Source organism: Amycolatopsis sp. NPDC039088 (assembly GCF_055598845.1).
In genome coordinates this window covers 57,176-287,861 of sequence record NZ_JBVKAE010000001.1, presented here as the reverse complement: position 1 = coordinate 287,861, position 230,686 = coordinate 57,176, and the positions used below count along the sequence as shown (strand labels likewise).

The window sequence follows — 230,686 nt, the reverse complement described above, 5'->3', positions numbered from 1 at the left end:
ATGGCCGCGGCTGGTGGACGCCCTCTGGCAAAGACTGACGGTGCGGTGACATGGGTAGGCCGGGCGGTGTATCCGACTCGAGCTCCGTCCCGGTGGCGGGGCGGCGGCCCTCCTTGCCCAAGGGGGGCAAGCGGTTCGAGTTCGAGGACCTGAGCTGGACCGATGTCGCGGACATCGTGTGGCTGGCCGCGGCCATCGAGCCGAGGCGCACCGGCGGCGAGCCCGATACCACCGAGCAGCCGGAGCCGGCGTCCGGCGACAAGCGAATTCGCAACGCGCCCTCGGAACGCGGGGAAGTCGCCCCGCTCCCCGAACCGGGACAGTCCGTGGTTCCGGAATCTTCATCGTCGGGCGGGGGCGACGGCCGCGTCGTCGAGCTGGAGGCGGTCCCCGCCGAGCTGCCCGAACCCGCGCTGGACGGCACGGGACCCGGCGGAGTGGTACTCCTCGAATCGCTGGAGTACTTCCGCGCGCTGAGAACGTTGAAACGGGAGATGCCTTCGCGGCGACATAACAACGTGGTCCTGGACGAAGTGGCGACCGCAGTCCAGGCCGCGGAGACTGGTCGGTGGTGGCCAGTCACCCGATCGAAGAAAGAGCGCTGGCTGGACCTGACGCTCGTCCTCGACAACGGTCCATCGATGGCCTTGTGGCGGCCACGGGTGTCCGCCTTTGTCGAATTGCTCCGGCAAGTGGGTGCTTTCCGCAGTATTCAGGTCCGTCTGTTGGAAACCGCGAAAGACGACGGCCAGGGGGAGCTCGTTCTCCGTGGCGGCACGCCTGGCGCCCCTGCCCGCGACCCGAACGAGATCCTGGATTCGTCGGGACGGCGCGCGGTATTGCTGCTGACCGACGGTGTCGGGGACGCGTGGCAGAAGAAGGACGCGCTGTACCCGATGCTGGCGCGCTGGGGCCGTACGATGCCGGTGAGTATCGTGCATCTGCTGCCGCAATGGCTGTGGGGGCGCTGCGGCATGAGCCCGCACAAGGCACGGTTGAGGGTCCGGGACACGTTGGCACCCAACGGACGCTGGGTTTGCGACCTGGCGGACGCCTGGCTTGAGCCTGGATCGAAAGTACCCCAAGACGCCGTACCGGTGCCGGTGCTCGAAATGCGGCCGCGGTCGCTGGAGTGGTGGGCCGGATTGATGACCGGCGAAAACACTGCCGCCGTCGAAGGCACGGTCGTACTCACCGCGGAACAGTTTTCCCGGGTTGATTCCGTTGACCGGTCGGTAACCTTGTCACCCGCCGAAAGAGTGCATAGATTTCGCAGTGTTGCGTCGCCGCCGGCGCTACGCTTGGCACAGTTGCTCGCGGCGGTACCGGTCCGTCTCGACGTGGCGAAGCTGGTGGGACAACGGTTCGTGCCGGAAGCAGGACTCGAGCACCTCCTGGAACTTCTCCTTTCAGGCATCCTGTACGCTCCCGGCCTTAGGGAAGGCAAGACCACTTGGGACACTGGTGGGCTATTCGCATTTCCCGAGGCGGTCCGGGAAATGTTGCTCAGTGGCGCGCGAAGGTCGGAAACGGCCAGTGTCGTTCGGGTGGCGGCCACTCACCTAGGTCGAAGGATTCCGCTGCTCGGTCACCTCCGAGACGCTATTGCCGACCCGAACAACACGCCGGATCCAGTGCTCACCCATGAGTCCTCGTCTGACGTCGAACTGGAGAGCGTTCTCATGCGCGCGCTGTCCGGGCCGTACCTGTCTCGCGCGGACCGGTTGCGGAACGTCGTTCAAGGGCGGAGCCCTGTTCTGGACACCTTCGAACCGAGACTGAATAAGACATCCAAGACTGTGAGCCCCAAGATGCCTGAGACGGCCGAACGTCCACCTGCCTCGACTGCCGCGATGCAGGGGCGCTCGTCCTATCTCGGTGACCCCGAAGTGAATGAGCCGACGACCAGGATCACCCACCCCGCCGCGTCCGAGTCGTCCCGGAACTTCCCCACCCGCCAACCCGACGACCCGCCACTGGTATTCGGGAACGTCCCGCCGCGTAACCCGAACTTCACCGGTCGCGACGAACTCCTCGACCAGCTCACCAAACGGTTGAGCAGCGGCACCACCGCCGTGCTCCCTTCGGCGCTGCACGGTCTCGGTGGTATCGGCAAGACCCAGATGGCCACCGAGTACATCTACCGGCACCTCCAGGATTACGACCTGGTCTGGTGGATCGATGCCGCGCACACCACCCAGATCCGAGCGGGCCTTACCGAACTCGCCGGGATTCTCGGCCTCCAGGGCGCGGCCGAGACCAATGTCGCGGTACCGGCGGTGATCGAGGCACTGCGGACCGGACGGCCGTTCCGCCGCTGGCTTCTCGTCTTCGATGCGGCGGAGAGCCCGGAGACCGTGCTGCCGTTCTTCCCCCGCAACGGACCCGGCGAAATTCTGATCACCTCACGGAACTCCGACTGGGCAGGCATCGCGCGCCCGTTGGAGCTGGCGGTGTTCAAGCGTGAGGAAAGTGTCGAACTGCTCGGTCGCCGCGGTCCGGAGATCGACCCGGACGACGCCGACGAACTCGCGGAGAAGCTGGGCGATCTGCCACTGGCTGTCGAGCAGGCGGCGGCCTGGCGTGCGGTGACCGGAATGCCGGTGCAGGAGTACCTGCGCTTGTTCGACGAGTCGGTCGAGGAGATCCTCGATACCGCGTCGGCGCCTGACAACGAGGTTTCCGTCGCCGCGGCGTGGAATGTTTCGTTCGAGGAGCTCAAGACCCGAAACCCGGCGGCTCATCAAATCCTGCACATCTGCGCCTTCTTCTCCCCGGAGCCGATTTCGCGTGATCTGCTCACCGGAGTCAGCCGGGTGTCGATTTCCCCGGAACTCGACGCCGCGCTGCGCGACCCGATCAAGCTGGCTCGCGCCATCCGTGACATCAACCGATACGGCCTCGCGAAGATCGACCACGGCAACAACACCCTTCAGCTGCACCGGTTGGTACAGCTTGTCCTGCGCAACCGGGTCATGGCCCGGCAGGTGCACGCGCGGATGCAGCACGGTGCCCACCAGCTGCTCGCCGCGCTGGACCCGAACGACCCCGATTCCAGCAGGCATTGGTCGCGCTACCGTGAACTGCTGCCGCACGCCTACGCGGCGAATGTACTGAACTGTGACGACGACTGGCCGCGTCAGCTCCACATCAACCTGATGCGCTATCTGTTCGAGTACGGCGACCACGAAGAAGCGGCCCGGCTCGGCCTCGAAGCGCGGAAGAAGCTCACCGACACCCTCGGTCCCACACATCCGCAGACCCTCGAAGTCTCATCGAGGCTGGGGCTCTACCTGTGGGCGATCGGCCGGTACGCCGAAGCCGCGGAGCTCAATCAGCGTACGCTCGCGTTGCGCCTTCAGGTGTCCGGTGAAGAGGACGAGGCGACCTTCGCTCTTCAGCTGAACATCACGATCGATCTCCGGGCACAGGGCGACTTCGCCGCGGCGACCAAACTGAGCGAAGAGATCTATCACAAGGCCAAGCGTATGTTCGGTGAAGACGACCCGGAGACGCTGAAAGCCGCGTACCAGCACGCGATCAGCCTCCGGCTGACCGGCGCCTACCGGGCGGCGGCGGAATTGGACCAGGACACCCTCAATCGGCGGATCGAGGTCCTCGGCCGTGACCACGTCCGCACTTTCGGCGTCAACAGTTCGCTGATCGTGGACCTGCGCGAGGCGGGGGAGTACGGCAAGGCCCGGGTCCAGCAGGAGCGGCTCACGGAGAACTTCTACGCCCGCTTCGGTGCGGACCAGCTGGACGCGACGGCCAACTCGTTCCTGCTTTCGGTGGCGAGGCGTAAGGACGGCGACCATCCAGGCGCGCTCAGTCTGTCCACCGAAGCACTCAAGCGATTCCGGTTCGCCTACGGTGACGACCATTCCGTCACGATGGCTTGCGCTCTCGCTCACTCGATCGATCTCCGTCACTCGGGCGATCTGGCGGCTGCCAGGAAACTAGGTGAGGAAACGTTCGAGCGGTACCGGAGTGGTCTCGGTGAACACCATCCGCACACCCTCGCCGCCAATGCCGACCTCGCGGTGACGTTGCGGCTCATGGGTGACCCCGCGGCCGCCCGCGTGCTCGACGAGCGTGCTCTCGAGCACTTCCGCGCCACCATCGGCCCGGATCATCCCTATGCCATCATCGTCACGACCAACCTGGCGAGCGATCTGTCTGCGTTGGGTGAGCTCGAGAGGGCGGTCGAATTGGGGCGGGACGCGGTCGAACGTGGCAAGCAGGTACTGGGGGAGGAACACCCCACGGTACTGGCGGCATCCTTCAACCTCGGCCTGGACCTGACCGCTCTCGGCTTGCACGACGAGGCCGCGCCGTTACGCGATCCGATCCTGGTGAAGTATCGCCGGGTTCTCGGCGAGGCCCATCCAGGAACACAGGCGGCGGGCCACGGTACGCGCGGCGACTGTGACATCGACCCGATGTTGATGTAGCTCAGTCCGGGACGAGTTGCCCGATCCACGAGGCGAGCTGTTCCACGGTCGGCGGCCGGGGAACAGCTCGCAAGGACCGGTGCACCGCGCGGACGAGTTCAGGGCAGTTCAGCAGGGCACGGGCGGCCGGATGGGGGCCTCGCGCGGACAGGGCGAGGCCCAGCCCGACCAGAGAGGGCGGCCGGTCCGGGTCAGTGGCGAGTTCCTTTCGGTAGCCCTTGATGGCGTCGAGGAACTCGCCTGCGGCGTAAGCGAAATCCGCGGTGGTAGCTCCGGGCACCGCGGGCGGAGATGCGTCCGGGGACAGGGGTGTATCGCTGACGGAGAGCCGGATCAGGTCTGTCCGGGCGTGGGACCAGCTTCCGTCCGGTACCGGCGTCGGGGGGAGGTCGATCGCCTCGATGGTGACCGGCGGTCTTGGCCGCCCGCTCGACCAAGCCGCAGCCAGGCCGGCGACCACGTACGGATCCGGACGCAGGTGACGAGCGCGCCAGCCCGCGAGATGATCCCGGCCTGCCGCCGCGGCCAGTTCGCTCGCCTCCATCGGAACGGGCTCGTCCTGCCAGGGGCCGAGGCGTTCGGCGACGCTGTCGAGGAACCGGCGCCCGGCGTCGGTCAGCGTCGCGTCCGCGCGCAGGGCCCGCAGTGTGCGCCACGTCTGCTCGCGCCAGTACGCGAACTCGAAGCCGGAGCGCCGGGGGCTCTGACCGGCCTTGGCCAGCGCACGCCAGAAGGCCGTGACGCCGAAGAAGGCATAGACCCCTTGCAGGGCACCGCTCAGAGGTCTCGGGTCGTCGCGCCAAGCCACGTAGATCCGTTCCCGGGGATCGGGTTCGTACAGCTCGACGAGGTGCAGCAGGCCGCCGAGCACGATGTGCTGGAACTCGTGGATCAGACTCTCGGCGAGGGACGCACCGTCGGCGGGAAGACCGACCACCGCACTGCCGAACGCTTCCCCGGTCGACGCGCTCGGGTTCCGGAAGAGCACCCGGGGTTTCGGCACCAATGAGGCCAAACCCACCGGCATGATGCGGGCAAGGCCGGGAAGATGGACGGCGATCAGACGACACGCTTCGTCGATCAGCCGTTGCCAGTCCGCCAAATCCTTGCCCGGCAGCCGTTCCGGCGGGACCGGCTCGTAGAGTCCGCGATAGGGATCGAGGTCGTCGAGACGTAGCGAGAATCGATGGGCGCCGACCTGGCTCCGCACCCGCCGGATTCCCCACCAGCCAGGGCCGTCGGAGTCGGGCGTGCTCGGCAGGCGGACCGTCGTCTCGGCGTTCGACACGAAGTACCGGCCGTTCGCGCCTCGCACGACGGCGGAAGAAAAAGGTACGGCACCGGGAAATCTGGCCATCCCCAGTGAAGGGAGCATGGCGTTGCCGTGCCACGCCGGGATGGCGGTCTCGAAGTCCAGTTCCGCCCGGATCGCCGCGGCCGCCGCGATCGCATGAGCGTGCCCCAGGTGCATCCACAGTGGACCGACTCCGTCGATTCCGTTGCGCAATAATCGGGTCGTATAGCCCGCCCAGCTCCCGGTGTAGGGATTGGTGAGTATCCGGTTGACCGCCCGGGGTGCTCTTGCTTCGGCACGTGCGAGGAGTTCCCAGGCGAAATCCAGTGACGGCAGGGGGCCCGAATGCTCCGGGAGCTTGGTGGCCTCGGTCAGCAACGCGTGGATCAACAGTTTGCGTCGGCTCCGCTCGGCACGTCGTAGACGGCGAGCCATGTCCTCTTCGCCGTCAAGGCGTGCGAGTGCGTCGAAGTCCCGCCACGACAAGCGGTGGAACGTGGGCCGGCCCTCGGCAGGCGGCGACATCAGTCGATGCGCTCACCGGCCCCGTTGGTCCCGCTTCTGTAGCGTGCGCGGACGTTGGTGGTGCGTTCGACGACGTGGTGCGCCGAATGCCTGAAGGCTTCACTGTCGAGCTCTCGTAACGCGGTGAAAGAGACCGCGTCGAGATCGATCAACGCGGATTCGATGTCCGGTTCCGTGTATGCCGAGAAAGAACTCATCGTGCCGATTCCCTCCACCCCGTGAAACGGTTGCGAGAGTTGAACCTTGACCAGGATAGCCGAGATTTCCCCACCGATCAGTCCTCTTCCGGCGGTGGAGGCCGTCCGGCCGCCAATTCACGCAGCGCGCGGGGCCGGGTGATGGTGACGCGCTGGCGGGCGGTGCGCACCACGCCCAGCCGCCGGAGTTCGTCGAGGCCCCGGATCAGGGTGCTGCGGGAGACGCGGGCGAAGCCTGCCAATTCCCCTTGGTTGAAATGGAGATCGACCTGTTTCTCGTCCGCCGGGTCGAGGTCGTGCTGAAGTGCCAGTTCCAGCAGTACCGCGGCGAGCCGCTGCGGGAAATCCGGTCCGCCGGATTCGAGCCGCAGGCGATCGGATTGCTGCAGCCGGATCGCCGCGGTACGGAAGATCTCCTCGGCGATACGTGGCTGGGCGCGCAGCACACCGAGGAATTTCTCCCTCGGCACGATGAGGGTGTGCACCTCGTCGATCGCCGACATCGTGGCGGAACGGGGGAGTCCGCTGATGGGGGCGATTTCGCCGACGATTTCCGCGGGGCCGCGCGCGGCGAGCGGGGCGTCTTCGCCGCGATAGTTGGTGGCGCTGATCTTCACCCAGCCGCGCAGGACGACGAACATACTGGTGGGCGGGCTGCCCTGGAGGGCGAGGATCTGGCCCGGCTGCCACACCTTCAGGTGACCGGCGTTCCGGAGCGCGGTTTGCTCGGCGGGCGTCAGTCGACGCCAGGTTCCGAGTTCTCCATGCTCACCGGCGGAGGAACCGGTCATCCTTGTCCTCCGGTTCCACGGGAACCGGATCGGCGCTGTGTTCCATTTGACGCATCAGCAACTCCCCCGACTCGTCAGCATGGTCAGTGGGCGGAACGGCCCGGAAGTTTCGCACCGGAATCGGTAATTGTGCCAGGCAAGAGGTGAGTTCACCAGGCCTCGGCCCGGCGGCGGGGGAGGATGTCATGCGTAGTGCCGAAAGTGTGTTGGGACGGCCGAAGGATCATCGCCACGTGGCCGCCGGTCAGAATCCGCGGACACCCAGGGCGGTGGGGCGGAGACCGGCTTTCTTCGCGCCGCATCCGCCGCTGATGTCGGGCGGGTGGTACCAGTGCGACGATCACGAGGTCGTCGGGCCGGGGCGGTATCCGGTTCCGCGCCCGCAGGCCAAGTCCGTCAAGGCGGCTTTGCTGTGGACACTTTTCCTGGGGCCCTTGGGGCTCTGTTACGTGTCACCCATCGGAGGGCTGATCGCGACGGCGGTCTCGGTCACGGCGATCACCTTCGGGGGAGCTTCGCTGATCGCCGTGATCTGGCCGGTCGTCATGGTGCTCTCGCTGGCGGCCTTGCCCCGGCGCACCGAGGACGGGAGATGAGGGACACCGATGCCATCCGGCCGGTTCCGGCCGGATGAGCCGGGTGGGGGCCACTCAAGGGGGGTGGCCCCCACCGCGGGCTCACCCCTCCCGTGGCGGCACCATCCGAAAGTCGCGTCCTTGTGCTCCGATCATGCAGCCCAGTGCCGAAACTCTTGAACCCGAACAGCGGTCTATGTTTCTATCTGCTCGATAGCCGCGCCAAAGGTGCAGTTTCGAACACCTTCGAACGGGTTCAACGCAGTTTCTGGAGGGCTCTGTGCGCCGTCGTACCCTGCTGAAGGCCGCTGGTGCGGCTTCCGCCTTCACCCTGCTCCCGGCGAGCGTCCGGCAGGCGCTCGCCGCCGACGCGCCGACGGGTGGCCTCGACGTCATCGAGCACGTCGTGGTCTTCATGCAGGAGAACCGGTCTTTCGACCATTACCTGGGGACACTGCGCGGTGTCCGTGGCTTCAACGATCCGGCCGCGATCAAACTGCCTTCGGGGGCGTCGGTCTTCCAGCAGCCCGACGGCGCGGGCACCCTGCTGCCGTACGCGATCGACGACCAGTTCATGGCCGACGTCGACCACAGCTGGTCCGGCGGGCACCGGGCGTGGAACAAGGGCCGTCACGACGCGTGGCGCGCGGCCAAGGGCGTGCGCTCGCTGACCTATCACACGCGGTCGGCGCTGCGGTTCTACCACGAGCTGGCCGACGCCTTCACCGTCTGCGACGCCTACCACTGCTCGGAAATGGGCCCTACCAATCCGAACCGGATGTACCTGTTCACCGGAAAACTCGGGTACGAGCCGGACGGTACGACCCGCGCCATCGGCAACGCCGCCTGGCAGAACCCCGGGCACACCGGCTACACCTGGAAGACCTACGCCGAGCGGCTGAAGGCCGCGGGACGCAGCTGGCGGGTCTATCAGGAATGGGACAACTACGGCGACAATTCGCTGGACTACTTCAGCAGTTTCCTGGCCGTCGGCACCAAGGCGCTGTCGAAGGTGAAGGACTCCGCGGGCAAGGCGTTTCCGAAGCTGGAGTACTTCTACTACGCGCTGGACTCGGCTTCGGCCGCGGAGCGGACCCGGTTGCTCGACGGACTGGCGGCCGGCGTGGCGACCCTGACCGCCGCCGAACGTGCCCTCTACGACCGCGGTCTCGCCAGGGTCGCGCCGAAGCAGTTGCCGATCGCCTTCAAAAGCGATGTCGACGCGGGCAAGCTGCCGTCGGTGTCCTGGATCGTCGCGCCGGAAGCGCAGACCGAACATCCCGCGTGGGGTCCCAACACCGGCGCGGACCTGGTCAAGTCGATCCTCGACACGATCGCCTCCAAACCCGAGGTGTGGAACAAGACGCTGTTCCTGCTGACCTACGACGAGGACGGCGGCTTCTTCGACCACATGCCACCGCCCGCGCCGCCCGCGTCCGATTCGGAGGGCAAGAGTTCCGTCGCCACGACCGACGAATTCGTCTCCGGTGAGCCCATCGGGCTGGGCGTGCGCGTGCCGATGTTCGTCATCTCGCCGTGGAGCCGGGGCGGGAAGGTGTGCTCGGAGGTCTTCGACCACACCTCCGTGCTGCGGTTCCTGGAACGGTGGAGTGGCGTCGGCGAACCGAACATCTCGCCGTGGCGGCGCGCCGTCTGCGGTGATCTGACTTCGGCGCTGGACACCACGGCCCCGAGTGCAACCTATCCGGCGCTGACCAAACCGGTGCCGACGAGCGGGCCGTGGAACACCCAGCCACAGCCGCCCTCCGTGCAGAAGCCGCCCGTGCCGGAGAGTGGCGTGCGGACCGCCCGGCCGTTGCCCTATCAGGTGACGGCGTCGGGACGTGTGACCCCAGAGCGGTTCTGGATCGACTTCGCCAACACCGGATCCGCGGGCGCGCATTTCTACGTCTACGCCACCGCGTACCGGACGGACGGGCCCTGGCGGTACACCGTCGGCGCGGGCGCGACGCTCTCGGACTACTGGCAGGTGGGCACCCCGGACGGCGCGTACGACCTCACCACGCACGGCCCCAACGGTTTCCTGCGCCGGTTCGCGGGCAACCGGATCACCGCGACCACCGCGGGCAAACCGAATCCGGAAGTCATGCTGCGGCAGGGTTCCGGCGTCGTGTACCTGAAGATGACCAACAGCGGTGGCGCCGCTTGCGAGCTGACCGTGCGCACCGGAAACCGGGGCGGCGGGCCGTGGAAGTACGCGGTCGCTCCCGGCGCGACGGTCGAGGATTGGTTCAGCACCGAAAGCGGCATGGGCGGCTGGTACGACCTCACCGCCCAGGGGCCCGACGGTTTCGTGCGCCGGTTCGCGGGCCACGTCGAGACGGGCGCCGAGACCATCAGCGACCCGGTCATGGGCTCCGGGCCGCTCCCGGCCGCCGTCCGCTCGGCCGACAGCCAGGAGACCGTGGGGGAGTCAGGTGCCGCAACGAACGCCGTCGACGGCAATTCCGCGACCCATTGGCACACCAAGTGGTCGGATCCCTTGCCCCACGAGCTGCAGCTCGATCTGGGCGCCGCCCGTACCGTCACCGGCCTGACCTATCTTCCGCGCCAGGACGGCTCCGACCACGGCCGCATCGGCGGCTACGAGGTCTACCTGAGCGCCGACGGTTCGGCCTGGGGGAGCCCGGTCGCCACCGGAACCTTCCCCGACGACGCGGCCCTGAAAACCCTGCGGTTCTGGCCGACCCGGGCCCGCTACGTCCGCCTGCGCGCGCTCACCGAGGCAGGCGGACGGGGGCCGTGGACGTCCGCGGCGGAGGTCGTCGCGCTGGGCTGGAGTTGACCTGAATTCCTTGGCCCAAGGGAAAGCGTCCATGAAGGAATTGGGACATTGAGTGATGCTGTTGGTTTATTCGGGTTCGGGCGGTTTCGCGTGATCAGACGGAGGACACGCGTGTCTGGACGGACGGCACGCGTGCAGCCGGGTTCCGCCGCGTGTCGTCTGTCTGGACACAGGTGCCCTCCGTCTGATCACGCGTGTCGTCCCTTCAAGCACACGAGATCGCCATCCGATCACGCAGGTCCTCCCTCAGAGCGCGCGACGACCAGGGGATCCTGCGCTCAACACGAATAAACCAACAGCATCATTGAGTGTCCCGATTCCTTCATGGACAAACCCGGATCGATCTGCCCTCATTCGGTCGACTGCCCACTCTCGCCGGGCATGTCACCAATGTGGCTTTCAGGACACCACGTCATCACCACTCACGTACCAACCTACGCCCAGGTGACGGGCAATTCGTGGACGCCGTAGATGTTCATGTCCGTCTTGAGCTTCACCTCGTCGGCGCCCACGGCGAGCTTGAGGTTCGGGAAGCGGCGTAGCAGTCCCTCGAAACCCGCGCGCATCTCGATCCGCGACAGCTGCTGGCCGAGGCACTGGTGGATGCCGTGGCCGAAGGACAGGAGGCCGCGGGCGTTGCGGCGGATGTCCAAGGTGTCGGGGTTCTCGAAGCGTCGCGGGTCGTGGTTGGCGGCCAGCAGCGAGATGATGACGGTCGAACCCTCGCGGATCGTTTCGTCGCCGAGTTCGATGTCTTCCGTGGCGTAGCGGAAGAAGATGTCGGCGACGGACAGGTAGCGGAGCAGTTCTTCGACGGCGCCGGGCAGCAGTTCCGCGTCGGCACGCAGTTCGGCCAGCTGCTCGGGGTGTTCGAGGAGCGCGAAGGTGCCCAGCGCGAGCATGTTCGCGGTGGTCTCGTGGCCCGCGAGCAGCAGAAGGAAGGCGGCGCCCGCCAGCTCCTCGATGGTGAGGTCTTCGTGGCGGCCGAGGTCGGACAGGATGTCGTCCTCCGGCGTCTCGCGTTTGCGCGTGACCAATTCGGTGAGGAAGGTGTTCATCCCGATGAACGCGGCCATTTTCTCTTCCAGCGTCTGGTCACGCACCATGAGCTGGGCGGAGTTGGCCTGGAAGTTCTCCCGGTCCTCGTAGGGGACGCCGAGCAGTTCGCAGATCACCAGCGACGGCACCGGCAGCGCGAACTCCTTGACCAGGTCGACCGGCGGGACGAGGTTCGCCATGGCGTCCAGCTGCCGCTCGGTGATCTCGACGATGTGCTCTTCGAGCTGCTTCATCCGCTTCACGGTGAAGGCGCCGGTGAGCCGCTTCCGCAACCGTCCGTGGTCCGGCGGGTCCATGGCGACGAACATGCCGGGCATCGGCGGGGACGGTTCGGTCGGGGCGGGCATGCCCGGCGTCTCGTACGGCATGTGGAGGACGCCGATGTCCTGGCGGGAGCTGAACCGGGTGTCGGCCATCATCTGCCGCACCTCTTCGTAACCGGTGACGAGCCAACCTTCGTGACCGTCGGGGAAGACCATGGGACTCACCGGGCGGGCGTCGCGCAGCCGCGTGATCTCGCGGGGCGGGTCGAAGGGACCCGCGTCGCGCTGCATGGGGAGGCCTTGCGGGACGGGAACCGGCTGAGTCATCGGGACGCCTTTCGTGGTGGTTGTGCGGGCAACGATCACCGATCGGGCTGACACCGGCCTGACACCGCGCTGACACAGCCCGTGTCAGCGGCGTGGCGGAGGCGTGTCAGCACGGCCGCCCAAAGTGGCTCCCATGACAGAAACAGCGATCGCGGTCTCCGGACTGCGCAAGACCTTCGGAGACAAGGTCGTGCTCGACGGTATCGACCTCGATGTCCGGGCCGGCACCATTTTCTCCCTGCTCGGCCCGAACGGCGCCGGCAAGACGACGACGGTGAACCTGCTGACCACCTTGATGAAGGCCGACGGCGGGACCGCGAGGGTCGCCGGGCACGACATCGTGGCCGAGGCCAAGGCGGTGCGGGCGGCGATCGGCGTCACCGGCCAGTTCGCGGCGGTGGACGAGCTGCTCACCGGGCGGGAGAACCTGCAGCTGATGGTGGACCTGAGCCGGGGCTCCACCGGTGGCAAGCGGGTCGTCGACGAGCTGCTGGAACGCTTCGACCTGGTGGAATCGGCCCGCAAGCCGGCCTCGACCTATTCCGGCGGCATGCGGCGGAAACTGGATCTGGCGATGACGCTCGTCGGCGATCCGCGGATCATCTTCCTCGACGAGCCGACCACGGGACTGGACCCGCGCAGCCGTCGCACGATGTGGTCGATCATCCGCGAACTGGTCGCCGACGGCGTGACCATCTTCCTCACCACCCAGTACCTCGAGGAAGCCGATCAGCTCGCCGACCGGATCGCGGTCCTCGACCAGGGCCGCCTGGTCGCCAAGGGCACTCCCGACGAGCTCAAGCGCCAGATGCCGGGGACGCACGTCCGGCTCCGGTTCGCCACCGTCGCCGAACTCGACGCGGCGGCGCGGATCTTCCCCGACGCCACGCGGGACGACGAGACGCTGGCCCTGCGGGTGCCCAGCGACGGCGGGACGAAGTCCCTGCGGTCCCTGCTCGACCGGCTCGACGAGTACTCGATCGGCGCCGAAGAGTTCTCCGTCCACACCCCTGATCTCGATGACGTTTTCCTCGCCCTGACGGGCCACAACACGGAGGCCGTAAAGTGACCACCCCCTCGATCGTGATGCTGCGCCGCAACTTCAAGCACATCACCCGCAATCCGACCTCGGTGTTCAACGCCGTCCTGATGCCGGTCGTCATGATGCTGATGTTCGTCTACGTCTTCGGCGACGCGTTCAGCGTCGGCGTCGACTACATCGACTACGCGACGCCGGGATTGATGCTGCTGGCCGTCTGCTACGGCCTCGGTGCCACCGCGACCGCGGTGAACTCCGACATGACGAAGGGCATCATCAACCGGTTCAAGGTCATGGACGTCTCCCGCGGCGCGGTGCTGACCGGGCACGTCGTGGCGAGTGTGCTGACCAACCTGGTCGCCATCGTGGCGCTTGTCGGTGTGGCCTTCCTGCTGGGTTTCGCCCCGTCCGCGAGCTTCCTCGACTGGCTCGGCGTGCTCGGTGTCGTCGTGCTCCTCGGTGTCGCGGCCGGCTGGCTCACGGTCGCGCTGGGTCTCGCGGCGAAGTCGCCGGAAACCGCGGGCATGGCGTCCGTGCCGCTGGTCATGCTGCCGTTCTTCAGCAGCGCGATCGTGCCGGCGGAGAAGATGGGGCCCGGACTCCGTGAGTTCGCGGAGTACCAGCCCTTCACCCCGATCATCGAGACCCTGCGCGGGCTCCTCAACGGCGCACCGGCCGCCGGTGACGTGATCCCCGCACTCGCGTGGAGCGTCGGGATCGCGCTCGTCGGGTACCTGTGGGCGTCTTCCACCTTCAAGAAGCGAGCGTGACCTCGGCCAACGTGGTCCAGCTCGTCCGCGCCCCCTCCTGCGCCGCCTCCGCGAACTTCGCTTCGCCGAGGCGGCGCAGCGTCGTCTGCTCGATCCTGGCCACGTCCGGGTGGGCACGATCCGGCAGCCCGCGCAGTTCGTCGGCCGCCCCCAGCAGCCGCGCGGCCTGCTCGGGCTCGTCGCGGCGCAGCGCCAGGTCGGCGACCCCGACGAGGATCTGCGCGATCAGGGGCAGGAACTGCGTCTCGGTCGCCGCCTGGCAGGCCGCCTCGCGATGCTTGCGGGCCTCGTCTAGATCGTCGGCCAGGTAGCCCAGCAGGTCGTGCGTGATGGCGCGGACATGCCCCAGATCCGCTTCGGCCCCCATCACGGTCGTCGCGATGCCGAGTTGCCGCGATGCTTCTTCGGCTTCACCGCGCCAGTGGGCGAGTTCCGCCCGCGCGAGGGCCAGCATGCCGAGCGTGCCCGGCCAGGTGACCTGTTCCGCGTACCGCATCGCCTCGGCACCGGCGGCCGCGCTGGCGTCCTCGTCACCCCGCAGCCAATACAGCTGGGCGAGCCGCGAGCGCAGCCGGATGAGGTCCTCGACGGATCCGACCTCGGTCACGACCGTGACCGCCTGTTCGTAGTACTCGCACGCGCTGGCGAACTCGCCGCGCATCGCCATCCGGTCGGCCAGCTCGGTCAGCGCGAACGAGATGCCGAACCGCTCGCCGAGCGCCCGGAACTCGGTGAGCGCCTGTTCGAGATAGGTCTCCGCCTCCCGGCCGGGATGACCGAGCGCGATCCGCATCTTGCCGAGGTGCAACCTGGCCAGCGCGCGGACCCAGGGGTCTTCGTCGGCCAGTACCGGTTCCCACGCGACCAACGCGTCCGACCCGGTCAGCATGCGTTCCAGCGGGACGACGAGCCCCGTCAGCGGGTGTTTCGTCTCGGCGCTCTGGCTGAGCCGGTACGACTCGTGGATCCACTTCGCGGCGGTGTTCTCGTCGGCGTAGCCGGAGCTCACGAACAGCGAGACGAGCCCGTACACCACGGCTCCGACCCCGTCGGCCACCTCACCGGGGAGGTCGACGGCCGCGGAGACCAGCTCCATGCCTTCGGTCCGGTGCCCGCCGAGCCACCAGTACCAGCCGCAGGCGGCCGCGAGCCGCATCGCCTCGGGCGCCTCGCCCGCCGCGAGCGCGCCGCGCATCGCGGAACTGATGTTGTCTTGTTCGGCATTGAGTTTGGCGAGCCACTCCAGCTGCTCGGCACGGCGAAGCATCGGCTCCGCGGCCTCGGCGAGTTCGGTGAAATAGGCGAGATGCGCGTGGCGCGCCAGTACCGTTTCGCCTGCCTCGGCGAGCCGCTGCTCGGCGTATTCCTTGATGGTGCCGAGCATCCGGTAGCGCGGTGCCTCGTCGCCCGCGGCGACCAGCAGCGATTTTTCGGTCAGCGCGGTGAGCAGCTCGAGTACCTCGTACTGCTCGACGGCCTCGCCGACGCAGACCCGCTCGGCCGCCTCCAGGCTCGCGCCGCCCGAGAACACCGAGAGACGGCACAGGACCGTCCGTTCGGCGTCGGTCAGCAGTTCCCAGCTCCAGTCGACCATCGCGCGTAGCGTCCGGTGCCGGGGCAGCGCGGTCCGGCTGCCGCCGGTCAGCAGGCGGAACCGGTCGTCGAGCCGGTTGGCGAGCTGATCGATGGACATGGTGCGCAACCTGGCCGCGGCCAGCTCGATCGCCAGCGGCATCCCGTCCAGTACCCGGCAGACGCGCGCCATCGTCGCCAACGTGTTCTCGTCGGCCACGAAATCCTTGCGCACCACGCTCGCCCGGTCCTTCAGCAGCCGGACGGCGGGGGAGGACTCGATCTCACCGGGATCGGCGTGCCGATCCGGCAGGGCCAGCGGGACGACGTGCCACAGTGCCTCACCGGTGATGCCGAGCGGTTCCCGGCTCGTCGCGAGGATCCGCAGCCGTCGGCATTCCCCGAGCACACGATGGGCGAAGGCCGCGGCCGATTCGATCACGTGCTCGCAGTTGTCCAGGATCAGCAGTACTTCGCGGTCGCGGATCGCGGCGACGACGCGGCCGGTCGGCTCGGGGTTCGGGTTGTCGGCGAGCAGCGGGTCCCGCAGGCTGAGCGCGGCGAGCGTCGCCTGCGCGATGTTGTTCCCGTCAGGCCGTCCTGTGCCGCTTTCGGCGCCGATGGCCGCGAGCTCCACCAGCCAGGCCCCGTCCGGGACACCACCGAGCAGGGTGCGCACGGTTTCGGTGGCGAGCCTGGTCTTTCCCGAACCGCCCGGCCCGATCAGGGTGGTGAGCCGGTGCTCGGCGACGAGATCGCGTACGGCGGCGACATCGGCGTCCTTGCCGACGAAGCTGGTCAGTTCGGCGCGCACGTTGGTCTTGCGGTTCTCCTCCCGCCGTCCCAGTTCGCCGCGCAGCAGCGCGACGTGCACCGCGGACAGCTCCGGCGAGGGATCGACACCCAGCGCGTCGGCCAAGGCTTCCCGCGTGCGCTGGTAGACGAGCAGCGCCTCGGTGTCGCGTCCGGTCGCGGCGAGTGCCCGCATCAGCGCGGCGACGAGCCGCTCGCGCAGCGGATGCGCGGCCACCAGGTCGGTCAGTTCCGTGACCACCTCCGCGCTGTGGCCGAGGTCGATCTCCGCGTCGAACCGATCCTCCAAGGCCGTCAGGCGCAGCCCTTCGAGCCGGGTGACCGCCGCGTCGAACGCGCCGCTGTCCGGCAGGCCGACGTCCTGCATGGCCGCGCCGCGCCACAGGGCGAGAGCCTCACGCAGCCGCCGCGGCTCCGCGTCACCGCGGACATGGCCGATGAGGCGTTCGAACCGCACCGCGTCGACGTCGTCGGGCGCCACCTTCAGCCGGTAGCCGTCGGTCTGCCCCTCGACGACGCCGTCCGGCAGTACCTTCCGGAGGCGGGAAACCAAGCGCTGCAAGGCGTTCGTCGCGTCGGCGGGGGGCTGTTCGCCCCAGATCCAGTCGACGAGGGTGGCCTTCGGGACCACCCGCCCCGGTTCGAGCGCCAGCGCGATCAACAGCCCGCGCAGCCGGGCGCCCGGGACGTCGGCGAGGCCGCCGTCGTCCGTGCGAACCTCGAAGGGGCCCAGCATCCCGATCTGCATTGCGCCGATTTTGCCACGATGATCGGCCGGTCTTACGACTTACCGCTGATCCTGGCCGAACCGACCGAGGCGGCGGCGATCGCCCTGGCCGCGGTCTGGGTCGACGAACCGGAGTTCAGGCTGGTCAGCGACGTCCGGTCGAGGGCGTGCACGACGAACTCGTAGGTGTTCACCGTCGACGGCGAGCACGGTCCCTGGTAGCCGTAGAGGCTCGCGCTCCCGCGGTAGTAGACCTGCCTGGCGCCCGCGGGGACCGGAGGACGGTAGACGTGCTGGACGTTCTGGGGGAGGGAGGCCGTGCTCACCGGGATGTCGTAGATGACCCAGTGGATGAGGTTGGCGTTGCTGAGGTCGCGCATGACGAGCGCGTAGCTCTTCGCGGCGGTGGGGGCACCCGACCAGGCCAGCGGCGGGGACTCGTTCTTCTTGGCGGGGTCGTTGCCGCCGCCGCTGGTGCACTCGTGGACCTTGGGGATGACGCCGCCGTCGGCGAACGCGGCGCTGGACAAGGTGAACGCGCTTTGGTCCGCTGCCGCCGTGGCAGGCGAAACGGCGAACAGGCCGGTGAAGAGCAAGGCGCGGAACACGATTCTCGTGCTTCTCATCGGAGACTCCCGAGGCAGTGGTGATTCCCGTGCGCCCGATTCAGCGTAGGCAGCCGGGAATCCGGCGGCTAGCGCACTTTCCCCGCCGATCGAGGTGTTTTCGCCGGTTCCCGGCCGCGGCTCAGGCGCGGACGAGGACGGAGAAGTAGATCGGTTTGTTGGCGGGGAACAGTTCCCGGTCCTGTTCGTCGACCATCTTCCAGAAGATCTTGCAGTCGACGGGCGCGGTCGGCGGAGTGCTCACGGTGACCGTCACCTGCACGTTCCCCTGCGGGGCGGTGTCGTTGACCGGGATCCGGTCCGGGGTGCGGCAGGTGCCGGGCGCGACCGGGAGGTCGGTGCGGCGCAGATACCGCTTCCGCCATTCGACCGTGCCGGTGTTCTTGATCTCCCACACCTTCACGAACTGGGTGCCCGGTTTGACGACGGTCTCGTCGGGGATGGTCACGTCGGCGATGAACTTGCTCGAGTCGCCGGGATGCGGCGGTCCGGCCGCTTCCCGCCCGGCGGGCAGCAGGATGACCACGACGGCGACGACCGCGGCGACGAGGACGAGGGCGAGCGGGATCAGGACACGGTTGGACCGCCATCGCGGAGCGGGGTCCGGTTCACGGTCGGCGGCGAGCACGAGCTGGACGCCTTGCCATCTCGCGTGCCACTCCTCCTCGTCACCGTCGCAGGCGCGGACGAATTCCCGGACCGTCTCCCACGGCTGGAGCCGTTTGCCGGTGACGGTGAGATGCAGGGTCGCGTGGGACACCGCGCCGGACTTCGCGGCCATCTTCCGGAACGACGGTTCCCCGGCCCGCGTGCGCAGCTTCCGAAGCTCGTCCATGAAGGCTTCCAGCTCCGGTGCCCGTTCCTCTGTTCGCGGTTCCGACACGCTTCCCCTCGCGATCGTGTCCGATGTGACAACGATTTTCGTCACTCTGCGCGGCCAGGTGACTATATCGCGAACGGTGTCCGGATCGCCGTGCCCACCAGCGGCATCGCCCTGGCCGGAGCCCTGTCAAACGCTGTCAACCTGCGCTTTTTGACGTCAGACGTTCTGTACAGGCGGTTCCGGCTGACACCGCTTTCGGGCCAGTGTCGAACACGAGCTGTTCACAGGGAGCAGCACCGAGTGAAGGAGCAGACATGCGCAAGGTGGCAACCGCCGCGATGTTCACCGCTCTGTCCGGAGCCGCGCTCATGGGGATCACGGCGGGACAGCCCGCGGTGGCCGCGCCGACGGTCAACATGGAGGCCGTGGTCAAGGCGGCCATGTGGGATCCGTACAAGTCCGACCAGTCGATCACGCCCGGCTCCGGTCCGAGCGTCAAGGCCGTCGAAGAGGCGCTGGCGGCGAAGAACCTGCTCGACAAGAAGCAGGTCGACGGCCACTTCGGCACGTCGACGGTGACCGCGTACGCGAAGTACCAGAAGTCGCTGGGGCACAGCGGGCTCGCCGCCAGCGGGCTGCCCGGCAAAGGCACGCTGACCGACCTGGGCAAGGGCCGCTACACCGTGACCGCGCCGATCAGCGTCGGCTCGAAGACCACCGAGGACGGCAAGACGGTCAACAAGCGCACCGCCGACATGCTCGCGGCCGCGGAGAAGAAGGCCGGGGTCAAGTTCACCGTCACCCAGGGTTCGTACAACGCCGGCGGGGTCGGTGCCTCGGGCGGGACGCACGACGGTGGCGGCGCCGTCGACATCTCGGTCAACAACATCTCGAACAAGACCGCCGCGGTGAAGACGCTGCGTGAGGTCGGCTTCGCCGCGTGGCACCGCACGCCGAGCCAGGGCAACTGGGCGGAGCACATCCACGGCATCGCGATCAGCGACACCGACATGTCGCCGCAGGCCCAGGCGCAGGCCGGTGACTACTTCAAGGGGCTGAACGGGCTGGCGAGCCACGCCAAGGACGACGGTCCCCAGGTCAAGAAGGTGACCTGGGAGGAATTCAAGCGCGGATGACCGCTTGAGAGGCGCGTGCCGTGAAGGCCTCCTTCACTACTTTCAGGGTAGGGAAGGAGGCCTTCACGGACTTTCAGGGGAGAGACCGCCGCCAGTGTTCGGCAGCCGCGCTCATGTCCTGGTGCAGAGACCGGAAGAACCGGCTGGTGTCGGCCAACCGGGCACCCGCCGGGCCGTCGACCAGCCCCGCACCCCGCCGGGTGAGCTCCGCCCACCTGGTCATCGAGTCGAGACTGGCCTGCCAGGCCCGATAGCCGAACTGGTCGTCGATGACGTACCGCTGCCGCCTGCCGTCGCGTTCGCGGGCGATCAGGCCGCGCTGTTCGAGCCAGCCGACGGCCTTGGAGACCGACGCCGGGCTGACTTCCAGGCGCGCGACGAGTTCGACGGCGGTACCGCTGCCGGTGTCGCTGGTGAACAGGCAGGCCAGGACCCTGGCCATCATCGGCGGCACCCCGGTCCCGGCCATCATCTCGGCGAACTCGCGTTCGAAGTCGCGCAATGCCTCCGGGGTGCGCACATCCGGGTCGGCGTGGACGGGCGGGCCGGGGGCGCGGCGGCGTGCCCGCCACCGGGTCGCCTGCTGTGCCTGGTTGGCCCGGTAGCGGTGGGCACCGCCGTTGCGCGCGACCTCGCGGATGATCGTCGACTTGGGGCGGGCCATCCGGCGGGCGATCTCGGCGTAGGTGAGCCCGGCCGTCAGTCCTGAAGCGATCTGCCCGCGCTCGTCGTAGGTCAGGCGGTTTCCCGGCACCCGTCCTCCAGCGTCGGTGCATTCAGCTCCATGGTCATTGCATCGATTGTAGGTCCGCCACCTCGATGAATGGGCCTTTCGTGTTGTAGCACCCCGAAAATCGGCTCTACTGTTTCGTCGACAGTGAAGAGATCGGGAGGTACACGCGGGATGACGGCCAAGGTTTGCCTGGTCACCGGTGCTTCGTCAGGGATCGGCCACGCCACCGTGCTGGAACTGCTCCGCGCCGGCCACACCGTCTACGGTGCGGCGAGGCGCCTGGAGAAGATGGACGACCTTCGGGCCGCGGGTGGTCACCCGCTGAAGATGGACGCCCGCGACGAGGACGACCTCCGCCGCGCGGTCGGAACCGTCCTCGACGAGCAGCAGCGGATCGACGTCCTGGTCAACAACGCCGGCACGGTACTGCACGGCGCCATCGAAGACGTACCGCTGGACAGCGCGCGAGACCAGCTCGAAGTCAACCTCCTCGCGCCGGCCAGGCTGGTGCAGCTCGTCCTGCCTGCCATGCGCGCGCGGCGATCCGGCACGATCGTCAACGTGTCGTCGATCGGCGGCGAAATCGCCTTGCCGCTCGGCGCCTGGTACTACGCGTCGAAACACGCGCTCGAAGCCTTTTCCGACACGCTCCGCATGGAGGTCGAGCCGTTCGGCATCGACGTCGTGATCATCCAGCCGGGCATCATCAAGACCGAGTTCGAAGACCGGACTTCCGCGCAGCTTCGGGAGATCTCCGGCGCCGGGGCGTACCGGGAGATGGCGGAAGCCATGGCACGGCACGGCGAAACCGGGCTCAGCGACGGCTCCGATCCCGGCGTCGTGGTCGAAGCCATCCGTCGCGCCATCGAGGCCGAGCGTCCGGAGACGCGCTACGCCGTCGGCCACCTCGCGGAGAAGCTCCTCGAACTCAACCGGACCCTGCCGGACCGGGAGTTCGACGCACTGGCCACCCGCGCCACGAAATGACTCAGCCGCCCGATCGCTTGCCGATGGGCTCCGGCCCGGCTCCCCGGCGGCGAGTACGGACCGCCCCGATCCACAGCAGCACGGACACCACGGCACTCGGCGCCGCCGTCAGGTAGACCGGCCACGCGCGGAAACCGGACACCCACAGCATGACGACCAGGCCGAAGGTGATCAGGGTCCAGGCCAGGGCGAGGCTGTTGCCTCGGCGCCTCCAGCGCGCGAAGCGGCTTCGCACGCCTGCTGCTCTCCTCGCACCCTCCGCCGGTTTCATGACCGGTGGATACCCGCTCTTCGCCTGGTCAACCCCCGAAAATGAGGCCCGCTCCGCCGCGTTTAGTCCGCTGAATGCGGATGGCGGCACCGATGGGTGAGGCCCGGCCGTTCGAATTGCCGCGGGCAGGGAGCGGTGTGACCCTGAAAGGACCGAACGACACCACCACCACCACGAAGTACAGGAGTCGTCATGACCACCACCGAGATGCCCGCCGTCCACGAATGCACGGTCAGTGGCTGTTCCTACAACCACGACGGCTGCCACGCTTTCGCCATCACCGTCGGTGGCGGGAACGGGTCGGCCGACTGCGGAACCTTCGTCCCGCTCAACACCAAGGGCGGTCTCGATCGGGTGACCGCGCAGGTGGGTGCCTGCTCCCGCTCCGATTGCCGCCACAACTCCGCGCTGGAATGCACGGCGTCGAGCGTCCGGGTCGGACCTGGCGAAGGCGACCACGCCGCGAACTGCCTGACGTACGCCCCGTAAGGTTCTTGACTGTCCACAAGGGACACTTTTCGAAACAAATTCCCCGATTTGGACAAATTGCACGGTCCAAAGGGGTCGCGAGTGGCGATTCGGGTTGGAGCGGATCCTCTTTTAGGTGTCTGCTCGTGGCCTGTGGCTGGCTCGCGTGAACTACATGATGGCCCCCTTCCTTGCGCCTAGCGCAAGGAAGGGGGCCATCATGTAGTGGCGAAGGTGTGACTGGTGGCGCTGCTGAGGCTCGTGATGGTCGTCCGGGCCGGGTGAGGGGAACTTTGAGGGACTCTGAGTCCCTCAAGGAGTCCTTCACGGCACGGCCGCAACCGGACCCCCGGATCGCCCCTCGTGACCAGCCGAGCCCGCGTCTCATCTGAAGCCTCAAGCCAGGAAGTCCGTGAAGGCCTCCTTCCCTACCCTGAAGGTCAGGGTCCCGGCAAAGTCGGGGTCGCACCCGGTTGCGAAGCTTGATCAACAGAGCTTCAGGGGCATGCCCCTGAAGCCGGCGTACCTCGAGTGTGGAGGATTTGGGACGTTCACCGTCCCAAATCCTCCACACTCGGGCCCCGCGGGCATCAGCGGTGCCACATCCAGACCACCGAGAACAGTGCCGACCAGCAACTCTGCGACTTTGCCGGGACCCTGACCCTCAAGGTAGGGAAGGAGGCCTTCACGGACTTACGCCGACGACGTGGTCAGCCGATCGTCCACAATTGCAGCGCGGACCCGGTGTCCGCGCGTTGCGTGACGGCCGCACCGTCCGAAGTGGACGCTGTCGTGAGGAGCAGTCCCGACCGGACACTGGCGAGCTTGTACCTGCCATCTGGCTGTTTCGCCGCGGTCCAGCGCTGATTGGGTCCGCCGGTACACGTCCATTGGATGACCCGCGCGCCCGCGGTGGTCACGCCGCCTTCGACGTCGGCGCACAGCTTCGAATGCGCGTTGGTCAGGGTGTAGGAACCGTCGGACTGCCGGGTGAACAGCCACTTCTGGTTGTCACCCTGGTTCGGCGCCCAGGTGATCAGGGGAGTGCCGGTCGCCGTGGAGGAGTTCGGGTCGTCGAGGTTCTTGCCGGACGCGGCGAGGGTGTGGATCCCGCCGAGAGTGCCCGCGCCGGCGTCGGTGAACGTCAGTGTCTGCTCGGCCGCGGTGCGGCCCTCGCCGACGGTGCTTCCGCTGGTGTCGGTCCACGACCGTAGCGGGGTGGTCTCCGCCTGCCGCGACGTCTTGCCGGAGAGGGCGAGAACGAGGCCGCTGTAGCGGTTCACCAGCCGGAACTTTCCGGAGTCCACAGTGGACCGGATGACGAACCACTGCTGACCGACGGTCGAGGACGAGGTCACGGTGGGTTTCGCGCCCCACGCCCGGCCTGCCTGGACGGCGTCGACGCCGAGGAACTGGCCCGTGGCGGCGTTGACGACGCGGTACGAGCCGTCGCCGTCGGGGGAGAACTGCCAAGCCTCGCGGTCGGAACCGGTCGTGCTCGCGACCGAGGTCGTCGCGGTTCCGGTGCTCTGCGCGAGCACCCGGCCGTCACCGAGGCCGATCCGGTACTTGCGTGAAGTGTCCACAGGGGACGGTGCGGGTGCGGACGAGGTGATGGTCTGCGTGGTGTACTCGCCGCCCGCGCCGCCGGAGCACGCCACCGCGCAGTACGACCGGAACTGTTTGCCGATGATGGTGGAGTTCGTCTTGTTCGCGGCGTCGACGAACCAGCGGTACCAGGACTGGTTGGTGTAGGAGCCGGTGTCGCCGATCAGCCGCCACTTCTGCGTCGACAGGTCGTCGGTCGCGTAATAGCGCTGCGGGACGACGCTGTCCACGGCTTCCGGTGCGCCGATGTAGAGCCCCAGATACGCGTTGTAGGCGATGTTCATGATGAACAGATCGGATTTGCGCGGCAGCTGCCCCGCGGCGATCTGCTGGCTGACGTTGCCGGTGTTGGCCGGGTCGTAGTCGTCCGCCACGGGCGTGTAACCGGTGCCGCCCGATGAAGACACCGGGACCATGTTGCTCTCACGGCCGCCGACGCCGGGCTGGGTCCAGCCGCCGTCGAACCACTTCTGCCACGAGCCGGTCGCCATCTTGCCCGAGATCGGCGCCCTGGCGACGTGGGCCAGGCCGGTCATCGGACCGCCGGCGCCGGCCTTCGGCACGATGCGCGAGCCGTAGTAGACGTAGAAGTAGCCGGACGCGGTGTCGACGAACAGGCGCGGGTCGCCGTCGCCGTAGTCGAACGTCTGATGCGGGAAGGCCGCCGTGTCACCGCGTTTCGTGCTGTAGGGCGAGGTGATCGCGTGGTCCTTGATGGCCCAGGTCCGGCCCTGGTCCTTCGAGACGGCCCAATCGATCGCGTCGTAGTGGGAGAACGAATACGCGCCGAACGGCTCGGGGGTGAACTCGTTGTGGATCAGGCCGTACCAGTCGCCGGTGTCCGGATCCACCCAGACGCCGACGGGATCGCAGAAGTTGCGTTGTGAATAGCCGGATCCGGACGGCGGATAAGTGGCTTCCTTGCCGGTGGGGCTGTTGTTGCAGCGCCAGGTCGTATCGTCGTTGCGGTCGGCGGGGTTCGCCGGGTTCACCGCGCCACTGATGGGGTTCTTGCCGAAACTGTCGAAATCGCGTCCGCTGTAGAAATCCCATTCCCGCGGCTCGTTCGCCCCGTAGAGCGCGGCCGCCTGCTGGAAGTAGAAGGTGCCGTCCTTGTCGACGTAGGCGCTCGCCGGTGTGTCGGTGGTCGGGCTGAACGACTTCTTGGCGTCGACGGTGATGGTGTACGTCGCGTCCAGCGGCGCGGCACCGGACGGCACCGGTACCACCGTGGTCGCCGCCACGGCCAATGCCGCGGCGCCGAGAAGAGGCAGGGTCCGCATGACTCTCTCCCAAGGGTGACCCGCACCACAGTTGGCGGGGCGGTCGCCGATGTTATGAACGTTATTGCACGCAAGTCAACGTGTTCGCTCAATTTCAAGCGTCTTTCATGCACTTATTGCGCGGAAAGTCCAAGCGTCGCCGTGCGGAAGTCCAAGGTCAGTCGAGCCCGTCCTCCGGCACCAGAGGCGGGTCGTCGGGGGCGGGGATCCGCGAACTCCAGCCGCCGGGTACGGCCTGGGCCCGCGATTCGCGGAACCGGCCGGGGGAGACGCCCACCCGGCGGGTGAAGAGGCGGGTGAAGTAGGCGGCGTCCTCGTAACCGATCGCCTGCGCCACGCCCTGGACCGGCATCCGCGTCGTGGTCAAGAGTTCCTTCGCGCGGTTGAGGCGAAGCGTCAGCAGATGGTCCTTCAGCCCGGACTCGGTACTCCGGCGCACGGCCGCGCGTAGTTCGGCCAACGTCATACCTTGGCGAGCCGCGATCTCCGCGACGCTGATCGGCAGTAAGGCGTCGCGAGCCAAGGCCTCCAGCAGGGAACCGCCGCTGGGGGTGCGGTCGGCGCGCGCCCGGCGCAGTGCCACCAGCAGATGGTGCACGGCCGCCGACGCGTCGACCTGCGCCAACGGGCTGCCGCCGCGCGCGCAGCGCACGATCCGGTGCACGATGTCGCGGACGACCATGACGTCGCCCAAGGGCACCACCGGCTCCTCAGGCGTGACGTAGCCGAGTTCCACGTAGGCGTCCACGGCGCCGCCGTCGAAATCGACGAAGTACTCTTCCCAGCCCTGCGCGGGATCGGGCGCGTAGTGATGCCCGACGCCGGGGACGAGCCACAGCAGTGCGGGCGCGACGACCTCCTGCCGTTCCCCGCCCGGCACGGCGAACCATCCGCGTCCCTTGGACACGACGACGGCCACGTAGTGATCGAGGACCCGAGGGCCCACGACGGGCAGGACGCCGTGCTGCAACCCGACGCCAAGGCACACCAAACCCAGCCGTCGGTGCACGGCGGACGGTGTGAAGTACCGCATCCAGGTCCGGTAACCCATGTCCGCATCTTCGCTCAAGCCCTGGCTCACCGTCGTGGGTCGGAGTCACCAGCCGGTTTCAGGCCGAGCGCGAGGTGGAGCTGGTGGGCCCACCAGCGAACCTGAGCGGCCGGATCGTCCGAGGCGGCACCCGTGACTCCGGCACTGCGCCGGAAGGCGCTTCCGTACAGGGCCTCCGTCGCCATCGCCTGGTGCAGGGCCGCGACCGCGAGCCGCGTGTCGTCGAGCGAACCGCCGTCGTGCCGCAGTCCATGGAGAGCGTCGACGACCGGGGAGAGCATGCCGCTGCCCGGGTCACGCCAGCCCGCCGTGTGCAGCGCCACCGCGAGCTCGCCGAAACCGCGCTGGTAGAGGGTATGGAGCGCCTCGACGAGTTCGAGCAGGTCGGCGTCGTGGTCCAGCCAGCCGGTGAGGAGATCCTGAAGCGCGTCCCGCAGGCGGCGGCCTCCGTGCCGGAGCAGCTCGGCCAGCAGCTTCTCGCGGTTGCCGAAGTGGTGTGCGACGCCGGCGTCGGTCATGCCGACCCGCGCGGCCACCGCGCGCATCTGAACGGCGGCCACGCCGGACTCGGCGAGCAGCGAAGCCGCCGCGTCGAGGATCAGCAGGCGGGCCTCCTCGGGAGTCCTTCGGGCTCGGGATGTCATCACGGTCGGCATCCTACCTTGATGCGCCAAGGTAGTTGGGCTACCTTGACAGCTCAAGGTAATTGGCCCCGGGAGCGTCCCCATGACTCGATCAGCGACCACCGAAATCAGCCTCGACCTGGGCGAAGTCGTCCTGCGAGGCACGGTGACGGGTACCGGCCCGACGGTCCTGTTGCTCCACGCGGGCGGAGAGCGCCGCGGTGTCTGGGCACCGGTCGCCGAGGTACTGGCCGGGCACGGGCTCCGCACGGTGGCCTTCGACCTGCGTGGTCACGGCGAGAGCTCCGGCCGCGCGACCACGCTCCGGGCACTCGCCCGGGATGTGGTCGAGATGATCGGCCGTGAACCGGCGCCGATCGTCCTCGTCGGCGCTTCGGTCGGCGGGCTGGCCGCCATCGCCGCCCTCGCGGACCCCGCCGTCGCGGCCAGGGTGAGCGGTCTCGTGCTGGTCGACGTCGTACCGGACCTGCCCCCGGCGCGAGCGCGCTCGTGGCTGGACTTCCAGGGGCTCGGCGGCCGCTACACCCAGATCGTGGAGGACATTCTCGGGTCAGGCTCCGCCCTGTTCGCGACGGCCGGCGCCTTGGCCATGCCCATCCTCGTGGTGCACGCCGGCCGGGATTCACCGCTCAGCGAGGCCGATCTGCACCGGTTGCGGGCGGCCAACAGCCGGGTCACCGTCGTCCGCGTCCCGGCCGCGGGTCATCTCGTGGCGAGGGATGCTCCGGAAGAACTGGCGCGCCTCGTGTGGGCGCACATCGTCGCGGTCAAGGCCGACGCCGGGTAATGGGCCGATGGCGGTGACCACCAGTGACACACGTTCGCTCGCGTGTAATCGGCGATGGCGGTGACCAGGGGTATAGAACCACATACCGGTCGGCATCAGCGCGCTGCTTACACTGCTGGGCATGACCTACAGCGAACCAGCACCGGTGGCGGGCAGCCGCACGCGATCGCTGGCGTCCGCGTCCCCCTCCGCCGAGGAGGTAATGGGGATCACGATCTATGGATGCGGGCAGGATGAAGCCGTCTTGTTCCGGGAGATGGCTCCTCGCTTTGGTGTGCGGCCGACCATCGTGGCGGAACCGGTATCCGAGACCAATATCGAACTGATCGCCGGGAACCGATGCATCAGTGTGGGTCATAAAACCCGAATCGAGAACTCCACTCTTCTCGCGCTCAGCCAGGCCGGTGTGGTCTATGTCTCGACGAGGAGCATCGGGTTCAACCATATCGACGTGGAATACGCCGAGAGCGTCGGCATCACCGTCGGAAACGTCTCCTATTCGCCGGACAGCGTCGCCGACTTCACGTTGATGCTGATGCTGATGTCGCTGCGGAACGCGAAGTCCATCATCCGCCGGGCGGACGTGCACGACTACAGACTGCATGACGTGCGCGGGAAAGAGCTGCGTGACCTGACCGTCGGCGTGGTCGGGACGGGGCGCATCGGCGTCGCGGTCATGGACCGGCTGCGCGGTTTCGGCTGCGAAGTGCTGGCGTACGACAAGGTCCCGGCCACCGACGCCACTTACGTTTCTCTCGACGAATTACTGCGGCGGAGCGACATCGTGACGCTCCATGCGCCGCTCAACGCGGATACATACCATCTCCTCGGTCGTGACAATATCGAGCAGATGAAGCACGGCGCGTTCATCATCAACACCGGACGCGGTGCGTTGATCGACACCGAGGCCCTCATCTCGGCTTTGGACAGTGGAAAACTGGGCGGAGCGGCGCTTGATGTCGTCGAAGGAGAGGAGGGAGTCTTCTACGCCGACTGCAGTGACAAGAACATCGAAAGCAAGCCATTGCTGCGGTTGCAGGAACTGCCGAATGTCCTCATCAGCCCGCATACCGCCTATTACACGGATCACGCTTTGAGTGACACCGTTGAAAACTCTATCGTCAATTGCCTGAAATTTGAAAGCGGGAACCAGCATGGGTAAGTTGAAACTCGGCATCATCTTCGGGGGATCTGGCGAAGAGCATCCAGTCTCGGTCAAGTCCGCGGTCGAGGTCGCGAAGAACCTGAACCTCGAGAAGTACGACCCGTACTACATCGGGATCACGCTGGCCGGCGAGTGGAAGCTTTGCGACGGCCCCAGCGCGGAGTGGGAGTCCGGCGACACCCGCCCGGTCGTCGTTTCCCCGGACCGGAGCGTGCACGGCCTGCTGGTCCTCGACGAGGGCAAGTACGAGACGATCGCCCTCGACGTGGTGCTGCCCGTCCTGCACGGCAAGTTCGGTGAAGACGGTGCGATGCAGGGCCTGCTGGAGATCTCCGGCATTCCTTACGTCGGCTGCGACGTCCAGAGCTCGGCCCTGTGCATGGACAAGTCCCTCACCTACGCCGTCATCCGCGGCGCCGGAATCGCGACGCCGAACTTCTGGATCGTCACGTCGGACAACGACGTCGATCCCGACACGCTCACCTACCCCGTTTTCGTGAAGCCCGCCCGTTCGGGTTCGTCCTTCGGTGTCAGCAAGGTCTCCAACAAGGAAGAGCTGGCGAGCGCGCTGGCGACCGCGCGGGAGTTCGACTCGAAGGTCCTGATCGAAGAGGCCGTCGTCGGCAGCGAGATCGGGTGCTCCATTCTCGGCAACGGCGACGACCTGTTCGCCGGCGAGGTGGACCGGGTCGCGCTGACCCACGGCTTCTTCAAGATTCACCAGGAAGAAAGCCCCGAAACCGGTTCCGAGAACTCGTCCTTCATCGTTCCCGCCGACATCCCGGCGGAGTCGCGCACGCTCGTCCAGGAGACGGCGAAGGCCATCTACCGCACCTTGGGCTGCCGGGGTCTCGCGCGCGTGGACCTGTTCCTCAAGGAAGACGGAAGCGTCGTGCTCAACGAGGTCAACACCCTGCCCGGCCTCACCTCCTACAGCCGTTACCCGCGCATGATGGCGGCCGCCGGCCTGCCGCTCGGCGAGGTCGTCGACCGGCTGGTGGCGTTGACCTTGGCGGGTCGTAACGGATGAAGGATGATTTCGTCTTCGTAGACGAGGTTGTTCCCGGAATACGGTGGGACGCCAAGTACGCCACCTGGGACAACTTCACCGGCAAGCCGGTGGACGGGTATCTGGTGAACCGCATCGTCGGCACCAAGGCCTTGTGCGCGGCACTGGAAAAAGCGAAGGACGAAGCCGCGTCTCTCGGTTTCGGCTTGCTACTCTGGGACGGATACCGCCCCCAGCGCGCGGTGAACCGCTTCATGCGCTGGGCGGAAGAGCCAGAGGACGGCCGGAAGAAGGCGCGGCACTACCCGAACATCGACCGGCCCCAGATGTTCGAAAAGGGTTACGTGGCAACGAAGTCGGGGCACAGCCGGGGTAGCACGGTCGACCTGACGATCTACCGCCTCGACACCGGTGAACTCGCTCCCATGGGCGGCGACCACGACGTGATGGACGTCGTCTCGCATCATGGCGCGGAGGGGATCACCGAAGAAGAAGTGAAGAACCGGCTCCACCTCCGTTCCATCATGGAGGCGAGCGGGTTCAGCGCTTATGAGTGCGAGTGGTGGCATTACAGCCTGAAGGACGAACCCTATCCGGACACCTATTTCGATTTCCCGATCGAATAGCCCGGTCGCCGGTTTTGGCAGGTCCGTGAAGGCCTCCTTCCCTGCTCTCAAGGTAGGGAAGGAGGCCTTCACGGACTTCCGGGGCTTGAGCGAACCAGTACGGACAACGGCCCGCCGGGTGCTCAGAGCCTTCGCCGCCGGCCTGCGAGTCGTCGTCGCGGTGATCGCGAGGTTGGTCCGCATCGAGCCGCGTGACGCGCTGGGCGAGGATCACGGTGTCATCCCCAAGGGGACGACGGTGTTCGACGACCGGGTGCCCGGCGTGGTCAATCTCGATCCGGATCTCCTCGCCGCCCTGCGCGAGGCCGTGACGGTCGCCGCGGACGACGGGGTCGAGCTCTTCGTCACCAGTGGCTGGCGCTCCCCTGAGTATCAGGACCGGCTCCGGCGCAAGGCTGTCGCGGAGTACGGATCCGAAGAGGAGGCCGCCCGGTGGGTGGCCACCCCGGAGAAGTCCATTCACGTGGCGGGTGGCGCGGCCGATATCGGGCCGCCCGCTTCCGCGGCGTGGCTGTCCGAGCACGGCGCCGACTACGGGTTGTGCCAGATCTACCGCAACGAACCCTGGCACTACGAGCTGCGCCCCGAAGCGATAGAGAACGGGTGCCCGCCCATGTTGCCCGATCCCAGCCACGATCCGAGGTTGCGGCAGTGACCTCACCTGCGCCGCGAATGTGCCTGACAAATCGTGTTAGAACGTCACATACTATGCGTACCCACCCCGCTTGACCCGGTCGTTTGTCACGCCGGACTTGATTCGTCACATCCGTGAACGCGACATCTTTGCCTTATCCCCCAGACGGCAAGAAGGACCACTCGGTACTTAGGGAACAAAACTCGACTCTCTTGCCGAGAGGGACGGCGGGCCTTGGCGCCATCGCCTTTGCTCGCCCGTGCGCGATCGGCGTAACCTGCGGGTCCGTTCGGCATGATCGGGCGAATCGTGCCAGCGGGACAAGTCCACTGGTTTCGGCGGGCAGGGGAGCAGGCGTGCCAAAGCAAAAGGTTCTCGATATCCGCGTTTTCAAGCCGTGAACGGACAATGACGGAATCGCCGTATGTGGCTCGCTCGGGCGCGGCGTCGACAGGGCGAACGGCCGTCCAACTCCCTCGCCGTCGTCTCGGGCATCCTCGACGGGATCGGAGGAGCCGTCCTTGCCCCACCGGAACGAAGTCTGCTGTTTTAGCAGGTCAAGCCCTTGATGGGCGTGAGACCAGGTGCCTCCCGTTGTGCGTTCCGTCGACCGACGCCTGCCGAAGGGGCATCCAGCCGACCCGCGTCGGCGCGGATGACTCATGACTGCGTCCACCATTACACCTCCTCGCTTTGCTTCTGGGGTTCGACCTCCCCATCGGCATCATGATCACCCATTCGACGCAGTGGTTCCACGAAGGAATACCGATACGGCCATTCGTGTGAAGAACTGTCGATGAACGAAATATGACCCACTCGCCGATACTCATCGCGGGCGAAAAATCAAGACCCGCGAACGGTCTAACAGATGGTTGCGAACAGGCTAACCAGGTGGACGTACAGGGGTGGTGTCGCGCGGGGGCGTTTTACGCACTGGACGGCATGCGCGTCAACAGAAATGGGAAAAGTTTCGAAAAATGATCTTGGGTGGCGACCTCACTGCGGAAATCACACTGTTCGTCAATTGCCGACAACGATCGGTCATGCCATGCTGACAGCGTGTGCACTCACTGGGGATGTGCCACCTGCTGGGGACTTAGGGGGTGCGACGGTGACTCGCGACCGCGAGGAAATCGTAGAAACCAACCGGTGATACCACTGGTCTGAGCTCGGCCTTGGCCGAGTACGCGAGGCCCTGTTCCGAAACCTCGCATCGCAGCGCGCTCCGGCGTCGTCGAGCCGAACCGACAACGGCTTGTCGAGCCGATGTCGTTGTGCGCTCGTCTCACCGAAGCATCGCACAGGGGCGAGCAGAGGACGCCGGCCCGACCCGATGGTTCCACCGGAGCGCAACGTCGCCTCCGGTCACCGGGAGGGCAGTGGAAACGGCCTGTACACACGGGTCTGTCAATGGTGTTCGCGGGATCCTCACTGTCGAGGCTCCCTCTCGCGGCCGGCCCCGTGCCTGCCGAAATCTCGGTGTCCAACCACGGGTCTTGAGCAGTTGGACCGTGGGTTCCATGTCGTACCGCAAGTTGCCGAATAACAGATTCATTGGGGGCTAGGTGGATCCGACGAGAGTTGACATTCTCGCTCTCCCGGTCGTCGAAATCGAGCTGTCCCGGCTGTCTTCCGTTTGCTCGCCACGAACCTCGGGCGAGGATCCGGAGCACGTCGAGACGCTGTTGTCGGCAGAGTGGGAGCTTCCGCCCATTCTCGTGCACCGACCGACGATGCAGGTGATCGATGGCCTGCACCGGTTGAAGGTGGCGCGGGTCCGGGGCGATACGAAGATCTTGGCGAGGTTCGTCGAAGGCACCGAATCGGATGCCTTCGTCCTGGCGGTCGAGGCGAACATCCGGCATGGGCTGCCGCTTTCGCTCGCCGACCGCAAACGTGCGGCCGTCCAGATCATCGGGACGCATCCGCAGTGGTCCGATCGGCGGGTGGCCTCGGCGACGGGGATCTCCGCCGGCACGGTGGCCGACCTGCGAAGACGCGGAGGAGAGAACGGGAACCAGGCGAGAATCGGGCGGGACGGCCGGATCCGTCCCGTGGACAGTTCGGAGCGGCGGAAACTCGCCGCCGAGCTCATCCGCAACGATCCGGGCCTTTCGCTCCGTCAGGTGGCCAAGCAGGTCGGCATCTCCCCGGAGACGGTCCGCGACGTGCGGGGCAGGCTGGAACGTGGCGAGAGCCCGACGCCGGACGGGACAAGGAGGCTGCGGCCGAAGCCGCATCCGTTGAGTTTGACGGAGCCGGACCTCAGCCAGACCGTGGACCGTGAACGGCTCGCCACGCTGGAGCGCCTCAAGGCCGATCCCGCGCTGCGGTTGAGCGAAGTCGGCCGGATCCTGTTGCGCATGCTCACCATGCACTCCATCGACGGGCAGGAGTGGGAGCGGATCGTGCGCGGTGTCCCGCCGCATCTGTACGGCGTGGTCGCCGGATTCGCCAGGGATCACGCCAGGGTCTGGGCGGGTTTCGCGGATCACCTGGAGAACCGGGCGACCGATCTGGCCGCGGGATGAGCGTTTGACGTACCCGGTGGCCGACGGCTCGCCGTTCGGCCACCGGTAGCTCCAGAGTCCACAGTGGACACATCGGCCGGTGCCCAGTCCTCGCGGCTGGACATCGGCAAGGGGGCGGCCTAAGAAAGAACGGTGACCCTCCAGAAGGCGCTTGTCGTCGGCACCGGACTGATCGGAACGTCGGCCGCGCTGGCCCTTCGCGAGAAGGGCGTGGCCGTCTACCTGTCCGACGTCGACCCGGATGCCGTACGGCTGGCGCGGGAGCTCGGCGCCGGTCTGGGGTGGACCGGCGAGGAAGTGGATCTGGCGGTGATCGCCGTACCGCCGCACCTGGTCGGGGAGCGGCTGGCCGCGCTGCAGAAGCAGCGTGCCGCGCGGACCTACACCGATGTCGCCAGTGTCAAGGTCGATCCGATCGCCGACGCGGAGCGGCTCGGCTGCGACCTGACCTCTTACGTACCAGGACATCCGCTCGCCGGCCGGGAGCGATCCGGCCCGGGGGCCGCCCGCGCCGATCTGTTCTCCGGCCGCCCTTGGGCACTCTGCCCCGGCTCCGTGACCAGTGCGGACGCCGTGCGGCGGGTACGGGAACTGGTGTCGTTGTGCGGGGCGAACGCGGTCGTCGTCGGCGCGGGCGAGCACGACTCGGCGGTGGCGCTGGTGTCGCACGCCCCGCACGTGGTGGCGTCGGCGGTGGCGGCGAGTCTGACCTCCGCCGACGACGTCGCGCTGGCGCTGGCGGGTCAGGGGCTGCGCGACGTGACCCGCATCGCCGCCGGAAATCCCTTGCTGTGGCGGATGATCCTGGCCGGAAACGCCGATCCGGTCGCGGCGGTGCTCGACCGGATCGCGGCCGATCTCACCACGGCCGCCTCGGCGCTGCGGTCGGGTGAGCCGGCTGAACTGACGGATCTGCTGCGGCGTGGCGCGGACGGCCAAAGCCGGATCCCCGGCAGGTAGGACGAGCGGGTTCCGCGGCGAAAACCGTTGCCACCGCGTCCAAGTGCCGAAAGTGCTCGCTTGGACCCACTCGTGGACATCGACTCGATTAAGCACGATTGAGATCGCCGACTTGGCGTATGAGAGAGGTGACCGGATGGATGTGGTGTTGCGCTTCGGGGGGGTGGACAAGAGTGATGACGATCCCGATCCCTGGGTGACCAAGGTCAACAAGGGGACTGTGCGCCGCGTCCTCACCTACTTTCGCCCGCATATCGGCAAGGTGGCGCTTTTCGTTCTCGTCGCCGTGCTGGAGGCGCTTATCGTCGTCGCGACTCCGTTGCTGTTGAAGGAGCTCATCGACGGCGGCATCGTCAAGAACGATTCCGGGGTCGTGGTCCTGATGGCCTGCCTCACCGCCGGACTCGCCTTGGTGGCCGCGGTGCTGGCGCTGGTGTCCGGCTACATCTCCGGCAAGATCGGGGAGGGGATCACCTACGACCTCCGCGTTCAGGCACTCGACCACGTCCGGCAGCTGCCGATCGCGTTCTTCACCCGCACCCAGACCGGGGTGCTGGTCGGTCGGCTGCACACGGAACTGATCATGGCGCAGCAGCATTTCACCGGTCTGCTCATGGCGGCCACGGGTGTGGTCATGGTCGTGGTGGTGCTGGCCGAGCTGATCTACCTTTCGTGGCTCGTCGCCATCATCACGCTGGTGCTGATCCCGCTCTTCCTCGTGCCCTGGATCCGGGTGGGACGGGTGATCCAGCGGCGCAGCGTGGGGCTGATGGACGCGAACACCGGCCTCGGCGGACTTCTCCAGGAGCGGTTCAACGTCCAGGGCGCGATGCTCTCCAAGCTCTTCGGTCGCCCGGCCGAGGAGATGGCCGAGTACGAGGAGCGGTCCGGACGGATCCGCGACATCGGCGTGAGCCTTTCCGTCTGGGGCCGCACGGCCTTCGTCATGATGGCGCTGATGGCCTCGCTCGCCACCGCGCTCGTCTACGGGATCGGTGGCGAGCTCGTGCTCGCCGGGGCGTTCCAGCTCGGCACGCTGGTCGCCATCGCCACCCTGCTCTCGCGGCTGTTCGGGCCGATCACCCAGCTGTCCGGGATGCAGGAGCTCGCGCAGACCGTCGTGGTGAGCTTTTCCCGGGTCTTCGAGCTGCTTGATCTGAAGCCGCTGATCCGGGAACGCCCGGACGCGGTCGAGCTCGAGAAGGACGTGGCGCCGGACGTCGAATTCGAGAATGTGAAGTTCCGCTATCCCACCGCGGACGAGGTTTCGCTGGCGTCGCTGGAGCACCTGAAGGGCGAGCGGGAGCGCGGGGAGGTGGCGCCGGAGGTCCTTCGCGGCGTGAGTTTCCATGTGCGGGCCGGAACCCTCACCGCGCTCGTCGGCCCGTCCGGTGCGGGGAAGAGCACCATCACCCACCTGGTCTCCCGGCTGTACGACCCGAATTCCGGGACCGTGCGCGTCGGCGGACACGATCTGCGGGACGTCAGCTTCTCCTCGCTCCGCGAAACGGTCGGTGTGGTCAGTCAGGACGCCTACCTCTTCCACAACACGATCCGGGAGAACCTCCTCTACGCCCGGCCGACGGCCACCGAGGACGAGCTGATCGAGGCGTGCAAGGGGGCCCAGATCTGGGATCTGATCGAATCCCTCCCGCTGGGGTTGGACACCGTCACGGGTGACCGCGGCTACCGCATGTCGGGTGGGGAGAAGCAGCGACTGGCCATCGCCAGGCTGCTGCTGAAGGCGCCCACGATCGTCGTGCTCGACGAAGCCACCGCCCACCTGGACTCCGAGTCGGAGGCCGCCGTCCAGCGGGCGCTCAAGACCGCGCTGCGCAGCCGGACCTCGCTGGTGATCGCCCACCGGTTGTCCACGATCCGCGAGGCCGACCAGATCCTCGTGATCGACGGCGGCGGGGTCCGGGAGCGCGGCACGCACGACGAGCTGCTGGCCCAGGGCGGTCTCTACGCCGAGCTGTACCACACGCAGTTCGCCAACCCGGCAAATGACGCGCCCAAACCGGAAGTCGAAGAACCCGAGCTGGACGAGCCCGAGCCGGCGATCCAATACATGGGTTTCGGAGGATGACGATGAATTCCGCAGCGCGGACCACGCCGACGGTGCTGGATCTGTTCGCCTCGCACGTCGACCGGACACCCGACGCGGTGGCCGTGGCCGACAGCGATCGGGTCCTGACGTATCGGCAGCTCGACGAGCGCGCGGCCCGGCTCGCCGGGCGGTTGATCAACCGGGGCATCCGTCCCGGCGACCGCGTCGCGGTCATGATGGACCGTTCGGCCGACCTGGTGGCGGCGTTGCTCGCCGTGTGGAAGGCGGGGGCGGCGTATGTGCCGGTGGATGCCGCCTACCCCGCTCCGCGGGTGGAATTCATGGTGGCGGATTCGGCCGCCGCGCTGATGGTGTGCTCGGTCGCGGCGCGTGACGCCGTGCCGTCGGGGATCGAGTCGCTCGAGGCGGACGCCGCCGCGGACGACGAGATCCCCGACGTGGCCGCGGCCGCGGTGGGCCCGGGAGAGCTGGCGTTCGTGATGTACACGTCCGGCTCGACGGGCACGCCGAAGGGGGTGGCGATCTCCCAGGGCAGCGTCGCGGAATTGGTGCGAGACCCCGGTTGGGCGATGGAGTCCGGCGAAGCGGTGCTCATGCATTCACCGCACGCCTTCGACGCGTCCCTGCTCGAAATCTGGACGCCGCTGGCGTCGGGTGCCCGGGTGGTGATCGCCGAACCGGGTGCGGTGGACGCCCGGCGGCTGCGGGCCGCGGCGGCGGCCGGCGTGACGAGGGTGTACCTGACCGCGGGGAGTTTCCGCGCGGTGGCGGAGGAATCGCCGGAATCGTTCGCGGCGTTCCGTGAGGTGCTGACCGGTGGCGACGTGGTGCCCGTGCACGCGGTGGAGCGGATCCGGGAAGCCTGCCCCTTGGCACGGATCCGGCATATGTACGGCCCGACGGAAGCCACGATGTGCGCGACGTGGCTGTTGGTGGAGCCGGGTGACGAGCTGGGGCCGGTGCTGCCGATCGGACATCCGCTGGCGGGCCGCCGGGTCCAGGTGCTCGACGAGTCGCTGCGGCCTGTCGAGCCCGGTGTCGTCGGTGACCTGTACCTCTCCGGGAGTCTGGCGGAGGGCTACTTCGGCCGGGCGGGACTGACGGCGGAGCGGTTCGTGGCGGATCCCGCCGCGCCAGGACAGCGGATGTACTGGACCGGGGACCTCGCCCAGTGGACCGCGGACGGTGAGCTGCTGTTCGCGGGCCGGGCCGACAACCAAGTGAAGATCCGCGGGTTCCGGATCGAGCCCGGCGAGATCGAGGCCGCGCTGATCGCGCAGCCGGACGTGCAAGACGCCTTCGTGGCGGCGATCGACGGACGGCTCGTCGGCTACGTGGTGGCCGACGGGGCGGTGGACACCCTTCTCGTTCGCGAGCGGCTCGGGGCGGTACTGCCGGCGTATCTGGTTCCGGTCGCCGTCCTCGCGCTGGACGCGCTTCCGTTGACCCGTAACGGAAAGGTGGACAGGGCGGCGCTGCCCGTGCCCGGGTTCGAGGCGAGCACCACGAGCCGCGAACCGGTGACCGAGGAAGAGCGCGTCCTTTGTGGACTGTTCGCCGAGGTGCTGCGGCTCGACCGTGCCGGTGTCGACGACGGCTTCTTCGAGCTGGGCGGCGATTCGATCTTCGCGATGCGCCTGGCGGCACGGGCGGCCAAGGCGGGCTTGCTGGTGACACCCGTCCAGATCTTCGAGGAGAAGACCCCCGCCCGGCTGGCGGCCGTGGCGCGCCCGGTACCGGCCGAGCGGCCTGTCGACGGCCCCCTCATCGAGCTGACCCAGGCGGAGGAGGCGGAGCTGGCGATCGCCGCTCCGGCCGCCGACGAGATCTGGCCGCTGGCGCCGTTGCAGGAGGGCCTGCTCTTCGAATCGATCCTCGACGACCAAGGGCCGGACATCTACCAGGTTCAGGTGATCCTGGAGCTGAACGGACCGCTGAACGAGGCCCGGCTGCGGGCCGCGTGGGAAGCGGTCGTCCGTCGGCACGCCGAACTTCGGCTGACCTTCCACCGGCTCGAATCGGGCAAGACCGTGCAGGCCGTCCACGGCGACTTCACCCTGCCGTGGCGGTCGGTGGACCTGAGCGGGGCCGACGACGTCGACGCCGCCGTCGAGGCCTTGGCCGGTCAGGAACAGGAGAAGCGGTTCGACCTCGCCGCCGCGCCGCTGGTCCGGCTGGTGCTGGTCCGGACCGGCCAGGACCGGCACCGGCTGCTGTTCGTCATTCACCACATCCTGGTCGACGGCTGGTCGGTGGCGGTCATTCTCAACGAGGTGTCCGAGGCGTACGCCGCGGGCGGACAGCTGCCGGCATCGCGCGGCGGCGCCTCGTTCAAGGACTACCTGGCTTGGCTGGACCGGCAGGACAAGGACGCGGCACGCGCGGCCTGGCGCACGGAACTGTCCGGCCTCGACGAGCCCGCGCTGATCGCGACGGCGGCCGCCGCGACGGACTACGACTACCGCGCCACCCACCTGTCCCCGGCTCTGCACACCAGGTTGCTGGAGTTCTCCCGTGCGCACGGGCTGACGCCGAGCACGGTGGTGCACGCCGCGTGGGCGATGGTGCTGGCGCGGCTGACGCGGCGAACCGACGTGGTGTTCGGCACCATGGTCGCGACCCGGCCCGCGGAACTCGAAGGTATCGAGTCGATGCCGGGCCTGCTGATGAGCGCGGTGCCGGTCCGGGTGTCCTTGGACGGCGGGCAATCGGCCGTGGACCTGCTCACCGATCTGCACAGCCGTCAGACGGCGCTCAAACCGCATCAGCATCTGGGCCTGCCGGAGATCCAGAAGGCGGCCGGACCCGGCGCGACCTTCGACACGCTGCTGGTGGTCGAGAACTACCCGCGGGAGTACGCCGCCCAATGGACGCATCGGCGCACGATCGAGGGCACCCACTATCCGTTGACCCTCGGCATCACCCCGGGGGACCGGTTCAGGATTCAGCTCGGCTACTGGCAGGGGCAGGCCCCGGAGGTCGTCGCCGAGTCGCTGCTGGACTGGTTCGTCGGCGCGATCGACGCGCTGGTCGCCGACCCGGCGGGCCTGGTGGGGCGGATCGGGATCGGCACCGCCGAGAAGCGCCGCTGGGAACCGCCGTTGGTGGCGGGCGAGCCGCTGCCGACTTTGGTGGGCCGGATCGCGGCGCGGCTGCCGGACAACGTGGCGCTGGTGGACAGCGAAGGCGAGCTGTCCTACGCGGAGCTGTGGGAGCGGTCGCTGAAGTTCGCGGCCGTGTTGCGGGACCACGGTGTCGGGTCCGAATGCCGGGTCGGCCTGGTGGTCGGCCGATCGTCCTGGTGGACGGTGGGCATGCTGGGTGTGTTGCTGGCAGGCGGCACGTTCGTGCCGGTGGACCCGGCCTATCCGGACGAGCGCAAGGAATGGATCTTCCGCAGCGCGGATCCGATGCTGGTGGTGTGCGCCGAGGCGACGCGCGGAACGGTGCCCGCGGAGTTCGCGGACCGGCTGCTGGTGATCGACGAGGTGGATCTCTCGGCGGGCTCGGACGCGGAGCTGCCGCAGGTGGATCCGCGTAGTGCCGCGTACGTGATCTACACGTCGGGGTCGACGGGAACTCCGAAGGGGGTCGTCGTCACCCATACCGGACTGGGGAATCTGGCGCTGGCGCATATCGACCGGTTCGGGGTGACGCCGTCGTCGCGTGTTCTGCAGTTCGCGGCGCTCGGCTTCGACACCATCGTTTCCGAGGTCATGATGGCGCTGTTGTCCGGGGCGACGCTGGTCGTGCCGCCGGAGGAGGACCTGCCGCCGCGGGCGACGTTCACCGACGTACTGGAGAAATGGCGCATCACGCAGGTGAAGGCGCCGCCGTCGGTGCTGGGCACGGCCGAGACCTTGCCGGAAACGGTGCAGACGGTGGTGGCGGCGGGAGAACTCTGCCCGCCGGGTCTGGTGGACCGGTTGTCCGCGGACCGGCGGATGATCAATGCCTACGGGCCGACCGAAACCACGATCTGCGCGACGATGAGCATGCCGTTGTCGCCCGGTCAGCACCCGATCCCGTTCGGCGGCCCGGTCCCCGGCGTACGCGGATATCTGCTGGACTCGTTCCTGCGTCCGTTGCCGCCGGGTGTCACCGGTGAGCTGTATCTGTCCGGGATCGGGGTGGCCCGCGGCTATCTGGGCCGTCCGGCGCTGACGGCCGAGCGGTTCGTCGCCGATCCGTTCGTTCCCGGTGAGCGGATGTACCGGACCGGGGATCTGGCGTACTGGACCGACCAGGGTGAGCTGGTGTCCGCGGGACGCGCCGACGACCAGGTCAAGATCCGCGGGTTCCGGGTGGAACCGCGCGAGATCGAGTTCGCCTTGTCCGGCTACCCGCGCGTCACCCAGGCCGCGGTGACCGTCCGCGACGATCGCCTGGTCGCCTATGTGACCCCGGGCGACATCGACACGCAGGCGGTGCGGTCGCAGCTCGCGTCCCGGATGCCGCAGTACATGGTGCCCGCGGCGGTGGTGGCGCTGGACGCCCTGCCGCTGACGGCGCACGGGAAGATCGATCGGCGCGCACTGCCCGACCCCGATTTCACCACCGGGCCGGCCGCCAGGGAGCCCGCCACCGAGACCGAGCGGGTGTTGTGCGAGTTGTTCGCCGGCGTGCTCGGCCTGGACCGGGTCGGGGTGGACGACAGTTTCTTCGAGCTGGGCGGGGATTCCATCCTCTCGATGCAGTTGGCGGCACGGGCGCGGCGGTCCGGGCTGACGTTCACCGCGGCGGATGTCTTCGACGGGAAGACCCCTGAGCGGATCGCGCGGCTGGCGGAGGAGTCGGCGCCGCCGGAGCACGGTCGTTCGACGACGCCCGACGGCGCCGGTGAGGTCGAGTGGACGCCGGTGATGCGGATGCTGGGTGACGGCGTCACGGGTCGGGGATTCGCGCAGTGGACGACGGTCGGCGCGCCCGCGGATCTGACGGAACAGGCGCTGGCGGCGGGATTCGCGGCCGTGGTGGACACGCACGACATGATGCGGGCGCGGGTCGTCGATGACGAGAGCGGCCGCCGCTTGGTGGTGGGTGAGCGCGGGTCGCTGGACGCGGCGCGCTCGGTCACCCGCGTGAGCGTCGACGGTCGCTCGCCGGACGAGGTCGCGGAGGAAGCGGCCCGAGCGGCCGTGAGCCGCTTGGATCCGTCGGCCGGGGTGATGGCGCAGGCGGTGTGGGTGGACGCCGGACCGGATCGGGTCGGCCGCCTGGTGGTCGTGGCGCATCACTTGTCGGTCGACGGCGTGTCCTGGCGGGTTCTGCTGTCGGATCTGCAGCTGGCCTGCGAGGCGGCGGCCGCGGGACGGAAGCCCGCACTGGAGCCGGTCGGCCTCTCGTTCAAACAATGGGCGAACCGGCTGAAGGAGTGGGCGCTCTCCACGGAACGGGTCGCCGAACTGGCCGCGTGGAAGGCGATTCTCGGTTCGGAGGAGCGGACCGCGAGCCAGGCCGCGGAAGGTGCGGTGCGCTCCCGGTCGTGGGTGGTGCCGAACGCGCAGACCTCGACGTTGGTGGGGCGGGCTCCCGTGGTGTTCCACTGCGGGGTGCACGAGGTGCTGCTCGCCGGGCTGGCCGGAGCGGTGGCGCGCTGGCGCGGCGAGGACGCCGTGCTGGTGGAGGTGGAAAGCCACGGCCGTCATCCGGTCGACGGAGCGGATCTGTCCCGGACGGTTGGCTGGTTCACCAGCGCGCATCCGGTCCGGCTCGAGGTGACGGGGGCCGATCTGGCGGACGCGCTCGCCGGGGGTCCGGCGGCCGGGCGGCTGCTGAAGGTGGTCAAGGAGCAGTCGCGGGCTGTGCCCGGCGACGGGCTCGGTTACGGCTTGCTGCGCTATCTCAACGACGCGACGGGGCGGGTGCTGGCGGAATCGCCGTCGCCGCGAATCGGGTTCAACTACATGGGCAGGGTCGCCACCGGGGAGAAGAGCGGTGTGCGGGCGTGGCAGCCGGTCGGCGATATCGGCAGTTCGCTGGAACCCGGAATGGGCCTGCCGCACGCGATCGAGGTCAACGCGTTCGTCCAGGATCTGCCTGGCGGTCCCGAACTGACGTTCCTGCTGGAATGGCAGGACGGCCTGCTCGACGAGGCCGAGGTCGAACGGCTGGGCAAGGGCTTGCTGGACATGCTGTCCGGGTTGGCCCGGCAGGTGGACGATCCCGCCGCGGGCGGGCACACCGCGTCCGACTTCGCCCTCGTCGACCTGGATCAGGGCGAGATCGAGGCCCTCGAAGCGGAATACGCGGACGCCGGTGGGGTCGCCGACCTGCTCCCGCTTTCGCCGTTGCAGCACGGGCTGGCCTTCCACGCGGGTTACGCCGGCGGGGTCGACGTCTACACCGCGCAGGCGGTGTTGGAGCTGACCGGTCCGCTGGATCTGGGGCTGCTGCGGAAGTCGGTGCGCGGGCTGCTGGATCGGCATCCGAATCTGCGCGCCGGTTTCCGGCACGCCGCCGACGGGGCCGCCTATCAGGTGATCCCCGGTGCCGTGGAGGTGCCGGTGACCCTGGTCGACGTGACCGGGTCGGCGGATCCGGTCGCCGAGGCGGCGGCGGTGGCCGCGGCCGAAAGGGCGAAGCCGTTCGAGCTGGCCGAGCCCCCGCTGCTGCGGATCACGGTGATCGCGCTGGGCGAGGACGACCACCGGCTGGTGCTGACCAACCATCACATCCTGCTCGACGGCTGGTCGACGCCACTGCTGTTGGACGAGCTGTTCACGCTCTACCGCCACGAGGCGGTTCCGGCCGCGCTGGCGCCGGTCACCCCGTACCGGGATTACCTGGCCTGGGTGCGGGAAAGTGACCAGAAGGCGTCGACCGCCGCATGGCGTGACGCCTTGGCGGGCTTGCCCGAACCGACCCTGGTCGCGGAGGACCGGCCGGTACCGGTCCAGCTGCCAGGACAGCTGTGGGCGGCGCTGGACGAGACGTTCGCCGAGGCGCTGGCGGCGCGGGCCCGCGAGTGCGGGGCCACCGTCAGCACGATGCTGCAGGCGGTGTGGGGCATGGTGCTTGCGGCGCTCACCGGCCGCGACGACGTGGTGTTCGGTTCGGTGGTGTCCGGGCGACCGGCCGAGCTGCCCGGCATCGAGACCATGGTCGGCTTGTTCATCAACACCGTCCCGGTCCGGGTCCGGATGCGGCCGCAGTACACCTTCGCCGAACTGGTGCGGCGGATGCAGGACGAACAGGTCGCGTTGCTGGCGCATCACCACGTCGGGCTCGCCGACATCCAGCAGGCAGCCGGGCTGGGCCGGTTGTTCGACACCCTCGTCGTCTACGAGAACTACCCGAGGCCCGCCGAAACCGCCGACACGGAACCGGATCGGTTGCGGGTGGGGGATTTGTCCGCCGCCGATGCCACCCACTACCCGCTGGCGCTCGCGGTCGTGCCCGGCACCGAGCTCCGGCTGCGGCTGGAGCACCAGCCCGCGCTGTTCAGCACCGAGCAGGCCACTGCCGTGCTGGAGCGGTTCACCCACGTGCTCGAAGCCGTCGTCGCCGATCCGCGACAGCCGCTGTCGGCGGTGCCGATCCTCACCGAGTCCGAACGGCGGCAGCTGCGAGCGCGCAACGAGACCGCGGTGGAGGTGCCGGACCGGACGCTGCCGGAGTTGTTCGCCGCGCAGGTCGCCGCCACCCCGGACGCGACCGCGGTGACCTTCGAGGACCGGTCGCTGTCCTACGCCGAACTCGACGCCCGCTCCGATCGGCTCGCGCGCCGGCTCATCGATCGAGGTGTGGGGGCCGAGGACCTGGTCGCGGTCATGCTGCCCCGGTCGCTGGAACTGGTCATCGCGCTGCTGGCGGTCACCAAGACCGGCGGTGCCTGGTTGCCGATCGATCCGGTCTATCCGGCCGACCGCGTCACCTACATGCTCGACGACGCCGAACCGGCACTGGTGATCACCACCGGGGCGCTTTCGGCGACCCCGGCCGGTGCGGTACTGGCCACCCGGTCGACGACGATGGTGATCGACGATCCCGAAGTCGTGGGCGAACCGGCCGGTCCGGACCGGGCGCCGGTCACCGACGCCGACCGCCTTCGACCGCTGGATCCGCGCGACCCGGCCTATCTCATCTACACCTCGGGTTCCACCGGTCAGCCCAAGGCCGTCGTCGTCACCCATCGGAACCTGGCGAACTACCTGTTCCATTGTGGACGGAAGTATCCCGGGCTGCGGGGACGATCGCTGATGCATTCGTCGATCGCCTTCGATTTGACGGTGACCGCGGTGCTCACTCCGCTCACCGTGGGCGGCACGGTTCAGGTCGGCGCACTGGAAGACCTGATCGGCACGGTGGAAAGCGCCCCGTCGCTGTTCCTCAAGGCCACGCCGAGCCATCTGAAGACGTTGGACACCGGTACCCGCGAAATCGCCGTGCCTGGCGACCTTCTGCTCGGCGGCGAACAGTTGCCCGTCGACACGATCGCCCAGTGGCGCAGGGCCTACCCGAATACCGTGGTGGTCAACGAATACGGGCCGACCGAGACGACGGTCGGCTGTGTCGAATACCGGCTCGAACCCGGCCAGCCGGCGCCGTCCGGTGACGTGGTGCCGATCGGCACTCCCATGACGAACGCGCGGGCGTTCGTGCTGGACTCGTGGCTGCGGCCGGTGCCGCCGGGCGCGATCGGCGAACTGTACGTGGCAGGCGCCGGAGTCGCCCGGGGATACCTCGGGCGGGCGGGATTGACCGCGACACGGTTCGTCGCCGATCCGTTCGGTTCCGGTGAGCGGATGTACCGGACCGGGGACCTGGTGCGGTGGAATCCGGACGGGGAACTGGTGTTCGCCGGCCGGGTCGACGACCAGGTGAAGATCCGGGGATACCGGATCGAGCCGGGAGAGATCGAAGCGGCACTGGTGGCGCAGGATTCCGTCGGCCAGGCGGTGGTCGTGGCCCGTGACGGTGCTTCCGGCAAACGGCTGATCGGATACGTGACGGCCGCCGGGGAGACCGGAGTGGACGAAGCCGCGGTGCTCGACGGCGTCGCGGCCCGGTTGCCGCAGTACATGGTGCCGGTGGCGGTGGTGGTGCTCGAAGCACTGCCGTTGACGGCGAACGGGAAGGTGGACCGGGACGCGCTGCCGGATCCCGACTTCAACGGCCGCGCTTCGGGCCGGGAGCCGGTCACGGAGGCGGAGCGGTTGCTGTGCGCGCTCTTCGCCGAGGTGCTCGGCCTGGAGCGGGCCGGTGCGGACGACAGTTTCTTCGAGCTGGGCGGGGATTCGATCCTTTCGATGCAACTGGCGGCGCGGGCCCACCGCGCGGGAATGGCCTTCGGCGCGCGCGAGGTGTTCGAGCAGCGGACACCCGCGGCGATCGCGGCGATCGTGGAGCGAGCGGCGAGTGTTCCCGTCGCGGCGGAATTCGCCGCTTCCGATGTCGCCCTTCTGGAACTGAATCAAGACGAGATCGACGAATTCGAAGCCGAATTCGAAAGCGGCCGTTGACCGAGCCGGTGTCGACGGCTGCTCATGCCGCGGACGGGTAAGGCAAGGAGGCCTTCACGGACTTCCTGAAGCTTTGCCCTGCCCCGGGAATGACGCGGCTGGACATGTTGTCCGGTAAGGCCGGGCAGGTGGATGATCCTGCTGCGGGGGATATTTCGCATACGACGTCGCCCTCCTCGGTCCGGTTCGATATCGGATCGAGGAATTCAAGCTGAGTTCGACGAACTTCAGGCCCTTTGCTGATCGAGGGAGACATTGATGAACCAGTCGCGGATTGAGGAAATCTGGCCGCTGTCGCCTTTGCAGGCCGGGTTGCTCTTCCACGCGGTTTACGACGGCGAAGGGCCCGACGTCTACATAGGTCATTGGATCCTGGACCTGGACGGCCCGGTGGACGCGCCGAGGCTGCGCGCGGCGTGGGAGACGCTGCTGGCCCGGCATGCCCCGCTTCGGGCTTGCTTTCGGCAGCGCAAATCGGGCGAGACGGTGCAGATCATCGCCAGGCAGGTGGACCTGCCGTGGCGGGAGGTCGACCTTTCCCACCTCGATGACCCCGAAGAGGTCGTGCGGGCATTGGCCGAGCAGGACCGGACGACGAGGTTCGACCTCGCGCAGGCGCCGTTGCTGCGGTTGACCTTCATCCGGCTCGGCGACCGCACCTATCGCCTGGTGGTGACCTGCCACCACACGATCATGGACGGCTGGTCGCTGCCCATTCTGCTGGACGAGATGTCGAGGCTGTACGCGGCGGACGGCGGACCGCTGGAGCTGCCGGAAGTGACGTCGTACCGCGACTATCTCGCGTGGCTGGGCCGTCAGGACAAAGCGAAGTCGCTCTCCGCGTGGACGGAACGGCTGCGCGGTGTCGACGAGCCGACTTTGGTGGTGCCCGCCGATCCGGGGCGAGCGCCGGTGGAGCCGGAGAGCGTCGAGATCGAGCTGCCGGCGCACCTCACGCGATCGCTGGGCGAGCTGGCCCGCGGCCACGGGTTGACGCTGAACACGGTGGTGCAGGGCGCGTGGGCGCTGGTGCTGGCGCAGCTGGCCTCCCGCACGGACGTGGTGTTCGGGGCGGCGGTATCGGCACGCCCGCCGGATCTGCCGGGCGTCGAGGGGATGGTGGGGCTGTTCCTCAACACCGTTCCCGTGCGCGTGCGGTTGAGCGGCTCGACTCCGGTCGTCGAGTTGCTGACGGAGTTGCAGAGGCGGCAGTCGGCGCTCATTCCCGACCAGTACGTCGGGTTGGCGGACATCCAGCAGGCGGCAGGCCCCGGCGCCGTCTTCGACACGTTGATCGTCTTCGAGAAATTCCACCATGATTCCGGCGAATTGGGCTCCGCGGAGACTTTCGGCGTCCAGGTCCATCAGGGCCGGGTCGCCGCCCATTATCCGCTGACGCTGGTCGCCGTCCCCGGCGAGACGATGTACTTCAAGCTCGACTATCTGACCGATCTCTTCGACACCGACACCGCCCGCGCCATCGTCGAGCGATTCACCGGGGTGCTGCGTCAGCTGGCGGACGCGGGCGACCTCACGGTGGCCGGCATCGAGGTGGCGAGCGCGGCCGAGCGTGCCTTGGTGGTCGATGCCTGGGGTGTGTCTTCGCAAGCGCCGCCGAGCCGGTCGGCGCTGGAGCTGTTCGGTGCTCAGGTCGAGAACCGCCGCGACGAGGTGGCGGTCGTCGACGGCGATCGGACGCTGTCGTACGGAGAACTCGCCGAGCGCGCGGAGCGGCTCGCCGGTTACCTGACCGACAAGGGAGTCCGGCGCGGGGACCGGGTGGCCGTGGTGCTCGACCGGTCACCCGACCTGATCGCGACCTTGCTCGCGGTGTGGAAGGCGGGCGCGGCGTACGTGCCGGTGGATCCCGCCTACCCGGTGGAACGCGTGCAGTTCATGCTGGCGGATTCCGGGCCGTCGGCGGTGGTGTGCACGCAGACCTACCGGGACGTCGTGCTGGACGTCGGCCTCGATCCGATCGTCCTGGACGATCCCCGGACGCGGAAGGCGGTGGCGGAGTCGCCGCGCCGGTCGGCGGGCACGAGCCCGGACGACCTCGCCTACGTGATGTACACGTCGGGTTCGACGGGGACGCCGAAGGGTGTCGCCGTGTCGCACGGCAACGTCGCGGCGCTGACGGGGGAGCCCGGATGGCGAGTGGGCCCCGACGACGCCGTGCTGCTGCACGCCTCGCACGCGTTCGACATTTCGCTGTTCGAGCTGTGGGTCCCGCTGCTGTCGGGCGCACGGCTGGTGCTGGCCGGACCGGGTGCGGTGGACGGCGCGGCGCTGGCGGCCTACGTGGCGGGTGGCGTCACGGCCGCGCACTTGACCGCGGGCGCCTTCCGTGTGCTGGCCGAGGAGTCGCCGGAGTCGGTCGCCGGTCTGCGCGAGGTGCTGACCGGTGGCGACGCGGTGCCGCTGGCGGCGGTGGAGCGCGTGCGGCGGACGTGTCCGGCCGTGCGGGTGCGGCATCTCTACGGCCCCACGGAGGCCACGCTCTGCGCGACATGGTGGCTGCTCGAACCCGGCGATCGGACGGGCTCGGTGCTGCCGATCGGGCGACCGCTCGCGGGGCGGCGCGTCTACGTCCTCGACGCCTTCCTGCGGCCCGTGCCGCCTGGGGTGCCCGGTGAGCTGTACGCCGCCGGAGCCGGTGTGGCGCGAGGATATCTGGATCGTCCGGCGCTGACGGCCGAGCGGTTCGTCGCCGACCCGTTCGTGCCGTCCGGGAGGATGTACCGGACCGGGGACCGGGCGTACTGGACGGATCAGGGGACGCTGGCCTTCGCCGGACGGGCCGACGACCAGGTGAAGATCCGCGGCTACCGGGTCGAGCCCGGCGAGATCGAGGTGGCCCTCGCGGGCCTGCCGGGGGTCGGTCAGGCCGTGGTACTCGCCAGGGAAGAACACCTGATCGGCTATGTGGTCGCCGAAGCGGGCCGGGAGGTCGACTCGGCGTCGCTGCGCGAACAGCTCGCCGAGACGCTGCCCGAATTCATGGTTCCGGCCGTGGTGCTGGTGCTGGCCGAGTTGCCGTTGACGGTCAACGGAAAGGTGGACCGGCGGGCACTGCCCGAACCGGACTTCGCCGCGAAGGCGGCGGGCCGGGAGCCGACCACCGAGGCCGAGCGAATCCTTTGTGGAGTGTTCGCCGAGGTGCTCGGCCTCGACCGGGTCGGGATCGAGGACGGTTTCTTCGAGCTGGGCGGCGACTCGATTTCGTCGATGCAGGTCGCCGCTCGTGCGCGTCGCGAAGGGATTTCCCTTACCCCGCGGCAGGTTTTCGAGCACCGGACCCCTGAACGCCTCGCCGCTTTGGCGCAAGAGGCCGCTACGGCGCCCCGCGCCGAGGTCGTCTCCGGCGTGGGAGAGATCCCGTGGACGCCGGTGATGCGCGCCCTCGGGGACGACGCGATGCGCCCCGGTTTCGCGCAGGTGAGAGTCGTCGTCACCCCGGCGGGGTTGAACCTGGACGCGTTGGTGACCGCGCTGCGAGCGGTGCTGGACACGCATGACCTGCTGCGGGCCCGGGTCGAGCGCGACGGTCGGCTGATCGTGCCCGAGCGCGGTGCGGTGGACGCGGCCGGACTGGTGACGCGGGTGGCCGCCGGGACAGGCGCGCTCGACGAGCTCGCCGAGCGCGAGGTCAGGACGGCGACGGGCACGCTGAATCCGTCGGCGGGAGTCATGGCGCGGGTCGTGTGGATCGACGCCGGGGACGCCGAGCCGGGCAGGTTGGCCTTCGTGGCGCATCACCTGGCGGTCGACGCGGTCTCGTGGGGGATCCTGCTGCCGGATCTGCGGGCGGCGTACGACGAGGTGGTCTCCGGCGGGACCCCTGCCCTCGAACCCCCGGCGACGTCGTACCGGCAGTGGGCGCGCCGGCTGACCGAGCGGGCGCTCAGCGAGCGCACGGTGGCCGAACTCGACGACTGGATCGCTGTCCTGGACGGCGCGGACCCGGCGCTGGAGCCGGACACCGGACGGCACACCGGGCAGTCGCACTCGTGGTCCACGAGGCTCTCCGGCACCGAGGTGCGCAACCTGGTGACCCATCTGCCGGGAGCGTTCCACTGCGGGATCCAGGACGTCCTGCTGGCTGGTCTCGCGGGGGCGGTGGCGCGCGTGCGCGGTAACGGCGCCGGGCTGCTCGTGGACGTGGAAGGCCATGGCCGGGAAGCCGCCGACGGCGAGGATCTGTTGCGCACCGTCGGCTGGTTCACCAGCGTTCACCCGGTCCGGCTCGACCTGTCCGATGTGGACCTCGCAGTCGCCGGGCGGTTGCTGAAGACGGTGAAGGAACAGATCCGCGCCGTCCCCGGCGACGGATCCGGCTACGGGTTGTTGCGCCATCTCAACCCCGAGACCGCGGCGCGGCTGGCCGGGTTGCCGTCTTCGCGGATCGGGTTCAACTATCTCGGCCGGACCGTGCTCGCCCCCAAGGACACCGCGTGGCAGCCCGTCGGCGAAGGGCCGCTCGGTGGCGGTCCGGACATGGTCCTCGCGCACGCCGTCGAGGTCAGCGCGGAACTTCAGGACACCCCGGCCGGACCCCGGCTGGGGCTGGCCATCGACACGCGGGATTCCGATCTCGCCACGGTGAAGCGGCTCGGCGAGGCCTGGCTGGAGATGCTGACCGGTCTCGCGACCCTTGCCGAGGATCCTGACGCGGGCGGCCACACGCCGTCGGACTTCGACCTCGTCGAGCTGACGCGGCCGGACGTGGCGGAGCTGGAAGCCGCGGCACCGGGGCTGACGGACATCTGGCCGCTGTCGCCGCTGCAGGAAGGCATGCTCTTCGAACGGGCCTTCGACGCCGAAGGGGTCGATGTCTATCAGAGCCAGCGAATCCTGGACCTCGACGGGCCGCTCGACGCGCCACGGCTGCGCGCGGCCTGGAACCAGGTGGTCGCTCGTCACGCCACGCTCCGGACCGGCTTTCATCAGCTGGCATCCGGGGAAACGGTGCAGGTCGTCGTCGGCGAGGTGGACATCCCTTGGCGGATGGCGGATCTGTCGCATCTCGACGAGACGGCCGCGGCCGCCGAGGTCGAACGGCTGCTCGCGGAGGACCAGGCTCAGCGGTTCGACGTGACCAAGGCGCCGCTGCTGCGGCTGCTGCTGATCAGGCTCGCCGCGGACCGGCACCGGTTCGTGCTCACGTCGCACCACGTCGTACTGGACGGCTGGTCGACGCCGCTCGTGCTGGGTGAGGTGTCGATCGCCTACGCGGGTGGGCAGCTCCCGTCGACGGCACCGTCCTATAAGGACTATCTGGCGTGGCTGGGCGGTCAGGACGGGGAGGCGACCCGGTCGGCGTGGCTGGCCGAACTCGACGGCGCGACCGAACCGTCCCTTGTGGACGCTGACGCCGGCAAGACGATGGTGATGCCCGGCGAGCACGCCGAATGGCTCTCCGAGGAGACGACGCGGGCGCTCACCGAGCTCGCCCGTGGGCACGGTTTGACGTCGAGCACGATCCTGCAGGCCGCGTGGGCGTTGGTGCTGGCGCGGCTGACCGGCCGGACGGACGTGGTGTTCGGGTCGGTGGTGTCCGGACGGCCGGCGGAGGTGCCGGACGTCGAGCGGATGGTGGGGATGTTCATCAACACCGTCCCGGTCCGCGTGCGGCTCGACGGCGGCCGTCCGGTGCTGGAGCTGTTCCAGGACCTGCAGGGCCGCCAGTCGGCGCTGACCGAGCACCAGTACGTGGGGCTGCCGGAGATCCAGAAGGTGGCGGGATCCGGCGCGGTCTTCGACACCATGGTGATGATCGAGAACTACCCGCATACGGCCGACGGTCTCGGCGACGACGGTGGTGTCGTGATCAGCTCGGTCGTCACCCGGACCGGTACCAGCTATCCGCTGACCATGAACGTCAGCCTCGGGAACCGCTTGCGGATCAACGTTTCCTACCGGCCCGACCGGATCGGTGGCGAAACGGCCGCCGAGGTCGCCAGGCAGGTCGTCCGTGTCCTGGAACAGGTCGTGGCACGGCCTTCGCTGCCGGTCGGCCGCCTCGGCGTGACGAGCGAACCGGCGCGCGCGTCGGTGGTGGAACGCTGGAACTCGACGGGTGAAGCGGCCGACACGACGTCGGTGCTGGAGCTGTTCCGGCGGCAGGTCGGCGCCTCGCCGGACGCGATCGCGGTCGTGGACGGCGAACGCACCCTGTCCTACACCGGTCTCGACCGCGCTTCCGACCGGCTGGCCGGGTATCTGGCCGCCGTCGGTGTGCGGCGCGGTGACCGCGTCGGCGTGGTGATGGACCGCGGCGCGGACCTTCTCGTCGCCCTGCTCGCGGTCTGGAAGGCGGGCGCCGCGCAGGTCCCGGTGAACGTGGGCTACCCCGCGGACCGGATCGAGCGGATGCTGGCCGACGCCGGGGTGTCGGTCGCGGTCTGCCTCGAAGCGAACCGCAAGGCGGTGCCGGACGGGGTCGAGCCGGTGGTCGCGGACCTGTTGGCGACGGACGGCGTGCGGCACGAGGTACCGCCGGTGACGGTCGGCGCGCAGGACGTCGCCTACGTGATGTACACGTCGGGATCGACCGGGGTGCCGAAGGGTGTCGCGGTGCCGCACGGAAGTGTGGCGGCACTGGCGAGCGACCCTGGCTGGTCGCAGGGTCCCGGTGATCACGTACTGCTGCACGCGTCGCACGCTTTCGACGCGTCGCTGGTCGAGATCTGGGTGCCGCTGGTCAGCGGGGCCCGCGTGGTGGTCGCCGAACCGGGCACGGTCGACGCGGAGCGGCTCCGCGACGCGATCTCCCGCGGTGTGACGACCGTGCACCTCACGGCGGGCGCTTTCCGTGCGGTGGCCGAAGAAGCGCCGGAATCCTTCCGCGGGCTGCGGGAGATCCTGACCGGTGGGGACGCGGTACCGCTCGCCTCCGTCGAACGGATGCGCCGGGCTTGCCCGGACGTGCGGTTCCGTCAGCTCTACGGCCCGACCGAAGGCACCCTCTGCGTCACTTGGCTCGTCCTCGAACCAGGGGCCGAAACGGGCGAGACGTTGCCGATCGGCAGGCCGTTGGCGGGCAGGCAGGTCTACGTGCTCGACGCGTTCCTGCAGCCGCTGGCCCCGAACGTGACCGGCGAGCTCTACATCGCCGGCGCCGGACTGGCGCACGGCTACCTCGGCAACACCGCGTCGACCTCGGAGCGCTTCGTCGCCAATCCGTTCGGTCCGGGAAGGCTGTACCGGACCGGTGACCTGGCGCGCTGGACGGAGGAAGGTGAACTGCTCTTCGGCGGGCGTGCCGACTCCCAGGTGAAGATCCGTGGCTACCGCGTCGAACCCGGTGAGATCGAGGCGGCGCTGACCGAGGTCCCCGACGTCGCGCAGGCGATCGTGGTGGCGCGGGAGGAACGTCCCGGCGAAAAGCGCCTGATCGCGTACGTGACCGCGGAACCGGGGCGGGAACTGGAATCCGACGCGGTCCGCGCGCATCTCGCGGCCCGGCTGCCGGAGTTCATGGTGCCGTCGGTGGTGCTGGTACTGGACGGTTTCCCGTTGACGCTCAACGGGAAGATCGACCGCGCGGCCCTGCCCGCCCCGGAGTTCACCGCGAAGGCGGCCGGTCGCGAACCGCGCACGGAGACCGAACGACTGCTGTGCGCTCTGTTCGCCGAGATCCTCGGGCTGGACCGGGTCGGCGCGGACGACGGTTTCTTCGAGCTGGGCGGGGACTCGATCCTCTCGATGCGGCTGGCCGCCCGCGCACGTCGCGAAAACCTCGTCTTCGGGGCGAAGCAGGTCTTCGACCAGAAGACCCCCGCGGGGATCGCGGCGGTCGCCGAACACGGCGGACGGACCCGGACCGAGGACGGCGAGGGCGTCGGTGAGGTCCCGTTGACGCCGGTCGTGCGGGCACTGCTCGAACGCGACCCGCTCGGGCTGACCCGCGGTGGCATGGCGCAATGGGTGATCGTGGACGTGCCCGGCGACCTTTCCGTGTCCGCGCTGGCGGCCGGATTGGGCGCGGTGATCGACACGCACGACCTGCTGCGGAGCCGGATCGTCGAGACCGAAGGCGACCTGCCCCGGCTGGTCGTGGCCGAGCGGGGAACGGTCGACGCGGCGACGCTGGTCGAACGGGCCGACGCCGCCGACCTCGACGTCGCCGGCATCGACGAGATCGCGAGTGACGCGGCGGCACGCCTGGATCCCGTCGGGGGCGTGCTGGTCCGGGCGGTCCTGGTGGACGCCGGACCGGGTCGCCCCGGACGGCTCGTGGTGGCCGCGCACCACCTCGTGGTCGACGTCGTGTCGTGGCGGACCCTGCTGCCGGACCTGCAGGCGGCCTGTGAGGCCGCGAGCGCGGGCACACAAGCGCGGCTCGACCCACCGGACGTCTCGTTCCGGCGCTGGTCGCGCACCCTGACCGCCGAGGCGGCGAACCGGACCGCGGAACTGACGACGTGGACGGAGATCCTTGCCGGGGCGCAATCACGGCTGGGCGAGCTCGATCCCCGGCGCGACACCGTGTCGACCGCGGGACGCAGGTCCTGGACCTTGCCGCGGGAACACGCGGGCGCACTCGTGGAGAAGGTCACCTCGGCCTTCCACTGTGGTGTCCACGAGGTACTGCTGGCCACGTTGGCAGGCGCGGTGGCCGGGTGGCGTGGTGGCACCTCCATCGTGGTCGACGTCGAAGGTCACGGCCGCCGTCCGATCGGTGACATGGACCTGTCACGGACGCTCGGGTGGTTCACCGATGTCCATCCGCTCCGGTTGGACGTTTCCGGGATCGACCCGGCCGAAGCGATCGCGGGCGGCGCCGCGGCCGGTCGTCTGCTGAAGCAGGTCAAGGAGAACGTGCGAGCCGTGCCCGACGGTGGGCTCGGTTACGGCATGCTGCGCTACCTCAACGCCGAGACGGCGCCGGTCCTCGCGGCGCTGCCGAAGGCGGAGATCGGGTTCAACTACCTCGGCCGCTTCTCGTCGCGGTCCGACGGTGCCCCGCGGCCTTGGCGGATAACGGGAATCGTCGGCGACGCGGCGGAGCAGGACACCCCGTTGCGGCACGCCGTGGAGATCGACGCGGTCGTTGCGGACACGGCGGACGGACCCGAGTTCACCCTGACCCTCACCTGGGCGGGGCGGATTCTCGGCGACGCCGAGGCGGAGTCGCTCGCGCGGACCTGGCTGGACATGCTGGCCGGTCTCGCCGTGCACGGCGACGACGTCGGCGCCGGGGGACACACGCCCTCCGACTTCCCGCTCACCACGCTGACGCAGCGAGAGGTGGCGCAGGTCGAAGCGGCCGCGCCGGACCTGCTCGACATCTGGCCGCTCTCACCGCTGCAGGAAGGCTTGCTGTTCCACGCCACCGACGACGGTGGACCGGACGTCTACGCGAGCATGCGGACCCTCGCCCTCGACGGTCCGCTGGACGTCGCCCGCTTCCGCGCGTCGTGGCAGGCCCTGCTCGACCGGCACGCCGCCCTGCGGGCGAGTTTCCATCAGCTCCCCTCCGGTACGGCCGTGCAGGCGATCGCCCGCGAGGTGACGCTGCCCTGGTCGGAGACCGACCTGTCGCATCTGCCGGAGGACGAGGCGCTGGCGGAATTCGACCGGCTCGCGGCCGCGCAGCACGCCGAACGGCTGGACCTGGCCAAGGCGCCGCTGCTGCGGCTGCATCTGGTGCGCCTCGGCGAACGACGGCATCGCCTGGTCTTCACGTCGCATCACATCGTGGTCGACGGCTGGTCCCTGCCGCTCGTCGCCACCGACGTGCTGGCGGCGTACGAAGCGGGTGGTGACGCCGACGCGCTGCCTGCCGCGGCGTCCTATCGCGACTATCTGGCCTGGATCGCGCGCCAGGACAAGACGGCCGCACTGGAGGCTTGGCGGACCGAACTCGCGGGTCTCGACGAGGCGACGCACGTCGTGCCGCCGGAGTCGATCCTCACGCCCCTGCAGCCCGAACGGGTCAGGTTCGAGCTCGGCGAGGAGCCGAGCAGGCGACTGGCGGAGTTCAGCCGCCGTCACGGTGTCACGCCGAACACGCTCTTCCAGGGGATCTGGGCATTGCACCTGGCTCGGTTGACCGGACGCTTGGACGTCGTCTTCGGCGCCGCGGTCGCCGGGCGTCCGCCCGAGATCCTCGGCGTCGAGTCCTCGGTCGGCCTGTTCATGAACATGCTGCCGGTCCGTGCCCGCCTCGACGGCGGCGAGCCGTTCGTCGACATGGTGAAGGGCCTGCAGGAACGGCAGGTCGCGTTGCTGCCGCATCAGCACGTCGGGCAGAGCGAGATCACCAAGTTCGCCGGCCGTGGCGCGGCGTTCGACACGATCGTGGTGTTCGAGAACTACCCGCCACCGCCGCCCCGGTTCGACGGCCCCGACGCGCTCGTCATGAGCCCCGCGGGCAATTCGGACGACGACGGGCACTATCCGCTGTCCCTGCGCGCGTCCGTGGCGGGTGGACCCGTCCGCGGTGAACTCATCTACCGGCCGGACGTGGTCGACCGGACCGGAGCCGAGGAAATGGCCGCGGCGCTCGTCCGCGCGCTCGAACAGGTGCTGGCGCGACCGTCGACGCCGGTGGGGCAGATCGGCCTGATCGGGCCGGAGCAGCGCCGTCTCGTGGTGGACGAGTGGAACCGGACCGACGCGCCGCTCACGGAGAAGACGCTGCCGGCGTTGCTCCGCGAGCAGGCGGAGCGGACACCGGACGCGGTCGCCGTCGAGGACGCGGCACGAAGCCTGACGTACCGAGAATTGCTCGGCGAAGCGGAGGCGCTCGCGTTGCTGCTCGCCGGAGCGGGCGTACGGCGGGAAGCCCGGGTGGGAGTGCTGGTCGAGCGTTCGGTCGACCTCGCGGTGACCCTGCTGGGGGTCACGTTCGCCGGCGGCGCGTTCGTCCCGGTCGATCCGGACTATCCGCGTGACCGCGTCGAGTTCATGCTGGCGAACTCGGCACCCGGGGTTTTGGTGTGCACGAAGGCGACCCGATCGATCATACCCGCGGAGTTCGCGGGCACGGTGCTGGTGCTGGAGGAGCTGCCCGCCACCGCTCCGGTCGCCGAATTGCCTTTGGTGGCACCGGAAGAAGCGGCGTACGTGATCTACACGTCCGGGTCGACGGGGGTGCCGAAGGGCGTCCTGGTCACCCACTCCGGACTCGTCAACCTCGGGTACGCGCACATCGAGCGGATGGCCGTGACGTCGTCCTCGCGGATCCTGCAGTTGTCCGCGATCGGTTTCGACGCCATGGTCTCCGAGCTCTACATGTCCCTGCTGGCCGGCGCGACCCTGGTCCTGCCGGACGCGGCGAGCATGCCGCCCCGGCTGACGCTGGGCGACGCGATCCGGCAGGCGGGCATCACGCATCTGACGGTGTCGCCGAGTGTGCTGGCGAGCGAGGACGACCTGCCGGACACCCTGCGGACCGTGCTCACGGGCGGCGAGGCGCTCCCGGCCGCGCTGGTGGACCGCTGGTCGCCGGGCCGCCGGGTGATCCAGGCCTACGGCCCGACCGAGACGACCATCTGCTCGACGATGAGCGCGCCGTTGTCCCCGGGACACGACGTGGTCCCGCTCGGCGGGCCGATCCACAACGTGCGGCACTACGTGCTCGACGCCTTCCTGCGGCCGGTGCCGCCCGGCGTGGTCGGCGAGCTCTACATCACGGGTGTCGGACTGGCCCGCGGCTACCTCGGCCGCCCCGGCCTGACCGCGGAACGGTTCGTCGCCAGCCCGTTCGCCCCCGGTGAGCGGATGTACCGCTCCGGCGACCTGTTCCGCTGGACCAGGGAAGGCCAGCTGATCTTCGCGGGCCGCGTCGACGCGCAGGTCAAGGTGCGCGGCTACCGCGTCGAGCCCGCCGAGATCGAGGCCGTGCTCGCGGAACATCCGTGGGTCGGCCAGGTGGCGGTCTCCGTCCGCCGGGACGGGCCGGGCGACAAGCGGCTGGTGGCCTACGTCGTGCCGTCGGCGGACGCCGTCGCCGAGAACGGCACGCTGGCCGCCGCGCTGCGGGAACTGGCCGCCGAACGGCTGCCGGACTACATGATGCCCGCGGCGTTCGTGTCGCTGGAGAAGATGCCGCTCACCCCGAACGGCAAGCTCGACCATCGGGCGCTGCAGGCCCCCGACTTCGCCGCGATGTCCTCGAATCGTGCCCCGCGCACGCCCGTGGAAGCGAAGTTGTGCGACCTGTTCGCTGAGGTGCTCGGCCTCGCCAAGGTGGGGCCGGACGACAGCTTCTTCGAACTCGGCGGTGACTCGATCACCTCGATGCAGGTGTCGGTCCGGGCTCGCGCACTCGGGCTGCGGCTGACCCCACGGCAGGTCTTCGACGAGAAGACGCCGGAACGACTGGCGGCGATCGCCGAGGAACTTCCGGCCGAGGAAGAGACCGCCGCGCCGCCGGAACCCGCCGGGGACCCGCTCGTCGCCCTTTCCCCTGACCAGATGGACCTACTCGAGGCCGGGTTGGCCGAATGACCACCACAGGCATAAGGAGCAAGTTGTGACCGTTGACGACACTCGCGCGAAGCGTCGCTCCAGCGTGGAGGACGTCTGGCCTCTTTCCCCGCTGCAAGAGGGAATGCTCTATCACACCGCCCTCGACAACGAGGGCCGTGACACCTACACCGTGCAGACCGTCTACGCCATCGACGGACCGCTGGACGCCGCTCTGCTGCGGGCGTCGTGGCAGGCCCTCGTGGACCGGCATGCCGCGCTGCGGGCCTGTTTCCGCTACGTCAGCGGCGCGCAGATGGTGCAGGTGATCGCGCGGGAAGCCGAAATCCCTTGGCGTGAAACGGATCTGACCGGATTGCCCGAGGACGTCGCCGAGGGCGAGGTGGACCGGCTGGCGGCCGACGAGGCGGCCGAGCGGCTGCGCGTCGAGGCGGCGCCGCTGATGAAACTGCACCTGCTCCGGCTCGGCCCCGACCGCCACCGGCTCGTGCACACGCTGCACCACGTGCTGGTGGACGGCTGGTCGATGCCGATCCTGCACCGCGAGCTCGCCGCGATCTACGCGGCGGGCGGGGACGCGTCCGGCCTTCCGCCCACTGTGTCCTATCGGGACTATCTCGCCTGGCTGGGACGGCAGGACAAGGAGGCGGCACGGGCGGCCTGGCGGGACGGGTTCGCCGGGCTGGACACCCCGACCACGGTCGCCGCGCCCGACCCGGCCCGCGTGCCGGACATCCACACGACGGTGGTCGAGCTGTCCACGGAACTGACGGACGGTCTGGCGCGGTTCGCGCGGGGCAACGACCTCACGCTGAACACCGTCGTGCAGGGCGCGTGGGCCGTCGTGGTGGCGCAGCTCTCCGGCCGCGACGACGTCGTGTTCGGCGCGACCGCCTCCGGGCGGCCCGCCGACCTCGACGGGGTGGAGGCGATGGTCGGCCAGCTGCTCAACACCCTGCCGGTGCGGGTCCGGCTCGACGGCGGGAAACGCGCGGTCGACCTGTTCGCCCGGGTGCAGCGCGAGCAGTCGGCGCTCATGGGGCATCAGCACCTCGGCCTGCAGGACGTCCAGGCGGTCGTCGGACCAGGGGCGGTCTTCGACACCCTCGTGATCTACGAGAACTTCCCCCGCAAGGGACTCGGCCGGACGTCGGACGGCGGTCTGGCCCTGATCCCGGTGAAGCGGGGACGCAACTCGTCGCATTATCCGTTCACGCTGGTCACCGGACCCGGCGAGCGGATGCCGCTGATCCTCGACTACGACCGGAGCCTGTTCGAGCCCGCGGCCGCCGAATCGGTCGTCGGCGCGCTGTCCCGGGTGCTGGAGCGCCTGGTCGCCGAGCCCGACGTCCTCGTCGGCCGTCTGACGCTGGTGAGCGAAGCCGAGCGCGCCCTGGTGCTGGACGAGTTCAACGCGACCGACGGCCCGGTGCCGGGGGACTCCGTCGTCGAACTGTTCGCCCGGCGGGTGGCCGCGGCGCCGGACGCGGTGGCGATCACCGACGCCGGCGGCGCGAACCTGACCTACGCCGAGGTCGGCCAGGCGTCGGACCGGCTGGCCGGTTATCTCGCCGGTCACGGGGTCGGCCGCGGCGACCGGGTCGGCGTGGCCATGGAACGGTCACCGGATCTGGTCATCGCGTTCCTCGCGATCTGGAAGGCGGGCGCCGCCTACGTCCCGGTGGACGTCGAGTACCCGGCCGAGCGGATCTCGTTCATCTTCGACGATTCCGGCGTCTCCACCGTCCTGTGCACCGAAGCCACGAGCGCGGTCGCGCCGGAGAACGCGATCGTGCTCGACGCGCCCGGAACGCGTGCGGCCGTGAACGACTGCGCCGCACCGGAAATCCGGCCGCACGCCGACGATCTCGCGTACGTCATGTACACCTCGGGATCCACCGGCCTGCCGAAGGGCGTGGGCATCCCGCACGGGGCCGTGGCCGGTCTGGCCGGTGACGCGGGCTGGCAGATCGGTCCGGACGACGGCGTGCTGATGCACGCGACGCACGTCTTCGACCCGTCGCTGTACGCGATGTGGGTGCCGCTCGTCTCGGGTGCCCGGGTGCTGCTCACCGAGCCGGGAGCGCTGGACGCGGCCGGGGTGCGGCAGGCCGTGCGCCGGGGCGCGACCTTCGTCCACCTCACCGCCGGTACCTTCCGCGCGCTGGCGGAAACGGCGCCGGAATGCTTCGAAGGACTGGTCGAGATCGGAACCGGCGGGGACGTGGTTCCCCTGCAGTCGGTGGAAAACCTGCGCCGCGCCCAGCCCGGTCTGCGGGTGCGCAACACCTACGGGCCGACCGAGACCACCCTGTGCGCGACGTGGCTGCCGATCGAACCCGGCGAGGTGATCGACGGGGAGCTGCCGATCGGGCACCCGATGACCAACCGCCGGATCTACGTCCTCGACGCTTTCCTGCGCCCGGTCGCGCCGGGTGTCGAAGGCGAGCTGTACATCGCGGGCACGGGCCTGGCCCGCGGGTACCTGAACGCCCCGGGATTGACGGCGGACCGGTTCGTGGCGTGCCCGTTCCTCGACGGCGAACGTATGTACCGCACCGGGGACCGGGCGCGCTGGACCTCCGGCGGCGAGATCGTCTTCCTCGGCCGCGCCGACGACCAGGTGAAGATCCGCGGCTACCGGGTCGAGCTCGGCGAAGTGGAGTCCGTGCTGGCGGCCCAGCCGGGAGTGGTCGAGGCCGTTCTCCTGGCGCGGGAAGACCAGCCGGGCGAAAAGCGCCTGGTCGGCTACTTCGTGTCCGACGGCACCGACGCGGGGCCGGAGGAGATCCGGCGGCAGATGGCATTGGTGCTGCCCGACTACATGGTCCCGATCGCCGTCGTCGCCCTGCCCGGTCTGCCCGTCACGCCCAACGGCAAGGTGGACCGCCGGGCGCTGCCCGCCCCGGATCTCGCGGGACGCTCCTCGGAGAAGGCGCCCGAGAACGAGACCGAGAAGGTGTTGTGCGCGCTGTTCGCCGAAATCCTCAGCGTGGACCAGGTCGGGGTCGACGACGCCTTCCAGGATCTCGGCGGCAGTTCGGCACTGGCCATGCGGCTCGTCGCGCGGATCCGTGAGGAGCTCGGCGCGGACCTGCCCATCCGGCAGCTGTTCTCGTCGCCGACGCCCGCGGGTCTGGCCAGGGCACTCGCCGCGAAGTCACGCCCCGCGCTGGAAGCCGTCCAGCGGCCGGACCGGCTGCCCCTCACCGCCCGGCAGCTGCGGGCCTGGCTGCTGGCCGATCCGAGCGGGGAGACGGCGGGCCTGCACACCTCGGTAACGCTGCGCCTGCGCGGAAAACTGGACGTGCCCGCGTTGACGTCGGCGCTCGGCGACGTCGCGGCCCGGCACGAACTGCTCCGCACGACCTTCCCCGGTGACGGGCAGAGCGTCCGCCAGGAAGTGCACGAGACCTGGCCGGTCGAGCCGACGCCGGTTCCGGTCACCGAGGAGGACCTTGCCGGGCTGCTCGCCGAACGGCGTGGGTCGGACTTCGACCTGACCAGGGAAGTGCCGTGGCGGTGCGAACTGTTCGCGCTCTCGGACAAAGAGCACGTGCTGCATCTGCAGATCCACCGGATCCTCGCCGACGACGACTCGCTGGACGTGTTCTTCCGCGATCTGGCGGCCGCGTACGGCGCGCGGCGCGAGGGCCGGGTGCCACAGCGGGCGCCACTGGCCTTGCAGTTCGCCGACTACGCGCTCTGGGAGCAGCGGCTGCTCGAAGGCGAGAACGAGCCGGGCGGCCTGATCAACGAGCAGATCACCTTCTGGCGGGACAACCTGGCGGGCATCGACGAAGAGACGGTGCTCCCGTTCGACCGTCCTCGGCCCGCCGTCCCGTCCCGGCGGGCGGGCGCGATCCCGCTGCGGTTGGCCGCGGGCCCGCACGCCCGGTTGACCGAGGCGGCGGAACCGCTGGGCGCGGAAACGCACCAGCTGGTGCACGCCGCGCTCGCCATGCTGCTGATCAAGTACGGGGCGGGCCACGACGTCGTGATCGGCACGACGCTGCCGCGGGACGAGGAACTCTTCGACCTCGAGCCGATGATCGGGCCGTTCACCCGGCCGCTCGCCCTGCGCACGGATCTCTCGGGGGATCCGACCTTCCTGGAGGTCGTCACCCGGGTCCAGGAAGCCTTCCAGGCCACGGAACAGCACTTGGACGTGCCCTTCGAGCGAATCGTCGAGCTGCTGGATCTGCCGGCGTCGCTCTCCCGCCACCCCGTGTTCCAGGTGGGACTGCGGGTGGACGAGGAGGACATCGACGGGTGGTCGGCGGCGGAACTGCCCGCGCTGCGCACCAGCGTCGAAGCCGGCGGGACCGAGGCCATGGAGCTGGATCTCACGGTCGAGCTCACCGAGCGCTTCGACGACGATGACGAAGCGGGCGGCCTCGAAGGCGCGCTGCACTACGCCGTCGACCTGTTCGACGAGGCCACGGCCGAGTCGGTGGCGCGGCGGCTGGTCCGCGTCCTCGAACAGGTGGCGGAAGACCCCCGGCGGCGGATCAGCGAGCTGGACCTCTTCCTGGACGATTTCGAACGCGGCCGTCCGCCCATCGCCCCGGCGCGCTGGGCCGGGGAAGTCCCCCAGGTGGTCGCCGACCTTGCCGGGGACAGCCCGCTCGGCGCGCTCCTGCTGGACGACCGGCTTCGTCCTGTCGCTCCTGGCGCCGTCGGCGATCTCTACGTCACCGGTCCCGCGGTGGACGAGGGACCGGCCGAACTGCCGACCGTGCCCTGCCCGTTCGGGGACGAAGGGCACCGGATGCTGCACACCGGTCTGCTCGCCCGCAAGACTCCCGCCAAGACTTTGGTCGTCGTGGGCGAGAGGCGGCGAGCGAGCGCTTCGGTGAAGACGGGTGACTTCGAGATCCTGTTGCCACTGCGGGTCACCGGTGACCGCCCGCCCCTGTTCTGTGTCCACGCGAGCGGCGGGCTGAGCTGGAACTACGAGCCGCTGCTGCGGTACCTCCCGCAGGATCAGCCGGTCTACGGCGTGCAGGCGCGCGGCTTGGCGCGTACGGAGCCGCTGCCGGGCAGCGTCGAGGAGATGGCCGCCGATTACCTGGCGCAGATCCGTGCCGTGCAGCCCGAAGGGCCGTACCACCTCCTCGGATGGTCGCTCGGTGGCCGCATCGCGCAGGCGATGGCCAGGTTGCTCGAAGCGGACGGGGAGCAGGTCGGCCTGCTCGCGCTGCTCGACGCCTATCCCGTCTACATGGGACGCAAGACGACCGGCGCGGCGAGCGAGGAAGCGGCTCTCTCCCAGCGAAATCAGGCGGATCTGGATCTGGCTGGGCAATTGGTCAAGGGGGAGGCCGCCCGGTCCCGCCTCGAAGCGGTCATGCGCAACCTCTGGGAGATCGGGCCGCGCCACACCTCTTCGCCCTTCGCCGGGGACATCCTCCTTTTCATCGCCACGGTGGACCGTCCCGAGCATTTGCCCGTCGCGGTGGCGAAAGCCAGCTGGAAGGAGTTCACCACCGGGGCCGTCGAGGCCCACGAGATCCCGTCCAACCACTACGACATGGTGCAAACCGCGGCGCTGGGCCAAATTGGAGCCATCGTCGCCGAGAAACTCCGGCACCGCCCGGAGGGTGAAAGGACACAACGATGACCAACCCCTTCGACAACGAAGACGGTTCCTTTTTCGTGCTGGTCAACGACGAAGGGCAGCACTCCCTGTGGCCGTCCTTCGCGGAGGTGCCCGCCGGCTGGACCCGGGTGCACGGCGAGGCCCCTCGCCAGGAGTGCCTCGCCTATGTCGAGGAGAACTGGACCGACCTCCGGCCGAAGAGCCTCATCCGGGAAACGAGCGCCTGAGCGAAGGTGTCCAGCCGCTCAACGCGGACGGTTGGACGCGCGCGGTGGCCATGTCGCGAACAGGCAGCCCGCTCGATTCATCGAGCGGTGAGGCGAAAGTGTCCGGTGGTACGAGGGCTGGTCACTCAAAATCGTCCAGCGGCCATGTCCCGAAAGCCACTTTCGGGACATCTGATGTCCCGAAAGTGGCTTTCGCGACACGCCCCGGCGCCAGTTCCGGCAAGAACCACGGCAGCGGCGTAGTGAAGGCCTCCTTACCTACCTTCAGGGTGGGTAAGGAGACCTTCACGGACACCTGCGGCCGAAAGGGCGCGTGCGGATGTGGCGACACACCCCCGGCGTCGCCCGCCCCTGATTCATCGGCTGGACGAGGCGAAAGGACCTTGTGCGGTGTTCGAGGAGAACAACGCCCTCCGGGGCACGGAAATACACCGGAGAGACCGATTCGATCCGGGGCCGGAGTTGCGTTCCCTGATGAGCGAAGGCTCCTGGGCCATCTTGGAGGACAAGCATTCCCCCGATGGACGGACCGGCTGGCTCGCCACCGGGTACGACGAGATCCGGCAAGTTCTCGGCTCGGACAAGTTCAGCGCCAAACTGCTCTTCGGCGGGACCGCGGCCGGGCGGATCTGGCCCGGCTTCCTCGGGCAGTACGACCCACCGGAGCACACGCGCCTGCGCCGGATGGTGGCGTCCGCGTTCACCTTCCGCCGGATGCAGGCCTTCCAGCCGCAGATCGAGACGATCGTCAAGGCCACCCTGGACGACATCGAGGCCACCGGTGGCCCGGTGGATTTCGTCCCCCGGTTCGCTTGGCCCGTCGCGACGACGGTGATCTGCGACTTCCTCGGCATTCCCCGTGACGATCAGGCGGACCTGTCCCGTGCCTTGCACGCCAGCCGGTCCGAGCGGTCGGGTAAACGGCGCGTGGCGGCGGGAAACAAGTTCTGGACCTACATGGGCCAGGTCGCGGCCAAGACCCGCCGCGATCCCGGTGACGACATGTTCGGTGCGGTGGTGCGCGAACACGGCGACGACATCACCGACGCGGAACTGCTGGGAGTCGCCGCGTTCGTCATGGGCGCGAGCGGGGACCAGGTGGCTCGTTTCCTCGCGGCGGGCGCGTGGCTGATGGCCGAGAACCCGGAACAGTTCGCTCTGCTCCGGGAGAAACCGGAGACCATCCCGGATTGGCTGAACGAGGTTGCCCGGTACCTCACCAGCGACGAGAAGACCACTCCGCGCATCGCGCTCGAGGACGTGCGCGTCGGCGATCAGCTCATCAAGAAGGGCGACGCCGTCACCTGCTCCCTGCTGGCCGCGAACCGCCGGAAGTTCCCCGACGAGGAAGACCGGTTCGACATCACCCGGGAAAAGCCCGCCCACGTCACGTTCGGGCACGGCATCCATCACTGCCTCGGCCGTCCGTTGGCCGAGATGGTGTTCCGGACGGCGATTCCGGCGCTGGCGCACCGTTTTCCGACGCTCAAGCTGGCGGAGCCGGACCGCGAGATCAAACTGGGTCCGCCGCCGTTCGACGTGGAAGCCCTGCTGCTCGACTGGTAGCGCGGCGTCGGTACCGGTGGTCGTGAGTGGCGATCCGGGTTATCGGTGGGTAAGCCGAATATGGCGTGCCCTCCCGTGGGTCCGGACTGGCTACCGGAAGCCCGGCCGAGGACAGAGTGTCCACAAAGGACAACCGTCGTGAGTGCCAAGTGGTGTTCTATTGAGGGGTAAGGCAAAGGTGGCGTGGTGGGCGGTAAGTCCGTGAAGGCCTCCTTGAGGGACTCTGGGTCCCTCAAGGAGGCCTTCACGGACTTCAAGACGGGACGTTGATGTCACAGCCGTCCCACTGTCACCAGGGATCACGCCTGACGGTAGTGAAGGGCTCCTTCACTACCGTCAGCGTAGGCAAGGAAGCCTTCACCACCAGGGAAACGCGTAGGCAGCAGCGACCACAGCCCGCGACACGACACGTTTGACTTACCCCTCAATAACCCTACTTAGCACTCACGACCCCACCCAAAACCGCACATGCAGGCCTAAACCGGACACAGAGTTGGCTGGCAGTGTCCCTTGTGGACAGTCGTCAGGTAGTGAAGGCCTCCTTCGCTACCTTGAGGGTAAGTAAGGGGACCTTCACGGCAACGAGCCGAACACCCCGGCCCACCCGCTACCTGTGCCCCTTTTTCTCCGCCGTAGCAAAGGAGTTCCATTGACTGACGACGACCCGCGTCCGCTGCACATTCGCAGGGACGGCTTGGATCCGGCGGACGAGCTGCTCGCCGCCGGAGCACTGACGAGGGTCACCGTCGGTTCCGGAGCGGACGCCGAGACCCATTGGATGGCGGCCACGCACGCCGTCGTCCGGCAGGTGATGGGCGATCACAAGCAGTTCAGCACCCGGCGCCGCTGGGACCCGCGGGACGAGATCGGCGGAAAGGGCATCTTCCGGCCGCGTGAACTGGTCGGGAACCTGATGGACTACGACCAGCCCGAGCACACGCGGCTGCGGCAGAAGCTCACTCCCGGCTTCACCCTGCGCAAGATGCAGCGGATGCAGCCGTACGTCGAGCAGATCGTGAACGGCTGTCTCGACGAGATGGAGGAGGCGGGATCCCCCGCGGATCTGGTCCCGCTCCTCGCCGAGAAGGTGCCCGGCGCCGTGCTGTGCGAACTGATCGGCGTGCCGAGGGACGACCGGGACATGTTCCTGAAGCTCTGTCACGGACACCTCGACGCCTCACTGAGCCAGAAGAGGCGGGCGGCGCTCGGCGACAAGTTCTCCCGCTATCTGCTGGCGATGATCGCCAGGGAACGCGAGGAACCGGGCGAGGGGATGATCGGGGCGGTCGTCGCCGAATACGGGGACGACGCCACGGACGAGGAGCTGCGCGGCTTCTGCGTTCAGGTGATGCTGGCCGGTGACGACAACATCTCCGGCATGATCGGGCTCGGTGTGCTGGCGATGCTGCGGCACCCCGAGCAGATCGCCGCGTTCCGCGATGACGACCAGTCGGCGCAACGAGCCGTCGACGAACTGATCCGGTACCTGACCGTGCCCTACAGCCCGACACCCCGCATCGCCACGCAGGACGTCACCATCGGGGACCAGGTGATCAAGCGGGGCGAGAGTGTCATCTGTTCACTGCCGGCGGCGAACCGTGACCCGGCGCTGGTGCCGGATCCGGAGCGGCTCGACGTCACCCGCGATCCCGTCCCGCACGTCGCGTTCGGGCACGGCATCCACCACTGCCTCGGCGCCGCGCTGGCCCGCCTCGAACTGCGCACGGTCTTCACCGCGCTGTGGCGGCGTTTTCCCACGCTGAGGCTCGCGGATCCCGCACAGGACACCAAGTTCCGCCTGACCACTCCCGCGTACGGCTTGACCGAGCTGATGGTCGCCTGGTGAACGACGGCCCCGTCCACCGGGGCCGCTGGACCTCCCGCCTGATTACGGGTGAAATTGGGTGTCGGCGTGTTCGGGCCGATAACGGCCAACGGTCATTTTCCGGTCAACCAAGGAGCTTCCATTCGGATGGGGCACGGTATCGATCAGGTCGCGCCACTCCTGCGGGAGCCCGCGAACTTCCAGCTGAGGACGAACTGCGATCCGCATGAGGACAATTTCGACCTCAGGGCGCACGGCCCGCTGGTCCGGATAGCCGGGGATTCGTCGACGCAGTTGGGCAGAGAATTCGTCTGGCAGGCACAGGGTTACGACGTCGTCCGCCGGATATTGGGTGATCACGAGAATTTCACCACCCGGCCGCAATTCACCAACGCGAAATCCGGTGCGCACGTCGAAGCCCAGTTCGTCGGGCAGATATCGACTTACGATCCGCCGGAGCACACCCGGCTGCGGAAGATGCTCACCCCGGAATTCACGGTCCGGCGGATCCGCCGGATGGAACCCGCCATCCAAAGCCTCGTCGACGATCGCCTCGACCTGCTGGAGGCCGAGGGATCGCCCGCGGACCTCCAGGCGCTGTTCGCCGACCCGGTCGGCGCCTTTTCCCTCTGCGAACTGCTCGGCATCCCGCGGGACGACCAGCGCGAGTTCGTCCGGCGGCTCAGGCGGAACACCGATCTGAGCCGCGGCCTCAAGGCGCGGGCGGCGGACAGCGCGGCGTTCAACCGGTACCTGGACAACCTCATCGCCCGGCAGCGCGCGGATCCGGACGACGGGTTCCTCGGCATGATCGTGCGCGAGCACGGCGGCAACGTCACGGACGAGGAACTGAAGGGTCTGTGCACGGCGCTGATCCTCGGCGGTGTCGAGACCGTCGCGGGGATGATCGGTTTCGGGGTACTCGCCCTGCTGCAGAACCCCGACCAGATCAAGGTGCTTTTCGAAGGCCCGGAGCGCGCCGATCGCGTCGTCAACGAACTGGTGCGTTATCTGTCTCCCGTGCAGGCGCCGAATCCCCGGCTCGCCATCAAGGACGTGGTCATCGACGGCCAGTTGATCAAGGCGGGGGATTACGTCCTGTGCTCGGTCCTGATGGCGAACAGGGATGCGGCGTTGACGCCGAATCCCAACGTCCTGGACGCGAATCGTGCCGCGGTTTCGGACGTCGGATTCGGGCACGGCATCCATTACTGCGTCGGCGCGGCGCTGGCCCGCTCGATGCTGCGGACGGCGTATCAGACCCTGTGGCGGCGATTCCCCGGACTGCGGCTGGCAGTGCCCATCGCGGAAGTGAAATACCGAAGCGCGTTCGTCGACTGTCCTGATCAGGTCCCAGTCGCCTGGTAGCACGATCCGGGGTGGAAAACCAGCCTCCGCAATTTGACACTCGATAGAGGAATGGTGGGAGATGTCGGTCGAAGACTTCGATGTGGTGGTGGCTGGTGGCGGACCGGGTGGTTCGACCGTCGCCACGCTGGTGGCCATGCAGGGCCATCGCGTGTTGTTGCTGGAAAAAGAGGTTTTCCCTCGATACCAGATCGGCGAGTCGCTGCTGCCCGCCACGGTGCACGGCGTGTGCCGGATGCTCGGCGTCTCCGACGAGCTGGCCAATGCCGGTTTCCCGATCAAACGGGGCGGCACGTTCCGCTGGGGCGCCCGGCCGGAGCCGTGGACGTTCCACTTCGGCATCTCCGCCAAAATGGCCGGTTCGACGTCGCACGCCTATCAGGTCGAGCGGGCGCGCTTCGACGACATCCTGCTGAAGAACGCCAAGAGCAAGGGCGTGGTCGTGCGGGAAGGCTGCTCGGTCCACGACATCGTGGAAGACGGTGAGCGGGTCACCGGTGCGCGCTACACCGATCCCGACGGCAACGAGCGTGAAGTGTCGGCGCGGTTCGTGATCGACGCGTCGGGCAACAAGAGCAGGCTCTACTCGAAGGTCGGCGGTTCGCGGAACTACTCGGAGTTCTTCCGCAGCCTCGCGTTGTTCGGCTATTTCGAGGGTGGCAAACGCCTGCCCGAGCCGGTTTCGGGGAACATCCTGAGCGTCGCCTTCGACAACGGCTGGTTCTGGTACATCCCGTTGAGCGACACGCTGACCAGTGTCGGCGCGGTGGTGCGCCGGGAGGACGCCGACAAGATCCAGGGCGACCGCGAGAAGGCCCTCAACGCCTTGATCGCCGAATGCCCGCTGATCTCGGACTACCTCTCGAACGCGACCAGGGTGACCACCGGCAAGTACGGCGAACTGCGGGTCCGCAAGGACTATTCGTACCAGCAGGAGAGTTACTGGCGGCCGGGGATGATCCTGGTCGGCGACGCCGCGTGCTTCGTGGACCCGGTGTTCTCCTCCGGCGTGCACCTGGCGACCTACAGCGCGCTGCTCGCGGCCCGGTCGATCAACAGTGTCCTCGCGGGTGACTTGGACGAGAAGACCGCGCTGAACGAGTTCGAGTCGCGCTACCGCCGCGAGTACGGCGTCTTCTACGAATTCCTCGTGTCCTTCTACCAGATGAACGTCAACGAGGAATCGTATTTCTGGCAGGCCAAGAAGGTCACCCAGAACCAGAGCACCGACATCGAATCGTTCGTCGAGCTGATCGGCGGGGTGTCGTCCGGGGAGACCGCGCTGACCGCGGCCGACCGGATCGCCGCGCGCAGCGCCGAGTTCGCCGCGGCCGTGGACAAGATGGCGGCGGGCGACGGCGACGACATGGTGCCGATGTTCAAGTCGGCGGTGGTCCAGCAGGCGATGCAGGAAGCGGGCCAGGTCCAGATGAAGGCGCTGCTCGGCGAGGACGCCGAACCCGAGCTGCCGCTCTTCCCCGGTGGCCTGGTGACTTCGCCCGACGGAATGAAGTGGCTGCCGCACCACCCGGTGTGAGCCGCTGCCCGTCAAGAGCCGACCGGTGGCCGAGGACCTACGAAACAGGGGATGCGAAATGCGCGTGCTGATCTCGGGGTGTGGATCACGCGGAGACATCGAACCGTTGGTGGCCTTGGCCGTCCGGTTGCGAGAACTGGGTGTCCAGGCGCGGATGTGCCTGCCGCCCGACTACGCGGAACGATGCGCCGAGGCCGGGGTGCCGATGGTGCCGGTCGGGCCGGCGGTACGGGCGGGGGCCCGCGGGCCGGGGGAACCGGCGCCGGGGGATCCCGAAATCGTGACCGACGTGGTCGCCGAATGGTTCGGCAAGCTTCCGGCGGCCGCCGAAGGCTGTGCGGCGGTGGTGACGACCGGGCTGCTGCCCGCCGCCGTCGCCGCGCGGTCGGTGGCCGAGAAACTGGGCGTCCCGTACCGCTACGTCGTGCTGTCCCCGGACCATCTGCCGTCGGTGCACAGCCGGGCGGAGCTGGACATGTACAACGAAGGCGCATACGGGCTCTTCGGTGACGCGGTCAACGAAAAGCGGGCCTCGCTCGGCCTGGCGCCGGTGAAGGACCTCTTCGACTACGGCTACACCGAGCGGCCCTGGCTGGCGTCGGACCAGGTACTGGCGCCGCTGCCGTCGTCGGACTCCGGCACCGTGCAGACCGGTGCGTGGATCCTGCCCGACGAACGGCCCCTGCCGTCGGAGCTGGAGGCGTTCCTGGCCGCCGGGCCACCGCCGGTCTACGTCGGTTTCGGCAGTTCGTCCGGTGCCAGGACCGCCGCTGCCGCGAAGATGTCCGTCGAGGTGGTCCGCGCACAGGGCCATCGGGTGGTGCTTTCCCGTGGCTGGGCCGATCTCGCCCTGCCGGACGAGGACGACGGCTGCTTCGCCGTCGGCGAGGTGAACCTCCAGGAGCTGTTCGGCCGGGTCTCCGCCGCCATCCACCACGACAGCGCGGGCACGACGTACGTGGCCATGCGGGCGGGCATCCCCCATGTCGTCGTGCGTCGCGTGGTGGACAACGTGGTGGAGCAGGCGTACCACGCCGACCGGGTGGCCGAGCTGGGCGTCGGGGTGGCGATCGACGGGCCGGTCCCGGCCGCCGATTCCCTGTCGGCGGCGCTCGTCGAGGCCCTGTCCCCGGAAATCCGGGCGCGGGCGAAGGCGGTGGCGGCCACGATGCGCGTCGACGGGACGACGGTGGCCGCGGAACTGCTGTTCGACGCGGCCGGCGTCGAGAAGCCGGTCGTGCCCGCATGAACGGAGGAAATGTGACGCGGGTGTTGTTGGCGACGTGCGGAAGCCGCGGCGACGTCGAACCGTTGGTGGCGCTGGCCGTCCGGTTGCGGGAGCTCGGTGCGGAGGCGGTGCTGGCCGCACCGCCGGACTGCGCGGACCGGCTGGCCGAGGTCGGCGTGCCGCATGTGCCCGTCGGCGCCTCCGCGCGCGAGCCGGTCAAGAACGCGGCGCCGCCGACGCGCGAGGACATGCAGCGGTTCATGGCCGAGACGATCACCACGCAGTTCGACCGGATCCCGGCTGCCGCCGAGGGATGTTCCGCCGTGGTGACGTCCGGGCTGCTCGCCGCCGCGATCGGGGTGCGGTCGGTCGCCGAAAAGCTGGGCATCCCGTACTTCTACGCCTTCCACTGCCCGAGTTTCGTGCCGTCGCCGCACTACGCGCCACCTCCGCCCCTTGGCGAGCCGCCGGCACCAGAGGGGACCGACATCAGGGCGCTGTGGGAGCGGAACAACCAGAGCGCCTTCCGGCGGTACGGTGGTCCGCTCAACAGCAGCCGGGCAGCGATCGGCCTGCCGCCGGTCGAGGACATCTTCGGCTTCGGCTACACCGATCACCCTTGGCTGGCCGCCGATCCGGTGCTGGCCCCGCTGCAGCCGACCGACCTCGACGCCGTGCAGACCGGTGCCTGGATCGTGCCGGACGAACGACCGCTTTCCGCTGAGCTGGAAGCCTTCCTGGACGCCGGCACACCGCCGGTGTACCTCGGGTTCGGCAGCCTGCGCGCCCCCGCCGACGCCGTCCGGGTGGCCGTCGACGCGATCCGTGCCCAGGGCCGCCGGGTGCTCCTTTCCCGTGGCTGGGCCGATCTGGTGCTGCCCGACGACCGGGAAGACTGTTTCGAGACCGGCGAAGTGAACCACCAGGCGCTGTTCCCGCGGGTTGCCGCCGTCGTCCATCACGGTGGCGCGGGCACGACACACGTGGCGACGCGGGCGGGCGCGCCCCAGATCCTGCTGCCCCAGATGGCGGACCAGCCGTACTACGCGAGCCGCGTGGCCGAGCTGGGGATCGGCGTGGCGCACGACGGCCCGGTCCCGACCTTCGATTCCCTGTCGGCCGCGCTCACCACGGCGCTCGCCCCGGAAACCCGTGCCCGTGCGACGGCCGTGGCGGCCACGGCCGGGACGGACGGGACGACGGTGGCGGCGGAACTGCTGCTCGACGCGGCCAGCCGGGCCAAGTCTTCGGTTTCCGCGTGAAACCCACAACCGATCAAGATAGGGGACGCGAAATGCGTGTGCTGTTGTCGACGTGCGGAAGCCGCGGAGACGTCGAACCGCTGGTGGCCTTGGCGGTCCGGTTGCGGGAACTCGGCGCGGAAGTACGCATGTGCGCGTCGCCTTCCTCCGCGGACCGGCTCGCCGAAGCCGGTGTGCCGCATGTGCCGGTCGGACTGGCGCACGAGGGAATGCTGCTGCAGGAGGGAATGCCGCCGCCGTCGGCCGAGGAGGAGCGCAAGTTCGCGGCCATGGCGATCGACATGCAGTTCGACCAGGTCCCCCCGGGGGCCGAGGGCTGTGACGTGGTGGTGGCGACCGGCGAGCTGGCCCACGCGACCGGTGTGCGGTCGGTGGCCGAGAAGCTCGGTATCCCTTACTTCTACGCCGCATACAGCCCGAACTACCTGCCGTCGTCGAACTATCACCCGCCCGAGGACGAGCGGACCACGCCGGGCGTGACCGACTTCGGGGTGCTCTGGGCCGAGCGTGCCGAGCGTTTCTCCGAGCGGTACGGGGAAGCGCTCAACAACAGGCGCGCCGCGATCGGCCTGGCCCCGGTCGACGACGTCTTCCGCTACGGCTACGGCGAGCGGCCCTGGCTGGCGGCGGACGCCGTCCTCGCCCCGGTGGATCCGGCTCTCGACGCCGTGCAGACCGGCGCCTGGATCCTGCCGGACGAACGGCCGCTACCGGCGGATCTGGAGGCGTTCCTGGCCGCCGGGCCACCGCCGGTGTACGTCGGTTTCGGCAGCGCGTCCGGTCCCGGACTCGCCGACGCCACGAAGACGGCCATCGAAGCGATCCGCGCCCAGGGTCACCGCGTGATCCTTTCCCGCGGCTGGGCCGATCTGGACCTGCCCGACGACGGGGCCGACTGCTTCGCCGTCGGCGAGGTGAACATCCAGGCACTGTTCGGCCGGGTGGCCGCCGCCCTCCACAAGGGCAGCGCGGGCACGTTGCACCTGGCCGCACGGGCGGGCATCCCCCAGCTCGTGCTGCCCCGGCACACGGACCAGCCGTACTTCGCGAGCCGCGTGACCGCGCTGGGAATCGGGGTGGCGCTGGAGGAACGTCCGGTCCCGACCTTCGACACCTTCTCGGCCGCGCTCACGAAGGCCCTTTCCCCGGAAACCCGCGCGCGAGTGGCGGCCGTGGCGGACCAGGCCCGCACCGACGGCCGGACGATGGCCGCGGAACTGCTGTTCGAGGCCGCGGGACAGGGCAAGCTCACCGTTCCCGCGTGACCGCGCGCCACGACTTCTTCGACGACAAAGCACAGAGGAGACCGCATGCCCACCACGTCCCAGTGCCGTATCTGTGACGGCACTGTCACCGAGTTCATCGATTTCGGGCGACAGCCGCTTTCGGACGCGTTCGTGGTTCCCGGCGAGGAGAAGAAGGAGTTCTTCTTCCGGCTCGCCACGGGGATCTGCGATTCCTGCACGATGGTGCAGCTGATGGAAGAGGTCCCGAGGGACCTGATGTTCCACGAGGCCTACCCCTACCACTCGTCCGGTTCGGCCGTCATGCGCGAGCATTTCACCGGACTGGCCAAGCGGTTGCTGACCACGGAGCTGACCGGCGAAGACCCGTTCATCGTCGAGCTCGGCTGCAACGACGGCATCATGCTCAAGGCCGTGGCCGAAGCGGGCGTGCGCCAGCTCGGCGTCGAACCCTCCGGCGGCGTCGCCGATCTGGCCGCTGCCAAGGGGATCCGCGTCCGCAAGGACTTCTTCGAAGAGGCGACGGCGGCCGACATCCGGAAGAACGACGGGCCTGCCGACGTGATCTACGCGGCCAACACCCTGTGCCACATCCCCTACATGGACTCGATCCTGAAGGGCGTCACCACCCTGCTCGGCCCGAACGGCGTGTTCGTGTTCGAGGACCCGTACCTCGGGGACATCGTGGAGCGCACCTCGTTCGACCAGATCTACGACGAGCATTTCTTCTTCTTCACCGCACGTTCGGTCCAGGAGATGGCCGCGCGCAACGGTCTCGAACTCGTGGACGTCGAGCGCATCCCGGTGCACGGCGGCGAGGTCCGCTACACCCTCGCCCTCGCCGGGGCACGGAAGCCGACCGAGGCCGTGGCGGAGCTCCTGGCGTGGGAGACCGAGCGCAAGCTGGCGGAGTACGCCACGCTCGAAGGTTTCGCCGCCAACGTCAAGAAGATCAAGGAAGACCTGATCGCGTTGCTGACCAAGCTTCGCGCCGAGGGCAAACGCGTCGTCGGCTACGGCGCGACGGCGAAGAGCGCCACGGTGACCAACTTCTGTGGCATCACCCCGGATCTGGTGGAGTTCATCTCGGACACCACCCCGGCCAAACAGGGCAGGCTCAGCCCTGGCCAGCACATCCCGGTCCGCGAGTACCGGGAATTCGCCGACGATCACCCGGACTACGCGCTGCTGTTCGCCTGGAACCACGCCGACGAGATCATGAGCGCGGAGCAGGCTTTCCGTGACTCCGGCGGGCAGTGGATCCGGTACGTGCCGAATGTGCACGTGAGCTGACGTGGCCGCGATGACCCACGACCTCGGCGCGGACCGGATACTGGCGATCTCCCCCCATCTGGACGACGCGGTCCTGTCCTTCGGGGCAGGCCTCGCCCAGGCGGAACGCGACGGCGCGAAGGTGACCGTCCACACGGTGTTCGCCGGTAGCGCGACGCCGCCGTTCTCACCGGCGGCGGAGCGGCTGCACTCGATCTGGGGGCTCTCGCCGGATCAGGACGCTTCGCTGCGTCGCCGCGAGGAAGACATCGCCGCGCTCGGCCACCTGGGGGCCGAGTACCGGCACGGCCGTTTCCTCGACGCCATCTATCGCAAGTCGCCGGACGGCCGATGGCTGGCCGACAACGTGCCGGGACGGCAGAAGCTGGCCATCGGACCGCAGTCGCCCCAGGGTGATCCGGAGCTGTTCGCCGCGGTACAGGAAGAAATCGCGTCGATCGTCGACGAGTGCGACCCGACGCTGATCGTGACCTGCGCGGCCGCCAGCGGACATGTCGACAACGAGATCACGCGGGACGCCACACTGCTCGTCGCGCGGGAGAAGGACATCCCGGTGCGGCTGTGGGAAGACCTTCCGCACGCGATGTTCGCGCCGGGCGCCGCCGAACTCCCGGCGGGTTTCCGGCTTGGTGTTCCCGATTTCGTGTCCGTCGAACCGGCGGCGCGGACACGGAAGTTCGAGGCGATGCGGCTTTATCCGACGCAGATGTCGATGCTCCACGGCCCGGAAAAGGACCTTTTCGCGCAGTTGGAAAGGCACGCCCGGAAAAGCTCGCCGCAGGGCGCGTACGGCGAAACGACCTGGCCGGTCATCGCCCGCGAAGACAACGGCTGACTCGTGCCGGAGACGAATGTCGACCAGGAGGGTTTCCCGATGACCGATCAACTGGAGCGCGGCCCGGCGCGGACCGCGCACGCCGGCGTCCTGCTTTCCTCGGTGGGGGAGCGAGGTGTGCTGTGCGACTTCTACGACGAGGACGGCTCGGACACCTATCGGGATTTGATCCAGGACTCCGACGGCACTCTGGAAACGCGGGAATTCGCGGCCCGCGTTCCCGGGGATCCCGGTCCGGTGCTGGAGCTCGCGGCCGGAATGGGCAGGCTGACGTTCCCTTTCCTGGAGCTGGGCTGGGACATGACCGCCCTGGAGCTGTCGGCCACGGTGGTCGCCGCGTTCCGGAAACGGCTGGCGGAAGCCCCGTCGGACCTGCAGGAGCGCTGCACGGTGGTCCAGGGGGACATGAGCGCTTTCGCGTTGGACAAGCGCTTCGGCACGGTCGTCATCAGCTCGGGTTCGATCAACGAACTCGGCGAGGCCGACCGGAAAGGCCTGTACGCGTCGGTTCTCGAGCATCTCGCGCCCGGGGGGAAATTCCTGCTCAGCCTGGAATTGACGAAACCCGTCGAAGCGGAGCCGGTGGAGCGCAGCCAGGAGTTGCCCGGGCGCAGTGGCAGGCAGCACGTACTGCACGTGAAGATCCTGCCGTCCGAGGAGATCGAGGAAATCACCATCTACCCCGCCGACGAGACCGCGGATCCCTTCGTCGTCTGCACACATCGCCGGCGGCTCCTCACGGTGGACCGGATCGTGCGGGAACTCGGGCAGGCGGGCTTCGACGTCGTCGCGCGGAAACCGTTCTCCTCCACCGGCGCCGGCCGTGACGACATGGTGCTGGTCGAAGCGCGACGGTCGTGAGTGGCGATTCGGGTTATTGAGGGGTAAGGCAAACGTGGCGTGTCGAATGTGGTTGCGAGTGGCGATGCGGGCTAGAGCGAACCCTCTCTTTGGTACCTACTCGTGACCTGCGGGCCCGGCTCGCGGCGAAATACATGATGGCCCCCTTCCTTGCACCTAGGTACAGGACGGGGTCCTTCATGTACTTGGGGAGCGCGTGAAGGCCCCCTTCTCTCGGCCCAGCCGCAATGCCAGGAAGTTAAGCGACGGTGCCTGAGGTTTCCCTGATCGTCCATAAAGGACGCTTACCGTGGTAAATTGTCCGTTTGAGTAGCATTTGCCCGTATTTCCAAGTCTGTGAAGGCCTCCTTGAGGGACTCTGGGTCCCTCAAGGAGTCCTTCACGGCCCGGCCGTTACCGGACCCATACGCCATATTTGCCTTACTCCTCAATAGAACCCTCATTGCCACTCACGATCAGCCCAGCCCACTCATCACCGGAAGCCTCAAACCAGGAAGTCCGTGAAGGCCTCCTTCCCTACCTTGAAAGTAGGGAAGGAGGCCTTCACGGACTTACGCCTGACATGCGGGTTGGCGTGGGGTGGTGCGACCCATTTCGGCTATGAAGGAATTGGGACGTTGAGTTTCCCAATTCCTTCATAGCCGAGCCATCACCACACAGCGTGCGGCTCTCGGGGCGTGAGCCGGAGCGGTGGGTGAGCAAAAGCGGGTCCCTGATCCCCCAAGAGGTCACGGCAGTCGCGAAGTGATCAATGCGGCGAGCCTGTTCACGCCTTCCTCGATCAGCTCCGGCGTGAGCAGGCTGATGGACAGCCGGAGCTGATTGAACCCGCCCTTCCCGCCGTAGAAGTGATGCATCGGGGTGAACAGCACGCCGTGGTCGCGGGCGGAGTCGGCCAGCAGTTCGTCGTCGACGACGAAGGGCACGGTGACGGTGACGAAGAATCCGCCCGTCGGGGTGTTCCAGTGGACCCCGGCGCGGTCGCCGAGCCTGCGGTCGAGTTCGGTCAGCGTCAGGTGGAGATTGCGCTGGTAGATGGCGGTCTCGCGGACGTTGGCCTTGGTCAGGCTGTAGTCGTTGAGCAGCAGCTTCCCGGCGATCACCGCCTGCGCGATGGGCGAGGTGTTCACGGTGAGCATGCCCTTGAGCTTGGAGAGCTGGTCGGCGTACAGGCCGCCGCCCGCCACGCGTTGATCCGCCACCGCGTACCCGACCCGGGCGCCGGGCATGCCGGTCTTGGAGAAGGAACCGATGTAGACCACGGTCCCCGATCGGTCGAGCGCTTTCAGCGTGGGGAGGCGCTCGGCGCCGAAGAGCCCGTACGCGTTGTCTTCCAGCAGCAGGATTCCGTGCGTTTCGGCGACGTCGAGCAGCCGGTGGCGGGACGCCAGATCCATGCTGGTGCCGGTGGGGTTGGCGAAGTTGGGGGTCACGTAGCAGGCCCGCACCCGCTTGCCCTGCTCGTCGGCTCGCTTCAGCTGGAGGACGAGATCCTCGGGGTCGATGCCGTTCTCACCCGAGCGGACCGGCCACACGGGCGTGTCGGTGAGCAGCGCCGCCCCGGTCAGGCCGACGTAGGTGGGAGCGGGGGCGAGCAGCACGTCCCGCTCGTTCGCCCGCAGCGTGCGGAGCACCAGGAACATGGCCTCCTGGGCGCCGACGGTGACCACCACGGATTCCGGGCCGACGTCGATGTTCTCGTCCTCGGCGAGGTTGCGGGCGATGATGTCGGCGATGATGCCCTTCGTGGTGCCGTACTGGAAGAGCGCACGGGTCACCCCGGCCTCGTCCACTTTCCGGTCGCGCCGGAGATGATCGCAGTAGGCGTCGAGATAGTCGTGGATGAGCTGGATGTCGAAGAACTCTTCATACGGGCGGCCTGCCGCCATGGAAATGGCCACCGGATATTTGTCGATCAGCTCGTTGAGCAGATTCATCGACGAGATGGCAGGATCGGTGAGCGATCCGTGCAGCGATTTAATATCCAAATGATTGGACAAACCGTTCGAATGCATAAATGCTAGGATTTCCATCCGGCGGCGAAGTGTCAAGCAGTGGCGTGGACGCGATTACCGCCGGTTTTCCGTCCATGTCCAGTACCTAATCCTTCCAGATAATCGATCTCCGAAGGTACGGTCACGGGAGTGCGCTGCGGACCTGGGGATCGCACGTTCCACATCAGACGGAAACCGGCACCGGCGGAATTCGACGGCTGCCATGTCGCTGCGCGCCGTGGATGTGCGGCGAGCGGGGAAGGAACATCATGCTGATGACAACCGAGAACGGGATCCGGTTGTCTTACCACGACCAAGGTGACGGTCCGGCTGTGCTGTTGCTGACCGGCACCGGGGCGCCGAGCTCGGTGTGGGACCTGAATCAGGTGCCGGCACTGCGCGCCGCCGGATTCCGCGTGATCACCATGGACAACCGCGGGATCCCGCCGAGCGACGACGGTGCGGACGGGTTCACCATCGACGACCTCGTCGCGGACGTGGCCGCCCTGATCGACTACCTCGACGCGGCCCCGTGCCGCGTGGTCGGCACGTCGATGGGCTCGTACATCGCACAGGAACTGGCTCTCGCCCATCCGGAGTCGCTGGAGTCGGTGGTACTGATGGCGGCCTGCGGCAGGAGCAGCCTCGTCCAGCGGGTGCTCGCCGAAAGCGAGGCCGAGCTGATCGAACGGGGTATCGAGCTGCCGCCGGGTTTCCTCGCCGCCGTCCGCGCCATGCACAACCTGGGGCCCGCGACGCTCGCCGACGACGATCTCGTCGCCGACTGGCTGGACCTGTTCGAGGCTTCGGGGGCCTGGGGCCCGGGGGTCCGGGCGCAGCTGCTGCTGAGCGCGCTGCCCGACCGCCGCGAGGCCTACCGCGCGATCAAGGTGCCCTGCCACGTCATTTCCTTCGAACACGACCTCGTGGCGCCGCCCGCCGCGGGACAGGAGCTGGCCACCGTGATCCCTGGCGCCACACACCACACCGTCTCCGGTGTCGGGCACTTCGGCTATCTGGAAGACCCGGAGGCGGTGAACCGCGAGTTGCTCGGGTTCCTTCGCTCCGGGTCCGGCGCACGTCTGGGGGAGACCGCATGACCGGCACGACCATGTCACCGGAGCTCGCCGTGCCCGCGGCGGGCACGACACCCGCGTTGTTCGAGGCGACCGCCGCGGCCCTGCCGGACCGGCCGGCCGTGGCGATGGGTGCCACCACGCTGACCTACGCCGAGCTGAACGCGGAAGCCAACCGGCTCGCCCGGCGGCTCGTGGCGCACGGCGTCGGCCCGGAGCGGCTGGTCGCCTTGGCCATGCCGCGGTCGATCGAGTTCGTCGTCGCGATGCTGGCCGTGCACAAGGCGGGTGGTGCCTACGTGCCCGTCGATCCGGATTACCCGGAGGAACGCAGGCGGCACATGCTGGACGACGCGGCGGCGCAGTGCCTGCTGTGCTTGCCGGGACAGGATGTCTCGGACACCGGGGACGTGCTGAGCGTCGTGCGGGAGCCCGGCGTGTCCGAGCCGAACCTGACCGACCGGGACCGGCTCGGCCCCTTGCTGCCCGACCACCCCGCTTACGTCATCTACACCTCGGGCTCGACAGGGCGGCCGAAAGGCGTGGTGGTCACCCACCGCGGCATCCCGAATCTGGCCGCCGACTACGTGCGCCGCCAGCGTTTGCTGCCGGACAACAGGTTGCTGGCCTTCGCCTCGCCCAGTTTCGACGCCGCCGTCGCCGAGTTCTGGCCGATGTGGGCGGCCGGCGGCTGCCTGGTGCTCGCGCCCGCGCCGGACCTGGTCCCGGGCGAACCGCTCGCCAGGCTGGTCCGGGAGCAGGGCATCTCCCACATCACGTTGCCGCCGTCCGCCTTGGCACCGCTGGAGGACGCCGGCGGTCTGCCGCCGGGAGTGACGCTCCTGGTCGCGGGCGAGGCGTGCCCGGCGCCGGTCGCGAAACGCTGGGCGAGCGACCGCGTCATGATCAACGCGTACGGTCCCACCGAGACCACGGTCGCGGTGACCGCGAGCGACCCGCTGACCGGCGACGGCACGCCGCCGATCGGCAAGCCGATCACCGGTGTCCGCGCGTATGTGTTGGACGATCGCCTGAGGCCCGTCCCGGACGGGGACGTCGGCGAGCTGTACGCGGTGGGCCCCGGCCTCGCCCGCGGTTACCTCCGCAGAGCGGGCGCGACGGCCGCGCGGTTCCTGCCGGATCCCTTCGGTGAGCCGGGCGGCCGCATGTACCGCACCGGAGACCGGGTGCGGCGGCGTTCGGACGGCCAGTTCGTCTTCGTCGGCCGCGTCGACGACCAGCTGAAGGTTCGTGGCCACCGGATCGAACCGGGTGAGGTCGAGACGGCGCTGCTCGCGGCCGACGGTGTGGCACAGGCGGTCGTGACCGAGCACGAGAACAGGCTCGTCGCTTACGTGGTCGGTACCGCGGGCGAGCGGGTGTCGGCCGAGAATCTTCTGCCACCGCTGCGAAAGCGGTTGCCCGCGTATCTGGTACCCGATGTGGTCGTCAGCTTGCCGAGCCTCCCGATCTCGCCGAACGGCAAGGTCGACCGAGCCGCCCTGCCCACTCCCGAGGAGGAGAACGCCGGGCGGGTGAGGACGGGACGAGCGCCGCTCACGCCGACGGAGATCATCCTCGCCGAGTTGTTCGCCGAAGTGCTCGGTGTCGGCAGCGTCGGCGTCGAGGACAGCTTCTTCGAGATCGGCGGCCACTCGTTGCTCGCGACCCGTCTCGTGAGCCGCATCCGCGAAAGCCTGAAGATCCGGCTGAGAGTGCAGGCCTTCTTCGACGCGCCGACCGTGGCACAGCTCGCCAAGGTGCTCGACGGCGCACTCACCTGACCTGGAGGCGTTTCATGCAGACGACGACAGCCGTCGACCTCGGCAACCCCGATCTGTACACGACGTTGGACCGCCACACCCGCTGGCGCGAGTTCGCGGCGGAAGACGCGATGGTGTGGAGTGAACCGGGCAGTTCACCCACCGGCTTCTGGTCGGTGTTCTCGCACCGGGCGTGCGCCGCGGTCCTCGGGCCGTCCGCCCCGTTCACCTCCGAGTACGGGATGATGATCGGCTTCGACCGTGATCACCCGGACAATTCCGGTGGCCAGATGATGGTGGTCTCCGAACAGGATCAGCACCGCAAACTCCGCAAACTGGTGGGGCCGTTGCTCTCGCGGGCGGCCGCGCGGAAGCTGTCGGACCGGGTGGCGGCCGAGGTGCGCGGCGTGCTCGACCGCGTGCTCGACGGTGAGGTGTGCGACGTGGCCGCGGCGATCGGCCCGCGGATCCCCGCCGCGGTCGTCTGCGACATCCTCGGGGTGCCCGCGGTGGACCAGGACATGCTCATCGACCTGACGAACCACGCGTTCGGCGGTGAGGACGAACTGTTCGACGGGATGACGCCGCGGCAGGCGCACACCGAGATCCTCGTCTACTTCGACGAGCTGATCACCGCGCGCCGCAAGCAGCCCGGTGACGACCTCGTCGGCACGCTGGTGGCCGACGACGAGCTCACGACCGACGACGTGTTGCTCAACTGCGACAACGTGTTGATCGGCGGCAACGAGACCACGCGGCACGCGATCACCGGCGCGGTGCACGCGTTCGCCACGGTGCCCGGTCTGCTGGACGAGGTACGGGACGGGAGCGCGGACATCGACACCGTCGTGGACGAGGTCTTGCGCTGGACCTCGCCCGCGATGCATGTGCTGCGGGTGTCGACCGGCGAGGTCACGATCAACGGTCACGACCTGCCGTCCGGCACACCGGTGGTCGCGTGGCTTCCGGCCGCGAACCGGGATCCCGCCGTGTTCGACGATCCCGACACGTTCCGTGCCGGGCGGAAACCCAATCGGCACATCGCGTTCGGCCACGGACTGCACCACTGCCTCGGCTCCGCCCTCGCGCGGATCGAACTGGCGGTCGTGCTGCGGGAGCTGGCCGAACGGGTGTCGCGAGTGGAACTGGTGAAGGAACCGACCTGGTTGCGCGCGGTCGTCGTGCAGGGATACCGGGAACTAGCGGTGCGGTTCACCGGGCGCTGATCGCCGCGTCCGTCCAATGTGGACTCAACTGTCAAGCGGACACCATTGATGCGAAATCGACCTCGCGTCATCCTGTGAATGAGGAACACATCTATTCCACGGAGGAATGTCTTGTCTTCTCAAGAAGCCATGCAGAATTTCGAGATCGACTATGTTGAAATGTATGTGGCCAATCTCGAGGTGGCCGCGTCCGGCTGGATGGACAAGTACGGTTTCACCGCCGCCTCCACCGACCGGTCGGCCGACCACCGGAGTGTGACGCTGCGGCAGGGGCCGATCGCGCTGGTCCTCACCGAGCCGACTTCGGACCGGCACCCGGGGGCGACGTACCTGCAGACCCACGGCGAAGGGGTGGCCGACATCGCGCTGCGCACTTCGGACGTGGCCGCCGCTTTCGAGGCCGCGGTGCGCGCGGGCGCGGAACCCATCCGCGAGCCGGGTGAGCGGGCGGACTCGGTCATCACGGCCACCGTCAGCGGTTTCGGCGATGTCGTGCACACCCTGATCCAGCGCGACGGAGCCGTCGAATCGCCGGAAGCCTTCCGCGGCAGGGGAGGCGTCGACCTGCTCGCGATCGATCACTTCGCGGTCTGCCTGAACGCGGGGGATCTCGTGCCGACGGTGGCGTACTACGAGCGCGCCCTCGGGTTCAAGCAGATCTTCGAGGAGCACATCGTGGTCGGTGCCCAGGCGATGAACTCGACCGTCGTGCAGAGCGCGTCGGGTGAGGTCACGCTCACTCTGATCGAGCCCGACAAGACCGCCGACCCCGGCCAGATCGACGACTTCATCAAGGAACACCACGGCGCGGGCGTCCAGCACATCGCCTTCACCAGTGCGGACGCGGTCCGCGCGGTCAAGGAGCTTTCCGCGCGCGGGGTGGAATTCCTGAAGACTCCCGACACCTATTACGACCTGCTCGGCGAGCGGATCGAGCTGGAGACGCATTCGCTGGACGATCTGCGGGAGACGAAGCTGCTCGCCGACGAGGATCACGGCGGCCAGCTGTTCCAGATCTTCACCGCCTCCACGCATCCGCGTAAGACCATCTTCTTCGAGATCATCGAGAGGCAGGGCGCCGGCACCTTCGGCAGCTCCAACATCAAGGCCCTGTACGAGGCCGTGGAGCTGGAACGGACCGGGCAGAGCAAGCTCGGCCCCGCCCGTCGATGACGCACCTCTGTCCGGACGACCTCGAGCGCGCGGCGCGGGAGGCACTCCCCGGCGAGATCTGGGATTTTCTCGCCGGGGGCAGCGGCGCGGAGACCTCGCTGGAGGCCAACCGCGCCGCGCTCGAGCGGATCTTCCTGGTCCCCCGGATGCTGCGCGAGCTGGCGGGCGGCACCATCGAGACCGAGCTTCTCGGACGGCGCGCCGCGCTGCCGATGGCGGTCGCCCCGATCGCGTACCAGCGGTTGTTCCATCCCGAGGGTGAGCTCGCGGCGGCTCGCGCGGCGCGGGACGCCGGCGTGCCGTACACCATCTGCACCCTGAGCAGTGTCCCGCTGGAGGAGATCGCGGCCGTCGGTGGACGATCCTGGTTCCAGCTTTACTGGCTGCGCGACGAGAAACGCTCGCTCGAACTCGTCCGCCGCGCGGAGGACGCCGGCTGCGAGGCGATCGTGTTCACCGTCGACGTGCCGTGGATGGGACGGCGTCTGCGGGACATGCGGAACGGCTTCGCCCTGCCGAACTCCGTGACAGCGGCCAACTTCGACGCCGGTGTGGCCGCGCATCGCCGTACCCACGGGCATTCGGCGGTCGCGGACCACACCGCGCGGGAATTCGCACCGGCCACTTGGGAATCCGTCGAAGCCGTTCGTGCGAATACGGACCTTCCGGTACTGCTCAAGGGTATTCTCGCCGTCGAAGACGCGAGCCGTGCCGTCGACGTGGGGGTCGGCGGAATCGTGGTGTCCAACCACGGAGGTCGTCAGTTGGACGGTGCGGTTCCGGGAATCGAAATGCTGGGTGAAATCGCCGCCGCCCTTTCCGGATGGAAGGGGGAGATACTGCTGGACGGGGGGATTCGAAGCGGCGGGGACATCCTGAAGGCGATCGCGCTGGGGGCGTCGGCCGTCCTGGTCGGACGGCCGGTGATGTGGGGGCTCGCCGCGGGTGGCGAGGACGGTGCCCGGCAGCTGCTCGACCTGCTCGCCGTCGAATTCCGGAACGCGTTGGGGCTCGCGGGATGTGACTCGGTGAGCGCGGCCGCCCGGCTGGGCACGCGGGTTTCTCACTATGGGTTATGTCCCGCCGGCGGGTCCATCGCCTGACGTCGATCCGAGCTTTCCCGAAGGAGGAAGGTGCTTCTCTCGCTTCCCGCGCCGATCGCGCCGATCGCCGCACACAGTCTCTTGGTCTTCTTGCTCCAGGTCGGCCTGCTGCTCCTGCTCGCCGTGGTCTTCGGACGGCTGGCCGCCCGGTTCGGGATGCCTGCCGTCGTCGGCGAACTGTTCGTCGGGGTACTCCTCGGCCCCTCGCTGCTGGCTTGGGCCGCGCCGGGCCTGCACGGCTGGCTGTTCCCCGCCGTCGCCGAGCAGTACCACCTTCTCGACGCCGTCGGGCAGATCGGTGTCCTGCTGCTGGTCGGGCTCACCGGTATGCAGATGGACATGCGGATGGTCCGCCGTCGCGGCGGCGCGGCCGCGGGAGTCAGCTTCGGTGGGTTGATCGTTCCCCTCGGCCTGGGTATCGGCGCGGGTTTCGTGCTGCCCAAGATGCTGATCCCCGACGGCACCGACATCACCGTCTTCGCGTTGTTCCTCGGCGTGGCGATGTGCGTCAGCGCCATCCCGGTCATCGCCAAGACCCTCATCGACATGAACCTGTTGCACCGCAACGTCGGGCAGCTCACGCTCGCCGCGGGCACGATCGACGACGCGTTCGGCTGGTTCATGCTGTCGGTCGTCAGCGCGATGGCGGTCCACGCGGTGACCACCGGCACCGTGCTCCTCTCCCTCGCTTACCTGATCCTCATCGTCGTCTTCGCGCTCACCCTCGGCAGGCCACTGGCCAGGGGCGCGTTGCGGGTCGCCGCCAAGTCCGAGGGGCCGGGGCTCACCGTCGGCGTCGTCGTCGTGCTGGTACTGCTCGCTTCGGCAGGCACCCAGGCACTCGGCCTCGAATCGGTTTTCGGGGCTTTCGTCTGTGGCATCCTGATCGGCACCGCGGGCAAGGTCGATCCGGCCAAGCTCGCCCCCCTGCGCACGGTCGTGCTGTCGGTCTTCGCGCCGGTCTTCTTCGCCACCGCGGGGCTGCGGATGGATCTCACCGCGCTGATCCGTCCGCAGGTCCTGCTGACCGGGCTGGCGGTGCTCGCACTGGCCATCATCGGCAAATTCGTCGGTGCTTACGCCGGCGCGCGGCTCAGCGGCCTGAACAAATGGGAAGGACTGGCGCTCGGCGCCGGACTGAACGCGCGCGGGGTCATCGAAATCGTGGTCGCCATGGTCGGCCTGCGGCTGGGCATTCTCAGCGTCGAGATCTATACGATCGTCATCCTCGTCGCGATCGTCACCTCGCTGATGGCGCCACCGATCCTGCGGTTCGCGATGAAAAGGCTGGAGCAGACCGCCGAGGAGCAGGTGCGGGAGAACGAGCACCGGGCGTGGGATTCGCAACCGGCGGCGAGCCAACGGGAGCGGCCGCTCTGAGCTGTCCACTATGGACTAACTGATGGAGAGCCTCCGCCGAATGGGTGGATCCGGCGTCGGCATGCGAAAAATCCGGCAGGAAAAGGGGATTGGACGATCTGTTCCGCCGAGATCGGCCGAAGCTACCTTGTCAGAGGACATGGGGGTGGATGTATCGATGACGGTCCGTACCGCACCGGCCGGGGCTGAGTCCGTTCGCCGGACCCCGGCCGATGGACGCTCGACGACAGGGAGTCCTGTGATGCAGCCTTGCCTGGTGCCACCCGGCACGGTGCGTCCCCGCGACGATCACGACCACGCGGACCGCATCGCCTTGTCGGCCGCGACGACCGAAGGCGTGCAGATGCGCACGGAGGACGTCCGCGCCTGGATCGCCGAACGCCGCGAGGCCAACGTTTTCCAGGTCGAACACATCCCTTTCCGGGCGCTGGACCAGTGGCGGTTCGAGAGCGGGACCGGCAATCTGGTGCACAGCAGCGGGCGGTTCTTCGCCATCGAGGGCCTGCACGTGGTCGAACAGGACGGCCCGCACGGTGACGGCCCGTACCGCGAATGGCGGCAGCCGGTCATCAAGCAGCCCGAAGTGGGCATCCTCGGCATCCTCGCCAAGGAGTTCGACGGGGTCCTGCACTTTCTCATGCAGGCCAAGATGGAGCCGGGAAACCCCAATCTGGTCCAGCTCTCGCCGACGGTGCAGGCAACGCGCAGCAATTACACCAAGGCGCACGGCGGGACGAACGTCAAACTCATCGAGTACTTCGCCCCGCCCGACCCCGATCGGGTCATCGTCGACGTTCTCCAAGCGGAGCAAGGATCCTGGTTCTTCCGGAAGAGCAATCGCAACATGATCGTCGAAACCGACGACGACGTGCCGATGTGGGACGACTTCTGCTGGCTCACCCTCGGTCAGATCGCCGAATTGATGTACGAGGACGAGACGATCAACATGAACGCGAGAAGCGTGTTGTCGTGTCTTCCCTACCACGACGAGGCGCCCGGCGCGCTGCTCTCCGACATCCAGCTCCTGTCGTGGTTCACCAACGAGCGGTCGCGGCACGACGTGCGTGCCACCCGCATTCCGCTCAAGGACGTGACCGGGTGGAAGCAGGGCGTCGAAGCGATCGAGCACGAGGACGGCCTCTACTTCAAGGTCCTGGCCGTCGCGGTGAAAGGCAGTAACCGCGAGAAGATCAGCTGGACCCAGCCGTTGCTCGAATCGGTCGGGCTGGGGGTCGCCGCGTTCCTCATGCGCGAGATCGGTGGTGTGCCGCACGTTCTGGCCCACGCCAGGGTCGACGGCGGTTTCGTGGACACGGTCGAGCTGGCGCCGACCGTTCAGTGCACGCCCCAGAACTACGCGCATCTGCCCGCGGAGAGCCGCCCGCTCTTCCTCGACACCGTCCTCAACGCGCCGCCGTCGCGGATCCGCTACGAGGCGATACATTCCGAAGAAGGCGGCCGTTTCCTCAACGTCAGGGCCCGCTATCTCGCGGTCGAGGCGGACGAAACGTTCGATCCGCCGCCCGGCTACGCCTGGGTCACGCCGGCGCAGCTCACCGCGCTCACCCGGCACGGGCACTACGTCAACGTCGAGGCCCGTACGCTTCTCGCCTGCCTCAACGCCGCGTCGGCACAGCCTCGGCGAGGTGTGTGACATGAAGACGATCACCGTCCTCGGCGCGTCGGGCTTCGTCGGTTCGGCCGTCACGCGCGCACTGGCGCGACGGCCGATCCGGTTGCGGGCGGTGGCGCGCAGGCGGTTCACCCCGCCGCCCGGCCGGGCCGAGATCACCGTCGTCGCCGCCGACCTCACCGACCGCGCCGCGCTCGCCGACGCGGTCGCGGGATCGGACGCGGTCGTGTACCTGCTCTTGGCCGACGGCGGATGGCGTGCGGCCGAGGGGGCGGAACGGGTGAACGTCGGCGTGATGCGAGACCTCGTCGAGGTCGTCAGCGGAGACGGGGAGCCTCCGTTGGTGGTGTTCGCCGGCAGCACCACCCAGGTCGGTGTGCCGCCGAGGGAGCCGCTCGACGGGAGCGAGCCCGATCATCCGGCGACCCCCTACGACGTGCAGAAGCTGGCGGCGGAAGAGATCCTCAAGAAGGCCACGGTCGACGGCGTGGTACGCGGTATCAGCCTCCGGCTGCCGACGATCTTCGGTGAAAACACGGTGGAAGGCGGCAACCACGACCGCGGTGTCGTGTCCGCCATGGCGCGGCGCGCGCTCGAAGGCCGGGCGCTCACCGTCTGGGGCGACGGCACGGTGCGCCGCGACCTGCTCCACGTCGACGACGTAGCGGCGGCGTTCACCGCGGCACTGGATCACCCGGATTCCCTGGTGGGCGGCCACTGGCTGCTCGGGGCGGGCCGGGGCGATCAGCTGGGCGAGGTCTTCCGGCTCGTGGCAAGGGAAATGGCCGGGCAGACCGGAGAGGACCCGGTCGAGGTGACCTGTGTGGAACCACCGGCACACGCGCCCGAGACGGATCTTCGCAGCATCACCATCGATTCCACCTCCTTCCGGGCGATCACCGGCTGGCGCCCGGAGATCTCGCTGCCCGACGGGGTGCGCCGCACCGTCGCCGCTTTGACGTCATCAGTTCAGGGAAGGGTTCGCACATGACCACGCGTGTATGGGATTACCAGGCGGAATACCGGGCCGAACGGCTCGACCTGCTGGACGCGGTCGAGACGGTCTTCGATTCGGGGCAGCTCGTGCTCGGCGCGAGCGTGCGCGGTTTCGAGGCGGAATTCGCCGCGTACCACGGGGTCGGGCACTGTGTCGGCGTCGACAACGGGACGAACGCGATCAAACTCGGCCTGCAGGCACTGGGCGTCGGGCCGGGCGACGAGGTGATCACGGTGTCGAACACCGCGGCCCCGACCGTGGTCGCCATCGACGGCACCGGTGCGACTCCCGTCTTCGTCGACGTCCGTGAGGACGATTTCCTGATGGACACCGACCAGGTCGAAGCCGCCATCACCGAGCGCACCAAATGCCTGCTGTCCGTGCACCTGTACGGCCAGTGCGTGAACATGGCCCCGTTGAAGGAACTCGCCGCGAAGCACGGACTGTCCATTTTGGAGGACTGTGCCCAGGCACACGGTGCCAGGCAGAACGGGACCGTCGCGGGTTCGACCGGTGACGCGGCCGCGTTCTCCTTCTACCCCACCAAGGTGCTCGGCGCATACGGCGACGGCGGCGCGACCATAACCTCCGACGAAGCGGTGGATCGACGGCTGCGGCGGTTGCGCTACTACGGCATGGACAAGCAGTACTACACGCTGGAAACGCCCGCGCACAACAGCCGTCTCGACGAGATCCAGGCCGAAATCCTCCGGCGCAAGCTCAAGCGGTTGGACACCTACATCGCCGACCGCCGGACCATCGCGCAGCGCTACGTCGACGGGCTCGGCGACACCGAGCTGAAGCTCCCGCGGACGGTCCCGGGCAATGAGCACGTGTACTACGTGTACGTCGTGCGCCACCCGCGTCGTGACGACATCATCGAGCGCCTCAAGGCATACGACATCCACCTGAACATCAGCTACCCGTGGCCGGTGCACACCATGACCGGGTTCGCCCACCTCGGCTACGAGAAGGGCTCGTTGCCGGTCACCGAAAAGCTGGCAGGCGAGATCTTCTCGCTGCCGATGTACCCCGCGCTTTCCCCCGATCTGCAGGACAAGGTCGTCCACGCGGTCCGCGAAGTGTTGTCCACCCTCTGACCACTCCAGCATCAGGAGTAGCCGTGCAAGCACGCAAACTCGCCGTCGAGGGTGCGATCGAGTTCACCCCTCGGGTCTTCCCCGACGACCGGGGCCTGTTCGTCTCGCCGTTCCAGGAGGAAGCCTTCGCCGAAGCCCATGGCGGCCCGCTTTTCCGGGTGGCGCAGACGAACCAGAGCAGATCCAAACGCGGCGTGGTGCGGGGCGTGCACTACACCACGACACCACCGGGTACCGCGAAGTACGTCTACTGCGCGCGCGGCGCTGCCCTGGACATCGTGATCGACATCCGGGTCGGTTCGCCGACGTTCGGCCGGTGGGACGCGGTCCTGCTGGACCAGCGAGACCATCGGTCGGTGTACTTCCCCGTGGGTGTCGGCCACGCGTTCGTGTCGCTCGAAGACGACACCACCATGTGGTATTTGCTGTCCACGGCTTATGTGCCGCAGAACGAACTCGCCCTCTCGGTCCTGGATCCCGCGCTCGGGCTGCCCATCGACGTCGGCGCCGGCGTCGAACCGATCCTGTCCGATCGGGACCGGGTGGCGATCACCCTCGCCGAGGCGGAGCGGCAAGGGTTGCTGCCCGACTATGCCACTTGCCTGGAGCTCGAACGGCGGTATTCCGCGGTTCCGCTCGAGGCCTGACTTGAGGCTGCCGGTAAGAGGTGGGCTGGGTTGGTCGTGAGTGGGCAGCCCCCTTGGACGCCATTGACCGTCGAGTTCGGACAAGCCTACTTTCGAAAACAACCACCGATATCAGCGAAAGGTGAGAGCTATGCCCGCTGCGCAGTACAAGCAGCCGCTTCGAAGCAAGCTCAGAACATGGGGGTGGATGTATCGATGACTACCATTGCCGAACCCGCTGCGGACCTTTCCGTCCACAACGGACTCACCGAGATCACCCGGTTCGCCGGGGTGGGCACCGCGGTTTCCACCACGTCCTACTCGCAATCCGAGCTCCTGGAAATCCTCGACGTAGAGGACCCCAAGATCCGATCGGTCTTCCTGAACAGCGCGATCGATCGGCGCTTTCTCACACTTCCACCAGAGAGTCCAGGCGGGGGACGCGTCTCCGAACCGCAGGGTGACCTCCTCGACAAACACAAGCGGATCGCCGTCGACATGGGATGCCGGGCGCTCGAAGCCTGTCTGAAGTCGGCGGGAGCGACGCTTTCGGACCTGCGTCACCTGTGCTGTGTCACCTCGACCGGCTTCCTGACGCCCGGCCTGAGCGCGCTGATCATCCGCGAAATGGGGATCGACCCGCACTGCAGCCGTTCGGACATCGTCGGCATGGGCTGCAACGCCGGCCTGAACGCGCTGAACGTGGTCTCGGGCTGGTCCGCGGCGCACCCGGGTGAACTCGGCGTCGTCCTGTGCAGCGAGGCGTGTTCCGCCGCCTACGCTTTGGACGGCACCATGCGGACCGCGGTGGTCAACAGCCTGTTCGGCGACGGATCCGCGGCGCTGGCCGTGATTTCCGGCGACGGTCGCGTGCCGGGCCCGCGTGTCCTGAAGTTCGCGAGCTACATCATCACCGACGCGGTCGACGCGATGCGCTACGACTGGGATCGCGACCAGGACCGGTTCAGTTTCTTCCTCGACCCGCAGATTCCGTACGTGGTCGGTGCGCACGCCGAGATCGTCGTCGACCGGCTCCTCTCCGGTACGGGACTGCGCCGCAGCGACATCGGCCATTGGCTGGTGCATTCCGGCGGCAAGAAGGTGGTCGACGCGGTCGTCGTCAACCTCGGCCTGAGCCGGTACGACGTGCGCCACACCACCGGTGTGCTCCGCGATTACGGGAACCTTTCCAGCGGCTCCTTTCTCTTCTCCTACGAGCGGTTAGCCGACGAGGACGTCGCCCGCCCCGGAGACTACGGCGTGCTCATGACCATGGGGCCTGGCTCCACAATCGAAATGGCGCTTATCCAATGGTGACGCGTAACGAAGTGAACGGTGAACTGGTGCTGCGGTTCGACGGCTCCCGGCCGCTGTCGGCCGCGGTGGTCGAGGAGCTCGGCGCCCTCTGCGATCGCGCCGAGGACCAGCGGGAATCGGGGCTGGTCACCATTTACGTCACGGGCGCCCCGCCCGCCGACTGGACCAAGGGGCTCGCGGTCGGCCTCGTCTCCAAGTGGGAACGGGCCGTGCGCCGGTTCGAGCGCTTGGGCAGGCTCACCGCCGCGGTGGCGTCGGGCGAGTGCGCCGGACCGGCACTGGACCTCATCCTCGCCGCCGACGTCCGGATCGCCGAGCCGGGGACCCGGTTGCGGCTCGCTTCCGTCGGCGATGCCACCTGGCCGGGGATGACCGTCTACCGGCTCACCCAGCAGGCGGGTGCGGCGGGTATCCGGCGGGCCGTGCTGCTCGGCTCCCCGATCGGGACCGAACGCGCGCTCGCCCTCAACCTGATCGACGAGGTGTCCGAGAACCCGGCGAAGACGTTGGCGGAGCTGGACAATGTCACGGACGGCGCGGAGCTGGCGATTCGCAGGCAGCTGATCTTCGAAGCGGGCTCGACCACCTTCGAGGAGGCGCTCGGCGCGCACCTGGCCGCGGCGGACCGGGCGTTGCGACGGGAAGCCAAGCCGTGACAACGGATGCCCGCACGATGTCGCCTTCGCGGGGGCTCGGCCACCGAGCCCTGGCGGAGGCGGCGCGGCGAGTCGACGAGCTGCTCGCCGGGCTGCCGTCGCCGCCCGCCCGGACGGACGCGCAGCGCGACGCGGCGTCCTCGGCGCTGGACGAGATCAGGACCCTGCGCACGGACTTCGTGTCGACGCACGCCGAGGAGATCTACGACGCGCTCACCGACGGCCGGACCCGGTACCTGCGTATCGACGAACTCGTCCGGGCCGCCGCACTGGCCTATCCCGGTCTGGTGCCCACGGAAGAGCAGATGGCGGCCGAGCGCTCGCGGCAGCAGGCGGAGAAGGAAGGGCGCGAGATCGACCAGGGCATCTTCCTGCGTGGGATCCTGCGTGCCCCCAAGGCCGGTCCTCATCTGCTCGACGCCATGCTCAGGCCCACCGCCAGGGCGCTGGCTCTGCTGCCGGAGTTCGTCGAGTCCGGCGTCGTGCGGATGGAGGCCGTCCGGCTGGAGCGCCGTGACGGCGTCGCGTATCTGACCCTGTGCCGGGACGACTGCCTGAACGCCGAGGACGCCCAGCAGGTCGACGACATGGAGACCGCGGTCGACCTCGCGCTGCTCGACCCGTGCGTCCGGGTGGGCATGTTGCGCGGCGGCGAGATGAGCCATCCCCGCTATCAGGGGCGCCGGGTGTTCTGCGCGGGGATCAACCTCAAGAAGCTGAGCTCGGGCGACATCCCCCTCGTCGATTTCCTCCTGCGGCGGGAACTGGGCTATATCCACAAAATCGTTCGTGGCCTCTTCACGGACGGTTCGTGGCACTCGAGATCCGTCGACAAGCCGTGGATGGCGGCCGTCGATTCCTTCGCCATCGGCGGTGGGGCCCAGCTCCTGCTGGTCTTCGATCACGTGATCGCGGCTTCCGACTCCTACTTTTCCCTCCCCGCGGCGACGGAGGGGATCATTCCGGGGGCGTCGAATTTCCGGCTTTCCCGGTTCACCGGACCGCGGGTGGCCCGGCAGGTGATCCTCGGCGGCCGCCGGATCCACGCGAACGAGCCGGGCGCGCGGCTGCTCGTCGACGAGGTCGTCCCGCCGGAAGAAATGGACGCGGCGATCGAGGGCGCGCTGGCCGGACTCGACGGAGACGCGGTGCGGGCCAACCGGCGCATGGTGAACCTGGCCGAGGAACCGCTCGAGGGATTCCGTGGGTACATGGCCGAATTCGCCCTGCAGCAGGCGTTGCGCATCTACGGTGCGGACGTGATCGGCAAGGTGGGCGGCTTCGCGGGGGGATCGCGATGAGCGAAACCGTGGTGCGGTACGAAAAAAAGGACCACGTCGCCTACGTGACGATGGACCGGCCCGAAGTGCTGAACGCGATGAACCGGCGGATGCACGAAGAACTCGCCGGGATCTGGGACGACGTCGAGGCCGACGAAGAGATCAGGGTGGTGGTTCTGACCGGTGCCGGGAACCGCGCGTTCTCCGTGGGGCAGGACCTCAAGGAACGCGCGCGGCTCGACGAGTCCGGCCTGCCGCCCTCGACGTTCGGCAGTGGGGGACAGCCAGGTCATCCGCGGCTGACGGACCGGTTCACCCTGTCCAAACCGGTGGTCGCCCGGGTGCACGGTTACGCGCTGGGTGGCGGCTTCGAGCTGGTGCTCGCCTGCGACATCGTCATCGCCTCCGAGGACGCGGTCTTCGCCCTGCCGGAGGTCCGGCTCGGCCTGATCGCCGGAGCGGGCGGGGTGTTCCGGCTGCCGCGGCAGCTGCCGCAGAAGGTGGCGATGGGGTATTTGCTGACCGGGCGCCGGATGGACGCGGCCACGGCATTTCGCCACGGACTGGTGAACGAGGTCGTACCGTTCGCCGAACTGGATCGGTGCGTCGCGGAATGGACCGATAGCCTGGTGCGCGCTGCCCCGCTTTCGATCCGCGCGATCAAGGAGGCCGCACTGCGATCGGTCGACCTCCGGCTCGAAGAGGCGTTCACCACTTCGTATTTCTGGGAAGAGCGCCGTCGGCGGAGTGCGGACGCGATCGAAGGCCCCCGTGCCTTCGCCGAGAAACGGGATCCGATGTGGACGGGGCATTGGTCGTGAATGATTCGGTTTCGTCGGAACGGCCCGAATCACTCACGAGCCGGATAAAGTCTTTCGTCTACATTGAGGAGAGATCCTGATGACAACCATCGCCGCCGCGGCCGATCTCGACAATCAGCGCATCGACCGCATGGTCCCTTTGGTCACCCCCGCCCTGCTGCATCATGAATTACCGCTCAGCGCCACCGCGGCCGACACGGTGCGAGAAGGGCGCGAAAACGTCGTCCACGTCCTCGACGGTGAGGACGACAGGCTGCTCGTGATCGCCGGCCCCTGCTCGGTGCACGATCCCGCCGCGGCCCTCGAGTACGCCGATCGCCTCGCCACCATGGCGGGCCGGTTCGCCGACGATCTCCTGGTCGTCATGCGGGTGTACTTCGAAAAGCCGCGTACGGTCGGTGGCTGGAAAGGGCTCATCAACGACCCCCACCTCGACGGCACCGGCGACGTCAACCAGGGGCTGCGTATCGCGCGCGACCTCCTCCTCGAACTCGCCGAAGGCGGCCTGCCCGTCGCGTGCGAATGGCTGGACACCACCATCCCGGCCTATCTCGCCGACGCCGTCTCCTGGGGTGCCATCGGCGCCCGCACCGTGGAAAGCCAGAACCACCGCATGCTCGCCAGCGGCCTGTCGATGCCCGTCGGCTTCAAGAACCGCCGCGACGGCGATGTCACCGTCGCCGTCGACGCGATCCGCGCCGCCGAGGCGCGCCACGTCGTCCCCGGCGTCGACCCCGGCGGCCTGCCCGCGATCCTGCACACCGTCGGCAATCCCGACTGCCATGTGGTCCTGCGCGGCGGTAACAGCGCGCCCAACCACAACCCGGCGTCCGTCCGGGCGGCACTCACCGCCCTGCAGAACGCGGGCCTGCCGCGGCGGGTGGTGATCGACGCCAGCCACGACAACAGCCGGAAAGACCATCTCCAGCAACCCATCGTCGCCGAGCAGATCGCCGAACAGATCAGGACCGGCCAGCGCGGCATCGTCGGCGTCATGCTGGAATCCAACCTCCAGGCGGGCCGGCAGGACCTCCACCCGGACCGGCCGCTCACCTACGGCCAATCCATCACGGACGCCTGCATCGACCTCGCCGCCACACAGGACGTTCTCCAGGCCCTCGCCACGGCGACCGCGGCCCGTCGACGGCGCGGCCGATAAGACGCCCCGGGGTCACCTGCCGTCGGCTCCCGGCGGAGGAGCGATGGCGTCGAGCTGCGCCAGCTCGTCCTCGCTGAACCGAAGGGCGCCCGCCGCGACGTTCTCCTCCAGGTGCGCGGGATTTCCGGTGCCGGGGATGGCGAGCACGTGCGCGCCGCGGTGCAGCGTCCAGGCGAGCCGGATCTGCGCCGGGCTCGCGCCGTGCGCGTCGGCGACCTTCGCGATCTCGGCCTGTCCGGGAACGGCGCCGTCATGCGAGGTGGTGCCGGGAAGCGAGGTCGTGACGGCGAAGAAGGGCACGAACGCGATGTCGTGCTCGGCGCACAGATCGACCAGGGCATCGTCCTCCCGGTCGGTCAGGCCGTACCGGTTCTGCACACAGACCACCGGCGCGATCGTCCTGGCCTCGGTCAGCTGCTCGGCCACGATGTTGGAAATGCCGAGATGGCGGATGAGACCGGCTTCGCGCAGGTCCGCGAGCGCGCCGAAGTGCTCGGCCAGCGATCCGCGTTCTTTGCCCATCGCGGCGCCCCAGCGCAGATTGACGACGTCGAGGTGGTCGCGGCCGAGCTGCCGGATGTTCTCTTCGACCTGACCGCGGAGCTGCTCGGGGCGCGCGAACGCGAACTCACCGTCCCGTGACCGGCCCGGCCCGACCTTCGTGGTGATCACGAGGTCTTCGGGATAGGGCTGGAGCGCGGTGCTGATCAACTCGTTCGCCGAGCGGGTGGGGGTGAAGTAGAACGAGGCGGTGTCGATGTGGTCGACGCCGAGTTCGATCGCGCGGCGCAGGACGGCGATCGCGTCTTCGCGGCTCTTGGGTTTCTCGTCCCAGGGCATCCCGGTCAACCGCATCGCGCCGAGGCCCAGCCGGTTGACGGTGCGGTCGCCGAGTCGCCAGGTGCCCGCGGCGTTGTGCTGGATGTTCGTCATGCGGACCAGCGTCGCGACAGGGCGGGGAGAAGTCAGGAAATGGCAACAAGCTGCCAACTGGTCGCGGGCCGCTCAGGCCAGGCAGTATTGGTGTCATGCGGACTGACGACGGCATCACACGCGCTGGTGACGCGGTCACGGTCGTGCGCGGTGAAGAGGAGCTGTTCCGGCGGGTGGGGCACCTGTTCGCGACCGTGTCCGACCTCGCGTGCGCCGCCAACGACCTCGCGACCTGGGTCGCCGACAGCGGGCCCGACGAGCTCCCCGCGGCGGCGCGACGCCGTTCGGGCGACCTGCGGATCCGCAAGATCTATCGGTCCAGCGTGCTGCTCGACCCCGCGTCCGCCCGGGAACTCGCGCACCGGCGCGACACTTTCGGGGCGCGGATCCGCATCACCACCGAAGACCTCAACGAGACGATCATCATGGACGGCAGGCTCGTGATCCTGGCCGGTGACCTCACCGCCGGGCAACGTGGCTACAGCGTCATCACCCAGCCCGAAACCGTGCAGGGCGTGATTTCGCTGTTCGAGACGGCCTGGCGCTCGGCGACCGAACTCGCCGTCTTCGACGCGCAGGTCTCCGAGATCCGCCAGCTCGCGCCGGCCGTGCTGGACCTGCTCGGCAGCGGGGTCAAGGATGAAGCCGCCGCCCGGTCCCTCGGCCTCGGCGTGCGCACCTACCGGCGCCGGGTGGCCGAACTGATGTCCGCGCTGGGCGCGGAGTCCCGCTTCCAAGCGGGGGTACGGGCACGGGAACTCGGGCTGGTCTGAGTGGCACGGTTTAGGGCTCGTGAGTGATTTGGGTCGTTAGAACGAACCCTCTCTCAGGTACCTACTCGTGGCCTGCGGGCTTGCTCGCGTGAAGTACATAGGGGTCCTTCACGCGCCGCTGTTGTGACTGGTGGTGCCGCTGGGGTTTGTGATGGGGTTTCGGGTCCGTGAAGGACTCCTTGAGGGACTCTGGGTCCCTCAAGGAGTCCCCCACGGACCCAGCGCTACCCAGCTCACCCGCCGTAGGTAACCAAAACACCGTTGGCCAGAACGACCCAAATCACCCACGAGCCGTTATCCGTCGCTCAGCCGTTCGGAGTCGTGATCACCGCGAACTTCGAGCCCTGCGAGGCGATTCGCTCGCTGAGGTCGGTGGTGATCGTCTCGATCGGCGCGTAGTTGTTCAGTTCGCCCGCCTGGCAGGGACCCGACCGGGACTGCTGGTTGCCGATCAGGATGCCCAGCGCCGTGTGGTCGGCCTGGCTGAACAGCGGTCCGCCGCTGTCGCCGGGCCGGGCGCACAGGTCGGTGTTGATACCGACGTCCGTGGACAGGACACGACCGCAGCGGGTCCCGACGAGGTAGCCCGCGCCCGCGCCGCTGTCGACGGAATCCGGGTAGTTCGCCGCGCTCGACGCGGTCCCGCTGGCGCAGACGACCCAGCCCGCCTTGATTTCGGCGAGCGTGTGGGTGCCGGTGATGTACTCGTCGACCGAGGTGGCCTGCGTGCCGCACGGGGTGTCACCGTTGCTGTCCATGCCGCCGTTGCGGCAGTACTTCAGCACCCGGTTGCGGCCGGTCTGGCCTTCGAGCCATTTCGTGGCCGCCGCGTCGTCCACGTACGGCAGGGCCGCGTAGTCGTACGGGTAGGAGCTCTTCTCGATGCCGTGCTGCTGCAGCACGGGGTTGCCGTTGTGCTGGGTCGGCGTGTTGTTGGTCTTCGTCCGCATGCAGTGACCCGCGGTCAGCACCCAGCCCTTGCCGGGGAAACCGCCACCGGTGGACCGCAGGTTGAAGGCGCTGGTGCAACCGCCCCAGGTGCCGTCGTCCCGTTTCATGTCCAACCGGATGCCGCCGCGCATCGGGCCGTAGTTGGTGCAGTAGAGCGGATGGCAGTAACCCCAGTCCACATTCGGCGTGGCCAGCGCGTTCGGCTCCGCCAAGACGCGGGAGACGACCATGCCGGATTCCGCCGCCGCGGCCTTGCGCGCGGTGTCCGCTTCGGCGGCCACGACGTCACCGGCGGCGCGCGTCGCCACCTTGTCCTGTGCCACCCAGGCACGTTCCCACAGTACGACGCGGTTCTCGGACTCACTCACCGCCGGAAGGTAGACCGCCTCCCGTCCTGCGCCGACCTTGGCCGCGACGCGTTCCTTCGCCGCCGTGAGCTGCCGCAACGAATGCTGGACCCGTTGGGTGCGAACGTCGGCCCGGGCGGGCATCACCTTCAGGTACGGCTCGGCGGCCGCCGGTTCGGTCATCGCCACGACCAGCTGGCCCTTGCTCTGGTCGAGCCACATGCCACCGTATTCGGCACCGCGATCACGGCGCAGCAGCTCGTCCAGTTTCCCGCCGTCCGTCTGCAATTCCAGACGGCGCAACGCTTCCCGCTCGTCGACGTGATAGGTCCGGACCAAGTAGTGCACCGACTCCCGCACCGAAGCGGGGTCGAGCGAGGTGTGGAACGACTGCACGGTATCGGCCGACGCCGCGCCTCCCAGCGCCGTCGCCGCCGCCAGTACCGAAACGGCCAGTGCCCCCAGCCTGCTAGCTCTCCGCACGAGATCTCCTTATTCGTAGGGGACTTCGTGGGTATTCAACCGGAGAACAGGCGGCCTGCGGGCGGATTTCCCCATAACAGTGCGGAAATCGACTGGACGGTCATCCGGCGTGGCGCCGGACTTTGTTCCATACTGCCCGTCGCGCACCGAACCGACGAACGATGGAGCAAGGCAATTGGGCTATGTGCTGGGTTTCGAGCAGATCGACCGGACGAGCCTCGCGGACGTCGGCGGAAAGGGAGCGCAGCTGGGTGAGCTCTCGCGGATCGACGGTGTCCGGGTGCCGGACGGCTTCTGCGTGACGACCGACGCCTACCGGCAGGTCGTGGCCGCGACGCCGTCGATCGGCGCGCACCTCGACCTGCTCTCCCGCGTGGATCCTGCCGACCGCGCGGCGATCCGCACGGTGAGCGCGGAGATCCGCGGGCTCGTCGAGGGTGTCACGATGCCCGCCGAACTGGTGACGGGGATCAGCGCGTCGCTGGCCAGGCTCGGGGAGCGGGCCGCCTGCGCCGTGCGTTCCAGCGCGACGGCCGAGGATCTGCCGACGGCGTCGTTCGCCGGGCAGCAGGACTCGTACCTGAACGTCGTGGGCGAGGAGGACGTCCTCCGGCACGTCCGGCGATGCTGGGCCTCGCTGTTCACCGAACGGGCGGTGACCTACCGGCTGCATAACGGCTTCGATCACCGGACCGTGTGGATGGCCGTGGTCGTGCAGCGGATGGTGTTCCCCGAGGCGGCCGGGATCCTGTTCACCGCGGATCCGGTGACGTCGAACCGGAAGATCGCCACCGTGGAGGCGGGCTGGGGGCTGGGCGAGGCGCTGGTCTCCGGTCTGGTGAGCGGGGACGTCTACACGGTGCGTGACGACGAGATCGTCTCCGCCACGGTCGCCACGAAGCGGCGGGCCGTCCACGCGGCGTCGGAAGGCGGCACCCAGGACCTGCCGATCGAGCCGGAGCGGCAGACACGGCCGTCGCTGACGGACGCGCAGGTCGTGCGCCTGGTGCGACTGGGACGGCGGATCGAAGCGCATTTCGGACGGCCTCAGGACATCGAGTGGTGCCTGGCCGACGACGAGCTCCACGTCGTCCAGAGCCGTCCGATCACCACGTTGTTCCCCCTGCCGGAGGTCGACGACGAGGAGAACCACGTCTACGTCTCCGTCGGTCACCAGCAGATGATGACCGACGCGATGAAGCCGCTGGGCCTGTCGCTCTGGCAGCTCACGACCCCGCGCCCGATGCACGAGGCGGGCGGTCGGCTGTTCGTCGACGTCGCGCCCGCGCTGGCGACGCCGGCCGGTCGCGCGGGCATCCTCGGCACGCTGGGCAAGTCCGACCCGCTGATCCGGGACGCGTTGCAAACGGTGCTCGACCGCGGTGACTTCGTCCGCGAGGTCCCCGACGGCGACGGCGGCGCCGGACCCGCCGTCGCCACGCCCGCCCCGATCGAGACCGACCCGGCGATCGTCACGGAGCTGATCGCGCGGAACCAGGAGTCGGTGGCCACCCTGCGACGGGAGATCCAAACCCTGTCGGGACCGGCACTGCTCGACTTCATCCTCGCCGACATCGCCGAACTGAAGCGGCTTCTGTTCGACCCGCTGAGCCATCAGGTGATCACGGCGGGAATGGAGGCGGCGGGTTGGCTCAACGACAACCTCGAAGCCTGGCTGGGCGAGAAGAACGCGGCCGACGCCTTGACGCAGTCCGTGCCCCACAACGTCACGGCGGAGATGGGGCTGGCGCTGCTCGACGTCGCGGACACGATCCGGCCGCACGCGGCCGTGCTGGAGTTCCTGCGGCGGGTGGCGGACGAAGGCCGGGACGGCTTTCTGGACGAGCTGGCCGACCTGCCCGGCGGCCGGGAGGCACGCGACGCCATCGAGGGTTACCTCGACGAGTACGGAATGCGCTGCGCGGGCGAGATCGACATCACCAGGACACGCTGGAGCGAACGGCCTGCCACCCTCGTGCCCCTGCTCATCGGCAACATCAAGAATTTCGAGCCGGGCGCGGGCAAGCGACGGTTCGATCAGGGCCTCCAGGAGGCACAGCGGAAGGAAGAAGAACTGCTGGCGCGGTTGGCGGCCCTGCCCGGCGGGCAGGAAAAGGCCGACCGGACCAAGCTGATGATCGACCGCGTCCGCACCTTCGCCGGATACCGGGAATACCCCCAAGTACGGCATGGTCAGCCGCTATTTCGTCTACAAACAGGCGTTGCTGCGGGAAGCCGGACGCCTCGTGCGGGCAGGCATCATGCGGAGGACGGACGACATTTTCTACCTCCGGCTGCAGGAATTGCGCGAAGTCGTGCGCACCGGGAAGGCCGACGACGAACTGGTCCAGGCGAGGCGGGAAGCGTTCCGATCGTACGAAGCGCTCACGCCGCCCCGGGTGCTCACCTCGGACGGCGAAGTCGTCACCGGCGACTACCGGCGCGAGGACGCCCCGCCCGGCGCGCTGGCCGGTCTGCCGGTCTCGGCAGGCACCGTCGAGGGCCGGGCCCGGGTCGTCGTGGACATGGCGCACGCCGACCTCGAGGCGGGCGACATCCTGGTCACCACCTACACCGACCCCAGCTGGACCCCGTTGTTCGTCGCCGTCGCCGGACTGGTGACGGAGGTCGGCGGCCTGATGACACACGGAGCGGTGATCGCGCGGGAGTACGGGCTGCCCGCCGTCGTGGGCCTGGAGGGAGCCACGCGGCTGATCCGGGACGGGCAGCGGATCCGGGTCGACGGCACCGACGGTTACGTCCAGATCCTCGACTGAGCGGCGTATCGGCCTCCGCCGGAAGATCCGCTGGCCGACGTGGGGAACCGAAGCGCGGTGAGGTGCGTCGGTGTACACGAAAGGTCGTCATCGCGTTTCGGGAAACGTCGCGCGCGGGTGGGTGTGAACTCATAAGCTGCGGGATAGAGCACTATTGGTCAGGTACGCACGGACGCAGGCGCCGATACTGAAGGGATCACTCATGGCTCGCCGATTCGACCCGGATCAGATCGCCGCGCTGGCCAAGAAGGTCGGCGGGCTGAAGGACGGGTACAGCAAGACGGGCACGGACTTGGGTGACGGTAACCCCGGCGGCGCGTTCGGCGATCTGAGCAACGCGGCCAGCGCGGGCAAGACGGTGCAGGGGTTCTACAGTGGCGTGAACGCCGAGCTGAACGCCGCCGCGAAGCTGGTCGACGCCGCGTCGGCGGCGCTGGCCAGTGCCGCCGCGCGGATGCGGGCCGATGAGGCCCAAGGTGTGCACACCCTCGGTGGCCACCGCGAGCGGGACTGATCGGACTGAGGACGCGGAACACAGGGGGATTGACCGATGACCACCGCAGAACGGGATCCGAGCGCGCTCGACGACCCGTCGCATGACCGTCCGAAGTCGATGGACGCCATCGACAAGCATGCCCAGCAGGCACAGAAGCTCAACGCGCGCGCGGTCAACGACCAGGCGGCCAAGGTCGGCGGAGCCGCCACCAAGGCCAACGACCTCGGCGACGATCTGAAGCTTTTTCGCGATGACGTGCTGCGCGAATGGGAAGGCAAGGACGCCGACGCCGTCGCCGACCACCTCGAAGCGCTCGGCAAGGCCAGTTACAAGGTCAGCGACAAGGCCGAGGCCGCCAAGAACATCCTCCAGCGTGTCTCCGAGATCCTGGACGAGGTCAAGAAGAAGGTCGCGCAGCTCGCGCAGGAAGCCAACGACAAGGACGCGGACAACCGCGCCTTGATCGGCGCCGCCAGGAAGCGGAAGAACAGCTCCGAAGACGAGAACGAGATCGCCGCCGCCGCGTCCGACATCGAGCGGCTCCGGCGGCTCAACGAGAAGGACTCCAACGGCAAGAAAGAGGAGATCGAGCGCGCGCTGGACGCCGCCGAGAAACAGATCGACGATCTCCTCAAACCGCTCGGCCTGGAAATCGAGGGCGGTTTCCTGGAGCTGATCCCCGCCGAAACCGGCCAGACCACGGCGTCGAGCACCCATGTCAAGCCCGTCGACACGAGGGTCGGCCCGGCCCCCGTCTACGGCGGTGGCGGGGGAGACGGCGGTGGTGGCGGTGGCGGTGGTGGAGTCGCCGGGGTCCAGGGCGACGGAAGGCCCGCGAAGCCGATCGACGCGCGCGGGGACAACCCGGCCAAGATCGCCGAGCAGTTCCTCGGCCGCAACGCCGGTGACCTCAAGCGCAGCGGTGAGCTGCCCGCGATGCAGTCCTGGGTGCCCAACAACGTCAACTGCGCGAACTTCGTTTCCGGCTGCCTGGAGGCGGCGGGCCTGATCGACAAGAACCAGGCCAGCGCCTCGGTCGCGGGGCTGACGGCCAACCTCGAGGCGGACGGCTGGAAGTCGATCCCGCTTTCCCAGGCGAAGCCCGGTGACGTGGTGATCTCGAACGGCGGCGGGCACGTCGTGTTGTACGCGGGCGATGGTCAGTTCATCGGCTCGAACAACATCAACCCCGACGGTTCGCAGAAGATCAGCATGGGCGGCGGCAGCGGCCTCGTGAAGGTCCTCACCCCGCCGACCTGAGCCGCTTAGGCCGAGTCCGGTAAGTCTGTTCGATGGGCTTCAAGGCCCGCGAACACGACTTACCGGACACGGCCCAGGGGAGAGGTCAGAATCCGAACAGCGCGCGCGGTGCTTCGTACTCGTCCGGCCAGGTCAGCCAAGCGACGTCGGTCGGGCCGATCGCGTAGTTGGCCAGGCGCCAGGCCCGCACGTCGTTCTCGGGACGCGGTTCTTCGGTCTTTTTGAGCAGGGCGACGTAGACGTCGGACATGACGCCGTCGGCCCGCCGTTCCTCGTAGACGGTGCCGGCGTAGTACGGGCGGCCGCTGTCGGTGCCGCGCAGCGTCCCCTGCAGGAACACCCAGGGCCCCATGCGGTCGAAGCGCTCCACCTGCACCCGAACGCGATCGCCGAACGACTCGTCGAGGCGGGCGGTGGCGGCCTGGAAGGCCGCTTCCCGGACCGGGTCGCCCGGGGTCAGCGCCACCGGGAACGGGTGTGCGGACGGGGTGTACATCAGGCTACCTCCCAATAGCGGACAGCGATCCGGTCGACGGCGGCGGCCGGATCAGCTGGTCCCGCGATGCTACCGCGTGCGGTGGACCGAGTCCTGGCTTCGGACATACCCATCGTTCATTCCTCAATGGACAGACGGGTGCCGGGAGCCCGCACGTCCGTGACAGCGTGCCCGGGGAAAATTCGCACCCGAATGGTAGTTATTCACCGACCATACCCGGTCGAGTTGTCGACGTTTTCCGGTGCTGCCACCATCCCGAAGACGGATCCGGCGGAAGGGGCGGTATGGGCTGGTTGTGGCGCGCGTTCTGTGATGCCGCACCGTCCGCCCTGCTCGCGTCGGCCACGGGCACCGTCTTGCTGCGGCTCCTCTACGGGCGACGGTACGGACCGCTCGTCGCCGCACTCGATTTCGCCCTGTTGTCCGCCCTGTCCGCGGTGCTGCTCATCGTTTTCGTTCCTCCGCCGGGAAACTGGCCCAGTGCTCCGGTGAACCTGAACCCGCTGGCGGACGTCAGCCCGGTTCTCCACAGCGACGGCGCGCTGGTGCAGGCGGCGGGAAACGTGGCCCTGCTGGTGCCGCTCGCGATTCTCCTGCCCGTGCGATTCGATTGGGCGCGATCGATTTCCCGCGTCGTCCTGCTCGCGTTGCTACTGTCCTGCGCGATCGAAGGCCTTCAGGTCCTGTTCGACGATGGCCGCGTCGGCACACTCGACGACGTCCTGTTCAACACCGTTGGTGGCGCGCTCGGCGCCTGGTGTGGCCGCTTCTGCCGGTGCGACCACGGCGGATCAGTGCGCTGAAGTCCTGAGTTTGCGGGCCAGCCGCTCGGGTTTCGGCCAGCGGACCTTGGTCGCCCAGCCGAGCTTTTCGAAGAGCCAGATCAGGCGGGCGGAGATGTCGACCTGGCCGCGGCGTACACCGTGGCGGGCGCAGGTGGGATCCGCGTGGTGGGAGTTGTGCCAGGACTCGCCCATCGACAGGATCGCCAGCGGCCAGAAGTTGGCCGACCGGTCACGGGAGGCGAAGGGCCGGTCGCCGAGCAGGTGACAGATCGAGTTCACCGACCAGGTGACGTGGTGCAGGAGCGCGACGCGCACGAGACCCGCCCAGAAGAACGCGGTCGCCGCTCCCCACCAGGACCACGTGATCAGCCCGCCCGCCACCGCGGGCGCGAGCAGCGACACGACGGTCAGCACGGGGAACCACCGGTTGACGCGGACGATGTCGGCGTCGGCGAGCAGGTCGGGCGCGAACCGTTCGGCGTTGGTCTGCTCGCGTTCGAACAGCCACCCCATGTGCGCGTACCAGAACCCCTTGGCGAGAGCCCCCGCCGACGTGCCGAAACGCCAGGGAGAGTGCGGGTCGCCGTCACGGTCGGCGTAGGCGTGGTGGCGGCGGTGGTCCGCGACCCAGTCGATGATCGGGCCCTGCAACGCCATACTGCCGGTGACGGCGAGCGCGATCCGCAGACCGCGGGTGGCGGTGAACGCGCCGTGGGTGAAGTAGCGGTGGAAGCCGATGGTCACACCGAGGCTGGTCACGACGTAGAAGAACGCCGCCAGCCCGATGTCGATCCAGCCGAGGCCCCAGCCCCACGCGAGCGGGACGGTGGCGAGCACCGCCAGTGCCGGGACGATGGCGAACAGTTTGACCAAGAACAGCTCACCCGCGCTCTTCTCGCCCGCCAGCATCGGCTGCGGTCGTGGACGAGCGTGGCTGGTGTGGTCGTGGGCTGCCGTACTCACGGTCTCTGCCTCCGGGACGAACTCGATGCTCAGCCGGTGGGAGCTATCGCTGGGATCCGGCGTAGCCCGCTCAGGAGCCGCTGATCCTCTCTGGCGGCCGGGTACCCCGACGGTGGCGGCGACAAACGCGACCGAGGTCGTGAAGGCCTCCTTCCCTACTTTCAAGGTCAGGGTCCCGGCAAAGCCGGGATTTGCAGGTCGGGGACCTCTTCGTCATGGCGCGGTTGCGACGCTTGATCTACGCAGGCATCAGCGATGCCACATGCCTCGTCGGGGAGGCTGGCCACTCTAGGGATTTCAGCGGCGGATCGGGAGCCGTGCATGTCCCCAATGCGGCATTGGGGACATCAGACCGCGGAGAAGATCTCGGCGAGCACGCGACGCGCCTCGGCGGCGTCTTCGTCTGCCCGGCCCACCGTCCGCGCGCACAGGAGCAGCGTCTTCCACAGCGCCCAGCCGCGCCCGCGCGCCCAGGTCGCGTCGTCGACGGAAAGGCGCTCGCGAAACGTCTGCCTGCTGCCGTCGGTCAGCAGCGTCCAAGCGATGGCCAGGTCGCAGGACGGATCGCCGACCCCGCAGGTCCCGAAGTCGATGACGGCGGCCAGCTTCCCGTCGTCGAGCAGGAGATTCCCCGGGGCTATGTCGCCGTGGAACCAGCGGCCGACGCCGTCCCAGCGCGCGTCCAGGGCGGTCTCCCAGAGCTCGCGGGCCAGGTCGACGTCGAGGTGGCCGTCCAGTGTCGTGAGCGTGCGCCGGACCTGCGCGTCGTAGGTGCGCAGGGTGGCGCCACGGAACCAGTTGTGCTTACCGGGCTGGGGACCGTCGGTGGCGTCGAGGCTCTGTAAGACCGTCAGGAATCCGGCCAGGTCGAGGGCGAAGCGGACCGGGTCGGAAACGCGGTCCGCGTTCGCGGGTTCGCCGTCGAGCCAGCGGTAGACCGACCACGCGAAGGGGTAATCCGCGCCGGGACGGCCCTTCGCCAGCGGGACGGGGATGGGCAGCGGCAGCTGGGGAGCGAGCGCCGGAAGCCACCGTTGTTCCTTGTCGACGGCCAGGGCGTACTCGGACGCGCTCGGCAGCCGCGCGATCATCGTGTCGCCGAGGTGGAAGGTGACGTTGTCCCAGCCGTTCTGCGCCACGGGCCGGACCGGGAGGCCGGCCCACTGCGGGAACTGGTCGCCGATCAACCGCCGTACCTGCTCCGCGTCGACGGTGATGCGCCGCGGTGGGGCGCCGAGATCCGGTGTGGTCATTCGCTGCTCTCGTCGAGGTCGCCGGTTTCCACCGAGAGGATTCCAGATCGGTCGGCGAGAACGCCAAGTAATTCATTGACCTCCGTTCGAGTGGTAACCGTTCGGTCATCGCGTGCTGGACCGAGTAGCCCGCGCGCGTGGCCAGCTCCAGTGCTTGCTCGGCGGTTCTTGTCGGTGGGTGAGGTTAGGGTCTGCCGCAGCAGCCTGACCAGGAGGGACACTCTGTCATGACCACTCTCGACAACCGGCCGAACACCGCGCTCCTCGTCGTCGATGTCCAGAACGGCGTCGTCGACGACGCCTACGAGCGTGATGTCGTGGTCGCGAACATCAACGGTCTCGTCGGCAAGGCCCGGCGGGAAGGCGTCCCGGTCGTCTGGGTACGGCATTCCGACGAGGAACTCGTGCAGGGGAGCGAGGAATGGCGCATCGTCGACGAGCTGCTGCCCGGCGAGGCCGAACCAGTCGTCGAAAAGACCTACGGGGATTCCTTCGAGGACACCGATCTGGAGAAGGTCCTTTCCGGACTCGGCGTCGGGCGGCTCGTGGTCACCGGCGCGGAGACCGACGCCTGCATCCGCTCGACGCTGCACGGTGCGCTGGTCCGCGGGTATGACGCCACGCTGGTCGGCGACGCGCACACCACCGGGGACAAGACGGCCTGGGGCGCGCCGTCGCCGGAGCAGGTCATCGCGCACACGAACCTGTACTGGCGGTTTCAGCTCGCTCCCGGCCGGAAGGGAGGGACGGTCGAAACCAGCGAGGTCGATTTCACCGGCTGAGCCGCGAAAAACCGGCAGTCGGGTGCGTTGCCCGCTGCCGGCTTTCGGTTCCCCCGGATCAGGGGTGGTAGATCTCCTTGACCGTGGTGATCTGGTCGGCGCCGTTCACGCTGATCCGCGCACGTACCGGGTTCCCGTCTGCCAGCTGCTGGATCAGCTGGTCCTGGCCGCACGGCAGGGTGCCGTAGCCCTGGTCGTCGATGGTGACCGAATCACTCGGGCACAGGGTGGCCGCGCTGAACACCGTGGCGGCCTTCTGCAGCGGGAGCCGGTAGGTCTTGCCGTTCTGCCGGTCGGTGTCCAAGGTGAAGCGGACCATCCGCATAGTGGCGTCGTATCCGGTGAACCGCACCTGCTGGGTGGAGTTCGGGAACTTGCGGACCTCCTGGTCAGGTGCCTTCCCGGTGCCGTTCGACGGCCGGGTCTCCAGCTGCAGTGAGCTGTTGGGCACGCCGCAGACCACCGCGCCCTGGCTGCCGCCCGCGGAGTCCTCTTGGCGGGCGCAAGCCCACCTGCCCTGGACGTCGAGCACCCGCTCTCCCGGGCCTTCGGCCTGCGGCAGCTTCTGGAAGTACTCGGTGATCACGGTGAACGCCTCGGTGCAGCCCGGTTTGGTGCCGTCGGTGGCCTCCACCGCGATCAGGTCCATCTTCGGCCGTCCTGGCGCGCCGACCGGTCCGCCGTGCTTGCTGCAGTTGACGTCGCCGTCCGATGTGGTCTCGGAACCTCCGGCGGCCGCCCCTTGGCCGCCGCCTTCCGGAGTCTGCGCGACGGCCGCCGTTTCCGCCGCATTCTTCACCGGGGAACCATTTCCCGCGACATTGTTCCCGTCGCAGGCGGAAAGGAATGCGGTGGCGGCGACAGCCCCGACTGCAATGGCCATTTTGATGGTCTTCTTCGCGGTGGATTTCATTTCGGTGCCTCTCTCGCGGACTTTCGAAGCTTTATGTCCGGAAGACGCTGGAACCGGAATGGGGTTGCTCGCAAGAGCGCGTATCGCGCAGGGTTGCCCGAAGGTTCGATCCCTCCTGTCCGCTCGGGCACGACCTCGGCCGGCTTCGCAACCCGAGCCGGTTACGGAATGACGCGGTTGCGCAGGTTGTGCGGGTACGGGCCCTCGCCGTGAATGCTCAGCTCGGTGCCCACCTCGAAGCTGTAATACGGGTGCGAGGTGAAGTAGCTGTCCAGATTGGTGCCACCGAAGCAGATCAGATCCGCGCCACCGGCCGAATTGGGGCCGTTGCACAGGCTCAGCGTCGGGTATGCGAACGAGTCCAGCGGCCGGAAACCGGCGCCGCCGGGACCGGGTACGGGCAGGTGCCCGATCAGGCCGCCGGGGTCACCCGGCCAGTTCGATTCGACGGGCTGCCGCCGCCCGTCGGCGATCAGCACGCCCTGGATGTTCCGTCCGGGCGGCTCGGTCTCCAGTACGGTGCCCGCGACGAGGGCGCCCAGGCTGAACCCCACGATGTACACCTTGGTGTCGAGGTCGCAGCCATAGGTGACGTAAAGGTTGTAGAGCGCGGTCCTGAGGTTGGCGACGCCCGCGTCGACGTCGGCGTACAGATTGACGTCGCCGGCGCTGTTCGGGTACGGGATGCGCACCGGGTCGGCGCCACCCGGAGCGAGCGCCGGGTCCAGAAGTTTCTGTGCCCCGCCGTCCTGATATCCCGGCACGACGAACATGACCGGCCCGCACGCGCCCGCCGTCCGGGCGGTGGCCGCCTGCGCCGCCCCCGGACCGGCGACCGCGCCCGCCATGGCGACGACGGACAGGACGGCGGTCGCGAGTAACCGCGCTCCGACTTTTCTCATCGGTTTTCTCCCCACTGTCGATTTCCCGGCCGAACGCTAATGAGCGCCGATGAAATACCGATGAAACGCCAGGATGGACGCGGGAGAGTCCGCGTTCCTCAACCGATCGCCGTCTTGCAGTTCATCGCCTCTTCCGGCGCGGCCCCGCCGCCGGTGCGCTGGAGATGCGTTTCACCCCAGACCCGGACTCCTTCGACGACGGGTAGGACGGTGGTCCCGTAAGGGGTGAGCCGGTAGATGACGCGTGCCGGGACCGGTCCGGTGACGACGCGTTCGACGAGCCCGTCGGCCTCGAGTTCGCGAAGCTGCTCGGTCAGCACCTTGGGGGTGATCGGGGCGACCCGGCGGCGCAGGCCCGCGAAATGGGTCTCCCCGTGGGCGAGCCAGTACAGCAGCGTCAGCTTCCACTTCCCGCCGATCGCGGCGAACGCCGCGGCCATCGGGCAGCCGGGCAACGGGTTGGGACGGGAGGGGTTACCCGCAGGTGCCTTCTTGTTCACGACCGCGCTCCACTCCGATAGTCGGACCATGACCGTGCCATACAGACGCATCCTGATCGCGGGCTTTTCGGCCCTCCTCCTGCTGGCGACGGCGGCCTCGGGTGACGCGTCGACGTCTCCCGCGTCGTCGGTGACCGCCGACGGCCAACGAGACTTCGACTGGGAGATCGGCACCTGGCGTTCCACGGTGCGAGTGCTGGCGGAGCCGCTCTCGGAAACCCCGGACGAATGGCTCCAGTTCGCGGGGACCAGCGTCGTCAAACCGCTCCTCGACCGGCGGTCGAACGTCCTCGAGTTCCAGGTCTCGGGACCGAACGGCCGCATCGACGCCCTCAACCTGCGGCTGTACGAACCGCAGGCGCAACGGTGGAGCCTGACCTTCATCAACATGCGCGACGGGCTGCTCACCCCGGCGGTCTACGGCGGCTTCCACGACGGGATGGGCGAATTCCTGGGCGACGACCAGTACGACGGCCGCCCGATCAAGGTGCGCTTCCGGATCTTCCGCCCGAACGCGGACGAAGCGAGATTCGAGCAGGCCTTCTCGGCCGACGGCGGAACGACGTGGGAAACGAACTGGAGCGCCGTGGATCGCCGGATCCACCGATAGGGGATCTCCAGCGGATCAGGGAGCGGAACCCTCCGCGAACTTCGGCAGCTGCTCCAGGACGGCCGCGGGTTCCGGCATGGCCGAGATCCGCGTGGCGAGGGACGCGGCGGAATCGCGGTACGCGGGGTCGGTGAGCACGGCGCGGACGGCGTCGCGGATCCCGTTTCGGGTGGGGGCGCCGGGGTCGGCGAGCACTCCGGCCCCGGCGTCCGCGACCTGGGCGGCCATGTCGAACTGGTCGGTGGCCAGTGGCGAGACCACCAGCGGGACGCCGTGCGCGAGCGCGCCCAGTACCGTCCCCGCGCCCGCGTGACAGACGACCGCGTCGACATGGGGGAGTATTCGTTGCTGGGGAAGAAAGTTCTCGATCCGTACGTGATCGGGCTGTGGGCCGAACCGGTCCCGGTCGCCGTCTCGGCCGATCGTCGCGACGACGTTGACGCCCTCGTCGTGCAGCGCGGAGATCATCGTCTCCAGCACCCCTGGCCGGGTGTTGTGCGAGGTCCCCGCCGTGACGTACACGGTTTTGTCGTGCGGCAAGCCCTCGACGACGGCCGGGCGGCTTCCTCCGGTGGGCAGGATCCCCTCCGGGCGCACCGGCACGCGGACGGGGTGATCCCAGGTGATTCCCCGCGGCCGCAACGTCTCCGGCCAGATGTCCAGATAGGGGACGGTGTCGTGCGCGGGGAACCGGTCGAGCCCGAAGCGGCGCACGATCGGGTCGAGCGCCCGCCAGCCACCCGCCATGATCGAGGCCGGTTTCGGCGGCCCGATCGCATGGACGACGTACGGCAGGCCGGTGATCGCCGCCGCGGTGACGGCGGCGAATTCACCGGCACCCGAGATCACCAGATCGGGCCACCACTCGCGGACCGCGGCCAGCATCTCGCCCACCCTCGACCCGGCCCCGAGTTCGGCCATCATGGTGACCACATACGCCATTTTCTCGTCGGGTGACATCGCGGCGAGTTCGGCCGGCGAGTACTTTCCCCAAGCCTGCCGGGTCGCGGCCTCGTCGGCCGATCCGCCGACGGCGATCGTCGGCAAGCCACTCGCCCGCCCGTACTCGACCGCGGCCGGGCCGGTCGCGACCACGACGTCGTGGCCGTGGTCCCGTGCCGCCGAGGCCAGCGGCAGCAGCGGAACGATATGGCTGTAACCCGCACCCGCGGAGAAGAACAGACGCATCTCCACAGGCTAGCGATTTTCGGTGGGCCTGCCCGGCTCGTCGTCGCAAACGTGTGCCGGCTACTCGACGCCGCCTTCCCACTGCCGCACGGTTCCATTCTCGCCGTCCACCGTGACCAGGTCGCCGTCCCGCAGCCGCCGGGTGCCGTCGCCGGTCGCGAGCACTGCGGGTACGCGGTACTCACGGGCGATGATCGCGGGATGGGACAGCAGACCACCGGTGTCGGTGACCAGCGCACCCACACACGGGAACAGGACGGCCCATTCCGCGGTGGTCTCCGGACACACGACCACGTCCCCGGTCCGCAGCTTGCCGAAATCGCCTTCGTCCATGATCACCCGCACCGGGCCGGTGTACGTGCCGCGAGAGGCGGCGAGACCGCGCACCAGCCCCGACGAGCTCTCTTCCGCGTCCGCCCGGATGCCCGCGACCTCGCGCATCGACCACAGTCCGGCTTCGATGACTTCGCGCGCGGGTGGCGGCAGTTTGGCGATCAACTCCGTCGGCGGGGTCCGCTTCATCGCTTCGCCGTACTCCGCCGGACCGGGATTCTGCCGCGCCCAAAGAAATTCCCCGGTTCGTGCGGCTTCCGCTTCATGGAGGTCGACGTCGCGCCGGAGCGCGTCGATCACCTCGTAGAACACGAGCATCAGGACGCCTTCGGCATGACTGATCCGGCCGCGGCGCGCGAGCCGGTCCCCGACGCTGAGGATGGCGCGGCGGAAGAGACCGCCCGCCACCTGAACCAGGTAGTTGCTGTCGTCCCGCAAGGGATACACGGCCTGGGCCAAGCGCAGTATCGAGTCGAACGTTTCGGTGTCGGCGATCTCCGACCGCGCCGTCAGTTCGGTGGCGGCCCGTTCCCCGGCGAGCGACGCCGCCTGTTCAGCCGGGTCGAAGCCGCGATCGAGCTGTCCGCGCAGCAGGGCCAGGAGCAACTCGGGCCGCTCGGCCATCGCCGGGCTGCCGATGTCGATCCCGACCGTGCGAAGACCGAAATCCCGCAGGTACGCGTCGAACGCCGCGCCGAACCGTTCGTCGGCGGCGCGGATCTCGTCCACGGTGACGTCGTCGCGTCCGAGCGATTCCATGACCGCCGGGGACGACCGCGCCGACGCGGCCAATTCGGTGAGCCGATGGGCCGGTTCGGTCGTCATCCCGGGCAGGCCGCTGAGCAGGTCCAGTGTTTTCGCCGCGGTCCAGCCGAGCTGGTCGGCGCACAACACACCGAGTTTGCCGACCGCGAGCACGCCGACCCCGCCGAGTTTGAAGTGCACCTCCATCGCCTTGTCCTCGACAGCGCGAATCTCCAGGAGGTGGGTCACCAGGTCCTCGTCGGACAACCTGGCCGGATCGACGTCGTCGCGCAGTCGCCACAGCGCGCTGGTGAGCTCCTCGCGCCACTCGCTGTGCCACAGATCGATGCGGTGCTGAGGTTCGTCCTGGAAGAGCGCCCCCAATACCTGCTGCAGCCGTTTCGCCATTTCGGCAGGGCCGTCCGGCATGACGAACCGTGAGTAGAGCCAGCCGCCGATCTCTTCGTAGGCCAGCCGGGTGCCCATGCCGAACGAGAACAGGTAGCCGCTGGTGTCGTTGAGCGTGGGCAGCACCGTCGAGCGCCGCAGCGGGGTCAGGGGGCCGGTGGCATGGCTCGCCCTGGTCCAATGACCCGGCGGCGGATCGATCACCATGGGCACGGCCACGACCTCGGGTTCGGGCAACGCCGTGATCGGACGCGCCTGCAACAACCACACCTGATCGCCCGCGATCGCCCACTCGATGTCCTGTGGAGTCCCGAAGAGCTTCTCGATGTGCCGGGTCAGCTCCGCGATCTCGGCCGCCTGCGCCGAATCGATGGCGCCCTCGGCCCCGGTGAGCTGACGCGCCGTCGACGCCCGTACCGACCATTCGTCCGGTGAGACGTGCCCGGACACCAAGCGGTCGGCGAGCCCTCTCACCGCGTTGATCCGTACTTCCTGCCGTTCGCCCGTGACCGGGTTCGCGCTGAACGCGACCCCCGCCGCCGTCGCGTCGACCATGCGCTGCACCAGGACCGCGACGCGCGGAGCGCCGGTGCTCCGCCGGCCATCGGCCTGGTACACCGAGACCCGTTCGGAGAACGCCGACTGCCAGCAGGTGCGGATGGCGGATTCGAGTGCCGCCCGCCCGTGGACATCGAGCACCGAGTCGTACTGGCCCGCGTAGGACATCCCGGCGAGGTCTTCGTCGACGGCCGAGGAGCGCACCGCCAACCGGTCGTCGCCGAGCGCGGCGAACAGCTCGTCGATCGCCGAGACCACGTCGTCCGGCAGTGCGGCCGCGCCGAGCTCCGGCCGGGCCGTACCCAGGTCGTCGAAGTCTTCGAGCCGCAACACGGCCCGGAGCGCGTCGGCGGTCAGCACGCGCCCGTCCGGAACCGCCAACCCCGCGGTCAGCAACTCGCCCAGTACGGCCGCCTTCCGGCCCACCGACTCGACATCCGCCACACCCGCACCGTGCAGCGTGGTCACGTACTTGTTCCCGGCCATCCGGCCCTCCTGAAAAGACGAGTTCACTAGGGGACTTTCGTCAGCACTGCCGCGGAGTTGAACCCGCCTTCGCCGCGGGCGAGGACGAGCGCGGTCCGCACGTCGGCCTCGCGAGCGCGGCCGACGACCAGATCGAGGCCGTACCTCTCGGCCGGACGGACGTTCGTGGTCGGCGGGATCACCCCGTCGCGCAGGGCCAGTACCGCGGTCACGACGTCGACCGCGGCACCGCCCGCGAAGAGCCGTCCGGTCATCGTCTTCGGCGCGGTGACCGGAACCGCTCCTCGCCCGAACAAGGCCGCGACGGTTTCGGCTTCCTGCCCGTCCAACGCGGGAACACCGGCGGCGTCGGCGAACACGACGTCCACGTCGCCGGGTGCCACTCCCGCGTCGGCCATCGCGAGCTCCGCGGCACGACCGAGGTTCGGCGGTTTCCCCGAGCCCGGCCGAGGATCGAACGTGGACGCGCAGCCCGCCACGATCCCGTAGCCGCGTACTCCTCGTGCCCGCGCGCTCACGTCGTCCTCGAGAACCATCATGGCACCGCCTTCGCCGGGAACATAGCCGTCGGCGCGGTCGTCGAACGGAAGATAGGCCGCGGCCGGATCGCCTGCCGTGCTCAAGGAACCGTTGGACTGCAGGCACACCACCGCGTAGGGCGACAGCGGTGCCTCGGTCCCGCCGGTCACGACAAGACGGGCGCCCGAGCCGAGCATCCGGCGTGCGTGGGCGAGCGCGTCCAGCCCACCCGCCTGTTCGGAAGCCAGCACGCCGCAAGGACCGCGCATGCCGTTACGGATCGAGATCTGCCCCGTGGTGGCGGCGTAGAACCACGCGATGGACTGGTACGCGGTGACGTGTTCCGGTCCGGTGCTCCACAGGCTGCCGAGCTCCCGCTGGCCGAATTCGTTGCCGGCGCTGGAACTCGCCGTGACGACGGCCATCTCGTATTCGTCGAACCCCTCGCGGCCCGCGGCATCGAGGCCCGCGTCGAGCAGCGCGGTGTCCGAGGCGTACAAGGCCATCTGGGTCCACCGGTCGGTCTGGATCGCCATCCGGCTGGTCAGATGGTCGGTGGCGGTGAACCACGAGACCTCGCCGGCCACCCTGGTGGGATAGCCGCTCGCGTCGAACCTGGTCAACGGGTGAAGACCGCTCGTACCCGCCAGTGTGGCCGCCCAGTAGTCCTCCACGCCGAGACCATTGGGCGCGACCACGCCGATTCCGGTGATGACCGCGGTCACGCCGCACGCTCCCGTCCGGTGAGCACGACCGCGCTCTGGAAACCGCCAAATCCGCTGCCGACCGACAGCACGGTGTCCATCCGGACGTCCCGTGCCGTGATCGGGACGTAGTCCAAGTCGCATTCGGGGTCCGGGGTACGCAGGTTGGCGGTCGGCGGCACCACCTGATAGGTCAGCGCCAGCGCGCACGCGGCCAGTTCGATCGCGCCGATCGCGCCGAGCGAATGCCCGACCATCGATTTGATCGAGCTGACCGGGACGTCGTACGCGTGCGCGCCGAGGCTGTGCTTGAACGCCGCCGTCTCGTGCCGATCGTTCTGTCGCGTTCCCGATCCGTGGGCGTTGATGTAGCCGATATCCTCGGGGTTGAGCCTGGCCTGATCGAGACAGCGCGTGATCGCCTCCGCCATCTCCCGCCCGTCCGGGCGCAGTCCGGTCATGTGGAAGGCGTTGCTGCGATGGGCGTACCCACTGACCTCCGCGTACCAGTTCGCGTTGCGGGCCCGCGCGTGTTCGTACTCCTCCAACACGAACACCGCGGCACCTTCGCCGAGGACGAAGCCGTTGCGGTCCCGGTCGAACGGCCGCGACGCGCGCTCTGGATCGTCGTTGTTCGTCGACGTCGCTTTGATGGCGTCGAAGCTGGCCGCCGAAATCGGTGAGATCGGCGCGTCAGTCGCCCCCGCCATCATGACGTCGGCCTCGCCGCGCGCGATGAGGTCGGCGGCGTAGCCGACCGCGTCCAGACCGGAGGTGCAGCCGGTGGACACAGTGGTGACCGGTCCTTCGGCACCGCTCAGCCAAGCGACCTCCGCCGCGAAGGTGCTCGGCACCAGATAGCCGTACAGCTGCGGTACGCCGTAGGTGTGGTCGACCACCCATCGTCCGCCGCCGTTGCTCACGACGTTGTACTCCGTCTCGAGCCCGATCGTGGCTCCGACCGCACTGCCGATCGTGACGCCGACCCGTTCCGGCCGTTCGGCGTCGAATTCGATCCCGCTGTCCTCGATCGCCTCACGGGCACAGACGATCGCGAACTGCGTCGCCCGGTCCATGCGGCGGATTTCCTGTGGCGACAACCCTTCCCGCTCCGGGACGAAGTCGCATTCGGCCGCGATCCGGGACCGGAAGCGGCTGGCGTCGAAGGAGGAGATCGGCCTGGTCGCGGTACGGCCCGCGACGAGCAGTTCCCAGAACGCCTTGGTGCCGGTGTCGCCGGGCGCGGTCACACCGATTCCGGTGAGCACGACACGTCGTTCGCGGTTCATGACCTCTCCTGCACGGACAGCTGCGCGTGGTCCGGGTTCGGCAGCTCCTCGGTGTCCACGTGACCGAGTTCTGGCCGAGGAGCGAGCGGACACAGGTGAAAGACCGCCTCGGCGGGCTCCGTGCCGTTGTTCTCCACCCGGTGCCGCACCTCCCTCGGCACGAGAACGCCTTCACCACAGCCGAGTTCGACCGGCTCGCCCGCCACCCTGACGACCAGAGAACCCTTTGTCACATAAAGAAACTCTTCCGAATATGGGTGGTAGTGCTCGGAGACGAACTCGCCGGCGCCGAGAGTCAGCACACCCAGAAAGCCGGTCTTCGCGCCCACCGTCTGCGGTCCGAGCACGACCCTGATCTCACCGCCACGTCGCCGGTTGGCCACGACGTCGCCGACGGCCACTTTCCTGATCGCCGATTCTGTCAACTCGAGGCACCTCTTTCCTTCTCATCTGAGGGTCGCTGGCGAGCCTGCCCGCGTCCTCTCGGAAAACACTGGAAAAACGAGCGACAGCGGGATTCTCGCGGAGATTCCGGGCTCTTCACCGTCTCTTCAGGCCTTTTCGAGCCACTCGGGCAAGCATCGTGCTCGACGGAAAGGAAGTACGGTACATGGCGGAGTTATTCCTACCGCTGGCCTTGCTCGGGAACAGCCTGACGGCGGGCGGTCTGCTGGTGGTGATGGTGAGCAGTGCGCCGTTGCGGCTCGCGTTGCCCGCCGATCGGGCCGTGCAGGTGCATCAGCTGTTGACCAAACCGATGGAACCGCTCATGCCTCTGTGCATGGCCCTCGGTATCGTCAGCGACGTCGCGTTCCAGTCCACGACGGACCATCACGCGGCTGGCATCCTCTGCGGTATCGCGGCGACCATGCAATTGAAGGCCGTTCTGGTCTCACTGACCAAGAACGTCCGCATCAACCGGTGGATGGCGAGTCTCGATCACACCGAGCTGCCGAGCGATTTCACCGAACGTGATCCGCGAGCGAAATGGCGAAAGTGGAACCGGATCCGTGCCCTGTGCGCGCTCTGTGCGCTGTTACTGAACGTCGTCGCCGTCGGCCTGATGATCTGATCGCGAACAGCGGCCCACGGCTTGGAAGAACTGGGAAGGCAGAACATGAGTGTGACTCTTCGGTCCGAAGTGGACCGTGAGACGGTACTTCGGATCATGCAGGGCTACCGGGACACCAGCCTGCTGCGCACCGGTCTCGACCTAGGTGTGTTCGACGCGCTGGCGGACGGACCCGCCCGGCCCGCACCATTGGCCCAGCGGCTGGAGGTGAACGAAAGAGGGATTCGGATCCTGCTGAACGCGCTGGTGGCCCTGGGTTTGCTGCGACGAGACGGCGAATCCTTCGGGCTCGCGCCGGGTGCGGACGAACTGCTCGTCGCCGGCAGGCCCGGGTACCTCGGGCATCTGAAGGACGTCCTGGCGGGTGACCAAGAATGGGACACCCTGAAGGTACTCGGGGAGGCGGTGCGCCGCGGTGGCTGTGTCGTCGGTGAGAACGCCGAAACCCCCAACTTCGATTACTGGGAGGACTTCGCCAACCACGCCACGGCGGCGACCGAGCCCACCGCGAGGCTGGTGACCGACGTACTGGCAGGACGGCTGCTCGAACGGTCCGAAGTGGACATTCTGGATGTCGCTTGTGGACACGGTCTGTACGGTTACACCATCGCCAAGCGGCTGACGAACGCCAGGGTGCACAGCCTCGACTGGCCGAACGTGCTGCCGATCACCGAGCGGCGCGCGAAGGAGATGGGGGTACACGAGCGGGCGAGCTTCATCAGCGGTGACATGTTCGAAGTCCCGTTGGGCGGCCCGTACGACGTCGCGCTCGTCACCAACGTGCTGCATCACTTCTCCGCCGAGAAGGCCACCGAACTGCTGACTCGCGTGCACGAGGTGATCAGGCACGACGGGCAGCTGGTGACGGTCGGCTTCACCATCGGCGACGAACCGCCGGAGCAGGAGCCGGTACCGCACCTGTTCTCCGTGCTGATGCTGGCCTGGACGACCGGCGGCCAAGTCCACACCGAGCAGGAGTACGCAGAGATCCTGCGCGCCAGCGGGTTCGCCCCGCCGCGGGAGTACCGGTTGCCCGGCGTCCCGATGCGTGTCCTCGTCTCGGACAAAGCATGAGTCACGCAGGAGCCCGCATGCGCAGGACACTGATCATCGCACGGTTCGACCCGGCGGACGCGGACACCATCGCCGAGATCTTCGCCGAGTCGGACGCCACCGAGCTGCCGCATATGCTCAACGCCTCGTCACGGACGTTGTTCCGGTTTCATGACCTATACGCGCATTTGATCGAAGCCGACGGTGATCTCACCAGCGGGCTGGACGACGTGCGCGCGCACCCCTTGTTCCACGACCTCAACGAAAAGCTCGGCAAGTACGTCCGGCCGTACGACCCTGGCTGGAGCGGGCCGCGTGACGCGATGGCGAAAGAGTTCTACTCGTGGAGGTCCGACCGGATGAGGAGTTCGGATGGCAGCGCACACTGACAACAGCGTCGTCATCGACGCGCCGATGGACCTCGTCTGGGAGATGACCAACGACATCCCGTCGTGGCCCCGATTGTTCAGTGAGTACGCCGAGGCGACCGTCCTCGACGAGTCGTCGGGCACGATCCGGTTCCGGCTGGCGATGCATCCCGACGAGAACGGCAAGGTCTGGAGCTGGGTCTCAGCCCGGACGCCGGATCCGGACAGCCGGACCGTGCGTGCCCACCGGGTCGAACCGGGGCCGTTCAAATACATGTGGATCTTCTGGGAGTACCTACAGACCGACGACGGTGTCCTAATGCGGTGGGTGCAGGACTTCGAGATGAAGCCGGCCGCGCCGGTGACCGACACCCAGATGCGCGATCGCATGAACACCAACACCGCCGGGCAGCTGCGGCTGATCAAGCAAAAGGTCGAGGCGGCCGCCCGTGCGTCAATCGGCACGACCGACTGAGGGGAGAAGAACGATGGATCTGGGACTGGCGGGAAAGAAGGCCTTGGTGACGGGCGGTACCCGCGGCATCGGCCGGGGGATCGTGCTCGCGCTGGCACGCGCCGGATGTGACGTGGTCACCTGCTATCGCACCGACAGCGACGCGGTGACCTCGCTCGAACTCGAACTGAAGGAGATCGGCGGCACGCACCGGGTGGTACGGGCCGACGTCAGTGATCCGGAACAGGTGAGCTGGCTGATCGACGAATGCGAACCGGGCGGCCGTCTCGACATCCTGGTCAACAACGCGGCGGTGATCAACCACGTGCCGTACGTGAATCTGTCCGTCGAGGACTGGCGGCGGACGGTGGACACGAACCTCACCGGCCCGCATCTGGTCATCCAGACAGCGCTTCCCTTGCTGGGGAAGGGGTCCTCGGTGATCGGGGTGAGTTCCAAGTCGATCGACGTCGGGATTCCGCTGCGGGCGCACTACACCGCGACAAAGGCCGCGCTGCATGGGCTCTACCGGTCCCTGGCCAAGGAACTGGGTGGTGACGGCATCAGGTTCAACCTCCTTTCCCTCGGGATGACGCACACCGAACAGACCGACGCGCTGCCCGCCGAACAACGCGAGGCCATGATCGGCCGCTACACCGCGATGACCGCCCTCGGTCGGTGGGGGACGCCCGAGGACGTCGCGGGCGCGGTGCTGTGGCTGGCCAGTGACCTCGCGTCCTACGTCACCGGAGCGGTGGTTTCGGTGGACGGGGGTATCTCCTGATGGCAGGCGATCAGGTCTTCCGGGTCATGCTCAGGATGGAGATCAAGCCGGGGCTCGAGGAGGAGTTCGAGGAGCTCTGGGTGCGGATCGCCGACGCGGTGACCACCCATCCCGCCAACCTGGATCAGTGGCTGTCCCGTAGTGACGAGAAGGGTGTCTACTACATCGTCAGCGACTGGACGAACAAAACCGGGTTCCGGGCGTTCGAGAAAAGCGAGCGGCACCTTCGACACCGTGAGCGGCTGCATCCGTTCCGTGAGCGCGGCTCGATGGACACCATGCACGTGGTCGCCCACATCGACAGCAGAAGGTCGGGGCTGGAATCCCACGCGCAGTGGGAGGCGGCCGGATGATCCCTCGTATCCGGGTCCTGCTGTACTACGCGAGCGCTGACGCGGAGGCCATCGAGGTGGTGTATCACGAGGTCAGTGAGCAGCTCGCGGATGTCCCGGGACTTTTGGGCAGCGAGTTGCTGCGTTCGGTGGACCAGCCGGGCGGGTTCGTGGTGATGAGCTCGTGGTCGAGCTTCGACGAGTTCCAGAAGTGGGAGCAGAGCGCGGAGCACAAACCGAGCACCGAGCCGTTGCGGCGTTTCCGTGACCCGAATATGGGGAAGGGGTTCGGGTTCTATGAGATTGCCGCCACACATTGACCCGTAACCCGCTTTCCTCGGCGAAGTGAAATTGACGATCGGCCAATTGCGGTCGCCGGAAGGCCGCATTCTGTGCTCGGTCACGACCACGCGCTGTACCGGCGGTATCCCCCTACCCGTCGGTACAGCGCTTTCCCATGCCTGAAGCGCGTTACTTGCCCGATCCGATTGCATACTCGCCAGTATCGACTAATTTCGTCGTAGGTCGCACAAGGTATCGGCGGTATCGCCTGGTCAATGAGTCACCAGGTGGGCGAGTTGATCGCAAATTCGCTGCCATTCTCGCAGGTTCGGGCCGGTCGAAAGGGTGACAGCTAGGCCTATCGGTGCACCGTCGGCCTGCTGTTGTCGGACATGAGCCAGTCTCGTATTCAGAGTTTCTTGACAGCTTGTCGATCGAGTCTGGGCATAGTCACCCGATCCGGGCCGTCGACCCGGTCGACCGCTTGTGTCCACGGCTGGGACGCGGCTGGGGTTCTTGGCGTAAAGTGGTGGAATTCGAAAGGATCTTCTGCTAAGGGGGAGCATGCAGATTCGCATACTGGGGCCGCTCCGAGTCATGTCCGGGGCATCCGATATAACACCTTCACCGCCGAAATTGAGGCAGCTGCTGGCGTTGCTCACCTTGAATGCCAACAACGTCGTCACGATTGATCAGATCGTCGAGGAGTTGTGGGAGGAGACTCCGCCGAAGAGCGTGAAGACGACCTTGCACACTTACATTTACCAATTGCGCAAGCTCTTGCCGATCGACGGCACCGACAGTCAGGTGCCGCCGGAGGGCGGCAGCTGGCCGACGATGACGTCCACTCTGGCCACCATCGCCAACGGATACGCGCTGAGGCTTCCTCGGCGCGCGGTGGACGTCCATCATTTCGCCACGCTGGTGGCGAAGGCGCAAGCACTGGAGGGGGCGGTGGACCTGGAAGGGGCTGCCGCCACCTTCCGGTCCGCGCTGGGAATGTGGCGCGGCCGTAGCCTGTCCGATGTTCGCTGCGGTCCGCTGTTGCAGGCGGAATGTGTCCGGCTGCAGGAGAACTACCGCAGTGTGCTGGAACGACGGATCGACGTCGAACTGCGGTTGGGGCTGCACAAGGAACTCATCGGCGAACTCAGCAGTCTGGTCACCGCCGACCCGATCCACGAGAACCTGCAGGGCAAGCTGATGCTCGCGTGTTACCGGGCGGGACGACGATCCACGGCGTTGCAGGTCTACCAGCGTGCACGGGTGAACCTCGACCGGGAGCTGGGGTTGGAACCGTCGAGGGAGCTGCAGGCACTGCACCGGGCGATCCTGTCCGGCGACCAGTCGCTGAACTTCGACGCGAGGCGTTCCGGGGGGCCTGAGGTGATCGGGCTGAAGTTCGACCAGTCTCGCCAGCTTCCGCCCGCCCGGCCGTACTTTTACGGCAGGGACAGGGAAAGAGTCGCGATCATGGAGCCACTACGGGCCGGGAAGAGTTCGGTGCCCACCGCGGTGGCCGTCACCGGGCCGCCCGCATCGGGCAAGTCGGCGCTGGCCATCCAGGTCGCACATCACCTGCGGGACGCGTATCCGGACGGGCAGCTGTACGCCAGGATGAGCCTGGCGGACGGGCGGCCGGTGGACACGAATTCGGTTCTCGGTGGTTTCCTCAACGCTTTCGGGCTCGTCGAGGACCAGTTGCCCCGGATGTTCGACGAGCGGGTGCAGATGTACCGAAGCTGGACGACCGATCGACGGGTCCTGGTCGTGCTCGAGGACGTACCGTCCACCAGCGCCCTCGAACACGTGCTGCCGACCGGTTCCGGCTGTGCCACCTTGTTGACCAGCCGGCACAGGCTGACCAGCCCCAGCATCGTGTTGTCGGTGCCGGTCGGCCCGCTCGATCCCGCGTACGGACTGCAGATGCTCACTTCCATCGTGGGTGTCGAGCGGATCGGGGCGGAACAGGCGGCTGCGGGTGAACTGGTCCGATTGTGCGAAAGCATGCCCGGTCTGGTGCGCGCGGCGGCCGACCGGCTCACCAAGAATCCACATTGGACAGTGAGCTATCTCGTCGAACGGATGCGTGCCGATCCGGCGGTGGTCATCCGCGCCCAGGAGGGAGGAACCGGTTACCAGGCCAGTGTCGAGCACAGTTACCACTCGTTGAGCGAGCGGGCCCGGCGGGCGTTCCTGGCGGCCGCCGCGTACGAACAACCGACGTCGGCCAGCGAACTGGCCGCGATGCTGGGGAGCAGCCGGGAAGCCGCCGAGGAACTCCTCGAAGAACTGGCGGATTTCCAGCTGGTCAGCGTCGAACGTGCGGTGGACAAGGGGGTCCACCGGGATCTGGGGTGCCGCATGGCCGAGTCCACCCGTTCGGTGGCCGCCATGCTGGCCGCGCACAGTGTCACGCCGATCAAGGACGATTCCCTGCCCGCCGGAGTCCGCGCCGTTCTGCGTTCGGCGACGCAGTCCGCCTGAGGCCACAAAGGTTTCGCCGGGCGGCTTCGAGCGCTTCTGGAGAAGAAATTCACCTGAGGTGGCGATAGTCGATCCATGACAATCGAGACGCCGACCGGCGACGCCTTCGTGGGCGGGAAGAGTTTCACCATCGACGATCTGCGGGAGTTGATCCGCAGTGCGGTCGGGATCGAGGACGGGGTCGACCTCGACGGACAGATCGAGGACGTCCCGTTCGCCGATCTCGGCTACGACTCACTCGCGTTGATCGAGATGGCGAGTCATCTCAAGCGTACGTCCGGGATCACGATCCCGGACGACGCCGCGGCCGAGCTGTCGAGCCCTCGCGCCGCTGTCGAGATCATCAACGCGCAGCTGGCAGATCGTGCCCGGACCGAGTGACGAACGAAAGTCCGACGGCTGGGCGCGACCGCGCGCCCAGCCGTCTTTCATGCCGGGGCTTGTTCGCCCCGGCACGCGGCGAGCATCAAGGACAGGTCCGCGACCTTGACGCGGGGCCTGCCGCCTCGTGCACCGAGTTCTTCCTCGAGCCGGTCCAGCCGTTCCCAGCCCTCTTGCGTGACATAAGCGACTCCTCGTTGTTCGAGTAGTTCGGTCATGCCGTCGTGCGTCGCGAGCGGCAGGCCGGGCAGGTCGGCGAGAACGGCCTTCGCGGTGTCCGCCGCATCGGCCTTGTTGGTACCGATGACCCCAGTGGGGCCGCGTTTGATCCAGCCGACCACATACCAGCCGGGAAGCACCGTGCCCGCGGTGTCGGTGACCCGCCCGGCTTCGTGCGGGATGGTTCCCGTGCGGTGGTCGAAGGGAAGCCCGGAGATAGGGGTGCTCCGGTAGCCGACGGACCGAAGCACCGCTTGGACCGGCAGCGTCTCCGCGTGCCGCCCCTGTGCGTCGGCACAATGCAGTGCTTCGACCGAACCGCGTCCGCTCACGCGGGTCGGTCGCCGACGGAACCGGAGGTGCAGTCTGCGGCCGGTACGCGGTGCCGTCGCACGGGCCGCCCACGAGCGGAGCACCTCGCAGTTCCCGGCCGCGTTGCGGTCGTCCGGCGGCACTGTCATCTCGTCGAGGTCCGCCGCGTCGACGACGGTCTCCACGCCGGGTAGCTCACCGATCTCTCGCAGTTCCGGGGTGGTGAACCGGGCGTCGGCGGGGCCGCGGCGTGCGATCAGGCTCACGTCCGTGACCCGGGAGCGAGCCAGTGCGTGCAGCACGTGGTTCGGCATGTCCGTCCCGGCGAGACGGTCCACAGGGGACAGAAGCATGCGGGCGACGTCCAGTGCGACATTGCCGGCTCCGATGATCGCTACACCGCGGATCGATTCGAGGCGGAGCGGGTTTGCCGCGTACGGATGACCGTTGTACCAGGCCACGAAGTCGCTCGCGGCTACACTGCCCGGCAGGTCTTCCCCGGGGATGTCCAGCCGTCGGCCGCGCTGTGCCCCGGTCGCGTAAACCACGGCGTCGTAGTGCCGGCTCAAATCTTCGGCGTCGATGTCCAGGCCGACGGTGACATTGCCGAAGAAGCGTGCGGACCGTGCCTTCAACGGTCTCGCCAGTGCGCGGGCGATCGACTTGATCTTGAAGTGATCCGGGGCGACCCCGTACCGGAGCAGTCCGTATGGGGTCGGCAATCGGTCGAACACGTCGACGGACAAGGACGTGCCCGAGGTCAGCAATGCCTGCGCGGTGTACAGACCCGCGGGCCCGGCACCGACCACCGCGACCTTGCGCGGAAGTCCGCTCATCAGAGACTCTCGGTGTCGAAGAAGGCCCGCGCGGCCGCGATGGATCCCTCATCGTCGTCGGGTACCTCGACCTCGGTGAAGATGGCGTCCACCGGGCACACCGGCACGCAGGCGCCGCAGTCGACGCACTCGATGGGGTCGATCATCATCTGCTCACCCGCGTCGTGAATGCAGTCGACGGGGCACACTTCGACACAGGACTTGTCCTTTTGGCCGACGCAGCGTTCGGTGATGACGTAAGGCATGGCGTCTCCTTTTCAGCGGGTAGCCGCGACCGGTTCGGCCTTGTTCGAGCGGCGGGAAACGGATTTGTAGATGCTGTAACCGATCACGGACCCGAAGGTGAGGATCGGATAGTCCAGTGCGAAGCCGAACTCCACGGCGGGAACGAGCAGGACCACGACGTACACCAGCAGGGTCGGTTCCGGGTCCTTGCGTGCGCCGGTTTTCTTGGCCTTCAGTTCGGCCGCGTACCGGGTCGTCTTTCCCCACGGCTTGACCACCGAGACCCAGAGCATGAAAGCGGTCGCGCACGCCATCGCGCACGTACCGACCAAAATCGGGATGCGGGGTTCTTCGACACCCGCTCGCAATGCTTCGATGACCGCCGGAAGCAGTCTGCTCACGATGGTGCTCGCGGCGACCAGTGCGACCACCGTGATGACGAACTTGACCATCACCCAGCGATGCTTGAAGAACCCCCATGAGGTCAGTGCGGACAACATCATCCCGGTGTACGCGGAAATGATGGCCGCCGGGTCGAGAATCGTGTTCTCGAGGAATTCGGCCAGTTCGAATGTCGCGAGCCGGGCGGGGCCGTCCGATGACCAGCCGTGCACCAGCAGTGCCAGCTGGGCCAATTGCATCGTGCACCACGCCACGGCGGTCAGCACGTGCAGCCACAGCAACAGCTGTCTCGCGTGTTTTGTCCGGGAATTCTTCTTCATGGGAAAGAAGCCTGCCCGAACCGGTTCGGCCGAACATCCGGGCATCTCCCGCGACATCCGGTGCGGCACCCCTAGGGGGCGAATACGTCCGCGTGCGAGGCCACCCAGGCTATTCCGAAGTTGTTTCACAAACGCCGGTGACCACGTGCGGAAACGGAAGAATTCGCGTCGTTTCCGAGTGGAAATCGAGTGATCGGTCAGTTGCTCTTGATCGTGTACCGCCGTCTGTCGCGCGGACGGGCTCAGTGAAAACCCTGAGTCACGCAACGTGGCGAAAGAAGGTGTCCGCCCTCTCTTCGCGGGAGTCGCGCGACTCCCGCGAAGAGAGGGGCTATGTCAAGCCCGGCAAGGGTTTCCGTCGATCGGTGCGAGGGAAACCTTCGCTTCTCCCAGTATCACGTCGACGAACGAGGTGTCCCAGATCGCGGCGTAGCGCGCGAGGCTCGTCGACGTGGTCGTCGTCTGGTTGAGCCGCAACGTGCCGACGGGCAACGGAATGGTGACCGGTCCGGTGAGGTCGACGACTGGTGTTCCGTTGATCCTTAGTGTCGCGATGGTCGACCGCGTCGAGAACGACGGGACGAGGCCGCCGGTGCCGAGCTGACAGGTCACCGCCGCGTCCGCGTGGACCGCGCCGAATTCGACAAGCAGGCCCGGGCCGGTGATCCGGATGGAGGCGAGCCGTGCGGACGAGGTGGCGAGGTCACCGGCCGCGGGCGACGCGGAGGTGAGCACGTTCGGGTTCTGATCGGTGCGCGCGTCGATCACACTGCTCTGCAGCCGGTAGGTGCCGAAGACCGTGATGTCCTGCCGGTCGGTGGCCTCTGCGTCGTCGATGCACGGTGTCTCCGGTGGGTTCGCCTGGATCCACACCTGGTTGGCGATCCGGAAAACGCTGCCTTGGCACAGGAACAGCCCGGAGCGTGACGCCGCCCCCGCCGTACCCGTGACGACGAAGGTCAGCATCGTCGTGATGGCCAGTGCCAAGGCGGGCCACCGTGAACGCCGCCGCGACACGTCGCCCGAACGAATCGGTCTTCTCATGATCTGCTCCCTTGTTCTCTCCCGGCGTGATCGACGGGAGTGTTCTTCCGGTGCCGCGGAACCGTGCGCAACAGCACCCAGGTCAGGACGGCTCCCGCCAGCGCCACACCCGTGCTGATCAGGAACAGGACCCGGAGTCCGTAGTGGGGGAAGAGCGCACCGAAAAGCGCGATTCCGAGAGCGGTGCCGAACTGGCGGCAGGCGGCGTTCACGGCGGACGCCATTCCGGCTCGATCACGGGAAACGATGCTCAGGGCCGTCGAGGCGAGCAAAGGGCTCACGAGCCCGGCGCCGACACCGGCGAGCGACGTCCCGGCGAGCACCCATGGCCAGAGCGGGCCGTCACCCCCACCCGCCATCACCAGGCCGCCCGCGCCCACGAGCGCCAGACCGGACGCGATCGGCGTGCGCGGCGGGGTCAGCGGCCAGAGCCTGCCTTTGAGGAGGGCGGTCACCATCGCGGCGACACCGAGCGGTGCCATGACGAACCCGGTCAGCAATGGGGTGAGTCCATCATGGGACTGCAGCCAGAGCGACACGTAGAGGAGGTACGAGTAAGCGGCCACGGTCATCGTGACCGCGGCGAGGCTGATACCGACGAAGCGTCCATCGCGCAGCAGTCGTGGGTCCAGCACGGGGAAGGGGCGGCGCCGTTCGGTGAGCAGGAAAGCGGCCATCGCCAGCACCGAGCCACCGAGCAGTGCCACCGAGACAGGAGACGTCCACCCGAGTTCGTTGCCCTGGATCAGGCCGTAGACCAGTGCGCCGGAAGCCGCCGTGAACAGGACGGTGCCCGCCAGGCCCAGCCGCCGTCCCGGATCGCCCGCCGACCGGGGCAGGACCCGCAGCGCGAGCAGGACGGCCACAACGCACACCGGCACGTTCACGAGGAATATCCAGCGCCAGCCCAGGAAGTGCGCCACCACACCGCCGACAACCGGCCCGGCCGCCGCCGCGGCGGCACTCACCCCGCCCCAGACGCCGAACGCGACGCCGCGCATCCGTCCCTGATAGGCGTCGTTGAGCAACGCCGGCGCGGTGGCGAACATCCCCGCCGCGCCGAGGCCTTGGACCGTTCTCGCCGCGGTCAGCAATTCCGGTGACGGCGCGAGACCGCAGCAGAGAGAGGCCAAACCGAACGCGGCGAGAGCCGAGCAGTAGACGCGCTGCCTTCCGAACCGGTCGGCGAGTGCGCCCATTCCGAGCAGCAACGCGGCTAATGCCAGGACATAGCTGTCCATGACCCACTGCAGATCGGTGAAGCTCGCGTCGAGTTCGACCGCCGCTTCCGGGAGCGCGACGTTCACGATCGTCACGTCGAGCAGCAACATCGTGGCTCCCGCACACACTGTGACCAGCGGCCCCCACCTGCGCATCCGAACCATCCGCTCTAATCGTCAGTCAGAGTGATCGTCAGCCCGATCAATCATTGTTGAGTATGATGGATACTGGCCGGGTGGAGAACCCCATCGGAAGAACTCAGCGCCGGGGAACCGTCGGCACCGACGTGGACCTGTACGAAACCGGACCGAAACTGCCCGACGGGCTGACCCGCTGGACGATGTACGTGATGTCGCGGGCGACCCAACGAGGCTGGACGCTGCTCAACCGCCGCTTGGACTCCTCGGGACTGAGCCCGCGGCTGCACGCTCTGCTGGTCGTGGTCCGCGACCAGGGGCCGGTGTCCCAGCAGGCGATCTCCGAGGTGCTGCGCGTGGATCGGACCACGATCGTCGCCATCACGGACGCCGCGGAGGAGGCAGGGTTCATCTCTCGCGACCGTGACCGCGTCGACCGGCGACGGTACGCGCTGAAACTGACCGATGCGGGCAGGCGCGAGCTGGAACGGGGCGATCGGCTGGTGGCCGAGGCGCACGACGACCTGCTGGCAGGCCTGACCGAAGCCGAACGGCGGACCCTGCACGACCTGCTGATCCGTATGGTCCCCGCGGCCTGGCCCGAATCAGATCGCTGAGCCGGAGACGATCTTCGGCGAAGACTGTCGTAGCCCCCTGGACATGAGTCGGCCCGCCGGGCGAGGAGCTCTCACCTGGCGGGCCGAAACCTTTCGAGATCTGTGAACTCACCGGCACCCCTTCCGGGTGCCGGTCGAACTACGCCTTGACGCAGGCGACGATGACACCGATGGTCGCGTTCGCGGCCGTGGCGTGCGCGGCCGCGCTCGCCGCGGCGGCGGTGGCGGCAGCGGTGGTGAACGCGCCAAGGTTGGCGGCGGCGTCGTTGATCGCGGCGGGCGTCCCGGTGAGCACGCCCTCGGCGAACGCCTTGGCGGCGGCGGCAGCGGCGGCCGAGTCGACGACGTTGGCCGCGGCGGCGGTCGCCGAGTTCGCGGTGTCGACCGCGGCCGCGATGGCGGTGGCACAGCCGGCGGGAGGAGCGTTCGCCGCTGTCAGGTTCGTTGTGGACGCGGCGGCACTGACCGGCGCCATGGTCAGGATCGCGAGGACACCGACGGCGAAGGACGAGGCAGCGATACGGCGGAAGTTCATGGTCATGGCGGAACTCCTGAATCAGGATGAAGAACGAGTCCCGGTCGACCGGTGAAAACCGAACCACCGGAACAAAACCGGCTGAAACCGAACCGGCTCATACTCTTGAGTGGAGCACCGAACGAAGGTCGAATACGAAAAGGCACCCGTACGTGTCCGCGGTGAAAAACGAGGGGTGCCGATCTCAGCGGCTGATCGCGATTTCCCGTGTCACGCTCGCCAGTTTCTCCGGATTTCGTACGTGGTAGGCGCCGGTGACGTAACCGTTTTCGATCCGCACCGCCAGCACGCCGTCGATTTCCCCGTCGACCCGGATCAGCAGCCCGGGAGCGCCGTTGATCTGTACCGGCTCGACAGTCCTTTCCGCATCGCGTTTCCACCAGCCGGTGGACAGCAGGCGAGCGACCTTGTCCGCGCCGACGATCGGCCGAAGCAGCGCGTGTTTGATTCCGCCGCCGTCGGCGAGTGCGACGACGTCCGGCGCGAGAATGTCGAGCAGGCCTTGCAGATCACCGGTTTCCACCGCTGCCCGGAAGGCGGTGAGCGCGGCCCGGTGCTCGGCCGGGGAGCCGGAGCCGCGCGGTCTGCGCGCGGCGACGTGTGCCCGTGCCCGGTGCGCGATCTGGCGCACTGTCGCGGGCGTCTTGTCGACGGCTTCGGCGATCTCGTCGTAGCCGAGCGCGAAGACCTCGCGCAGCACGAACACCGCCCGCTCGGTGGGCCCGAGCGTCTCCAGCACCAGCAGCATCGCCATCGAGACGCTGTCGGCCAGCTCCACGTCCTCGGCCACGTCCGGCGCGGTCAGCAGCGGCTCGGGCAGCCACGGCCCGACGTAGGACTCCTTGCGCCGGTCGAGCGTCCGCAGTCGTTTGAGTGCCTGCCTGCTGGTGATCCTGACCAGGAACGCGCGCGGGTCGAGCACCGTGCCGAGGTCGACGCCCACCCACCGCAGCCAGGTCTCCTGCAAGACATCCTCGGCGTCGGTCGCCGAACCGAGCATCTCGTAGGCCACGGTGAACAGCAGATTGCGATGGGCGACGAACGCCTCGGTGGCCGAGTCGCCGGATTGTCCGCTCATCGCCGGTTCCCGCCTGTTCGTTCGTGACCGCGTCATATCCATCCGATCCCGGCGGACGCCGCTTTGTGACACCGGTGCACGGTGGTCTGCGTCACAAGGCAGGGTTGTCACAACAGGCGGGGCGCCGGGATCTCTTGAGCGTAACGACGCGAGACCACGAGTAAGGAAAGCCCAGCCATGTCCACGACTCCGACGACCGGCCCGCGGTCGCGTATGCCCAACCCCCTCCCGTTCGTCCCCGAGCTGGCGGAAGTCGCCGGGGGCCTGCACAACGTCCTCAAGAACGGCGCGCTTCCCCCGGCGACCATCAGTCTGCTGCAGCTGCGCGCCGGACAGCTCCTCGGCAGCACGTACTTCACCATCCGGGAAACGAAGAACCTCCGCGAACTGGGGGAGTCCGAAGAGCGCATCACCGCGGTGGCCACTTGGCGTGACGCCACCTGCTTCACCGACGCCGAACGGGTCGCACTCGAACTCGTCGAGGCGGTCCTCACCCCGAACCCGGCCGGTGAGCGCGTCCCGGACGCGTTGCACGCCAAGGCATCCGCGCTCTACGACGACAAGGCGCTGTGGACTCTCGTCATGGCGATCGCCCATATCGGGTTCTTCGCTCCTGCCGCGCTCATCGCCAAGCCGATCCCCGGCATGCCCCCGGGGCGGAACTACAGCGAAGAGGAAAGGTGAACATCATGAACAGCGCCAAATTCGCGGTGGCCGGAGCGACCGGGCGGCTGGGCCGCCACGTCGTCGACGTGCTCACCGAACGGGGACACCACGTCGTGCCCATGTCCCGGGCCACCGGCGTGGACATCATCACCGGCGAGGGTCTCTCCGACGCCCTCGCCGGGGTCGGCGTCATCATCGACGTCGCCTCGTGGCACGGCTCCGAAGAGGAGGCGGCGACGGAGTTCTTCCGCACGTCGGCCCGCAATCTGCAGGAGGAGGGCCAGAAGGCGGGGGTCACCCGGATCGCCGTGGCGTCCATCATCGGCGTCGAGAACGCCACCGCCGGTTTCGTCGCCGCCAAGAAGGTGCACGAGGAACTCCTCCGATCCGGCCCGCTGCCCGTTCGTGTCCTGCGGGCCGCGCAGTTCCACGAGTTCGTCGGTCAGCTCCTCGAGTGGCGGCAAGACGGCGTCGCCTACATTCCCGCGCTGCCCGCCCAGCTGGTGGCTTGCCGCACGGTGGCCGAGGAACTGGCCGACCTGGCCACCGCGCCCGCCGAGCCGGTGCCGGGTACGCCGATCCCGGAGATCGCCGGGCCACGCAGGGAAATCATGGCGGAGGCGGCCGGACTTCTCGGTGCCCGCCGGGGCATCAAGGTCGTCGGCATCGACGGTTCCCGTATCCCTGACGGCGAGATCGCCGCCAGGGGCGGATTCCTGCCGAGCCCGCACGCCAAACTGGCGGGCCCCACCTTCCAGGAGTGGCTCGACGCCCAGTCCTGAGCCGGGCAACTGATCAGAAAAGGCCGCAGTTACCGTTCCCGGCCCCGCCGGAGAAGGTCTTCTTCAGCCAATCCGTGGCGTCGCCGGAAGCGGCCGACATACCCAAGGCGTGGGAGAGGAAAGGGAGGAACGACGTGAGCTCCTTCCACTGCACGGTGGCACCTTTACCGCACCAGTCCTTGGCCATTTGCTTGCCGACGGCGGCCGGGATCACGTCGTCCATCGGGCCGTGCTCGACCATGACCGGCATGGTGGGTTCGAGGTTGCCGATCTTGTTCTCCGCGACGATGGCGTCGAACGGCGGTTGTGACAGGAACGTCGCCACCGGCTGACCGTTCTTGGTCATCGAGCTCGTCTGCTTGTACATGAACTGGAAGACCGCGTTGAGGGTGCAGGTCTGACGGGCCTGCAGGAACAGTTCGGCACCGGCCTGGTTCGCCAGGCTCATCAGGTTGGCCTCGGGGTAGGCCTGGTTGATACCGATCAGGGCGTAGCCGAGGAAGCCGAGGTACATGCCGCCGTCGAGGGACTTGGCCAGCACGGCCTTGTCCGCCGGTGGCGCCCCCGCATAGACACCCTTGATGTCCAGCTCGGGTGCGTAGGTGGACGCCAGTTCCGCCGCGGCCGCGGCCGCACTGCCTCCTTCGGAGTAGCCGGCGATGCCCACCGGCCCGTTGCCGGGCAAGCCGGTACCGGGCAGCCGTTGCGCCGCGCGGATCACGTCGAGCACGGTGTGGGCTTCGGACAACCGGTTCACGTACGGATGATCGCCGCTCCCGTCGACCCACGGTCCGATGTAGTCGGTCTGCGCCACGGCGAACCCGGCGCCCAGTAGTGCGTCGACAAAGCCGTTCTGGAAACCGGAGACCATGTCCGAGGAGCCCTCACCGGCCAAGGTCTTGGACGGCGCACACTGTGGACCCATGCCGAAGGTGAACGGCGCGTAGGCCACGATCGGCCGTTCGCCGGGACCGTTCCAAGGGTTGTCCGGCACCAGGACGGTGCCGCTGACGGCGACCTGCTTGTTCTTGTTGTCCTGGGATCGGTACAGGATCCGGGTCGCTTTCGCGCCTTTGTAGGTCGAGGGTTCGGATTTGAGCACGTCGCCGTTCTGGCCGGGCGGGAGCGGGGAAGGCGGGGAGTAGACCGAGGCCGTGGCGGCGCCCGCCGCGGGGGCGCTGATCGCCAGGGTCGCGGCCACGCCGGTCGCGAGCAGGGACGCGGTCATGGTGGCGATGAGGCCATGACGAAGAGAAGAGGACATGGGGCACTCCACACTGAGTCGGATAGCGAGATCGACTGATCAGGTGTCTGTCCGCGATGGCCGGTCACGGTGAACGGCGGAATTGTGTCCCACCCGCATGCCCCATGATGGAAACCGATCAGTCACCGACCGTCAATGGACAACTGTCGAGCGGTCTTCAAGTTGTCATGACGTGCCGGTTTCGCCGCCGCTGATTTGTCAAGCCAACGGCCCCGCGAATTGACGGTCAGCGGTTCATCAAGGGGTCGTATCGAGCCCCGGCGGTGTGTTCAGCGCATCCAGGAGCAGACGCGTGTCGCGGGCGTAGTCGGCATAGGAGACGCCGCTGCGTCGCACCAGGCCGCGGAATCGGCGCTCCAGCAGTTCGCGGCACTGCTCGACCATGCGCTTGCCTTCGACCGTGAGGCTCAACCGCCGCCGGTTTCCGCCTGCCGGATCCGGTTGCGCGTCGAGCAGCCCCATTCCGGCGAGTACACCCGTCATCCGGCTCGCCGACGGTTCCGAGACGCCCAGTTCCTCGGACACCGCTCGCTGCGTGGCCGCGCCCAGCTTGCCCACGATCAACAGTGTCCGGAACCGGCGGTACGAGAGTCCGTATTCGGCCTGGAGTATCCGGTCGGCCGACCGGTCCAGCCGGGCCGTCAACGCATGGAGATCGAAGCTCAAATCTTGCGGCACAAGGTACCTTAGCATGCTAACTTAGCTAGACAAGTCTCGACTGCGGGTCCGCCGGTCGCGAAAGGTGAAGCGCATGGTCCACCTCGCCCTGCTGGTCGTCCATATCGCCACCGGCACCGCCGGCCTGCTCCTCGGACCGCCGGCCATGCGCCAGGACACCCGGCGCTTCGCCGCCGCCGAGCGGTCCACAGGCGTCCTCAGCGCCTGGTATCGCGCGATGGTGCTCGTCGTCTGCCTGTCCGCGACCGGGCTGGTGATCGAACGCCGCGGCGACCTGTGGTGGCTGGTACCGGTCTCCGCGTTGACCTACGCCCTGGCCGTGCTCGCCAAAAGATCGGCGAGCCGTCGCCACCGCGCGTGGACCCACGGCTACGTCCACGGTCAGGGCGGCTCGTACATCGCACTGGTCACCGCGTTGATCGTGGTCGCACTCGTCGTCGACGGACCGGTCTCCGGCTCCGCCGAGCTGATCCCGTGGCTCGCGCCGACCCTGATCGGCACCGTCCTCATCGAAGTGTGGCGGCGTCGGCTGAGCGCGGCACTGGACGACTCCCGTCTTGCCGGCCCGCGCCCGCAAGCACCGATCTGATTCTCACGGTGCGAGTTCGGCCGGACAGACCGTGCCGGGCGGGGGCAGGGTGCCGTCGATGAGATAGGCGTTTCCGTGGCGGCGGAGACAGGTGTTGCCCAGCAGGTAGGCGGCGTGTCCGTCGCCGTGCCGGACCGAACGCGCCCGAGGGAACTGCGACGCGACGTTGTCCGCCCCGAGATGGCCGGTGTTGTTGTCGAGTTCGCCGATCGTCACCAGAACGGGTGGCGTGTGCGGCGCCGAAAGCGGGTGTGGCGGGTAGGCGGGCTCGCCGGGAATGCCGACACAACGCGCGAGTTCGTAGCGGCCTTCGATCCAGCCGAATCGCGGGGCGATGGCCTTCAACTGTCGTTCGATCCCGAGAAACCGTTGGTAGCCGGGCAACACCGGCATGAAGTCGTGGCACAGGGTCGCGCTCTGCACGGATCCGGGCGGCCCGTCCGGTGGGTACTGGAGCACGGTGCGAAAGTCGCCGAGGTCTCCGGCTCGCGCTTTGGCGATGGCTCGCGCCAGATCCGCCCAGCGAGGTGGGTTCATGCCGACGAGTGCACCGGCGAACAGGTCACCGGCCGAGTGGCCTGCCGACGCGACGAGGTCGTCCCAGGCTTTCGCGGCGTCCACGCCATACAGCGCGCAGGACGGCGTTCGCGCACACCAAGCGCGGAAATGCGACAACTGCTGTTCCTGCGCCTTGGCGTGGTCGGACAACCAGTCGAGGAGCCGGGGCCGCGTGTGGTCGGCGACGCCGTCGAGGTACAGCCGATCCAGCCGCGCTCCGAACAGTTCGGCGTACGCCTGCCCGTAAGTGGTGCCGTAGGAATTGCCGAAATACCGCAGTTTCTCCGCACCGAGGGCCGCGCGGAGAGCGTCCAGATCGTGCGCCATCTGCCAGGAGTTGAGACCCGCGAACGCCGGTCCGGCGGCCTGGCGGCAGCCGGCGTCGTACGCCGCGTTCTCCTCGGCGTGCGCCCGCCACGTGGCCTCGTCCTGTCCGCGCACCAGGCCGAGGATCGACGCCTGAGGACGCGGGCACTCGATCCGCCTGGCGTCCCGGCCGAGCCCGCGCGGGTCGAACACCACGACGTCCAGCCGTTCGGTGAGCTGATCGAGCCAGCTCTGAATCGGCGCCGACCGCGGGCCGACGATCGCGGCCGTGCTGTTGCCCGCACCGAGGTTGGCCACCACCGTGCCCGCCCGGCGAGCCGGATCCTTCGCCGGCACACGGACCACGTCGACAGTGGTCGACGGGCCCGTCCGATCGGTCCAATCCGCCGGAACGGTCAGCACCGCGCACTGCGTGCCGTTTCCACAGTCCCGCCAGTCCAGTGCCGGCGCCGCGGCGGCCGACGCGGGAGGCGCCACCAGCGTCATCGTCAGCAGCACGGCCGCCGCACCGGGCAGACTTCGGTTTGTCATCCGAGGCGATCCTTTCTAGGGTGCCGCCCACGTTGGCAGCGGGAACGCGAGCGGCGCGTCTGCCGTCCGGCATAGAACGGGGAACCGATGAACAGATGGCGAGCGCTTCCGGCGGAGGCGCAGGACGTCGTGATCGCTGTGGGCGTCTTCGTCGTCTCGCTCGGGCTGCCCGCACTCGACGGGAAACCCCTGACTCCGGCAGTGGCGTTCTGGACGTTCGCGACCTGTGTCCCGCTGCTCGGACGCCGCCGGCTGCCGCTCACCTCGGTGGCGCTCACCGGGGCTTCGACGCTCGGTTCGCTCTGGCTCGACACGGCGGTCCCACCGTGGCCGGTGCTGGTCGCGGTCTTCTCCGCCGCGTATCACCTGCGCGGTCACCGCGTCCTGCTCGCGGTCGTGGCCACCGCTTGGCTGCTGGGAGTGGCGCTGTCGCGCGGCGGCCCGCTGGTGCCGTCGGATGTGCTCACCTCCGCGGGACTCGCGGTGCTGCCGGTCAGTCTCGGCTACACGTTGCGGTTGCAGGCGGATCGGGCGAAAGCCTTAAGGCGGCTCGTCGAGTCCGAGGCGGAACGGGCACAGGCGCGCGAGCGGAATCGTGTGGCCAGGGACGTGCACGACCTCGTCGGCCACCACTTGAGCGCGATCCGGCTGCGGGCGCTGGGTGGTCGCAAGGCGGGCGGCGGCGCGGACGAGGCCTTGGCCACCGTCGCCGAACTGGCGGGGGAGGCACTGGGCCAGGTGCGCTCCCTTGTGGACGTCCTGAGGGTAGACGAGGCTCCCGGACTGTCCGAAGTGGACGTTCTCGTCAGCCGATTACGGGGTGTGCTGGGGATGTCCGTCGTCCGCGACCTCCCGGGAGCCGAGCCACCGTTGCCCGTCCAGGCCGCCGCCTACCGGATCATCGAGGAGTCGCTGAGCAACGTGGCCCGGCACGCGTCGGCGAACCGGGTCGAGGTCCGGCTCGTGGCAGCGGACGGGGATCTGGTGGTGACGGTGGACGACGACGGCCAGGACGTCGTGGAAACCTTGGAGGGCAACGGAGTGCGTGGCATGCGTGAACGGGCCGCGGCGCTGGGCGGCAGCGTGCGGGCCGGTCCGCGCGACGGCGGGGGCTGGCGGGTGCTGGCGAGGATCCCGTGGAACGGAGGAGGCGCGTGATCAACGTGATCGTCGCCGACGACCAGGACGCCGCCAGGGAAGGAATGCGGCTGCTGCTCTCCGGTGAGCCGGACATCGAGGTGATCGGCGCGGCCGCGGACGGCACCGAACTGCTCTCCCTCGCCCGGCTTCGGCGGCCTGACGTGGTGATGACGGACATCCGGATGCCGGGAATGGACGGCATCGACGCCATCAGGAGACTACGGCTCCTCGAACCGGAACCCGCCGTGATCGCGGTGACCACCTTCGACCTCGACGAATACCTCTTCGGTGCATTGCAGGCCGGCGCGGTCGGCTTCGTGCTCAAGGACAGCGCACCGGAACTGTTCGTCGACGCAGTCCGCCTCGCCCACCGCGGGCAGGGGCTGATCGATCCGCAGGTGACCCGCCGCCTGGTGACCCGCTTCGCACGGACGTCGCCGCGGCCGGCGCCGCCGGAACTGGCGCTTCTCACCCCACGCGAGACGGAAGTCCTGCGTGGTCTCGCCCGCGGCCTCGCCAATGCCGACCTCGCTGACGAGTTAGGCATCGCGGCGGGCACGGTGAAGGTCCATGTGGAGCGGATCCTGGCCAAACTCCAAGTCTCCACCCGGGTGCAAGCGGTGATCCAGGCGCACAAGTTCGGCTTGGTCACCTGGGACGATTGACACCGTCCTGTGTGGACCGCAGAGCGAGCCACAGCAACGCTCCTGCCCCGATCAGCGCGATCGCGTCGACGGCGATCGCGACGTGGATGGCGGACAGTTCGATGCCGGGTCCGGTGCCACCTGCCGCGGCCGCGGTGAAGACCGCGCTCATCAGCGGAATGCCGATCGCCATACCGACCTGCTGGCTCTGTGTGGCCATCCCGGTCGCCATGCCCTGCGAACCGGTGTCGACCGAGGAGGTCGAGATGACCATGAACGACAGCATCGCCAGCATCGAGAAGATCGCGTTGACGAATTCGGCGGCGACCAGGATCGCGAGCCAGCCGTTGGTCGCGGCCATCCAGATCCCCGGGAGCATGAACGCGCCCTGGCCGATCAACGCGACGCAGAGCATGGTGCGCGGCGAGACCCTGGCAAGGATCTTCGGCCCGATGCCGCCGCCCAGGATCTGCCCGATACCGATGCCGAGCAGCACCAGACCGGCGACGAACGACGAATGGCCGAGGACGTTCTGGACGTACAGGGCGGTGAAGAAGATCAGCGCGGTCTCACCGCCGAAGATGAACAACGCGGCCAGGTTGCCGAAGGCGACGTCCGGCCGCTTCAGGATGGCCACCGGGACGAGCGCGTCCTCGGTCCGGCTTTCCACCATCCAGAAGGCGATCAGCAGCACGGCGGCGAGGACCAGCGAGAAGACCGAGACGGTGTCCAAACCGGACTCCGCGGCACGGGTGATGCCGTAGATCCCGCCGAACAGGCCGGTCGTGATGAGGACCGCGCCGGGTACGTCGAGCTTCTTCCGGTTCTCCGCCTTGCTTTCCGGAACCACCGTCGGGACGACGATGATCGCGGCGATCGCGACCGGGATGTTGATGAAGAACGCCCAGCGCCAGGAAAGCAGGTCCGTCAGCACGCCGCCGAGGATCGAGCCGACGGTGAAACCGGAGCTCATCATCACGCCGTTGAGGCCCAAAGCCTTGGTGCGCAAGGTAGGTTCGGTGAAGGCGATGGTCAGCATGGCCAGCGCGGACGGGGTGATCGCGGCGGTGGCGAGACCCTGCAGGGTCCGGGCGACGAGCAGCAGCGCGGGGGTGTCCGCGATCCCGCCGACGACCGACGCGGCCGCGAGCAACGCCATCCCCGCGACGAAGATCCGCCGCCTGCCGAGGTAGTCGCCGACGCGACCGAACACCAGGGTGCAGCCGGCCGCGGTCAACGCGAACATGGTGGTGATCCATTGCAGGTCACCGGCGAAGAAACCCAGTTCCGCGCCGACGCGCGGCAGTGCGACGTTCAGCACGGAGAAATCCGCGGCCAGCATGAATTGCGAGGCCAGCAGGACCACCAGAACCATGAGCTGGCGGCCGGTCATGCGGGCCGGCCGCGCGGGAGCGGCAGGAGCCGTATCGGTCGTCATGCCGCCAGGTTCGAGCCGCCGAAAGGATTTAGCCAGCCCCCTGCCGTGACTACCACTGGCAGTACCAGGCTAATCCGCGGTCGGCTCCCGACGCAGATCCACCGCGAGCAGCTTCAACGCCGCCTCGTGCGGCGAGTCCGGTTCCGCGTGGTAGAACTTCAGGATGTTGCCGTCGCCGAGTTCGGCGGACTGATACATCAGGTCGAGTTCGCCGACCACGGGATGCCGGAAGGTCTTCGTCCCCACCGTGCAGTTGCCGACGCTCTGACCGACCCACAGCTTCGCGAATTCCTCGCTGCCCATGGTGAGTTCACCGATCAACTCGGCGAGCCGGGTGTCGTGCCGGTGATTCCCCGCGATGTAGCGCAGGTAGGAAACGTTGTACTCCGCCTCTGCCGACCAGTCCGCGTACAACGAGCGCACATTCTCGTCGAGGAAATTGAGCTTGATGATGTTCGGCCGTTTTTCGACGGTTTCGGGATCCGTGAATTTCAGATGCGAGGCATACAGTTTGTGGAACAGCGAATTCCACGCCAGGATGTCGCACCGGAAGTTCAGTACCGCCACCGCCGCGTCGTTCAGTGCACTCAGCAGCATTCGGGTCTGTGGTTGCACTTCGTCGGTTTTGGGCGGCTTGACCGGCTGGGCAGGCGCGGCGGTCCCGATCTTGAGCAGGTACTCCTCCTCGTCGGCACTCAGTTCCAGCGCCCGCGCGATGGCCGAGAGGACCTCCGGCGACGCGTGCGCCGTCTGGGCCTGCTCCAGGCGGGTGTAATAGGTCGAGCTGACCCCCGCCAGCGCCGCGACCTCTTCGCGCCGCAGGCCCGGGACACGCCGCGTACCCCGGCGGACCAGCCCGAGATCACCAGGCTTGGTCCGTTCCCGCATACGACGCAAATAGCCACCGAGGTCGGTGTTCACATGCTCCGGCATGCAGTCATTGAAGGTGGCAGGCGAAACTCGGTCAAGGACTATCGACTGTGATCCTCGTAAGAGGTGACACACCTTGCCGGGTGGTCTCAGTTGGGCCTGGAAACCCCCGCGAAACCAAAAGGCTCATGGCGGTGTGGTCTGTCGACCGAGAAGGCGCAGACGCTGCTCATCTCGGTCGTGGCGCAGGTTCGGCCTCCGCCACGACCAAGGGCAAGATCTATTGAGAGATGAAGTCAAACGTGGCTCAGTGTCAGGGTTGGTGTGGCCGCCTGTCGCGAAAGCCACTTTCGGGCATGTGGTGTCTTGAAAGTGGCTTTCACGACACGAGCAGCGGGCACCGGCTTCGAGGGAACGCGCACCGCAGAGGCGCCGCCCCGGAGGGCGGTCACGACCTCGGCGGCAAGGCGCACTCGGTCATCGTCAGCAGGCGACCATCACCGTAACCAGCGCCGCCGCTTCAGTGGTTTCCGCGCGTCCGGTCGTGGCTTCAGTCGATGAGGACGTTCTTGTAGAACAGGTTCGCGTAGCGGTTGGGATTGTCCATGCTGCTGCGCGAACCGAAGCCCAGGTACAACCGGGTCTCCCCGGCCAGGCTCCGGTAGATCCCGAGTCCCTCCGGCTCGCGGAACACCAGCGACTCACCCGCCTTGGTCAGCGCGCGGCTCTTCACCTTGCCGGTGTTCATGTCGATGCACGTGACGTAGGAGTTGATGTCGGCGGGGTTCTCGTGGCCCGTACCGTCCAATGTGTACAGATACTGGCCGTAAATGGTGTACCCCTGGAAGGTCACCGGCTCGGTGGCCAGTGCGGGCTGCGGGAAATGCGCCAGCGGTGCGCCGAAGTCGCCGGCGGCGGCGGACGCGAGCGGGTAGACGCTGATGGTCATCTTGCCGCTCTCCTTGCGGCGTACCGCGATCCGCTTGTTGATCGGATCGGTGGCACAGGTGATCGTGTCGCTGCCGGTGAGGAACTTCTTCACCGACGGCGTGCCACCGTTGACGAACTTGAACCTGGCCAGTGCCGTCCCTCGCCCGTCGCCGGTGGGTCCGTCCGAGTCGCATTCCATCCAGATGTAGGAGTCGGTGCCCACCGGTTCGACGCCGATCGACACACCGTGCCCGGCGTTGTTGAGGTGCATCGAGCCCTGGATCTGCCCGGAGAAGTTGACCTGGGTGATGCACAGGTCGTCCCCGGTCCCGCCATCGCGGGCGTTCACGATGAAGATGCGCACGTTCTGGTTGTCGAACGCGAAGCCCTGCATCACGTGGTGTGACTCGTGCAGGATCTTGCCGCGGAACTCGTCGTAAGACGGCTCGGTGAGGTCGAAACGCTTGGACACCGGCATCGCGGTGATCGCGGCCGAAGCCGGTCCGGCGAATGTGGCGCCGGCGCCGAGCAGTGCCGTCGTCGCGGCGAGTCCACCACCCATGCGCAGCAGTGAACGTCGAGAAACGAGCTCCCGGGGTACTTGCTCGGACATGAGCGCTCACCTTCGTCGAATTACGCGGTCCGACCGAAAGTTCTTCAAGCCCGTACAAGATCCGTACAAAGGCGGCCGCGATCACCTTCCCCTTAGGATCGGGGGGCAAGGGGGGAGACACCATGGAAGACCTGGAGACCACAGCCGCCTACCGCGAGGTCGCCGAACACTTGCGTGCCTTGCACGAACCGGCATTCGGTCGCCCGCACGCGCTCCGGGAACCGCACGTGACCCGCGACGGCGGACGCGCGGTGGTGACCGGCGCGGTCCTCGACGAACTCACCGGGCTGCCGAGGACCGCGGTGTACGCCGCGGTGGACGGGGAGCTCCGCGCGGTCTCGGCAGGACGGGAATCGGCGCGGTGGGCGCGATTCTCCCCGGACGGCGGCACACTCGCCTTCCTCGCCGATCGCCGCGAGCCCGGTGTGTTCCAGCTGCATCTGCTCCGGGGCGACGGGCTCGGCGAGGCGGTGCCCGCGCCGGAGGCTCCCGGCACCGTGGAGTACTTCCACTGGTCTCCCGATGGCCGCTCGGTCCTGCTCGGCGTCGCCGGGCTCGGCGCGGACCGTTCCAGTGGCGAGGGATCGGGTTCGAACAGCCGTCGGAAGACGGAACGGCCGTCGTGGTTCCCGCAGGTCGAGGACGAGACCACCGGTGACTCGGCCTGGCGCGGTCTGTGGGTCTACACGCCGGCGACCGGCACTCTGAGCCGGTTGTCCCCGGAAGGCCTCAACTGCTGGGAAGCAAACTGGAGCGGGCCGGATCAGGTCGTCGCGATTTCGTCCGGCGAGCCGGGGGAGGACGCCTGGTACTCCGCGTGGTTGAGCCTGCTCGACTTCGGCGGTGAGGTGCGCAAGCTGCTGGCCGGCCCCGTGCAACTGGCGCTGCCCGCCGGTTCCCCGGACGGGGCGCGGGTGGCGGTGATCGAGGCCGTGTGCAGTGACCGCGGTGTGGTCGCCGGCGATCTGCTGCTGGTCGATCCGGCCACCGGCGCGGTACAGCGGATCGACACGGCGGGCACCGACGTCGCCCAGGTCGAATGGCTCGACGCGGACCGGCTCGGCTACCTCGGGCAACGCCGGCTCGACTCGGTCGCCGGGATCGTCGACGTGCCGGGTGGCGCGGTCCGGGAGGTGTTCGCCACGGAGTTGTCTTGCAGCGGCGGCACCTTCTACCCCACAGGCGCGTTCACCGCGGACGGCCGGGTGCTGACCGTGCAGGACTCCTACTCCCTCCCGCCCCAGCTCGTGCTCACCGGAGAGAGCGGCGACCGAGTACTCGCTTCGACCGCTCATCCGGGTACCGACTACCTCCTGTCAGTCGCGGGCAAGGCCGAGGTGATCACCTGGACCGCACCCGACGGCCTCGACATCGAGGGAATCCTGTGCCGTCCGGAGGGGGAGGGGCCGTTCCCGCTGGTGGTCAACGTCCACGGCGGACCCATTTGGGCGTTCCAGAACTGCTGGTCGATGCGCTACCCGTGGGTTCCGCTCCTGGTCGCGCAGGGCTACGCCGTGCTGAATCCCAACCCGCGCGGCAGCGGCGGTCGGGGCCAGGAGTTCGCCGCCCGCGTGGTCGGCGACATGGGCGGCGCCGACGCCCACGATTTCCTGTCCGGAATCGACGCGCTGGTCGAACGCGGCATCGCCGACAAGGAACGAATCGGCCTGATCGGCCGCAGCTACGGCGGGTTCATGTCGTCTTGGCTGGTCACCCAGGACAGCCGCTTCGCCGCCGCGGTCCCGATCTCCCCGGTCACCGACTGGTACAGCCAGCGTTTCGCGAGCAACATCGGGTCCTGGGGTGACCGATTCCTCGACGGCGACCCGGAAATCCCGGGGACCCTGGTGCACACACGCAGCCCGGTACTGCACGCGAGCAAGGCCCGTACCCCGTGCCTGAATGTCGCGGGCGCGCTCGACCGCAGCACGCCTCCTGGGCAGGCCAGGGAATTCCACCAGGCCCTGCGTGCCCACGGCGTACCCTCGGCGCTGGTGATCTATCCGGAAGAAGGCCACGGTGTCCGGGCATACCCCGCGCAGATCGACCTCCTCGCGCGGGTCCTGCGGTGGTTCGACAAGTACCTGCTCGCTCCGTGAAACCGGCCCGGCTCGCTCCTCGATCGCCGAGCCGGGGCGACGCCGGCGATCGAGGCGATCCATTCGTGCCCGCGTGGCAGCCGAACTGGACCAGCGTTGTGCCGTTGGCGACCTAGGCCGCCCGCAATCACGACATGTTTGGCTTACCCCTCAACAGAAGTGTGGCGCCGAAACTCAAGCTGGCGCTGGGGACGCCAGTCGCCCAGGTAGCTGCCGACTGTGTACTTCGCGGCCTCCGCGGCGGTCAACTGGGGACGGTCTACTCCCGTCCCGGCACCTGGCCCGGTGTTGCGGTATTCCTTGAACCGGGCGTCCCGCCAGGAAAAGCCCGACATGTCCGTCCACGGTGCCTGCTTGATGGCCGCGGGCAGCGCTGTCTCACGGATGACGAGCTGAGCGACGGCGTTCTTGTCGCCACCGGGATGCCATGGCCTGCCGAGGAAGTACGTGCCCGCCCTTGCGTCGCTCGTGATCTTGCTGTTGACGATGAGGAAGCCGTAGGGATTGTCCGAGCGCGTGCTCGGTGCGGCCAGGTAGCCGTTGGGATTCTGCCCTCGGTCCAAAGCCGTGATGGTGACCTGGTCGAATACTGCGGTGGCGCGACCGAACAGGAAGTCGACGTCACCCGTGATCGTGGACCTGGTGAAGTATTGCCGCGCCCGGACGCCGACGGCCGCGGTGTCGGCGTAGACCGTGTCCTGGTGACCGAGGAATCGGCTGTTGTCGAAGAGCATGCGATCGCCGGTCGCCTTCAGCGCGACCGCCTGGGTCGCGGTGATCTCCGGGTGCGCGGCTCGGCTGAACGAATTGCTGAAGGTGATGCCACGTGCCGTGAAGTCGCCGGCGGCGATCGTCACCGTGGCGCTGCCGCTGGTCCCATAGGTGCTGCCGTCCGGTTTCCTGGTGCCGGACGCGTTGTCGTAATCGATGATCACGTCGGCGGGATTTCCGGTCGTGCCTAGCAGGGTGAGCGGCTTCTTGTCGGCGGGGATGTTCACCACCTCGCGATACCGGCCGGGCTTTATCTTGATCGTATAGGCCGTACCGGATGGAATGGCGTTGATCGCCGCCTGGACGGTCGTGTGGTTCCCCGAACCGTCCTTCGCGACCGTGATCACGCCGGGAGCGGCGGTCGCGGGCTCCACGGCGAATCCGACGAGCAGTGCTGTCAGTGCGAGTGCTGTTGTCGCGCTCAACGGTGCTCCTTGCTGCGGCGGTCATCGGCGAGAAGGGAATGCGGGAAAGCGCTTTCCCAAAAGCGTAGGGAGCCCGCTTGGTGATGTCAACGCCGTCTGCGTGCCCTTACCGAGACCGGCAAGTCCTGAGGTAGCTGAGGAACGATGCCTGCAGGCCGGTCACATGCGTTTCGCGCAGGATCGCGCTGGTGACGGCCTCGCCGCGTGAGGTGAGGCGGTGAAGGACGGTGGCCGTGTTCTTCGTGAGGTTTTGGTAGATGGCCAGGTCTCCGAGCAGCTCTTGCTCGTTGAGGGTCACGTGCAGCTTGGTGCCCTGCTGCCGGTCGCCCATCTCTTGGAGCTGGGCGAAGATCCGGCTGTCTTCACCGGCGACGCCGGGGCTGCCCGCTCCGATGCTCTCGAAGAGCGTGGTGCCGGTGAGCCAGGTGTAGAGGCTGAAAAGGCCGCCGTAGGAGTAGCCGAAAAGGCCGTGGCCGCTCGTGGCTGTGCCGTAGTCGCGTTCGATCCGCGGGTGCAATTCCGCGGTGAGGAAGCTCAGGAACACGTCGGCGTGGGTGTCGCGCAGTTCGGCGAGGTAGGCGTCGGATTCCTCGCGTGTCCTCGCGCCCGCTTGAACGCCCATCTCCACGGCATCGATGAGCTCCTTGGCGATGGGCTCGCCGGGTGGCACGAGATCCCTGTTGCGCAGCCGATCCCAGTGCTGCGCTTCTTCGCCCGCGTAGCCGACGCTGACCTGGATGTAGGGCTGGATCCGCTGCATGGGGTCCGCCTGGGTGACGATGAGCGGAGCCGTCATGCCCACGGCCCAGTTGCCGTCGAGCACATACACGGCGGGCGCTCGCGTCGTGGCGGGGTCGTAGCCCGGTGGTGTGGTGACCCAGACGCCGTAGTCGTTCCCCCCGCTGGAGCGCATCTCGAAATAGTCGGTGTCGGCGAGGCAGCCGTGCCACATGGTGCTCATCGGAGGTCCTTTACAACATGTCCGTTTTGGACGACGAGTACGGCGTTGGCGGGGGCGGCGAAGAGCTCCCGATCTTCGAGCGGGTTGCCGCCGGTCTTTTCCAATGGATAAACTGCGGGAGTGATCTTGTCAAGCACGGAACACACCGGCGACGCGCGCGAGCGCCTTCTGGCTCGGCTTCTCGACGCCTTCGACGAGGCCCTTCCCGCGCCGGAGGTGTCACTCCGTGAGGTCGCCGCCCGCGCCGGGACCAGTCACGCCCTTCTGCGGTACCACTTCGGGTCGCTTCCGGGCGTGTTGGCGGCCATGCTCAAGGCGCAGCGATCCCGGGACAACGAGGCGCTTTTCGAGGCCGCCGAGCAGGGCACCTTCGACGACCTCGTCGTGGCGATCTGGCGGACCTACACCCGCCCGGGGCAGCTGTCGCGTGTCCGCGGCTTCTTTCACGTCGTAGGTCTGGCCGCGTACAGCCCGGAGAACTTTCGTGAATTCATCGACTCACTCGACGATCTGACCAAGATCCTGGCCTCGCTGGCGGAACGCGAAGGGCTCGATGCCGACGAAGCGCTGACCACGGCCACCGTCACCATCGCCGCGATTCGCGGCCTGCTCCTCCAAGAGGTCCTGAATCCGGGAGTTCACTCTGAGGGCGCGGTCGCCTTGATTCTGCGCATGAGCAAGGGTGGATCCGTTCCTCAGGCACATCCGGGGCCTTGAGCGGGCAGCCGTTTCATCAAGTTTTCATCGTCGCGTACCAGTCTGAGTGCCATGCGTGGCCGGGCCGACGAGGGCGGCGGCCGAGCTCGCGCGGCGCGGCGAATTCAGGCCGGAGGATTGGGGAGTGATCGTGGGAATGGGACGCAAGGACAAGGACGGCTGGACCGTGGAGACGTCACCTGATGGCAGTCTCAGTCGTTGGAGGGTCGATCCGGGCAAGGTCGCCTGGTTCGAAAGCTGCCAAGGCGATTTCTACTCCGACCAGCAACTGGCCGCGCTTTCCGAGGATGCCCGCGTCCGGAAGATGACACGGTTCGAGTACCTCAGCTGGGTGTGCGGGCTGCCCACCGCGGAACTGCACAAGTACCGCGACATGGTCATGGCCGGCGACGGCGGGCCGAACTTGCCCGTGTTGTACGAAGCATGGTTGACCGCGCAGAGCATGGTGCGGGACGTCCAGATACTTTTCCGGGGCTTGCCAGGCGAACCGGATCAGTGGGCGTGAACCGGAGTCGCCGGCCGGCCTGGCTCGCGTGAAGTCCGTGAAAGCCTCCTTCCCTACTCTCAAGGTAGGGAAGGAGGCCTTCACGGACTTCCCGGAGGTTCGGCCGCCAGGGTCAGACGTCGATGCTCAGGGGATCCCCTTGGGTCAAGACGACCTCGATACGGCATCGCGTGATTCGCCAGCCGTCCTCGGTTCGCCGGGCGGCGACGCGGTACTTGCCACCGGCGTCCTCGTGCGTCATCGGATCCGACGCTTTCGGGAGGTGATACGCGAAGACGTAGGCGAGAATTGTCGCGTCATCTTCGTCGATGTCGATGTACATCTGGTCCAACTGGTGATGCGTCGCTTCATAGCGGGTGCGTAAATCGCGCTTGGGGCCGTCGGTGATCGCTTGTCGGCCACGGCGGACTTCGCTGCCGATCTCCATCACGGCGTCTTCGGTGAACAGCACACCGAAGCCGTCGAAGTCCCGTTCGTCGAGCGCTCGCGGAGGTCCGGGGTGATGTCAATGGATCTTCTCGTCGTTGCAATTGCCATGTGCGGCTCAAGAATATGTGGGAGTGTGGATGCGAGGGTCTTGCCGGATCTCGTAGATGCCAGCTTCGACTTCTGTCGAAGCTGCTCGGATCGAATACTCCCATCCGGGGGGCCATCGAGTATTCGTTGTCCACCGGATACCCTCCAGTGACACGTCATTCAAATTGAGAGCCGACAAATCGTCTCCGGCGAAGTTCGTCAGGGTCTCGTTGATGTGGTCTATCGCGGATACGAGCGCGGCTGCGAACGAGCGATCCGGGGCATGTGTGCGAACAAAGTCGAGATCGTGACTTAAGGCATTGGTCAGTCCGGGATCGTTGCGTGCGGAATTAAAGGCTTCGCTGAGTGTGAGTTCGAGGATAGGGAGTCGACGCATGTCTTCAAAAAGTTGGCGCGTGTGGTTCTCTGCTGCAACGAGCGCTTGCGTCAGCGCGTTGATGTGCTCAAACCCTCGGTGGAGTGCATCCTGGCTGGACTTGCCGATGTTCTCGACAGTGATCAAGTCTACCTGCCGACGAACCTGGCGTTGGGCTTCCTCAAGCTGCTCCGACGTTAGCAGCAGTTCCCTGGCCAGACTTGACAGCGACATCCCTGTCTCGAGGGAGAGTTCAAGGCCTCGGACGGTTTGCAATGCGTTGTCGAGAGTTGGTTCGATGGGGAGCGCGAACATGTGCACGGCGTTATTGGATTTTATCCTCGCGGTGAGATCGATAGCGTGCTCAATTTCCGTAAGGGCGTGGTCGCGCTGCGCGAAGACTTGTTCAGGGTTGTGAGCCTGCGCAGCGGTGCGGACGTCGGCGAGTTCGCGGTGAGGAAATAGAGTCCGGATCTCTAAGCGTCGGCCGGGAGAACTCCCGGCCAGGTTCATCGCGTATGTGGCGACCAGTGACCCGGCTACAGTCGGTTCAGAGAGTTCGGCGGCGGATTCTCGGTCAGGCTCCGGTGGGGACTTCGGTACGATGGCGTCAAGGCCGGCCTCAATGTCAAGCACTTTCGTGAGTGCCTGACCAAGGCGCATTGCTTCGCCGGCATGCTTGACATCGCGTAGTCCGGTGTCAGGGTCGAGGATCTCGCTAAGTGCCTCGTCAAGAGAGAAAAGGCGGGACTCGACCCACTCGTTGAGGATCTGCTCGTCATGCTCAGGGTGAGGGGTTCCGGTCATTGGTCTCCCCCCTGTTCGCGGATGTGCGTTGACAGTGCGCGGCGCGCCTTCTTGAGGTTCGCACGAACCGCGGTGGGCTCGATAGCGAGTTCGCGAGCGATCTCAGTTGGCGTGTACCCGTAGAGAGTCCAGGCCATGACCTGTCGTTGGCGTGGCGGCAACAAGCTCAGTAGTCGAACGACTTCCTGGGTTTGTTCCCAGCCTTCGATTCCTGTCGTGCGAAGCAGCGGCGAGGGGGTGGGAACCTCTTCGGTGGGTTCCTCGACGGCCGTCATCTTCCTGATCAGAGCACGGGAAGCAACCCGGTACGACCATGCACGAGGATGGTTGATCGTGCGCCAGCGTTGGTAGGCCTGGGCCATCGTATCCTGGGCGATATCCGCGGCGTCGCTCAACCGAGCTCCCTGTACCAGTAGGAAGCCGACCAAACCTTTGACGTTCTCGCGATAGAAGGCGCTGAACTCGAGTTCGACTTGGGTCGCTTCCAAGCCGCGAGCCGCTGCGTCTGATCGAGTCGGCGCCTCGGCCCAGTCAGGATCGGTCATCGTCCTCCTCGGCGAGCTCGGTTGGCAGGGCGCTGATGCAGATCCTGAGCCGGCTGCCATCGTCGCGAATATCGTCGAGGGTGATTGTGCCCTCGGGAGGAAGGCGCGCCGCGAGGGCCTGCAAGGTTTCCTGATGCCGTCTGTCGTGCGCTGCTTGCCAGCGGAGCCGCAGCGCCAGTGCGGCCAGGGGAATCAGCGCTCCCACCAGGCCTGATACGAAGGTCAGTGTGGGGGACATCTGGTTCTCACCGCTTTCTGAAGGGCTGTTGACAGAGTTAAGAGGCTGCGGCGGGCTCGAGCGTGAACCCCTTCCGTGAACTTCTTCGTGTCATCTCATCCGAGGCCGGTCTGTCGCAGGTGCTTCGAATCAACAAGGGTGAGTCCTCACGCGTGGTCGGTGTCCTACGCCGCCCAGCCGGGTACCCACCCAGCTCAAGGGGATCTTGAGCGTGGAGATCATGGCATCCAGCACAGACAATCCTGGCAAGACGAGGACGGCCCGGCGTCGGGCCAAGCCGTTACCAGGGACTGGCTGGAATCAGTTAGCCGGAGGGTTCTTGGTTCGAGTCGTAGCGGGGGAGCACAAAGCCAGGTCAGGTGGCCTGGGCTTCTTCGTGTTCGGGGTGGCGGGGCGATTTAGTATTGATTTCGACAGTTGTCCAGTGATCGGGCGTTGCCGTATCTGTTGTGATCGTCGGTGGCCACGTGGGGAACGACGCCCGTAGACCCGAACGCCTCGGCGCGTCCGGTCGAGTGAGATCGATAAAAAGCGGTGGTTAGGGCTCTCTGTCGTGGGACACACTCGCTTTGTGAACACCAACCGACTCGTCAGGTCATCGGATATGTGCTGTTCCGGCTACCGCGTGACGAGGTGGTACTGACCCGGCGTGCTCCAGATCTGCTCCAGGAAAATTTGTGTGAGAGTCGGGTCTGTTAGTGATAGTCGTGAGTGAATGCCGTCGCCGTGGACGCGAGTTGGAGCGTGCGGCTGCAGGGTGGTTCAGGGTGCGGCGTCGACGAGTTTTGTGATGGTGCGTGGGTTGACGCCGCAGATACGCAGGACGCTTCTGGCGAGCACCGTGGTGGCGTCGGTGAGCGTCATCCGGCCGGCGCTCACCGAGTCTCCTGCGGCGTGGCCGAGGGTGATGACGGCGGTGGCGAGCCATGAGGTGTCGAGGTCGTCGGCGAACTCGCCGGTTTGTTGGCCTCGGGTGAGTAGTTGGTCGAGGTGGGCGAACACTGCCTGGTGGCGGTTGTCGTCCGCTTCGGGGTCGGCTGCGGTGGTGGTCGCGTTCATGAGTTGCGGGTGGCGCTGGAGTGTTCGCCAGCTGGCGTCGAGCAGGCGGAGCAGTGCGGCCGCTGCGGGTCCTTCGTCGAGGTTGGCGGCGTCCATTTCGGCGACCGCTTCGTCGGTGATCGTGTCGATCACCGCGTTGAGGAGCGCTTCACGAGTCTTGAAATGGGCATAGACGGTCTGCCGGCTCACCCCCGCCGCTGTCGCGATGTCCTCGATGCTCGCGTGCGGTTGGGCGGTGAGGATTTCCTTGGCCGCCCGCAGGATCGCGCTGGTGCTGCGGGCGGCGTCGGTGCGGCGTCGCCTGCGCCGTGGCGCCATTGGCTCTGACACGTTGTCAAGTCTAACCATCCTCGCTATGTTTGACAGCGTGTCAGAGATAACGAGTGAGGTTCCTCGACGTGACGTGTTGCGAGCGATGGCGGTGGCCGGCGCGGCGGTGACGGGTATCGGTGCGGGTAGCGCCTCTGCGGCTACGGGAGAGCGAATGGTCGCGTTGACCGGGGTGACGGTCATCGACGTCACCGGTCGTCCGCATCGCCGGAACGCGACGGTGCTCATCCGCGGGGAGCGCATCGTCGCGGTGGGACATCGGGTGGGGATCCCGGCGGGTGCGGAGGTCGTCGACCTGCCTGGGAAGTTCGTGATCCCGGGGTTATGCGACGCGCATGTGCACAGCCTCCCGGTCGAGGAGATCTCTCCGCCGCTGTATCTGGTGAATGGGATCACCACGGTGCGGGAGATGTCCGGCACGCCGATGCTGCACGAGTGGCGTGACCGCGTCGAGCGCGGTGAGTTGCTCGGGCCGCGGTCGGCCATCGCGAGCCGCATCGTCGACGGCGCGCCCACGATCGGCGATCCGTCCGTGTTCGTCGAGGTCGCCACCGCCGAACAGGGCCGCCAAGCCGTCCGCCAGGCCAAGCAGGAGGGCGCAGACTTCGTGAAGGTGTACTCCCGGCTGTCCGGCAAGGCGTATCGCGCGATCGCCGACGAGGCGCGCCGGCAGCGGATCCCGTTCGCCGGGCACCTTCCCGACGCGGTGCCGCTGGCCACAGCCGGCGCGGCGGGTCAGCGCAGCATCGAGCACCTCTATGCGACCTGGTACGACACCTCCACCCGGGAGACCGAACTGCGTGCCAGGATCGCAGGGCTGACCTTCGCCCAGGGCGACTATCTCGCCTGGATGCGGGAGACCCACCGGTTGGAATGGGACGCGGCCACCAGCTACAACCCGAGGGAAGCGGCGACCGTGTTCGCCGCACTGGCCCGCACCCGGACCCGGGTCGTGCCCACACTGTCGGTGTACCAGGTGCTGGACCGGCCGGAAGAGATCGCGCTCACCGACGGCCGGCTCAAGTACGTGCCGGTGTCCACAGTGGAAGGTTGGCGGTGGGCGTTGGAGAATGTCATCACAGCGGGCCGCACGCCGAAGGAAACCGCGCAGCGGCACGAGTTGCTGGAGCACCGGTTGGCGTTCGTGCGCGACCTGGCCGAGGCCGGGGTGCCCGTAGTCGCCGGGACCGACGGCGGGGACGTGCCGTTCGTCATCCCCGGATTCGGCCTGCACGATGAACTCGCCCTGCTCGTCCGCGCCGGCCTCTCGCCCCTCGACGCGCTGCGGACCGCGACCATCGAGCCTGCCCGCCTGCTCGGCCTGGACGACTCGCTCGGAACCGTCGAGGCGGGCAAGGTCGCCGACATCGTCGTCCTGGACGCCGACCCGCTGGCCGACATCCACAACACCACCCGCATCCACACCGTCCTGACCAGAGGACGGGTCATCACGCCGGCACAACGAGCTCGCATGCTCACCGACATCGCGGCCGCGGCCGCTCGCTGAACTACCTGTCCCACAACGAAAATCGAGACAACGAAACCAGGCGATGAAACCAATGAGAAGCATCATGGCGGTCCGGCTCGTCACCGGACTCGCGCTGCTGTCCACCGGGCTGCTCGCGGGCGCGTTCGGGTACGGCGCGGTCAACATCCAGACCACGTTCAACGCGGTACCGCTCGACATACGACTGACCTTCCACTCAGCTCTGATGAAGATGAACGGCCCCGTCATGCAGACCACGATGGCGCTGGCCGCACTGAGCTCCTTGACGCTGACCGTGCTGATTCGAGAGAAGTCGCGGTACCTGGCGGGCACGGCCGGCGTGCTGGCCGTGGCATCGTTCCTGATCACCCGGTTCGGCAACGTCCCGATCAACGGCCAGATCAAGGTCTGGGCCGTCACCACCCCACCCGCCGACTACGCGTCGATCCTCCAGCGGTGGGAGATGTTCAACGTCGCCCGCACGCTCACCGCGCTCGCCGCGTTCGTACTCATCATCACCCTCACCCTCCGGACCGCTCGTGCCCGGAAGACCGACCGCCGGCCCGCACTGACGGCACCGGCGTGAGGACACCGAGCCTGGTCGACTATGCGACCGTATCGACCCTGCCGGGCACCTGCCTTTCTCGGCACGGGGTTTCGCTGGGACGGTGCTTGGTCGGCCTTGCCCCAGCACGCTGGGGCGAACTTCACGCCCGACTGGTCAGCGCAGGAGCAGAATTTCTGTCGCCGTGGCGATCTCGGCGAGTAGTGCTTCGGTGATTGAGGGCCGCGTGTTGTCGGCATCGATCAGCACAGCGCGCTTGGCGGTGTGCTCGGTGTCGCTAGTCGTGAGTATCGGTCTTTCGTGATCGGTCGCACTGGGGGTTGACGAATGGAGTGGTCGGGCTTGGGCTGGTTGTTGCGGGAGCGTTCGAGTGGGCGTGAGTGGCGTGTCGAGACCAGCGGTATGGCCTGGGACGCCGGAGGGTATGACCTCGGGCGTTTCGAAGTTCATGTGCTCGGCGAACAAGTCATTGGCGCTCCCGATGGTTACCCGGACTCGATAGGGTCGGCATGGCCTCAAGTGGCTGCGGACTCGTAAACAGAGGATCAGGGGTTCGAGTCCCGTTGGCGGCTCAAGATCAACATTACCGTCGACCCGGCGCACTCGTGGGTTATGTGAGTGTTTTCGTTTTAAGTTCGGTTTTATTGGGCTCTGTTTCGTCTCCGATTTCACCGGTGTGCTGATTTCCGGGTTACGCGCACAGTGATCCACGAACTGGTCACTCACGTGGTTAAGCGCCGTCGTACTACCGGCGGTGCGGGGCGGTCAGTGCTGGCTGTCGCCGAGGTAGACCAGGACGGCGAGGACGCGCCGGTTGGCCGTGCCGTCGTCGTGGATGCCGAGTTTGTCGAAGGTGGTGGTCGTGTACTTGCTGATCGCGCTCTCGCTGAGGAACAGTCGGCCGGCGATGGCGGCGTTGGAGAGCCCTTCGGCCATGAGGGCGAGCACGGACCGTTCCCGCTCGGTGAGCTCGGCCAGCCGCGAGGCCGCGGCCGGTCGGCCGAACAGCTTGGACACCACGGCGGGATCGAGCGCGGTGCCCCCGGCGGCGACCCTCTCCAGTGCGTCGAGGAACTGCTCGGCCTCGAACACGCTGTCCTTCAACAGATACCCGACCCCGCCGGCCTGGTCGGCGAGGAGTTCGCGGGCGTAGAGCTGCTCCACGTGCTGGGAGAGGATGAGCACCGGGAGTCCCGGGATCCGCGCACGCGCGGTGAGCGCGGCGGTGAGGCCCTCGTCGGTGTTCGTCGGTGGCATCCGGACGTCGACGATCGCGATGTCCGGCCGCTGGGTGAGCAGGGCTTGCAGTGTTTCGGGGCCGGTGGTGGCCGTGGCCACGATTTCGTGACCGTAGGCCTCCAGCAGCCGGACGATGCCGTCGCGGAGCAGGTAGAGGTCCTCGGCTACGACGACGCGCATGGCACCACCATTCTCATCTGGGTCGGGCCGCCCGCTGGGCTGACCACGGTGAGTGTGCCGTCGAAGGCGGCCAGGCGCCTGCGGACACCGTCGAGCCCGCCGCCGGGCACCACCTCGGCGCCGCCGGGGCCGTCGTCCTCGACGTCTACTTCGACGGCGGTGCCACGTGGGCGGATCCGCACGCGCACCTGTGCGGCGGGCGTATGTTTGGCCGCGTTGGCCAGCAGCTCGGCGACGGCGAAGTAGACCGCGGCCTCGATCGGGACCTCCAACCGCAGCCGTCCGGGTGCGTCGACCCGCACGTCGACCGGGCTGTCGAGGGCGAGGGCGCGGATCGCCTCGGCCACGCCCCGCTCGACGAGCACGGGAGGGCTGACGCCGCGCACGAGCTCGCGCAGCTCGGCCAGCGAGGCCGAGGTGCCCTTGCGTGCTTCGCGCAGGAGCTCTTTGGCCCGTTCCGGTTCCTCGTCCATCAGCCGCTCCGCGGTGGCCAGGGACAGTCCCACCGCGACCAGCCGAGCCTGCGCGCCGTCGTGCAGGTCGCGCTCGATGCGGCGGATCTCCGCGGCCTGCGCCGTGGTCAGGTCCGCGCGCTGCAGCTCCAACTCCCGCACCCGCTCGGCGGTCACGCCGCCGTCGGGCGGTCCTAGCCACCGTTGCCCGAGCGGCCCGAGGATTCGCCAGGCGAACGGCGCGCCGGCCACGGCCACCACGACGAGCGGAAGCCCGGCCAGGACGGAGGTCGGCGATGCGTGAACGAAGGCGACCACCGCGCCGGTCAGTGCGATCGACGGCACCGCGCACACCGGCCCGACGGTGACGGCCGCGAGCAGCACCCATCGCACGTCCCGCCGGTACGCCGGATCACCCATCCGCCGTCGCCAGTGCTGATCAAGCTCGGCGTCGCGGCGAGTGCGCTCGTAGGAGTGGCCGTTCCACCAGTATCCGGTGGACAGCAGCACCGGTTCCGGAGCGGTTTCGGGCAGCCGGTAGCCGTTCTGGAGCACAAGACCGCACCACCGGCCCGCGAGGCGGCGGAACAGCGTGCCGAGCCACCGCGCGCACACCAGGGCGAGCGGGAGAAAGATCGACAGCAGGCCCACCCACGACCACGGGTTGGTCCACGACCAGGCTGAACCCGACAGCGCGGAGACCACAGCGGGCACCAACGACAGCGCGGGGAGGAGCAGGGCCGAGGCGGCGAGCAGCACCGACTTGACGAATCCGCCGCCCACCGTGCTCAGCCACGCACCCAGCCGTCCCATTCGCCGTCCTCCTCGCCGTCCATGGTCGATTCTCACCGGACAGCCCGCACGACACGACGCCGGGTGATCACCGCGACGGCGACCAGCGGCACCGCTGACACGGCCTGCATCACCGTGTACCACGGGGGACAGACCCCCGGGATCAGGTCCACCCCGACGATCGCGATCGGCAGGATCGTGCTCACCACGCGCAGGCGCTCCAGGCTTTTGCGCTCCTCCCGCGCCGCCTGCACGGCAAACCGGTGCAGCAACGGAGCTGCGAGCAGCAGGATGACAGCCCGGACCCACATGAACGTGTTCACCGAGCCCCCGGTCAGCGCGACCGCGGCCACGGTCGCCAGGACGATCGCACTGACCACACCGAAGAGCAGGACACATTTGCGCACCTGGTCGAAGGACTGCCGGACATCACCCTCGGCCGCCACTTCCTGGTTCCTTGAATTCGTCATGGCCATGACGCTACGAAGACCAAGATCCGCCCGGTATGGGTCTGGACCCACCAGCTGGTGGGTCCAGACCCACAGCCGGTCTCCCGGAGTGCGACCTCAACTGTGGTGGGAGCAGTGGAGCGTGGACGCCGCCGGTGGCGCCGCCGCCGTCGCCCAAGGACACGAAGCATGACTACCCGACATCCTTCGGCAAGGACACGCCGAAGATGTCGCCGAAGCAGCGACGGGCTACCTGGCAGACCCAGTACGCCACGTGGAAACACCTGCCGGTTGCGCAGCCGCCTGCGGACTTCGCCCAGTTCGGGTTCGCGTTCTGCTCCGAGTTCCCCGACGTCCGCAGCTGTGACCCCAGCCCACCCGGCTGGGAAGAAACCCTTCAAGCCGCCCTGTTCTTCTTCCCATGGGGGAAGGCTGGTAAGGCTGCTTATGAAGTCGGCGTGTGGGCCACTGCGTCCAAAGCCGCAGCCGTCGAGGCCGGCGGTGCTGTGCCGGTCGCGGTCGGCGCTGGTGCAGCGGCAGCGGCAGGTGGAAGGGCGGCGGTAGGTACAGGCACTCCGGCATCTGTTGCTGACGAAGCGGTTGATGGCGTATTGGCCACGCCTCAGGTTGGCAGCACAAAACTGCAAAATCTGATAAATAATCTCTACAAGGGCACGACCAATCCAAACCGGGTTGGTAACGGCACGACGATGGAGGCGATCCGCAATGAGATCGTCACTGGTGTACCGACAGGCGGGCGAATGCACACGATCAAGGGCCGAGAAACACTTCGAGGCCTCAATAACTGGCTGCGCCGCAACCAGAACGCGGACTACCACGACCGGGTTGTCGCGCAGAGTCTTGCCGATGAACTCTCGTCGGTCCTGCAAGGTGGCCGATGAGCGCCTACGCCATTGCGGCCATCGGTGCACTCATCGATACCCATCGGCAATTGGTCCCTATTCTTGAAGAGCATCTCATTGACAATGAGGGTGAGGTGCTGCCGCATCTCGTGATGGCCGACGTTGTCCGATGGTTGGTGGAGCATCGCACCTCTCACCCCGAAGTCTGCAGATCGGTGGTTGGTTGGCTCGAAGAGGAGTTCAGGCGGGGGCCAGAGGAGGTCCGCGGGCTGATCACTGTGAGCGGTGTCGAGATGATCCCGGATCCTGGTCAACCCGGTGCTGAGCTTCGAGAACTGTTGGGGCCTGTTCTTCGTGAGGTGGACCCGTGGCGCGCCTGATCATGTCAATCATCGCTCGCTGAGCCTTCTCCATGGCCTGTGGTCATGGAGAAGCGACGATAGTCTGGTGCAGATGCTCAAACCAGGAAAGCTAGCTGATGGCTATAAAGCTGTGTCGACCCAGTCGCGCCGTTTTCCGATTGCGCAAGTCCCGCGGCTGGGCGCAGTGCTGCCTCTATGGCTGAGGCCCGGCGGTGTCGACCGCGTCCTGGAGGGCAGGCCCGGGGTGAACACGATGCCAGCCACGGGGTGGTTCGCGTTGGGTCGGCGTCGACAACGGCGGCGGTGTAAGGGCCTGAGGCCCTCCGGGAAGCCGCGACCTCGAGTCGAAAGCGAGAACGGATACCCAGTCCTGGCTCAGGGGAGCAAGCACCTGTTTCAGCGCAACCAGCCTCCCGTCGGGACCGCTCGCCAGCAGCACACCCCATGACGCCCCCTGCCCAGCTTCGCCAGTAGTCGGTACCGCCCGGTCGGAGGCTGCCAGCGGCCTCACGACGGTCCCGGCTCTTCCACCGCAGTGCTACTGACGCTCCACGAAGGCGGGAACTGAAGGTAACAACCGGAGGATAAATAGTGACTGACCTCGGTCCTGCTCATCAGGCTGTTGAGATGGGCGATCTTCCGCTGCTTTGCGAACTACTTGATGCCGGCGCTGACATCAATGAAGAGCATGGAGGACTCACGCTGTTGCACCATGCCATTGATGTTGAGATCGATAGCCACACGCAGTCGGGTGAGCCGCTACATGTGGATGTCACAGCTTACTTGCTCGCGCGAGGAGCGAATCCGCAGCGTCCTTCGGATGGCGGTTGCGGCGTTACAGCGGAGCATATGGCCTTCGAAAGGCGTCATTGGCTGGCGTCGGCTCTCTTTGAGGGATGGGGTAATCGCCGACAGGGAGAGGGCGCCTAGCGGCTCTCCCTGTCAAGGCGAAGCTGTCGCCTGGGCCCTTGGTGTTGGTCAGTTCTTTGAGGAGGGTTCCGCCGAGTGGGGGTGAGGTGGAAGTGGATGTGCTGACACGCAGGGGGACCGTAGGTCGAGTTCTCGGGCCGATGCGGGTGCTGCCTTGCGGGCCTGACCTGCTCAGTCTGCTCGGGCTATCTCGCCTTCCTCGCGATGGGCGGTTCTGTCCACTGGTGACATATCGTTTTCAGCTCGGTCTGTCCCGTCACGTCACCGCAGGCGTTGACGAATATCTGGAATGTGGGTCACGGCCGCGGTCGGATGCTTCGCCGGGACCTACGCCGTCTCCGATTGGGCTCCGTTGCCGAAGTAGAGCCTGATGCGGCTTAGTACGACGCGACACTCGACGCAGGCCTAACGTTGCGCTGACCTGCGCGAATCGACAGAGTCCGACACTCTTCGGCACTAGCCGATATAGCCAAGTTGAGGACTTTTAATCCGAGGGAATCTGCAACTTATCGGCGTTGACGGGTTCGTACGGCTGCGGGGTCATGGGTAGACCACCCGGTCGGGTTACATAGCTGGAGCAGACGATGTGACCCCAGTTGGCATGGGTGGGACGGCGTGCTCCAGATTTGCTCCACCTACTGAACAGTAACTGAAGTTCGTCAGGCCAATTCTCAAAGTGAGCCGGAACGAAAAAACCGCCCTACCTCGGCTAAATTGCCAGGCGGGCGGTGTTTCGTCACTGTGGAGCTAAGGGGACTCGAACCCCTGACCCCCTCACTGCCAGTGAGGTGCGCTACCAGCTGCGCCATAGCCCCGGAGCGAAGTTGAACTCCGCATCTCGTGTGTCCATACATTACACCGCCCGCGGAGGCCGTTCACGCGGGGGTCACCCTGAGCGGTCGCGGGTCCAGCAAAACACTCTGACCTGCATCTTTTAACCTTATTTTTAGACGTGTATTGACTCCGCGTGTGACCGCCGTTACGTTTTCGACCATCGTGACGCCGAGGTCCCCGCCCGCTACGCCGCGTCTCCACTGGGCTCCACCTCAGCTCGCCCTGCCCGAATGACGCGGAGGAGGTCCTGATGAGGGCCAGAGCAGCTCTGTTAGCCTTGTTTTCCCTGGTCGGAGCACTGATAGTGGTGGCTCCGGCGGCTCAGGCGGCCATCGTGGCCGACACTTGGTACACGGTGACGACCGGTAGCGGGAAATGTGTGGACGCGCGCGCCGCCGGGACGGCGAACGGGACGGTCGTCCAGCAGTACGCGTGCAACCAGACCTTCTCCCAGCAGTGGCAGTTCCAGCCGACCTCCGGCGGCTTCTATCGGGTGAACACGCGCAACGACCCGGCGCGGGTGTGGGACGTCGCCGACGTGTCGACCGCCGACGGCGGGTTGATCCACTTGTGGACCTACGGCGGCGGCGCCAACCAGCAGTGGCAGCCGGTCGAGGAATCCGGTGGCACGTATCACTTCGTCAGCCGCAACAGCGGAAGGTGCCTCGACATCCCCGGAGCGTCGACCGCGGACAGCGCGCAGCTGCAGCAGTACGCGTGCAACGGCAGCGGGGCGCAGTCGTTCCGGCTCACTCCGGTCACCGGCACCGCCGACCCCGATCTCGGGCCGAACGTGCTCGTCTTCGACCCCGGTATGTCGCAGTCGGCGATCCAATCCCAGGTCAACAGCGTGTTCTCGCAGCAGGAGACCAACCAGTTCGGCTCGAATCGTAAGGCGTTGCTGTTCAAACCGGGCTCGTACAACGTCGACGTCAACGTCGGGTTCTACACGCAGGTGCTCGGGCTCGGGCTCTCGCCGGACAACGTGACGATCAACGGCGCGGTGCACGCCGAGGCCGACTGGTTCCAGGGCAACGCGACACAGAACTTCTGGCGTGGCGCGGAAAACCTCTCCGTCAACCCGAACGGCGGCACCGACCGCTGGGCCGTTTCGCAGGCCGCGCCCTATCGGCGCATGCACGTCCGCGGCAATCTGCAGCTCGACGACGGCGGCTGGTCCAGCGGCGGCTGGATGTCCGACGTCAAGGTGGACGGCCAGGTCCGTTCCGGTTCGCAGCAGCAGTGGATCTCGCGCAACTCGCAGTTCGGCGGCTGGAGCGGGTCCAACTGGAACATGGTGTTCGCCGGCGTCACCGGCGCGCCGTCGACCGGTTTCCCGAATCCGCCGTACACCACGGTGAACACGACGCCGGTCGTGCGGGAGAAGCCTTTCCTCCATGTCGACAACGCGGGCGCGTACCAGGTCTTCGTGCCTTCCACGCGCACCAACGCGTCGGGCGTCACGTGGGGCGCCAGCCAGCCGGGGACGGCGCTGCCGATCAGCCGGTTCTTCATCGCGAAGCCCGGCACGACGGCGTCGCAGCTCAACGCGGCCCTCGCCGAGGGGAAAGATCTCCTGATCACGCCGGGCGTCTACCACCTCAACGAGACGCTTCGCGTGACCAGGCCGGACACCGTCGTGCTCGGCCTCGGGCTGGCGACGCTGATCCCGGACAACGGCATCACCGCGCTGACGGTGGCCGACGTCGACGGCGTCAAGGTGGCAGGCGTGCTGATCGACGCGGGCACCACGAATTCGAACACGCTGATGGAGGTCGGCCCGGCCGGCTCCGCGCAGGACCACGCGGCCAACCCGATTTCGTTGCACGACGTGTTCTTCCGCGTCGGCGGGGCGGGCGTCGGCAAGGCCACGAACAGCTTGGTGGTCAACAGTGACGACGTCATCGGCGACCACCTGTGGATCTGGCGCGCCGATCACGGCAGCGGGGTCGGATGGGGCACCAACACCGCCGACACCGGCCTGACCGTCAACGGCGACGACGTCACGATGTACGGCCTGTTCGTCGAGCATTACCAGAAATACCAGACGATCTGGAACGGAAACCGCGGCAGGACGTACTTCTACCAGAACGAAATGCCTTACGACCCACCGAATCAGGCCGCCTGGATGAACGGGTCGACGCGGGGTTACGCGGCTTACAAGGTGGCGAACTCCGTGACGGACCATCAGGCGTACGGGCTCGGCAGTTACTGCTTCTTCAACGTGAATCCGAGCGTGGTCGCCGATCGCGCCATCGAAGTGCCGAACACCCCGAACGTCCGGTTCCGCAGCATGGTCACCGTTTCGCTCGGCGGGAACGGAACGATCAACCGGGTCATCAACGACCGGGGTGGACCGTCCGATTCGGGCACGAACGTGGCGAACCTCGTCGCGTATCCCTGAGCCCCGGTGCGCGCCGTGATGGCGGTCGCGGCGCGCACCGGCCCCCGAACGGGTGGTGTGCCGCGCGGACGCTCTCCGGCGCTTCGATACTCGGGACATGCCTCTCGTCGGTTTCACCGCCATCGAACCCCGCCTGGCCTGGCCGCTCGCCGCCGTCCGCGGGGTCTTCGCCGTCCTGTTCGGAGTGCTCGCGCTGATCTGGCCGGGCACGACCGTCTTGGCGCTGGCGATCATCTACGGCATCTACGCGATCTTCGACGGCATCGGCGGCGTGATGCAGGCCTTCCGGCCGGGCGACGCCGCCCACCGTGCCGCCTACGGGGTGCTGGGTGTACTCGGCATCGTCGCCGGTGTGCTGGTCCTGCTCTGGCCGGGGATCACGGTGCTGGTGCTCGCCCTGCTCGTCGGCTTCTGGGCGATCTTCACCGGCATCGTCGAGATCGTCGCCGCGATCCGGCTGCGCAAGCAGATCGAGGGCGAGGCCTTCCTCATCGCGGCGGGTGCGATCTCGCTGATCGCGGGCATCGTGATCGTGTTCAACCCGATCGCGGGCGCGTACGGGATCGCGCTGCTGGTCGGGATCTACGCCTTGATCTACGGCGTGATCCTGCTCGTGCTGGCCTTCCGGCTGCGGAAACTCACCCGGGCCTGAAAGCCTGCCGGAGATGGACCTGTGCTCCGGCCCGGCGCAGATTCGACAGGCTCGACGAGCCTTCAACCGCTGTCGCGACGGCGAAGCGGCGACCTTCGCGAGCGGCCACGGTCAGGCCGTGGAGGAGCAGCCGAGCTTGAGCCCCTTTGCCGCGGTGCGCCCGTGGCGTGGCGGACCCGCCGAGGACGACGCCTTGACCGTGCGCGCTCAGGGCCGCGGCGGAGATCGGCACCCCGTCTTCGACCAGCAGCGACCGCCGGATCCGCGGATCGGCGTGCTCGGCGGCGATGAGCGACCTCACCGTGTCGCCGCTTTCGTACCCTTCGAGCAGGATCCGGAGGAAGACGTCGATGTCGGACGCGTCTTCGACGTCCGTGTCCTCGGTCGCGAATCCGGCGATCGGAAGGATCGCGATCGGACGGTCACCGGCGGGCACGAGACCGGTGCCGTGGGGGAGCAGGCCCGGTGGCAGCACCAGCGTCGGCGGGTCGCCGTCCCAGCACGACCAGCAGCCCGTCTTCGCACCAGGCGGTGAAGCGACCGGCGAGTCCGGCGGCCGTGGCCGCCTCACACGCGATGGCGGTACGGGCGTGGATCACTTCTTCGGCTTCGGTCAGCACGGCCCGAACGTAATAGGGCTTAGGCTGATCCGGTGAGCCAGCCGATCCTGTTGACCGTCGACGACGATCCCGCCGTATCCCGTTCGGTCGCCCGCGACCTGCGCAAACGGTACGGGAAGGACTACCGGATCATCCGGGCCGATTCCGGTGCCGACGCCCTTGAGGCGTTGCGCGAGATCAAGCTGCGCGGCGACGCGGTGGCGGCGATCCTCGCCGACTACCGGATGCCGCAGATGGACGGCATCGTCTTCCTCGAGAAGGCGATGGACCTGTTCCCGAACGCCCGCCGCGCGCTGCTGACCGCCTACGCCGACACCGACGCCGCGATCCAGGCGATCAACGTCGTCGACGTCGACCACTACCTGCTCAAGCCGTGGGATCCGCCGGAGGAGAAGCTCTACCCGGTCATCGACGCGCTGGTGGAGACCTGGCGCGCGGTGGGGGAGCGGCCGGTCGATCAGATCAAGCTCATCGGCCACCGGTACTCGTCGCCGTCGTTCCACCTGCGCGACTTCCTGGCGCGCAACGCCGTGCCGTATCGCTGGTACTCGGTCGACGACGACGAGGGCCGCCGGATCCTGGAGGCCGCGGACGCCGCACCGCAGGACATCCCGGTGCTGGTCACGCCGGACGGCTCGGTGCTGCGCCAGCCGTCCGGGCCGGAACTCGCCGACGCCGTCGGCCTCTCCACGCGGCCCGCGCAGGAGTTCTACGACCTGATCGTGATCGGCGGCGGACCGGCCGGGCTCGGGGCGGCCGTGTACGGCGCGTCGGAGGGGCTGCGCACGGTCATCGTCGAGCGCAAGGCCACCGGCGGGCAGGCGGGCACCAGCTCCCGGATCGAGAACTACCTCGGCTTCCCCGACGGCGTCTCCGGTGCGCAGCTCACCGACCGCGCGCGGCGTCAGGCGCTGAAGTTCGGCGCCGAGGTGCTCACCGCTCGCGACGTCGTCGGTTTGGAGGCGCGCGGTTCGGCGCGCGTGGTCATGTTCGGCGACGGGACCGAGATCGCCGCGCACGCGGTGGTCCTGGCCAGCGGCGTCACCTACCGCGCGCTGGAGGCCACGGGCATCGCCGAACTCACCGGCCGCGGCGTCTACTACGGTTCCGCCGCCACGGAAGCGCCCGAATGCAAAGGCGAGCACGTCTACATCGTCGGCGGCGCGAACTCGGCGGGCCAGGCGGCGGTGTTCTTCTCCAAACACGCCGCCGAGGTCACCATCCTCGTCCGCGGCCAGTCGCTCGAAGCGTCGATGTCGCACTACCTGATCGAGCAGATCGCCGGGATCGAGAACATCCATGTCCGCACGCGGACCACTGTGGTCGAGGCACACGGCGACGACCACCTCGAACAGCTGACCCTGTGCGAGAACGGTGCCACCACCGAGACCGTGCCCACCGGGCATCTGTTCATCTTCATCGGCGCCGCGCCGCGCACCGACTGGCTGGGCACGGAAATCCTGCGGGACGACCACGGTTTCGTCCGGACCGGACCCGATCTGCTGACCGACGGCGCCCAGCCGCCCGGCTGGCCGCTGGAGCGCGACCCGCACTACCTGGAGTCGTCCATCCCCGGTGTGTTCGTGGCCGGTGACGTCCGTGCGGCGTCGGTGAAACGCGTCGCCTCGGCCGTCGGCGAAGGCGCCATGGCGGTCACCCTGGTTCATCGCTACTTGGAGGAACAGTGAGCGTTCTGCCCAGGGAAGAACTGCGCGGGCTCTTCCTCTTCGAGCATCTCAGCGAGGAACAGCTCGACTGGATCGACGAGCACGCCGTGCTGGAGCGGTACACCGGCGGCGAGACGATCATCCGCGAGGGTGAGCCTGCCACCTGCTTCTATCTCCTGTTGTCCGGCGCGCTGCGGATCACGCGGCTCGTCGGCGGCACCGAGGTCGAGGTGGTCCGCTCCGACCAGCGCGGCGCGTACTGCGGCGCGACGCAGTTCTTCGTGCATCAGGAGACCGAACACACCTACGGCGCTTCGGTGCACGCGGTCAGCGACCTCACCTTCCTGACCCTGCCCGCGGCCGAGTTCGCCACCGAGTTCCGCCGCTGGTTCCCGATGGCGACGCATCTGCTGGAGGGGATGTACCTCGGCTGGCGCAACAGCGACACCGTGATCGGTTCACGGCGACGACTGCTCGCGCTCGGCGAGCTGTCCGCCGGGCTCACGCACGAACTCAACAACCCGGCCGCGGCCGCCGTGCGCGCGACGGCGTCGTTGCGGGAGCGCGTCGCCGGGATGCGGCACAAGCTCGCGATGCTGGCGAAGAAGAGCGTCGACCCGGCGCTGCTGGAGCAGTTGCTCGACATCCAGGAGCAGCTGGTCAAACAGGTCTCTTCGGCGCCGAGGCTGACGGCGATGCAGCAGGCCGACCGCGAGGACGAGATCGGCGACTGGTTCGACGAGCACGGCATCGACCAGGGCTGGGATCTCGCCGACATCTACGTCCGCGCCGGGCTGACCGTGCCCGATCTCGATCGCTTGCTGGAATCGGTGGGGGAGACCTTCCTCGACGGCGCCGTCCGCTGGCTGGCGTACGCGCTCGAAACCGAGATGCTGATGGGCGAGATCGAGGACTCGACGACGCGGATCTCGGTACTGGTCGGCAAGGCCAAGCAGTACTCCCAGATGGATCGCGCGCCACATCAGTGGATCGACGTCCACGAAGGGCTCGACTCCACCCTCGTCATGCTCGCCGGGAAGATCGGGCCGGGCATCCGGGTGGTGAAGGAGTACGACCACACGGTGCCGAGGATCCCGGCCTACGCGGGCGAACTGAACCAGGTGTGGACGAACGTCGTCGACAACGCACTCGGCGCGATAGGTGCCGAGGGCACGCTGACGCTGCGGACGTCCCGGGTGAACGATCACGTGCACGTCGAGATCGGCGACACCGGCCCGGGGATCCCGGCGGAGATCCGGCAGCGGATCTTCGAACCGTTCTTCACCACCAAACCGGTGGGGCAGGGGACCGGCCTCGGTCTGGACATCTCGTGGCGCATCATCGTCGAACGGCATCAGGGCGATCTCCGCGTCGACTCGGAACCGGGAAACACGCGGTTCACCGTCTGCCTGCCCCTTTCGGAGCAGTCCGTGATCTGATTTTCCTTCTACCCCAACGTTTCGCCAAAAACTGACGACGTCTTCCGTTCATCGATCGTTCATTTCGAAATGGCTCGCCCGCGCGTCAAAAGAGGTGAACGGGCTGAAGGATCAGGCCTGTGAACGAGGGGGTGGGTCGGTGAAACGCCGTCTGTCGATCGGCCTGGCCGTGGTGCTGCTGCTGGCCGTGGTCGCCGTGATCGTCTGGGGCCGGGGCGGTGACGAGAACACCGCGCAGGGAACCGATCTGACCACGGTGCGCGGGGTCATCGGTTCGGAGAAACTCGCGTTCTTCTCCGACAAGCGGGTGGCGGACGCGTTCGCCAGGCACGGGTTGAAGGTCGAGGTCGACACCGCCGGTTCGCGGCAGATCGCGAGCATGGACCTCGGGAAGTACGAGTTCGCGTTCCCGTCCTCGTCGCCCGCCGCGCAACGGATCCAGCGCGATCACCAGGTGACCGGCGTGCACACGCCGTTCCAGTCGCCGATGGCGATCGCGACCTTCGAACCGATCGTGAACCTGCTGGCCGCCAACGGGATCGTGCGCAAGGGCGCCGGGGACTACCAGGTCCTCGACGTCGCGAAGTACCTCGAACTCACGCAGAAGGGCACGCGCTGGGACCAGCTGCCCGGCAACACCGCCTTCCCGGCGCGCAAGAACGTCCTGGTCACCACCACGGACCCGCGTGAGTCGAACTCGGCGGCGATGTACCTGTCGATCGTTTCCTTCGTCGCCAACGGGAACAACGTCGTCAACACGCCGGAGGCCGAGGCGAAGGTGCTGCCTGGGGTGTCGAAGCTGTTCATCGACCAGGGATACACCCAGAACAGCACCGAAGGGCCGTTCGAGGACTACCTCGCCGCGGGCATGGGCAAGACGCCGCTGGCGCTCATCTACGAGTCGCAGTTCGTCGACAGGCTGGTGCGCGGCGACGGCTCGATCAGGCAGGACATGCGCCTGCTCTACACCGCGCCGACGGTGTACTCGAAGCACACGCTCGTCCCGCTCAAACCGAACGGCGACCAGGTCGGCAGGCTGCTGGCGACCGATCCGGAACTGGGGAAACTCGCCGCCACCTTCGGGTTCCGCACCGGTGACCCCCGCCTGTTCGCCGACGTCGTCGCCGCGGCGAAGGCCCCGGTGCCCGCCGATCTGGTGGACGCCGTCGAGCCGCCGTCGTTCGAAACCCTGGAGCGTCTGCTCGACGCCGTGAAGAAGCAGTACTGATGGACGATTTCACGCTCACTCCACCCGAACCGGTGGAGGCGATCCCGGCCGAGCGGGCCGCCGGCCTGGTCACCCTCGGCCCGGAGGTCCACGCCGAGGTCGCGAAACGCGCGGAGGGTTTCGCGCGGCGGCTCGAAGCGCTCGACGTCCGATCGCCGGAGTTCACCCGTGTCCTGGACGAACTGCTCGCGGTCGGGGAGGCCGACATGCGCGCGGCGGCGACCGTCGCGGGCGCGCTGCTGGATCGCTCGACGCGGGCGCTGGCGGAAATCGGGTCGCCACAACAGCAGGCGACAGTGAGTCTGGCCGGGCTGCGGCGGGCCGTCGCGGAGATCGATCCCGCGAAACTGCCGATCACCGGCCGGAAACTGATGGGGCTGATCCCGGTCGCGGGCAGCGCGAAGAAGGCACTGGATCGCTATCGCGCCGCCAACGAGCCGGTGAACGCGCTGGTACTGGACCTGCGAGCGCGCCAAGACGTCCTCCGCCGCGACAACGCCGCGCTCAAGGGTGAGCGGGAGCGGCTGTGGAAGACGCTCGGCAAGCTGTCGGAGGCGGCCGCGTTCGCCGAGGCGGTGGACGCGGCGGTCGAGCGGCAGGCGGAGATCTTCGATCTGACCGATCCAGCGCGGGCGAAAGCACTGCGGGCCGACGCGCTGCATCCGATCCGGCTGCGGCATCAGGACCTGCTGACCCAGCTGGCGGTGAGCGCGCAGGGCTATCTGGCGCTGGATCTGGTGCGGCGCAACAACGACGAGCTGATCCGGGGGATCGAACGGGCGGTGTCGACCACGGTCGCGGCGCTGCGGATCGCCCTGCTGGTGAGCGGCGCGCTCGCCGGGCAGCGCGATGTCCTCGACGAGGTCCAGGCCGTGCAGGCCACCACCGACGGACTGATCAGGGCCAACGCCGAACTGCTGGAACTGCGGAGCGCCGAGATCCAGCGCGCGGGCAGCGATCCGGCGGTGGCGGTGGCGACGATCCGCGAGTCGTTCGAGCGGATCTACCGCAGTATCGACGCGATCGACGAGTTCAAGGCGGGGGCCGTCTCGACGATGGCGGCGACCGTGGAGGCGTTGTCCGGGGAGATCCGGCGTGCCGAAGACCATCTGCGCCGGTCTCACGAGACGGCGACGGCCGAGGGGGCATCGTGAAACGCTGGGCGGTCACGGCGATCAGCGCTGTTTGCGCGCTGTCGCTGGTTTCCTGTGCTTCGAGTGAAGACGGGACGCACGGACTCGGGGAGGCCGAAGCCGGTACGCTGCGGGTGCTCGCGGGCAGCGAACTGGCGGATATGCGGCCGCTGCTGGAGCAGGAAGCGGCGGCCACCGGGGTCAAGGTCAAGTTCCAGTTCGCCGGGACGCTGGAGGGCACCGAATCGCTCGCGAGCGGGAAGGCGGACGGCCAGTACGACGCCGTCTGGTTCTCGTCGAACCGCTATCCCGCGGCTGTTCCCGAAGCCGCGAAACGGTTGGGCGAGCAGGCGAAGATCATGAGTTCGCCGGTGGTGCTCGGGCTGTCCACGTCGGCGGCGCAGCGGCTCGGCTGGGCAGGGCGGCCGGTGGGCTGGGGAGAAATCGCCGAGCAGGCCGGGAAGAAGGCCTTTTCCTACGGCATGACCGATCCGTCGGCGTCGAACTCCGGGTTCTCGGCCCTGGTCGGGGTGGCCTCGGCGCTCGCGGGCGCGGGCAACGCCATCGACGCCCAGCAGATCGCTTCCGTCACCCCGAAACTGACCGAGTTCTTCAGCGCGCAGGCGATGTCGGCGGGCTCGTCCGGCTGGCTTTCCGAGGCCTACCAACGGCGTGCGACCGGTCAGGATCCCGGCAAGAAGGTCGACGGCCTGATCAACTACGAGTCCGTCCTGCTGTCGATGAACGCGAGCGGGAAGCTCCCCGAACCGCTGACGCTGGTGTACCCCTCCGACGGCGTCGTCACCGCGGACTACCCGCTGACTTTGTTGCAGAGCGCGAATTCCGACGCGCGCGACGCGCACCGCAAACTGGCCGAACGGCTGCGCACCCCGGACACGCAGCGCAAGATCATGGAGACCACGCAGCGCCGCCCGGTCGTCCCGGGCGTCCAACTGGGGCAGCAGTTTGTGCAGAAGGACCTCGTCGAGCTGCCGTTCCCCGCGACGCAGCAAGCGGTCGACGCGTTGCTGGGCGCCTACTTCGACAAGATCCGGCGACCCTCGCGGACGCTGTACGTGCTCGACACCTCCGGCTCCATGGCGGGAGACCGGATCGAGGCGCTGCGGACCGCGCTCACCGGGCTGACCGGCGCCGACGGTTCGCTGACCGGGCGGTACCGGCGGTTCCGCAGCCGCGAAGAGGTCACGATGCTGCCGTTCGACACGGTGCCGGGCCGCCCGGAGACCTTCGTCGTCCCGGAAGGCGATCCACAACCCACCTTGGACAAGATCAAGCATTTCGCCGAAGACCTCGACGCGGACGGCGGTACGGCGATCTACGACAGCCTGGATCGCGCGTACCAGATCCTGGGTCCGCTGGCCGCCCGCGACCCGGACCGGTTCACCTCGATCGTGCTGATGACCGACGGCGCGAACGCGAGCGGCTCCACGTTCGCGGACTTCCAGCGGAAGTTCCCGGCACTACCGGAGGCGATGCGGCAGATCCCGGTGTTCACCGTGATCTTCGGCGAAGGCGACTCCACCGAACTGAGCGAGGTCGCGAAACGCACCGGCGGAAACGTGTTCGACGCGCGTGGTGACGTGCTGCCCAAGGTGTTCCAGGAAATCCGCGGGTACCAATGATCCGGTACCTCGGCTCCACGAAGAACCTCGCCGGCTGCGTCGGCGGGCTGATCGGGCTCGCGCTGTACCTGACCGGCGTCGTCGGCGGCCTGTGGCCGGTGGTCGTCGCGGGGCTCTACGCGGTGTTCGCCCTGCTCGCGCCGCCCGAACGGGTCCGGCTGGTGCCGGTGGACGCGGTCGTCGAAGCCGGGCAGCTGCGCGCGGACCTCGATTCGCTGGTGGCCAAGGTGACCGAGCGAGCGCAGCGGATGCCGGAGTCCTCTGTGGACGGTGTCCGGCGGATCGCCGGGATCATCGACGACATGTTGTCACGGCCGGAGCGGTGGGCGGCCAACCCGGACGTCCAGCACGCCGTCACCCGGCTGGCACGGACGGATCTGCCGCTGTCGGTGGAGACCTACCTGAATCTGCCGTGGTGGTTCGCGGCCAAACGGCGGGCCGGTGAGCCGAGCGCCTCCGACGAACTCCTCGCGCAACTGGAGCTTTTGGAGACCGAAGCGCACCGCATCGCGGAACGGTTCTACGCCGGTGATGTCCATCGGCAAACCGACCACACGCGATACCTGCGCGAGCGCGGCGAATCGGCCTAGCGCGTCCCGATCATCGGAAAGCGAAAAAACTCTGCCGGTCTTTCTGCATGGGCACGTCCGATTTCCCGTGGTGGACTGCGTAACGCCGATCAGGTCGTGGTCGGTGTTCCGTCTTCCTCAGGGAGTTCAGACGTGCGCAAGTACAGACATTGGGCGGCCGCCGCGGCCGCGGTGGTGGTGTGCCTCGCCGGTGGTACCCCAGCGAGCGCCGAACAACGCGGTGATCATTGCGTCGCCGACACAGCGACCGGGGTGATCCGGTGCTTCGGCAGTGTCGGCGAGTCCCTCGCCGCGGCGAAGGCCGGAAAGGTCGGTGCCTCCGCGACGGTGATCAGCGTGCTTTACGAACACGCGAACTTCGGCGGTGCGAGCGTCGCCGTCACCGGGTCGCCGTGCGTCGAGGGGACCAACCAGACCATCGGCTTCCTCGGCGACTGGAACGACAAGATCTCCTCGTTCCAGACCTTCAACAACTGCTACATCACGATGTACGAGCACGCCGAATACCAAGGCGGCAGCCAGGAGTGGTACGCCAACGACAGCGGCAACTACGGGTCGAACATGAACGACCGCGGCAGTTCGGTGGTGTACTCGCGCGGACCGTCACGCGCCGAACTGCTCAAGGACTGCGGCCACGCCACCAAGACCTGCAACGCCCACGTCGATCAGCGCGGCCAGGACTTCTACGGAAACTGGGGCCGCGTGGACACGGTGTACAACTGCAGCGCCAACAAGATCACCCAGGTGATCGGCAAACGCGACACCCGTAGCGGGAAGAACACGGTGTCGAACGAGATCAGCGTGAGCGCCGGCTTCGAGTTCCTCGTCGACTGGTCGGTCGCGTACAAGCGTACGTGGGGCCAGGAGTGGGGCTGGGAGACCAGCGAGAGCGTCGAGACCCGGATCGAGGTCAACCCCGGCTACTGGGCGGGCCTGGACCGCTCACCGGTGATGCGGGTGGCCAGCGGCTCGTACGACATGTGGTACGACAAGCGCCGGTGGGGTCACAACCAGTGGTACGTCTGGAACTTCAGCGGTGAGGGCCCGGCGCCCGGTGTCGTGGGGCAGACCAGGACGGTCGGCAAGAAGATGACCTCGGAGGAGAAGAAGAAGGTGTGCGGGAAGTCGGCCGGGCTCGTGCGTTCCTCCGGCGGGACGCAGGCGGAAAGTGCCTCGGCTGCTCCTGCGGCGCCGGCCGCGCCCGCGGTGCGCGTCGCGGAGGGCCCGCTGCACAGCTAGTCCGGTGAGGCGTCGGTACAGGTGGTCGTGAGTGATTTGGGTCGTTAGAACGAACCCTCTCTCAGGTACCTACTCGTGGCCTGCGGGCTTGCTCGCGCCGCTGTTGTGACTGGTGGTGCCGCTGGGGTTTGTGATGGGGTTTCGGGTCCGTGAGGGACTCCTTGAGGGACTCTGGGTCCCTCAAGGAGTCCTTCACGGACCCAGCGCTACCTAGCTCACCCGCCGTAGGTAACCAAAACACCGTTGGCCAGAACGACCCAAATCACTACGACGGGTCCGCGCGCTGGTCAGCGGCCGCCGAGTCTCGGCAGGGTCAGCGTGGTCACCGCCGTCATCACCCAGCCCAGCAGGTCGCCGAGCGGGATGGTGGACAGCTTTTCCGGCCATTCGTCGGCCAGAGCCTGCAGGACGAGGTGGCCGTCGTGCGCTTCGACCGCGGTGAGCCGGATCCCGCGTGGCAGTTCCGGCAGGGGGAGCACGATCGGCTTGAGGCGGGACGGCGGCCCGAACCGGCGCCGTCCGATGTGGACGGCCATCGGCCGGAGGACGACGGCGTCTTCCTCCACAGTGGACTCCAGGGCGAGATGACCCCAGCGGGGCCGTTTCTCCCAGCGGACATGGAAGTGCCCGTCCTCGCCAGGGGTGACGATGATGCCCGGCCGGACCTCGGCGACCCGCTCCCGCAGGATCTCGGGGGCCACCCGGATCGCCATTTTCACCTGTTCAGGGATCACTGCCGGGGAGGGAAGCGACCGGAGCCTGACGTTCGACGCCAGGACGGTGACGCGCTCGAGCGGCGTGTCCGGCCAGTCGACGTCCTCCACCACAATGCGGACGTCACCGACCCGGCCGGTGGCGGCGAGGCTGAGGCTGTCGGCCTGGTAGTCGAGCCCGGTCAGGGTGAGCCCGACCTCGTGCCCGTCCACCTTGGTCGTCAACCGGCGCCCGACCAGCTGTTCGGTCACGGTCTTCAGCACCGCGGCCGGGGTCAGGGGCACATTCGGCAACAGCGCCCGCCCGGCGGCGGCCAGGCCGAACAGCTCGGGAAGCGGGTTCAGGTCGAACCGTCTGCCTTCGCTCATCCGTCCAGTGTCGCCGAACGGGACGCCGGTCGCCGCCGCAGGGGGTCAGCGGGCCGCGATACGGGCGATGACGCCCGCCAGGATCACCCAGAACGCCGCGGCCAGACCGTAGTTGAGGATGACCGCGAGATTCGGGTCACTCACCGGGAAGAGGCCTGGCCAGAACAACGCCAGCGGACCGGCCAGTGACTGGATGAAGATGAAGAAACCGTTCCCCGCGTTGGCACCTGCGAGCACCATGACCATGTACAGCAGTTCGATGAAAGCGAACAGCGCGCCGACGCCGATGATGATCCGTACGGCCGTGTTGCTTCTGCTGGTGGTTCGCCATCTGGACATAGCCGAAAAGTTCCCGGATTCCGCGGTGGCAAACGTTTCACCAGCCAAGTTGCGCCGATCGGCCGTATCCACCTACTCCTCGTAGGCCGTCAGTGACCGTGCGATGGCCCAATCCTGCGCGGCGACCCCGCTTAACCGGCCGCGCTGTCGTCCAGCGGCGCGCCCCGCCACTGCCAGCCCGCGCGGGACGGCCGTCCTGGCAGTTCCGTCCGGTCCGTCGCCCACAGCAACGCGGTCCAGGGATCGAGGCCGGCGGCGTCCACGTCCGGGAACATCCGCGCCAGGACACGGGAACACACCTCCCTCGGTGGATCGAGGGTGACGTCGAGGCCGCGCGCCATGTCCTCGCCGTGGACGAGCGCCTCGACGCAGCCCATTCCGGCGAAACCCTCGAGGTCGGCGCGGCCGCTCGGGTGATACGCGCGGACGTCCGGGGCCGCCGTGCGCAGGGTGGCGCTCAGGATGCCGCCGCCGACGGTGACGAACTCCAGCATCTCCGACGGTGTCGCCGCCTGGTCGGCGACGGCTTCGAAACACACGAAACGCGGTGTCGACGGCCGGGCGATCAGCAGTGCGGCGTAAGAGATGAGACAGTCGCCGAGGTGCTCGGCGGTCCGCCAGGCGTTCAGTTCGCCGGTGCCGGTGGCCGCCGACCAATCACGGCCCGACGCCTGGCGCAATCCGTCGGCCACACTCGCTATCGCCGCGTCGAGGTCGTCGGGCGTGACTGTCATCAGGCATCAACTCAAGGGTGTCGGGAACGCCACCGGAGAACGGCGGCCGTTCTTTCCGACCGCGCGCACACCGAAGAACACGTTGTCCTTCGACAGATCGACTTTAGCCTCGGTCTTGTCGCCGACCCCGATCGCGTGAGTCCATTCGGCCGCCGTCGTTTCCCGCCAGACGACCTCGTAGCCGTCGAGGTCCGGGTCGGTTCCGCGTCGCCACACCAGATCCGTGTCGTTCGTCAGCTGGTTCGTCCGGATCCGGACGTCGTCGGGGGCGGCGGGCGCGGTCGCCAGCGACCACATCGTGGCCGCGTTGACCCGCGCGACCCTGGCGATGAACGGGAAGTCGCAGAACTCCGGCAGGTCACCGAACTGCTTGCCGTTCTCCACCCGGACGTCCTGATGCTGATGCGCGTAGTCCTCGTGCGGTTCGGTGAACCGCGCGGCCGGATAGCCCTGTTCCAGGAACGGGATGTGGTCGCCACCCCGCAGGTAGCGGTCGCGCCGGTAGATCACCCGGACGGACATCCCGGTCGCGTCGTTCTCGGCGACCGACCGCACGAACCGGGCCAGCTGTCGCGAGGGCGAATCGTTCTCACCGCCGACCGCTCGGCGGATGTTCGCCTGCTCCGGCGTTTCCGCTGTCGGCACCCCTTCGGCGAAGAGCCGGATGGTCCGGGGATCCCGCGTTCCGTCGTCCGCCCGGCTCGAACCGACGATGTCGTTGGTGAACATCGCCTGCACGTTCATTTTGGCCGCTTTGTAGGTGGTGGCCAGATGCCGTGCGCCGAACAGGCCCTGTTCCTCGCCCGCGACGGCGGCGAACACGATGGTCGCGGCCGGGCGGCGCGTGGCGAGAACCCGGGCGAGCTCCATCGCGACGGCCACCCCGGAGGCGTCGTCGTCGGCGCCGGGCGCGTCTTTCGTCGCGTCCAAGGGATCGGAACACCGTGAGTCGTAATGGCCCGAGACGACGTAAACCCGTTCAGGCGTGGTGGATCCGCGCAGGGTGGCGACGACGTTGGTGATCGTGGTGGCCACCGGTATCCGCGGTGGCGCCGGCTGCTGGAGGTACGACTGCAGCTCGACCGTCATCCGGCCACCCGACTTCTCCGCGGATTTCGTCATCTCCGCGAAGATCCAGTCGCGGGCGGCGCCGATACCGCGGACGGGATCGGTCTGCGAGGACAACGTGTGCCGCGTCCCGAAGGCGGCCAGCCTGCGTACGGTGGCCTCGATGCGGTGCTCGTCGATCTCCCGCAGGATCTGCCGCAGCTCCGCGTCGGGCCGTTGCGGTGGAATGGCGCGGCCGGGCCCCCGATCGCCCAGCTCTTCGGCACCGGCCGGGATCCCGGTGAGGGCCACCGCCGACAGCGCGGCGGACGTGGACAGGAACACTCGTCTGGACCTCTCCTCAGCCATTCTTCGTTCCTACGCGCCCCGCCATGGGGCGTCTACCCGCGAAAGGTGGTCCACGACCGCATTTAGAGGACTAAATGCGGGGCACCCCTTCAGTGAATCGATTATCATTGTCACTATGACGACCTGGGGCGACACCTGGGACCGGCTCATGGCGAAGTACCAGCCGAGCCGGGACCAAGCGATGAACCGGATGATCGACCTCATCCGAACCCGCTGCGCAACCAAGGCGCCGCGCGTCCTCGACCTCGGCGGCGGTACGGGTACCTTCAGCGCCCGCTTGATCGAACGCTTCCCCCTGGCCGAGGTCACGCTGGTCGACTTCGATCCGGTGATGCTCGCGATCGCCCGGTCGACGCTGCCGCCCCCCCGTCCGGCTGGTGCGTGCAGATCTGCGTGATCCGGCGTGGACCGACCCGTTACCGCCGGGCGGCTACGACGTCGTGGTCGCGATCATGACGTTGCACTATCTGCCCGCCGAGCGGCTGACTCAGGTGTACGCCGACCTCTCCGGTCTCGTCCGTCCCGGAGGATTCCTGGTCACGGTGGACGACATGCCGGACGCGGACGTCGAAAAACGGATCACGGTCGACGACGGCTCGTGGGCGAGCTGGTGGGCGGGTGTCGCGGCGGATCCGGTGCTCGGTCCGGCCGTGGCGGAACGGGCCGTCCTCTTCGACGGCGCCACATCGGCTGAGTGGCATCCACCGGCCGACTGGCATCTGCGGGCGTTGAGCGGCCGGTCCTTCGACACCGTCGAGGTCGTTTGGCGCGATGGCGGGCAGGCCGCCATCGCCGCCTTCAAACCGCGTTGAGACCGCTAGTCTTCGGTCGCGGGAAGCAATTCCCGCAGCATCGCCAGCAGTTCCCGCCGGTCCCCGGCCCCGAGTTTCCCCCGGATCCGGGCCATATGGTGCTCCACGGTCTTCCCGGAGATGAACAGTTTGCTCCCGGCCTGTTTGTAGGTCAGCCCGTCGACGACCAGACGGGCGACCTCCAGTTCGCGTTCGCTCAACGCGCTCAATCCGGTGGCCGCGACGGGTTCCGGAGCGCGGCCCTGGAACTGCCGCGCCGCTTCGAGCAGCTGCACCATCGCCTTCCGGTCCGAGGTCCGGATCGCCGCTTGCCCGGCCAGCCGTGACGCGTCCCAGCAGAGCCCGAGTTCGTGCAGTTCCGCCGCGGACACGGTGATCGGTTCGGGGTCGAAGTCCCCGGTCAACACCGCGAGCCAGCCGGTCGCCGCCGAGGCCAGCGCCGCCGGATAGCGGCCGCAGGAAGCGAAATCGTTCAACGCGGCCAAATGCTCTTCGGCCAGCGAGTGGTTTTCCACGGTGATGGCGGCGTGCAGTTCGTGCCAGCGCAGCGTCGCCGTCCACAGTGGAGGGTTGCCGAGGGCGTCGAGCACGGTATGCGCCCGCTCCAGTTGTCCGGCGAGTTTGGCGCTCGCGCCTGCCCGCGCGGCCGCGATGGTGAGTTCTCCCAGTGGCAGCAACGAATACAGGTCCGGCTGCTGGCGCATCGACGCCTGATACGCGCGGTCCCAGGAACGTTGCAGCCCGGGAAGGTCGCTCGCCCGTCGCGCCAGGCCCAGCTGAAGGGTGGCGGCGAAGAGTTCGTCGCGGGCTTCGAGACCGTCCGGCGGCATCAAGGCTTCGGCGGCCGTCTTGAGGTCGCCCGAGGTCATCGCGACCCAGCCGCGCAGCAGCCGGTGCCGTTTCGCGAGCAGGTCGCCGCCGATCCGTCCGCTCACCGCGCGCGCCAGCACCGATTCGGCCAGCGCGAGTTCGCCGGAATGCAGCCCCACCAACGCCGCGAGCGCGGCCGGGCTGTCCGGGAGCGGCGCGGGCGCCCCCGCAGACTCCAGCATCGACGCCGCGCCGAGCAGGGCCGACAGGGTTTCCGAGCCGCAGCCGGAGACCGAGTCGGTGATCGCGCGCGCCATCCGCGAGGCGGCGCCCGCGAACAGGGTCGGGACTTCGGGGGTCTCCAGTACACCGCGGGCGGCTTCCGGTTTTCCGGTGCCCACCAACGCGATCGCGGCGAACGCCTTCGATCCGGCCCGGCCGGACCACTGATACAGCTCCGCGCTGTGCGCGAGTTCGCCGCGATGCGCCAGCACGGTCCCGGCCACTTCGGCGCCCGCCGCACGGGCGTCCACGCCGTCGGGGTCGTCGGTGTTGCCGAGCAGGCCGTCGCCGAGCCGGAGCGCCGTGTCGAGATCCCCGGCCAGTGCCGCGGCGTGCGCCCAGCCGACGGTGAGCGCCGCGCCGCGCCCACCGGCCTCGGCCGCGGCCTCGTAGAACCGCGCCGCGAGTTTCGTGTCGTCGGGCATCGCCTCACGCGCGGCCGCCTCGAAGGCCGCCGCCGCGCTCGCGCCCGAACTTCCCGTCCCCAGCAGGGAACGGGCGAGATCCAGTACCGGAAGTCCTTCGCGCAGCTGGAGTTCCACCAGCCGCTGCAGCACCGTCAACCGGCGGCCCGGCGATCCCCAGGCGCGGACGGCTTCGGCGGCGATCGGCAGCAGAGCGTCGTCCTCGCCGAGCAGCCCGGTCGCCCTGGCGCCGTCGAAGATCTCGGGGAGGCCGTCGCGGTCGCGGTTGAGCAAGGCCGCCAGGAGATCGAGATTCCGGCCTGCCCCGGCTTCGGCCGCGATCAGGTAGCGGTGCACGTCGTCGTCGAGTTGTTCCAGCTCGGCGCGGAAATCCGCGAGCTGGCCGGTGACCGCGCGGAGCACGAGTCTCGGCACCCCACCGGTTCTGGCGTGGACGTCTTCGGCCGTGGCCGGGTCACCGCCTGCCTGCTCGACGAGCCGCCGGACGTCCTCGACGCCGAACGCGCCCAAGGACACCGATCGGCCGAAGGAGTCCGCGAGCGGGCGCAGTGCTTTGGTCCGCGCCGTCGGGCGGAACGCCAGCACGACCGGCGCGGTCGTTTCGTCCGCTCTCGCTTTGATCTTCGCGATCTCGTCGTCGTCGAGCTGGTCGGCGTCGTCGATCAGCAAGGCCTCGACTCCGGCGCTCGCGTAGTGGCGTCCGAGCAGGTCGAGCAGATGGGTCTTCCCGTACCCGCCGGGGGCGACGACGGCGACCCGCGCCGGCAGTTCCGGTGCGGCGATCACCTCGTCGAGCAGACGCCGGGCATCCGGATGGATGATGCCGGGCTTGTCGAGCAGTGCGTTCAACAGCGACCTTCGGGGGATGTCGTGGCGGGGCCGGGGGTGGCCGGCGCGCAGCTGCTGGAAGCGGGAGGGGCTTGGTGTCCCTTGTCCGCGGTGGCTTCTCGAGTGGTCAGGGTGAGCAGCAGGGTGGTCGCGGCCAGCACCACGACCGCGGCCGTGGCGACGAGGGGCTTGCGTCGGCTGAGCAGTTTCGCCGCCCCGGTGCGTTCTGGCAAGGGGAACGGGGTGATGTCCACCGGGGGCCGTTCCGGCCGTTCGGTGAGCTCCGGAACCGCGTCCACCCTGGGCAGCAGGGTGGTTTCCACGGTCGCGACGGCATTCGATCGCGCATCTCCGGGTTGAGGAATGTCACGTCGTGCGGCGATGTTGGCCGCGCCGATCGCCACCGTCGACACCGGGTCGCTCGAAGCGAAGAGGGCGCACGGTGTCCGTCCTGGGACCGGGGGAGCCTCTCCGGCGAGCACGATGCCCGCCAGCGCTTGCGGCTGGACCCCGGCGCAGTGCGCGAGTTCGAAGACCTTGCCGACGGCGTCACCGGGGTCGACGCCTTCGATCGTCTTGACCGGCTGCCAGCCGTTGATCCCGGCGGTGGCGAGCGTGACCACCGCGCCGTCCGGGCCGAACTCGCAGACACCGGCGGTGACGTCACCTTGCGGGGCGAGGTACGCGTGCAGCGCGGCGATGGGGGCCGCTATCAGCGCGGCGCGGGGGAAGCCTGCTTCGGCCAGCGCCCGGCGCAGCAGGTCGCGGCGGAACGAGCCCCAGCCGACGGGATGGGTGAGCACGATGTGCCGCGGTTTCTCCCCGAATCGCTCGGCCGCCTGGTCCACCGCGGCGTCCACGAGGACGGCGCTGAGGGATTCGGCGGGGAACCGTTCGCCGCCGACGATGACCGGGACGTCGTCGCCGACCCGTTCGTGGAACCCGGTCAGCAGGCGGGCGGGCGCGGACAGGCCCGCCTCGACCGCCGCGTCACCGGTGAGCAGGTACCCGTCTTCGTCGAGGAACACCGCGGACGCCGCGGCCGGGCCGCGCGCGCCGAGCCACAACGGTTCCGGCGTGCCCCAGCCGTCGCCGGACTGCACGCAGGTGGCGGCGGTGGTGCGGGTCGAGGCGATATCGATGCCGAGGACGTAGGGCAACGAGCATCCTCCTTCGCTTGACCAGCCCCTAAGGGCTAATCAGGGCCATTCACCCGTACGGCTTGACCCTTCTGGGTGAGAGCTGGCATTAAACCCAACGGGGCGCGTCTCGGTTAAGCCCCTAACGCCCTAACGATGTCATACCGATCCCCTATTGGCTGAGTGAGTGACGACCGGGAGTGATCCCCGATGTGCGGGGAGGTGCCCCCTCGCTAGCTTCGGTGACCTGCGAGCAGCCGTGCCCTCAGGCGCTGCGTTCGCCTCATCGCCCCAGACCCCACAGGAGAGTCCTTTCATGGGTTCCGTTCAGACCCTGCACGACTTCACGCTGAACCTGCTGAACGACACCGCGGCCCGCGCGGCGTTCGCCAACGACCCGCAGCAGGTGCTGGCCGACGCCGGCCTCGGTGACATCAACGCCGCCGACGTGCACGAGGTCGTCCCGCTGGTGCTCGACTTCGTCCCGGTCGACGCCGCCACCGGCGTGACCGGCACCGCGGCCTCCACCGCCGACAACCTCGCCGGTTTCGGTGGCGTCGCGAACGCCGTCAACGGCACCGACGGCGAGTGCGCCGACGGTGTCCAGGGCGCGATCGACCAGCTCACCGCGCTGACCGCCGGTCTGCCGGTCGACGTCCCCGCCGTCGGCTCCGGCGCCCTGCCGGGCGTGCCGAGCCTCCCCGAGGTCGGCGTCCCGGGTGTCCCGGCCGTTCCGGGTCTGCCGGAGCTGGGCCTGCCCGACGTCGGCGTGCCGAGCCTCGGCGACCTGCCGCTCGACGTCCCGAGCCTGCCGGGTGTCCCGGCCGTCTCCGACGTGACCGACGTGTCGAACGCCGCCGCCGGCGTGACCGCCCTCGCGCAGAACACCGTCGGCAGCTTCGGCCTGACCGATGACCTTTCGCGTGGCCTCGACTCCGCGGCCCTCGGCCAGGCCGGTGGCGTGGCGGGCGGCGCCGTCGACACCGCGACCGACCTCGTCCACGACGTCCCCGCCGTGGACGCCGTTCAGGTTCCGGCCGTCGACTCGGTTCCGGCCGTCGGCGACCTGACCAGCGACCTGCCGCGCGCCGACGGTGTCGCGGGCGGTGCCCCGGACTTCCTGTCCACGGTCGGCGACCTGACCAGCGTCATCGGCAACGTCGGCGTCGCCGACGTCACCACCAAGGTGCACGAGGTCGCGAACAACTACGCGAACGGTGACATCGCCAACAACCACGGCGACGTCACCGGCAGCGTGGCGGGCAATGTGGCCAACGAGGTCGCCAGCGTCGCGAACCACGCGGGTGTCTCCGACGTCCACGACGTGGTCTCCGAGGTCGGCAACAACATCGGCCACAACGTCGGCAACATCGGTGACGTCCACATCGGTGGCGGCGACATCGCCTCGGGCAACGACATCCACATCGGCTGATCTGAATATTTTTCAGCTCTGTGCCAGGGCCCCGCGACCGCCGCAGGTCGCGGGGCCCGCACGCTCATGTTGGCCCATGCCACATTGATTCCGCGCTTGGTTAAGGGAACACTGCATCCCCGTGACAGCCCCCGCCTGGCTCGACGTGCTCAACGAGACCTTGGACGCCTGTGTCGTCCATGGTCGCGCCGACCTGGCCGAACGACTCCGGCGCAGACGTGACCAGCAGGCGCCGGGCACCCGGATCGCGGTGGTCGGTTTTCCCAAGCAGGGCAAGGGTTACCTGCTCAACGCGTTACTGAACGCGCCGGTCTGCGCGGTCGGGGACGCGAGTACGCCCGCCGTGCCCACCGAGATCGGCTACGCCAGCGATCCCGCCGCGACGCTGGTCGGGCACGCCCGTGAACGCGTCCCGGTCGGTGACCTCGCCAAGGAACTCGAGGTCCGCCCGCCCGGTTCGCTGCGCCGCGTCGAGGTCGGCCTGCCGCGCGAACTGCTCGGCACGGGCCTTGTCCTGGTGGACACCCCGGCCATCGGCGATCCCCGGTCGCCGCGTACGGCGGCCACGCTCGACGTCCTCGCCGACGCGCACGCGGTGATCCTCGTCTCCGACGCGTCGCAGGAACTCCAGCCCGCCGAACTCGCGCTGGCCCGGCACATCCGGACCTGGTGCCCGGCCTTGGTGCTGGCGCTGACCAAGATCGACGTCAGCCCCGACTGGCGGGAACTCGCCGCGCGCAACCGTGCCGCGCTTTCGGAGACCGGGGTCGTCGCCGACGTCTTCCCCGTGTCCGCGACGGTGCGCCAGGCCGCCGCGAAGGCCGGTGACGCAGACCTCAATGGACGGTCCGGTTTCCCGGAACTCCTGAACTGGGTGGGGGAACAGGCCGCGCGCCCGATCGAACGCACGCGAGCGCTGGCCGCCGCGGTGAGCGTCCGCGCGGCGGCGGTCGAACTGGTCGAGACGCTGCAAACGCGGCTCAACGCCGTTTCGCAGGACAGCGGGATCGACCAGGTCACCCTGCTGCATCAGGCACAACGGCGCTCGGAGGAACTGCGGCGGCAGAACGTCCGCTGGCAGAACCTGTTGTCGGACGAGATCGCCGACCTGGCCTCCGACGCCGAATACGACCTGCGTGAGCGGACGCGGGTGATCGTGCGGCATATCGACCGCACCTTCGACGAAGGCGACCCGGTGCAGATCTGGCCGGATTTCCAGGTCTGGCTGGAGGAAAACCTCACCGAGGCCGTCGAGACGAACTACCACTGGGTGTCGGACCGGGCGACGTGGATCGCGCACGCGGTCGCCACGAGTTTCGGGCCGCGGTTCGGACAGGCGCCGGATCTGCCGCTCACCGGGTCCGGTGTGGACTCGATCCCCGAAGTCGGCACCCCCAAGATCGAACGGTTCAAGATCGGTCAGAAACTCTTCACCGGGTTGCGCGGTTCCTACGGCGGCGTGCTGATGTTCGGTCTGGTCACCAGTCTCGCCGGGCTGCCGCTGATCAACCCGGTCTCCCTCGGCGCCGGTGTCGCGTTCGCCACCAAGAGCGTGCGCGACGAAGGCGGGATGCGGTTGCAGCGGCGGCAGGCGCTGGCGAAGGCCGCGGCGCAACGCCACGTCGACGACGTGTTCATCCGGTTCAGCAAGGAGATCAAGGACGAGATCCGCCAGGTCCAGCGGCGGCTGCGCGATCATTTCGCCGCGCTGTCGGACGAACTCGCGGAAGAACTGACGCGCCAACGGGAACTGATCGTCGCCGGCTCCGCCGAACGGGACCGGCGCACGCAGCGGGTCAAGAAGGAGATCGACCGGCTGGCCGCGCTGCACCGGAAGGCGGGGACGCTCGGCAGTAGCGCCGCGCCGCGCCGGGAGCTCTCCGCGTGACGGCCCTCGATGTCCGGGAACTCCTGACCGACGCCGCGGCGCTTTACCGGGATCGCCCGCCCGCGGTGGCGATGCTGCGGGAATGCCTGGAGCGACTGGAAGAACCGCTGCGGGTCGGCTTCGTCGGCACACCGGGAACCGGAAAGTCCACTTTGGTCTCCGCGCTGGCGGAATGGCCGACGCGGGCGTTGCGTGAACTCGACCTGTTCGACACGCCGGCGCTGGCGGAACACGTCGACGCGACAGTGCGGTTGGTGCGCCATCTCGAACCCGACGAACTCGACGGTGCCCGGCCGGTCGGCGGTTCGGCGTTCGCGCGGCAGAGCGCGGTGAACTCGGTACTGGTGCTCGGGAGGGCCGACGAGGTCGGCGCGGGCCGGATCGACGCCTTGCTCACCGCGAAACAACTGGCGCGGCGGGCTTGGCGTGAAGATCCGCGGTGCGCGGGGTTCCAGGGAGTCATCGCGGTCGCCGGGCAGCTCGGGTACGCCGGACGCGCGCTGCGGGACGACGAATTCGAGGTCCTGCGGGCGATGGCGTCGATCTCCCGCCAAGACCTGGAGCGCTACCTCCTGTCCGTGGATTCCTTTGTGGACGATCCCTTCCCGGTGCGTATCCCACCGGAGTCACGGAAACATCTGGTCTCGCGGTTCGGGCTCTACGGCGTCCGGCTGGCGATCACGCTGATCCGCACCGGTTGCGAGAGCAGGCTGAAGCTCTCGGCGGAACTCGTGCACCGCAGTGGTCTCGGTGACCTGCGGGACACGCTCGCCGGATGCTTCGTCGCCAGGGCCGAAGCGCTGAAAGCCCGCACGGCGGTGCTGCGGCTGGAAGGTCTGCTGACCGCCGAACCGCGTCCGCACGGTGACCGGCTGGCCGCGCGGGTGGAACGATTCGCCGCGGCCGCGCACGACTTCCGGGAACTGCGGCTCATCGCCGACATCCGGGGTGGTCGCACGGCGCTGTCCGGCGAGATCGCCGAGGAGGCGGCACGACTGCTCGGCGCGCAGGGACTCGCGCCAACCGAGCGGCTCGGGCTCGAACCCGACGCGGATCCGGCCGAGATCCACGCGGGCGCCGAGAACGCGCTCGTCCGCTGGCGGCACGAGGCCGAGCGGCCCGACGCCGCGCACGCGGAACGTGCCGCCGCGCGGGTGATCGTGCGCTCGGTGGAGGGACTCCTCAACCTGTTCGTCGCCTGACGTCACGCATTTCGTCCTCTAAACGCGGTAGTTGCACACGCAAGGACCGCATTCAGAGGACGAAATGAGAGGGCGGGCAGGGCGTTTACGCGTTGCCGAGGACCCGGGTCACGGTGATCTCGATGACCACGCGTTCCGGGTTGGGCTTGGGCTGCCGGTAGCGCGCGGCGTAGCGGTTTTCGGCGTCGCGTACCGACTCCGGGTCTTCGCGCAGCACCGCGCGTCCTTCCAAAGTGGACCACCGGGGCCCGTCCAGCTGGCAGGCTGCGACCGGTATGCCCTTTTCGCCCGCTTCCTTGACCATGCGGGCCTTCTTCGACGAGCGGAACGTGATCACGCGGGCGATCCCGGCCTCGAAGTCCACTGTGACCCCCACGGCGACGACATGCGGGGTCCCGTCGGGGCGGACGGTGGTCAGGGTGGCGAGATGCCGCTCGGTCCAGAAGTCCCGGAAGGCCTCGCCGCGCGCGCTCAGGTCGATCGTCATGACCCCACGCTAGGACATCGTTAACACAAGCGTCTTTTGAGGTAATAGTAAGGAAACTTTCTTAACTCTCTTGTTTTTGGCCGACCCGGATGTCACTCTCGAAAAGCGCCGCCGCCACCAACGACGTTCCGGAGGAGCCATGAGAAAGACCGTTCGGACAGTGCTGGCCGTGGCCGCGCTGACCGCCGGGCTGGTCGCCACGACCGCCCCCGCCACCGCGGCCACCGCTCAAGGAACCCCTTATCTGCCGGGAGTTCTGCGTCCCTCGGTGTCGCAGGCAACGCAGGACGCTGCGCTCGCGAAGTACTACGACTTCTGGAAGAAGAACTTCCTCACCACCAAGTGCGGGACGGGCACCTACGCGGTCAAGGCGCCGGACGCCGACCACGCCTTCGTCGCCGAGGGTCAGGGCTACGGGATGACCATCGCGGCGATGATGGGGAACAAGGACTCGCAGGCCCGCGCTGTCGTCGACGGCATCCTGAAGTTCGTGAAGGCGCATCCTTCGTCGATCGACAAGGATCTGCACGCCGCCGAGCAGGACGCGAACTGCAAGAGCGTCAACGGCGTCGACTCGGCCACCGACGGCGACCTCGAAATCGCGTACGGCCTGCTCATCGCCGACAAGGTCTGGGGCAGTGGCGGTTCGGTGAACTACAAGGCCGAGGCGCTGCGGATCATCAAGGCCATCAAGCGCAGCGAGGTGCACCCCACCACCAAGTTCATGCGGCTGGCCGACTGGGCCGACGAGGGCAAGTACGTCTACAGCTCGCGTTCCTCCGACTGGATGCCGGGTCACCTCCGCGCGTTCGAGAAGGCCACCGGGGATTCGTTCTGGGGTCAGGTCCGCACCCGGCAGGAGCAGGCCGTCGCCCAGATCCAGCAGCAGTACTCGCCGAAGACCGGGCTGATCCCGGACTTCGTCGTCAACACGAACTCCACGCCGAAGCCCGCTCCGGACGGCTTCCTTGAAGACCACGACCCGCACTACTCCTACAACGCCTGCCGCGACCCGTGGCGCCTCGGCGTCGACGGCATCACCGTGTCGGGCAGCCCGGCGCAGGGACAGGTGCGGAAGATGAACACCTGGATCCAGCAGGCGACCGGCGGTGACCCGGCCAAGATCACCACCGGCTACACGCTTTCGGGCTCCAAGCTTTCCGGCGAGACGGGCCAGCACCCCTGCTTCACCGCGTCGTTCGCCATCGCGGCGATGAACGACCCGGCCAGCCAGGCCTGGCTGGACAAGCTGTGGACCTCGATCACGACCTGGACGCCGAACGCCAAGGACTACTACGGCACCGGCATCACCCTGCAGGTCCTGCTCATCCTCTCGGGGAACTACATCGCGGTCTGAGCTCCGCGCGTGAAGGCCCTCTTCTCTCGGCTGAACTGAGGGCCCCAGCAAAGTCGCATAACTGCTGGTCGGCTGCATCGCAAGAGCGGGTCAAGGCGAACGTGTCGTGACGGAGCCGGCGGGAGCGGATTCACCCAAAGGGGCCTCACCTGGCTCCCGACTGTCCATAAGGGACACTTCTCGGGGCAAATGTGCCCGATTTGGGCGAGTTGCGGGGTTTTGCGAGGGGGTCGTGAGTGATATGGGTCGTTCTAACCCTCATTAACACTCACGACCCCGCGCGGAAACGTATATAGCGGCATCAATCGGACAGTCGATCGGCTGGCGGTGTCCCTTGTGGACACTGAAGCCCGACTGGCGTCCAGAATCAGGCCTGCCCTACCCCGCCTCGACCTTGATCAACGGAAGATCGGGGACCTTGAGTGTCCCTGATCCTCCGTTGATCAAGGTCCGCCGCTGGTGCGCGGCCCGTGACAGTGCAGGAATAGCCGCCTGACCTGCAAGACCGCGACTTTGCCGGGGCCCTCGGCTGAACTGAGGGAAGAGGGCCTTCACGCGTGAAAAGGACATCCACCGGACAAGATTTCAACTGCTTGTTGACCTCTTCAACAGGCGGTTGTAGCGTCGGCGACCATCCCGAGGCACCGTGGAGGTCCGTCATGCCGTCGACGCCGCTCACCCTGACCCGAACCTGGCGCTTGGCCGTGCTCACCGGCGTGGCCGCGCTCGTCACCGCGGCCTGCGGAGGCGGGCCTGACGGTGCCGGAGGCCAGCAGCCCGCCGCCACTCCAGGCGCGCCCGCCGCGATCCCCGACACGACCGCGTTGATCGAGGCCGTCCAGAAGGACGCCGCCGTCTCCGCCACCCTGCCCGCGAAGTACACGCAGGCCGGGATGCTGCACCTGGCGTCGAACCTGCAGTCCGCGCCCAACAACTTCTACGCCGCCGACGGCAAGACCCCGATCGGCTACGAGGTCGACCTCGCCAAGGCCATCGGCAAGAAGCTGGGCGTCACCGTGCACCACCAGGACATGGCGTTCGGTTCGCTGATCACGAGTCTCCAGTCCGGCCGCGTCGACCTCACGATGGCCGCGATGAACGACACCAAGACCCGGCAGGCGCAGATCGACTTCGTCGACTACTTCTCCTCCGGTATCACGATCATGGTCCGCAAGGGCAATCCCGACCAGATCGCCGGCCCGGACACGTTGTGCGGCAAGAACGTCGCCGTCGTCCAGGGCACGAGTCACCAGAAGTTCGCCGAAGAGCAGAACGGCAAATGCGCGCAGGCGGGCAAGCCCGCGCTGACCGTGACCGCGACCGACAGCGACACGCAGAACCAGAACCAGCTCCGCACCGGCCGGGTCGCCGCCATCCTCAACGACCTGCCCAGCGCGGTCTACATCTCGCGGACCGCGGGCGAGGGCAAGTTCTTCGAGGTCGTGCCCGGTGAGCCGATCAACGGCGGACCGTACGGCATCGGCGTCAACAAGGAGAACAAGCCGCTGGCCGAAGCCGTCCAAAAGGCACTGCAGTCCCTGATCGGCGACGGCGGCTACGGCAAGATCCTGCAGGCCTGGGGCGTCGAGCAGGGCGCGGTCAAGGAGGCGAAGCTCAATGGCGGAAGTTGAGCCGCTGCCGATCGTCCGGCTGCGGCACTGGGGCCGCTGGGTCAGCGCCGTCGTCATCCTCGCGCTGCTGGCCCTGCTCGGGATCGCGCTCGCGAACGCCCAGATCAAGTGGGATTCCGTCCCGGAGTTCCTGTGGTACCGGGTGATGGCGGTCGGTCTGCTCAACACCGTGCTGCTCGCGGTGATCGCGCAGGCTTCGGCGATCGTCATCGGGGTCGTGATCGCGCTGATGCGCCGTTCGGCGAATCCGGTGGCGCGCTGGTTCGCGGCGGGCTACATCTGGCTGTTCCGCGGGCTTCCGGTGCTGCTGCAGATCCTGATCTGGTACAACCTGGCGCTGGTCTTCGAGTTCATCTCGATTCCGCTGCCGTTCGGCGGCTACCTGCTGCACGAGCAGACCAACGTGCTGATCACCGCGTTCACCGCCGCGCTGCTGGGCTTGGCGCTCAACGAAAGCGCGTACATGGCGGAGATCGTCCGAGCCGGGCTGAACAGTGTCGACAGTGGACAGACCGAGGCCGCCAAGTCGATCGGGATGACACCGCTCGCCACGCTGCGCCGGGTGGTGCTGCCGCAGGCGATGCGGGTGATCATCCCGCCGACCGGCAACGACTTCATCAACATGCTCAAGGGCACGTCGATGGCGTCGGTCATCGGCGTGACCGAGCTGATCCACGCCGCCAACAACATCGCCTCCAACAACCTGCTGGTGATGGAGACCCTGCTCGCCGCGGCGATCTGGTACATGGTCGTGGTGACCGTCGCCGGGGTCGGGCAGCACTATCTGGAGCGCGCCTTCGATTCCGAGGAGCGGGCGAGCGGCCCGTTCTCGCGTGCCGCCAAGGCGTTGCGCACCGCGCCGCTGGTGAGGAGTGAACGTGTCTGAACCCCTGCTGCGGGCGGTGGGTGTCCGCAAGAGCTACGGGCACACCGAGGTGCTGAGCGGGATCGACCTCGAAGTCCACAAAGGACAGGTGGTCTGCCTGCTCGGCCCGTCGGGTGCCGGGAAGAGCACGTTCCTGCGCTGTATCAACCATTTGGAGACGATCGACGCGGGGCAGGTCTGGGTCGACGGCGAGCCGATCGGCTTCCGGCTGCGCGACGGCAAGCTGTACGAACTGAGGGAGCGCGAGGTCGCCCGGCAGCGGCGCGGCATCGGCATGGTGTTCCAGCGGTTCAACCTGTTCGGGCACCGGACGGTGCTGCAGAACGTCGTCGAAGGGCCGGTCCGGGTGCTCGGGGTCGCGCCGGACGAAGCTCGCAAACAGGCGCTCGAGCTGCTGGATCGGGTCGGCCTCGCGCACCGGGCCGACGCCTATCCGGCGCAGTTGTCCGGCGGGCAGCAGCAGCGGGTCGCGATCGCCCGGTCGCTCGCGATGAAGCCGAAGCTGATGTTGTTCGACGAGCCGACGTCGGCGCTCGATCCGGAACTGGTGGGCGAGGTGCTGGCGGTGATGGGTACGTTGGCCGCGGAGGGGATGACGATGGTCGTGGTGACGCACGAAATGGGGTTCGCGGCCGAGGCCGCCGACGAGGTGGTGTTCATGGCCGACGGCGCGATCGTCGAGACCGGGCCGCCGGATCAGCTCCTCAGCGATCCGAAGCACGAGCGGACCAAGCAGTTCCTGGCGCGGGTCCTCGCATGACGCGGATCTCCCCGCGGTACCTGCTGCAGTTCGACGAACCGGCCGGGTACCTCGACTTCGCCCGGTTCGGTCCGCCGTCGCACGCCGTACTCGACACGACCGCGAGCCTGCTCGACGCCTCGACGAAGGCAGGCCCGTCCACTGTGGACGACCTGATGCGGCAGGAGACCAGGGCCAAGGCCGCCGCCGCACGCCTCTCCGGTAGCGACACCGACCACACGGTGCTGCTGCCGCACACCAGTCTCGGGCTGTTCCAGGCCGCGTTCAACGCCCCGGCGGGCGAGGCGCTGGTCTCGGCTTCGGAGTTCCCGGCCAACACCTACCCGTGGGCGCGCGCCGAACAGGCGGGACGGCTCACCGTGCGGCGGCTGCCGCTGGGACACGTCACGGCGGACGCGGTCAAGACGGCGCTGACGCCGGAGACGTCGCTGGTCAGCGTGAGCGCGGTGGACTTCCGCACCGGATACCGCGCCGATCTGGCGGCGATCCGGGAAGCGATCGGCGATCGGCTGCTCGTCGTCGACGGCATCCAGGGTTTCGGGGTGACCGAGGCGCCGTGGGAGGTAGCCGACGTGCTCGTCGTCGGCGGGCAGAAGTGGCTGCGGGCGGGCTGGGGCACCGGATTCGCCGTGCTTTCGGACCGCGCGCTGGAGCGGATGGAGCCGATCCTCTCCGGCTGGACCGGCGCCCGCGACCCGGGGCTGTTCGACGACGAGATCCATCCCGCCGACGACACCGCGGCCGCGTGGTCGATCTCGAACCTGAGCCCGATCACCTCGGGCGCGTTCGCGGCGGCGCTGGAACTGGTCGAAGAAGCGGGGGTCGCGGCCATCGCCGCTCGGATCGCCGAACGCGTCGGTGAACTCGAAGAGGTCGTGAAATCCGTTGGGGGAGAGGTGGTTTCGGCCGTCGAGCGACGAGCCGGGATCCTCGCCTTCAGCCTGCCGGGGCACGCCGCCGAACAGGTGGGTTCAGCGCTGGCTGGCGCCGGGATCGCCGCGACCGTACGGCCGGAACACGTCCGGCTGTCCCCGCACGCGTCGACTCCGGCGAGCGCGGCGGAACAGCTGCGCTCGGCGTTGGAACGGCTGAAGAAACCGGTCAAGTCTTTCGAGGCGCCGATTGTCGTGTCGGCGGCTTCGGCGGATCTGCTCACCGCGCTCGTCCCGGCGGTGCACGCGCTCGCCGCGATGCTGGGACCGGGCAACGAGGTCCTGCTGCACGATCTGAGCAGGCTGCCGGACTCGATCGTCGCCATCGCCGGTGACCTCACCGGCCGGACGGTCGGCGGTCCGATGACGGATCTGCTGCTGGGCCTGGTTCGCCGCGGCACCACACAGGATCTGACGAACTACGAGACCCACGGCCCCGACGGCCGCGCGATCCGCTCCTCGACGTTGTTCCTGCGGGACGCCGACGGGGTCGCGATCGGCTGCCTGTGCGTGAACCGGCTGTCCGACGGTGCGCCGAACGCCACCGGTCACGAACCCGAGACGTTCCCGCCGGACGTCGACAGCCTGCAGCGGTTCCTGGTCGGGCGGGCGGTGGCGAAGGCCGGGATCCCGGTGGACCTGATGAAGAAGCGGCACAAGGCGGCCGTGGTCCGGGAACTGGACGAGGCGGGGTTCTTCCTCATCAAGGACTCGGTGGACCACCTCGCCGGGGAACTCGACGTCACGCGGTACACGATCTACAACTACCTGAACGAGATCCGGGGCAGCTGACGGCCCCTTCATTGCACTACTGCCGGGGCTAGCTCAGGAACGACTCCACGGCGTCGGCCGCCCGGTCGATCCCGCCGTTCCGGCGCGTCTCGGCCTGAATCTCGGCAAGACGTGCGGCCACCGCGGGCGACCCGGCCACTCGCTCGACGGCGGCCCGCAGCGTCGATGCCGTCACCTCGTCGGCCGGAAGCTGCTCACCGACACCCAGCTCCGCCAGTTTCGCCGCGTTGCCGAAGCCGTCGGTCGCCAGCGGGATCGCGACGGTCGGCACGCCGTACCACAGCGATTCCGTGCTGCCGCCCATGCCGGCGTGCGTGATGAACGCCGACGCGGCCTCCAGTACCGCGAGCTGCGGAACGAACGGGTGTACCTCGATGTGCCCAGGCAGCGGCCCGAATTCGGCCGGATCGGTCTGGCCGATCGAGATGACCACGTGCCAGTCCGAGTCGCGGAACCCGTCCACGCAGGCGCGGAACAGGTCGATCTGGTCGGTGAACGCGGTACCGAGCGACATCAGCAGGACCTTCCTTCCGCTTGCGGGCGGTGTCCAGCTTCGGTCGGCCAGTCGTTCCGGGTCCAGCGCCGGGCCGACGAACCGGACCGACGACGGAACCCGATCGACGTTCGGCTGCATCGCCTTCGGCAGCAACGCGAGCACCTGCTGCGGATGGGAGATCCAGTCCCAGGCGTCGGCTTCGATGTCGTTCTCGTTCAGCCACCGGGTGAATGTGGCGAAATAGTCCTTTCCGGACGGTGAGGTCCGGATCGTCTCCAGGATCTCGGCCATGTCCTCTTCGTAGCCGTCCCACGCGACGTACGTGGGGGACAGCTGCACCGCGGGAACGCCGTAGCGCCTGCCCAGGATCGGTGCCGGAAGCCCGCCGATGTCGTACAGCAGCAGGTCCGGCCGGTTCTCGTCGTAGAAATCGGTCAGCACCGGCATCGCCTGGATGCCCTCGTCGAGGAAAACCCGCATCTGCGAGGCGGGATCCTCCGGCCAAGCGGACTGGTCGCCGAGCGGGAGGATCGACGGATGCGAGACGACCTCGGCACCGGTCGGTTCGATCAGTCCGGTGAGCGGCTCACCCACGGCGTAACTGACGCGGTGCCCACGAGCGACCAGCTCACGGATGACGGCCAGCGACGGGTAGATGTGGCTCGGCGCGGTGCAGCCGATCATCGCGATGTGTTGCTTCTGCATGATGTCCTGTCCGTGTCCGTGAAGGAATGACAGACGGCGCGCAGAAAAGGGGCCACTCGATGGCGGGCGGCCCGGCGGTCACGCCGTCTCAGGCGGTGCGCATGCGGATGTGGCAGATCATGATCGAAATCCTAGCTTGCTCCACACGGCCTCCCAACCGATTAACCGGTTGCCCGGTTTGCCGCGATCGGGACCCGCCGTTGGTAGGGACCTTCGCCGGAGGGGTTCCCGTGGTCACGGACGTGGATAGGGTTTCGGGGCTTCACCTTTGGAGGGAAAGGGAGAAACCGTGAGACGTGTTCTCAGCACCGCGCTGGCCGTGGCCACCCTGGCTTCGGTCGCGGTGACCGCACCCGCTGTCGCCGCGGAAGAAGCGCAGCCCATCGAGACGATCGCCTGGGGACCCTGCACCGACCCGGCGTTGATCAACGCCGGCGCCGAATGCGGCTATCTGTCGGTACCGCTGGACTACTCGAGGCCGCGCGGCGAAAAGATCCAGCTCGCGCTCAGCCGCGTCAAGCACAAGACGCCGGAGGCGCAGTACCAGGGCGTCATGCTCACGAACCCGGGTGGTCCCGGCGGCTCCGGGCTGCTACTCGCGACCCGCGGCACACGGGTGCCGAACCACGCCGGCGACGCCTACGACTGGGTCGGCTTCGACCCGCGTGGCGTCGGCTCCAGCAAACCCGCGCTTTCGTGCATTCCCGACTACATGGACTACAACCGGCCGAACTACGTGCCGACGACGCCGCAGCTGGAGAAGACCTGGCTGCAGCGCTCGAAGTCCTACGCCGAGGCGTGTGCCAAGAACAACAGCCGCGCGCTGCTCGACAACATCAAGACGACCGACACGGTCAAGGACATGGAGAGCATCCGCAAGGCGCTCGGCGCGGAGCGGCTGAACTTCTACGGGTACTCCTACGGTACTTACCTCGGCCAGGTCTACGGGACCCTGTTCCCGCAGCACGTGCGCCGGATGGTCCTTGATTCCACTGTGGACCCACGGAATGTCTGGTACCAGGCCAACCTGAACCAGGACGTCGCCTTCGACGTCAACATCGACATCTGGTTCGGCTGGGTCGCGCAGCACGACGATGTCTACCACCTCGGCAAGACGCAGGCCGCGGTGAAGCAGGTCTTCAACGAGCAGCTGAAGAAGGTCGCCGCGGTCCCGGCGGGCGGGTTCATCGGACCGGACGAACTCCTCGACGTGTTCCAGCAGGCCTCGTACTACCAGCTGCGGTGGACGCTGCTCGGCGACGCGCTGGCGAAGTTCGTCAACAAGGGTGACTGGCAGACGATGAAGGGCCTGTTCGAGGCCTTCGGCGGTCGCGGTGACGACAACGGGTACGCGGTCTACCTCGCCGTCCAGTGCACGGACGTGAAGTGGCCGCAGAGCTGGCAGCAGTGGAAGTTCGACAACTGGCGGACCTACCAGAAGGCGCCCTACTTCACCTGGCAGAACGCCTGGTTCAACGCGCCTTGCCTGTACTGGCCCGCGAAGCCGGGCAAGCCGGTCAAGGTCGACGGCAAGAAGGTGCCGAGTGTGCTGATGATCGGCGAGACGCTCGACGCGGCGACGCCGTATGAAGGCAGCCTCGAGGTCCGTAGCCGGTTCCCCGGCGCTCGCCTGATCGGTGAGCCGGGCGGGACGAGCCACGCGATCACCCCGCGCGGCAACGCCTGCGTCGACAACCGGATCGCCGACTACCTGGCGACCGGGGCGCTGCCCGACCGCAAGCCGGGGCGGACGGCCGACGTCGAATGCGCGCCGTTGCCGCTTCCGGTGCCGCCTCCGGCACCCGCCGCGGCTTCGGCTCCTGAGGCGGCCACCTCCCGGGTGCCCGCCTAACTGATGCGCGTGAAGGCCCCCTTCCCTCGGCTCAGTCGAGGGAAGGGGGCCTTCAGCGGCGGTTCCTGAGGCTCTCCAACTGTTATTGAGGGTAAATCAAACGTGTCGTGGCGTGGGGCCGGTGTCGCTCTTGTGTACGCGTTCTTCTGGTAGTGAAGGCCTCCTTGCCTACTCTGACGGTAGTGAAGGAGGCTTTCACTACCGTCGGATGTGACCTCGGCGACCGGTCGTGAAGTACATGAAGGCCCCCTTCCTTGCGCCTAGCGCCAATGCCAGGAACTTAAGGTCGGTGGCGTGGTGCTGTTTAGCGTGTTTTCCCTGGTCAGGTGGTCCGGCTCCAGCGGGTACCGGACGTTCGGGCGGCGCTGGTTCGCCGACGAGGGTTGGTGGGTCCGTGAAGGCCTCCTTGAGGGACCCAGAGTCCCTCAAGGAGGCCTTCACAGACTTGGAAATACGGGCAAATGCTACTCAAACGGACAATTTACCACGGTAAGCGTCCTTTATGGACGATCAGGGAAACCTCAGGCACCGTCGCTTAACTTCCTGGCATTGGCGCCTAGCGCAAGGAAGGGGGCCTTCATGTACTTCGATAAGGCGTGTGCGGCGTCGCGTCACCCAGCCCGCCGTCTCGCCCGAGGCACGACACGTTTGCCTTACCCCTCAATACGGACACGACTTCACGTGCTCTGGGGTTTTCAGAGCAGGGGACTTTGTGTTACAAAGTGCGTATCGACTTTGTGCTTCAAAGTGCTTGAAGAGGGAGAGTCATGGCGGACGCGTTCAGCCTCGAAGGGCTGACGAAGCGCTTCGGTGACGTCCTGGCCGTCGACGACGTCAGCGTGCGGGTCACGCCGGGGGAGGTGGTGGCGCTGCTCGGGCCGAACGGTGCGGGCAAGTCGACCACGGTCGACATGCTGCTGGGGCTGACCAGGCCCGATGCGGGCCGGGTCCGGGTCGCCGGGGTCAGTCCGGCCGAGGCGATGGACCGGGGCATGGTCGGCGCGATGGCGCAGAACGGCACGCTGCTCAGGGACGCCACGGTCGCCGAACTCGTCGGCCTCTTCTCGTCCCTGCACCGAAGTCCGCTGCCGGTTCGCGAGGTGCTCGAACGCGCCGGCGTCACCGAGTACGCGAATCGCCGGTGCGGGAAGCTCTCCGGCGGCGAGCGGCAGCGGGTGCGGTTCGCGCTCGCGCTGGTCGGCGATCCGGATCTGCTGGTGCTCGACGAGCCGACCGCGGCGATGGACGTCGAGGGGCGGCGACGGTTCTGGACGTCGATGCGCGAGTACACCGAGACGGGCCGCACGGTCCTCTTCGCGACGCATTATCTCGCCGAGGCCGAGGACTACGCCGATCGCGTCGTGCTCATGCGCCACGGCCGGGTCGTCGCGGACGGACCGGTCGGCCAGGTCAGGGCCGCGGTCGCGGGCCGGGTGTTGCGGGCCGTCGTCCCGGACGCCACCGAAGCCGCGCTGTCGGTGCTGCCCGGAGTGTCGCGAGCGGTCCTGCGGGCCGGGCACGCGGAGCTGAGTTGCGCCGATTCCGATGCCGCGATCCGCGGTCTGCTGCGCGAGTTCCCGCTCGCCGCGGACATCGAGATCACCGCTGTCGGACTGGAAGAAGCGTTCGTCGCGCTGACCGCCGATGCGCCTGAAGGGCAGAACACAGATGCGCCTGAAGGGCATAACACCGACGAAACCGAGGGGGCCTTGCGATGAACACGAACTACTTGGCGCTGGAGATCAAGCGCATCGTCCGCAGCCCGCAGTTCGCGGTGTTCACCATCGGCATGCCGCTGGTGATGTTCCTCTTGTTCGGCGGGATCTTCGGCGCCCGCGAGATCGCTCCCGGGATCTCGACCGCGACGGTGACCATGGTGAACATGGCCGCGTACGGCGCCATGACCGCCGCGTTGTTCACCGGAACGCGTGTCGCCACCGAGCGCACCGACGGCTGGCAGCGCACCTTGCGGCTGACGCCGATGCGGGCACCCGGCTATCTGATGGTGAAGGTGACGGCGGGAATGTTCGTCGCGCTGCCCGTGCTGCTGGTGATCTTCGCGGCCGGGATGATCCGCGGCATCCGGCTCGACACCGGCCAGTGGCTGACGATCTTCGGCGCGTTGTGGCTCGGCACCCTGCCGTTCGCGGTGCTGGGCCTGATGATCGGCCTGTTCGGCAAGGGCGACACCGTCCAAGCGGTGACAGGCGCGCTGATGCTGCCGCTCGGCATGTTCGGCGGGCTGTGGATCCCGCTGCAGATCCTGCCCGGCTGGATGAACACCGCCGGACATCTCACGCCGACATACTGGCTCGGCGAGATCGGCCGAGCGCCGGTGCTCGGCGGATCGGGCGTGGTGACCGCCGCCGGAGTGCTCGCGGCGTGGCTGGTGGTGCCCGCACTCGTGGTGATGGTGAGGTTCCGGCTCGACACGGCGAGACTGTGAACCCGTGTTAGTTTTCCGAAGTGGTGGAGCATGAACGGGACGACGACGCGCGGCCGATGACGCCCGAGGAGTCGCTCGCGCTCATCGCCAAGCAGGCGGAGGAGACCCGCCGCGGGATCGGGCCGAATCCGGCCGTGCTGCTCGCCGTCTGGGGTCTGGTGTGGCTGCTCGGTTTCGGGCTCATCTACCTTTCGGCCCCGCCGACTTCGCTGACGCCGCTGTGGGTGGCCGCGGTCTTCGCCGTCGTCGCCTTCGCCGGGGCCATCGCGTACTCGGCGATCTACGGCATCCGGAGCGGTCGCGGCGTCCGCGGTCCGTCGCGGCTCGTCGGGGCGATGTACGGGTGGAGCTGGATGATCGCGTTCGGCGGGCTGACGGTGGTGAACACCGCGCTGATCCGCCTCGGCCTCGACGCCGAGCTGATCCCGTTGCTGTGGTCGGGAACCTCGCTCATCCTGACCGGCCTGATGTACCTCGCCGGCGGAATGCTGTGGCAGAGCAAACTGCAGTACGGCCTCGGCGTGTGGATCATCACGTGCGGCGCGGCGAGCGTGCTCGCGGGCGGCCCGCACAACTTCCTCGTGCTGAGCCTGGCAGGCGGCGGTGGCTTCCTGGTGGCGTCGCTGGTCTTCCTGGTGCGGTCGCGATGAGCGAGGACGGGTTGCCCCAGCTCGATCCGGTGATCCACGCGCAGGCACGGCTGCGGGTCACCGTGGCGCTGTCGAGTCTCGGGCCGGGCGACAGCATCACTTTCCCGCGCCTGCAGCAACTGCTGGACATGACGCCCGGCAACCTGTCGACGCATCTGCGCAAACTCGAGGACGCCGGGTATGTCGAGATCACCAAGGCCTATGAACATCGCACCCCGGTGACGCTGGTCGAGTTGACCACCCGGGGCCGCGCGGCGTTCGAGGAGTACACGAAAGCCCTGCACCGTCTTCTCGAGGTACCGGGCGATGGGCGGGCATGACCGGTGGGTCATCCACCTCGACATGGACGCGTTCTACGCCTCCTGTGAACAGCTGACCCGGCCGACCCTGGCGCACCGCCCGGTCCTGGTCGGTGGCGCGGGACCGCGCGGCGTGGTCGCCGGGGCGAGCTATCAGGCGCGCGAGCACGGGATCAAATCGGCGATGCCGATGTCGCAGGCCCGGCGGCTGCTGCCGCCCAACGGGGTCATCCTGCCGCCGCGGTTCGCCCTGTACGAACTGCTCAGCACGCGGGTGTTCGACCTCGTCGCCCAGTACGCGCCCGTGCTGGAACGGATCTCGCTCGACGAGGCCTTCGCGGAACCGCCGTCGCTGGCGGGGGCGTCGTCGGATCAGGTACGCGAGTTCGGCACTCGCCTGCGGGAGCACATCCGGTCCGAGATCGGCCTGGTGGCTTCGATCGGGGCGGCGTCGGGCAAACAGGTCGCGAAGGTCGCTTCGGATCTGGCCAAACCGGACGGCCTGCTCGTCGTCGACCAGGGCACCGAACGCGATTTCCTCGCGCCGCTGCCGACCAGGGTGCTGTGGGGGATCGGCCCGGTGGCGGAAGGGAAACTGCGGGCGATCGGCGTCCGGATCCTGGGGCAGCTGACCGCGTTGTCCGACGCCGACGCGGTGTCCACTTTGGGCAGTGTGGTCGGCAGGGATCTGCGGCGCCTCGCCACCGGCGTCGACGACAGGCCGGTGTCCGACCGCGCGGAACTCAAGCAGGTCAGCGCCGAAACGACGTTCGACCGGGACCTGATCGACCTGGTGAGCCTGCGGCGCGAGGTCCGCGACCTCGCCGTCCACGCGCACAAGCGGCTCGTCAACGCCGAACGGGTCGCGCGGACGGTGGTGGTGAAACTGCGGCACACCGACTTCAGCACGGTGACGCGTTCGGAGACGATGGCGTCGCCGACCGACGAATTCGACCAGCTCGCCGCGATGGCGGAACGACTGCTGATCGACCCGTCGGACTTCGGAGGCGTACGGCTGGCCGGAGTCGCGTTTTCCGGGCTTTCGGTGCCGCATCAGGATCCGTTGTTCACTCTGTCGGTCCCGGTGTCCGATATATCCACTGTGCCCGTCGTCTCGCGGGCGCCCGCCCCGGTGGTCACCTCGACCGGCTGGCGGCCGGGGGACGACGTGGTGCACGAGGAGTTCGGGAGCGGATGGGTGCAGGGGGCCGGGCACGGGCGGGTGACCGTGCGGTTCGAGACGCGGTCCAGCGGCCCCGGCGTCGCCCGGACCTTCGCCCAGGAGGACCCCGCCCTTCGTCGAGGCGACCCCGGTGACTGCCTAGCCTGACCCCGCATTTAGTCCTCTGAATGGGGTAGTTGCGCGTGCAAGGACCGCACTGAGAGGACTAAACGCGAGGCTCCGGTTTGACGGGGAGTGACCTCGTTGAGGCAGGATGGGCGACAACTGTCACCCGAACGAGGGAACCGATGATCGCCAGCCGCGCCCACCACACAGCCGCTCTCCTCGGCGTCGCCGTGCTGCTCGCCGGGTGCGGCGGGGCCCCTGACCAGCCGCCCGCCGCGTCGAGCGAGCCGCCGGCGGGGGCGAGCCAGGCGCCGGCCGGCTCGTTCACCGTGGTCGCGACCGGTGACGTGCTCATCCACCCCGCGCTGACCGATCAGGCCAAGGAGGACGGCAACGGCAAGATCGACTACCGGCCGCTCCTGGCCGGGGTGAAGCCGCTGATCTCCGGGGCCGACCTCGGCATCTGCCACCTCGAGACGCCGCTCGCGCCGAAGGGTGGCCCGTACAGCGGCTACCCGTCGTTCAGCGCGCCGCCCGAGATCGTCGACGCGCTCAAGGACACCGGGTACGACACCTGCTCGACGGCGTCCAACCACACGATCGACCAGGGCGCGGAGGGCGCCAAGCGGACGCTCGACGAACTCGACGAGGCAGGCCTCAAGCACACCGGTTCGGCGCGGTCGGCGGAAGAGGCGAAGAAGCCGCTGATCGTCGACGTCAAGGGAGTGAAGGTCGCCCAGATCTCCTACGCCTACGGGTTCAACGGCATCAAGGTGCCCGCCGGGAAACCGTGGCTGGTCAACCAGATCGACGCCGACGCCGTCATCGCGGAGGCCAAGGCCGCGCGCGAGGCGGGGGCGCAGGTCGTCGTCGCGAGCCTGCACTGGGGCACCGAATACCAGCACGATCCGACCTCGGAACAGCGCTCCCTGGCGAAGAAACTCCTCGGCGACGACTCGATCGACCTGATCGTCGGCCACCACGCGCACGTCGTGCAGCCCTTCGAACAGATCAACGGCAAGTGGGTCGCCTACGGCCTCGGCAACAGCGTCGCCCGGCATTCGGAACCGAAGGGCTCGACCGAACAGGGTGCGGCCGCGCGGTTCCGGTTCGTGCGCGACGGCGAGCGCTGGAAGGTCGACAAGGCCGAGTACGTCCCGACCTTGGTGCAGCTCGGCCCGCCGATCCGGCTGCTCGACCTGACCGCGGCGCAGAACGGGGACGCCGGGGCGGAAGCACTCAAAGACACCGCACTCAAAGATACCGACGAGGTCGTCCTCAGCCGCGGTGCCGGTGACCAGGGGCTGACCCGCCCCGGCCGCTGAAACACGGGTGGGCCGGAGTTTTCGCCCAGCCCACCCGTGCCTTTTCCGCGCCCGTCGTCAATATTGTCGCCGTACCACCAGTTTCGCGAGGGCCGCGAGCTCGGCGCCTGGGCGGGGCACCGGATTCGCGACGGCGAGATGGTGCAGCGCGCCGGTCAGGAGCGCGTCGGCCTGCTCCTGGCTCCACGCCCGGCCGCCCGCCCGTTCCACCAGCTCCGCCGCGTGGGGCAACTCCGCGGCGTCGAGGTTTTCCTTGCGGTACAAGGCGTCCAGCTCTCGCCCGGCATCCGTCCCGGAGTGGAGCGCGGCCACCACCGGCAGGGACTTCTTCCGGTTGGAGAGATCCGAGTGGACCGGTTTCCCGGTCACCGCGGGATCGCCCCAGATCCCGAGTAGATCGTCGATGTGCTGGAACGCCAGCCCGAGTGCCCTCCCGTACTCGGTCAGCCGGTCGACCTGATCCTCCCTCCCTTCCCCGGCGAGCGCGCCGAGCGTGCACGACGCCCCGAGCAACGCGCCGGTCTTCCCTTCGGCCATCCGGACGCATTCGGCGGTGTCGACGTCACCGCGTTCTTCGAACTTCAGGTCCGCGCTCTGCCCTTCCAGCAGGTCGATCACGGCCGTGCTCAGCACTCGCAACGCGGTCTGCCCGAACGGGGACAGCACCTCGAAGGCCTGCGACAGCAGGGCGTCCCCGGCCAGGATCGCGGCGCCGGTGCCGAAGACGGTCCAGGCCGTCGGGCGGTGCCGCCGGGTGGTGTCGGCGTCCATCACGTCGTCGTGCAGCAGGGAGAAGTTGTGCACCAGCTCCACCGCGACCCCCACCGGGACGGCGATCTCGGCGTCGCCGCCGACCGCTTCGGCGGCGAGCAGCACGAGCGCCGGCCGCAACGCCTTGCCACCGTCCGAAGTGGACGGACGACCGTGCTCGTCCCACCAGCCGAAGTGGTAGCCGGCGATCAGCCGCATCGACTCAGGCAGGCCGCCGACGGCTTCGCGCAGTGCCGGATCGAGCAGATTCCGGCTCCATGTCAGTACTTCGCCGGCTGGCCGGGCGCCGGTGCGGGTCTCGATGGTCGTCAAGAAATCCACCCGTCGTCGTGGCGGTTCAATCCGCCATGGGGAACTGCTGATCGCATATTCGCGGCTACCCATTCGAGTGGGGTGCGCACAAAATGAACATAGCAAGCGGCCAACCCGGCATAAACACTCGATCGGGTCTCGGGGTATGTTCACCTGTTTGCCGGATCGGTACTGGTAGGCGCTGTTCGCGAGGGCCGTTCGGGCGACGAAGCTGGTCGGTCCGCCGGTAAACGGACGCGCCGGTGACGTCTCGTGTCTGCTGCTCACTCGGTCGTGAAGCTGCGTTCTCCAACCGGTGACGCGCCTTTCCGGCGAGTGCCGTAAATCGTTTCGCGTGCTGAGAAATTGCGCCAGGAAGGTGATGATCGACAGGGCGCGCTCCGCCGCGAGTATGAATTGATTCAATTGCCCTTTTCGTCGTGTCGGGCGGTGAACTAGTTTCAGCACTCTTCTGAGGGATGGAGTCGAATGGGCATTTACCTGACCGGCATCGCCTGGGTCGTCGGCGCGGCGGCCTTCGCGGGGTTCGTCGGCTACCTCGTCCGCAAATTCGGCTGGGACGAGGGGCGGCGTGACAACAACGACGCCGCAGGCCAGGTGTTCACCATCGTCGGCGGGCTGCACGCGGTACTGGTCGCGTTCATCTTGATCTCCCTCTTCGACTCCGCGAGCGCGGCGCGCGAAGGCTCCTACCACGAGGCGGACAGCCTCGTCGCCGCAGTCTGGGCCGCGGATTCCCTGGGGACCGAGGTCAAGGACGAGGTACGGAAGCTGAGTGCGGAGTACATCACCACGGTCGAACAGCGGGAGTGGCCGTTGATGGCCGTCGGCGACGAGTCCGTCCCTGACGCCGGCTGGGCGCAACTCGACCAGTTGCGCAAGGCGGTCGAAAAAGCGCCGACGGACGACGACTGGGTCCGCGAGCGCAAGGCCGAGGCGACCACCCAGCTCTGGCAGGTCTACGAGGCCCGTCAGGCCCGGCTCAACGCCGTCGAGGGCAGCCGGGTCGGCGGTGTCGTCTGGTTCGCGCTGATCCTCGGCAGCCTCATCTCGGTCCTGCTGCCCAACCTGTTCGGCGGCACCCGCCTCGCCGCGCATCTGGTCATCGTCTCCACCCTGGCCGGCACGATCACCCTCCTGCTGTTCGCGATCTATCAGCTGCAGAACCCGTTCGGCGGCGGGGTGCGGATCCCGCCCGACGCGTTCACCGCCGCACGGGCAAGGCTCGTTTGAGCGTCGTGGACGGGGTGACGCGGGCCGCGGCGACGGTGGCCGTCGCGGGGCTGGTCGGCGCCTCGGCGCTGCTGGCCCCGATGGCCGCGCGCGCCGCCGAGTCCTGCCTGGTGGTGCAGGCCGAGACCGGGTCGCACGAGAAGTCGAAACTGCGCTGGCTCGACGTCGGCTCGGGGACCACGCTGCGCGTCACCGATCCGGGGTACCGGCTCAACGCGCTCGGCTACTCCGCGACACGGGACCTGATCTTCGGCGTCGCCGAAGGACTCAGAGGGGGCGCGCACGCGGTGACGATCGATCGTGACGGGAAGACCCGGGATCTCGGCCTGATCACCCGCGCCGGGAACCGGTTGCCGGTGTGGAGTCCCGTCACCGGGGTGACCGCGGGCGCGATCGGCGGGAATCACTGGTACCTGCTCAGGAACGGCACGCTGTACACAGTGGACTTGACGCCGGGTGAGCGGTACCTGCGGGTGATCCGGACGGTGTTCCTGCGGCCGATCACCCTCGCCCACGACGTCAACGACTTCGCCTACCACAACGGACTGCTCTACGGCGTTTCCACCACCTGGCACGGAAAAGGCGTCGTGATCACCATCGATCCGGCGTCCGGCAAGGTGCGTGAAGCCGACGACGCCCGGTTCCCGCCGGCCGATGTCTACGGTTCCGTCGTGCTCGGCCGCGACGGCGCCTTGTACGCCACGGCGAACCGGATCGGCGGACGCAGCGTGCTCTACCGCCTCGACCGTGGCGGGCAGGTGACCGAGGTGCGGTCGGGCCCGCCGCTGGCGGGTTCGGACGCCGCCGGCTGCCTCACCGCCCCCGAAGTCCCCGAACCGCCGAAACCGGAACCGCCCAAGCCGACACCGACTCCGACGCCCTCGCCCACGCCGACCCCCACCCCTGCCCCCACGCCGGCACCCGCACCAGCGCCTGCTCCTACGTCCCCTGCGCCATCGCCGACCCCCAGGCCCAGCCCGAGCCCCAACCCGAGCCCGACTCCGACGCCGAGCCCGACGCCGCGGCCCACTTCCGCGCCCAGGGTGATCGAGCCCCCCGCCGCCGTGCCGAAGCCGACACGTCCGGCCGTCGCCGCCAGGGAACGCGAGGAGGCGGAGGAGGCCGACCCGCACGCCCGCACGAAGGAGAAGCGGCGGTGGGGGCTGACCACCCTGGTCCTGATCCTCGGGGGCGCGGCAGCGGCCGGAGCCGCCAGGCGGGCCCGGTGAATCAGTACTTGAACTGGTCCACGTTCTCGCGCGTGATCAGCAGCGGATCACCCAGCAGCACGGTCTTCGTGGCGGCGTCGTACTTGATCGCCGGGAGTTCGAGGTTCACCTTGTTCGACGGGCCGAGCTGCCTGCCCTCGGCGATCTGCTTGCCCGCCCACGCGGTGAGGTAGCCGAGTGATTCGACGTTCCACAGCACCGAAAGGGACGCGGAACCGTCCAGCAGGTACGGCTTGATCGCCTGCGGCGTCCCGACGCCGACGGTGAAGACGTGACCGATCTTCTCCTGTGCGCGGACCGCCTCGGCGACTCCCGGCGCGGACGTCGTGCACTCGCCGACCAGGCCGGTGAGATCCGGGTACTTGATCATCAGGTCCTTGGCCAGCGCGGTGGCGTGGTCCCGGTCTTCGCCGGCGTAGACCGTCTCGACGAGCTGCGCCTGGGGGTACTGGGTAGCCGTATAGGCCCGCTGGACGGCGATCCACGCGTTGAGGTTCTCGGCGCTCTCGCCGCAGGAGACGATCGCGTACTTGCCCGCGCCGCCCATCTTCTTCATCAGGGCGTCGGTGAGCGCCTCGCCGATACCCTCCGGGGTCGCCTGGTTGACGAACAGTTCGCGATCGGTGCCGGGCGCGTCGGTGTCCGAGGTGATCACGTGGACGCCCTTGGCCCGCGCCTCGGCGATCGCCGGCGCGATCGCCTTGGGGTCGTTCGGGGCGATCGCGATGACGTCGACCCCCTGGTCGACGAAGCCGCGCACGATCGAGACCTGCGCGGCGGGGTCGACCGTCGCCGGACCGGTCGAGATCCATTCGACGCCGAGCTGCTTGGCGGCGGCGTGCCCGCCGGTGTTCATCGCCTCGAAGTACGGGATGCCCGCGACCTTCGGCACGAACGCGATCCGGACCGGCTTGGCCGCCGTCCCGGCAGGCTCCTCGCCGTCGCAACCGATCAGCCCGAACACCATGCCCAAAGCGAGCACGGCCATCACCACGAGCGTCTTCGTCGGCCCTCGCATCTCCACCCCATAGTCACGGAACTACCTGAACCAGCCGATCGGTCTGCGCGCGGTGGAGACCTCCGGCGAAACTAGGGTCTCCGGTTACCCCGGTCAACCGGATGAGCGCAAAGGGTTACGGAAGTGAGTTCATCGACCTGGCCCGATTACCGAGTCGGCCTACGGGAGTGACGATGAGTCACCGAGAGAGCCGCGTCACTGCGCCAGATATACGGGTAGGGGGTATATTGCCTCGTATGAACGAGACACGGCATGGAGCAAGCTGGTCGATGGCGGCGGCGGCGACCCTGCACTGCCTCACCGGCTGTGCGATCGGCGAGGTCCTCGGCATGGTGATCGGCACGGCGTTGGGCCTGCACAACGCGGCGACGGTCGTCCTGTCGATCGCGCTGGCCTTCGTCTTCGGCTACGCGCTGACGATGCGCGGCGTGCTGAAGTCGGGCCTGCGGCTCGGCGCGGCGCTCAAGGTGGCGCTGGCCGCCGACACCGTCTCGATCGCGGTCATGGAGATCATCGACAACGGGATCATGGTGGTGGTGCCGGGCGCCATGGACGCCGGGCTCGGGAGCCTGCTGTTCTGGGGTTCGCTGGTGTTCTCGCTGGCCATCGCGTTCGTGCTGACGGTTCCGGTGAACAAGTGGATGATCGGGCGCGGACTGGGGCACGCGAAGGTCCACGCGCACCACGCGCACTGACGAGGCGTTTCACGGACCGGTGGAGAGGTCGATCGCCTTGTCGATCTCCGCGGGCATCAGCACCCGCAGGATGCCTTCGAGCAGGTAGTAGTCGCCGTAGGGCAGTGACACCTCGACGCCGTCCTCGGCCGGGCGGTTGCGCGTGCCTCGCGCCATGATCGCCTCGGCGCGGGTGGAGCCCGTGGTCAGGCAGGTGTCGCACAACGCCGTGAGGATCCGGATCGCCGCCTCGCGGTAATGCGGCCGGTTCGCGACCTTCGCCAGGTCGAGCAGCCCGCACGCCATCACCGCTCCAGCGGAGGAGTCCTTGATGTCGTGCGGCGCCTGCGGGGCGAGGTAGTCCCACACCGGCACGTTGTCCGGGGTCAGTGCGCGGAGCGCGAAGTCGGCCAGGCGCTGCGCGGTCCGCAGGAACAGCGGATCGCCGGAGCGCCGGTGCATCGTGGTGAAACCGTAGATCGCCCAAGCCTGGCCGCGTGACCAGCACGACGTCGGGCTGTAGCCCTGCACGGAGTTCGGGCCGATCTCGGCGCCGGTGTCCGGCTCGAAGTCGAACACGTGCGGGGTCGAACCGTCCGGGCGAACGAAGACCCGCTCGGTGGATTTCGCGTGGGAGACGGCGATGTCGAGGTACTTCCGGTCGCCGGTCTGCTTGCTCGCGAAGGTCAGCAGGTCCAGGTTCATCATCGTGTCGACGATGACCCGGCCGGCGTTCCCCGGCGTGCCGAGCGCGCCCCATGCCCGGATGAACCTGCCCTTTTCGTTGTAGCGCTGGATGAGCGACGCGGCGGCGTTGAGCGCGCCGGTGCGCCACTTCTCGTCGCCGGTGAGCCGCCAGCCGGTCACCCAGGAGGGATAGAACAGAAATCCGAGATCGTGATCGCGCGTTTCGTACTGGCGCGGCGCGAGCTTTTCCGCGGACGCCATCGCGAGTGCCCGGAATTGCGGATCGCCACTGTAGATCGAGGCGAGCCACAATGTCCCCGGCCAGAAACCGCCGATCCAGCCGCCATTGGCGGAATAGGTCCATTTCTCGAATCGGGTGATCTCGGGAAAGGCTGTCACCCCCGGCGCGACGGCTCGCAGTTTGGTCACCGCGTAGTCCGCAGTTCGGCGGAAAGTCTTTAGACCGTGGGCTTCTCGCTCCGCCGCACTGGCGGCCGGGGTGATCGCCGTCGCCGCGACGGCGGCACCGGCGGCGGTGGTCAACAGGGTTCGCCGGGAAACGCTCACGATGCCCGCCATTCGTCAGTGGGAATGCGTCACGGGAGTTTCGCACGACGGCCGAGCGCTTGTGAAGACCATTCATGGTTGTGAATAAAGGCGCCGTTCAGTGGGACGGATCTGGCTGATTCGGCGTCGTTAGGCATGTGCCGTGAAGGCCTCCTTCCCTACTCTCACGGGCAGGGGCTCGGCAAAGTCGCAGAGTTGCCGGTCGGCACTGTTCTCAGTGGTCCGGATGTGACATCGCTGGCGCCGGGTTCCTGGCAGGTCCCTGATCCTCTGTTGATCAAACTTCGCAACCGGCGTGACGTCGGCCTGCGCCCCGACGTAGAGGTGCCCGACCTGCAAAACCCGACTTTGCCGGGACCCTGACGTTCAAGGTAGGGAAGGAGGCCTTCGCGACACGCGAGCTTTGGGGTTGGCGCCCAGGGCGCGGCTGGGTGTCCGCGTGCATGAAGGAATTGGGACGTTGAGTGTCCAGCTTCCTTCATGGACGAACCCGGGACGACCCGGTCGCCATGCCGTGAAGGCCTCCTTCCCTCGGCTCAGCCGAGGAAACTCGACCTTCCCAGTACATGAAGGCCCCCTTCCCTGCGTCAGGCGCCAATGCCAGGAGCTCAAGGCCGGCGGGGCGGTCGCGTGTCGGACATGTTCGCCCAGGTCGGGTAGCCCGGCTCCAGTACGTACCGTCCGTTCGGGCAGCGACTGTTCGCCCACGAAGGTCGATGGTGTCGATGGTCCGTGAAGGCCTCCTTGAGGGACTCAGAGTCCCTCAAGGAGGCCTTCACGGACTTGATAACACGGGCAAAGGGTGATCAATCGGACGAATCGGCTCTCGATGAATCCTTTATGGACAGTTGGAGAGCCTCAGGAACCGTCGCTTAAGTTCCTGGCATTGGCGCCAGGCGCAAGCAAGGAGGCCTTCATGTACTTCAACTCCCAGTACCGGCCACGAAGCACCGGAAAAGGGCGAAGGCCCGGCACAATGGGGGTGCGCCGGGCCTTCGCGTTCAGGGGGTCACGCGCACTTGGGCGCGACGGGCAGGTCCGATCCGGTCTGGAGGTAGGTGTCGGAGATGTAGTGCCCCGGGCCGATCCGGTCCCAGATGTTGCTGGTGCCGAATTTGCCGGTGACGGTCTCACCCTCGACGTAGCATTCGATGTTGACCTTCGCGTAGTTCGCCGCGAGGCCCTTGACGGCCGCCGTGGTGCTCGCCGAAGCCCGCACGTTCATCGGGTCGCCCGCGGTGCTGACGACACCGGTCGGGCCGGAGCCGGTCCACAGGTAGGAGACGTTGACCCAGCCGTTGTCGGTCATCTTCAGGCCGTCCCAGAAGGTGCCGTCCGCGAGGTCGATGCCTGCCGGGTTGGCGGGCTTGCGGCCGAACTCGTCCTTGCCGCCGTTGTAGCCGTCCTGGTACGCGGCCTGTGCTTCGGGCTTGCCCTGCGGCAGGTCCTTCCACATCTGGCGGGTGGCCGACGGGTTCCAGTAGTCGTCCTTGGTGTTCCACGGGCCGACGTCCCACACCGGCGCGTACTCGCAGCGGCTGTTGTCGGTGCGGCAGATGCGGACGGTGTAGTTGCCGGTGTTCTTGGGCGCCAGGCCGCGGCCGGAGGGCAGCGCGACGAAGTGGTCGCGGGACTTGATCACGTGGCCGTTGGCGGTGGTTTCCCCGGTGAGGCCTTCGCGGGTGCCGAACACCTTGTAGGTCAGCGGGGCGGCGGCCGCGCCGATCGCGTTCGTCTGCGGGCCGAGTTCGCCCTGGAGCGTGATGTCGCTGACCTTCGCGGTCAGGCCGTCGTTCACGGTGCGCAGGCCGACGCGGACCTGGACGGTGGAGACCGAAGTGGACAGCTGCGCGCCACCATCCTCGGTGGGAGTCCATTCGGTCCAGTCGTTCGAGTTCAGTTTTCCGCGGACGTCGACCTCGACGGCCGTGCCCTTCGGCGCGTCGGCGGTCACCTGCGCGGTGACGCGGTTCACCGGCTTCCCGAGCTTCTGCTCGGCCAGCAGCAGGTAACCCTGGCTGCCGATGGAGCCGGGTTTTCTGTGCCAGGCTGCGTTTTCCAGGCTGAGCACGCCACCATCGCTGCGGACGTTGACGTCGTCGCCGTCCACAGTGGACAGGTCGGCGCGCCAGCTTCCTTCTGGCGCGGCGTTCGCGGGGTTGGCGGCCAGCGCGGTGACCGCCCCCATGGCCAGCACGGCCGCCATCACACGGCGGGCCTTCACGGTCCGGACCATTCCGGTCTCCCTTCGAGCACTCTCGGTTGCTACGAAGGGAGCTTCGCCGGGGCCTGTACACGATCGATACAAACGCAATTCGGCACCTGGTCGCGCTGCGTACTCGCGCGTCCAAGTGCCGAATTTGTTGCGTCAGGCGCTCGCGGAATCGTCGTAAGAGGCTTCCGCCGATTCCTGGAGCCGTGAAGCGAGCGCGGACTCCTGTGGCCGCGCCGAGAGTTCCCGCCACAACGCGAGCGCGCGTTCCGAGTACGTCCGAGACCGCTCCGGCTGGCTCAATGCCTCGTGCAGTTCCCCGAGCAACTGTGACACCTCGGCCTCGGACCGGCGGTCCCCGTTGCGCCGGTGCACGCTCAGCGAATTGACCAGCAGCAGTTGCGCGTGGGCCAGATCCCCGCTGTGCAGATACAGTTCGCCGAGGTTCTGGTTCGCGTAACCGACGCAATGGTCGTCGCCGAGTTCGTTGAAGATCGCGATGGCCCGGTCGACCCGCTCGCGTGCCCCGGCGAGGTTTCCTTGATGCTGCCGCAACATCGCGAGCCGTTTGAGCGCGTGTGCCTCCCGATGCCGGTCGCCGATGTCCGCGGCCTGGTCGAGTGCCTCGGTGAACCAGCGTTCCGCGTCGGCGAACCGGCGCCGCGCCAGCCACACCGCGCCGATCGCGATCCGTGCGACGGCCTCGCCGTGCGGATCACCGGCCGCCGAGAACTGGTCGAGTGCCGCGTGACAGTGCTCCAGCGCGATGGCGACGTCGCCCTTGATCCGCAGCACGGTGCCGAGCCCGGCCAGCGCGATCGCCACGCCCCGCGCGTCGCCGATCTTGTCGAACAGCAGTTGCGACTGCTCGAACGCGACCAGCGCTTCGGCGTAACTGTCCTGGTACAGCTGGATTTGGCCGAGGTTGCGCTGGATGATCGCCTCGCCTCGGACCTCGCCGGACCGGCGGGCCGCCGCCAGCGCCACGGCGTGCGTGTGCAGCCAGTCGTCCTGGTGCCCGCGCTGGTCGAAGTACGGCGCGAGCGCGGCGGCGAGCCGCCAGGCGAGCGCGTCGAAACCGAGTTCGGCGGCCAGCGAGACGGCGGCGACGCAGGTGTGCCGCTCGGCGGCGAACCACGCGGCCGGGTCCTCGACCAGCCTCGCGGTGCCCGGCGGGAGAGCAGGCTGGGCGGCGGTGTCGTCCCGGTAGAGCCCGAAGAAATGGATCGGCATCCGGTCCGCGGCTTCGACCGCGAGAGCGAGATACCCCTCCAGCACGCGTTTGGTGGCGTCGCGCGCCTTCGCCGGGACGTCCTGCGCGCGCAGTTCGACGGCGTAACACCGCAACAGGTCGTGCAGGCGATAGCGCGGCTCACCGGTGCCGTCCGAGCCGGCGAGTTCGACCAGGTGGGCGTCCACCAGCACGTCGAGGACGTCGTCGGCGTGGTCCCGGCCGAGCAGGGCCGCCACCGCCCAAGCGGGGAACTGGACCGAGCCGAGCCCGCCGAGGCCGCGGAACGCCGTCGCCGCCGACATCGGCAGGAGGTCGTAGCTGAGCGTGACACTGGCACGGACGGCCAGATCACCGACGCGGAGTTCGTCGAGTCTTCGTCTCTCGTCCCGCAGCCTGTCCGCCAGTACGCGCAGTGTCCAGCCGGGCCGGTGGGTCAGCTTCGCCCCGGCGACCCGGATCGCCAGCGGCAGGTACCCGCACTGGCGCAGGATCGCGGCCGCGCACTCCGGTTCGGCGGCCACCCTGTCCCGGCCCACGATGCCTTCGAGCAGCTCCTCGGCCTCGGCCTCGGGCAGGAGATCGACGTCGACCGAGGTGGCCCCGGCCAGATCCGGCATGCGCACCCGGCTGGTGATCAGCACCGCGCAGGTGCCCGCGCCGGGCAGGAGCGGCCGGACCTGCGCCGCGCTGCCCGCGTCGTCGAGGACGACGCACATCCGCGTACTCGCCAGCCGGGACCGCAGCAGTGCCGCGCGTTCGGGAAGCTCACGCGGCAGGCCCGCGTCGGGGACACCCAGGGCGCGGAGCAACTCGGCGAGCACGGTCATCGGCGGCCGGGGCGAGGACGACGTCCCGGCGAGGTCGACGTGCAACTGGCCGTCCGGGAAGACCTCCCGCACCGCGTGCGCGACCCGGATCGCGACCGCGGACTTGCCGACCCCCGGCGCTCCCGAAAGCACCACGATCGCCGGTTTTCCCTGTTCCCGCCGGTGGCGGAAGAGCTCGACGAGGTCGCCGACCACCGCCTCGCGGCCGGTGAAGTCCGGCAGGTCCAGCGGTAGCTGGCAGACCGGCGCCATCGACCGGGGAAGGGGGACGGCCACGGTCTCCGCGGCCGCGGACGGCGCCACGACCAGCGAAGCCCGCACTTCCCGCAACCGTGGTCCCGGCTCGGTGCCGAGTTCCTCGGCCAGCACTTTCTCGGCCATTTCGTAGGCCTCGATCGCGTCGGTCGTACGGCCGTCGGCCCGGAGCGCGACGATCAGCTGCTGCCAGAGTTCTTCGCGCAGCGGATGCTCGGTGACCAGCCCGCGCAGTTCGGCGACGGCTTCGGCGGTACGGCCGAGTTCGATCCTCGCCCGCAGCCGTTGTTCCTGGACCGTGAGCCGCGATTCCGTCAGCCGGGCCACCGTCGCGCCCCAGCCGTGGTCGTGGGGCAGCCCTTCGAGGACTTCGCCGCGCCACAGCGCTTCGGCTTGATCCAGCAGGCCGAGCGCGGTTTCGGCCTCTCCCCGGCCGAGCGCGTCCTGTGCCAGAGCGGTCAGTTCGCCGAACCTGATGTGGTCGATCTCCCCAGGTGAAGCTTTCAGGATATATCCGGACGCCCGGCTGCCGATCCGGTCCCCGAGTCCGGGATCGTGATCGGCGAGGCGTTTGCGGAGTGAATGGACGTAGGTGCGGATGTTCGCCGCCGCCGAACGGGGAGCCGAAGAAGGCCACAGGACCTCGATCAGCAGTTCGGTGGAGACGACGACATTGGGTTGGAGAAGCAGCGCGGCGAGCAGCAGACGCGGTTTGGGGCCGCCGAGCGGCACCACCTGCCCGTCCACCGCCACTTCGAGCGGACCGAGAACGCGAAACCCGAGAATAGTCACCTAAACCGCCAATACGGCAGGAGCCCCATTCCGCCGATCGTATTGCCGTACCGCCATGGTTGGCTAGATCCATTCGCATGCATGTGCAGACAGTCGTTCGGGTTTGTACGGGATGTGTACGACTCCGGTCGACGCTGCGGTCATGAAGCGTTCAAGTATCCGGCGGCTCGCCGGTTTCTTCCTCGTACTCGCGACGGCGGGTGCCTTCGGCCTCGCCGGCGCGACCCCCGCGCTGGCCGCGGGGACCGGGACCGTGAAGACGGCGGGTGATCCGCTGAACGTGCGCCGCGCGCCGAACACGGCCTCGACCGCGGTCCGCACGGTGGCCAACGGTGCCACGGTGACAATCGACTGCCAGACGATCGGGACCTCGGTCACCGGTCCGCTCGGCACGACGACGTTGTGGGACTACGTTCCCGCGCTCGGTGGTTACATTTCGGACGGATATGTCTACACCGGCTCGGATCAGCGGATCGCGCCCGACTGCGGGGTCGGTTCCGGCAGCGCCGAATGTTCCACCGGTGCCTGTGCCGGTGAAGGGCAGTTCCGTTCATCGGATGCTCATTTCCTCGTTTACGACCAGGACGCCGACGGCAAGTCCGCCGTGGTCGCCTACTGGACGAAGGGCGGCGCCGGCCCGTTCTACGTCTGGGCCTCCGGTGGTAACGGCACCCACGTCGACAAGGCCGTTCCGGTCGCGAAGGGTTCGTGGGTCTATTACAAGGTCTGCGTCGCCAACGCCGCCGCGAATCCGGTCCTCGAGGCCTGCAGTGGCGGCATCACCGATTACGCCGCGTGAAATCCCTCCCCGTTCTTTCCCCACTTCGAAAGGTTGAATACTCATGGGTCAGGTGAACCGGCGGGCGGTACTCCTCGGTGGAGCCGCGGCGGTTTCGGCGGCGGCGTTGTCGTCGACGTTGCCTTCGTGGGCGAACGCGAGAACGATGGCGGCGGCGCCCGCCATCCACGATCCGTTCCAGCTCGGTGTCGCGTCGGGTGACCCGCTGCCGGACAGCGTCGTGCTGTGGACGCGGCTCGCGCCCGCCCCGTTGAACCCCGACGGTTTCGGCGGGATGCCGGACGCTTCGTACACAGTGGACTGGGAGATCGCGAACGACGAGGCGTTCTCGTCGATCGTCCAGAGCGGCAACGCGACCGCTGCCCGCGCCTCGGGGCACAGCGTGCACATCGAGCCGGTCGGCCTCGCGCCGGGACGCGAGTACTTCTACCGCTTCAAGACCAGCGGGTACATCTCACCGGTCGGCCGGACGCGGACGGCGCCCGCCGCCGGTGCTGCCGTCAATCAGCTGAAGTACTGCTTCTCCTCCTGTCAGCACTGGGAGGAGGGCTGGTACCACTCGTACAAGGGAATGCTCGCCGACAACCCGGAGCTGGTGCTGTTCCTCGGCGACTACATGTACGAGAAGAAGTCCGGGCGCGCCGCCGCCGAACTGAATCCGCGCAGGCTCGCCTTCTCCGAGGACGTGACGACGCTGGCGCAGTACCGCGCCCGGCACGCGCAGCACAAGACCGACGCCGACCTGCAGAAGGCGCACGCGATGGCGCCGTGGATCGTGGTCTTCGACGACCACGAGGTGATGAACAACTGGAACGGCACCACCGCCCCCGCGACCGCCGAGCGGAAGGCCAACGGATTCCAGGCGTTCTACGAGAACATGCCGATCCGGTCCACCGCCAAGCCGAGTGGTTCGACCATCCGCCTGTACCGGCAGTTCTCCTGGGGCAACCTCGCCCGGTTCCACATGCTCGACACCCGGCAGTACCGCAACGCGCAGGTACCCGACCCCTCCGGCGACGCGGGGCCCGCGTGCACCGACATGCGGTCGACGTCCCGCAGCATTCTGGGCACGACGCAGGAGGCGTGGCTGCTGAAGGCGCTGGAGACGGCCCCGGCGAAGTGGGACTTCCTCGGCCAGCAGGTCTTCTTCGCCACCCGTGACGGCGACGGCAACAAGGCGACCTGTGAGAGCCCCGACTCCTGGCAGGGTTACGAGGTTTCCCGCGACCGGATCGCGAAGGGCATCGTGGACCGCAAGGTGCCGAACCCGATCGTGCTGACCGGTGACGTCCACCGGCACTGGGCCGCGGATCTGCGTCGCGACTACTTCAACCACAGCGACCCGGTGTTCGGTTCGGAACTGGTGACGACGTCGGTGACGAGCAACAGCGACACCGCGAGTGATCCGTCGTCGACGTGGCTGTCGAACAACCCGCACATCAAGTACTGCCGCGGAAAGCGCGGCTACGTCCGGGTGACGGCTTCGCAGGCGCAGATGCGGGCGGATTTCATGACGGTTTCCGACACCGCCGAGTACGACTTCTCGAAGGTGACCTTGGCCGCGGACCGCAGCTATGTCGTCGAGGCGGGAAAGCCGGGCCTGCAGCGGGTTTAGGCCAGCAGATCCACCAGTGCGTCACCGCGGGGCGTCCGGACCACCAGGACGACCTGGCCCTCGCGGTGGCGCTGGATCAGGCCCGCCGAGACGAGCTGCTCGCAGTGGTAGGTGGCGGTGCTCGCGGCGCAGGAAAGCAGATTCGCGATCTCGCCCATCCGCGCGGGCTTTCCCAAGTGCCGCAACAGTTTCGCGCGGTGGGCGCCGACGACGAGGTCGAGTCCCTCCGCTACGGGGGGTGTTTCGAGCCTGCCGTTCTCGAGCAGGCCGTCCAGCCCGGGGAGGGGGTAGCCGATCCAGATGGCGTCCTCCTCGTCGAAGTTGGACACCACCGACCGGCAGCCCGCGAGCATCGGGACGAGGATCAGCCGTCGGCCGCGGGTGGTGTACCGCGCCGGTTCGGCGTCGGGCAGCAGCAGCGACCCGTTGCTGAACCGGAAATGAGGCCGCAGCAGGCCGAGCACCGCGTCGGTCCCGCCGCGGACGGAGGCGACGCCGATCCGTTCGATCTCACGATCGAGCAGGGGACGGGCCTTGGTCCAGAGGTTTTCGGTCGCCACCCTGGTCGCGGTGAAGGCGTCCGCGAGCGAGGCGACCCAGCGTCTCGGATGGTCGGCCGCCTGCCGCCACTGCGCGGGCAACCGGTCGCCGAAGACCTCTTCGAGGCCTTTCAAAACATCGGTTTCCGGCAATTCGCGCAGCATTTCCGCCTGGCAGGCGGCGGAAGCGTCCTCGGTGGGACTGACCGGCACGATGAAATCCGGCTGCACGGAGCTGCCGCGGCGGGCGAGCGCGCTCGCCGCGCGGTACCCCTGCTCCGGGATCGCCGAGCCCACCTGGCGGCGCCAGGGGGCGGGCAGGCCGCGGTCGTACCCGCCGACGACCTCGACGAGCATCGAAACCAGCGAGACATGCGGGGAAACCGTCACCGTGACCGGGATCCTGCTGGTGTCACCGAGTTCGAGCCGGGTATAAGAGGCCTGGGGTGGCTTCTCGCGCATCCGGTCGTCCCTCCTGGGAGTGGGCGTCGCAGCACGCGATGTTAGCGCCTCCAGTCAATAGCCGACACCGCCTGAGAAAGCGAGTTGCTCATTCATGATGAGAAACGCGCCGAGACCGTGGAAATCGTTGATATTGCGCTTACGGGCGTAGTAATACGCCGTGTCGCCGACATTCGTGCCCTCGGAGATGTTCTTGATTTCGGTCAGCCCGTCGGAGCCGGTCGAAACCTGGGAGAGGACGCCGGTGTAGCCCTTCGCGGCGATCGGTCCGTACTCCGTGCCGACGTATCCGCGTTCCACCGCCCTGGAGAGCAGGAACGTGTACATCGCCGATGCCGAGGTCTCCAGCCAGTTGTCCTTGTCGCCGCCGCGGTCGACGATCTGGAACCAGCGGCCCGAAGCCCGGTCCTGCCACCGGGTGTAGCCGGCTGCGAGGAACTTGACGACGTCGACGAGCCGCCGCCGTCGTGGGTGGTCGCGGGGAAGGATCTCGAGGAGGTCGATCGACGTCATCCCGAGCCAGCCGATCGCGCGGGCCCAGTGGTACTTCGAATGCCGCCCGGCGCCCGAGGCCCACGGTTCCGAACCGTCCTCGTCGTAGGCGTGGTAGAGCAGGCCCTTGGTGGGCTCCTTGAGGTGGTCGAAGTAGACGGTGACGTTCTTCGCGGCCTCTTCGTAGCAGTAGCCGCGATCGCCGAAGGTCTTGCCGTACAAGGCGAGGAACGGCTGCGCCATGTACACGCCGTCCGCCCACAACTGACCGGTCTTGCTCGTGGCGTGGAACATCCCACCGTCGGACGTCCGGGGATAGGACGGGAACCGGCGGTGGAGCTGTTCCGCCGCGGTCTTGTACTTCACCTGCCCGGTTTCGTTGTACAGCAAGGGGAACATCTGCCCGGAGCGCATCGCGTCCAGATTGGTGAACTCGTTGGTTATCCCGGTTTCGGTGACGAACCGGTTGTACCAGGCGAGGATGTAGTCGAGGTAGCGTCTCTCGCCGGTGCGCTTGTACACCAGGTACTGGCCGTAGAGGTACAGGCCGCGCGTGTAGCCCCAGCCGCCGAGGGTGGCCGGGGTGTAGCGCTCCATCGTCGAGTCGACGACCGCCCTTGACCAGTCCAGCGGAGCCGCGGTGGCCACACCGGGCAGGGCGAGCGCGCCGAGCGCGCCCGCGGTTCCGGCCAGCACCGTACGCCGCGAAAGCCGTGCCGCGCGAAGAGGATCTGGGGACATTCGTGGCCCTTCCTGCGCCGGGGACACCGGGGGAGTGGGTGGCCGGGATGCCGATCCGCCGTCCGTCGGCATCCCGACCAGCTCTGGCGGCGACCAGGTCGCCGGGCTGAACTTTCCTTGTGGGACAACAACTACTCGCCGTCTCGACGGCAAGTCAAGAGAGATCCGATCTCTTGTTTCATATATCAGATACAGCCACTCGAATGGCCGCTCCCGGTGTCCGGGACCGTCCCGGTGGGCGGCACCGGCCGGTGCTCTCGCCTACGATCGAGGCGTGAACGAGCTGACCTTCCGCGGGCGCCGCGTCACCAGGGACCGCGCCCTGGTCATGGCGATCGTCAACCGCACCCCGGATTCCTTCTACGACAAGGGAGCGACCTTCTCCGACCCGGCCGCGCTCGCCGCCGTCGCGCGGGCGGTGGAGGAGGGGGCGGACATCGTCGACATCGGCGGCGTGAAGGCGGGCCCCGGTGCTGAGGTGGACGTCGAAGAAGAGATCCGACGGGTGGTGCCGTTCGTCGAGCGGATCCGGGAGCTGCATCCGGATCTGGTGATCAGCGTCGACACCTGGCGGCACGAGGTGGGCAGGCGCTCGGCCGAAGCGGGCGCGGACCTGATCAACGACACCTGGGCGGGCGCCGATCCGCGGCTGGCCGAGGTGGCGGCGGAGTTCGGCACCGGTTACGTCTGCTCGCACACCGGCAACGCCGTCCCGCGTACCCGTCCGTTCCGGGTGCGCTACCCGGACGTCGTCGCGGATGTCGTCGCGGAGACCGCGGCGCACGCCGAAGCGGTCGTCGCACTCGGTGTCCCGCGCGAGGGTGTGCTGATCGACCCGACCCACGACTTCGGCAAGAACACGTGGCACAGTCTCGCGCTGCTGCGGCACGCACGGGAACTGGCCGACACCGGCTGGCCGGTGCTGATGGCACTGTCCAATAAGGACTTCGTCGGGGAGACGCTCGGCGTGGAACTCGCGGAGCGGGTCGACGGGACCCTCGCCGCGACGGCCTGGGCGGTGGCCGAGGGGGCGAAGGTGTTCCGGGTGCACGAGGTGAAGCGCACCCGGCAGGTGCTGGAGATGATCGCGTCGATCCAGGGGGTGCGGCCGCCCGCGCGCGCGATCCGCGGCCTGGCCTGATCCTCAGGAGCCGTCCAACGGGATCACGGCCGAAACCGTGCTCCCGGAACCGGGTTCGCCGAGGACGGTGAGCTCGCCGCCGAGCGCGCGGACGCGGTCGCGGAGACCGTGCAGCCCGGAACCGCCGCCGAGGTCGGCCGCACCGGTGCCGTCGTCGTGGACGTCCACCCGCAGCCCGTCCCGCTCGACGCCGATCCGCACGCGGACCTCGCCGGCCTGCGCGTGCTTCAAGGCGTTGGTGACCGCTTCGGAGACGACGAAGTACGCCGTCGCCTCGACGGCGCCGCTGAGCCGGGGCACGTCGGCCCCGGCGAGGTCGACCGCGAGCGGGATCCGGTCCAGCAGCGATCGGACGGCGGGGATCAGCCCGGCCTCGGTGAGGATCGCGGGATGCAGCCCGCGCGCGAGTTCGCGTAGTTCGGTGACGGTGGCCTGCAGTTCGTCGATGGTGTTCCTCAGCAGCTTCGCGACGGCGGGGCTCAGCTCGTCGCCGAGCCGCCGTTCCGCCATTCTCAGCAGCAGCACGACACTCACCAGCCGCTGCTGCGCGCCGTCGTGCAGGTCCCGTTCGACACGTCTCCGCTCGTCGTGGGCGGCGGCCACGATGCGGGCCCGCGAGGCCTGGACCTCGACGAGCCGCTCCTCCAGTTCCGCGGCGAGACGCTGGTTGTCCAGCACCAGCCCGGCCGCGGCGTTCAGCGCGTCGATCGACCGGGTGTCCTTCCACACCTCGTCGTCCTGCACGAGCGCGGCCAGCCCGGAGCCGTCGCGTTCCAGCAGGAGCCGGATCATCTCCGCGTTGCCGACCCGCGCCCGCAGCACCCCGATCAGGAACGCCAGCGGCCACAGGCAGAACGAGATCCGGTAGACGTCGAGCAAGGGATCGGAGACGGGATGCCCGGAGCCGAGCGCGCTGCCGACCGTCGTGCTGACCGCGCCGATCACGGCGATGGCGACGACCGGGGAGAGCAGGCGCCGCTGCGGCAGCCGCCCGGCGAGCCAGCGGTAGACCAGTACCACGACGACACCGCCGCCGATCAGCGCGCCGACCAGTTCCAGCAGCCGTTTGACCAGCTGTTCCGCCTCCGGGGAGGCCGCGACCGCGGCGAGGTTCCGCGGATCGTCGTTGACCAGCAGACCGAGTACCGCCGAGCCGAAGACCACACCGTAGGCGGAGAAGACGAGCGCGCGTTCCCCGCGGGACCGGAGTTTCCCGTGGGGGAAGACGAGCACCAGATGCGCGATCACCGGGCTGGACGCGGCGGACAGCGCGAGCCCGGCGGTGTGCGTGACGGCGTCTCCGGCGAACTGCAGGTCCTCGGCGAACAGCGCGAGCCCGGCCAGCGCGATGAGGAGCCCGGTGGGGTTCGACGGCCGTCGCACATGCGCGACGGCGCCGGCGAGCAGGAAAAGGAACCCGGTAGTCGTCGACAGGGTGGTGTCGAGCACGGTGTGCGTACCGTCGGCGATCTTGAGCGTCATCGCCAGCACGCCCAGCCCGAGGCCCGCGGTCAAGACGCCCGCCATCGCGACGGTCCGACGGTGAGTCACCACTAAGCGTGATTCGCCCGTTCGGCCTCGACCGTTACACCAGGAGGCCGCCCGCGGCGTCTTGACATATGGAACAACAGTTCCGTCTGGTGTCAAGGTTTCTCAGGATCTTTCCCGTCATTCGGATGGCGATGCAGGCAGGCGGGTGAACATGCGACTCTCGCGCCACCACCCGAGCAGCGTCGTACCCTCCGAAAGGCCACCCCCGTGCGCACCCACCACAGAGCCCGTCTGCTGGCCGCGGCCTTCGCCGCACTGACCTTGGCCGGCGGGATCGCGGGGTGTTCGCGCGCCGACAGCGGTACCGCCCCCGCCGAGCAGAAGAGCCAGGGCGCCGCGTCCGAAGTGCGGGTCGGGTACTTCCCGAACGTGACCCACGCGCCCGCGCTGATCGGGGTGAAGAAGGGATTCTTCGCCAAGGAACTGGGCTCGACGAAGCTCACACCCCAGACCTTCAACGCCGGACCCGAAGAGGTCAACGCGCTGCTGGGCGACTCGCTCGACATCGCCTTCATCGGCTCCGGTCCGGCGATCAACGCCTTCACCAAGTCCAAGGGCGCCATCCAGCTCGTCTCCGGTGCGGTCACCGGCGGCGCGCAGCTGGTGGTGAAGCCCGAGATCACCACGCCCGAGCAGCTTTCCGGCAAGAACATCGCGACGCCGTCGCTGGCGAACACCCAGGATGTCGCGCTGAAGAAGTTCGTCGCCGAGAAGAAGCTGCCCGACGTGAAGGTCACCAACCTCGACAACCCGAAGACGTTCGACGCGTTCAAGAAGGGCGAACTCGACGGCGGCTGGCTGCCGGAGCCGTGGTCGTCGCGGCTGGTGCTGGACGCCGGCGCGAAGGTACTGGTGGACGAGAAGAACCTGTGGCCGGAAGGCAAGTTCCCGACCACGGTCGTGATCGTCCGCAGCGAGTTCCTGCAGCAGCACCCGGAGACCGTCACCGCCATCCTCAAGGGTGAACTCGCCGCCATCGAATGGGCGAAGACCAACCCCGCCGAGGCGAAGACGGTGGTCAACGGGGAGCTCAAGGCGCTCGCGGGCAGCACACTGAGCGAGGCGGTTCTCGACCGCGCGTTCTCGGGTATCGAGCTCGGCATCGACCCGGTCGCGTCGACCTTCAGCCAGCTCGCGCAGGACTCGGTGACCGCCGGCGTGGTGAAGTCCGCGGTGGACCTCAAGGGGTTCGCCGATTTCGGCCCGCTCAACGCCGTGCTCTCCCAGCAGGGCAAGCCGGGCGTGAACGCGCCCGGGCTGACGAAGTGACCGAAGGGGATCAGCGATGACGACCACCTTGGAGCCCGGTCTGTCCACCGGCGTCGCCGTGCGCCTTGACGGTGTCCGGAAGGCGTTCGGCCCCACCGGCCGCGCCGTCGTGGCCCTCGACGGGATGGATCTGACCGTCGCCCCCGGCGAGTTCGTCTGCCTGCTGGGCGCCTCCGGTTGCGGCAAGAGCACCCTGCTGAACCTGGTCGCCGGCCTCGACCAGCCGACTTCCGGCTCGATCACCCTCGAGACCTCCCGTCCCGCGGTGATGTTCCAGGAGGCCGCGCTGATGCCGTGGCTGACCGCTGCCCGCAACGTGGAACTCCCGCTGCGGCTGGCCGGGTTCGGCCGGACCGAGCGTCGCGAGAAGGCGGCCGAACTGCTCGACCTCGTCCGCCTCGGCGGCGCGGGCGACAAGCGGCCGCACGAGCTGTCCGGCGGAATGCGCCAGCGGGTCGCGCTCGCCAGGGCGCTCGCCGCGACCCTGCGTGTCGGCGGTGACCCGGAGCAGTCGCTGCTGCTGATGGACGAGCCGTTCGCCGCGCTCGACGCCATCACCCGCGACGTCCTCCAGGGTGAACTGCTGCGGGTCTACCGCAGCACCGGCACGTCGGTGCTGTTCGTGACCCACGACGTCCGCGAGGCCGTCCGGCTCGGCCAGCGTGTCGTGCTGCTCTCGTCGCGGCCGGGCCGCGTGGTGCGCGAATGGCGCGACGTCCAGGCCTCCGACGCCGAAGAGCTGACGCTGGAGATCACCGGTCACCTCCGGGAGGTGATCAGTACCCATGCCGCGGCTTGACCGCCCCGAAATCGCGGCGGAAGAGGCGGACGAGGCCGTCGGCGCGGGGCTCGACTCGCTCGACACCCCCGCCGGGGAACACCGGGAAAGCCGGGGGAAGCGGTTCCTGCGCGGCTTCGTGCCGCCAGTGGTCTTCCTGATCCTGCTGGTCGCGCTGTGGCAAGCCCTGTGGGCCGCCGCGTTCTGGCCCGAGTCGATGCTGCCCTCGCCGCTCGCGGTCTGGGACGAACTCGCCGGTATCACCACCGACGGCGAGATCTTCGAGTTCGTCTGGACGTCGGTGCACCGTGCCGCGCTGGGATTCCTGGTCGGCGTGCTCATCGGAACCCCGCTCGGCCTGCTGGTGGCGAAGGTCCGGCTGGTCCGCGCGGCCGTCGGGCCGTTCCTGACCGGGCTGCAAAGCCTTCCGTCGGTGGCCTGGGTGCCCGCCGCGATCCTGTGGTTCGGACTGAACGACGCGTCGATCTACTTCGTCGTCCTGCTGGGCTCGGTGCCGTCGATCGCGAACGGTCTCGTCGCGGGCATCGACCAGATCCCGCCGATCCTGCCGCGGGTCGGCCAGGTGATGGGCGCGGGCAGGCTCTCCTCCGCCCGGCACATCCTGCTGCCCGCCGCGTTGCCCGGTTTCCTGGCCGGCCTCAAGCAGGGCTGGGCGTTCTCCTGGCGTTCGCTGATGGCCGCCGAACTGATCGCGCTGTCGCCTGCCCTCGGCAAGGGGCTCGGCGCGTACCTGAACGAGGGCTCGTCGTTCAACAGCATGGAAGGCGTGATCTCGGCGATCTTCCTGATCCTGCTGGTCGGCGTCGGCATCGAACTGATCGTGTTCCGGCCGCTGGAGCGGTCGGTCCTGCGGGCACGAGGGCTGACCGCTTCGCTTTAGTTCATCTCCGGGACCTCGCCTACCTACGACACCGTAAGTTACGGTGTCGTAGGTAGGCGTTTTTCGTACCCAGAAAGGACGAACGCATGACCACGGTCCCCGACAGCACCCGGCTGATGCTCGAGCTCGAGGGGACGGTCGAGGAGAACCTCAACCGGCATCTCTCGGTCGCCAAGGAATGGATGCCGCACGAGTACGTGCCCTGGAGCGAGGGGAAGAACTTCGCCGAACTGGGCGGCGAGCCGTGGGATCCCGAGCAGTCGCGGGTGTCGCCGATCGCGCGGACCTCGCTGGAGGTCAACCTCCTCACCGAGGACAACCTGCCGAGCTACCACCGCGAGATCGAGCGGGCCTTCGGACGCGACGGCGCCTGGGGCACCTGGGTACATCGCTGGACCGCGGAGGAGGGCAGGCACGGCATCTGCATCCGTGACTACCTGCTGGTGACGCGCGCGGTGGACCCGGTCGAGCTGGAGCGGGCCCGGATGCAGACGATGCAGGCCGGCTACGACAGCGGGGACAAGGCGCTGCTGAACGTCTTCGCGTACGTGTCGTTCCAGGAGCTGGCGACGCGGATTTCGCACCGCAACACCGGGCGGTACACGCAGGATCCGCTGTGCGAGAAGCTGCTCTCCCGGGTCGCGATGGACGAGAACCTGCACATGGTCTTCTACCGGAATCTGGTGCAGGCGTCGCTGGAACTCACCCCCGACGCGATGATGCGCGCGATCACCGACGAGGTCGTCCAGTTCCAGATGCCGGGTGCGGTGATCCCGAGCTTCGTGCGAAAGGCCGCGCTGATCGCGAAGGCGGGCATCTACGACCTGCGGATCCACCACGACGAGGTGATCTGGCCGTTGCTGCGGCAGTGGAAGATCTTCGAGCTGGAAGGGCTCGGCGAGGTGGGGGAGAAGGCCAGGGACGAACTCGACCAGTTCCTGAAGGCCCTCGACACCCAGGCGTCGCGGTTCGAGGAGCGGCGGGCGGCCGCCGAAGCCCGCGCCGCCGCCCAACTCACGTGATCAGACGGAGAACTCCGTGTTCTCCATCCAATCACGTGAGTTCTCCGCCGAATCACGCGTGACGGCCGTCAGAGTGAGCTAGCGGGAGCGGCGGGCCCCGGCGCGGGTACCCGAGGAGAACGCGGCGGCACCACCACGGCGGGCCGGAGCGCCACCGGAGCCGTTGCGGGACTGGGACTGGGACTGGGACTTGGCGGCACCGGCACCGGAACCGCGGCGCGGCTGGGACTCCGCCGCGCCACGACGAGCCTGGCCGCCCTTGGGCGCGCCTTCGCGACGGCCGGTGGTCTCGGCCGCGCGACGGCCCTGACCGGTGGGCGCGCCACCGCGGCGGTCGCCCTCCGCCCGGGGCTGACGTGAACGGCCTTCCGACGAGCTACCGCGACGGCCGCCGGAAGCACCCCGGCCACCGGCGGACGGGCCACGGCCACGGCCTGCCCGGTTACCGCGGCCACGGCTTGGCGCGCGGTCCTCTTCCTCGTCGCCCTTGCCGAGGATGGCCTCGCCGCTGGCGGAGACCTTCTTCGGCCGGGTGTCCACGATCGGCCGCCGCGGTGACGCGGTGAACGAACGCTCGCCGGGAGCCAGTTCGGCCAGCAGCGGGTGGCCGGGGCCGAGTTGCGTCGTGGTCGGCTTGATGCCCGCCTTGCGGGTGAGGTCGCGGACGTCGCCGACCTGCGCGTCGGTCATCAGCGTGACGACGGTGCCGGACGCCCCGGCCCGCGCGGTCCGGCCGGACCGGTGCAGGTACGCCTTGTGCTCGACCGGCGGGTCGGCGTGGATGACCAGCGTGACGTCGTCGACGTGGATACCGCGGGCGGCGATGTCGGTCGCGACCAGCGTCTTCGCCGCGCCGGAGGAGAACGCCTCCAGGTTGCGCGTCCGCGCGGTCTGGCCGAGGTTGCCGTGCAGTTCGACCGCCGGCACGCCGGAGGCCATGAGCTTGCGCGTCAGCTGCTTGGCGCGGTGCTTCGTCCGGGTGAACACCAAGGTGCGGCCCGGCGCCGCGGTGAGGTCGATCAGCACCGGCAGCCGGTGGACCTCCTCCAGGTGCAGCACGTGGTGCTGCATGGTCGAGACCGGCGACTGCGCCGAGTCGACGCTGTGCGTGACCGGGTCGTGCATGAAGCGCTTGACCAGCACGTCGACGCCGGCGTCGAGGGTCGCGGAGAACAGCAGCCGCTGGCCGCGCTCCGGGGTCTCGGCCATGATGCGCCGGACGTCGGGCAGGAAGCCGAGGTCGGCCATGTGGTCGGCCTCGTCCAGCACGGTGATCTCGATGTTGTCGAGTTTCACCTCGCCGGAACGCATGTGGTCGGCGAGCCTGCCGGGGCAGGCGACGACGATGTCGACGCCGTCACGCAGCCGGGTGATCTGCGGGTTGGGGCTGACCCCGCCGAAGATGGTGGTGACCTTGAGGCCGAGCGGCTTGGCCAGCGGAACGAACGAAGCCTCGATCTGGGTGGCCAGTTCACGGGTCGGCGCCAGCACCAGCGCGCGCGGACGGCCGGGGCGGCGCCGGGTCGGGCCGGCGGCGAGCCGGGCCAGGACGGGCAGCACGAAGCCGTAGGTCTTGCCGGAGCCGGTGCGGCCGCGGCCGAGGACGTCCCGGCCGGCCAGCGAATGCGGCAGCGTGGCGGCCTGGATCGGGAACGGGCTGGTGACGCCCTGCTCGGCGAGCGAGTCCACGAGGGTCTTGGGCAGGCCGAGTTCGGTGAAAGTAGGTGTGCTCATAAGCGTGTGGGCACAGGTGCGCCCTGGTATCTCCGTACGGATAGGAAGGGTTGTCCTGCCCGGCGCAGACCTCGGGGGGCCGCGGCGCGTGGTCTTCGACAACGAAACGCGGCCCGAGGCAGAACTGAGCGGACCGCGTTGTCCAGTGTACCCGGTCCTGATCTCCCGGACTACGTGATATCGCCCGCACCGGTCCGGCGATGTTCGTGCGTTCGGACGAGCCGGGTGCGGCGCCGCGGTGAAAGCCTGGCCTGACCGTACGAAAGGGGACACCGGGTGTCGAACGTTCAGGATCTGCGAGGCGTGCTCGACGAGTGGGCGCGAGAGGCGGGTGTCCCAGGCGCCGCGGTGGGGGTGAGGCACCGGGGCGAGGAGGCGGTGTTCGCCACCGGAGTGTCCAGTGTGGACACTGGTCTTCCGGTCGATCCCGGCACCCTGTTCATGATCGGCTCCACCAGCAAGACCTTCGCCGCGGCCGCCGTCATGGCCTTGGTCGAGGACGGTCTGCTGGACCTGGACACGACTGTCGCCGACTGTCTTCCCGATCTCCCGCTGGCGGATCCGGTCGCGCGAAAGACGGTGACCCTCCGGCATCTGCTCACCCACTCCGCCGGGTTCCTCGGTGACGTCGACTTCACCACCGGCTGGGGTGACGACGCGCTCGCCCTCGCGATCGCGAAGTTCGGCGACCTGCCGCAGAACTTCCCGCCCGGTGAGGTGTTCTCCTACTGCAACGCCGGGTTCCAGCTGGCAGGCCGGGTCGTCGAGGTGGTGTCGGGCGAGGTCTTCGAGGACGTGGTCCGCACCCGGTTGCTCGAACCGCTCGCCATGACCGAGTCGTTTTACCTGCCGTGGGAGGTGCTCACTCGCCGTCACGCCGTTGGCCATGCCGGAGGAGCCGTCGCCCACACCGTTGGCCTGACCCGCGCGGACAGCGCGAGCGGCGGCCTGTGGTCCACGGCGGGTGACCAGCTGAAATGGGCCCGGTTCTTCCTGACCGGCGAGGCCGAGGGCAAGCCGCCGCTCAGTGCCGCGTCCCGCGACCTCCTGCGCGCACCGCAGCGCAAGGCCGCCCTGCGTTTCGAGGAGGTCGGCCTGAGCTGGCTGCACACGAGCCACGGCGACGCGCGCCTGGTCAGGCACGGCGGGAACGTGAGCAACCTGCAGCTGTCGGATTTCGTGACCCTGCCCGAGGAGGACTTCGCCGTGACCGTGCTGACCAACAGCGCGGGTGGGTCGGCGCTGGGCGCGAAGATCGTCGACTGGTGTCTGGAGAAGCTGGTCGGGTTGCCTGCGCTCGCGAGCCCGCCGCCGGTGCCTCAGCCGGACATCGCCGAGTACCTCGGCCGCTACCAGACCGGCGACCTGGCGTTCGTGGTGAGCGACCGTGACGGCGCGCTGCAGGCCCGGATGGTCGCCGACGTCGAGGGCTTCCCGTCGCCGCCGCCGTTCGAGGCCGTGTTCGTCGGTGACGACGCGATCGCCCCGGCGGCGGACACGCGTAAGCCCACCGCGCGTTTCCTGCGGAATGAGCACGGGGAGGTGACTTCGGTCGAGTTCGGTGGCCGGACGGCGAAGCGGCGCGCTACGGTTACCGGGTAGTAACTTCGGCGACCAGGAGTGACGATGAGCGAAAAGGCGACCGCGTTGTTGCTGAACCCGGGTGGGTACGACCCACGGCAGTTCGACCCGGAGACGCGTCGCCTGCTGCGTGCCACGATCGAGTGGTTCGAACAGCGAGGCAAGCGCAAGCTCGTCGAGGACTACCACGAACGGACCTTCTACGCGGACTTCATCGAGTTCGCGGGCAAGGAAGGCCTGTTCTCCACGTTCCTCACCCCCGGCGCCAACGCCGAGGGGAACCCGGACAAGCGCTGGGACACCGCGCGCGTCGCCGCGCTGTCGGAAATCCTCGGCTTCTATGGGCTGAACTACTGGTACCCCTGGCAGGTCACGATCCTGGGCCTCGGCCCGGTGTGGCAGAGCGCGAACGAGGCCGCCCGCAAACGCGCGGCGGACTCGCTCGCGGCCGGTGGCGTCGCCGCGTTCGGACTGTCCGAAAAGGAGCATGGCGCCGACATCTACTCGTCGGACCTCGTGCTGACCCCGGACGGCGCGGGCGGTTACCGCGCGAACGGGTCGAAGTACTACATCGGCAACGGGAACTGCGCGCGGACCGTGTCGGTGTTCGGCCGCATCGACGGTGTCGAGGGCCCGGACCAGTACGTGTTCTTCTACGCGGACTCCGAGCACCCGAACTACCACGTGGTGAAGAACGTCGTGCCGTCCCAGATGTACGTCGCCGAGTTCAGGCTCGACGACTACCCGGTGTCCGAAGAGGACATTCTGCACGTCGGCGCCGAGGCCTTCTCCGCGGCGCTGAACACGGTCAACATCGGCAAGTTCAACCTGTGCTTCGGCGGCATCGGGATGTCGACGCACTCGCTGTACGAGGCGATCACGCACGCGCACAACCGGGTGCTCTACGGCAAGAAGGTCACGGATTTCCCGCACGTGCGCAGGGAATTCGTCGAGGCGTACGCGCGGCTCATCGCGATGAAGCTGTTCTCCGACCGCGCCGTGGACTACTTCCGCAGCGCGAACCCGGACGACCGCCGGTACCTGCTGTTCAACCCGATCACCAAGATGAAGGTGACCACCGAGGCGCAGAAGGTCATCGGTCTGGTCGCGGACGTGGTGGCGGCCAAGGGTTTCGAGGCCGACACCTACCTCGCGATGTCCAAGAACGACATCGACGGCCTGCCGAAACTGGAAGGCACGGTGGCGGTGAACCTCGCGCTGATCGCGAAGTTCGTGCCCGCCTACCTGTTCGCGCCGCAGGCCTACGAGCCGGTGCCGACGCGGTCCGACGCCGCCGACGACGAGTTCCTGTTCCGTCAGGGCCCGGCGCGGGGGCTTTCCAAGGTGCGGTTCCACGACTGGCGTGAGGCCTACGCCAAGGCGTCCGCGATCCCGAACGTCGCGCGGTTCACCGAGCAGGCCGAAGCGCTGGTGAAACTGTTCACCGACGCGGCACCGGACGAGGCCCAGCAGCAGGACATCGACTTCGGCCTCGCGCTGACCGAGCTGTTCACGCTGGTCGTCTACGGGCAGCTGGTGCTGGAGCAGGCCGAGATCACCGGCATCGAGACCGAGGTCGTCGACCAGATCTTCGCCATCCTGGTGCAGGACTTCAGCGCCACCGCGATCGAGCTGCACGGGAAGTCGTCCTCGACCGAGGCGCAGCAGGCACTCGCGCTGGCTTCGATCCGGAAGCCGGTCGTCGACGCGGCCCGCTTCGACCACGTCTGGTCCCTCGTCCGCGATCTCTCCGGCGCATACGCCATGAACCCCTAAAGATCCGTGAAGGCCTCCTTGAGGGACCCAGGGTCCCTCAAGGAGGCCTTCACGGACTTCCGAGCCTTACTTGCCGAAGCCGGCCTTCCGGAGCGCGTCCGCCATGGCGCCGCCACCGCCGGAGTTCCCGCCGCGGTCCCGGCCGCCGCGGTTGCCGCCGCCCTGACGCTGACCGCCGCCTTGGCGCTGACCGCCACCGCCCTGACCGCGGTCACGACCGCCGCCGCCCTGTTCGCGAGCAGGCTTGCCCGGCTCGTCGTCCAGCCGCAGCGTCAGCGAGATCCGCTTGCGCGGCACGTCGACTTCCAGGACCTTCACCTTGACGATGTCGCCCGGCTTCACGACCTCACGCGGGTCCTTGACGAAGTTCTTCGACAGCGCCGAGACGTGCGCGAGGCCGTCCTGGTGCACGCCGACGTCGATGAACGCGCCGAACGCGGCCACGTTCGTCACGACGCCTTCCAGCCGCATCCCCGGCTTGAGGTCGGAGAGCTTGTCGACCCCCTCGGCGAAGGTCGCGGTCTTGAACGCCGGACGCGGGTCGCGGCCCGGCTTTTCGAGTTCGGCGAGGATGTCGGTCACCGTCGGGAGGCCGAAGGTCTCGTCGACGAACTCCGTCGGCTTCAGCGCCTGCAGCGTCCGCGAGTTGCCGATCAGCGAGCGGATGTCCGTACCGGTCGAGGACAGGATCCGCCGCACCACCGGGTACGCCTCCGGGTGCACCGAGGACGAGTCGAGCGGG

The 230,686-nt window shown here is 68.2% G+C and carries 181 protein-coding genes, 1 tRNA gene and 2 pseudogenes (2 of these 184 cut by a window edge); 115 read left to right on the top strand and 69 right to left on the bottom strand.

All coding sequences use genetic code 11. The annotated features are described in order from the left end of the window. Together ACZ7KI_RS01155 and fxsT are read left to right on the top strand one after the other, a co-directional pair. On the top strand, positions 1–49 hold the 3' portion of the coding sequence (locus tag ACZ7KI_RS01155) for an AAA family ATPase (protein ID WP_470271233.1). The gene continues 1,034 nt to the left of window position 1, outside the view; the window shows 49 of its 1,083 coding nt (coding positions 1,035–1,083); its start codon lies beyond the left edge, outside the window; it ends in the stop codon at positions 47–49. Between the two features lie 64 nt (positions 50–113). Continuing rightward, on the top strand, positions 114–4,454 hold the full coding sequence (gene fxsT, locus ACZ7KI_RS01150) for an FxSxx-COOH system tetratricopeptide repeat protein (protein WP_470271232.1): 4,341 nt from the start codon (positions 114–116) through the stop codon (positions 4,452–4,454). 1 nt (position 4,455) lies between these two features. Here fxsT and ACZ7KI_RS01145 read toward each other — a convergent pair whose 3' ends face one another. The 3 genes from ACZ7KI_RS01145 to ACZ7KI_RS01135 all read right to left on the bottom strand — a co-directional run bounded on the left by ACZ7KI_RS01145 (position 4,456) and on the right by ACZ7KI_RS01135 (position 7,261). Next, positions 4,456–6,234, bottom strand: coding sequence for an HEXXH motif domain-containing protein (locus tag ACZ7KI_RS01145; protein ID WP_470271231.1), 1,779 nt, complete (start codon positions 6,232–6,234; stop codon positions 4,456–4,458). Positions 6,235–6,272: 38 nt separating this feature from the next. Further along, the gene (locus ACZ7KI_RS01140) at positions 6,273–6,470 is read right to left on the bottom strand and encodes a hypothetical protein (RefSeq protein ID WP_470271230.1); all 198 of its coding nucleotides are present in this window, start codon (positions 6,468–6,470) and stop codon (positions 6,273–6,275) included. A 77-nt stretch (positions 6,471–6,547) separates the two neighbouring features. Beyond that, positions 6,548–7,261, bottom strand: coding sequence for a Crp/Fnr family transcriptional regulator (locus ACZ7KI_RS01135; RefSeq protein WP_470271229.1), 714 nt, complete (start codon positions 7,259–7,261; stop codon positions 6,548–6,550). A gap of 185 nt (positions 7,262–7,446) precedes the next feature. Here ACZ7KI_RS01135 and ACZ7KI_RS01130 point away from each other — a divergent pair, with 185 nt between their 5' ends. Continuing rightward, complete coding sequence (locus tag ACZ7KI_RS01130) at positions 7,447–7,857, top strand: hypothetical protein (protein WP_470271228.1); 411 nt, start codon at positions 7,447–7,449, stop codon at positions 7,855–7,857. Between the two features lie 259 nt (positions 7,858–8,116). Continuing rightward, on the top strand, positions 8,117–10,642 hold the full coding sequence (locus ACZ7KI_RS01125; protein WP_470271227.1) for a phosphocholine-specific phospholipase C: 2,526 nt from the start codon (positions 8,117–8,119) through the stop codon (positions 10,640–10,642). Positions 10,643–11,076: 434 nt separating this feature from the next. Here ACZ7KI_RS01125 and ACZ7KI_RS01120 read toward each other — a convergent pair whose 3' ends face one another. Beyond that, entirely contained in the window at positions 11,077–12,291 is a 1,215-nt protein-coding gene (locus ACZ7KI_RS01120) for a cytochrome P450 (RefSeq protein ID WP_470271226.1), read from the bottom strand. Positions 12,292–12,424: 133 nt separating this feature from the next. On the opposite strand from ACZ7KI_RS01120, the gene ACZ7KI_RS01115 reads away from it, so the two are divergent. Both ACZ7KI_RS01115 and ACZ7KI_RS01110 read left to right on the top strand, forming a co-directional pair. Further along, a complete protein-coding gene (locus ACZ7KI_RS01115; protein ID WP_470271225.1) occupies positions 12,425–13,360 on the top strand; it encodes an ATP-binding cassette domain-containing protein in 936 nt (311 codons plus the stop codon). A gap of 17 nt (positions 13,361–13,377) precedes the next feature. Continuing rightward, a complete protein-coding gene (locus tag ACZ7KI_RS01110) occupies positions 13,378–14,100 on the top strand; it encodes an ABC transporter permease (RefSeq protein WP_470271435.1) in 723 nt (240 codons plus the stop codon). Here the strand turns inward: ACZ7KI_RS01110 and ACZ7KI_RS01105 are convergent. The 3 genes from ACZ7KI_RS01105 to ACZ7KI_RS01095 form a co-directional block, all read right to left on the bottom strand. Beyond that, positions 14,084–17,233, bottom strand: coding sequence for an AfsR/SARP family transcriptional regulator (locus tag ACZ7KI_RS01105; protein WP_470271224.1), 3,150 nt, complete (start codon positions 17,231–17,233; stop codon positions 14,084–14,086). The two genes, ACZ7KI_RS01110 and ACZ7KI_RS01105, sit on opposite strands and share 17 nt — an antisense overlap. A gap of 32 nt (positions 17,234–17,265) precedes the next feature. After that, entirely contained in the window at positions 17,266–17,838 is a 573-nt protein-coding gene (locus ACZ7KI_RS01100; protein WP_470271223.1) for a YbhB/YbcL family Raf kinase inhibitor-like protein, read from the bottom strand. 121 nt (positions 17,839–17,959) lie between these two features. Then, a complete protein-coding gene (locus tag ACZ7KI_RS01095) occupies positions 17,960–18,673 on the bottom strand; it encodes an NBR1-Ig-like domain-containing protein (protein WP_470271222.1) in 714 nt (237 codons plus the stop codon). Between the two features lie 302 nt (positions 18,674–18,975). Here ACZ7KI_RS01095 and ACZ7KI_RS01090 point away from each other — a divergent pair, with 302 nt between their 5' ends. Further along, entirely contained in the window at positions 18,976–19,797 is an 822-nt protein-coding gene (locus ACZ7KI_RS01090) for a peptidoglycan-binding domain-containing protein (RefSeq protein ID WP_470271221.1), read from the top strand. 73 nt (positions 19,798–19,870) lie between these two features. Here the strand turns inward: ACZ7KI_RS01090 and ACZ7KI_RS01085 are convergent, their stop codons facing one another. After that, complete coding sequence (locus tag ACZ7KI_RS01085) at positions 19,871–20,551, bottom strand: GbsR/MarR family transcriptional regulator (RefSeq protein ID WP_470271220.1); 681 nt, start codon at positions 20,549–20,551, stop codon at positions 19,871–19,873. 150 nt (positions 20,552–20,701) lie between these two features. On the opposite strand from ACZ7KI_RS01085, the gene ACZ7KI_RS01080 reads away from it, so the two are divergent. Further along, the gene (locus ACZ7KI_RS01080) at positions 20,702–21,517 is read left to right on the top strand and encodes an oxidoreductase (RefSeq protein ID WP_470271219.1); all 816 of its coding nucleotides are present in this window, start codon (positions 20,702–20,704) and stop codon (positions 21,515–21,517) included. A 1-nt stretch (position 21,518) separates the two neighbouring features. On the opposite strand, the gene ACZ7KI_RS01075 is transcribed toward ACZ7KI_RS01080, so the two are convergent. Beyond that, complete coding sequence (locus ACZ7KI_RS01075) at positions 21,519–21,752, bottom strand: hypothetical protein (RefSeq protein WP_470271218.1); 234 nt, start codon at positions 21,750–21,752, stop codon at positions 21,519–21,521. Positions 21,753–21,980: 228 nt separating this feature from the next. On the opposite strand from ACZ7KI_RS01075, the gene ACZ7KI_RS01070 reads away from it, so the two are divergent. Continuing rightward, positions 21,981–22,277, top strand: coding sequence for a DUF1540 domain-containing protein (locus ACZ7KI_RS01070; RefSeq protein WP_016331847.1), 297 nt, complete (start codon positions 21,981–21,983; stop codon positions 22,275–22,277). A 689-nt stretch (positions 22,278–22,966) separates the two neighbouring features. On the opposite strand, the gene ACZ7KI_RS01065 is transcribed toward ACZ7KI_RS01070, so the two are convergent. The 3 genes from ACZ7KI_RS01065 to ACZ7KI_RS01055 form a co-directional block, all read right to left on the bottom strand. Continuing rightward, on the bottom strand, positions 22,967–25,147 hold the full coding sequence (locus tag ACZ7KI_RS01065) for an RICIN domain-containing protein (protein ID WP_470271217.1): 2,181 nt from the start codon (positions 25,145–25,147) through the stop codon (positions 22,967–22,969). Between the two features lie 157 nt (positions 25,148–25,304). Then, a complete protein-coding gene (locus ACZ7KI_RS01060; protein WP_470271216.1) occupies positions 25,305–26,216 on the bottom strand; it encodes a helix-turn-helix domain-containing protein in 912 nt (303 codons plus the stop codon). 8 nt (positions 26,217–26,224) lie between these two features. Then, positions 26,225–26,842: a TetR/AcrR family transcriptional regulator gene (locus tag ACZ7KI_RS01055; RefSeq protein WP_470271434.1), complete on the bottom strand. Its 618-nt coding sequence runs from the start codon at positions 26,840–26,842 to the stop codon at positions 26,225–26,227. Positions 26,843–26,924: 82 nt separating this feature from the next. Here ACZ7KI_RS01055 and ACZ7KI_RS01050 point away from each other — a divergent pair, with 82 nt between their 5' ends. The 22 genes from ACZ7KI_RS01050 (at position 26,925) to mpaM (ending at position 77,375) form a co-directional block, all read left to right on the top strand. Next, complete coding sequence (locus ACZ7KI_RS01050) at positions 26,925–27,629, top strand: alpha/beta fold hydrolase (RefSeq protein ID WP_470271215.1); 705 nt, start codon at positions 26,925–26,927, stop codon at positions 27,627–27,629. 202 nt (positions 27,630–27,831) lie between these two features. Continuing rightward, positions 27,832–28,791 carry a D-lactate dehydrogenase VanH gene (gene vanH, locus ACZ7KI_RS01045; protein ID WP_470271433.1) on the top strand — a complete coding sequence of 320 codons (960 nt, stop codon included), beginning with the start codon at positions 27,832–27,834 and terminating at the stop codon, positions 28,789–28,791. Continuing rightward, positions 28,784–29,824 (top strand): D-alanine--(R)-lactate ligase, encoded by a 1,041-nt coding sequence (gene vanA, locus ACZ7KI_RS01040; protein WP_470271214.1) that lies wholly within the window; start codon positions 28,784–28,786, stop codon positions 29,822–29,824. The genes vanH and vanA overlap by 8 nt, the downstream gene beginning before the upstream one ends. Next, entirely contained in the window at positions 29,821–30,429 is a 609-nt protein-coding gene (gene vanX / locus ACZ7KI_RS01035) for a D-Ala-D-Ala dipeptidase VanX (RefSeq protein WP_470271213.1), read from the top strand. Before vanA ends, vanX begins: the two co-directional genes overlap by 4 nt. Positions 30,430–30,514: 85 nt before the next feature. Continuing rightward, a complete protein-coding gene (locus ACZ7KI_RS01030) occupies positions 30,515–31,084 on the top strand; it encodes a M15 family metallopeptidase (RefSeq protein ID WP_470271212.1) in 570 nt (189 codons plus the stop codon). Between the two features lie 1,544 nt (positions 31,085–32,628). Further along, positions 32,629–33,594 (top strand): ParB/RepB/Spo0J family partition protein, encoded by a 966-nt coding sequence (locus ACZ7KI_RS01025; protein WP_470271211.1) that lies wholly within the window; start codon positions 32,629–32,631, stop codon positions 33,592–33,594. Between the two features lie 132 nt (positions 33,595–33,726). Then, positions 33,727–34,554 (top strand): prephenate dehydrogenase, encoded by an 828-nt coding sequence (locus ACZ7KI_RS01020; protein WP_470271210.1) that lies wholly within the window; start codon positions 33,727–33,729, stop codon positions 34,552–34,554. A 136-nt stretch (positions 34,555–34,690) separates the two neighbouring features. Further along, a complete protein-coding gene (locus ACZ7KI_RS01015) occupies positions 34,691–36,643 on the top strand; it encodes an ABC transporter ATP-binding protein (RefSeq protein WP_470271209.1) in 1,953 nt (650 codons plus the stop codon). Positions 36,644–36,645: 2 nt separating this feature from the next. After that, positions 36,646–46,089: an amino acid adenylation domain-containing protein gene (locus ACZ7KI_RS01010; RefSeq protein ID WP_470271208.1), complete on the top strand. Its 9,444-nt coding sequence runs from the start codon at positions 36,646–36,648 to the stop codon at positions 46,087–46,089. A 258-nt stretch (positions 46,090–46,347) separates the two neighbouring features. Beyond that, positions 46,348–58,548 carry a non-ribosomal peptide synthetase gene (locus tag ACZ7KI_RS01005; RefSeq protein ID WP_470271207.1) on the top strand — a complete coding sequence of 4,067 codons (12,201 nt, stop codon included), beginning with the start codon at positions 46,348–46,350 and terminating at the stop codon, positions 58,546–58,548. A gap of 25 nt (positions 58,549–58,573) precedes the next feature. Beyond that, positions 58,574–64,150, top strand: a complete 5,577-nt coding sequence (locus tag ACZ7KI_RS01000) for an amino acid adenylation domain-containing protein (protein WP_470271206.1) — start codon at positions 58,574–58,576, stop codon at positions 64,148–64,150. Then, a complete protein-coding gene (locus tag ACZ7KI_RS00995) occupies positions 64,147–64,356 on the top strand; it encodes an MbtH family protein (protein ID WP_465502877.1) in 210 nt (69 codons plus the stop codon). Before ACZ7KI_RS01000 ends, ACZ7KI_RS00995 begins: the two co-directional genes overlap by 4 nt. A gap of 390 nt (positions 64,357–64,746) precedes the next feature. Next, positions 64,747–65,922 carry a cytochrome P450 gene (locus tag ACZ7KI_RS00990; RefSeq protein ID WP_470271205.1) on the top strand — a complete coding sequence of 392 codons (1,176 nt, stop codon included), beginning with the start codon at positions 64,747–64,749 and terminating at the stop codon, positions 65,920–65,922. 649 nt (positions 65,923–66,571) lie between these two features. Beyond that, a complete protein-coding gene (locus tag ACZ7KI_RS00985) occupies positions 66,572–67,768 on the top strand; it encodes a cytochrome P450 (protein WP_470271204.1) in 1,197 nt (398 codons plus the stop codon). A 126-nt stretch (positions 67,769–67,894) separates the two neighbouring features. After that, entirely contained in the window at positions 67,895–69,115 is a 1,221-nt protein-coding gene (locus tag ACZ7KI_RS00980) for a cytochrome P450 (RefSeq protein ID WP_470271203.1), read from the top strand. 61 nt (positions 69,116–69,176) lie between these two features. Next, the gene (locus ACZ7KI_RS00975) at positions 69,177–70,652 is read left to right on the top strand and encodes a tryptophan 7-halogenase (protein WP_470271202.1); all 1,476 of its coding nucleotides are present in this window, start codon (positions 69,177–69,179) and stop codon (positions 70,650–70,652) included. 58 nt (positions 70,653–70,710) lie between these two features. Continuing rightward, a complete protein-coding gene (locus ACZ7KI_RS00970; RefSeq protein WP_470271201.1) occupies positions 70,711–71,901 on the top strand; it encodes a glycosyltransferase in 1,191 nt (396 codons plus the stop codon). Between the two features lie 11 nt (positions 71,902–71,912). After that, complete coding sequence (locus ACZ7KI_RS00965; RefSeq protein WP_470271200.1) at positions 71,913–73,142, top strand: glycosyltransferase; 1,230 nt, start codon at positions 71,913–71,915, stop codon at positions 73,140–73,142. 32 nt (positions 73,143–73,174) lie between these two features. After that, the gene (locus ACZ7KI_RS00960) at positions 73,175–74,407 is read left to right on the top strand and encodes a glycosyltransferase (RefSeq protein WP_470271199.1); all 1,233 of its coding nucleotides are present in this window, start codon (positions 73,175–73,177) and stop codon (positions 74,405–74,407) included. A gap of 45 nt (positions 74,408–74,452) precedes the next feature. Further along, the gene (locus tag ACZ7KI_RS00955) at positions 74,453–75,679 is read left to right on the top strand and encodes a methyltransferase domain-containing protein (protein ID WP_470271198.1); all 1,227 of its coding nucleotides are present in this window, start codon (positions 74,453–74,455) and stop codon (positions 75,677–75,679) included. Between the two features lie 10 nt (positions 75,680–75,689). Continuing rightward, a complete protein-coding gene (locus tag ACZ7KI_RS00950; RefSeq protein ID WP_470271197.1) occupies positions 75,690–76,514 on the top strand; it encodes a PIG-L deacetylase family protein in 825 nt (274 codons plus the stop codon). A 39-nt stretch (positions 76,515–76,553) separates the two neighbouring features. Next, complete coding sequence (mpaM, locus tag ACZ7KI_RS00945; protein ID WP_470271196.1) at positions 76,554–77,375, top strand: daptide-type RiPP biosynthesis methyltransferase; 822 nt, start codon at positions 76,554–76,556, stop codon at positions 77,373–77,375. A 728-nt stretch (positions 77,376–78,103) separates the two neighbouring features. Here mpaM and ACZ7KI_RS00940 read toward each other — a convergent pair. Next, positions 78,104–79,390 (bottom strand): aminotransferase-like domain-containing protein, encoded by a 1,287-nt coding sequence (locus tag ACZ7KI_RS00940; RefSeq protein WP_470271195.1) that lies wholly within the window; start codon positions 79,388–79,390, stop codon positions 78,104–78,106. Between the two features lie 248 nt (positions 79,391–79,638). Between ACZ7KI_RS00940 and ACZ7KI_RS00935 the strand changes: the two genes are divergently transcribed. The 15 genes from ACZ7KI_RS00935 (at position 79,639) to ACZ7KI_RS00865 (ending at position 96,679) form a co-directional block, all read left to right on the top strand. After that, entirely contained in the window at positions 79,639–80,469 is an 831-nt protein-coding gene (locus tag ACZ7KI_RS00935; protein ID WP_470271194.1) for an alpha/beta fold hydrolase, read from the top strand. Then, positions 80,466–82,229, top strand: coding sequence for an amino acid adenylation domain-containing protein (locus tag ACZ7KI_RS00930; RefSeq protein WP_470271193.1), 1,764 nt, complete (start codon positions 80,466–80,468; stop codon positions 82,227–82,229). Before ACZ7KI_RS00935 ends, ACZ7KI_RS00930 begins: the two co-directional genes overlap by 4 nt. Positions 82,230–82,243: 14 nt before the next feature. Next, the gene (locus tag ACZ7KI_RS00925; protein WP_470271192.1) at positions 82,244–83,434 is read left to right on the top strand and encodes a cytochrome P450; all 1,191 of its coding nucleotides are present in this window, start codon (positions 82,244–82,246) and stop codon (positions 83,432–83,434) included. 111 nt (positions 83,435–83,545) lie between these two features. Continuing rightward, on the top strand, positions 83,546–84,607 hold the full coding sequence (hppD, locus tag ACZ7KI_RS00920; protein WP_470271191.1) for a 4-hydroxyphenylpyruvate dioxygenase: 1,062 nt from the start codon (positions 83,546–83,548) through the stop codon (positions 84,605–84,607). After that, a complete protein-coding gene (locus ACZ7KI_RS00915; protein WP_470271190.1) occupies positions 84,604–85,710 on the top strand; it encodes an alpha-hydroxy acid oxidase in 1,107 nt (368 codons plus the stop codon). The genes hppD and ACZ7KI_RS00915 overlap by 4 nt, the downstream gene beginning before the upstream one ends. 30 nt (positions 85,711–85,740) lie before the next feature. Further along, positions 85,741–87,090, top strand: a complete 1,350-nt coding sequence (locus tag ACZ7KI_RS00910; RefSeq protein WP_470271189.1) for a cation:proton antiporter — start codon at positions 85,741–85,743, stop codon at positions 87,088–87,090. A gap of 241 nt (positions 87,091–87,331) precedes the next feature. After that, positions 87,332–88,744: an NDP-hexose 2,3-dehydratase family protein gene (locus tag ACZ7KI_RS00905; protein WP_470271188.1), complete on the top strand. Its 1,413-nt coding sequence runs from the start codon at positions 87,332–87,334 to the stop codon at positions 88,742–88,744. A 1-nt stretch (position 88,745) separates the two neighbouring features. Then, positions 88,746–89,714 carry an NAD-dependent epimerase/dehydratase family protein gene (locus tag ACZ7KI_RS00900; protein ID WP_470271187.1) on the top strand — a complete coding sequence of 323 codons (969 nt, stop codon included), beginning with the start codon at positions 88,746–88,748 and terminating at the stop codon, positions 89,712–89,714. Then, positions 89,711–90,820, top strand: a complete 1,110-nt coding sequence (locus tag ACZ7KI_RS00895; RefSeq protein ID WP_470271186.1) for a DegT/DnrJ/EryC1/StrS family aminotransferase — start codon at positions 89,711–89,713, stop codon at positions 90,818–90,820. Before ACZ7KI_RS00900 ends, ACZ7KI_RS00895 begins: the two co-directional genes overlap by 4 nt. A 23-nt stretch (positions 90,821–90,843) precedes the next feature. Further along, positions 90,844–91,467: a dTDP-4-dehydrorhamnose 3,5-epimerase family protein gene (locus ACZ7KI_RS00890; protein WP_470271185.1), complete on the top strand. Its 624-nt coding sequence runs from the start codon at positions 90,844–90,846 to the stop codon at positions 91,465–91,467. A gap of 195 nt (positions 91,468–91,662) precedes the next feature. Next, positions 91,663–92,763, top strand: a complete 1,101-nt coding sequence (gene dpgA / locus ACZ7KI_RS00885) for a 3,5-dihydroxyphenylacetyl-CoA synthase DpgA (RefSeq protein ID WP_470271184.1) — start codon at positions 91,663–91,665, stop codon at positions 92,761–92,763. Between the two features lie 11 nt (positions 92,764–92,774). Further along, the gene (gene dpgB, locus ACZ7KI_RS00880) at positions 92,775–93,419 is read left to right on the top strand and encodes an enoyl-CoA-hydratase DpgB (protein WP_470271183.1); all 645 of its coding nucleotides are present in this window, start codon (positions 92,775–92,777) and stop codon (positions 93,417–93,419) included. After that, positions 93,416–94,720: a (3,5-dihydroxyphenyl)acetyl-CoA 1,2-dioxygenase DpgC gene (gene dpgC / locus ACZ7KI_RS00875; RefSeq protein WP_470271182.1), complete on the top strand. Its 1,305-nt coding sequence runs from the start codon at positions 93,416–93,418 to the stop codon at positions 94,718–94,720. Before dpgB ends, dpgC begins: the two co-directional genes overlap by 4 nt. After that, positions 94,717–95,520 (top strand): enoyl-CoA-hydratase DpgD, encoded by an 804-nt coding sequence (dpgD, locus tag ACZ7KI_RS00870; protein ID WP_470271181.1) that lies wholly within the window; start codon positions 94,717–94,719, stop codon positions 95,518–95,520. The genes dpgC and dpgD overlap by 4 nt, the downstream gene beginning before the upstream one ends. A gap of 79 nt (positions 95,521–95,599) precedes the next feature. Beyond that, positions 95,600–96,679 carry a 3-deoxy-7-phosphoheptulonate synthase gene (locus ACZ7KI_RS00865; protein WP_470271180.1) on the top strand — a complete coding sequence of 360 codons (1,080 nt, stop codon included), beginning with the start codon at positions 95,600–95,602 and terminating at the stop codon, positions 96,677–96,679. Positions 96,680–96,691: 12 nt separating this feature from the next. Here the strand turns inward: ACZ7KI_RS00865 and ACZ7KI_RS00860 are convergent, their stop codons facing one another. After that, positions 96,692–97,612, bottom strand: coding sequence for an oxidoreductase (locus ACZ7KI_RS00860; RefSeq protein ID WP_470271179.1), 921 nt, complete (start codon positions 97,610–97,612; stop codon positions 96,692–96,694). Positions 97,613–97,707: 95 nt separating this feature from the next. On the opposite strand from ACZ7KI_RS00860, the gene ACZ7KI_RS00855 reads away from it, so the two are divergent. Further along, positions 97,708–98,385, top strand: a complete 678-nt coding sequence (locus tag ACZ7KI_RS00855; protein ID WP_470271178.1) for a DNA-binding response regulator — start codon at positions 97,708–97,710, stop codon at positions 98,383–98,385. 305 nt (positions 98,386–98,690) lie between these two features. On the opposite strand, the gene ACZ7KI_RS00850 is transcribed toward ACZ7KI_RS00855, so the two are convergent. Then, positions 98,691–100,166 (bottom strand): trypsin-like serine protease, encoded by a 1,476-nt coding sequence (locus ACZ7KI_RS00850; RefSeq protein WP_470271177.1) that lies wholly within the window; start codon positions 100,164–100,166, stop codon positions 98,691–98,693. Between the two features lie 79 nt (positions 100,167–100,245). Between ACZ7KI_RS00850 and rph the strand changes: the two are divergent. The 4 genes and pseudogenes from rph to ACZ7KI_RS00830 all read left to right on the top strand — a co-directional run. Then, a pseudogene (rph, locus tag ACZ7KI_RS00845) lies at positions 100,246–102,288 on the top strand (rifamycin-inactivating phosphotransferase); the annotation flags it as partial. 67 nt (positions 102,289–102,355) lie between these two features. Further along, positions 102,356–102,943: a PEP-utilizing enzyme gene (locus tag ACZ7KI_RS00840; protein ID WP_470271432.1), complete on the top strand. Its 588-nt coding sequence runs from the start codon at positions 102,356–102,358 to the stop codon at positions 102,941–102,943. A gap of 202 nt (positions 102,944–103,145) precedes the next feature. Then, positions 103,146–103,457, top strand: a complete 312-nt coding sequence (locus ACZ7KI_RS00835) for a hypothetical protein (RefSeq protein ID WP_470271176.1) — start codon at positions 103,146–103,148, stop codon at positions 103,455–103,457. 36 nt (positions 103,458–103,493) lie between these two features. Next, positions 103,494–104,699, top strand: a complete 1,206-nt coding sequence (locus ACZ7KI_RS00830) for an NlpC/P60 family protein (protein ID WP_470271175.1) — start codon at positions 103,494–103,496, stop codon at positions 104,697–104,699. 85 nt (positions 104,700–104,784) lie between these two features. On the opposite strand, the gene ACZ7KI_RS00825 is transcribed toward ACZ7KI_RS00830, so the two are convergent. Continuing rightward, positions 104,785–105,195 (bottom strand): hypothetical protein, encoded by a 411-nt coding sequence (locus ACZ7KI_RS00825; protein WP_470271174.1) that lies wholly within the window; start codon positions 105,193–105,195, stop codon positions 104,785–104,787. Positions 105,196–105,479: 284 nt separating this feature from the next. Between ACZ7KI_RS00825 and ACZ7KI_RS00820 the strand changes: the two genes are divergently transcribed. Beyond that, positions 105,480–105,998, top strand: coding sequence for a VanZ family protein (locus tag ACZ7KI_RS00820; RefSeq protein ID WP_470271173.1), 519 nt, complete (start codon positions 105,480–105,482; stop codon positions 105,996–105,998). Here ACZ7KI_RS00820 and ACZ7KI_RS00815 read toward each other — a convergent pair. Together ACZ7KI_RS00815 and ACZ7KI_RS00810 are read right to left on the bottom strand one after the other, a co-directional pair. Next, a complete protein-coding gene (locus tag ACZ7KI_RS00815) occupies positions 105,987–106,889 on the bottom strand; it encodes an acyl-CoA desaturase (RefSeq protein WP_470271431.1) in 903 nt (300 codons plus the stop codon). The two genes, ACZ7KI_RS00820 and ACZ7KI_RS00815, sit on opposite strands and share 12 nt — an antisense overlap. A 401-nt stretch (positions 106,890–107,290) precedes the next feature. Beyond that, the gene (locus ACZ7KI_RS00810) at positions 107,291–108,196 is read right to left on the bottom strand and encodes an aminoglycoside phosphotransferase family protein (protein ID WP_470271172.1); all 906 of its coding nucleotides are present in this window, start codon (positions 108,194–108,196) and stop codon (positions 107,291–107,293) included. A 227-nt stretch (positions 108,197–108,423) separates the two neighbouring features. Between ACZ7KI_RS00810 and ACZ7KI_RS00805 the strand changes: the two genes are divergently transcribed. Continuing rightward, positions 108,424–108,978 carry a cysteine hydrolase family protein gene (locus ACZ7KI_RS00805; RefSeq protein WP_470271171.1) on the top strand — a complete coding sequence of 185 codons (555 nt, stop codon included), beginning with the start codon at positions 108,424–108,426 and terminating at the stop codon, positions 108,976–108,978. Between the two features lie 58 nt (positions 108,979–109,036). Here ACZ7KI_RS00805 and ACZ7KI_RS00800 read toward each other — a convergent pair whose 3' ends face one another. The 3 genes from ACZ7KI_RS00800 to ACZ7KI_RS00790 form a co-directional block, all read right to left on the bottom strand. After that, positions 109,037–109,891 carry a hypothetical protein gene (locus tag ACZ7KI_RS00800; RefSeq protein ID WP_470271170.1) on the bottom strand — a complete coding sequence of 285 codons (855 nt, stop codon included), beginning with the start codon at positions 109,889–109,891 and terminating at the stop codon, positions 109,037–109,039. Positions 109,892–110,052: 161 nt separating this feature from the next. Beyond that, positions 110,053–110,793 (bottom strand): hypothetical protein, encoded by a 741-nt coding sequence (locus tag ACZ7KI_RS00795; RefSeq protein ID WP_470271169.1) that lies wholly within the window; start codon positions 110,791–110,793, stop codon positions 110,053–110,055. Positions 110,794–110,891: 98 nt separating this feature from the next. Beyond that, on the bottom strand, positions 110,892–111,293 hold the full coding sequence (locus ACZ7KI_RS00790) for a winged helix-turn-helix transcriptional regulator (protein WP_470271168.1): 402 nt from the start codon (positions 111,291–111,293) through the stop codon (positions 110,892–110,894). Positions 111,294–111,321: 28 nt separating this feature from the next. On the opposite strand from ACZ7KI_RS00790, the gene ACZ7KI_RS00785 reads away from it, so the two are divergent. Then, entirely contained in the window at positions 111,322–111,903 is a 582-nt protein-coding gene (locus ACZ7KI_RS00785) for a hypothetical protein (RefSeq protein WP_470271167.1), read from the top strand. 15 nt (positions 111,904–111,918) lie between these two features. On the opposite strand, the gene ACZ7KI_RS00780 is transcribed toward ACZ7KI_RS00785, so the two are convergent. From ACZ7KI_RS00780 to ACZ7KI_RS00760, 5 genes are read right to left on the bottom strand one after another with little or no spacing between them, the layout of a single operon-like run. Then, the gene (locus ACZ7KI_RS00780) at positions 111,919–113,091 is read right to left on the bottom strand and encodes a glycosyltransferase (RefSeq protein WP_470271166.1); all 1,173 of its coding nucleotides are present in this window, start codon (positions 113,089–113,091) and stop codon (positions 111,919–111,921) included. Positions 113,092–113,151: 60 nt separating this feature from the next. Further along, complete coding sequence (locus tag ACZ7KI_RS00775) at positions 113,152–115,620, bottom strand: PEP/pyruvate-binding domain-containing protein (RefSeq protein ID WP_470271165.1); 2,469 nt, start codon at positions 115,618–115,620, stop codon at positions 113,152–113,154. A gap of 26 nt (positions 115,621–115,646) precedes the next feature. Further along, positions 115,647–116,864 (bottom strand): ketosynthase chain-length factor, encoded by a 1,218-nt coding sequence (locus tag ACZ7KI_RS00770; RefSeq protein ID WP_470271164.1) that lies wholly within the window; start codon positions 116,862–116,864, stop codon positions 115,647–115,649. Further along, positions 116,861–118,132: a beta-ketoacyl-[acyl-carrier-protein] synthase family protein gene (locus ACZ7KI_RS00765; RefSeq protein ID WP_470271163.1), complete on the bottom strand. Its 1,272-nt coding sequence runs from the start codon at positions 118,130–118,132 to the stop codon at positions 116,861–116,863. The genes ACZ7KI_RS00770 and ACZ7KI_RS00765 overlap by 4 nt, the downstream gene beginning before the upstream one ends. Beyond that, on the bottom strand, positions 118,129–118,557 hold the full coding sequence (locus ACZ7KI_RS00760; RefSeq protein ID WP_470271162.1) for a cupin domain-containing protein: 429 nt from the start codon (positions 118,555–118,557) through the stop codon (positions 118,129–118,131). The genes ACZ7KI_RS00765 and ACZ7KI_RS00760 overlap by 4 nt, the downstream gene beginning before the upstream one ends. Before the next feature lie 185 nt (positions 118,558–118,742). On the opposite strand from ACZ7KI_RS00760, the gene ACZ7KI_RS00755 reads away from it, so the two are divergent. The 9 genes from ACZ7KI_RS00755 to ACZ7KI_RS00715 all read left to right on the top strand — a co-directional run bounded on the left by ACZ7KI_RS00755 (position 118,743) and on the right by ACZ7KI_RS00715 (position 125,345). Further along, the gene (locus ACZ7KI_RS00755; RefSeq protein WP_470271161.1) at positions 118,743–119,204 is read left to right on the top strand and encodes an anthrone oxygenase family protein; all 462 of its coding nucleotides are present in this window, start codon (positions 118,743–118,745) and stop codon (positions 119,202–119,204) included. Positions 119,205–119,249: 45 nt separating this feature from the next. After that, on the top strand, positions 119,250–120,278 hold the full coding sequence (locus tag ACZ7KI_RS00750; protein WP_470271160.1) for a methyltransferase: 1,029 nt from the start codon (positions 119,250–119,252) through the stop codon (positions 120,276–120,278). Between the two features lie 17 nt (positions 120,279–120,295). Then, positions 120,296–120,646, top strand: coding sequence for a TcmI family type II polyketide cyclase (locus ACZ7KI_RS00745; protein ID WP_470271159.1), 351 nt, complete (start codon positions 120,296–120,298; stop codon positions 120,644–120,646). Continuing rightward, on the top strand, positions 120,630–121,100 hold the full coding sequence (locus ACZ7KI_RS00740; protein WP_470271158.1) for an SRPBCC family protein: 471 nt from the start codon (positions 120,630–120,632) through the stop codon (positions 121,098–121,100). Before ACZ7KI_RS00745 ends, ACZ7KI_RS00740 begins: the two co-directional genes overlap by 17 nt. A gap of 13 nt (positions 121,101–121,113) precedes the next feature. Then, a complete protein-coding gene (locus tag ACZ7KI_RS00735) occupies positions 121,114–121,863 on the top strand; it encodes an SDR family NAD(P)-dependent oxidoreductase (RefSeq protein WP_470271157.1) in 750 nt (249 codons plus the stop codon). After that, positions 121,863–122,216, top strand: coding sequence for an antibiotic biosynthesis monooxygenase family protein (locus ACZ7KI_RS00730; RefSeq protein ID WP_470271156.1), 354 nt, complete (start codon positions 121,863–121,865; stop codon positions 122,214–122,216). Before ACZ7KI_RS00735 ends, ACZ7KI_RS00730 begins: the two co-directional genes overlap by 1 nt. Then, the gene (locus ACZ7KI_RS00725; protein WP_470271155.1) at positions 122,213–122,515 is read left to right on the top strand and encodes an antibiotic biosynthesis monooxygenase family protein; all 303 of its coding nucleotides are present in this window, start codon (positions 122,213–122,215) and stop codon (positions 122,513–122,515) included. The genes ACZ7KI_RS00730 and ACZ7KI_RS00725 overlap by 4 nt, the downstream gene beginning before the upstream one ends. 598 nt (positions 122,516–123,113) lie before the next feature. Continuing rightward, positions 123,114–124,964, top strand: a complete 1,851-nt coding sequence (locus ACZ7KI_RS00720) for an AfsR/SARP family transcriptional regulator (protein ID WP_470271154.1) — start codon at positions 123,114–123,116, stop codon at positions 124,962–124,964. A 75-nt stretch (positions 124,965–125,039) separates the two neighbouring features. Beyond that, complete coding sequence (locus ACZ7KI_RS00715) at positions 125,040–125,345, top strand: acyl carrier protein (RefSeq protein WP_470271153.1); 306 nt, start codon at positions 125,040–125,042, stop codon at positions 125,343–125,345. Between the two features lie 47 nt (positions 125,346–125,392). On the opposite strand, the gene ACZ7KI_RS00710 is transcribed toward ACZ7KI_RS00715, so the two are convergent. From ACZ7KI_RS00710 to ACZ7KI_RS00690, 5 genes are all read right to left on the bottom strand, one after another. Next, the gene (locus ACZ7KI_RS00710) at positions 125,393–126,712 is read right to left on the bottom strand and encodes an FAD-dependent oxidoreductase (RefSeq protein ID WP_470271152.1); all 1,320 of its coding nucleotides are present in this window, start codon (positions 126,710–126,712) and stop codon (positions 125,393–125,395) included. Continuing rightward, on the bottom strand, positions 126,712–126,957 hold the full coding sequence (locus ACZ7KI_RS00705) for an indolepyruvate ferredoxin oxidoreductase subunit alpha (RefSeq protein ID WP_470271151.1): 246 nt from the start codon (positions 126,955–126,957) through the stop codon (positions 126,712–126,714). The genes ACZ7KI_RS00710 and ACZ7KI_RS00705 overlap by 1 nt, the downstream gene beginning before the upstream one ends. 12 nt (positions 126,958–126,969) lie before the next feature. Next, the gene (locus ACZ7KI_RS00700) at positions 126,970–127,659 is read right to left on the bottom strand and encodes a hypothetical protein (RefSeq protein ID WP_470271150.1); all 690 of its coding nucleotides are present in this window, start codon (positions 127,657–127,659) and stop codon (positions 126,970–126,972) included. A 336-nt stretch (positions 127,660–127,995) separates the two neighbouring features. Beyond that, a complete protein-coding gene (locus tag ACZ7KI_RS00695) occupies positions 127,996–128,703 on the bottom strand; it encodes a choice-of-anchor P family protein (protein ID WP_470271149.1) in 708 nt (235 codons plus the stop codon). Continuing rightward, positions 128,700–130,079: an MFS transporter gene (locus ACZ7KI_RS00690; RefSeq protein WP_470271148.1), complete on the bottom strand. Its 1,380-nt coding sequence runs from the start codon at positions 130,077–130,079 to the stop codon at positions 128,700–128,702. The genes ACZ7KI_RS00695 and ACZ7KI_RS00690 overlap by 4 nt, the downstream gene beginning before the upstream one ends. 80 nt (positions 130,080–130,159) lie before the next feature. Between ACZ7KI_RS00690 and ACZ7KI_RS00685 the strand changes: the two genes are divergently transcribed. Continuing rightward, on the top strand, positions 130,160–130,678 hold the full coding sequence (locus ACZ7KI_RS00685) for a MarR family winged helix-turn-helix transcriptional regulator (protein ID WP_470271147.1): 519 nt from the start codon (positions 130,160–130,162) through the stop codon (positions 130,676–130,678). 139 nt (positions 130,679–130,817) lie between these two features. On the opposite strand, the gene ACZ7KI_RS00680 is transcribed toward ACZ7KI_RS00685, so the two are convergent. Together ACZ7KI_RS00680 and ACZ7KI_RS00675 are read right to left on the bottom strand one after the other, a co-directional pair. Further along, the gene (locus ACZ7KI_RS00680) at positions 130,818–131,219 is read right to left on the bottom strand and encodes a hypothetical protein (protein WP_470271146.1); all 402 of its coding nucleotides are present in this window, start codon (positions 131,217–131,219) and stop codon (positions 130,818–130,820) included. Positions 131,220–131,397: 178 nt separating this feature from the next. Further along, positions 131,398–132,291 (bottom strand): RNA polymerase sigma-70 factor, encoded by an 894-nt coding sequence (locus ACZ7KI_RS00675; RefSeq protein WP_470271145.1) that lies wholly within the window; start codon positions 132,289–132,291, stop codon positions 131,398–131,400. 177 nt (positions 132,292–132,468) lie between these two features. Between ACZ7KI_RS00675 and ACZ7KI_RS00670 the strand changes: the two genes are divergently transcribed. Both ACZ7KI_RS00670 and ACZ7KI_RS00665 read left to right on the top strand, forming a co-directional pair. After that, positions 132,469–132,975 (top strand): carboxymuconolactone decarboxylase family protein, encoded by a 507-nt coding sequence (locus ACZ7KI_RS00670; RefSeq protein WP_470271144.1) that lies wholly within the window; start codon positions 132,469–132,471, stop codon positions 132,973–132,975. Positions 132,976–132,980: 5 nt separating this feature from the next. Next, positions 132,981–133,739: an SDR family oxidoreductase gene (locus tag ACZ7KI_RS00665; protein WP_470271143.1), complete on the top strand. Its 759-nt coding sequence runs from the start codon at positions 132,981–132,983 to the stop codon at positions 133,737–133,739. Between the two features lie 13 nt (positions 133,740–133,752). On the opposite strand, the gene ACZ7KI_RS00660 is transcribed toward ACZ7KI_RS00665, so the two are convergent. Next, complete coding sequence (locus ACZ7KI_RS00660) at positions 133,753–135,003, bottom strand: lipase family protein (RefSeq protein WP_470271142.1); 1,251 nt, start codon at positions 135,001–135,003, stop codon at positions 133,753–133,755. Positions 135,004–135,240: 237 nt separating this feature from the next. Next, on the bottom strand, positions 135,241–135,669 hold the full coding sequence (locus ACZ7KI_RS00655) for a MarR family winged helix-turn-helix transcriptional regulator (RefSeq protein ID WP_470271141.1): 429 nt from the start codon (positions 135,667–135,669) through the stop codon (positions 135,241–135,243). An 85-nt stretch (positions 135,670–135,754) separates the two neighbouring features. Here ACZ7KI_RS00655 and ACZ7KI_RS00650 point away from each other — a divergent pair, with 85 nt between their 5' ends. Continuing rightward, positions 135,755–136,270, top strand: a complete 516-nt coding sequence (locus ACZ7KI_RS00650; protein WP_470271140.1) for a hypothetical protein — start codon at positions 135,755–135,757, stop codon at positions 136,268–136,270. Positions 136,271–136,273: 3 nt separating this feature from the next. Here the strand turns inward: ACZ7KI_RS00650 and ACZ7KI_RS00645 are convergent, their stop codons facing one another. Continuing rightward, positions 136,274–137,686, bottom strand: coding sequence for an alpha/beta hydrolase (locus ACZ7KI_RS00645; protein WP_470271139.1), 1,413 nt, complete (start codon positions 137,684–137,686; stop codon positions 136,274–136,276). 87 nt (positions 137,687–137,773) lie between these two features. Here ACZ7KI_RS00645 and ACZ7KI_RS00640 point away from each other — a divergent pair, with 87 nt between their 5' ends. Together ACZ7KI_RS00640 and ACZ7KI_RS00635 are read left to right on the top strand one after the other, a co-directional pair. Then, positions 137,774–138,844, top strand: coding sequence for a sensor histidine kinase (locus ACZ7KI_RS00640; protein ID WP_470271138.1), 1,071 nt, complete (start codon positions 137,774–137,776; stop codon positions 138,842–138,844). Further along, entirely contained in the window at positions 138,841–139,491 is a 651-nt protein-coding gene (locus ACZ7KI_RS00635) for a response regulator (RefSeq protein ID WP_470271137.1), read from the top strand. Before ACZ7KI_RS00640 ends, ACZ7KI_RS00635 begins: the two co-directional genes overlap by 4 nt. Here the strand turns inward: ACZ7KI_RS00635 and ACZ7KI_RS00630 are convergent. The 3 genes from ACZ7KI_RS00630 to ACZ7KI_RS00620 form a co-directional block, all read right to left on the bottom strand. Further along, positions 139,475–140,908 carry an MFS transporter gene (locus tag ACZ7KI_RS00630; protein WP_470271136.1) on the bottom strand — a complete coding sequence of 478 codons (1,434 nt, stop codon included), beginning with the start codon at positions 140,906–140,908 and terminating at the stop codon, positions 139,475–139,477. The genes ACZ7KI_RS00635 and ACZ7KI_RS00630 overlap by 17 nt on opposite strands. A gap of 69 nt (positions 140,909–140,977) precedes the next feature. Continuing rightward, positions 140,978–141,841: a helix-turn-helix transcriptional regulator gene (locus ACZ7KI_RS00625; protein ID WP_470271135.1), complete on the bottom strand. Its 864-nt coding sequence runs from the start codon at positions 141,839–141,841 to the stop codon at positions 140,978–140,980. 487 nt (positions 141,842–142,328) lie between these two features. After that, positions 142,329–143,321: a phage baseplate protein gene (locus ACZ7KI_RS00620; protein ID WP_470271134.1), complete on the bottom strand. Its 993-nt coding sequence runs from the start codon at positions 143,319–143,321 to the stop codon at positions 142,329–142,331. A gap of 122 nt (positions 143,322–143,443) precedes the next feature. Here ACZ7KI_RS00620 and ACZ7KI_RS00615 point away from each other — a divergent pair, with 122 nt between their 5' ends. Beyond that, a complete protein-coding gene (locus ACZ7KI_RS00615) occupies positions 143,444–145,420 on the top strand; it encodes a S9 family peptidase (protein ID WP_470271133.1) in 1,977 nt (658 codons plus the stop codon). 143 nt (positions 145,421–145,563) lie between these two features. Here ACZ7KI_RS00615 and ACZ7KI_RS00610 read toward each other — a convergent pair whose 3' ends face one another. Together ACZ7KI_RS00610 and ACZ7KI_RS00605 are read right to left on the bottom strand one after the other, a co-directional pair. Continuing rightward, a complete protein-coding gene (locus ACZ7KI_RS00610) occupies positions 145,564–146,616 on the bottom strand; it encodes a pectinesterase family protein (RefSeq protein WP_470271132.1) in 1,053 nt (350 codons plus the stop codon). Between the two features lie 106 nt (positions 146,617–146,722). Then, positions 146,723–147,577 (bottom strand): alpha/beta hydrolase, encoded by an 855-nt coding sequence (locus ACZ7KI_RS00605; protein ID WP_470271131.1) that lies wholly within the window; start codon positions 147,575–147,577, stop codon positions 146,723–146,725. A 120-nt stretch (positions 147,578–147,697) separates the two neighbouring features. On the opposite strand from ACZ7KI_RS00605, the gene ACZ7KI_RS00600 reads away from it, so the two are divergent. Continuing rightward, entirely contained in the window at positions 147,698–148,294 is a 597-nt protein-coding gene (locus ACZ7KI_RS00600; RefSeq protein ID WP_470271130.1) for a TetR/AcrR family transcriptional regulator, read from the top strand. Positions 148,295–148,424: 130 nt separating this feature from the next. Then, on the top strand, positions 148,425–148,799 hold the full coding sequence (locus tag ACZ7KI_RS00595; RefSeq protein ID WP_470271129.1) for a hypothetical protein: 375 nt from the start codon (positions 148,425–148,427) through the stop codon (positions 148,797–148,799). A gap of 112 nt (positions 148,800–148,911) precedes the next feature. Here the strand turns inward: ACZ7KI_RS00595 and ACZ7KI_RS00590 are convergent. The 5 genes and pseudogenes from ACZ7KI_RS00590 to ACZ7KI_RS00570 form a co-directional block, all read right to left on the bottom strand. Then, positions 148,912–149,274 (bottom strand): annotated as a pseudogene (locus ACZ7KI_RS00590) (nuclear transport factor 2 family protein); the annotation flags it as partial. A 69-nt stretch (positions 149,275–149,343) separates the two neighbouring features. Continuing rightward, positions 149,344–150,498: a hypothetical protein gene (locus ACZ7KI_RS00585; RefSeq protein ID WP_470271128.1), complete on the bottom strand. Its 1,155-nt coding sequence runs from the start codon at positions 150,496–150,498 to the stop codon at positions 149,344–149,346. Continuing rightward, positions 150,495–151,043: an RNA polymerase sigma factor gene (locus ACZ7KI_RS00580; RefSeq protein WP_470271127.1), complete on the bottom strand. Its 549-nt coding sequence runs from the start codon at positions 151,041–151,043 to the stop codon at positions 150,495–150,497. Before ACZ7KI_RS00580 ends, ACZ7KI_RS00585 begins: the two co-directional genes overlap by 4 nt. Then, positions 151,030–151,281: a hypothetical protein gene (locus ACZ7KI_RS00575; RefSeq protein ID WP_470271126.1), complete on the bottom strand. Its 252-nt coding sequence runs from the start codon at positions 151,279–151,281 to the stop codon at positions 151,030–151,032. The genes ACZ7KI_RS00580 and ACZ7KI_RS00575 overlap by 14 nt, the downstream gene beginning before the upstream one ends. 762 nt (positions 151,282–152,043) lie before the next feature. After that, positions 152,044–152,658 (bottom strand): TetR/AcrR family transcriptional regulator, encoded by a 615-nt coding sequence (locus ACZ7KI_RS00570; protein ID WP_470271125.1) that lies wholly within the window; start codon positions 152,656–152,658, stop codon positions 152,044–152,046. A gap of 166 nt (positions 152,659–152,824) precedes the next feature. On the opposite strand from ACZ7KI_RS00570, the gene ACZ7KI_RS00565 reads away from it, so the two are divergent. Both ACZ7KI_RS00565 and ACZ7KI_RS00560 read left to right on the top strand, forming a co-directional pair. Then, on the top strand, positions 152,825–154,177 hold the full coding sequence (locus ACZ7KI_RS00565; RefSeq protein ID WP_470271124.1) for an amidohydrolase family protein: 1,353 nt from the start codon (positions 152,825–152,827) through the stop codon (positions 154,175–154,177). Positions 154,178–154,241: 64 nt separating this feature from the next. Further along, positions 154,242–154,742, top strand: a complete 501-nt coding sequence (locus ACZ7KI_RS00560; protein ID WP_470271123.1) for an anthrone oxygenase family protein — start codon at positions 154,242–154,244, stop codon at positions 154,740–154,742. 744 nt (positions 154,743–155,486) lie between these two features. Here the strand turns inward: ACZ7KI_RS00560 and ACZ7KI_RS00555 are convergent. From ACZ7KI_RS00555 to ACZ7KI_RS00545, 3 genes are read right to left on the bottom strand one after another with little or no spacing between them, the layout of a single operon-like run. Next, positions 155,487–156,140, bottom strand: a complete 654-nt coding sequence (locus tag ACZ7KI_RS00555) for a response regulator transcription factor (RefSeq protein ID WP_470271122.1) — start codon at positions 156,138–156,140, stop codon at positions 155,487–155,489. Further along, on the bottom strand, positions 156,125–157,405 hold the full coding sequence (locus tag ACZ7KI_RS00550; protein ID WP_470271121.1) for a sensor histidine kinase: 1,281 nt from the start codon (positions 157,403–157,405) through the stop codon (positions 156,125–156,127). Before ACZ7KI_RS00550 ends, ACZ7KI_RS00555 begins: the two co-directional genes overlap by 16 nt. Before the next feature lie 32 nt (positions 157,406–157,437). Continuing rightward, complete coding sequence (locus ACZ7KI_RS00545) at positions 157,438–157,854, bottom strand: hypothetical protein (protein ID WP_470271120.1); 417 nt, start codon at positions 157,852–157,854, stop codon at positions 157,438–157,440. A 134-nt stretch (positions 157,855–157,988) separates the two neighbouring features. On the opposite strand from ACZ7KI_RS00545, the gene ACZ7KI_RS00540 reads away from it, so the two are divergent. The 3 genes from ACZ7KI_RS00540 (at position 157,989) to ACZ7KI_RS00530 (ending at position 159,988) form a co-directional block, all read left to right on the top strand. Beyond that, on the top strand, positions 157,989–158,735 hold the full coding sequence (locus ACZ7KI_RS00540; RefSeq protein ID WP_470271119.1) for a hypothetical protein: 747 nt from the start codon (positions 157,989–157,991) through the stop codon (positions 158,733–158,735). Continuing rightward, on the top strand, positions 158,732–159,076 hold the full coding sequence (locus ACZ7KI_RS00535) for a DUF7674 family protein (protein WP_470271118.1): 345 nt from the start codon (positions 158,732–158,734) through the stop codon (positions 159,074–159,076). The genes ACZ7KI_RS00540 and ACZ7KI_RS00535 overlap by 4 nt, the downstream gene beginning before the upstream one ends. 573 nt (positions 159,077–159,649) lie before the next feature. Then, on the top strand, positions 159,650–159,988 hold the full coding sequence (locus tag ACZ7KI_RS00530) for an ankyrin repeat domain-containing protein (RefSeq protein ID WP_470271117.1): 339 nt from the start codon (positions 159,650–159,652) through the stop codon (positions 159,986–159,988). A 742-nt stretch (positions 159,989–160,730) separates the two neighbouring features. On the opposite strand, the gene ACZ7KI_RS00525 is transcribed toward ACZ7KI_RS00530, so the two are convergent. Continuing rightward, a tRNA-Ala gene (locus ACZ7KI_RS00525) sits at positions 160,731–160,803 on the bottom strand. Between the two features lie 269 nt (positions 160,804–161,072). On the opposite strand from ACZ7KI_RS00525, the gene ACZ7KI_RS00520 reads away from it, so the two are divergent. Both ACZ7KI_RS00520 and ACZ7KI_RS00515 read left to right on the top strand, forming a co-directional pair. After that, positions 161,073–163,226 carry an RICIN domain-containing protein gene (locus tag ACZ7KI_RS00520; RefSeq protein WP_470271116.1) on the top strand — a complete coding sequence of 718 codons (2,154 nt, stop codon included), beginning with the start codon at positions 161,073–161,075 and terminating at the stop codon, positions 163,224–163,226. Positions 163,227–163,323: 97 nt separating this feature from the next. Beyond that, entirely contained in the window at positions 163,324–163,878 is a 555-nt protein-coding gene (locus tag ACZ7KI_RS00515; protein WP_470271115.1) for an HdeD family acid-resistance protein, read from the top strand. On the opposite strand, the gene ACZ7KI_RS00510 is transcribed toward ACZ7KI_RS00515, so the two are convergent. After that, complete coding sequence (locus ACZ7KI_RS00510) at positions 163,865–164,449, bottom strand: hypothetical protein (RefSeq protein ID WP_470271114.1); 585 nt, start codon at positions 164,447–164,449, stop codon at positions 163,865–163,867. The genes ACZ7KI_RS00515 and ACZ7KI_RS00510 overlap by 14 nt on opposite strands. An 81-nt stretch (positions 164,450–164,530) precedes the next feature. Between ACZ7KI_RS00510 and ACZ7KI_RS00505 the strand changes: the two genes are divergently transcribed. The 7 genes from ACZ7KI_RS00505 to ACZ7KI_RS00475 all read left to right on the top strand — a co-directional run bounded on the left by ACZ7KI_RS00505 (position 164,531) and on the right by ACZ7KI_RS00475 (position 173,437). After that, positions 164,531–166,186: an NAD(P)/FAD-dependent oxidoreductase gene (locus tag ACZ7KI_RS00505; RefSeq protein WP_470271113.1), complete on the top strand. Its 1,656-nt coding sequence runs from the start codon at positions 164,531–164,533 to the stop codon at positions 166,184–166,186. After that, positions 166,183–167,604: an ATP-binding protein gene (locus tag ACZ7KI_RS00500; protein WP_470271112.1), complete on the top strand. Its 1,422-nt coding sequence runs from the start codon at positions 166,183–166,185 to the stop codon at positions 167,602–167,604. The genes ACZ7KI_RS00505 and ACZ7KI_RS00500 overlap by 4 nt, the downstream gene beginning before the upstream one ends. Before the next feature lie 139 nt (positions 167,605–167,743). Beyond that, on the top strand, positions 167,744–168,832 hold the full coding sequence (locus ACZ7KI_RS00495) for a hypothetical protein (protein ID WP_470271111.1): 1,089 nt from the start codon (positions 167,744–167,746) through the stop codon (positions 168,830–168,832). Further along, a complete protein-coding gene (locus tag ACZ7KI_RS00490; RefSeq protein ID WP_470271110.1) occupies positions 168,832–169,986 on the top strand; it encodes a toxic anion resistance protein in 1,155 nt (384 codons plus the stop codon). Before ACZ7KI_RS00495 ends, ACZ7KI_RS00490 begins: the two co-directional genes overlap by 1 nt. After that, positions 169,983–171,608 (top strand): hypothetical protein, encoded by a 1,626-nt coding sequence (locus tag ACZ7KI_RS00485; RefSeq protein ID WP_470271109.1) that lies wholly within the window; start codon positions 169,983–169,985, stop codon positions 171,606–171,608. Before ACZ7KI_RS00490 ends, ACZ7KI_RS00485 begins: the two co-directional genes overlap by 4 nt. Further along, entirely contained in the window at positions 171,605–172,198 is a 594-nt protein-coding gene (locus ACZ7KI_RS00480) for a hypothetical protein (RefSeq protein ID WP_470271108.1), read from the top strand. The genes ACZ7KI_RS00485 and ACZ7KI_RS00480 overlap by 4 nt, the downstream gene beginning before the upstream one ends. Before the next feature lie 132 nt (positions 172,199–172,330). Further along, entirely contained in the window at positions 172,331–173,437 is a 1,107-nt protein-coding gene (locus tag ACZ7KI_RS00475; protein ID WP_470271107.1) for a peptidase inhibitor family I36 protein, read from the top strand. Positions 173,438–173,724: 287 nt separating this feature from the next. Here ACZ7KI_RS00475 and ACZ7KI_RS00470 read toward each other — a convergent pair whose 3' ends face one another. The 4 genes from ACZ7KI_RS00470 to ACZ7KI_RS00455 form a co-directional block, all read right to left on the bottom strand. After that, entirely contained in the window at positions 173,725–174,519 is a 795-nt protein-coding gene (locus ACZ7KI_RS00470) for a hypothetical protein (protein WP_470271106.1), read from the bottom strand. Between the two features lie 45 nt (positions 174,520–174,564). Next, positions 174,565–174,858, bottom strand: a complete 294-nt coding sequence (locus tag ACZ7KI_RS00465; RefSeq protein WP_465502774.1) for a hypothetical protein — start codon at positions 174,856–174,858, stop codon at positions 174,565–174,567. A gap of 131 nt (positions 174,859–174,989) precedes the next feature. Beyond that, entirely contained in the window at positions 174,990–175,592 is a 603-nt protein-coding gene (locus ACZ7KI_RS00460; RefSeq protein ID WP_470271105.1) for a hypothetical protein, read from the bottom strand. A gap of 6 nt (positions 175,593–175,598) precedes the next feature. Beyond that, positions 175,599–177,008, bottom strand: a complete 1,410-nt coding sequence (locus tag ACZ7KI_RS00455) for a M20/M25/M40 family metallo-hydrolase (RefSeq protein ID WP_470271104.1) — start codon at positions 177,006–177,008, stop codon at positions 175,599–175,601. 115 nt (positions 177,009–177,123) lie between these two features. Here ACZ7KI_RS00455 and ACZ7KI_RS00450 point away from each other — a divergent pair, with 115 nt between their 5' ends. Further along, positions 177,124–177,405, top strand: a complete 282-nt coding sequence (locus tag ACZ7KI_RS00450) for a class I SAM-dependent methyltransferase (RefSeq protein ID WP_470271103.1) — start codon at positions 177,124–177,126, stop codon at positions 177,403–177,405. Next, positions 177,386–177,820 (top strand): hypothetical protein, encoded by a 435-nt coding sequence (locus tag ACZ7KI_RS00445; protein WP_470271102.1) that lies wholly within the window; start codon positions 177,386–177,388, stop codon positions 177,818–177,820. The genes ACZ7KI_RS00450 and ACZ7KI_RS00445 overlap by 20 nt, the downstream gene beginning before the upstream one ends. Positions 177,821–177,825: 5 nt before the next feature. Here the strand turns inward: ACZ7KI_RS00445 and ACZ7KI_RS00440 are convergent, their stop codons facing one another. Continuing rightward, positions 177,826–180,186, bottom strand: a complete 2,361-nt coding sequence (locus ACZ7KI_RS00440) for a helix-turn-helix transcriptional regulator (protein ID WP_470271101.1) — start codon at positions 180,184–180,186, stop codon at positions 177,826–177,828. Next, positions 180,183–181,325, bottom strand: a complete 1,143-nt coding sequence (locus ACZ7KI_RS00435; protein WP_470271100.1) for a molecular chaperone DnaK — start codon at positions 181,323–181,325, stop codon at positions 180,183–180,185. Before ACZ7KI_RS00435 ends, ACZ7KI_RS00440 begins: the two co-directional genes overlap by 4 nt. A 295-nt stretch (positions 181,326–181,620) precedes the next feature. Between ACZ7KI_RS00435 and ACZ7KI_RS00430 the strand changes: the two genes are divergently transcribed. The 3 genes from ACZ7KI_RS00430 (at position 181,621) to ACZ7KI_RS00420 (ending at position 185,826) form a co-directional block, all read left to right on the top strand. Further along, complete coding sequence (locus ACZ7KI_RS00430) at positions 181,621–182,736, top strand: IniB N-terminal domain-containing protein (RefSeq protein WP_470271099.1); 1,116 nt, start codon at positions 181,621–181,623, stop codon at positions 182,734–182,736. Positions 182,737–182,857: 121 nt separating this feature from the next. After that, positions 182,858–184,624, top strand: a complete 1,767-nt coding sequence (locus ACZ7KI_RS00425; protein WP_470271098.1) for a dynamin family protein — start codon at positions 182,858–182,860, stop codon at positions 184,622–184,624. Further along, on the top strand, positions 184,621–185,826 hold the full coding sequence (locus ACZ7KI_RS00420) for a GTPase (RefSeq protein ID WP_470271097.1): 1,206 nt from the start codon (positions 184,621–184,623) through the stop codon (positions 185,824–185,826). Before ACZ7KI_RS00425 ends, ACZ7KI_RS00420 begins: the two co-directional genes overlap by 4 nt. Positions 185,827–185,911: 85 nt before the next feature. Here ACZ7KI_RS00420 and ACZ7KI_RS00415 read toward each other — a convergent pair whose 3' ends face one another. Next, positions 185,912–186,313, bottom strand: a complete 402-nt coding sequence (locus ACZ7KI_RS00415; protein WP_470271096.1) for a PPOX class F420-dependent oxidoreductase — start codon at positions 186,311–186,313, stop codon at positions 185,912–185,914. A 139-nt stretch (positions 186,314–186,452) separates the two neighbouring features. On the opposite strand from ACZ7KI_RS00415, the gene ACZ7KI_RS00410 reads away from it, so the two are divergent. The 5 genes from ACZ7KI_RS00410 to ACZ7KI_RS00390 all read left to right on the top strand — a co-directional run bounded on the left by ACZ7KI_RS00410 (position 186,453) and on the right by ACZ7KI_RS00390 (position 192,671). Beyond that, positions 186,453–187,670 carry a glycosyl hydrolase family 8 gene (locus tag ACZ7KI_RS00410; protein ID WP_470271095.1) on the top strand — a complete coding sequence of 406 codons (1,218 nt, stop codon included), beginning with the start codon at positions 186,453–186,455 and terminating at the stop codon, positions 187,668–187,670. A 659-nt stretch (positions 187,671–188,329) separates the two neighbouring features. Continuing rightward, positions 188,330–189,301: an ABC transporter substrate-binding protein gene (locus ACZ7KI_RS00405; RefSeq protein ID WP_470271094.1), complete on the top strand. Its 972-nt coding sequence runs from the start codon at positions 188,330–188,332 to the stop codon at positions 189,299–189,301. Next, on the top strand, positions 189,288–190,187 hold the full coding sequence (locus ACZ7KI_RS00400) for an amino acid ABC transporter permease (protein ID WP_470271093.1): 900 nt from the start codon (positions 189,288–189,290) through the stop codon (positions 190,185–190,187). The genes ACZ7KI_RS00405 and ACZ7KI_RS00400 overlap by 14 nt, the downstream gene beginning before the upstream one ends. After that, complete coding sequence (locus ACZ7KI_RS00395) at positions 190,180–190,947, top strand: amino acid ABC transporter ATP-binding protein (protein ID WP_470271092.1); 768 nt, start codon at positions 190,180–190,182, stop codon at positions 190,945–190,947. The genes ACZ7KI_RS00400 and ACZ7KI_RS00395 overlap by 8 nt, the downstream gene beginning before the upstream one ends. Further along, positions 190,944–192,671, top strand: coding sequence for an aminotransferase class V-fold PLP-dependent enzyme (locus tag ACZ7KI_RS00390; RefSeq protein WP_470271091.1), 1,728 nt, complete (start codon positions 190,944–190,946; stop codon positions 192,669–192,671). The genes ACZ7KI_RS00395 and ACZ7KI_RS00390 overlap by 4 nt, the downstream gene beginning before the upstream one ends. A 28-nt stretch (positions 192,672–192,699) precedes the next feature. Here the strand turns inward: ACZ7KI_RS00390 and ACZ7KI_RS00385 are convergent, their stop codons facing one another. Continuing rightward, positions 192,700–193,872, bottom strand: a complete 1,173-nt coding sequence (locus ACZ7KI_RS00385; RefSeq protein WP_470271090.1) for a macrolide family glycosyltransferase — start codon at positions 193,870–193,872, stop codon at positions 192,700–192,702. A 289-nt stretch (positions 193,873–194,161) separates the two neighbouring features. Here ACZ7KI_RS00385 and ACZ7KI_RS00380 point away from each other — a divergent pair, with 289 nt between their 5' ends. The 7 genes from ACZ7KI_RS00380 to ACZ7KI_RS00350 all read left to right on the top strand — a co-directional run bounded on the left by ACZ7KI_RS00380 (position 194,162) and on the right by ACZ7KI_RS00350 (position 201,732). Beyond that, positions 194,162–195,724 carry an alpha/beta hydrolase gene (locus ACZ7KI_RS00380; RefSeq protein WP_470271089.1) on the top strand — a complete coding sequence of 521 codons (1,563 nt, stop codon included), beginning with the start codon at positions 194,162–194,164 and terminating at the stop codon, positions 195,722–195,724. A 767-nt stretch (positions 195,725–196,491) separates the two neighbouring features. Beyond that, a complete protein-coding gene (locus ACZ7KI_RS00375; protein WP_470271088.1) occupies positions 196,492–197,442 on the top strand; it encodes an ABC transporter ATP-binding protein in 951 nt (316 codons plus the stop codon). Beyond that, positions 197,439–198,170 carry an ABC transporter permease gene (locus ACZ7KI_RS00370; RefSeq protein ID WP_470271087.1) on the top strand — a complete coding sequence of 244 codons (732 nt, stop codon included), beginning with the start codon at positions 197,439–197,441 and terminating at the stop codon, positions 198,168–198,170. Before ACZ7KI_RS00375 ends, ACZ7KI_RS00370 begins: the two co-directional genes overlap by 4 nt. 20 nt (positions 198,171–198,190) lie before the next feature. After that, positions 198,191–198,820 carry a hypothetical protein gene (locus ACZ7KI_RS00365; RefSeq protein WP_470271086.1) on the top strand — a complete coding sequence of 210 codons (630 nt, stop codon included), beginning with the start codon at positions 198,191–198,193 and terminating at the stop codon, positions 198,818–198,820. Continuing rightward, a complete protein-coding gene (locus tag ACZ7KI_RS00360; RefSeq protein ID WP_470271085.1) occupies positions 198,817–199,140 on the top strand; it encodes a transcriptional regulator in 324 nt (107 codons plus the stop codon). The genes ACZ7KI_RS00365 and ACZ7KI_RS00360 overlap by 4 nt, the downstream gene beginning before the upstream one ends. Beyond that, positions 199,127–200,449, top strand: coding sequence for a DNA polymerase IV (locus ACZ7KI_RS00355; protein ID WP_470271084.1), 1,323 nt, complete (start codon positions 199,127–199,129; stop codon positions 200,447–200,449). The genes ACZ7KI_RS00360 and ACZ7KI_RS00355 overlap by 14 nt, the downstream gene beginning before the upstream one ends. 140 nt (positions 200,450–200,589) lie before the next feature. Further along, the gene (locus ACZ7KI_RS00350; RefSeq protein ID WP_470271083.1) at positions 200,590–201,732 is read left to right on the top strand and encodes a CapA family protein; all 1,143 of its coding nucleotides are present in this window, start codon (positions 200,590–200,592) and stop codon (positions 201,730–201,732) included. 57 nt (positions 201,733–201,789) lie between these two features. Here the strand turns inward: ACZ7KI_RS00350 and ACZ7KI_RS00345 are convergent, their stop codons facing one another. Further along, entirely contained in the window at positions 201,790–202,815 is a 1,026-nt protein-coding gene (locus tag ACZ7KI_RS00345) for a family 2 encapsulin nanocompartment cargo protein polyprenyl transferase (RefSeq protein WP_470271082.1), read from the bottom strand. Positions 202,816–203,283: 468 nt separating this feature from the next. On the opposite strand from ACZ7KI_RS00345, the gene ACZ7KI_RS00340 reads away from it, so the two are divergent. Continuing rightward, on the top strand, positions 203,284–204,048 hold the full coding sequence (locus tag ACZ7KI_RS00340; protein WP_470271081.1) for a bestrophin-like domain: 765 nt from the start codon (positions 203,284–203,286) through the stop codon (positions 204,046–204,048). Between the two features lie 5 nt (positions 204,049–204,053). Further along, the gene (locus ACZ7KI_RS00335; RefSeq protein WP_470271080.1) at positions 204,054–205,277 is read left to right on the top strand and encodes a DUF6923 family protein; all 1,224 of its coding nucleotides are present in this window, start codon (positions 204,054–204,056) and stop codon (positions 205,275–205,277) included. 1 nt (position 205,278) lies between these two features. Here the strand turns inward: ACZ7KI_RS00335 and ACZ7KI_RS00330 are convergent, their stop codons facing one another. After that, a complete protein-coding gene (locus tag ACZ7KI_RS00330) occupies positions 205,279–206,295 on the bottom strand; it encodes an autoinducer 2 ABC transporter substrate-binding protein (RefSeq protein ID WP_470271079.1) in 1,017 nt (338 codons plus the stop codon). 269 nt (positions 206,296–206,564) lie between these two features. Between ACZ7KI_RS00330 and ACZ7KI_RS00325 the strand changes: the two genes are divergently transcribed. Continuing rightward, the gene (locus ACZ7KI_RS00325) at positions 206,565–206,990 is read left to right on the top strand and encodes a DUF4396 domain-containing protein (RefSeq protein WP_470271430.1); all 426 of its coding nucleotides are present in this window, start codon (positions 206,565–206,567) and stop codon (positions 206,988–206,990) included. A gap of 9 nt (positions 206,991–206,999) precedes the next feature. On the opposite strand, the gene ACZ7KI_RS00320 is transcribed toward ACZ7KI_RS00325, so the two are convergent. From ACZ7KI_RS00320 to ACZ7KI_RS00310, 3 genes are all read right to left on the bottom strand, one after another. After that, positions 207,000–208,223, bottom strand: coding sequence for a glycoside hydrolase family 88 protein (locus tag ACZ7KI_RS00320; protein WP_470271078.1), 1,224 nt, complete (start codon positions 208,221–208,223; stop codon positions 207,000–207,002). Between the two features lie 1,009 nt (positions 208,224–209,232). Continuing rightward, the gene (locus tag ACZ7KI_RS00315; RefSeq protein WP_470271077.1) at positions 209,233–210,459 is read right to left on the bottom strand and encodes a hypothetical protein; all 1,227 of its coding nucleotides are present in this window, start codon (positions 210,457–210,459) and stop codon (positions 209,233–209,235) included. A 132-nt stretch (positions 210,460–210,591) separates the two neighbouring features. Then, positions 210,592–213,543: an AfsR/SARP family transcriptional regulator gene (locus tag ACZ7KI_RS00310; protein ID WP_470271076.1), complete on the bottom strand. Its 2,952-nt coding sequence runs from the start codon at positions 213,541–213,543 to the stop codon at positions 210,592–210,594. 142 nt (positions 213,544–213,685) lie between these two features. Between ACZ7KI_RS00310 and ACZ7KI_RS00305 the strand changes: the two genes are divergently transcribed. Together ACZ7KI_RS00305 and ACZ7KI_RS00300 are read left to right on the top strand one after the other, a co-directional pair. After that, positions 213,686–214,342, top strand: coding sequence for a hypothetical protein (locus ACZ7KI_RS00305; protein ID WP_470271075.1), 657 nt, complete (start codon positions 213,686–213,688; stop codon positions 214,340–214,342). Between the two features lie 43 nt (positions 214,343–214,385). Next, entirely contained in the window at positions 214,386–215,957 is a 1,572-nt protein-coding gene (locus tag ACZ7KI_RS00300; protein WP_470271074.1) for an alkaline phosphatase D family protein, read from the top strand. On the opposite strand, the gene ACZ7KI_RS00295 is transcribed toward ACZ7KI_RS00300, so the two are convergent. Both ACZ7KI_RS00295 and ACZ7KI_RS00290 read right to left on the bottom strand, forming a co-directional pair. Then, positions 215,954–216,958 carry a winged helix-turn-helix domain-containing protein gene (locus ACZ7KI_RS00295; RefSeq protein WP_470271073.1) on the bottom strand — a complete coding sequence of 335 codons (1,005 nt, stop codon included), beginning with the start codon at positions 216,956–216,958 and terminating at the stop codon, positions 215,954–215,956. The two genes, ACZ7KI_RS00300 and ACZ7KI_RS00295, sit on opposite strands and share 4 nt — an antisense overlap. Before the next feature lie 54 nt (positions 216,959–217,012). Beyond that, positions 217,013–218,191 (bottom strand): glycoside hydrolase family 88/105 protein, encoded by a 1,179-nt coding sequence (locus ACZ7KI_RS00290; protein ID WP_470271072.1) that lies wholly within the window; start codon positions 218,189–218,191, stop codon positions 217,013–217,015. Positions 218,192–218,465: 274 nt separating this feature from the next. Here ACZ7KI_RS00290 and folP point away from each other — a divergent pair, with 274 nt between their 5' ends. Further along, on the top strand, positions 218,466–219,332 hold the full coding sequence (gene folP / locus ACZ7KI_RS00285) for a dihydropteroate synthase (RefSeq protein ID WP_470271071.1): 867 nt from the start codon (positions 218,466–218,468) through the stop codon (positions 219,330–219,332). 3 nt (positions 219,333–219,335) lie between these two features. Here the strand turns inward: folP and ACZ7KI_RS00280 are convergent, their stop codons facing one another. Then, complete coding sequence (locus tag ACZ7KI_RS00280) at positions 219,336–220,859, bottom strand: sensor histidine kinase (protein WP_470271429.1); 1,524 nt, start codon at positions 220,857–220,859, stop codon at positions 219,336–219,338. A gap of 231 nt (positions 220,860–221,090) precedes the next feature. Between ACZ7KI_RS00280 and ACZ7KI_RS00275 the strand changes: the two genes are divergently transcribed. From ACZ7KI_RS00275 to ACZ7KI_RS00260, 4 genes are all read left to right on the top strand, one after another. Further along, the gene (locus tag ACZ7KI_RS00275) at positions 221,091–222,152 is read left to right on the top strand and encodes an ABC transporter substrate-binding protein (protein ID WP_470271070.1); all 1,062 of its coding nucleotides are present in this window, start codon (positions 221,091–221,093) and stop codon (positions 222,150–222,152) included. Between the two features lie 16 nt (positions 222,153–222,168). Beyond that, positions 222,169–222,951 carry an ABC transporter ATP-binding protein gene (locus ACZ7KI_RS00270; protein WP_470271069.1) on the top strand — a complete coding sequence of 261 codons (783 nt, stop codon included), beginning with the start codon at positions 222,169–222,171 and terminating at the stop codon, positions 222,949–222,951. Beyond that, positions 222,938–223,831, top strand: a complete 894-nt coding sequence (locus ACZ7KI_RS00265) for an ABC transporter permease (RefSeq protein WP_470271068.1) — start codon at positions 222,938–222,940, stop codon at positions 223,829–223,831. The genes ACZ7KI_RS00270 and ACZ7KI_RS00265 overlap by 14 nt, the downstream gene beginning before the upstream one ends. Before the next feature lie 86 nt (positions 223,832–223,917). Further along, positions 223,918–224,853, top strand: a complete 936-nt coding sequence (locus tag ACZ7KI_RS00260; protein ID WP_470271067.1) for an acyl-ACP desaturase — start codon at positions 223,918–223,920, stop codon at positions 224,851–224,853. Between the two features lie 78 nt (positions 224,854–224,931). Here the strand turns inward: ACZ7KI_RS00260 and ACZ7KI_RS00255 are convergent, their stop codons facing one another. Next, positions 224,932–226,587, bottom strand: coding sequence for a DEAD/DEAH box helicase (locus ACZ7KI_RS00255; RefSeq protein ID WP_470271066.1), 1,656 nt, complete (start codon positions 226,585–226,587; stop codon positions 224,932–224,934). A 276-nt stretch (positions 226,588–226,863) separates the two neighbouring features. On the opposite strand from ACZ7KI_RS00255, the gene ACZ7KI_RS00250 reads away from it, so the two are divergent. Together ACZ7KI_RS00250 and ACZ7KI_RS00245 are read left to right on the top strand one after the other, a co-directional pair. Continuing rightward, positions 226,864–228,189, top strand: coding sequence for a serine hydrolase domain-containing protein (locus ACZ7KI_RS00250; protein ID WP_470271065.1), 1,326 nt, complete (start codon positions 226,864–226,866; stop codon positions 228,187–228,189). A 24-nt stretch (positions 228,190–228,213) separates the two neighbouring features. Next, complete coding sequence (locus tag ACZ7KI_RS00245) at positions 228,214–229,944, top strand: acyl-CoA dehydrogenase (protein WP_470271064.1); 1,731 nt, start codon at positions 228,214–228,216, stop codon at positions 229,942–229,944. A gap of 66 nt (positions 229,945–230,010) precedes the next feature. Here the strand turns inward: ACZ7KI_RS00245 and ACZ7KI_RS00240 are convergent, their stop codons facing one another. Further along, a protein-coding gene (locus ACZ7KI_RS00240; RefSeq protein WP_470271063.1) for a Tex family protein crosses the window boundary here: on the bottom strand, positions 230,011–230,686 show its 3' end. Its footprint extends 1,700 nt past the window's final position; 676 of the gene's 2,376 nt are visible here — the last part of the coding sequence; its start codon lies beyond the right edge, outside the window; its stop codon occupies positions 230,011–230,013.

Coding starts and splice junctions, on each gene's coding strand:
- ACZ7KI_RS00690 (WP_470271148.1), bottom strand. CDS start 130,079: ATGCGCAGGTGGGGGCCGCTGGTCACAGTGTGTGCGGGAGCCACGATG.
- ACZ7KI_RS00750 (WP_470271160.1), top strand. CDS start 119,250: ATGAGTGTGACTCTTCGGTCCGAAGTGGACCGTGAGACGGTACTTCGG.
- ACZ7KI_RS00325 (WP_470271430.1), top strand. CDS start 206,565: ATGGCGGCGGCGGCGACCCTGCACTGCCTCACCGGCTGTGCGATCGGC.
- ACZ7KI_RS00280 (WP_470271429.1), bottom strand. CDS start 220,859: ATGGCGGGCGTCTTGACCGCGGGCCTCGGGCTGGGCGTGCTGGCGATG.
- ACZ7KI_RS00900 (WP_470271187.1), top strand. CDS start 88,746: ATGAAGACGATCACCGTCCTCGGCGCGTCGGGCTTCGTCGGTTCGGCC.
- ACZ7KI_RS00905 (WP_470271188.1), top strand. CDS start 87,332: ATGCAGCCTTGCCTGGTGCCACCCGGCACGGTGCGTCCCCGCGACGAT.
- ACZ7KI_RS00650 (WP_470271140.1), top strand. CDS start 135,755: ATGGTCCACCTCGCCCTGCTGGTCGTCCATATCGCCACCGGCACCGCC.
- ACZ7KI_RS01005 (WP_470271207.1), top strand. CDS start 46,348: ATGAACCAGTCGCGGATTGAGGAAATCTGGCCGCTGTCGCCTTTGCAG.
- ACZ7KI_RS00940 (WP_470271195.1), bottom strand. CDS start 79,390: ATGCATTCGAACGGTTTGTCCAATCATTTGGATATTAAATCGCTGCAC.
- ACZ7KI_RS01065 (WP_470271217.1), bottom strand. CDS start 25,147: ATGCGGACCCTGCCTCTTCTCGGCGCCGCGGCATTGGCCGTGGCGGCG.
- ACZ7KI_RS00815 (WP_470271431.1), bottom strand. CDS start 106,889: ATGCTGGCGGGCGAGAAGAGCGCGGGTGAGCTGTTCTTGGTCAAACTG.
- ACZ7KI_RS00780 (WP_470271166.1), bottom strand. CDS start 113,091: ATGCGTCTGTTCTTCTCCGCGGGTGCGGGTTACAGCCATATCGTTCCG.
- dpgD (WP_470271181.1), top strand. CDS start 94,717: ATGAGCGAAACCGTGGTGCGGTACGAAAAAAAGGACCACGTCGCCTAC.
- ACZ7KI_RS01100 (WP_470271223.1), bottom strand. CDS start 17,838: ATGAGAAGCACGAGAATCGTGTTCCGCGCCTTGCTCTTCACCGGCCTG.
- ACZ7KI_RS00575 (WP_470271126.1), bottom strand. CDS start 151,281: ATGTCCCCCACACTGACCTTCGTATCAGGCCTGGTGGGAGCGCTGATT.
- ACZ7KI_RS01105 (WP_470271224.1), bottom strand. CDS start 17,233: ATGCAGATCGGGATGCTGGGCCCCTTCGAGGTTCGCACGGACGACGGC.
- ACZ7KI_RS00245 (WP_470271064.1), top strand. CDS start 228,214: ATGAGCGAAAAGGCGACCGCGTTGTTGCTGAACCCGGGTGGGTACGAC.
- ACZ7KI_RS01055 (WP_470271434.1), bottom strand. CDS start 26,842: ATGACATCCCGAGCCCGAAGGACTCCCGAGGAGGCCCGCCTGCTGATC.
- ACZ7KI_RS00615 (WP_470271133.1), top strand. CDS start 143,444: ATGGAAGACCTGGAGACCACAGCCGCCTACCGCGAGGTCGCCGAACAC.
- ACZ7KI_RS00580 (WP_470271127.1), bottom strand. CDS start 151,043: ATGACCGATCCTGACTGGGCCGAGGCGCCGACTCGATCAGACGCAGCG.
- ACZ7KI_RS00745 (WP_470271159.1), top strand. CDS start 120,296: ATGCGCAGGACACTGATCATCGCACGGTTCGACCCGGCGGACGCGGAC.
- ACZ7KI_RS01015 (WP_470271209.1), top strand. CDS start 34,691: ATGGATGTGGTGTTGCGCTTCGGGGGGGTGGACAAGAGTGATGACGAT.
- ACZ7KI_RS00535 (WP_470271118.1), top strand. CDS start 158,732: ATGAGCGCCTACGCCATTGCGGCCATCGGTGCACTCATCGATACCCAT.
- ACZ7KI_RS00415 (WP_470271096.1), bottom strand. CDS start 186,313: ATGACGATCGACCTGAGCGCGCGCGGCGAGGCCTTCCGGGACTTCTGG.
- ACZ7KI_RS00730 (WP_470271156.1), top strand. CDS start 121,863: ATGGCAGGCGATCAGGTCTTCCGGGTCATGCTCAGGATGGAGATCAAG.
- ACZ7KI_RS00995 (WP_465502877.1), top strand. CDS start 64,147: ATGACCAACCCCTTCGACAACGAAGACGGTTCCTTTTTCGTGCTGGTC.
- ACZ7KI_RS00465 (WP_465502774.1), bottom strand. CDS start 174,858: ATGTCCAGATGGCGAACCACCAGCAGAAGCAACACGGCCGTACGGATC.
- ACZ7KI_RS00405 (WP_470271094.1), top strand. CDS start 188,330: ATGCCGTCGACGCCGCTCACCCTGACCCGAACCTGGCGCTTGGCCGTG.
- ACZ7KI_RS00385 (WP_470271090.1), bottom strand. CDS start 193,872: ATGCAGAAGCAACACATCGCGATGATCGGCTGCACCGCGCCGAGCCAC.
- ACZ7KI_RS00410 (WP_470271095.1), top strand. CDS start 186,453: ATGAGAAAGACCGTTCGGACAGTGCTGGCCGTGGCCGCGCTGACCGCC.
- ACZ7KI_RS00660 (WP_470271142.1), bottom strand. CDS start 135,003: ATGTCCTCTTCTCTTCGTCATGGCCTCATCGCCACCATGACCGCGTCC.
- vanX (WP_470271213.1), top strand. CDS start 29,821: ATGAAGGATGATTTCGTCTTCGTAGACGAGGTTGTTCCCGGAATACGG.
- ACZ7KI_RS00340 (WP_470271081.1), top strand. CDS start 203,284: ATGGGCATTTACCTGACCGGCATCGCCTGGGTCGTCGGCGCGGCGGCC.
- ACZ7KI_RS01070 (WP_016331847.1), top strand. CDS start 21,981: ATGACCACCACCGAGATGCCCGCCGTCCACGAATGCACGGTCAGTGGC.
- ACZ7KI_RS00935 (WP_470271194.1), top strand. CDS start 79,639: ATGCTGATGACAACCGAGAACGGGATCCGGTTGTCTTACCACGACCAA.
- ACZ7KI_RS00255 (WP_470271066.1), bottom strand. CDS start 226,587: ATGAGCACACCTACTTTCACCGAACTCGGCCTGCCCAAGACCCTCGTG.
- ACZ7KI_RS00370 (WP_470271087.1), top strand. CDS start 197,439: ATGAACACGAACTACTTGGCGCTGGAGATCAAGCGCATCGTCCGCAGC.
- ACZ7KI_RS00740 (WP_470271158.1), top strand. CDS start 120,630: ATGGCAGCGCACACTGACAACAGCGTCGTCATCGACGCGCCGATGGAC.
- ACZ7KI_RS00785 (WP_470271167.1), top strand. CDS start 111,322: ATGACCGTGCCATACAGACGCATCCTGATCGCGGGCTTTTCGGCCCTC.
- ACZ7KI_RS00675 (WP_470271145.1), bottom strand. CDS start 132,291: ATGAGCGGACAATCCGGCGACTCGGCCACCGAGGCGTTCGTCGCCCAT.
- ACZ7KI_RS00620 (WP_470271134.1), bottom strand. CDS start 143,321: ATGTCCGAGCAAGTACCCCGGGAGCTCGTTTCTCGACGTTCACTGCTG.
- ACZ7KI_RS01090 (WP_470271221.1), top strand. CDS start 18,976: ATGCGCAAGGTGGCAACCGCCGCGATGTTCACCGCTCTGTCCGGAGCC.
- ACZ7KI_RS00605 (WP_470271131.1), bottom strand. CDS start 147,577: ATGAGCACCATGTGGCACGGCTGCCTCGCCGACACCGACTATTTCGAG.
- ACZ7KI_RS00515 (WP_470271115.1), top strand. CDS start 163,324: ATGCCTCTCGTCGGTTTCACCGCCATCGAACCCCGCCTGGCCTGGCCG.
- ACZ7KI_RS01130 (WP_470271228.1), top strand. CDS start 7,447: ATGCGTAGTGCCGAAAGTGTGTTGGGACGGCCGAAGGATCATCGCCAC.
- ACZ7KI_RS01010 (WP_470271208.1), top strand. CDS start 36,646: ATGAATTCCGCAGCGCGGACCACGCCGACGGTGCTGGATCTGTTCGCC.
- ACZ7KI_RS00840 (WP_470271432.1), top strand. CDS start 102,356: ATGGTCAGCCGCTATTTCGTCTACAAACAGGCGTTGCTGCGGGAAGCC.
- ACZ7KI_RS00715 (WP_470271153.1), top strand. CDS start 125,040: ATGACAATCGAGACGCCGACCGGCGACGCCTTCGTGGGCGGGAAGAGT.
- ACZ7KI_RS00710 (WP_470271152.1), bottom strand. CDS start 126,712: ATGAGCGGACTTCCGCGCAAGGTCGCGGTGGTCGGTGCCGGGCCCGCG.
- ACZ7KI_RS00855 (WP_470271178.1), top strand. CDS start 97,708: ATGCGGACTGACGACGGCATCACACGCGCTGGTGACGCGGTCACGGTC.
- ACZ7KI_RS00700 (WP_470271150.1), bottom strand. CDS start 127,659: ATGAAGAAGAATTCCCGGACAAAACACGCGAGACAGCTGTTGCTGTGG.
- ACZ7KI_RS00930 (WP_470271193.1), top strand. CDS start 80,466: ATGACCGGCACGACCATGTCACCGGAGCTCGCCGTGCCCGCGGCGGGC.
- ACZ7KI_RS00480 (WP_470271108.1), top strand. CDS start 171,605: ATGATCCGGTACCTCGGCTCCACGAAGAACCTCGCCGGCTGCGTCGGC.
- ACZ7KI_RS00350 (WP_470271083.1), top strand. CDS start 200,590: ATGATCGCCAGCCGCGCCCACCACACAGCCGCTCTCCTCGGCGTCGCC.
- ACZ7KI_RS00260 (WP_470271067.1), top strand. CDS start 223,918: ATGACCACGGTCCCCGACAGCACCCGGCTGATGCTCGAGCTCGAGGGG.
- ACZ7KI_RS00895 (WP_470271186.1), top strand. CDS start 89,711: ATGACCACGCGTGTATGGGATTACCAGGCGGAATACCGGGCCGAACGG.
- ACZ7KI_RS00270 (WP_470271069.1), top strand. CDS start 222,169: ATGACGACCACCTTGGAGCCCGGTCTGTCCACCGGCGTCGCCGTGCGC.
- ACZ7KI_RS01110 (WP_470271435.1), top strand. CDS start 13,378: ATGCTGCGCCGCAACTTCAAGCACATCACCCGCAATCCGACCTCGGTG.
- ACZ7KI_RS01140 (WP_470271230.1), bottom strand. CDS start 6,470: ATGAGTTCTTTCTCGGCATACACGGAACCGGACATCGAATCCGCGTTG.
- ACZ7KI_RS00795 (WP_470271169.1), bottom strand. CDS start 110,793: ATGAGAAAAGTCGGAGCGCGGTTACTCGCGACCGCCGTCCTGTCCGTC.
- ACZ7KI_RS00455 (WP_470271104.1), bottom strand. CDS start 177,008: ATGGCTGAGGAGAGGTCCAGACGAGTGTTCCTGTCCACGTCCGCCGCG.
- ACZ7KI_RS00810 (WP_470271172.1), bottom strand. CDS start 108,196: ATGACCACACCGGATCTCGGCGCCCCACCGCGGCGCATCACCGTCGAC.
- ACZ7KI_RS01120 (WP_470271226.1), bottom strand. CDS start 12,291: ATGACTCAGCCGGTTCCCGTCCCGCAAGGCCTCCCCATGCAGCGCGAC.
- ACZ7KI_RS01095 (WP_470271222.1), bottom strand. CDS start 18,673: ATGGACGAGCTTCGGAAGCTGCGCACGCGGGCCGGGGAACCGTCGTTC.
- ACZ7KI_RS01050 (WP_470271215.1), top strand. CDS start 26,925: ATGACTCGATCAGCGACCACCGAAATCAGCCTCGACCTGGGCGAAGTC.
- ACZ7KI_RS00570 (WP_470271125.1), bottom strand. CDS start 152,658: ATGGCGCCACGGCGCAGGCGACGCCGCACCGACGCCGCCCGCAGCACC.
- ACZ7KI_RS00860 (WP_470271179.1), bottom strand. CDS start 97,612: ATGACGAACATCCAGCACAACGCCGCGGGCACCTGGCGACTCGGCGAC.
- ACZ7KI_RS00360 (WP_470271085.1), top strand. CDS start 198,817: ATGAGCGAGGACGGGTTGCCCCAGCTCGATCCGGTGATCCACGCGCAG.
- ACZ7KI_RS00430 (WP_470271099.1), top strand. CDS start 181,621: ATGGGTTCCGTTCAGACCCTGCACGACTTCACGCTGAACCTGCTGAAC.
- ACZ7KI_RS00630 (WP_470271136.1), bottom strand. CDS start 140,908: ATGACGACCGATACGGCTCCTGCCGCTCCCGCGCGGCCGGCCCGCATG.
- ACZ7KI_RS00290 (WP_470271072.1), bottom strand. CDS start 218,191: ATGTCCCCAGATCCTCTTCGCGCGGCACGGCTTTCGCGGCGTACGGTG.
- ACZ7KI_RS00295 (WP_470271073.1), bottom strand. CDS start 216,958: ATGCGCGAGAAGCCACCCCAGGCCTCTTATACCCGGCTCGAACTCGGT.
- ACZ7KI_RS00645 (WP_470271139.1), bottom strand. CDS start 137,686: ATGACAAACCGAAGTCTGCCCGGTGCGGCGGCCGTGCTGCTGACGATG.
- ACZ7KI_RS00565 (WP_470271124.1), top strand. CDS start 152,825: ATGGTCGCGTTGACCGGGGTGACGGTCATCGACGTCACCGGTCGTCCG.
- ACZ7KI_RS00950 (WP_470271197.1), top strand. CDS start 75,690: ATGACCCACGACCTCGGCGCGGACCGGATACTGGCGATCTCCCCCCAT.
- ACZ7KI_RS00545 (WP_470271120.1), bottom strand. CDS start 157,854: ATGACGAATTCAAGGAACCAGGAAGTGGCGGCCGAGGGTGATGTCCGG.
- dpgA (WP_470271184.1), top strand. CDS start 91,663: ATGACTACCATTGCCGAACCCGCTGCGGACCTTTCCGTCCACAACGGA.
- ACZ7KI_RS00765 (WP_470271163.1), bottom strand. CDS start 118,132: ATGAACCGCGAACGACGTGTCGTGCTCACCGGAATCGGTGTGACCGCG.
- ACZ7KI_RS00315 (WP_470271077.1), bottom strand. CDS start 210,459: ATGGTCCGGACCGTGAAGGCCCGCCGTGTGATGGCGGCCGTGCTGGCC.
- ACZ7KI_RS00665 (WP_470271143.1), top strand. CDS start 132,981: ATGAACAGCGCCAAATTCGCGGTGGCCGGAGCGACCGGGCGGCTGGGC.
- ACZ7KI_RS00305 (WP_470271075.1), top strand. CDS start 213,686: ATGAAGCGTTCAAGTATCCGGCGGCTCGCCGGTTTCTTCCTCGTACTC.
- ACZ7KI_RS00670 (WP_470271144.1), top strand. CDS start 132,469: ATGTCCACGACTCCGACGACCGGCCCGCGGTCGCGTATGCCCAACCCC.
- ACZ7KI_RS00925 (WP_470271192.1), top strand. CDS start 82,244: ATGCAGACGACGACAGCCGTCGACCTCGGCAACCCCGATCTGTACACG.
- ACZ7KI_RS00975 (WP_470271202.1), top strand. CDS start 69,177: ATGTCGGTCGAAGACTTCGATGTGGTGGTGGCTGGTGGCGGACCGGGT.
- ACZ7KI_RS00705 (WP_470271151.1), bottom strand. CDS start 126,957: ATGCCTTACGTCATCACCGAACGCTGCGTCGGCCAAAAGGACAAGTCC.
- ACZ7KI_RS00725 (WP_470271155.1), top strand. CDS start 122,213: ATGATCCCTCGTATCCGGGTCCTGCTGTACTACGCGAGCGCTGACGCG.
- ACZ7KI_RS00470 (WP_470271106.1), bottom strand. CDS start 174,519: ATGAGCGAAGGCAGACGGTTCGACCTGAACCCGCTTCCCGAGCTGTTC.
- mpaM (WP_470271196.1), top strand. CDS start 76,554: ATGACCGATCAACTGGAGCGCGGCCCGGCGCGGACCGCGCACGCCGGC.
- ACZ7KI_RS00560 (WP_470271123.1), top strand. CDS start 154,242: ATGGCGGTCCGGCTCGTCACCGGACTCGCGCTGCTGTCCACCGGGCTG.
- ACZ7KI_RS00640 (WP_470271138.1), top strand. CDS start 137,774: ATGAACAGATGGCGAGCGCTTCCGGCGGAGGCGCAGGACGTCGTGATC.
- ACZ7KI_RS00735 (WP_470271157.1), top strand. CDS start 121,114: ATGGATCTGGGACTGGCGGGAAAGAAGGCCTTGGTGACGGGCGGTACC.
- ACZ7KI_RS00980 (WP_470271203.1), top strand. CDS start 67,895: ATGGGGCACGGTATCGATCAGGTCGCGCCACTCCTGCGGGAGCCCGCG.
- ACZ7KI_RS00825 (WP_470271174.1), bottom strand. CDS start 105,195: ATGTACACCCCGTCCGCACACCCGTTCCCGGTGGCGCTGACCCCGGGC.
- ACZ7KI_RS00865 (WP_470271180.1), top strand. CDS start 95,600: ATGACAACCATCGCCGCCGCGGCCGATCTCGACAATCAGCGCATCGAC.
- ACZ7KI_RS00585 (WP_470271128.1), bottom strand. CDS start 150,498: ATGACCGGAACCCCTCACCCTGAGCATGACGAGCAGATCCTCAACGAG.
- ACZ7KI_RS00915 (WP_470271190.1), top strand. CDS start 84,604: ATGACGCACCTCTGTCCGGACGACCTCGAGCGCGCGGCGCGGGAGGCA.
- ACZ7KI_RS00755 (WP_470271161.1), top strand. CDS start 118,743: ATGGCGGAGTTATTCCTACCGCTGGCCTTGCTCGGGAACAGCCTGACG.
- ACZ7KI_RS00520 (WP_470271116.1), top strand. CDS start 161,073: ATGAGGGCCAGAGCAGCTCTGTTAGCCTTGTTTTCCCTGGTCGGAGCA.
- ACZ7KI_RS00820 (WP_470271173.1), top strand. CDS start 105,480: ATGGGCTGGTTGTGGCGCGCGTTCTGTGATGCCGCACCGTCCGCCCTG.
- ACZ7KI_RS00450 (WP_470271103.1), top strand. CDS start 177,124: ATGACGACCTGGGGCGACACCTGGGACCGGCTCATGGCGAAGTACCAG.
- ACZ7KI_RS00830 (WP_470271175.1), top strand. CDS start 103,494: ATGACCACCGCAGAACGGGATCCGAGCGCGCTCGACGACCCGTCGCAT.
- ACZ7KI_RS00400 (WP_470271093.1), top strand. CDS start 189,288: ATGGCGGAAGTTGAGCCGCTGCCGATCGTCCGGCTGCGGCACTGGGGC.
- ACZ7KI_RS00800 (WP_470271170.1), bottom strand. CDS start 109,891: ATGAAATCCACCGCGAAGAAGACCATCAAAATGGCCATTGCAGTCGGG.
- ACZ7KI_RS00300 (WP_470271074.1), top strand. CDS start 214,386: ATGGGTCAGGTGAACCGGCGGGCGGTACTCCTCGGTGGAGCCGCGGCG.
- ACZ7KI_RS00555 (WP_470271122.1), bottom strand. CDS start 156,140: ATGCGCGTCGTCGTAGCCGAGGACCTCTACCTGCTCCGCGACGGCATC.
- ACZ7KI_RS00625 (WP_470271135.1), bottom strand. CDS start 141,841: ATGCCGGAGCATGTGAACACCGACCTCGGTGGCTATTTGCGTCGTATG.
- ACZ7KI_RS00805 (WP_470271171.1), top strand. CDS start 108,424: ATGACCACTCTCGACAACCGGCCGAACACCGCGCTCCTCGTCGTCGAT.
- ACZ7KI_RS00955 (WP_470271198.1), top strand. CDS start 74,453: ATGCCCACCACGTCCCAGTGCCGTATCTGTGACGGCACTGTCACCGAG.
- ACZ7KI_RS00390 (WP_470271091.1), top strand. CDS start 190,944: ATGACGCGGATCTCCCCGCGGTACCTGCTGCAGTTCGACGAACCGGCC.
- ACZ7KI_RS00960 (WP_470271199.1), top strand. CDS start 73,175: ATGCGTGTGCTGTTGTCGACGTGCGGAAGCCGCGGAGACGTCGAACCG.
- ACZ7KI_RS00695 (WP_470271149.1), bottom strand. CDS start 128,703: ATGAGAAGACCGATTCGTTCGGGCGACGTGTCGCGGCGGCGTTCACGG.
- ACZ7KI_RS00550 (WP_470271121.1), bottom strand. CDS start 157,405: ATGGGACGGCTGGGTGCGTGGCTGAGCACGGTGGGCGGCGGATTCGTC.
- ACZ7KI_RS00490 (WP_470271110.1), top strand. CDS start 168,832: ATGGACGATTTCACGCTCACTCCACCCGAACCGGTGGAGGCGATCCCG.
- ACZ7KI_RS01080 (WP_470271219.1), top strand. CDS start 20,702: ATGACGGCCAAGGTTTGCCTGGTCACCGGTGCTTCGTCAGGGATCGGC.
- ACZ7KI_RS00970 (WP_470271201.1), top strand. CDS start 70,711: ATGCGCGTGCTGATCTCGGGGTGTGGATCACGCGGAGACATCGAACCG.
- ACZ7KI_RS01115 (WP_470271225.1), top strand. CDS start 12,425: ATGACAGAAACAGCGATCGCGGTCTCCGGACTGCGCAAGACCTTCGGA.
- vanH (WP_470271433.1), top strand. CDS start 27,832: ATGGGGATCACGATCTATGGATGCGGGCAGGATGAAGCCGTCTTGTTC.
- ACZ7KI_RS01135 (WP_470271229.1), bottom strand. CDS start 7,261: ATGACCGGTTCCTCCGCCGGTGAGCATGGAGAACTCGGAACCTGGCGT.
- ACZ7KI_RS00265 (WP_470271068.1), top strand. CDS start 222,938: ATGCCGCGGCTTGACCGCCCCGAAATCGCGGCGGAAGAGGCGGACGAG.
- ACZ7KI_RS00835 (WP_470271176.1), top strand. CDS start 103,146: ATGGCTCGCCGATTCGACCCGGATCAGATCGCCGCGCTGGCCAAGAAG.
- ACZ7KI_RS00680 (WP_470271146.1), bottom strand. CDS start 131,219: ATGACCATGAACTTCCGCCGTATCGCTGCCTCGTCCTTCGCCGTCGGT.
- ACZ7KI_RS00775 (WP_470271165.1), bottom strand. CDS start 115,620: ATGGCCGGGAACAAGTACGTGACCACGCTGCACGGTGCGGGTGTGGCG.
- ACZ7KI_RS00375 (WP_470271088.1), top strand. CDS start 196,492: ATGGCGGACGCGTTCAGCCTCGAAGGGCTGACGAAGCGCTTCGGTGAC.
- vanA (WP_470271214.1), top strand. CDS start 28,784: ATGGGTAAGTTGAAACTCGGCATCATCTTCGGGGGATCTGGCGAAGAG.
- ACZ7KI_RS00330 (WP_470271079.1), bottom strand. CDS start 206,295: ATGCGAGGGCCGACGAAGACGCTCGTGGTGATGGCCGTGCTCGCTTTG.
- ACZ7KI_RS00355 (WP_470271084.1), top strand. CDS start 199,127: ATGGGCGGGCATGACCGGTGGGTCATCCACCTCGACATGGACGCGTTC.
- ACZ7KI_RS00460 (WP_470271105.1), bottom strand. CDS start 175,592: ATGACAGTCACGCCCGACGACCTCGACGCGGCGATAGCGAGTGTGGCC.